General features: G+C 67.2%; 192 protein-coding genes and 6 tRNA genes (1 of these 198 cut by a window edge). 103 read left to right on the top strand and 95 right to left on the bottom strand.

Annotation, left to right across the window (positions count from 1 at the left end):
- Positions 1–833 carry the start of an efflux RND transporter permease subunit gene (locus V2S85_RS05260; RefSeq protein ID WP_330701818.1) on the bottom strand. It extends 2,290 nt beyond the left edge of the window, so the window shows 833 of its 3,123 coding nt (coding positions 1–833); its start codon is at positions 831–833; the stop codon falls past the left edge of the window.
- Positions 834–846: 13 nt separating this feature from the next.
- Positions 847–2,094 (bottom strand): efflux RND transporter periplasmic adaptor subunit, encoded by a 1,248-nt coding sequence (locus V2S85_RS05255; protein WP_330701817.1) that lies wholly within the window; start codon positions 2,092–2,094, stop codon positions 847–849.
- Between the two features lie 282 nt (positions 2,095–2,376).
- Between V2S85_RS05255 and V2S85_RS05250 the strand changes: the two genes are divergently transcribed.
- Entirely contained in the window at positions 2,377–3,438 is a 1,062-nt protein-coding gene (locus V2S85_RS05250) for an aromatic ring-hydroxylating dioxygenase subunit alpha (RefSeq protein WP_330701816.1), read from the top strand.
- A 56-nt stretch (positions 3,439–3,494) separates the two neighbouring features.
- Here the strand turns inward: V2S85_RS05250 and V2S85_RS05245 are convergent, their stop codons facing one another.
- Positions 3,495–6,197 carry a LuxR C-terminal-related transcriptional regulator gene (locus tag V2S85_RS05245; RefSeq protein ID WP_330701815.1) on the bottom strand — a complete coding sequence of 901 codons (2,703 nt, stop codon included), beginning with the start codon at positions 6,195–6,197 and terminating at the stop codon, positions 3,495–3,497.
- A 210-nt stretch (positions 6,198–6,407) separates the two neighbouring features.
- Between V2S85_RS05245 and V2S85_RS05240 the strand changes: the two genes are divergently transcribed.
- The 3 genes from V2S85_RS05240 to V2S85_RS05230 all read left to right on the top strand — a co-directional run bounded on the left by V2S85_RS05240 (position 6,408) and on the right by V2S85_RS05230 (position 9,626).
- Positions 6,408–7,310, top strand: coding sequence for a LysR family transcriptional regulator (locus V2S85_RS05240; RefSeq protein WP_271184437.1), 903 nt, complete (start codon positions 6,408–6,410; stop codon positions 7,308–7,310).
- 115 nt (positions 7,311–7,425) lie between these two features.
- Complete coding sequence (locus V2S85_RS05235) at positions 7,426–9,195, top strand: M14 family metallopeptidase (RefSeq protein WP_330701814.1); 1,770 nt, start codon at positions 7,426–7,428, stop codon at positions 9,193–9,195.
- A gap of 47 nt (positions 9,196–9,242) precedes the next feature.
- Positions 9,243–9,626 (top strand): c-type cytochrome, encoded by a 384-nt coding sequence (locus V2S85_RS05230; protein ID WP_271184435.1) that lies wholly within the window; start codon positions 9,243–9,245, stop codon positions 9,624–9,626.
- A 72-nt stretch (positions 9,627–9,698) separates the two neighbouring features.
- Here V2S85_RS05230 and V2S85_RS05225 read toward each other — a convergent pair whose 3' ends face one another.
- Both V2S85_RS05225 and V2S85_RS05220 read right to left on the bottom strand, forming a co-directional pair.
- Positions 9,699–11,420, bottom strand: coding sequence for a hydantoinase B/oxoprolinase family protein (locus V2S85_RS05225; protein ID WP_330701813.1), 1,722 nt, complete (start codon positions 11,418–11,420; stop codon positions 9,699–9,701).
- Complete coding sequence (locus V2S85_RS05220) at positions 11,417–13,456, bottom strand: hydantoinase/oxoprolinase family protein (protein WP_330701812.1); 2,040 nt, start codon at positions 13,454–13,456, stop codon at positions 11,417–11,419. The genes V2S85_RS05225 and V2S85_RS05220 overlap by 4 nt, the downstream gene beginning before the upstream one ends.
- Positions 13,457–13,658: 202 nt before the next feature.
- On the opposite strand from V2S85_RS05220, the gene V2S85_RS05215 reads away from it, so the two are divergent.
- Both V2S85_RS05215 and V2S85_RS05210 read left to right on the top strand, forming a co-directional pair.
- Positions 13,659–14,975, top strand: a complete 1,317-nt coding sequence (locus tag V2S85_RS05215) for a purine-cytosine permease family protein (RefSeq protein ID WP_330701811.1) — start codon at positions 13,659–13,661, stop codon at positions 14,973–14,975.
- A 14-nt stretch (positions 14,976–14,989) separates the two neighbouring features.
- Positions 14,990–15,361 (top strand): nuclear transport factor 2 family protein, encoded by a 372-nt coding sequence (locus V2S85_RS05210; RefSeq protein ID WP_330701810.1) that lies wholly within the window; start codon positions 14,990–14,992, stop codon positions 15,359–15,361.
- A gap of 133 nt (positions 15,362–15,494) precedes the next feature.
- Here V2S85_RS05210 and V2S85_RS05205 read toward each other — a convergent pair whose 3' ends face one another.
- From V2S85_RS05205 to V2S85_RS05185, 5 genes are all read right to left on the bottom strand, one after another.
- Positions 15,495–16,424 (bottom strand): sugar phosphate isomerase/epimerase, encoded by a 930-nt coding sequence (locus V2S85_RS05205; protein WP_330701809.1) that lies wholly within the window; start codon positions 16,422–16,424, stop codon positions 15,495–15,497.
- Positions 16,424–18,097 carry a GMC family oxidoreductase gene (locus V2S85_RS05200; RefSeq protein ID WP_330701808.1) on the bottom strand — a complete coding sequence of 558 codons (1,674 nt, stop codon included), beginning with the start codon at positions 18,095–18,097 and terminating at the stop codon, positions 16,424–16,426. Before V2S85_RS05200 ends, V2S85_RS05205 begins: the two co-directional genes overlap by 1 nt.
- A complete protein-coding gene (locus V2S85_RS05195) occupies positions 18,097–18,666 on the bottom strand; it encodes a gluconate 2-dehydrogenase subunit 3 family protein (RefSeq protein WP_330701807.1) in 570 nt (189 codons plus the stop codon). Before V2S85_RS05195 ends, V2S85_RS05200 begins: the two co-directional genes overlap by 1 nt.
- A gap of 71 nt (positions 18,667–18,737) precedes the next feature.
- The gene (locus tag V2S85_RS05190) at positions 18,738–20,822 is read right to left on the bottom strand and encodes a TonB-dependent receptor (protein WP_330701806.1); all 2,085 of its coding nucleotides are present in this window, start codon (positions 20,820–20,822) and stop codon (positions 18,738–18,740) included.
- A 241-nt stretch (positions 20,823–21,063) separates the two neighbouring features.
- The gene (locus V2S85_RS05185; protein WP_330701805.1) at positions 21,064–22,029 is read right to left on the bottom strand and encodes a dihydrodipicolinate synthase family protein; all 966 of its coding nucleotides are present in this window, start codon (positions 22,027–22,029) and stop codon (positions 21,064–21,066) included.
- A 271-nt stretch (positions 22,030–22,300) separates the two neighbouring features.
- Here V2S85_RS05185 and V2S85_RS05180 point away from each other — a divergent pair, with 271 nt between their 5' ends.
- From V2S85_RS05180 to V2S85_RS05170, 3 genes are read left to right on the top strand one after another with little or no spacing between them, the layout of a single operon-like run.
- On the top strand, positions 22,301–22,957 hold the full coding sequence (locus V2S85_RS05180) for an alcohol dehydrogenase catalytic domain-containing protein (protein ID WP_330701804.1): 657 nt from the start codon (positions 22,301–22,303) through the stop codon (positions 22,955–22,957).
- Entirely contained in the window at positions 22,884–23,336 is a 453-nt protein-coding gene (locus tag V2S85_RS05175; RefSeq protein WP_330701803.1) for a zinc-binding dehydrogenase, read from the top strand. Before V2S85_RS05180 ends, V2S85_RS05175 begins: the two co-directional genes overlap by 74 nt.
- Positions 23,329–24,120 carry an enoyl-CoA hydratase-related protein gene (locus V2S85_RS05170; RefSeq protein WP_330701802.1) on the top strand — a complete coding sequence of 264 codons (792 nt, stop codon included), beginning with the start codon at positions 23,329–23,331 and terminating at the stop codon, positions 24,118–24,120. Before V2S85_RS05175 ends, V2S85_RS05170 begins: the two co-directional genes overlap by 8 nt.
- A gap of 87 nt (positions 24,121–24,207) precedes the next feature.
- On the opposite strand, the gene V2S85_RS05165 is transcribed toward V2S85_RS05170, so the two are convergent.
- The 3 genes from V2S85_RS05165 to V2S85_RS05155 all read right to left on the bottom strand — a co-directional run bounded on the left by V2S85_RS05165 (position 24,208) and on the right by V2S85_RS05155 (position 29,715).
- Positions 24,208–25,005: a helix-turn-helix domain-containing protein gene (locus V2S85_RS05165; RefSeq protein ID WP_330701801.1), complete on the bottom strand. Its 798-nt coding sequence runs from the start codon at positions 25,003–25,005 to the stop codon at positions 24,208–24,210.
- 206 nt (positions 25,006–25,211) lie between these two features.
- Positions 25,212–27,533, bottom strand: a complete 2,322-nt coding sequence (locus V2S85_RS05160) for a TonB-dependent receptor (RefSeq protein ID WP_330701800.1) — start codon at positions 27,531–27,533, stop codon at positions 25,212–25,214.
- A gap of 70 nt (positions 27,534–27,603) precedes the next feature.
- Entirely contained in the window at positions 27,604–29,715 is a 2,112-nt protein-coding gene (locus tag V2S85_RS05155) for a TonB-dependent receptor (RefSeq protein WP_330701799.1), read from the bottom strand.
- A gap of 343 nt (positions 29,716–30,058) precedes the next feature.
- On the opposite strand from V2S85_RS05155, the gene V2S85_RS05150 reads away from it, so the two are divergent.
- The 10 genes from V2S85_RS05150 to V2S85_RS05105 all read left to right on the top strand — a co-directional run bounded on the left by V2S85_RS05150 (position 30,059) and on the right by V2S85_RS05105 (position 43,818).
- Positions 30,059–30,316 carry a hypothetical protein gene (locus V2S85_RS05150; RefSeq protein WP_330701798.1) on the top strand — a complete coding sequence of 86 codons (258 nt, stop codon included), beginning with the start codon at positions 30,059–30,061 and terminating at the stop codon, positions 30,314–30,316.
- 39 nt (positions 30,317–30,355) lie between these two features.
- Complete coding sequence (locus tag V2S85_RS05145) at positions 30,356–32,527, top strand: PQQ-dependent dehydrogenase, methanol/ethanol family (RefSeq protein WP_330701797.1); 2,172 nt, start codon at positions 30,356–30,358, stop codon at positions 32,525–32,527.
- Between the two features lie 65 nt (positions 32,528–32,592).
- Positions 32,593–33,693 (top strand): acyl-CoA dehydrogenase family protein, encoded by a 1,101-nt coding sequence (locus V2S85_RS05140; protein WP_330701796.1) that lies wholly within the window; start codon positions 32,593–32,595, stop codon positions 33,691–33,693.
- Positions 33,694–33,759: 66 nt separating this feature from the next.
- Positions 33,760–35,241: an aldehyde dehydrogenase gene (locus V2S85_RS05135; RefSeq protein WP_330701795.1), complete on the top strand. Its 1,482-nt coding sequence runs from the start codon at positions 33,760–33,762 to the stop codon at positions 35,239–35,241.
- A gap of 88 nt (positions 35,242–35,329) precedes the next feature.
- The gene (locus V2S85_RS05130) at positions 35,330–36,088 is read left to right on the top strand and encodes an SDR family NAD(P)-dependent oxidoreductase (protein WP_330701794.1); all 759 of its coding nucleotides are present in this window, start codon (positions 35,330–35,332) and stop codon (positions 36,086–36,088) included.
- A gap of 137 nt (positions 36,089–36,225) precedes the next feature.
- Complete coding sequence (locus tag V2S85_RS05125) at positions 36,226–37,323, top strand: enolase C-terminal domain-like protein (RefSeq protein WP_330701793.1); 1,098 nt, start codon at positions 36,226–36,228, stop codon at positions 37,321–37,323.
- Positions 37,324–37,934: 611 nt separating this feature from the next.
- Entirely contained in the window at positions 37,935–38,222 is a 288-nt protein-coding gene (locus tag V2S85_RS05120; RefSeq protein WP_330701792.1) for a putative quinol monooxygenase, read from the top strand.
- A gap of 65 nt (positions 38,223–38,287) precedes the next feature.
- A complete protein-coding gene (locus V2S85_RS05115) occupies positions 38,288–39,133 on the top strand; it encodes an enoyl-CoA hydratase/isomerase family protein (RefSeq protein WP_330701791.1) in 846 nt (281 codons plus the stop codon).
- Positions 39,134–39,158: 25 nt separating this feature from the next.
- A complete protein-coding gene (locus tag V2S85_RS05110) occupies positions 39,159–40,298 on the top strand; it encodes an enolase C-terminal domain-like protein (protein WP_330701790.1) in 1,140 nt (379 codons plus the stop codon).
- Positions 40,299–40,323: 25 nt separating this feature from the next.
- Positions 40,324–43,818, top strand: a complete 3,495-nt coding sequence (locus V2S85_RS05105) for an indolepyruvate ferredoxin oxidoreductase family protein (RefSeq protein WP_330701789.1) — start codon at positions 40,324–40,326, stop codon at positions 43,816–43,818.
- A gap of 308 nt (positions 43,819–44,126) precedes the next feature.
- Here the strand turns inward: V2S85_RS05105 and V2S85_RS05100 are convergent, their stop codons facing one another.
- The 12 genes from V2S85_RS05100 to V2S85_RS05045 form a co-directional block, all read right to left on the bottom strand.
- Positions 44,127–44,519, bottom strand: a complete 393-nt coding sequence (locus V2S85_RS05100) for a hypothetical protein (protein ID WP_330701788.1) — start codon at positions 44,517–44,519, stop codon at positions 44,127–44,129.
- 6 nt (positions 44,520–44,525) lie between these two features.
- Positions 44,526–46,436, bottom strand: coding sequence for a hypothetical protein (locus tag V2S85_RS05095; protein ID WP_330701787.1), 1,911 nt, complete (start codon positions 46,434–46,436; stop codon positions 44,526–44,528).
- 138 nt (positions 46,437–46,574) lie between these two features.
- Positions 46,575–48,899 (bottom strand): TonB-dependent receptor, encoded by a 2,325-nt coding sequence (locus tag V2S85_RS05090; protein WP_330701786.1) that lies wholly within the window; start codon positions 48,897–48,899, stop codon positions 46,575–46,577.
- A 326-nt stretch (positions 48,900–49,225) separates the two neighbouring features.
- Positions 49,226–50,800 carry a PepSY-associated TM helix domain-containing protein gene (locus tag V2S85_RS05085; RefSeq protein WP_330701785.1) on the bottom strand — a complete coding sequence of 525 codons (1,575 nt, stop codon included), beginning with the start codon at positions 50,798–50,800 and terminating at the stop codon, positions 49,226–49,228.
- Complete coding sequence (locus tag V2S85_RS05080) at positions 50,797–51,102, bottom strand: hypothetical protein (RefSeq protein ID WP_330701784.1); 306 nt, start codon at positions 51,100–51,102, stop codon at positions 50,797–50,799. Before V2S85_RS05080 ends, V2S85_RS05085 begins: the two co-directional genes overlap by 4 nt.
- Positions 51,099–51,368: a hypothetical protein gene (locus tag V2S85_RS05075; RefSeq protein WP_330701783.1), complete on the bottom strand. Its 270-nt coding sequence runs from the start codon at positions 51,366–51,368 to the stop codon at positions 51,099–51,101. Before V2S85_RS05075 ends, V2S85_RS05080 begins: the two co-directional genes overlap by 4 nt.
- A gap of 58 nt (positions 51,369–51,426) precedes the next feature.
- Complete coding sequence (locus V2S85_RS05070; RefSeq protein ID WP_330701782.1) at positions 51,427–53,646, bottom strand: TonB-dependent siderophore receptor; 2,220 nt, start codon at positions 53,644–53,646, stop codon at positions 51,427–51,429.
- 107 nt (positions 53,647–53,753) lie between these two features.
- The gene (locus V2S85_RS05065; protein ID WP_330701781.1) at positions 53,754–54,125 is read right to left on the bottom strand and encodes a hypothetical protein; all 372 of its coding nucleotides are present in this window, start codon (positions 54,123–54,125) and stop codon (positions 53,754–53,756) included.
- Positions 54,122–55,699 carry a PepSY-associated TM helix domain-containing protein gene (locus V2S85_RS05060; protein ID WP_330701780.1) on the bottom strand — a complete coding sequence of 526 codons (1,578 nt, stop codon included), beginning with the start codon at positions 55,697–55,699 and terminating at the stop codon, positions 54,122–54,124. Before V2S85_RS05060 ends, V2S85_RS05065 begins: the two co-directional genes overlap by 4 nt.
- The gene (locus tag V2S85_RS05055) at positions 55,696–55,992 is read right to left on the bottom strand and encodes a hypothetical protein (protein WP_330701779.1); all 297 of its coding nucleotides are present in this window, start codon (positions 55,990–55,992) and stop codon (positions 55,696–55,698) included. Before V2S85_RS05055 ends, V2S85_RS05060 begins: the two co-directional genes overlap by 4 nt.
- Complete coding sequence (locus tag V2S85_RS05050) at positions 55,989–56,267, bottom strand: hypothetical protein (RefSeq protein WP_330701778.1); 279 nt, start codon at positions 56,265–56,267, stop codon at positions 55,989–55,991. The genes V2S85_RS05055 and V2S85_RS05050 overlap by 4 nt, the downstream gene beginning before the upstream one ends.
- Positions 56,261–58,468 (bottom strand): TonB-dependent siderophore receptor, encoded by a 2,208-nt coding sequence (locus V2S85_RS05045; protein WP_330701777.1) that lies wholly within the window; start codon positions 58,466–58,468, stop codon positions 56,261–56,263. The genes V2S85_RS05050 and V2S85_RS05045 overlap by 7 nt, the downstream gene beginning before the upstream one ends.
- On the opposite strand from V2S85_RS05045, the gene V2S85_RS05040 reads away from it, so the two are divergent.
- Positions 58,467–58,595, top strand: a complete 129-nt coding sequence (locus V2S85_RS05040) for a hypothetical protein (protein ID WP_330701776.1) — start codon at positions 58,467–58,469, stop codon at positions 58,593–58,595. The genes V2S85_RS05045 and V2S85_RS05040 overlap by 2 nt on opposite strands.
- Before the next feature lie 80 nt (positions 58,596–58,675).
- On the opposite strand, the gene V2S85_RS05035 is transcribed toward V2S85_RS05040, so the two are convergent.
- The 3 genes from V2S85_RS05035 to V2S85_RS05025 all read right to left on the bottom strand — a co-directional run bounded on the left by V2S85_RS05035 (position 58,676) and on the right by V2S85_RS05025 (position 61,503).
- Positions 58,676–59,656 carry an AraC family transcriptional regulator gene (locus V2S85_RS05035; protein ID WP_330701775.1) on the bottom strand — a complete coding sequence of 327 codons (981 nt, stop codon included), beginning with the start codon at positions 59,654–59,656 and terminating at the stop codon, positions 58,676–58,678.
- A 19-nt stretch (positions 59,657–59,675) separates the two neighbouring features.
- Positions 59,676–60,542, bottom strand: a complete 867-nt coding sequence (locus V2S85_RS05030; protein ID WP_330701774.1) for a siderophore-interacting protein — start codon at positions 60,540–60,542, stop codon at positions 59,676–59,678.
- An 85-nt stretch (positions 60,543–60,627) separates the two neighbouring features.
- Positions 60,628–61,503, bottom strand: a complete 876-nt coding sequence (locus tag V2S85_RS05025) for a helix-turn-helix domain-containing protein (protein ID WP_330701773.1) — start codon at positions 61,501–61,503, stop codon at positions 60,628–60,630.
- Positions 61,504–61,624: 121 nt separating this feature from the next.
- On the opposite strand from V2S85_RS05025, the gene pobA reads away from it, so the two are divergent.
- Entirely contained in the window at positions 61,625–62,794 is a 1,170-nt protein-coding gene (gene pobA, locus V2S85_RS05020) for a 4-hydroxybenzoate 3-monooxygenase (RefSeq protein WP_330701772.1), read from the top strand.
- Between the two features lie 2 nt (positions 62,795–62,796).
- Here the strand turns inward: pobA and V2S85_RS05015 are convergent, their stop codons facing one another.
- Positions 62,797–62,997, bottom strand: a complete 201-nt coding sequence (locus V2S85_RS05015; RefSeq protein ID WP_330701771.1) for a hypothetical protein — start codon at positions 62,995–62,997, stop codon at positions 62,797–62,799.
- 474 nt (positions 62,998–63,471) lie between these two features.
- Here V2S85_RS05015 and V2S85_RS05010 point away from each other — a divergent pair, with 474 nt between their 5' ends.
- The 5 genes from V2S85_RS05010 to V2S85_RS04990 all read left to right on the top strand — a co-directional run bounded on the left by V2S85_RS05010 (position 63,472) and on the right by V2S85_RS04990 (position 68,824).
- Positions 63,472–63,993: a spore coat U domain-containing protein gene (locus V2S85_RS05010; protein WP_330701770.1), complete on the top strand. Its 522-nt coding sequence runs from the start codon at positions 63,472–63,474 to the stop codon at positions 63,991–63,993.
- A gap of 67 nt (positions 63,994–64,060) precedes the next feature.
- Positions 64,061–64,564: a spore coat U domain-containing protein gene (locus V2S85_RS05005; protein WP_330701769.1), complete on the top strand. Its 504-nt coding sequence runs from the start codon at positions 64,061–64,063 to the stop codon at positions 64,562–64,564.
- 25 nt (positions 64,565–64,589) lie between these two features.
- On the top strand, positions 64,590–65,441 hold the full coding sequence (locus V2S85_RS05000; protein WP_330701768.1) for a molecular chaperone: 852 nt from the start codon (positions 64,590–64,592) through the stop codon (positions 65,439–65,441).
- 78 nt (positions 65,442–65,519) lie between these two features.
- On the top strand, positions 65,520–67,832 hold the full coding sequence (locus tag V2S85_RS04995; RefSeq protein ID WP_330701767.1) for a fimbria/pilus outer membrane usher protein: 2,313 nt from the start codon (positions 65,520–65,522) through the stop codon (positions 67,830–67,832).
- Positions 67,820–68,824, top strand: a complete 1,005-nt coding sequence (locus V2S85_RS04990) for a spore coat U domain-containing protein (protein ID WP_330701766.1) — start codon at positions 67,820–67,822, stop codon at positions 68,822–68,824. Before V2S85_RS04995 ends, V2S85_RS04990 begins: the two co-directional genes overlap by 13 nt.
- Here V2S85_RS04990 and V2S85_RS04985 read toward each other — a convergent pair whose 3' ends face one another.
- From V2S85_RS04985 to V2S85_RS04965, 5 genes are all read right to left on the bottom strand, one after another.
- Positions 68,825–69,553 carry a GntR family transcriptional regulator gene (locus V2S85_RS04985; protein WP_330701765.1) on the bottom strand — a complete coding sequence of 243 codons (729 nt, stop codon included), beginning with the start codon at positions 69,551–69,553 and terminating at the stop codon, positions 68,825–68,827. It abuts the gene before it with no gap.
- A gap of 6 nt (positions 69,554–69,559) precedes the next feature.
- Positions 69,560–70,450: an N-acetylmuramic acid 6-phosphate etherase gene (locus V2S85_RS04980; protein ID WP_330701764.1), complete on the bottom strand. Its 891-nt coding sequence runs from the start codon at positions 70,448–70,450 to the stop codon at positions 69,560–69,562.
- Between the two features lie 13 nt (positions 70,451–70,463).
- The gene (locus V2S85_RS04975) at positions 70,464–72,026 is read right to left on the bottom strand and encodes a sodium:solute symporter (RefSeq protein ID WP_330701763.1); all 1,563 of its coding nucleotides are present in this window, start codon (positions 72,024–72,026) and stop codon (positions 70,464–70,466) included.
- Positions 72,027–72,226: 200 nt separating this feature from the next.
- Positions 72,227–74,926 carry a TonB-dependent receptor domain-containing protein gene (locus tag V2S85_RS04970; RefSeq protein ID WP_330701762.1) on the bottom strand — a complete coding sequence of 900 codons (2,700 nt, stop codon included), beginning with the start codon at positions 74,924–74,926 and terminating at the stop codon, positions 72,227–72,229.
- A 154-nt stretch (positions 74,927–75,080) separates the two neighbouring features.
- The gene (locus V2S85_RS04965) at positions 75,081–76,178 is read right to left on the bottom strand and encodes an anhydro-N-acetylmuramic acid kinase (RefSeq protein WP_330701761.1); all 1,098 of its coding nucleotides are present in this window, start codon (positions 76,176–76,178) and stop codon (positions 75,081–75,083) included.
- A 176-nt stretch (positions 76,179–76,354) separates the two neighbouring features.
- Between V2S85_RS04965 and V2S85_RS04960 the strand changes: the two genes are divergently transcribed.
- The 6 genes from V2S85_RS04960 to V2S85_RS04935 all read left to right on the top strand — a co-directional run bounded on the left by V2S85_RS04960 (position 76,355) and on the right by V2S85_RS04935 (position 82,935).
- Positions 76,355–77,377 carry an SIS domain-containing protein gene (locus tag V2S85_RS04960; protein ID WP_330701760.1) on the top strand — a complete coding sequence of 341 codons (1,023 nt, stop codon included), beginning with the start codon at positions 76,355–76,357 and terminating at the stop codon, positions 77,375–77,377.
- An 8-nt stretch (positions 77,378–77,385) separates the two neighbouring features.
- Positions 77,386–78,531, top strand: coding sequence for an N-acetylglucosamine-6-phosphate deacetylase (gene nagA, locus V2S85_RS04955; RefSeq protein ID WP_330701759.1), 1,146 nt, complete (start codon positions 77,386–77,388; stop codon positions 78,529–78,531).
- A complete protein-coding gene (locus tag V2S85_RS04950) occupies positions 78,528–79,592 on the top strand; it encodes a beta-N-acetylglucosaminidase domain-containing protein (protein ID WP_330701758.1) in 1,065 nt (354 codons plus the stop codon). Before nagA ends, V2S85_RS04950 begins: the two co-directional genes overlap by 4 nt.
- A gap of 166 nt (positions 79,593–79,758) precedes the next feature.
- Positions 79,759–81,438, top strand: coding sequence for a D-lactate dehydrogenase (dld, locus tag V2S85_RS04945; protein WP_330701757.1), 1,680 nt, complete (start codon positions 79,759–79,761; stop codon positions 81,436–81,438).
- Entirely contained in the window at positions 81,435–82,304 is an 870-nt protein-coding gene (locus V2S85_RS04940; protein WP_330701756.1) for a BadF/BadG/BcrA/BcrD ATPase family protein, read from the top strand. Before dld ends, V2S85_RS04940 begins: the two co-directional genes overlap by 4 nt.
- Positions 82,297–82,935 (top strand): NeuD/PglB/VioB family sugar acetyltransferase, encoded by a 639-nt coding sequence (locus V2S85_RS04935; protein WP_330701755.1) that lies wholly within the window; start codon positions 82,297–82,299, stop codon positions 82,933–82,935. Before V2S85_RS04940 ends, V2S85_RS04935 begins: the two co-directional genes overlap by 8 nt.
- Positions 82,936–84,121: 1,186 nt before the next feature.
- Here V2S85_RS04935 and V2S85_RS04930 read toward each other — a convergent pair.
- Together V2S85_RS04930 and V2S85_RS04925 are read right to left on the bottom strand one after the other, a co-directional pair.
- Positions 84,122–85,501 (bottom strand): sensor histidine kinase, encoded by a 1,380-nt coding sequence (locus tag V2S85_RS04930; RefSeq protein ID WP_330701754.1) that lies wholly within the window; start codon positions 85,499–85,501, stop codon positions 84,122–84,124.
- A 115-nt stretch (positions 85,502–85,616) separates the two neighbouring features.
- Positions 85,617–86,282: a response regulator transcription factor gene (locus V2S85_RS04925; protein WP_330701855.1), complete on the bottom strand. Its 666-nt coding sequence runs from the start codon at positions 86,280–86,282 to the stop codon at positions 85,617–85,619.
- Between the two features lie 110 nt (positions 86,283–86,392).
- Between V2S85_RS04925 and V2S85_RS04920 the strand changes: the two genes are divergently transcribed.
- The 8 genes from V2S85_RS04920 to V2S85_RS04885 all read left to right on the top strand — a co-directional run bounded on the left by V2S85_RS04920 (position 86,393) and on the right by V2S85_RS04885 (position 96,281).
- Entirely contained in the window at positions 86,393–87,490 is a 1,098-nt protein-coding gene (locus tag V2S85_RS04920; RefSeq protein ID WP_330701753.1) for an ABC transporter substrate-binding protein, read from the top strand.
- Positions 87,487–88,971, top strand: a complete 1,485-nt coding sequence (locus tag V2S85_RS04915) for an OprO/OprP family phosphate-selective porin (RefSeq protein WP_330701752.1) — start codon at positions 87,487–87,489, stop codon at positions 88,969–88,971. The genes V2S85_RS04920 and V2S85_RS04915 overlap by 4 nt, the downstream gene beginning before the upstream one ends.
- Positions 88,972–89,012: 41 nt before the next feature.
- Positions 89,013–90,314, top strand: coding sequence for a CitMHS family transporter (locus tag V2S85_RS04910; protein ID WP_330701751.1), 1,302 nt, complete (start codon positions 89,013–89,015; stop codon positions 90,312–90,314).
- Between the two features lie 282 nt (positions 90,315–90,596).
- Positions 90,597–91,670 carry an AbrB family transcriptional regulator gene (locus tag V2S85_RS04905; RefSeq protein WP_330701750.1) on the top strand — a complete coding sequence of 358 codons (1,074 nt, stop codon included), beginning with the start codon at positions 90,597–90,599 and terminating at the stop codon, positions 91,668–91,670.
- Positions 91,663–92,733, top strand: a complete 1,071-nt coding sequence (locus V2S85_RS04900; RefSeq protein ID WP_330701749.1) for a biotin carboxylase — start codon at positions 91,663–91,665, stop codon at positions 92,731–92,733. The genes V2S85_RS04905 and V2S85_RS04900 overlap by 8 nt, the downstream gene beginning before the upstream one ends.
- Positions 92,730–93,383 (top strand): YjbE family putative metal transport protein, encoded by a 654-nt coding sequence (locus V2S85_RS04895; protein ID WP_330701748.1) that lies wholly within the window; start codon positions 92,730–92,732, stop codon positions 93,381–93,383. The genes V2S85_RS04900 and V2S85_RS04895 overlap by 4 nt, the downstream gene beginning before the upstream one ends.
- Before the next feature lie 115 nt (positions 93,384–93,498).
- A complete protein-coding gene (locus tag V2S85_RS04890; RefSeq protein ID WP_330701747.1) occupies positions 93,499–94,293 on the top strand; it encodes an SDR family oxidoreductase in 795 nt (264 codons plus the stop codon).
- 236 nt (positions 94,294–94,529) lie between these two features.
- Positions 94,530–96,281 carry a chloride channel protein gene (locus tag V2S85_RS04885; RefSeq protein ID WP_419198162.1) on the top strand — a complete coding sequence of 584 codons (1,752 nt, stop codon included), beginning with the start codon at positions 94,530–94,532 and terminating at the stop codon, positions 96,279–96,281.
- Between the two features lie 183 nt (positions 96,282–96,464).
- On the opposite strand, the gene V2S85_RS04880 is transcribed toward V2S85_RS04885, so the two are convergent.
- The 3 genes from V2S85_RS04880 to V2S85_RS04870 form a co-directional block, all read right to left on the bottom strand.
- Complete coding sequence (locus tag V2S85_RS04880) at positions 96,465–98,357, bottom strand: CocE/NonD family hydrolase (RefSeq protein ID WP_330701745.1); 1,893 nt, start codon at positions 98,355–98,357, stop codon at positions 96,465–96,467.
- Between the two features lie 272 nt (positions 98,358–98,629).
- The gene (locus V2S85_RS04875) at positions 98,630–100,003 is read right to left on the bottom strand and encodes a class II 3-deoxy-7-phosphoheptulonate synthase (protein WP_036523741.1); all 1,374 of its coding nucleotides are present in this window, start codon (positions 100,001–100,003) and stop codon (positions 98,630–98,632) included.
- Between the two features lie 297 nt (positions 100,004–100,300).
- The gene (locus tag V2S85_RS04870) at positions 100,301–103,252 is read right to left on the bottom strand and encodes a M16 family metallopeptidase (protein ID WP_330701744.1); all 2,952 of its coding nucleotides are present in this window, start codon (positions 103,250–103,252) and stop codon (positions 100,301–100,303) included.
- Positions 103,253–103,381: 129 nt separating this feature from the next.
- Here V2S85_RS04870 and V2S85_RS04865 point away from each other — a divergent pair, with 129 nt between their 5' ends.
- From V2S85_RS04865 to V2S85_RS04840, 6 genes are all read left to right on the top strand, one after another.
- Complete coding sequence (locus V2S85_RS04865) at positions 103,382–103,957, top strand: NifU family protein (protein WP_330701743.1); 576 nt, start codon at positions 103,382–103,384, stop codon at positions 103,955–103,957.
- A gap of 7 nt (positions 103,958–103,964) precedes the next feature.
- Positions 103,965–104,615, top strand: coding sequence for a tRNA (adenosine(37)-N6)-threonylcarbamoyltransferase complex dimerization subunit type 1 TsaB (gene tsaB, locus V2S85_RS04860; protein ID WP_330701742.1), 651 nt, complete (start codon positions 103,965–103,967; stop codon positions 104,613–104,615).
- Positions 104,612–105,070, top strand: a complete 459-nt coding sequence (locus tag V2S85_RS04855) for a GNAT family N-acetyltransferase (RefSeq protein ID WP_330701741.1) — start codon at positions 104,612–104,614, stop codon at positions 105,068–105,070. Before tsaB ends, V2S85_RS04855 begins: the two co-directional genes overlap by 4 nt.
- A gap of 166 nt (positions 105,071–105,236) precedes the next feature.
- Entirely contained in the window at positions 105,237–105,683 is a 447-nt protein-coding gene (locus V2S85_RS04850; protein ID WP_330701740.1) for a MucR family transcriptional regulator, read from the top strand.
- 189 nt (positions 105,684–105,872) lie between these two features.
- The gene (locus V2S85_RS04845; protein WP_330701739.1) at positions 105,873–106,316 is read left to right on the top strand and encodes a Fur family transcriptional regulator; all 444 of its coding nucleotides are present in this window, start codon (positions 105,873–105,875) and stop codon (positions 106,314–106,316) included.
- Between the two features lie 41 nt (positions 106,317–106,357).
- On the top strand, positions 106,358–107,119 hold the full coding sequence (locus V2S85_RS04840; RefSeq protein WP_330701738.1) for a lysophospholipid acyltransferase family protein: 762 nt from the start codon (positions 106,358–106,360) through the stop codon (positions 107,117–107,119).
- 51 nt (positions 107,120–107,170) lie between these two features.
- Here V2S85_RS04840 and V2S85_RS04835 read toward each other — a convergent pair whose 3' ends face one another.
- The gene (locus tag V2S85_RS04835) at positions 107,171–107,830 is read right to left on the bottom strand and encodes a hypothetical protein (protein WP_330701737.1); all 660 of its coding nucleotides are present in this window, start codon (positions 107,828–107,830) and stop codon (positions 107,171–107,173) included.
- Positions 107,831–107,898: 68 nt separating this feature from the next.
- On the opposite strand from V2S85_RS04835, the gene ispH reads away from it, so the two are divergent.
- Genes ispH through V2S85_RS04815 form a run of 4 tightly spaced genes read left to right on the top strand, consistent with a single transcriptional unit; the run spans position 107,899 to position 111,494 of the window.
- A complete protein-coding gene (ispH, locus tag V2S85_RS04830) occupies positions 107,899–108,888 on the top strand; it encodes a 4-hydroxy-3-methylbut-2-enyl diphosphate reductase (RefSeq protein ID WP_330701736.1) in 990 nt (329 codons plus the stop codon).
- Complete coding sequence (thrB, locus tag V2S85_RS04825; RefSeq protein WP_330701735.1) at positions 108,888–109,874, top strand: homoserine kinase; 987 nt, start codon at positions 108,888–108,890, stop codon at positions 109,872–109,874. Before ispH ends, thrB begins: the two co-directional genes overlap by 1 nt.
- On the top strand, positions 109,871–110,305 hold the full coding sequence (gene rnhA / locus V2S85_RS04820) for a ribonuclease HI (RefSeq protein WP_330701734.1): 435 nt from the start codon (positions 109,871–109,873) through the stop codon (positions 110,303–110,305). Before thrB ends, rnhA begins: the two co-directional genes overlap by 4 nt.
- 58 nt (positions 110,306–110,363) lie before the next feature.
- Positions 110,364–111,494 (top strand): FUSC family protein, encoded by a 1,131-nt coding sequence (locus V2S85_RS04815; protein ID WP_330701733.1) that lies wholly within the window; start codon positions 110,364–110,366, stop codon positions 111,492–111,494.
- A 3-nt stretch (positions 111,495–111,497) separates the two neighbouring features.
- Here V2S85_RS04815 and V2S85_RS04810 read toward each other — a convergent pair whose 3' ends face one another.
- The 3 genes from V2S85_RS04810 to V2S85_RS04800 all read right to left on the bottom strand — a co-directional run bounded on the left by V2S85_RS04810 (position 111,498) and on the right by V2S85_RS04800 (position 113,828).
- The gene (locus tag V2S85_RS04810) at positions 111,498–111,680 is read right to left on the bottom strand and encodes a YegP family protein (RefSeq protein WP_330701732.1); all 183 of its coding nucleotides are present in this window, start codon (positions 111,678–111,680) and stop codon (positions 111,498–111,500) included.
- Between the two features lie 82 nt (positions 111,681–111,762).
- Complete coding sequence (locus tag V2S85_RS04805) at positions 111,763–112,857, bottom strand: FAD-dependent oxidoreductase (protein WP_330701731.1); 1,095 nt, start codon at positions 112,855–112,857, stop codon at positions 111,763–111,765.
- Positions 112,858–112,862: 5 nt separating this feature from the next.
- A complete protein-coding gene (locus tag V2S85_RS04800; protein WP_330701730.1) occupies positions 112,863–113,828 on the bottom strand; it encodes an alpha/beta hydrolase in 966 nt (321 codons plus the stop codon).
- An 83-nt stretch (positions 113,829–113,911) separates the two neighbouring features.
- Here V2S85_RS04800 and V2S85_RS04795 point away from each other — a divergent pair, with 83 nt between their 5' ends.
- The 8 genes from V2S85_RS04795 to V2S85_RS04760 all read left to right on the top strand — a co-directional run bounded on the left by V2S85_RS04795 (position 113,912) and on the right by V2S85_RS04760 (position 122,107).
- Entirely contained in the window at positions 113,912–114,634 is a 723-nt protein-coding gene (locus tag V2S85_RS04795) for an A24 family peptidase (RefSeq protein WP_330701729.1), read from the top strand.
- Between the two features lie 139 nt (positions 114,635–114,773).
- A complete protein-coding gene (cpaB, locus tag V2S85_RS04790; RefSeq protein WP_330701728.1) occupies positions 114,774–115,784 on the top strand; it encodes a Flp pilus assembly protein CpaB in 1,011 nt (336 codons plus the stop codon).
- A 47-nt stretch (positions 115,785–115,831) separates the two neighbouring features.
- Entirely contained in the window at positions 115,832–117,385 is a 1,554-nt protein-coding gene (locus V2S85_RS04785) for a type II and III secretion system protein family protein (RefSeq protein ID WP_330701727.1), read from the top strand.
- An 18-nt stretch (positions 117,386–117,403) separates the two neighbouring features.
- Positions 117,404–118,045, top strand: a complete 642-nt coding sequence (locus tag V2S85_RS04780) for a CpaD family pilus assembly protein (protein WP_330701726.1) — start codon at positions 117,404–117,406, stop codon at positions 118,043–118,045.
- A 5-nt stretch (positions 118,046–118,050) separates the two neighbouring features.
- Positions 118,051–119,316, top strand: a complete 1,266-nt coding sequence (locus V2S85_RS04775; protein WP_330701854.1) for a pilus assembly protein CpaE — start codon at positions 118,051–118,053, stop codon at positions 119,314–119,316.
- 28 nt (positions 119,317–119,344) lie between these two features.
- Entirely contained in the window at positions 119,345–120,316 is a 972-nt protein-coding gene (locus tag V2S85_RS04770) for a type II secretion system F family protein (protein ID WP_330701725.1), read from the top strand.
- Between the two features lie 10 nt (positions 120,317–120,326).
- The gene (locus V2S85_RS04765) at positions 120,327–121,340 is read left to right on the top strand and encodes a type II secretion system F family protein (RefSeq protein WP_330701724.1); all 1,014 of its coding nucleotides are present in this window, start codon (positions 120,327–120,329) and stop codon (positions 121,338–121,340) included.
- A gap of 80 nt (positions 121,341–121,420) precedes the next feature.
- Positions 121,421–122,107, top strand: coding sequence for a pentapeptide repeat-containing protein (locus tag V2S85_RS04760; RefSeq protein WP_330701723.1), 687 nt, complete (start codon positions 121,421–121,423; stop codon positions 122,105–122,107).
- A 9-nt stretch (positions 122,108–122,116) separates the two neighbouring features.
- Here the strand turns inward: V2S85_RS04760 and V2S85_RS04755 are convergent, their stop codons facing one another.
- Genes V2S85_RS04755 through V2S85_RS04745 form a run of 3 tightly spaced genes read right to left on the bottom strand, consistent with a single transcriptional unit; the run spans position 122,117 to position 123,822 of the window.
- A complete protein-coding gene (locus V2S85_RS04755) occupies positions 122,117–122,380 on the bottom strand; it encodes a hypothetical protein (RefSeq protein WP_330701722.1) in 264 nt (87 codons plus the stop codon).
- Entirely contained in the window at positions 122,380–123,030 is a 651-nt protein-coding gene (locus V2S85_RS04750) for a TetR family transcriptional regulator (RefSeq protein ID WP_330701721.1), read from the bottom strand. Before V2S85_RS04750 ends, V2S85_RS04755 begins: the two co-directional genes overlap by 1 nt.
- A gap of 6 nt (positions 123,031–123,036) precedes the next feature.
- Complete coding sequence (locus V2S85_RS04745) at positions 123,037–123,822, bottom strand: SDR family oxidoreductase (protein WP_330701720.1); 786 nt, start codon at positions 123,820–123,822, stop codon at positions 123,037–123,039.
- Positions 123,823–124,303: 481 nt separating this feature from the next.
- Between V2S85_RS04745 and V2S85_RS04740 the strand changes: the two genes are divergently transcribed.
- The 3 genes from V2S85_RS04740 to V2S85_RS04730 all read left to right on the top strand — a co-directional run bounded on the left by V2S85_RS04740 (position 124,304) and on the right by V2S85_RS04730 (position 131,743).
- The gene (locus V2S85_RS04740; protein ID WP_330701719.1) at positions 124,304–127,363 is read left to right on the top strand and encodes a TonB-dependent receptor plug domain-containing protein; all 3,060 of its coding nucleotides are present in this window, start codon (positions 124,304–124,306) and stop codon (positions 127,361–127,363) included.
- A gap of 298 nt (positions 127,364–127,661) precedes the next feature.
- The gene (locus V2S85_RS04735; RefSeq protein WP_330701718.1) at positions 127,662–130,835 is read left to right on the top strand and encodes a TonB-dependent receptor domain-containing protein; all 3,174 of its coding nucleotides are present in this window, start codon (positions 127,662–127,664) and stop codon (positions 130,833–130,835) included.
- Between the two features lie 122 nt (positions 130,836–130,957).
- Positions 130,958–131,743, top strand: a complete 786-nt coding sequence (locus V2S85_RS04730) for a hypothetical protein (RefSeq protein WP_330701717.1) — start codon at positions 130,958–130,960, stop codon at positions 131,741–131,743.
- A 143-nt stretch (positions 131,744–131,886) separates the two neighbouring features.
- Here V2S85_RS04730 and clpB read toward each other — a convergent pair whose 3' ends face one another.
- The gene (gene clpB / locus V2S85_RS04725; RefSeq protein WP_330701716.1) at positions 131,887–134,466 is read right to left on the bottom strand and encodes an ATP-dependent chaperone ClpB; all 2,580 of its coding nucleotides are present in this window, start codon (positions 134,464–134,466) and stop codon (positions 131,887–131,889) included.
- A gap of 392 nt (positions 134,467–134,858) precedes the next feature.
- Between clpB and V2S85_RS04720 the strand changes: the two genes are divergently transcribed.
- From V2S85_RS04720 to V2S85_RS04710, 3 genes are all read left to right on the top strand, one after another.
- On the top strand, positions 134,859–135,314 hold the full coding sequence (locus V2S85_RS04720; protein ID WP_330701715.1) for a nuclear transport factor 2 family protein: 456 nt from the start codon (positions 134,859–134,861) through the stop codon (positions 135,312–135,314).
- Positions 135,315–135,489: 175 nt separating this feature from the next.
- Positions 135,490–138,420, top strand: coding sequence for a pitrilysin family protein (locus tag V2S85_RS04715; RefSeq protein ID WP_330701714.1), 2,931 nt, complete (start codon positions 135,490–135,492; stop codon positions 138,418–138,420).
- Positions 138,417–138,722, top strand: coding sequence for a hypothetical protein (locus tag V2S85_RS04710; protein WP_330701713.1), 306 nt, complete (start codon positions 138,417–138,419; stop codon positions 138,720–138,722). The genes V2S85_RS04715 and V2S85_RS04710 overlap by 4 nt, the downstream gene beginning before the upstream one ends.
- A 98-nt stretch (positions 138,723–138,820) precedes the next feature.
- Here the strand turns inward: V2S85_RS04710 and V2S85_RS04705 are convergent, their stop codons facing one another.
- Positions 138,821–139,462: a hypothetical protein gene (locus V2S85_RS04705; RefSeq protein ID WP_330701712.1), complete on the bottom strand. Its 642-nt coding sequence runs from the start codon at positions 139,460–139,462 to the stop codon at positions 138,821–138,823.
- 117 nt (positions 139,463–139,579) lie between these two features.
- Here V2S85_RS04705 and V2S85_RS04700 point away from each other — a divergent pair, with 117 nt between their 5' ends.
- From V2S85_RS04700 to nhaA, 3 genes are all read left to right on the top strand, one after another.
- Positions 139,580–141,865 (top strand): ATP-dependent helicase, encoded by a 2,286-nt coding sequence (locus tag V2S85_RS04700; protein ID WP_330701711.1) that lies wholly within the window; start codon positions 139,580–139,582, stop codon positions 141,863–141,865.
- A 248-nt stretch (positions 141,866–142,113) separates the two neighbouring features.
- Complete coding sequence (locus V2S85_RS04695; RefSeq protein ID WP_330701710.1) at positions 142,114–143,553, top strand: aromatic ring-hydroxylating dioxygenase subunit alpha; 1,440 nt, start codon at positions 142,114–142,116, stop codon at positions 143,551–143,553.
- A gap of 184 nt (positions 143,554–143,737) precedes the next feature.
- On the top strand, positions 143,738–144,919 hold the full coding sequence (gene nhaA, locus V2S85_RS04690; RefSeq protein ID WP_330701709.1) for a Na+/H+ antiporter NhaA: 1,182 nt from the start codon (positions 143,738–143,740) through the stop codon (positions 144,917–144,919).
- Between the two features lie 37 nt (positions 144,920–144,956).
- Here the strand turns inward: nhaA and V2S85_RS04685 are convergent.
- From V2S85_RS04685 to V2S85_RS04670, 4 genes are all read right to left on the bottom strand, one after another.
- Positions 144,957–145,032: transfer RNA gene (locus tag V2S85_RS04685), tRNA-Lys, on the bottom strand.
- A 27-nt stretch (positions 145,033–145,059) separates the two neighbouring features.
- Positions 145,060–145,575 (bottom strand): 2-amino-4-hydroxy-6-hydroxymethyldihydropteridine diphosphokinase, encoded by a 516-nt coding sequence (folK, locus tag V2S85_RS04680; protein WP_330701708.1) that lies wholly within the window; start codon positions 145,573–145,575, stop codon positions 145,060–145,062.
- Positions 145,576–145,596: 21 nt separating this feature from the next.
- Positions 145,597–146,463 carry an N-carbamoylputrescine amidase gene (aguB, locus tag V2S85_RS04675; protein ID WP_330701707.1) on the bottom strand — a complete coding sequence of 289 codons (867 nt, stop codon included), beginning with the start codon at positions 146,461–146,463 and terminating at the stop codon, positions 145,597–145,599.
- 60 nt (positions 146,464–146,523) lie between these two features.
- On the bottom strand, positions 146,524–147,414 hold the full coding sequence (locus V2S85_RS04670) for a methyltransferase (protein ID WP_330701706.1): 891 nt from the start codon (positions 147,412–147,414) through the stop codon (positions 146,524–146,526).
- 121 nt (positions 147,415–147,535) lie between these two features.
- Here V2S85_RS04670 and msrA point away from each other — a divergent pair, with 121 nt between their 5' ends.
- Entirely contained in the window at positions 147,536–148,063 is a 528-nt protein-coding gene (gene msrA / locus V2S85_RS04665) for a peptide-methionine (S)-S-oxide reductase MsrA (RefSeq protein ID WP_330701705.1), read from the top strand.
- Positions 148,064–148,284: 221 nt separating this feature from the next.
- Positions 148,285–149,358, top strand: a complete 1,074-nt coding sequence (locus V2S85_RS04660; RefSeq protein WP_330701704.1) for a choice-of-anchor A family protein — start codon at positions 148,285–148,287, stop codon at positions 149,356–149,358.
- Positions 149,359–149,473: 115 nt separating this feature from the next.
- Here the strand turns inward: V2S85_RS04660 and V2S85_RS04655 are convergent, their stop codons facing one another.
- Entirely contained in the window at positions 149,474–150,874 is a 1,401-nt protein-coding gene (locus V2S85_RS04655) for a DEAD/DEAH box helicase (RefSeq protein ID WP_330701703.1), read from the bottom strand.
- Between the two features lie 206 nt (positions 150,875–151,080).
- On the bottom strand, positions 151,081–151,671 hold the full coding sequence (locus V2S85_RS04650) for a hypothetical protein (protein WP_330701702.1): 591 nt from the start codon (positions 151,669–151,671) through the stop codon (positions 151,081–151,083).
- Positions 151,672–151,817: 146 nt separating this feature from the next.
- Between V2S85_RS04650 and V2S85_RS04645 the strand changes: the two genes are divergently transcribed.
- Both V2S85_RS04645 and V2S85_RS04640 read left to right on the top strand, forming a co-directional pair.
- A complete protein-coding gene (locus tag V2S85_RS04645; RefSeq protein WP_330701701.1) occupies positions 151,818–153,263 on the top strand; it encodes an FAD-binding oxidoreductase in 1,446 nt (481 codons plus the stop codon).
- A gap of 124 nt (positions 153,264–153,387) precedes the next feature.
- Entirely contained in the window at positions 153,388–154,197 is an 810-nt protein-coding gene (locus V2S85_RS04640) for a SapC family protein (protein ID WP_330701700.1), read from the top strand.
- A gap of 293 nt (positions 154,198–154,490) precedes the next feature.
- Here the strand turns inward: V2S85_RS04640 and V2S85_RS04635 are convergent, their stop codons facing one another.
- Positions 154,491–155,444 carry an N-formylglutamate amidohydrolase gene (locus V2S85_RS04635; protein ID WP_330701699.1) on the bottom strand — a complete coding sequence of 318 codons (954 nt, stop codon included), beginning with the start codon at positions 155,442–155,444 and terminating at the stop codon, positions 154,491–154,493.
- Between the two features lie 158 nt (positions 155,445–155,602).
- Between V2S85_RS04635 and cpdR the strand changes: the two genes are divergently transcribed.
- Positions 155,603–155,977 (top strand): cell cycle two-component system response regulator CpdR, encoded by a 375-nt coding sequence (gene cpdR, locus V2S85_RS04630; RefSeq protein ID WP_330701698.1) that lies wholly within the window; start codon positions 155,603–155,605, stop codon positions 155,975–155,977.
- A gap of 132 nt (positions 155,978–156,109) precedes the next feature.
- Positions 156,110–156,184, top strand: a tRNA-Val gene (locus V2S85_RS04625).
- Positions 156,185–156,233: 49 nt separating this feature from the next.
- On the opposite strand, the gene V2S85_RS04620 is transcribed toward V2S85_RS04625, so the two are convergent.
- A complete protein-coding gene (locus V2S85_RS04620) occupies positions 156,234–156,995 on the bottom strand; it encodes a crotonase/enoyl-CoA hydratase family protein (RefSeq protein WP_330701697.1) in 762 nt (253 codons plus the stop codon).
- Between the two features lie 135 nt (positions 156,996–157,130).
- Between V2S85_RS04620 and V2S85_RS04615 the strand changes: the two genes are divergently transcribed.
- Positions 157,131–158,354, top strand: coding sequence for an NADP-dependent isocitrate dehydrogenase (locus tag V2S85_RS04615; RefSeq protein WP_330701696.1), 1,224 nt, complete (start codon positions 157,131–157,133; stop codon positions 158,352–158,354).
- A gap of 200 nt (positions 158,355–158,554) precedes the next feature.
- On the opposite strand, the gene V2S85_RS04610 is transcribed toward V2S85_RS04615, so the two are convergent.
- Positions 158,555–159,403: a TauD/TfdA family dioxygenase gene (locus V2S85_RS04610; RefSeq protein WP_330701695.1), complete on the bottom strand. Its 849-nt coding sequence runs from the start codon at positions 159,401–159,403 to the stop codon at positions 158,555–158,557.
- 142 nt (positions 159,404–159,545) lie between these two features.
- Positions 159,546–160,127 carry a TetR/AcrR family transcriptional regulator gene (locus tag V2S85_RS04605; RefSeq protein ID WP_330701694.1) on the bottom strand — a complete coding sequence of 194 codons (582 nt, stop codon included), beginning with the start codon at positions 160,125–160,127 and terminating at the stop codon, positions 159,546–159,548.
- 99 nt (positions 160,128–160,226) lie between these two features.
- Between V2S85_RS04605 and V2S85_RS04600 the strand changes: the two genes are divergently transcribed.
- The gene (locus V2S85_RS04600) at positions 160,227–161,297 is read left to right on the top strand and encodes a PA0069 family radical SAM protein (RefSeq protein WP_330701693.1); all 1,071 of its coding nucleotides are present in this window, start codon (positions 160,227–160,229) and stop codon (positions 161,295–161,297) included.
- 62 nt (positions 161,298–161,359) lie between these two features.
- Positions 161,360–161,629: a hypothetical protein gene (locus V2S85_RS04595; RefSeq protein ID WP_330701692.1), complete on the top strand. Its 270-nt coding sequence runs from the start codon at positions 161,360–161,362 to the stop codon at positions 161,627–161,629.
- A 192-nt stretch (positions 161,630–161,821) separates the two neighbouring features.
- Here V2S85_RS04595 and dnaE read toward each other — a convergent pair whose 3' ends face one another.
- The gene (dnaE, locus tag V2S85_RS04590; protein WP_330701691.1) at positions 161,822–165,439 is read right to left on the bottom strand and encodes a DNA polymerase III subunit alpha; all 3,618 of its coding nucleotides are present in this window, start codon (positions 165,437–165,439) and stop codon (positions 161,822–161,824) included.
- A gap of 252 nt (positions 165,440–165,691) precedes the next feature.
- Between dnaE and V2S85_RS04585 the strand changes: the two genes are divergently transcribed.
- On the top strand, positions 165,692–166,915 hold the full coding sequence (locus tag V2S85_RS04585) for a GGDEF domain-containing protein (RefSeq protein WP_330701690.1): 1,224 nt from the start codon (positions 165,692–165,694) through the stop codon (positions 166,913–166,915).
- A gap of 15 nt (positions 166,916–166,930) precedes the next feature.
- Here V2S85_RS04585 and V2S85_RS04580 read toward each other — a convergent pair whose 3' ends face one another.
- The 5 genes from V2S85_RS04580 to V2S85_RS04560 all read right to left on the bottom strand — a co-directional run bounded on the left by V2S85_RS04580 (position 166,931) and on the right by V2S85_RS04560 (position 171,223).
- Entirely contained in the window at positions 166,931–168,328 is a 1,398-nt protein-coding gene (locus V2S85_RS04580; protein ID WP_419198161.1) for a carboxylesterase/lipase family protein, read from the bottom strand.
- A gap of 116 nt (positions 168,329–168,444) precedes the next feature.
- Entirely contained in the window at positions 168,445–168,951 is a 507-nt protein-coding gene (locus V2S85_RS04575) for a glutathione peroxidase (RefSeq protein ID WP_330701689.1), read from the bottom strand.
- The gene (locus V2S85_RS04570; protein ID WP_330701688.1) at positions 168,948–169,226 is read right to left on the bottom strand and encodes a hypothetical protein; all 279 of its coding nucleotides are present in this window, start codon (positions 169,224–169,226) and stop codon (positions 168,948–168,950) included. The genes V2S85_RS04575 and V2S85_RS04570 overlap by 4 nt, the downstream gene beginning before the upstream one ends.
- A gap of 79 nt (positions 169,227–169,305) precedes the next feature.
- On the bottom strand, positions 169,306–169,989 hold the full coding sequence (locus V2S85_RS04565) for an ABC transporter ATP-binding protein (RefSeq protein ID WP_330701687.1): 684 nt from the start codon (positions 169,987–169,989) through the stop codon (positions 169,306–169,308).
- On the bottom strand, positions 169,982–171,223 hold the full coding sequence (locus tag V2S85_RS04560; RefSeq protein WP_330701686.1) for a lipoprotein-releasing ABC transporter permease subunit: 1,242 nt from the start codon (positions 171,221–171,223) through the stop codon (positions 169,982–169,984). Before V2S85_RS04560 ends, V2S85_RS04565 begins: the two co-directional genes overlap by 8 nt.
- Before the next feature lie 129 nt (positions 171,224–171,352).
- Between V2S85_RS04560 and argJ the strand changes: the two genes are divergently transcribed.
- From argJ to V2S85_RS04545, 3 genes are read left to right on the top strand one after another with little or no spacing between them, the layout of a single operon-like run.
- A complete protein-coding gene (gene argJ / locus V2S85_RS04555) occupies positions 171,353–172,579 on the top strand; it encodes a bifunctional glutamate N-acetyltransferase/amino-acid acetyltransferase ArgJ (protein WP_330701685.1) in 1,227 nt (408 codons plus the stop codon).
- Between the two features lies 1 nt (position 172,580).
- Positions 172,581–173,219, top strand: a complete 639-nt coding sequence (locus V2S85_RS04550) for a glutathione S-transferase family protein (protein ID WP_330701684.1) — start codon at positions 172,581–172,583, stop codon at positions 173,217–173,219.
- An 8-nt stretch (positions 173,220–173,227) separates the two neighbouring features.
- Entirely contained in the window at positions 173,228–174,037 is an 810-nt protein-coding gene (locus V2S85_RS04545) for an inositol monophosphatase family protein (RefSeq protein ID WP_330701683.1), read from the top strand.
- A gap of 175 nt (positions 174,038–174,212) precedes the next feature.
- On the opposite strand, the gene trxA is transcribed toward V2S85_RS04545, so the two are convergent.
- The 8 genes from trxA to V2S85_RS04505 all read right to left on the bottom strand — a co-directional run bounded on the left by trxA (position 174,213) and on the right by V2S85_RS04505 (position 186,513).
- Positions 174,213–174,533: a thioredoxin gene (trxA, locus tag V2S85_RS04540; protein ID WP_330701682.1), complete on the bottom strand. Its 321-nt coding sequence runs from the start codon at positions 174,531–174,533 to the stop codon at positions 174,213–174,215.
- Between the two features lie 76 nt (positions 174,534–174,609).
- Entirely contained in the window at positions 174,610–178,125 is a 3,516-nt protein-coding gene (addA, locus tag V2S85_RS04535) for a double-strand break repair helicase AddA (RefSeq protein ID WP_330701681.1), read from the bottom strand.
- Positions 178,122–181,094, bottom strand: coding sequence for a double-strand break repair protein AddB (gene addB, locus V2S85_RS04530; RefSeq protein WP_330701680.1), 2,973 nt, complete (start codon positions 181,092–181,094; stop codon positions 178,122–178,124). Before addB ends, addA begins: the two co-directional genes overlap by 4 nt.
- A gap of 10 nt (positions 181,095–181,104) precedes the next feature.
- A complete protein-coding gene (locus V2S85_RS04525; protein ID WP_330701852.1) occupies positions 181,105–181,797 on the bottom strand; it encodes a nucleotidyltransferase family protein in 693 nt (230 codons plus the stop codon).
- A gap of 35 nt (positions 181,798–181,832) precedes the next feature.
- A complete protein-coding gene (locus tag V2S85_RS04520) occupies positions 181,833–182,831 on the bottom strand; it encodes an aminoglycoside phosphotransferase family protein (RefSeq protein ID WP_330701679.1) in 999 nt (332 codons plus the stop codon).
- Positions 182,828–183,274, bottom strand: coding sequence for a tRNA (adenosine(37)-N6)-threonylcarbamoyltransferase complex ATPase subunit type 1 TsaE (gene tsaE, locus V2S85_RS04515; RefSeq protein WP_330701678.1), 447 nt, complete (start codon positions 183,272–183,274; stop codon positions 182,828–182,830). The genes V2S85_RS04520 and tsaE overlap by 4 nt, the downstream gene beginning before the upstream one ends.
- Entirely contained in the window at positions 183,271–185,622 is a 2,352-nt protein-coding gene (locus V2S85_RS04510; RefSeq protein WP_330701677.1) for a PAS-domain containing protein, read from the bottom strand. The genes tsaE and V2S85_RS04510 overlap by 4 nt, the downstream gene beginning before the upstream one ends.
- 87 nt (positions 185,623–185,709) lie before the next feature.
- The gene (locus tag V2S85_RS04505) at positions 185,710–186,513 is read right to left on the bottom strand and encodes an SDR family NAD(P)-dependent oxidoreductase (protein WP_330701676.1); all 804 of its coding nucleotides are present in this window, start codon (positions 186,511–186,513) and stop codon (positions 185,710–185,712) included.
- Positions 186,514–186,724: 211 nt separating this feature from the next.
- On the opposite strand from V2S85_RS04505, the gene V2S85_RS04500 reads away from it, so the two are divergent.
- Positions 186,725–187,510 (top strand): SDR family NAD(P)-dependent oxidoreductase, encoded by a 786-nt coding sequence (locus V2S85_RS04500; RefSeq protein WP_330701675.1) that lies wholly within the window; start codon positions 186,725–186,727, stop codon positions 187,508–187,510.
- 12 nt (positions 187,511–187,522) lie between these two features.
- Here the strand turns inward: V2S85_RS04500 and V2S85_RS04495 are convergent, their stop codons facing one another.
- The 3 genes from V2S85_RS04495 to V2S85_RS04485 are packed head-to-tail and all read right to left on the bottom strand — an operon-like array spanning position 187,523 to position 190,583.
- Entirely contained in the window at positions 187,523–188,770 is a 1,248-nt protein-coding gene (locus V2S85_RS04495; RefSeq protein WP_330701674.1) for an MBL fold metallo-hydrolase, read from the bottom strand.
- A 1-nt stretch (position 188,771) separates the two neighbouring features.
- Entirely contained in the window at positions 188,772–189,779 is a 1,008-nt protein-coding gene (locus tag V2S85_RS04490; protein WP_330701673.1) for a zinc-dependent alcohol dehydrogenase, read from the bottom strand.
- Positions 189,780–189,791: 12 nt separating this feature from the next.
- Entirely contained in the window at positions 189,792–190,583 is a 792-nt protein-coding gene (locus V2S85_RS04485) for an SDR family NAD(P)-dependent oxidoreductase (protein WP_330701672.1), read from the bottom strand.
- Between the two features lie 190 nt (positions 190,584–190,773).
- Between V2S85_RS04485 and V2S85_RS04480 the strand changes: the two genes are divergently transcribed.
- From V2S85_RS04480 to V2S85_RS04470, 3 genes are all read left to right on the top strand, one after another.
- On the top strand, positions 190,774–191,640 hold the full coding sequence (locus V2S85_RS04480) for a helix-turn-helix transcriptional regulator (RefSeq protein ID WP_330701671.1): 867 nt from the start codon (positions 190,774–190,776) through the stop codon (positions 191,638–191,640).
- A 273-nt stretch (positions 191,641–191,913) separates the two neighbouring features.
- On the top strand, positions 191,914–193,092 hold the full coding sequence (locus V2S85_RS04475; protein WP_330701670.1) for a sulfotransferase: 1,179 nt from the start codon (positions 191,914–191,916) through the stop codon (positions 193,090–193,092).
- Positions 193,093–193,094: 2 nt separating this feature from the next.
- Positions 193,095–193,571 carry a hypothetical protein gene (locus V2S85_RS04470; RefSeq protein WP_330701669.1) on the top strand — a complete coding sequence of 159 codons (477 nt, stop codon included), beginning with the start codon at positions 193,095–193,097 and terminating at the stop codon, positions 193,569–193,571.
- 319 nt (positions 193,572–193,890) lie between these two features.
- Here V2S85_RS04470 and cofH read toward each other — a convergent pair whose 3' ends face one another.
- Genes cofH through cofE form a run of 3 tightly spaced genes read right to left on the bottom strand, consistent with a single transcriptional unit; the run spans position 193,891 to position 197,968 of the window.
- Positions 193,891–196,224, bottom strand: coding sequence for a 5-amino-6-(D-ribitylamino)uracil--L-tyrosine 4-hydroxyphenyl transferase CofH (gene cofH / locus V2S85_RS04465; protein ID WP_330701668.1), 2,334 nt, complete (start codon positions 196,222–196,224; stop codon positions 193,891–193,893).
- Positions 196,225–196,226: 2 nt separating this feature from the next.
- Entirely contained in the window at positions 196,227–197,189 is a 963-nt protein-coding gene (gene cofD / locus V2S85_RS04460) for a 2-phospho-L-lactate transferase (protein WP_330701667.1), read from the bottom strand.
- Positions 197,186–197,968, bottom strand: a complete 783-nt coding sequence (cofE, locus tag V2S85_RS04455) for a coenzyme F420-0:L-glutamate ligase (RefSeq protein WP_330701666.1) — start codon at positions 197,966–197,968, stop codon at positions 197,186–197,188. The genes cofD and cofE overlap by 4 nt, the downstream gene beginning before the upstream one ends.
- 83 nt (positions 197,969–198,051) lie before the next feature.
- On the opposite strand from cofE, the gene npdG reads away from it, so the two are divergent.
- The 4 genes from npdG (at position 198,052) to V2S85_RS04435 (ending at position 201,340) form a co-directional block, all read left to right on the top strand.
- Positions 198,052–198,702, top strand: coding sequence for an NADPH-dependent F420 reductase (npdG, locus tag V2S85_RS04450; RefSeq protein WP_330701665.1), 651 nt, complete (start codon positions 198,052–198,054; stop codon positions 198,700–198,702).
- Positions 198,699–199,277, top strand: coding sequence for a 2-phospho-L-lactate guanylyltransferase (cofC, locus tag V2S85_RS04445; protein WP_330701664.1), 579 nt, complete (start codon positions 198,699–198,701; stop codon positions 199,275–199,277). The genes npdG and cofC overlap by 4 nt, the downstream gene beginning before the upstream one ends.
- A gap of 38 nt (positions 199,278–199,315) precedes the next feature.
- The gene (locus tag V2S85_RS04440; RefSeq protein WP_330701663.1) at positions 199,316–200,173 is read left to right on the top strand and encodes an SDR family oxidoreductase; all 858 of its coding nucleotides are present in this window, start codon (positions 199,316–199,318) and stop codon (positions 200,171–200,173) included.
- 246 nt (positions 200,174–200,419) lie between these two features.
- Entirely contained in the window at positions 200,420–201,340 is a 921-nt protein-coding gene (locus V2S85_RS04435; RefSeq protein ID WP_330701662.1) for a TIGR03619 family F420-dependent LLM class oxidoreductase, read from the top strand.
- 98 nt (positions 201,341–201,438) lie between these two features.
- Here V2S85_RS04435 and thiE read toward each other — a convergent pair whose 3' ends face one another.
- Positions 201,439–202,086, bottom strand: coding sequence for a thiamine phosphate synthase (gene thiE, locus V2S85_RS04430; RefSeq protein WP_330701661.1), 648 nt, complete (start codon positions 202,084–202,086; stop codon positions 201,439–201,441).
- A 94-nt stretch (positions 202,087–202,180) separates the two neighbouring features.
- On the opposite strand from thiE, the gene V2S85_RS04425 reads away from it, so the two are divergent.
- On the top strand, positions 202,181–202,729 hold the full coding sequence (locus V2S85_RS04425) for a hypothetical protein (RefSeq protein WP_330701660.1): 549 nt from the start codon (positions 202,181–202,183) through the stop codon (positions 202,727–202,729).
- Between the two features lie 59 nt (positions 202,730–202,788).
- Here the strand turns inward: V2S85_RS04425 and V2S85_RS04420 are convergent, their stop codons facing one another.
- The 6 genes from V2S85_RS04420 to tkt form a co-directional block, all read right to left on the bottom strand.
- Positions 202,789–203,700, bottom strand: a complete 912-nt coding sequence (locus V2S85_RS04420; RefSeq protein ID WP_330701659.1) for a fructose bisphosphate aldolase — start codon at positions 203,698–203,700, stop codon at positions 202,789–202,791.
- 89 nt (positions 203,701–203,789) lie between these two features.
- Entirely contained in the window at positions 203,790–204,872 is a 1,083-nt protein-coding gene (locus tag V2S85_RS04415) for an acyltransferase (protein WP_330701658.1), read from the bottom strand.
- 80 nt (positions 204,873–204,952) lie between these two features.
- Positions 204,953–206,152, bottom strand: coding sequence for a phosphoglycerate kinase (locus V2S85_RS04410; RefSeq protein WP_330701657.1), 1,200 nt, complete (start codon positions 206,150–206,152; stop codon positions 204,953–204,955).
- Entirely contained in the window at positions 206,149–206,580 is a 432-nt protein-coding gene (locus V2S85_RS04405) for an MOSC domain-containing protein (RefSeq protein ID WP_271181023.1), read from the bottom strand. Before V2S85_RS04405 ends, V2S85_RS04410 begins: the two co-directional genes overlap by 4 nt.
- Positions 206,581–206,641: 61 nt before the next feature.
- Positions 206,642–207,649, bottom strand: a complete 1,008-nt coding sequence (gene gap / locus V2S85_RS04400; RefSeq protein ID WP_008829032.1) for a type I glyceraldehyde-3-phosphate dehydrogenase — start codon at positions 207,647–207,649, stop codon at positions 206,642–206,644.
- Positions 207,650–207,677: 28 nt separating this feature from the next.
- Positions 207,678–209,666 (bottom strand): transketolase, encoded by a 1,989-nt coding sequence (tkt, locus tag V2S85_RS04395; RefSeq protein WP_330701656.1) that lies wholly within the window; start codon positions 209,664–209,666, stop codon positions 207,678–207,680.
- Between the two features lie 248 nt (positions 209,667–209,914).
- Here tkt and V2S85_RS04390 point away from each other — a divergent pair, with 248 nt between their 5' ends.
- The 4 genes from V2S85_RS04390 to V2S85_RS04375 all read left to right on the top strand — a co-directional run bounded on the left by V2S85_RS04390 (position 209,915) and on the right by V2S85_RS04375 (position 211,502).
- A complete protein-coding gene (locus tag V2S85_RS04390; RefSeq protein ID WP_330701655.1) occupies positions 209,915–210,139 on the top strand; it encodes a hypothetical protein in 225 nt (74 codons plus the stop codon).
- A complete protein-coding gene (locus V2S85_RS04385) occupies positions 210,132–210,476 on the top strand; it encodes a cell division protein ZapA (protein WP_330701654.1) in 345 nt (114 codons plus the stop codon). Before V2S85_RS04390 ends, V2S85_RS04385 begins: the two co-directional genes overlap by 8 nt.
- Positions 210,477–210,665: 189 nt before the next feature.
- Entirely contained in the window at positions 210,666–211,259 is a 594-nt protein-coding gene (locus V2S85_RS04380; protein WP_330701653.1) for a 5-formyltetrahydrofolate cyclo-ligase, read from the top strand.
- Between the two features lie 12 nt (positions 211,260–211,271).
- Positions 211,272–211,502: a DUF2842 domain-containing protein gene (locus V2S85_RS04375; protein ID WP_330701652.1), complete on the top strand. Its 231-nt coding sequence runs from the start codon at positions 211,272–211,274 to the stop codon at positions 211,500–211,502.
- Between the two features lie 76 nt (positions 211,503–211,578).
- On the opposite strand, the gene V2S85_RS04370 is transcribed toward V2S85_RS04375, so the two are convergent.
- Positions 211,579–211,655 (bottom strand) — tRNA-Asp (locus V2S85_RS04370).
- Positions 211,656–211,720: 65 nt separating this feature from the next.
- Positions 211,721–211,797 (bottom strand) — tRNA-Asp (locus tag V2S85_RS04365).
- A gap of 177 nt (positions 211,798–211,974) precedes the next feature.
- Here V2S85_RS04365 and V2S85_RS04360 point away from each other — a divergent pair.
- On the top strand, positions 211,975–212,448 hold the full coding sequence (locus V2S85_RS04360; RefSeq protein ID WP_330701651.1) for a hypothetical protein: 474 nt from the start codon (positions 211,975–211,977) through the stop codon (positions 212,446–212,448).
- Positions 212,449–212,450: 2 nt separating this feature from the next.
- Here V2S85_RS04360 and V2S85_RS04355 read toward each other — a convergent pair whose 3' ends face one another.
- The 4 genes from V2S85_RS04355 to thyA all read right to left on the bottom strand — a co-directional run bounded on the left by V2S85_RS04355 (position 212,451) and on the right by thyA (position 217,222).
- Entirely contained in the window at positions 212,451–213,806 is a 1,356-nt protein-coding gene (locus V2S85_RS04355) for a dihydrolipoamide acetyltransferase family protein (protein ID WP_330701650.1), read from the bottom strand.
- A gap of 5 nt (positions 213,807–213,811) precedes the next feature.
- On the bottom strand, positions 213,812–214,864 hold the full coding sequence (locus tag V2S85_RS04350) for an alpha-ketoacid dehydrogenase subunit beta (RefSeq protein ID WP_330701649.1): 1,053 nt from the start codon (positions 214,862–214,864) through the stop codon (positions 213,812–213,814).
- Positions 214,861–216,171, bottom strand: coding sequence for a 3-methyl-2-oxobutanoate dehydrogenase (2-methylpropanoyl-transferring) subunit alpha (locus V2S85_RS04345; RefSeq protein ID WP_330701648.1), 1,311 nt, complete (start codon positions 216,169–216,171; stop codon positions 214,861–214,863). The genes V2S85_RS04350 and V2S85_RS04345 overlap by 4 nt, the downstream gene beginning before the upstream one ends.
- 94 nt (positions 216,172–216,265) lie before the next feature.
- The gene (gene thyA / locus V2S85_RS04340; RefSeq protein ID WP_330701647.1) at positions 216,266–217,222 is read right to left on the bottom strand and encodes a thymidylate synthase; all 957 of its coding nucleotides are present in this window, start codon (positions 217,220–217,222) and stop codon (positions 216,266–216,268) included.
- Between the two features lie 179 nt (positions 217,223–217,401).
- On the opposite strand from thyA, the gene V2S85_RS04335 reads away from it, so the two are divergent.
- Positions 217,402–217,478: transfer RNA gene (locus V2S85_RS04335), tRNA-Pro, on the top strand.
- A 67-nt stretch (positions 217,479–217,545) separates the two neighbouring features.
- Here V2S85_RS04335 and V2S85_RS04330 read toward each other — a convergent pair.
- Positions 217,546–218,301: a FadR/GntR family transcriptional regulator gene (locus V2S85_RS04330; RefSeq protein WP_330701646.1), complete on the bottom strand. Its 756-nt coding sequence runs from the start codon at positions 218,299–218,301 to the stop codon at positions 217,546–217,548.
- A 120-nt stretch (positions 218,302–218,421) separates the two neighbouring features.
- Complete coding sequence (gene recG, locus V2S85_RS04325) at positions 218,422–220,479, bottom strand: ATP-dependent DNA helicase RecG (protein ID WP_330701645.1); 2,058 nt, start codon at positions 220,477–220,479, stop codon at positions 218,422–218,424.
- Between the two features lie 103 nt (positions 220,480–220,582).
- On the opposite strand from recG, the gene V2S85_RS04320 reads away from it, so the two are divergent.
- On the top strand, positions 220,583–221,005 hold the full coding sequence (locus tag V2S85_RS04320; protein WP_008832325.1) for a host attachment protein: 423 nt from the start codon (positions 220,583–220,585) through the stop codon (positions 221,003–221,005).
- 168 nt (positions 221,006–221,173) lie between these two features.
- Positions 221,174–221,446, top strand: a complete 273-nt coding sequence (locus V2S85_RS04315; protein WP_008832324.1) for a succinate dehydrogenase assembly factor 2 — start codon at positions 221,174–221,176, stop codon at positions 221,444–221,446.
- A 10-nt stretch (positions 221,447–221,456) separates the two neighbouring features.
- Here the strand turns inward: V2S85_RS04315 and V2S85_RS04310 are convergent, their stop codons facing one another.
- Positions 221,457–222,191: an SDR family oxidoreductase gene (locus V2S85_RS04310; protein WP_330701644.1), complete on the bottom strand. Its 735-nt coding sequence runs from the start codon at positions 222,189–222,191 to the stop codon at positions 221,457–221,459.
- A 197-nt stretch (positions 222,192–222,388) separates the two neighbouring features.
- On the opposite strand from V2S85_RS04310, the gene mfd reads away from it, so the two are divergent.
- Genes mfd through V2S85_RS04295 form a run of 3 tightly spaced genes read left to right on the top strand, consistent with a single transcriptional unit; the run spans position 222,389 to position 226,494 of the window.
- Positions 222,389–225,883, top strand: coding sequence for a transcription-repair coupling factor (gene mfd / locus V2S85_RS04305; RefSeq protein ID WP_330701643.1), 3,495 nt, complete (start codon positions 222,389–222,391; stop codon positions 225,881–225,883).
- Between the two features lie 40 nt (positions 225,884–225,923).
- Positions 225,924–226,106 carry a type II toxin-antitoxin system HicA family toxin gene (locus tag V2S85_RS04300; RefSeq protein ID WP_330701642.1) on the top strand — a complete coding sequence of 61 codons (183 nt, stop codon included), beginning with the start codon at positions 225,924–225,926 and terminating at the stop codon, positions 226,104–226,106.
- 13 nt (positions 226,107–226,119) lie between these two features.
- Positions 226,120–226,494 (top strand): type II toxin-antitoxin system HicB family antitoxin, encoded by a 375-nt coding sequence (locus tag V2S85_RS04295; RefSeq protein WP_271181039.1) that lies wholly within the window; start codon positions 226,120–226,122, stop codon positions 226,492–226,494.
- Between the two features lie 239 nt (positions 226,495–226,733).
- Here V2S85_RS04295 and V2S85_RS04290 read toward each other — a convergent pair whose 3' ends face one another.
- Positions 226,734–228,074, bottom strand: coding sequence for a GGDEF domain-containing phosphodiesterase (locus V2S85_RS04290; RefSeq protein WP_330701641.1), 1,341 nt, complete (start codon positions 228,072–228,074; stop codon positions 226,734–226,736).
- Between the two features lie 119 nt (positions 228,075–228,193).
- Here V2S85_RS04290 and V2S85_RS04285 point away from each other — a divergent pair, with 119 nt between their 5' ends.
- From V2S85_RS04285 to V2S85_RS04275, 3 genes are all read left to right on the top strand, one after another.
- The gene (locus tag V2S85_RS04285; RefSeq protein ID WP_330701640.1) at positions 228,194–228,976 is read left to right on the top strand and encodes an NAD kinase; all 783 of its coding nucleotides are present in this window, start codon (positions 228,194–228,196) and stop codon (positions 228,974–228,976) included.
- Between the two features lie 263 nt (positions 228,977–229,239).
- Positions 229,240–229,314, top strand: a tRNA-Asn gene (locus V2S85_RS04280).
- Positions 229,315–229,440: 126 nt separating this feature from the next.
- Positions 229,441–230,559, top strand: coding sequence for a GGDEF domain-containing protein (locus tag V2S85_RS04275; RefSeq protein ID WP_330701639.1), 1,119 nt, complete (start codon positions 229,441–229,443; stop codon positions 230,557–230,559).
- The last annotated feature ends 127 nt before the right edge of the window (positions 230,560–230,686 follow it).

Raw genomic sequence — 230,686 nt, 5'->3', positions numbered from 1 at the left:
GTCTCGTTCGCCAGCGCGCCGAGGCGGCTGTTCTCGGCCCCGTCCACCACCGTCGCCACGTCGCTGAGGCGCACCGGCGCGTCGTCGCCGTAGCTGACGATCAGGTTCCTGTACTCGGCGGCGGTCAGCAGCTGGTCGTTGGCGTTGATCTGGTAGGCGCGGGTCGGTCCGTCGAAGCTGCCCTTGGCGCTGTTGGCGTTGGCGTTGTCGATCGCGGTGCGCAGCGTCTCCAGGCTGATGCCGTAGGAGGCCAGCGCCTGCGTATCCGCCTGGATCCGCACCGCCGGCCGCTGCCCGCCCGACAGCGTGACGAGGCCAACCCCCGAAGTCTGCGCGATCTTCTGCGCGAGCCGCGTATTGACGAGGTTCTGCACCTCGGTCAGCGGCATCGTCTTCGAGGTGATCGCCAGCGTCAGCACCGGCGTGTCGGCCGGGTTGATCTTGGCATAAGTCGGCGGCGCCGGAAGGTCGGCGGGCAGCAGCGCGTCGGCGGCGTTGATCGCGGCCTGCACTTCCTGCTCGGCGACGTCGAGGCTTTCGCCAAGATCGAACTGCAGCGTCACCACCGAGGCGCCCGCCGAGCTTTTCGCCGACATGCGGGACAGGCCCGACATCTCGCCGAACTGGCGCTCCAGCGGCGCGGTGACGGTCTGGCTCATCACCTCGGGCGAGGCGCCGGGGTAGAGCGTGGTCACCTGGATGGTGGGATAATCGACCTCGGGCAGGGCCGAAAGCGGCAGCAGCTTGAAACCGACGAGGCCGGCCAGCACGATCGCCACCATGAACAGGCTGGTGGCGACCGGGCGCAGGATGAAGGGGCGCGACGGGCTCATCGGATGACGATCCTCAGCGGCGCTTGGCGTCGGAGGACTTGCCGGATGCCTTGGCAGCCGTGGCGGCGGTCTGCACCTTGCCGCCGGCGGTCAGGCGGTCGCCGCCCTCGGTCACCACCGTCTCGCCCAGCTTGAGGCCGCTGGTGATGACGACGCGGTCGTTGTAGCCGGGGCCGGTGACGACCTTGCGCTGTTCCACCGTGTTGTCGGACTTGAGCAGCCAGACGTAGCTGCCGCTGGTCCCTTCGCGCGCGGCGGTGCCGGGGACGGTGACGGCGCCGCGGATCATGTCCACGTCCAGCGTCAGGTTCACGAACTGACTGGGGTAGAGCGCATTGTCGGCATTGGCGAAGCGCGCCTTGGCGCTGACCGTGCCGGTGGTGGTCGAGACCACGTTGTTGAGCGTCAGGAAAGTGCCCTGCCCCAGCACGTTGGTGCGCGTCTGGTCCTTCGCGGTAGCGGACAGCGAGGCGCCCTGCGCGATCCGCTTCTCGATCGACGGGATACGGTCCTGCGGGACGGTGAACTGCACGTCGATCGGCGAGAGCGTGGTGATGGTGACGATGCCGCCGCTCTCCCCGGCCGAGACGTAGTTGCCCACGTCCACCGTGCGCAGGCCGACGCGGCCGTTGACCGGCGATATCACGCGGGTGAAGCCGAGGTTGACCTCGGCCGCCTGCACCGCGCCGCGATCGACGGTGACGGTGCCTTCGAGCTGGCGCACGGTTGCCGCCTGGGTGTCCACGTCCTGCCGCGCGATCGAGTCCTGGCCCAGCAGCACCTGGTAGCGCCGCAGCGTCAGCCGGGCGACCTGAAGCTGCGCCTGGTCGCGCTGGAGCGCGCCCTGCGCCTGCACCAGCTGCGCACGGTAGGCGCGCGGATCGATCACCGCGAGAACCTGCCCCTTGCGCACGATCTGGCCTTCGCGGAACAGGATCTCCTGGATCGCGCCGGCGACCTGGGGACGCACGGTGACGGTCGCCGCCGGGGTCACGGTGCCGAGCGCCTCGATCGTGACCGGCACGTCCATGGCGGTGGCCTGCGCGGTGCCCACGGTGCTGGCGGGACCGCCCCGGCCGCGGCCGCCGGGCCCTCCCGGACCACCCGCGCCGCCCGACTTGCCGCCGGTCGCGAGGCCGAAGATCAGCGCCAGCGCCAGGACGATCACGACGATCACCACGATCCAGCTGATCCGCCGCGCACGGGGTGACAAACTGCGATGCTCGGAAACGATATCGGGGTCGGCGTTGGTTTCGGGCATTCGGTCTTTCCGCAGCTTGGGCATCGTCCCTTAGGGGACTGCGCCGCACAATGCCTGTCCGTGCGCCTCGTTCCAGAACGAATTTGTATCGCAATGTCTCAAGACCCGGCGCAGGCTCCGTTTTCGGCACCGGGTCCGGCTCGCCTTTCGACCTAGCCACGACCTTGAGGCAGGGCTCCAGGCGCTCCATTTTTTGCAACGCAACGTTCGGATCATTGCGTTTGATAGAGCGGTAACGGAATAGGAAAAGAGGGCCAGGAATTCACAGCGGACGACAATCCCATGGCTACTGCCGCCGTTATCGCCCCCGTTCGGCCAGCACTGCCGCTCGGCTGCACTTTCGACCCGGAGGACTGGTACGTCCTCGCCCGATACTGGTATCCCGTCGCCCTCGCCCGCGAGGTCGCCGACAGGCCCGTCGGCACCAGGCTGCTCGACCAACCGCTGGTGATCTACAAGTCCGGCGACGAGATCGTCGTCGCGACCAACGTATGCCCGCATCGCGGGGTGCCGCTCAGCCTCGGCACGCAGCAGGGCGACAGCGTGGTGTGCCCCTATCACGGTCTCAGGTTCGGGGGCGGCGGCAAGTGCGTCCATGTCCCCGCTCACCCCGCGCGCGACATTCCCGATCGACTGCACTTGCGCACGTACCCCAGCTTCGAGCGCTACGGACTGATCTGGACCTGCCTGGATGCCGAAGGGGAGCAGCCCGAAGCCGGCGACATCCCCGACATGCCGCATTGGGACGAACCCGAATTCCAGCAGATCACCTGCCCCTGGACCGACATCGGCGGCTTCGCCGGGCGGCAACTGGAAGGCTTCCTCGACGTCGCCCACTTCGCCTTCGTCCATACCGAGACTTTCGCCGATCCCGACAACGCCGAAGTGCCGACTTACGCGCCCAGGCGGACGGAATACGGCTTCGAGGCGGAATACTGGAGTTCGGTAGGCAACTATCCCATCGGCGTCTCGCAGCGCGGGGTTCCCGGCTTCGACTGGCTGCGCCACTTCCGCTGCCACCTGCCGTTCACGGCGACGCTGGAAATCCATTTTCCCGGCACCGACCGCCTGGTCATCATGAACGCGGCCTCCCCGGTGTCGGCCCGCATGACGCGGCTGTTCGCACCGATCGCCCGCAACTTCGACACCGACCTCCCGGTGCAGGACGTCTACGACTTCAACCAGCGCATCTTCGAGGAGGACAAGGCGATCGTCGAGGCGCAGATGCCCGAATGGCTGCCGCTCGATCCCACCGACGAAGCGCATATCCCAGCAGACATGAGTTCGATGACATATCGCCGCGGTCTCAAGGCCCTCGGGCTCAAGCGGTTCTTCGGGTACTGAAGCATTCTTGGGGTCGGTTTGGGAATCCGCGAAAAGCGCATTTTCCTAACCGACCCTCAGACGATCAGGCCGAGCCGCTGGACTTCGACCACGGCATCGGTCCGCTTGTTCACGCCAAGCTTGCGATAGATGTTGTTGAGGTGGAACTTCACCGCGCTGATCGAAATGTCGAGTTCGCGCGCGATCGCCTTGGTCGACTGGCGCAGCATGATGTGATGCAGCACCTGCAGTTCCCGCGCGACGAAGACGATGCCGCCCTCCGCCTCCTGCGCGCGCGCGGCGATCATCCGCCCGATGCTGGCGCAGAAGCTGCGCGTGCCCCGCCCGGCGGCGCGGTAGTACGGGGTGACCTTCAGGGCATCGAGCACCAGCACGAGCGCCGCCCCGTGATCGGCGAAAGGCTGCACGATCTCTTCCCCTTCCGCGAAAGTGACCGCGTTCTCCAGCTTCTTCACCGCATCTCCCGCCTGACCCCGCTCGAATTCGCTCACCGCCGCAAGCAGCAGCGCGCGAATGGCCAGGATGCGGCGGCCGGACCCGTTGGCCTGGTCCTGCAGGCCAGCGACGATCCGGTCGAGCGCGGCATGGTCGCCGCCCGCCAGCGCCCTGCGCGCATCCAGCAGCGCGACCTCGTCGCTTTCGCGCCAGCCGATCAGGCCGGGTGCGTCCAGATGCCCGGCCTCGCCATCCGCCGCTGCCCCGCTCGACAGGACGCCCGCGCGCAGGATGCGGCAGTACCGCTCGACATCGGCAAGGCCGCGCCCGCGCATCAACCGGATGGCCCTGTCCAGCAGGGCCAGCGCACGGGCCTGGTCGCCCCCCGCCATCGCCGCGTGCGCGCCCACGCGGTAGCCGATCACGAAAGCGTCGGGCCAGCCGTCGCAGGCTTCCAGATCGCGCAAGGCGGCATCGACGCGGTCCACCAGCCCTTCGGTGCGGCCCTGCTCGAACTCGACTTCGCACAGCACGCATTCGGCCACCGCCATCAGCCCGGCATCGTCGGGCATGGCGCGCGTTATCAGCAATTGCGCTTCCGAAGCCAGCGCGCCCGCGCGTGACAGCCGCCCTGATGCCAGCGCGATCATCGCATCGACCAGCAGCGCGGAACCGAGGCCGTAGTAGCTGGTCGCGCGCTCGTACTTGTTGCGCGATATCCCGATCTGCTCCTGCGCCAGGGCGATCTCCCCGCGCCGCAGGAAGTGCAGGCTGCGCAGCGCGGACACGAACGCGGCATTGGTCAGGTCATTGGTGTAGGTGGACCAGAAATAGCCCTCCGCCAGTTGTGCCTCGGTCAGTTCGGCATGGGCGTGGAACGCCAGGACGTGCTGCGCGATCACGAAGTCGGCGTAGACGCGCGACAGCGAGGGCGACTGGTAGGCCATGTCCTCGCTCAGGGTTTCGCGCGTGGAGTCCAGCAGGCGGCGCGCTTCCGGGAAACGGCCCTCCTTCATCGCCACGATCGCCTGGTTGATGCGGATCTGGGCGGACTGCTCCGCCGCTTCCGGGGTCAGCCGGGCCATCGCCGTGCGCAGACGGCTGTAGCCCGAGGCCCGCAGCAGTTCGGTGCTGGTGAACGTCTCGAACGCCATCCGGGCGAGGCCGTCGTCGCCGGTATCCTGCACCAGCGCGATCGCCGCTTCGGGGGCACGCCGCTCGGCATGGTAGAGCAAGGCCTGGCGATAGGCCCGGTCGCGGCCCGCGGGATCCTCGCTCTCCAGCCGCCGCAGGGCGAAGGCCCGCAGCAGCGGATGAACCGACAGGCCCCCGTCCCGCCCGCGCCGGGCCGTGCCCAGCGGCGCGAGCGCCTCGATCTCCTGCAGCACCGGATAGACCGGATGCGGGGCGAGAACCCCCGCCAGGAACCGCTCGTCCACCGTTTCGAGCATCGCGGTGTCTGCCAGCGCCTTGCGCGCCTGCGCCGACAGGCCCTGCCAGAGCCCCGCGTCGATCGCCGCTTCCAGCAGCCCTCCGGCGTGATCCAGCAACCGGTCGGCGCCCGCTTCGCCTGCAGGCAGCGCCGCCGCCACGGCTTCGGCCAGCGGCCAGCCCCCGGCACAACCGTCTTGCGCGGCGCCGCCGCGATACCGCTGCGCTTCCTCGGCGGTGAACAGCAGGGCAGCGGGATCGAGCGTGCGCACGAGATGCGGTGAACGCAGGCAGGCCAGCATCGCCGCGTTGGGCCGGCGCGCGATCAGCCAGACCTGCAGGGCCGGCCCGGTCCAGTGCACCAGATCGCCAAGCACGCGCCCCAAGGCGCCGATGTCCAGCGCATTGGCATCGACGACGAGGACGACGGCGCCGCTGGACGCGCGAAAATGCCGTTCCACCCGGCGCAGCGGCTCGCCCGCGTTCTCGTCGATGACGCCGTGCTCGCTCGTGGCATCGGGGATCAGCGCCCCGGCCAGCGCGCGCGCGAACGCCGCTTCGTCGGCGAGGTCGGCCGGATGCACCGTGAGCCAGCGGAACTGCCGCGCGGGCGATCGGCGCGCCAGCGCGTAAGTCGCCAGCAATGTGGTCTTGCCGAGCCCGGTCGGGCCATGAAGCTGCACCACGCGCTCGGTGCCCTGCACGTCGAGCAGCGCCCCCAGCCGTTCGAGCCGCAAGTCGATGGTGAAAGGCGTCGGCAGATCGGGAGCCTCGGCAGAGTGGACCACGGCGGAATGGACCACGGCGGAATGATCGGGGCGATTTTCCGATCGCGCTGTCTCGGTCGCGTCATCCAGACCGGCTAGAGCGACGATACGCCCCGATACGGTCATGCCGTTTCACCGCCATGTCGGCAAAAATCGGGGTGTGCGGGCTTTCGCATGTGCGAAAGGGTATCGCCCTTTGCCCCCGTCATGCAAGCGGCCATGCGGCTCCGACTGGCCGAATCTGCATCATCCTGTCCGTTTCTCGCAGGTGCCATGCGAAAAGCCTCGGTTATCCTCCCCCTTGCGCCCCGGCGGGCGGCGAAAGGGTATTCGACGATGTTGATGGACGTGGCGATGCGCTATTTCTACGAGGCGGCGAGCCAGGGCTCGATGCGCCTCGCCAGCGAGAAGCTGGGGGTGGCGGTCTCCTCGATCAGCCGCCAGATCGTGCAGCTCGAAGGCTATCTCGGCGTCAACCTGATCGAGAAGGGTCGCCGCTCGGTGAAGCTGACCGAGGCGGGACAGCTCACTTACGACTTCCACCGCACCCACATCGCCGAGCTGGACGCGCTGCGTTCGCGCATCCAGGACTTGCGCGGGGTGCGCAAGGGCTCGATCCGGCTGGCGGTGGGCGAAGGGTTCCTGACCAGCGCCTTCTTCCAGACCATCGACGCCTTCCACAAGAAGAACCCCGGCCTGCACATCGACACCCACGTCGGCTCCACCAGCGAGATCGTGCGAATGGTGGAGGAGGACGAGGTGCATGTCGGCCTCGTCCTGCAGATCGAACCGGAGCCCAAGGTGCGCGTGCGCCTGTCGGTGGCGCAGCCGCTGATGATCCTGGTCCATCCCTCGCACCCGCTCACGCGCAAGAACCAGGTGTCGATCGCCGACCTGTCGCAGCATGACTTGTGCCTGCCGCCCAAGGGCTTTCGCATCCGCCAGATCCTCAGCCACATGGAGGCCGCCGCCGGTGCCTATCTCGAACCGGCGCAGACGACTTCGTCGATCGTGATGATGCGTGATCTCGCCTGCGAGGGCCGCTTTGCGACGGTGCTGCCGCAGATCGCCGCCTTCGGCGAGATCGCCAGCCGCCGCCTGATCGCCATCCCCTTCGCCGAGACCGAGGCGGAGCCGGTATCCGTCCACCTCATCACCCGCCTCGGCCGCCAGCTGGAAGGCGCGCCGGCCAAGCTGCTGACGGTTCTCGAAGCGAAGATGCGCAGCTGGACGCATTGAGTCTGTCAGGAAATTCGCCTGCGGCGAATTTCGCGGCACCGGCCCACGCAACGTCTTGTGCCCGCGCACGCAACGAACGGGCGGTAGCGTGTTGCCGACCTGTGAAAGGAAGACGATGAAGCCCGCCTACTGGCCGCCGGAGCGCCGCGCCCCCCTCCCCCCCGTGCAGCCCTGGACCGGGCCGAGCGAAGCGTTGATCCGCCAGCCGTCCGACCCCTGGGTGACTCCGGCCGAGATCGACGATCTCCAGACCACGCCGACGTACGAGGAGACCCGCGCGTTCCTCGTCCGGCTGGCGGAGGCCTCGCCGCTGATCCGGCTCTACGAATACGGCACTTCCGCCGAAGGGCGGCCGCTCACGCTGGTCATCGCCAGCACCGATCTCGACCGCGCCGCTGCGGCTCCGGACGGAGAAGGGCCGGTCCGCGTCTTCACCGAATGCGGCATCCACCCCGGCGAGATCGACGGCAAGGACGCCGGCCTCATGCTGCTGCGCGACATCGCGGTGGGCGGCAAGGCGGACCTGCTGGACGGCTGCGACTGGTACTTCGTGCCGGTGCTCAACCCCGACGGCCACGAGCGCCGCTCGGTCTACGCGCGCCCCAACCAGCGCGGGCCCGAGGAACAGGGCTGGCGCGCCTCGGCGCAGGGGCTGAACCTCAACCGCGATTTCGTGAAGGCGCACTCGCCCGAGATCCGCGCGATCATCAAGCTGCTGGGCTGCATCGATCCCGACCTGTTCATCGACCTGCACGTCACCGACGGCCTCGATTACCAGTACGATATCACTTACGGTTTCCAGGAAGCCCGCTACTCCGCCTCGCCCGAACTGAGCGCCTGGCTGGAGGACAGCTACCGCCCGCTGGTCGATGCGCACATGCGCGCGCTGGGGCACCTGCCCGGTCCGCTCATCCTTGCCGCCGACGATCGCCGGCCCGAACTCGGGCTGATGCTGCCCGCGTTCCCCCCGCGTTTTTCGCATGGTTACGGCGACATTCGCCACATCGCCACGGTGCTGGTGGAGAACCACTCGCTCAAGCCGGTGCGCCAGCGCGTTCTGGGCACGTATGCGCTGCTTGAGGCATCGTTGGGTGCCGCTAGGTGCCGCTCAGTGCCGCTGCGCGCCGCCTCCCGCGCCGACCGGGAACGCCGCGTGGCGGAGCCGGTCCTCACCTGGAACATGGCGCCCGAGCCGGTGCGGACCACGATGTTCCATCCGATCGCCTCGGAATTCTACGATTCCCCGGCAAGCGGCGCGCGCGAAGTACGCTGGCTCGGCACACCGCTTCCCGCGCTCGAAACCCCGGTTCTGGGCTCGATTCCGGGCCAGACGATCGCCCGCCCGCGCGGCTACTGGGTGCCCGCCAGCGAGTTCGACGTGCTCGACCGCCTGCGCGCCCACGGCATCGCGATGGAGATCGCCGAGGCATGGACCGAGGCGGAAGTGGACATGCTGCGCCTCGCGGATCTGGAGATGGCGGGCGGTGTCTCCGAACGCCGGATCGTCCTGAAGGCCAGCGTCGCAGGCGTCGAGCGGCGCGTCGAGAAGTTCGCCCCGGGATCGGCTTTTGTGACTACGGATCAAAGGCTTGGCGATCTGGCGATCCACATGCTTGAGCCGGTCTGCGCCGATTCCCTGTTCGCGCAAGGCTACGTCGCGGGCATGCTCGACCCCGTCGAATACCTCGAAGCCTACGTCATCGCGCCGATGGCCGACGAGATGCTGGCGACCGACCCCGACCTCAGCGCGGAATTCCACGCGAAACTGGCTTCGGACAACGCCTTCGCCGCCGACCCGATGGCGCGGCTGAAGTGGTTCTATCTGCGTTCACCCTACCGCGACGAACGTCACATGCTCTACCCCGTGGCACGCTGCCCCGCGTGACCGCCTCCCCCCGGACCATGACCCGGAAAAACCGTGAGGAAACAACAGTGAAGACTTTCCCCATCGCCGCAGCGGCACTGGCCGCCGCCGGTGCGCTTGCCGCCGCCCCCGCCTTCGCCGCCCCGCCCCCCGCCGGCGCGCAGGTCTTCGCGCGCAGCTGCGCGATGTGCCATACGACCAATACGGGCGGCGCCAACAAGCTGGGCCCTAACCTCGCAGGCGTTTCGGGCCGAAAGGCGGGCAGCATCCCCGGTTTCCGCTACTCGCCGGCGATGGCCAAGGCCGGCGTGACCTGGAATGCCAAGACGCTCGATGCTTTCCTGGCAAAGCCCTCCGGCATGGTGCCCGGCAACCGCATGGGCTTTGCCGGGGTCAAGGATCCGGCTCAGCGCGCCGCGCTGGTGGCGTATCTGGCGTCGCTGCCGAAGTAACCCTCTGCCGAAACATAAAAAAGGCCCGCCGGAGCGATCCGGCGGGCCTTTTGCTTTGCGTCATCCGAACCCTCAGCCCCCGCGCAGAGCCTCGGTCGCAGCCACATCGACGGCACTGCCGACGATCGCCACCTTGTACAGTTCCCGCGCCGCCTCGACCGAGACGTAGCCGTCGAGCACGTCGTCCAGCACCGCCGCCGGATCGCGCTCGGTCGCCAGGCCGTAGCCCGCGCCGCCCGCGCCGCGCGCGATGGCGCGGTCGCCGATCGCCACCGGCATGCGGTAGGTGCCCACGCGCTTTTCGGCATCGGAGCCCGCGCGCACGATCAACTCGTTCGTCTCGGGCTGCGCGCCGCCGCCCAGCGACCACGGCTTTTCCTTCGAACGCTTGGTGATCGAGAGGAACTCGCCGTCCTGGGTGAAGCGGATCAGGCGCTCGGTGCCCATGCCGCCGCGACGCTTGCCGGCGCCGCCCGAGTCGGGCTTGATCTCGAACTGCTCCATCATCATGCCGGTCTTCATCTCGATGACCTCGATCGGCGTGTTACGCACGAGGCTGCCCGAGATGTGGTTGGTGGCATTGATGCCGTCGAACTCGGCGCTGCCGCCCCAGCCCACCGGCTCGTTGTTGGAGACGGCGTACATCGACTTGGTGACCGGATCAGTGCCGATCATCATGAAGCCCAGCGTATCGCCGCCCGAACAGGCCGCGATACGTTCGGGCATGCCCTGCGCCAGCGCCTTGTAGACCAGTTCCAGCGCAAGGTGCGCGGGCCACTGGGTGAAGGTGGCGGCGGGGTACACCGCGTGGAACAGGTTGCCTTCGGGCGCGATCACCTTGAGCGCGCGGAACGAACCCGCGTTGTTGCGCTGCGACGCCGACGTCAGCGATTTCAGCACGAACTTGCAGATCGTCTCGGTCAGGCCGATCGGGATGTTGATCGGGCCGAGCACCGCCGGGGAGGAGCCCGAGAAGTCGCAGGTCAGGCCCTCGTCGTCGATCGTGACCTTGACGTGGATCGGCACCGGATCATCGCTGATGCCGTCGTCGTCGACCACATCGCCCGCTTCCCAGGTGCCGCGCGGCAGGTCGGCCAGCGCGCGGCGGACCAGCGCTTCGCTCGCCACCTTGATGCGGCCTACCGCCTCGTCGAAGGCGGGGCGACCGAACTTGCCGAGGATCGCGTTCAGGCGCTCGACGCCGGTGCGGGTAGCCGCCACCTGCGCATCAAGGTCGCCCATCACCGGCCCAGGCATGCGCGAATTGAACTTGATGATGTCGATGATGTCCTTCACCGGCGCGCCATCCCTGTAGATGCGGGTGCCGGGGAAGATCAGGCCTTCCTGGTGCATGTCGGTGGAATCGAGCACGTAGCCCGGGTCCTTGGCGCCAAGGTCCATCCAGTGCGCGCGGATGCAGGTATAGGCGAAGGGCTTGTCCTCGCCGTCGGCGAAGACCGGCGCGAACAGCGTGGCATCCAGCGCATGCGCCGAATTCCAGTAAGGGTAGTTCATGATGAAGATGTCGCCGGGGCGCATCGTCTCCGCGCCCGCGAACTCCACGCCCTTGCGGATCGCATAGTCGTTGGCGCCAAGGAAGAACGCCAGCCCCGGCGCGTCCGCGATCAGTTCGAGGTCGGCGTCGTAGATCGAGATACCGAAGTCCAGCACCTCGTAGATCACCGGGTTGAACGCGGTGCGGATCAGCGTGCGGCGCATCTCCTCGGCGGCGGAGACGAGGTAGCTGCGGATGACCTCTACGGTCGCGCCATCAAGCTTCGTTTCGGTGCTCATGCGGACTTCCTGCGGACGATGAGGTGGCCGTGCGGATCGACGGCGACGGTCTGGTCGGAATGGATGACGGTGGTGGTGGTGCCTTCCTCGACGATCGCGGGGCCGTCGAAGGTGTGGCCCGCGCCCAGCAGCTTGCGATCGTAGACCGCAAACGGGGTGCGCTCGCGGCGGGCGAAGCAGAACGCCTCGCGCGCGCCGATCTGCGCGTCCGACGCCGGGCCGGTGGCCTCGGGCACGATCGGCAGCGTGGGCTTGGGCATGACCGCGCTGGCGCGCACGCGCAGCGTGACGATCTGCACCGGCGCGGCAATGGCGTGGCCGTAGCGCTCGCGGTGGAGGTCGTCGAAGCGGGCGCGCAGCGAGGCGAGATCCTCACCCTCGGGCAGTTCGATCTCCAGCGCGTGTTCCTGCCCGGCATAGCGGCATTCGACGAGGCGCAGGAAGCGGCGCTCGGTCTGGGTGCCGCTCTGCCCTTCAAGCTGCGCGCGCGCGTCCTCGATGAGCGTCGCGAACGCCTCTTCCACCGGGCCCTGCGCCTCGGGTTCGAGCAGGCGCAGTTGGGTCAGCGCGACGTCGGTGACGATATCGGACATCAGCATGCCCCAGGCCGAGAACACGGCGGGGTTCTGCGGCACGATCAGTTCGGCGTTCATCACCTCACGGGCGATCAGCGGGGCGATCAGCGGCCCGGCGCCGCCGAAGGCGAGCATCGAGAAGTCGCGCGGATCGCGGCCGCGCTCGACAGTGATCTCGCGGATGGCACCGGCGGTGCGGGCCACGAGAACGTCGAAAATGCCCGCCGCCGCGCGGTCGATATCGATGCCGAGCGGCCCGGCAACGCGGTCTTGCATGCCCTGCCTCGCGGCGGGAACGTCGAGGTCGACGGTGCCGCCCAGGAAGGTAGAGGGGTCGAGGAAGCCCAGGATCAACGCCGCGTCGGTTGTGGTCGGCTCGTTGCCGCCGCGACCGTAGGCGATCGGGCCGGGCTGCGAACCGGCGCTCTGCGGGCCGACTTGCAATAGCCCTTCCTGCACCCAGGCGATCGAGCCGCCGCCCGCGCCGATGCAGCGGATGTCGAAGATCGGGATCAGCGCGGGAAGGTCGGCCAGCGGCGCCTCGTGCATGACCAGCGGCTCGCCGTCCTCGATGACGGCGGCGTCCAGCGAGGTGCCGCCGTAATCCAGCGTCAGCACGCGGTCTCGGCCGATCGCCTTGGCCAACTGGCCCGCGCCGATGAGGCCACCGGCGGGGCCGGACAGCACGGTATAGATCGGCGCCTGCCGCGCGGTCTGCGCGGTCATCGCCCCGCCTGCGGAGCGCATGATGAGCAGCTTGCCGCCGAACCCGTTCTCGACCAGCCCGTTCTCAAGACGGCCGACGTAATCGTTGAAGATCGGGTTGATGTAGGCATCGACCACGGCGGTCGCGGTACGCTCGTACTCGCGGTATTCGCGGGTGATCGCGCTGGAAGCGGAGACCGCCAGCTGCGGATAGGCTTCGCGGATGACTTCGGCGGCGCGCGCCTCATGCACCGGGTTGCGGTAGCTGTGCAGGAAGCAGATCGCGACCGAACGGATGCCCGCCTCGACCAGCTTGCCCGCAGCGTCCAGCACGGCGGCTTCGTCGAGCGGTTCCACCTCGTTGCCGTGCGCATCAATGCGGCCGCCGACGCCGAAGCGGTGGCGGCGCTTCACGATGCTCGCCTCGCGCTGGTAGCGGTAGTCGTACATCGAGGCGGCGGGAACGTCGGCGCGGCCGATCTCGAACACGTCGCGGAAGCCCGCATTGGTGATGATGCCGGTCTCTACCCCGCGCCGTTCGATCACCGCGTTGAGGCCCAGCGTGGTGCCGTGGACGAACAGTTCGGTGTCGTTCAGTGACACGCCGAGGCGGTCGAGCGCGGCCAGAACGCCGCGCACCGGCTCGTCAGGCGTGGTCGATGCCTTGGCGAGCCTTGTCGTTCCCGTTTCGGAATCGAACAGGATCGAATCCACGAATGTCCCGCCGATATCGACGGCGACGCGAAATCTCTTCATGCACTGCTTTCCCGGATTTGAATCCCTGAACTCGCCGCCGATGATATTGCGCAAACGGCACAAGTCTTCGCGAAATCATTGCATCCGGCGCAAGACCCGCCCTCACCCCTTTGCCCTGCGCGATACGTCTGACACCATTGAGCCATACCCGCCTTTCCGACGCGCCTCCCCGTGGCGGCGGGCACTGGAGACATTTTCGATAATGAAGCTGCTGCGCAAGATCGCCGGGATCGTCGAACGTAATCCCGAACGCCCGCCCCAAGAGGAGGAACTGCGCCGCTGGCCGTTCCTGACGATGGTGCTGATCGGCGTGTCGATCTCGGTCCCGTTCTTCGCGTTCGGCGGCCAGCTGGGCCAGCATGCGGACTTCACCACCGTCGCGATCGGCGTGATCCTGGGCAGCGCGCTGCTGGGCCTGTGGGGCGTGCTGACCGGCTATGTCGGCCTCGTCGCCCGCCTGCCCACCGCGATGATCATCCAGCGCACTTTCGGGCGGCGCGGGTCGATGGCGATCGTGGGCATGATGGTGCTGACCTCGTTCTGCTGGTTCGGTCTGCAGACGCAGATCCTCGTCAAGAGCCTCGCCGCGATCCTGCGCACCCAGCTGGGCTACGAACTGGACGAGCGGATCGGCGTCGTCCTCGTCGGCGCGCTGATCGCCTCGACGGCGGTGATCGGGGTCAAGGCGATGGGCAAGGTCGCCGTGGTCAGCGTGCCACTGCTGCTGATGGCGACGCTGGTACCGCTGGCGATCGGGCTGGACCGCCATGGTATGGCGAGCCTCTTCGCCGCCCGCACGATAACCGAGCCGATGGGCCTTGGCATGATCGTGTCGGTAGTCGTCGGCGCCGAAGTGTTCGGCTGCTCGATCAACCCCGACCTCAGCCGCTTCCTCAAGACCGGCGGCGACAATGCGACGGCGATGACGATCAACTACGCGGTGGCCTTCCCGCTGCTGCTGATCCTCGCCGCCGCACTGGGCACGCTTTACGGCAACGCAGACCTCGTCGCGACGATGCTGGCGGCGGGCATCGCGCTGCCTGGCACTCTCATCATCATCCTCGCCACCTGGACCAGCAACGACAAGAACCTCTACGCCTCGGCGCTGGCGCTCTCGGCGCTGTTCCCCAAAGTGGAGCGCTGGCAGCTGGCGGTCGTCGCGGGCGTGCTGGGCACCTGCCTCGCCGCTGCGGACATCCTTGGCCACTTCATCGTTTGGCTGACTTTCATGGGCCTGCTGATCGCCCCGATGTCGGGCGCCTATGTCGCCGACTTCCTGATGAAGCGGAGCCGCTACACCGACGCCAATGCATCGATCCCGGCGTTCCGCGCCGCGCCGCTCCTCGCATGGGTATTCGGCATCATCGTCGGCGTTGCGACGCTGCCGCGTGCCAACGTCGGGCTCGGGCTGTTCGACCTCACCCATGCGCCGACCGTCGATGCCCTGCTGGCGGCGATGGTGTTCCTGTTCGTCGCCGATCGCGTGACCGGTTCGCGCCCGGCGGCCGCCCTCACCTGAAAGACGGAGTTCCCATGACCGATTCCCCGATCACCCGCATGTTCGCGTGGTGGAACCAGGCCTTCGTAGCGCACGGCTTCACCACCGAAACCTTTGCCGAACACTTCACCGATGACGCCGACTTCATCGTCGACGGCGGCCTTCGCGCCACCGGCCCCGAAGCGATCGCCGCCCACTTCGGCCGCATCCGCGCCAAGTGCGACGCGGTGGAACTGGTGGTCCCCCCGGTCGCTACGCTGAGTGACGAGACGCAGGGATTCGTCCAGTACCGCTGCACGTTCAGCTCCGAAGGCAAGGCCGGTTCGGAAGTGTGCATGGCGCACGCCTTCTACCGCAACGGCAAGATTGCACGCTACGAAGTGATCAGCCGCGCCGAACAGGCCTGATCGGCAACCGGAGATCACCTCGTCCATTGCGAGCAAAACGAAACAACCCAGGACAGTATCACGCTGTCCTGGGTTGCTTCGTTTTGTTCGCAATGACGAATTTGGGGGCGATTGCGGCGCCCCACTCGTGCATTCACATCAGCGGCGCGAGGTACTTCTGCGCATCCGCTGCAGTGCGCAGCGGATCGGTGGGCACGTCGTATTCGACGAAGAAGTGCTCGATCCCCGCCTTTTCGGCGGCCGGGATGATGCGACGGAAATCGACGAGGCCGGTGCCCGGATCGCGAACGCTGCCATCGGCTGCGACGTCCTTCATGTGGACCATCTTGAACCGGCCGGGATGGCGCTTGAAGTAGGCCACCGGATCGACGCCCGCCTTGGTCGCCCAGGCAAGGTCCAGTTCGAACTTGAGCTTGTCCGGGTCAGTACCTTGCAGGATCAGGTCATAGGGCACGTCTGTGCCGACCTTGGCGAATTCCTGGTCGTGATTGTGATAGGCCAGCTGGAATCCACGATCGTGCGCGGCCTGCGCGGCGCGATTGAGCGCAGCGATAAGCTGCTTGATCTGTTCCAGCGACTTGAGCTGCGAGGGCCAGCTGATCTGCCAGACGATATACTTCTGGCCAAGCGGCCCGGCCTGCCTGGCGCAGGCATCGATCAGGCCCTCGACATGGTCGAAGTCGAACGCCTCGATGAACTTGCGCTCGAAGGTCGCGCGGTCGATGCGGCCTGCAACGCCATCGTCGAACACCTCGTAGAGGCCCGGCGGCATGATATGCTGCGAGGGCGAAACGAGACCGTTGCGGTCGAACACCTCGCGCACGAAGGCAGGATCGCGCCCGAAGCTGCCGAGCGTCTCGACCTCGCGGTACCCCATCTTCGCGACCTTGGCGACGGTGCCCTCGAAGTCGGTATCGAGCAGCGTCATCAGCGTGTAGAGCTGGATACCGATCTGGCGCTTGGGGCCACGCGCAAGGACCTGTCCGCCGGCCAGCATCGAACCAGCCGCCAGCATGGCCGCGCCGCCCATCAGGCCACGACGGGAAAGGGCGAAATCGGTCATCACAGCACTCCTTGCTTCATCTGGTCGGCCGCGAAGGCGGCGGCGCGCGCGGTCAGCGCCATGTAAGTCAACGACGGGTTCTGCGCGGCCGAGGCTGTCATGCAGGCTCCGTCGGTGACGAAGACATTTGCCGCGTCATGGCACTGGTTATGCGCGTTGAGAACCGCCTGCGCGGGATCGTCACCCATGCGCGCGGTGCCCATCTCGTGAATGGCGAGCCCGCCCGGGCCGAGCGTATCGCCGACCACGATATCCGTGGCACCCGCAGCCGCCAGCATCGCCCTGGCCTCGGCGGCCATGTCCTTGGCCATCGCCAGTTCGTTCTCGTGCCAGTGGAACTCGACGTGGAGCTGCGGACGGCCCCAGTTGTCGATCTGCTTCGAGAGGACAGCGCGGTTGTCCGCGTAAGGCATGCATTCGCCCATGCCGCCGATGAACATCTGCCACGGCCCCGGCTGGCGCAGCCGGTGCTTGAGCGACAGGCCGATGTCATCACCCTCGCCGCCGCGCGTCCACATCTGGCGCGAAGCACTGCCCTGATAGCCGTAGCCGCGCCGGAACGCGCGATCCGTGCCCGCAAGGTTCTGGAAGCGCGGAATGTAGATGCCGCTCGGCCGGTTGCCCATCGGCATGCGGTCGGTGAAGCCGGGGATCGTCGCCAGGCCGAACGGACCCATGACGTGATCCATCAGGTAACGGCCCAGCGCGTCCGAACGGTTGGCGAAGCTGCGTCCTGTATCCGCGTCGATCGAGTTGAGCAGGATCTGCGTAGAGCCCAGCGTCGAAGCGTTCAGGAACACCACCCGCGCCGAGACGGTGCTGCGGGTACGGCTCTTGGCATCGATGATGCGCACGCCGGTGACGCGCTTGGTCGCCGGATCGTGGACCAGCGAGTCCACCACCACATCGGTCATCACCTTGAGCCGCCCGGTCGCCGTCGCCGCGGGCAGGGTCGAGCTTTCGCTGCTGAAATAGGAGCCGGTCGAACAGCCGCGGATGCATGGCCCGCAGTAGTGGCACGGCTGGCGGTCGCCGATCGGCTGGGTCAGCACGGCGCTGCGCTCGTTGATGATCGGGCGGCCGCCGAACTTCGCGGCGACGGCGCCCTTCACATGCTCCTCGACGCAGTTCATCCCATGCGGGGGCATGAATTCGCCGTCGGGCAGCGAAGGGATGCCATCGGCATCGCCGTTGACGCCGATGAAGCGCTCGACATGCGAATACCACGGCGCAAGGTCGTCATAGCCGATCGGCCAGGGGATGCCATGGCCGTCCCTGCCCGCTTCCGAGAAATTGAGCGGGCTGAGCCGGAACGAGGCGCGGCCCCAGGTTATCGAACGACCGCCGAGGTGATAGCCGCGTATCCATGCGAAATCGGCCTCGGGGACGGTCTCGTAAGGGTTCTCGGCGTCGTTGACGAACCAGTGCGCGTTCGCGTCCGAAAGTCCCGCCATGCGCGACTGGACCTTGTAGTCGCGCGCATAACGCTGGCGGTCGCCGAAGCCGCGATAAGGCAACTCGTAAGGCGCGAGATGCTCGGTGACATAGTCGCTTGAGGGATCGACGTTGCGGCCACGCTCCAGCAGCAGCACGGAGAAACCGCGCTCGGTCAGTTCCTTGGCGGCCCAGCCACCGGAAATGCCCGAGCCGACGATGATGACGTCAGCATCCATCAGGCGCCTGCTCCACTGGCAAGGCTCATCGAAATTCCCCAGACGTAGAGCGAAGGCGCTTTGTCATCGGCACCAAAGGCCGCGCAGGCGTCATAGGCGCCGGGCACGAGGTTGAGATCCAGTTCTTGGCTCGCGCCGATCTCGCTGGTGTAATAGCCGTAGACGGTCAGCTTGCGCAAAGTCGGCGCCTTGAAACGCGCGCCGTCGTAGAGCGTGACCGCCGGGTCGCCGCCCGCAGCGAAGGCAGCAAGCACGAGGTCGAGTTCGGCATCGCAGCGGCGGCGTTCCTCGTCGTTCATCCAGTGCTGGTGCATCATCTCGATGAACCCGGTGACGCCCGCATCCTTCCCGCCGGGCGTATCGTCGGCAGGAATGACGAGGTCCACCAGCCGCTCCAGCGCCGCATGCCGTTCAGGCGGAAACGGTGTGTAGGACGGTGGCGGGGACACGGCCGGAGCGGTATCGCCGCCGCCCATCATGTGCCCGGCATGCTCCGCCATAGCTTGCGCGACGGCCGGCGTGCTGAACGCAGCGGCGGCGATCCACTTGAGAATATCCCTGCGGTGCAATGCCTTGCCTTATATCCTGTGATCCGAACGAACCGGGCCGGTGGAAGACTTCTCCCACCGGCCCTGCCCGATCAGAACTTCACGCCCACTTCGAAGCCGTACTGACGCGGGCTGTTGTAGCTGGCAAGCGTCGTGGTTCCCAGCGCGTGAGGCCCGACCGCCATCGGCGTGCGCTCGTTGCTGAGGTTGCGACCGATCGCCGAGAGCGACCACATGCCCTTCTGCAGCGTGACCTTGGCGTTGAAGAAGGTCTTCGGCCCGGTCTCCAGTTCGTTCTGGACGTCCCAGTAGACGTTGCCGCGATGCGACATGTCGCCGTGGAAGGTCAGCGTCATGTCATCGGCCAGTTCCGCCTCGTAGTCGATCCCGGCCTGCGCGGTGAAGCGATAGATCTGCGGGATCACGTTGTTGTGATACTGATCCGGGTTCTCGGGCACGAAGTTCTTGATCTTCACGTCCGAGTAGCCGAGCGAACCGCTGAGGCTGAGGCCATGCATCGGCCGCACCGACAGTTCAGCCTCGGCGCCCATCACCTGCGTCTTGCCGATGTTCGAGATGGCGGTGAAGATGCCGACGTTCTCGATCACGCGCGAGGTCGAGAACTGCTGGCCCTTGAAGTCGGTATAGAACGCCGCGCCGTTCAGCGTCACCAGGCTGCCGCCGAAATTGCTCTTGAAGCCGACTTCGTAGTTGTCTGCGGTTTCCGGGTTGTAGGTCAGCAGGGACTCGTCGCTGCTGCTCGGGTTGAAGCCGCCCTTGCGGTAGCCGCGCGAATAAGTCGCATAAGTGAACAGGTCCGGGCTCACCTTGTAGGAGACCGAGGCCTTGCCCTGCGGTTCGCTGAACTTCTGCTTCAGGATCTGGCCGGACAGGCGATCGAAGTAGGACTGGTTCTCCCAGTCGTAGCGGAAGCCACCGGTCAGTTCGAGCTTGTCGGTCACCTCGTAGGAGACCTGGCCGAACAGGGCGAAAGTCTCGTAATGGCGCAAGTTGTCGTTGTAGCTGGAAGTGCCGCCGACCGGGTCGTAGCTGCTCTGGTAATCGCGCTTTTCATCCTGGTAGTAGCCGCCGCCGTTCCACTTGAGCGGGCCGGTCCCGTCCGAGGTCAGGCGCAGTTCCTGCGACCACGTCGTATCGACGAAGCGCACGGTCTGGCTGGCGAGGTTCGCGGCGGTATAGTCGGCGTCCGCCGCAGTCAGTTCGCGACCACGCGAATAGGCTGTCACCGAGGTCAGCGTCGCGAAGCCCGGCATCGCCCAGTCGGACTTGAGCGAATAGGCGCGCAGCTTGGAGCGCACGACGCCCGCCTGGTTCTCGCTCGGCAGCGGAATCGTGTCCTTGAAGTCGGCGTCGGGAACCGCCGCCAGCCAAAGCCCGCCGGTCTTGCTGTCGGTGGTCGAGGCGCTGAGCGCGAAAGTGATGTCCTCGGTGGGGGTGAACAGCAGCGAGCTGCGGGTGGTCAGTCCCTTGCCGAAGTCGGCGTTCTTGGGGTTCGCCAGGTTCTTGATGAGGCCATCGGTCTCATACGCGCTGGCGCCAGCCGAGAAGTACAGCTTGTCCTTGATGATCGGACCGGACAGGCCGACCATGCCGCGCTTCTCGTCGCCGTTGAGATACTGGAACGAGGCGTTTCCGGTGTATTCGTTGGTCGGCTTGCGGGTCACGATGTTGATGGCGCCCGCGATCGCGCCACCGCCGTAGAGCGTGCCCTGCGGACCGCGCAGGATCTCGATCTGCTGAACGTTGACGAGATCCTGCTGGAAGAACATCTGACCCGGCTGGACGACGCCATCGACGACCGTGGCGAAGGGAAACTCACCGTCACGGCCAAGCGTGGTGAAACCACGGAACGACACGGTCTTGTAGCCAGGATAGAGGCCGTCGAGCACGACGAGGTTCGGCGTCAGGCGCACCGCGTCCTGCAGCGTGCGCAAGTCGGCATTGCCGATCTTGGCGGCGGTCACGACGCTGATCGGATCGGCTACGGTCTGCGCGGTTTCGTTACGCTTGCGGGCGGTGACGGTGATTTCGTTGGGCGCTGCGGCCTCGTCGGCCGTCTGCGCCATCACCGGCGCCGAAGCAAGGAAGGCTCCGGAAACGAGTGCGGCACCGATCAGCGCCCCGGTCGAAATGGCATTCAAATATCGTGTCTTCATGGATCAAACCCTCATGCGCTGTAAGGCCGGGACGCCGCCGCGAATTGCGAAGGCGGGCCAACTGTCTTCCTCCTGGAGCCTGCTTTCCTGCCGCGCTCGTTCCGGCGCGCTCCTCTTGTCTGCATCGCGAGCCTTGCGGCCGACCTCGATGCTTTCATTTCAGCCCGGTGCGATCAATGCGATCGCCATCCCGGTTTCATTGTCGCTGACGCAAATTAGCCTGCGAAAGCGATGCCGAATTTCAATCCGCAAGCGCCATCGCAGGCTGCACGGCAGCGCCATTGCCCAGGCAACCCAGCCCTGCAAGCGTCGCCGCAATGCGCCGGGCATCCTCGGCACTCACGTCCTGGAACGGTGACCGAACCCGGCCACCGGGCACGCCCCGCGCATTGAGCGCGGCCTTGAGAATGGCGGCGGCGGAGCCGAAGCGCCCCACCAGCGAGGGCGTGAACCATTCGCGCATGATGACGCGGTCCTTTGCACCGCATGCCAAAGCGCCGTCGAAATCGCCTTTCCACGCCAGATTATAGAAATCGGGCTGGTTGTGCCCCAGCACGCCGCCCGCCCCCATGGTGCCGTCGGCGTCGTGCAGACGCACCATCATCAGGCCCACTTCGTCAAGCGGCAACCCGAAGACGCGCACCTTGTGATGCAGCGCGAAGAACGTCGCCATGAAGCGCGCCATATCGCCCGTGGACTGCTTGATGGCGACCACCGCATCGAAGTCGGCGATCCGCTCGAGCAGGGCAAGCGACATGTCGATGCCCGTGCCCGGCGGCCAGTTGTAGACGCAGATCGGCAGACGGCTACGCCGCGCGATCGTGGCATAGAAAGCCAGGATATCCTCGTCGCCGGGACGTGCGTATGGCGGCGGCGTGACCAGCGCTCCGGAGAACCCTGCTGCGTGCGCCTTGTCGATATGCGCGATGACCTCGGCAGGCGTATAGGCGCTGCAGCCGGCCAGAAGCGGCAGATGCCTGCCCATCTGTGCACCGGCAGCCTCGAACAGGGCATGCCGCTCGTTGCCGTCGAGGCTGAACCACTCGCCGGTCGTGCCGGCCACCACAAGGCCGTGCATGCCCTCGCCGTGCAGCCATTCCAGCAGTTCCCCAAGCCCCGCGAGATCGAGGTTGCGATCCTCGTCGAACGGCGTGGTGATTGCCGGCAGATAACCCTTCCAGGCAATCCGGTCCCGTTTGTCGGCCAAGAGAATCTCCTAAACATCGATCGCTTGCGGCGATCATCCGGAGGTAGCCGGTGGACAGCGCATCGGCCGAGAAGTTGATTGCGGGTGCCGCAACGGACGCCAGCCGCACTGGTCAGCCATCTGCAAGGACGAAACGATCGCTCGGCGCACCACGCGCCTTGACGGCCATTCCGATTGGCGGCATGCATATAACTGCAACATGATATAATCTTTAAACTTCCGAGCGCGTACCGATCGACAGCGTCAATTCCGGAAAGCCAGGGAGAGAGACATGAAGATGCGCGCCGCCGTTTTCGAAGGCGCCGGGCTTCCGCTCGCCATCCGCGAGGTGGACGTTCCGCGTCCCGGGCGCGGCCAGTTGCTGGTGCGTGTAAAGCGCTGCGGGGTATGCGGCAGCGACCTGCACCTGACGGAAGCGCATGCCTCATGGCAAGTCCCTCATGGCACCGTTCTCGGTCACGAATTCGCGGGCGAGGTCGTCGAAATGGGAGAAGGAACCCGGCACGACTGGCGCGAAGGCGATCGCATCGCAGCGCTGCCCTACATCGGCTGCGGCCGATGCCTCGAATGCCTGGCCGGCTACCCGTTCCACTGCCCCGAAACGCTCAGTCTGGCGACCGGCGACGTGGTGGGTGCGTTCAGCGAATACGCGGTGATCGGCGCACGCGAAGCCGCCAGGCTTTCCAACAACCTCTCATGGGAACAAGGCGCCTTCACCGAAACCGGTGGCTGTCGGTGTTCACGCCGTCGCTCGCGCCCGTATCGAACTGGGCGCGCGCGTGCTGATCGTCGGCGCCGGCCCGATCGGCCTGAGCGCCGCCGCCTGCGCCCGACTGGCGGGTGCCGGGGCGGTCGTGGCCTGCGCGCGAACCGATCGCCACGCCGACCGTGCCATCGCCATGGGCGCGACGGCATTCTTTACGAATGACGAGAACCTTCGGCAAAACTTCATCCGCCACGCCGGCGGACCACCCGAGATCGTGATCGAATGCGCAGGCGTCCCCGGTATGCTGGACTTGTGCTCCGACCTCGTCGCCCGGCGTGGCCGGGTGATCGTTGCCGGAGGGTGCAATGGCGTGGACCCGCTCAAGGTGCTGACACCGCTGTGCAAGGAAATCAGCTTCCAGTTCGTGATCTGCTACTCCATCCGCGAATTCGCGCTGGCCGAACAACTGATCGCCTCGGGCCGCATCGATCCGATGCCGATGTACGACGGCTTGATCCCGCTTCACGAACTGCCTGCCCGGTTCGAGGAACTGCGGCGCGACAAGAATGCCTGCAAGGTGATGGTGGATCTCGATGCCTGAACAACCGCTCGTCGAACTGGAGATTGCCGGGAAGGTCGCGCAAGTGCGGTTCAATCGCCCGCAAGCGCTGAACGCCCTCAACTTCGCCATGATCGACGCCATGGCCGCTGCGCTCGACGAGGCCGAGCGGCAGGCACGAGTGCTGGTGCTGTCCGGCAATGGCCGCGCCTTCTGTTCGGGCGCCGACTTGTCCGGCGGCTTTGCCTGTCCAGCCGAGTGCGACGAGGAGCAGGACTGCGGGGCGCCCCTGGAAACGCATCTCAATCCGCTGATGGCCCGGCTTCGCGCCTTGCACATTCCCTGGATCAGCGCCGTGCACGGTGCGGCGGCGGGCGGCGGCGCGGCGCTCGGGCTGGCGGGCGACATGGTGCTGGCGACGGAGGATGCGCAGTTCGTGATGGCCTTCGCACGCATCGGGCTGGTGCCCGACAGCGGCATCTTCCACATGCTGGTCCGCACGATCGGCCGGGTGCGCGCCAACGAAATGATGCTGCTGGGTGGTCGTTTCGGGGGCGAACAGGCCCTCGAATGGGGCCTCGTCAACCGCGTCGTTCCCGGCGAGCGGCTGATGGCCGAGGCGCTGGAACTGGCCCAGCGGATCGCCGAGGGACCGGCTTCGCTCGCTACCATCCGCAAGCTGTCATGGTCGGCGCTCGACGAGGATTTCGCGGCGATGCTCCGCGTGGAACGCGAAGCGCAGCGCGATAGCGGCCGCACGCAGGACTTTCGCGAAGGCGTTTGCGCCTTCCTCGAAAAGCGCCCTCCCCGCTTTACCGGTGCCTGATCGGCTTGCTGTCGGCGAACGTGCAAGCGCGCTTGAACTCTCCCGACCGGACCATCTCGTGCGCGAGCGCATCGAGCCGCATCAGGTTCAAAGCAGCACCTTGGCCGTCAGGCGCGAGCGCTTGGCCTTTGACTTGCTGTCCAGCGCGGAGAGTGCGGCATCGATACGCTGGCGGGCCGCGCCGAAGATTTCCTCGCGATAGCGGGCATCGCTCTGCGCGGCGGTGAAGGCCTGGCGGACTTCCTCGTGCGCCGCACCGACGGTGGCACCCATCAGCAGCATCAGGATGCTGGACAGCGAGCGGCGCATGAACACGTCGTCGTCGATACCGCCGGCACTCCATTCGTGGATGCGGCCGTACTGCACGTTCGACAGATCGACGAGCAGTTCGCGCACGACCACGCCGGGATGCAGTTCGCGCCGATCCTCCACACCCTTCAGCCAGCCGAGCCACGAGCGGGTGGCAAGGTCGATCAGAACCGCGTGGATGGTGGGATGCACCGTCGGCGAGAAGTAGAGCGCGATGACCGCGCGCATGTAGTTGGGAATGTCGATGTCGCGCAGCGTGCTCGTCGTCTGGCGGGCGAGTGCGCCGGGGAAAGTCTGTGCATCCTCGTCGAACTCGGTGTGAGTGACGAACTGCTCGAAGTAGGTGTAGATCGCCAGGGCGATGACCATCTCCTTGCTGCCGAAGGCATTGTAGACGGTCTTGGTCGAGACATCGGCCCGGCGCGCCAGTTCGCGCATGTTCATCTGGTCGAGCCCGTTCTCGCTGATGATCCGCCGCGCTTCGCGCAGGATGCGGCGACGGCGATCGAACATCGCCTCGCTGCTGTTGATCATCTTCTGGATGGCCAGAAGCTCGACATCCTGCGGGAAGCTCATGACGACACCTCGATCCCGGCGGAGCGCGGGGGACGGGTTCCATCGGGCGGCGTGGCATGGAAGGACGACAAAGGCATTTTCACGGGACGCTTTCCAACCGGCCCCACGGACCGAAACTCGTTGCAATTTTTACTCGATCTCATCCTGTATCGCATATCACAATGCCCTGCGATGGCTTTTTGCCACCCAATCAGTATCGCCCGCCGTCACTGGAACCTGACGTTGACCGTCGCACCATACGTCGCCGGAGCGCCGACGAAGCGGATGTCGGCGTCGTTCTGGCGCAGCGAGTTCGTGATGTAGAACTTGTCGGTCACGTTGCGCCCCCAGATGCTGAACGTCACGTCGCCCATCTCGATGCCCGCGCGAAAATCCAGCAGGGCCCGTGCGTTGAGCTTGAAGCGCTCCGGCTCGCCCAGCTTGGAATTGGACGCCCCGGCATAATCGACGTTGGCGCCAAGGAAGACCTCGCGATCGCCCGCCAACGGGAAGCGGTACTCGACATCGACGTTGCCCTGCCACTTGCGCGCGAAGGGGAACGGCTCGCCGGTGAAGTTGCCCAGCGCGCCACTGTAGTCGTAATTGACGAAGTTGCCGTCGATCCGCGTCTTGGTGAAAGCCAGCATCGGCTTGATCGTCAGCCCGTCCACCGGGATCAGCGTGGCGGCCAGATCGAAGCCGATGATGTGCGACTTGGGCACGTTGACCAGCGCATTGAGCGGCCCGAAGATCGGATCGAGCAGGGCGCCCAGCAGTTGCTTGTTGCGATAGTCGTAATAGAAGCCCGACAGATCGAACGAAATGCGCCCCTGCGCCTGCGTCGTCTTGATGCCCAGTTCGTAGGCCAGCACGCTCTCCTGCGTCACCGGCAGCAATTGCGGGCGGTTGAAGCTGACCGAGATCGTCGGGAAGCTGCCCGCCTTGTAGCCCTTGCTGACATTGGCATAGAGCAGCGTCGCGCGGTCCAGCTTGTAGTTGAGGCCCGCGCGCCACGAGACGTTGTCCTCGGTCAGCGTGTTGCGTTCGAGCGCGGGGAGATAGTCCGGCGCGCCCGTCAGCGAGAAGCACTGGCCAACGCCGATCTGCGCAGCGGGCGGCAGGCCATTGAGGCCGCGCAGATAGTCCGAGATCGCCTCGAACACGGCGGCGGCATTGCCGTCACCCGCGTCGTAGCCGCAGCTTTCGTAATTGCGCCTGGACTTCGTGTAGCGCGCGCCTGCCAGCAGGGTGAGGCGATCGGTCAGCGGGTATTCGACGTTGGCGAAAGCCGCAAAGGTGCGGATCTTCTGGCGCGAATAGTCGTAGTTCGTGCCGAGCGGCAGGCCGAATACGAATGCCGAACTGGAATCCGGATATTCCTGGTAGAACTGGTCGAACACCTTGTCGTGTTCGTAATTGCCGCCGACCATCCACGATCCGCGCCCGCCGAAATCGCCCGAGACGCGCAGTTCCTGATAGAATGTCTCGATGTCGCCGGTCTGCGGCACGTACATGTTGGTATAGCTGGTGCCGTCGCCGTCGATCGGCTGGAAGCGGTGGAAGTCCTGATACGAGGTCAGCGAAGTCACCGTCACGCCGCCAAGGTCGAAGTCGCCGCGCAGCGATGTGAAGACCATGTGGTTGTTGCGCCGCCAGTCCCGCCCCTTGTCCCAGCTGGCCGCGCGCGTGTTCTTAGGGGCCACCGGGTAATTCAGGTAGCCGTCGGGCGGCGCCACGTTGGTGCCGTTCAGTTCGACCCCGAAGAACTGCGGGATCACTTCCTCGGACCGATCCCGCCAGCCGCTGACATTGAGCGTGAACTTGACCGCGCTGCTCGGCTCGAATTCGGCAAGGAAACGGCTGTTGAGGAAGTCCTTCTTGCCCAGCTTGTCGCCGTTGACATAATCGTACTGCCAGCTGCCGCTCTGGATCGTCCGTCCCGCAAGGCGCACGCGCAACGTTTCGGAGATCGGGCCGCTGACGAAGCCTTCCACGTCGGTCGTCCAGAACCGGCCGAGACTGGCATTGAGCCCGGCGCTCAGGTGATCGGTCGGCGTATTGGCGATGTAGTTGACCGCGCCGCCGGTGGAGTTCTGCCCGAACAGCGTACCCTGCGGCCCCTTCAGCACCTCCACGCGCTGAAGGTCGAGGGTCACGCCCTGCGTCTCGGCCGAGAACGGGATAGGTGCCTGGTCGGTATAGACGCTGACGGTCGGCCCCGCACCCAGCGCCGAGTCCTGGAAGCCGATGCCGCGGATCGTGTAGACCGGCGTCTGGTAGATCGATTCATTGGCGAAGAACCCAGCGGTCACTTTCGACAGGCCGGCGACGTCGGTGATGCCGGTGCGGCTCAGTTCCTCGCCTGAGGTCGCCTGGATAGACATGCCGACGTCCTTGATCGACTGCTCGCGCTTTTGCGCGGTGACGATGATCTCCTGCATCTCGCGCTCGTTGGCGGGTGCCTGCTGTGCCATGGCAGGCGCCGCGGCCAGTGCGATGGTGGCGACCGATGCCGCAAGGGCATGGCGCGGTGAAACTCGAACCGTCATTCTACTCTCTCCCCTGTTCATCTCTCGTTGCCCCCGAAAGGTTGGAGATTTTCCGGAAAAATCCTGCCGCCTACATCTTCACGCCCAGCGTCGCCCCGTACGTACGCGGGGCCGAGGGGGTCGATCCGAACAGCTCCACGCGCTGGATCGTCCATGCGCGGATCTTGTCGTTCAGCAGGTTCTTGCCCCAGAGCCGCAACGACCAGCGATCGTACAGGCTGGTGTACGTCAGCGAGGCGCCGAGCAGGTTCTGCGTCGGCTCGCGCACGATGTTCTGCGTGTCCCAGTAATAAGGCCCGCGCCGGGTGTAGTTGACGGCGGGCGTGAAGCGGCCTGCTTCAGTCTCGATGTCGTAGCGGGCACCGGCGGTCATCGACCACCTGGGCGCGGACTGCAGGCGGTTGCCGGTCGCATCCCCGGTCGTGGTGGTATAGCCGCCGCCCGTCAGCGTCACGTAGAACTGCGCGTTCTCGTAATCGCTGTAGCGCGCATTGGTGTAGGCCACCGAGGCGTCGAGATAGAGGCCGGGGATCGGCACGATTGTCGATTCCACCTCGAAGCCGTCGATCCTGGCCTTGGCCGCGTTGGTCTGAAGCGTCACCGCGTTCTCGACGATGGTGACCTGCAAGTCCTTGTAATCGTAATGGAATGCCGAGGCGTTGAGCTGGAATCGGCGATCGAACAGCTGCGCCTTGAAGCCCACTTCATAAGCGGTCAACTTCTCCGGCTGGACGGCGGGCGCGGCCGCGTTGCCGGTGTTGAACTGGCCGGAATTGTAGCCCGTGCTGACGGTGCCGTAGACCATCAGGTCAGGGTTGAAGCTGTGGTTGAGGGTGACGCGCCAGGTCGGCTGGCTGAAGTTCTTCGACTGCCGCGTGACCGCGCCCGGCGCGCCATCGACGTCGGTGTGGCCGCTGACTGACCGGCTGTCGAAGGTCATGCGGCCGCCGACGATGAGGTTGGTGCTGGGCAGGAACGTCCAGGTCGCCTCGCCGAACCCGGCGTAGGAATTGGCCTTGGTGTCGCCGAAGATTTCCAGCCTGGCGCCGCCCAGTTCGGCGCCGTTCAGCTCGATCGGATTGAACGCCGCGTCGAAGTACATGTAGTAGAGCCCGGCAACCCACTTGAAGTTACCCTGGCTGGGCGACACCAGCTGGACTTCCTGCGTGAAGCCCTTCGCCGTCTCCCAGATCGGCCCCTGCAGGTTGGCGGTCGGCGAGCCATCCGAGTCATAGGGCCAGAAGGTGCGCACGTCGGTATAGGCGCTGATCGACACCAGCTGCGCCCAGCCCATGTCGTGACGGACCGAAAGGCTGCCCGCGCCGACTTTCGTGCGCACGTAAGTATCGTAGTCGGAGGTGAGGTTGTAGAAACCCGCCGTCGTCGAACCGTCCAGCGCCGTCGTCCCCGCCATCGGGCTATAGGCGTTCGACTGGCTGCGCATGAAGTGATACTCGCCGGTCAGCGTGATCTTCGTGCGATCCGTTGGCTCCCACAGCAGCTTGGCGCGAATGTCGTGCGACTTCTCGGTATAGGCATCCTCGCCGGTAGTGACGTTGCGGCCCCAGCCGTCGCTCTGATCGTAATAGGCCCCCGCCACGCTGACCGCGAGCGTATCGCTGAGACCGGTGGAGGCGTAGAACTTGCCCTCCACCGTCTCGTAATTGGCATAGCCGATCGAGGCGTCGAGCGTGGGCTTGTGGCTGGGCTCGCGGGTGGTGATGTTGATGACGCCGCCGTTGGAATTGCGGCCGAACAGCGTGCCCTGCGGCCCCTTCAGCACTTCCACCCGCTCGACGTTGTTGAGCGCGAAGTTGGTCATCAGCGGGCTGATCTGCAGCACCCCGTCGACGAAGATGCCGACCGAGGATTCGTTGCCCGCCGTGACGATCGGCTTGCCGACGCCCCGAATGAACGGCGCGCCGTTGTAGCTCTTCTGCCAGGTCAGCGCGGGTACGGCGGTGGTCAGCTCGTCCGCCGTGTTGATGCCGCGCCGGGTCATGGAATCGCCCGTGATCGCGGTGATCGAGATCGGCACGTCCTGAATGCGCTCGGAGCGCTTCTGCGCAGTGACGACGATTTCCTCGATAGCGGCGTTCGCCTGTGTCGCCCGCTCTGGCGGCGGGGTCGACTGGGCGAAGGCGATGTTCGGCACCGTCGCCACGACGCAGGCAATAGCCATGGCGTTACGGCTCGTAAATGAGCACATGTTACAATCCTCTCTCCGGACCGCTCTCCCCGAGCGTCTTTATGTTTTCAAATCCCGCCTCCGGCAGCGCCAGATAACGCGATTCAGGCCTTTAAGGTCAGTAATTCGCAGGAATCATCCCGCTCCCCCTATTCGCTGGCCGTCTCTGTCGAGCCCTGCGAATCCGTGCAGCATGCCTGCCGGTCATTTCCATATCGCCGTCAAAATGAAACACGACTCGATATTTTTTACAACATGTTTTTATTCTGGATGCCGAGCTACTTTCCAATGGGGCGCCCGAAGACCGCAGGATAGGAGAAAACTGGGACAAAACCGGATGAAGACAGTCGATGCGAAAGCGCGGCAGTTCAGGCCGCTCGATATCGACCTCGATGCCCCACTTCTGGCAAAATCTGCATTCTTCGCGATAGTTCCTACTCAGGCTATCATTCAACCATCTATTTTAAATAGATATTTTTATAAAAATGACACCGATCGCACCAAACAATTGCAACGCGTTACAAAATACCTTACGCCTTCAGGAACCGAGCACAGGGTCGCCGCTCCGGTCACAGCCGAAAAGCAGCGCCCCTGACAAAAAGCGAAAAGAACCGGTGGGATGATGAGAGGATCGATGATTAGCCGTACGCTGCTGCAATCCGCCTGCGTGCTTGCCCTGCTGGCGAGCGCCGGTTGCGGAAAGGCGCCCGGTTCGGGCGACGCCAACGATGCCCCGCTCGACACCACTTTCGGCGAGCGGATCGTCGCGGCCGCCAAGGAGCCGGGCAACTGGCTGACCACCGGCCTCAATTATCAGGAAACCCGGTTCAGCCCGCTCGATTCGATCAACCAGAGCAACATCGGCAAGCTCAAGCTGGCGTGGTCCTACGATCTGGACACCAATCGCGGGCAGGAATCGACCCCGATCGTCGTCGACGGCGTGATCTATACGTCCAGCGCCTGGTCCAAGGTGCAGGCCTTCGACGGCGTGACCGGCAAGCTGCTGTGGCAGTTCGATCCCAAGGTGCCCGGCGATGCCGCCGTCAACGCCTGCTGCGACGTGGTCAATCGCGGCGTCGCCTACTGGGACGGCAAGGTCTTCGTCGGCACCATCGACGGCCGGCTGATCGCCATCAACGCCAAGACCGGCCAGCAGGTCTGGTCGACGATGACGATCGATCCCAACAAGCCCTATTCGATCACCGGCGCCCCGCGCATCGTCAAGGGGCTGGTGATGATCGGCAACGGCGGCGCCGAGTTCGGTGTGCGCGGCTACGTCTCGGCCTATCGTGCCGACACCGGGACGATGGCATGGCGCTTCTACACCGTGCCCGGCGACCCCGACCACCCAGACAATGCCGCGTCCGACGCCATCCTCGACAAGCTGGCGAAGAAGACCTGGGACAAGGATCACTGGAAGATCAGCAACGGCAACGGCGGCGGCACGGTCTGGGATTCGATGGCCTACGATCCCGATCTGGACCTGCTCTATGTCGGCGTCGGCAACGGCAGCTACTGGCCGCAGAAGTACCGCAGCCCGAACCCCTATCCGGGCGGCAACAACGACAACCTCTTCGTCGCCTCGATCCTCGCGCTGCGGCCCGAGACGGGCGAATACGTCTGGCACTATCAGGCGACGCCCGGCGACCAGTGGGACTATACGTCGACCCAGCACATGATCCTGGCGGATCTCAAGATCGACGGCAAAGTGCGCAAGGTGCTGATGCAGGCGCCCAAGAACGGCTTCTTCTACGTGCTCGACCGGCAGAACGGGAAGCTGATCTCGGCCGAGCCGTATTCCAAGGTGACGTGGGCCGACGGCGTCGACCTCAAGACCGGGCGTCCGCGCACCAGGCCGGAGGCGAACTATTCGCTCACCGGCAAGCCGTGGAGTTCGGTGCCCGGCCCGCAGGGTGCGCATGGCTGGCCGCCGATGTCGTTCAACCCGCAGACCGGCCTCGTCTACCTGCCGACGCAGGAGATCGGCTTCACTTACGAGCTGGCGAAGAACTTCAAGCCGCTGCCGCGCGGGTACAACATCGGCTCCGACGTCTCGGTCAACAAGCTGCCGGTGGAGCCGGTCAAGCTGGAGAAGGCGCGCGAGACGGTGAAGGGCTTCCTCACCGCCTGGGATCCGGTGAAGGGCAAGGCGGCGTGGCGCGTGCCGATGCCCAACGGCGCCAACGGCGGCGTGCTCAGCACCGCGGGCGGCCTCGTGTTGCAGGGCGGATCGACGGGCTACTTCAACGCCTACGACGTCAAGGACGGCCGCAAGCTGTGGAGCTTCGACGCGCAGTCCGGCATCGTCGCGGCGCCGATCAGCTGGGCCAAGGACGGCACGCAGTACGTCACCATCATGGTGGGCTGGGGCACGACCGAGGGCCTCGGCGTCGGCCCGATCAACTGGGGCAAGACCGGCCCGCGCCGCAACATCAGCCGCGTGCTAACCTTCGCGCTGGACGGCAAGGCCGCCCTGCCCGCGATGAAGGCCGGGGCAGACAACACCCTCTCCCCTCCGCCCCAGTTCGCCGATGCGGCGACGATCGAGGAGGGACGGCAGATCTACCACCGTTCCTGCTACGGCTGCCACGGCTATGGCGCGATGAGCGGCGGCGTACTGCCGGACCTGCGCTATTCGGGCACGCTGGGCAATCAGGAGGCCTGGGATTCCGTGGTCCTGCAGGGGCTGCTCAAGGATCAGGGCATGGTCAGCTTCGCCCCCAACTACACCCCGGCAGAGGTCAACGCGATCCGCGCCTACGTCATCGACCAGGCGCACAAGAGCGTCGAGTTCGGCAGCAAGTAAGGAAGGACGCAAGGAGGCTTATGCCCATTCCCTTAGAGCGGGGCTGCTATGGCGAAGAACACGCGATGTTTCGCGACAGCGTGCGCAAGTTCTTCGCGCAGCACCTCCTTCCCAACCTCGACCGGTTCGAGGACCAGCGCGAAGTGGACCGCGATTTCTGGCGCGCGGCGGGCGCAGCGGGCCTGCTCTGCCCCACCGTGCCCGAAGCTTACGGCGGGCTAGGCCTGGACTTTCGCTACAACGCGGTGGTGACGGAGGAGCTGTCCTACGCCGGATCGTCCGCCAGCCTGCCGCTGCAGTCCGACATCATCGCCGACTACTTCGTCGATTTCGGCACCGAGGAACAGAAACTGCGCTACCTGCCCGGCATGGTGGACGGGTCGGTGGTCACCGCCATCGCCATGACCGAGCCGGGCGCCGGGTCCGACCTCAAGGGCATCAAGACCAGTGCCCGGCGCGATGGCGGCGACTACGTCATCAACGGGTCGAAGACCTACATCTCCAGCGGCAAGCACTGCGACGTGGTGATCGTGCTGGCCAAGACCGACCCGGACCTCGGCGCGCGCGGGCTCAGCCTGTTTCTCGTCGACGAGGGCACGCCGGGCTTCGCGAAGGGGCGCAAGCTGGACAAGATCGGCCAGCATTCTGCGGATACCTCCGAACTGTTCTTCGACGACGTGCGCATTCCGGCCGAAAACCTGCTGGGTCAGGAGAACAATGGCTTCATTCAGGTGATGAAGCTGATCCCGCAGGAGCGGCTCAGTCAGGCGATCATGGGGCAGGCCGGCGCGCAGCGGGCCTTCGACGAGGCGCTCGGCTTCGCGCGCGACCGCAAGCTGTTCGGCACCACGCTGCTCGACATGCAGAACACCCGCTTCACCCTCGCCGAACACCGTGCGATGCTGCAGGTCGGCTGGGCGCACCTCGACCACTGCATCACCCGCATGGCCGAGGAACGCCTGACCAACGAAGAGGCCTGCGCCGCCAAGCTGTGGCACACCGAAATGCAGTGGAAGATCACCGACGAGGCGCTGCAGATCCACGGAGGCGCCGGGTACATGAACGAGTACACGATCGCCCGGCTCTGGCGCGATGCGCGGGTGCAGCGGATCTACGGCGGCACATCCGAAGTGCTGAAGGAAGTCATCGGGCGGACGCTTTCCTGAGGGATAGATTCGCCTGACCCAACAATAAGATCGGCCCGGCAGCGGCCGAAACAGAGGAGATTGTCGATGACCTGGACTTCTGCGGACGGTGCGTTCTCCATCGCCCACCCCGATCGCTTCTACATCGGCGGAGAGTGGGTCGCCCCGCTCAGCGGGCGGGTGTTCCACCACGTCAATCCCGCGACCGAGGAAGTGCAGGTCGACATCGCCGAAGCCACCGCCGAGGACATCGACCGCGCCGTCACCGCCGCGCGCGACGCCTTCGACAACGGCCCCTGGCCGCGCATGACGCCCAGGGAACGCGCGGGCTATCTGGTCAAGCTGGCCGATCTCGTGCGCGCCGGGTCGGTCGAACTCGGCCATGCCTGGACGCGCGAGATGGGCATCGTCCACGCCGTCTCGCAGGGCGGCGGCGCGGCCTTCGCCGGGTACATCGACCAGCACGTGCGTTTCGCCGAAAGCTTCCCCTGGCAGGAGACCCAGCCCACCACCGACGGGCTTGGCGGCGAGGCACTGCTGGTGCGCGAACCGGTGGGTGTCGTCGGCGCCATCATCCCGTGGAACGCGGCCTTCATCCTTGCGCTGGTGAAGATGACCCCGGCGCTGCTGGCGGGCTGCACGGTGGTCCTCAAGGCCTCGCCCGAGGCGCCGCTGGGGCCTTATGTCATCATGGGCATGATCGACCAGATCGGCCTGCCGCCGGGCGTCGTCAACTTCGTCACCGCCGACCGCGAGGCGTCGGAGCGGCTAGTGCGCCATCCCGGCGTGGACAAGATCAGCTTCACCGGCAGCACGGCAGCGGGCAAGCGCATCGGCTCGCTCTGCGCCGAGCGCGTGGCACGCTTCACGCTGGAACTGGGCGGCAAGTCCGCAGCGCTAGTGATGGATGACTACGACGTCGACAAGGCCGCTACGACCCTTGCCAATTCAACGGCTTACATGACCAATCAGGTCTGCGCCGCGCTGAGCCGCGTAGTCGTGACCGACCGTAACCACGATGCCATGGTGGAGGCGCTGAAGACCCGCTTCGACCAGATCCAGGTCGGCGATCCTTATGCCGAAGGCAGCCAGATGGGCCCGCTCGCCATGTCCCGCCAGTTCGACCGGGTGATGGACTACATCGCCATCGGGCAGGGAGAAGGTCGAATGATTACAGGCGGTTCGCGCCCCGCCGAACTCAATCGCGGCTACTATGTCCAGCCGACGATCTTCACCGACGTCGACCCCGGCGCCCGCATCGCGCAGGAGGAAATCTTCGGCCCCGTCGTCGTCGTGCTGCGCGCGAAGGACGAGCAGGACGCGGTGCGCATCGCCAACCAGAGCCACTACGGCCTCGACGGCGCGGTGTTCACCAACGACCGCGAAAAGGCCTATTCGGTCGGGCGGCAGGTGCGCACCGGGACGTTCGGGCAGAACCTGCACCGGATGGACTTCGGCGTCTCGTTCGGCGGCTTCAAGCAGTCCGGAATCGGCCGCGAAGGCGGTTTCGACGGGCTGAAATCGTTCTGCGAGACCAAGGCGATCATGCTCGATCCGCAACTGGCCTGAACGGCACTCAACGGCACCCAAGGGTACCGCAACGACACCTCAACGATACGGGGCGGCACGCAAACGACCGCATCCGGGGGAGAAGACGATGACTGGAATCCTCGGCGGCGAAGTCGCCGTCATCACCGGCTGTTCGCGCGGCCTCGGCCTCGTCGTCGCGCGGCGCATGGCGCAGGAGGGCGCCGCCCTCGTCATCACCGCGCGCGACCCGGCGCGGCTGGAGGAGATCGCGGCGGGCATCCGTTCCGACTTCGCCGTCGAGGTCCGCTGCGTCGCCGCATCGTTCGACGATGCGGGCATGGCGGCGCGGCTGCGCGAGGCGGCCGATGTGCTGGGCGGGGCGACGATCCTCGTCAACAACGCCGGGATCTTCCCCGCCGCCCTCCTCGCCGATGCCGACGATGCGATGCTGCGCGACGTGATGACCTGCAACTTCGACGCCCTGTTCCGCATCTGCCGCGAGATCGCGCCGGGCATGGCGCAGCGCGGCAAGGGCAGCATCGTCAACATCTCGTCCATCGCCGCGCGCACGCCGACGCCGGGGCTCTCGCTCTATGCCGCCAGCAAGGGCGCGGTCGAGGCGTTCAGCCGCGCCATCGCCGCCGAGCTGGCGCCCGCCGTGCGCGTCAACTGCGTCTCGCCCGGTCCGCTGCTCACCGAAACCGCGATCGCCATGACCGAGAGCGACACCACCGGCGCCGTCGACGAAGTCGACCGGGGCATCCCGCTGCAACGGCGCGGCACGCCGGAGGAAGTGACCGAGGCCGTGCTGTTCCTTGCCAGTTCGCGCGCCAGCTGGACGACCGGCGAGGTCATCCAGGTCAACGGCGGCGGAGTCATGGCCTGAATTTCGCGGCACCGGCCCGCTCCCCCACCCGTCCGTCCATCGGCGATATCCTGTGGGCGGCCGGGTGGGGGAGCGGGCCGGTGCCGCACCGAAGCAAGCTCTGAAGTCTTCTCAATATTGCTGCGAAAGGGATTGTCTTGCGTATCTCCGAACTCAAGATCCGGGTGGTCCAGCCCGACGACTTCAAGTTCATGTGGCGCAAGGACTTGCCGCCCGTGAGCATGACGATGACCGTGTTCGAGCTGGAAACCGACGAAGGCATCACCGGCTACTCCACCTCCTGGCTGCCCGCCGCCCCGCACGAGATCGCGCAGTCCGCCGATCACTTCCTCAAGCCCATGATACTGGGTCAGGACCCGCTCAACCGCGAGAAGCTGTGGCACGACATGATGGGCATGGCGCGCTTCCTGATCCCGCCCAAGGCCGCCAGCCAGATCGACTTCGCGCTGTGGGACATCGCCGGCAAGATGGCGAACCTGCCGGTCTACAAGCTGCTGGGCGCCTATCGCGACAAAGTGCCGGTCTACGACACCATGCAGTCGCAGGACACCGCGCAGGAGGTCGCCGACCTGATCCTGGCGGCCAAGCAGCGCGGCGTTCCCGCCGCCAAGCTGCGCGCCAAGCCCGATCCGAAGATGGACATCGAGGCCGCCCGCCTCGCCCGCGAGGCCGTTGGCCCCGACTACGTGCTCATGTTCGACGCCACCAACAGCTACGACTGGGAAGACGCGATCAAGGTCGGCCGCGCGCTCGAGAAGCTGGACTTCTTCTGGTACGAAGACCCGATGCCCGACTGGGACATCGCCGGTTTCCGCCAGCTGTGCCAGTCGCTCGACATTCCGGTGCTGATGGGCGAGGCGATGATGCGCGGGCCGCAGCAACTGGGCAGCATCCTTGTCGAAGGCGCGGCGGATTCGGTGCGCGGGGTCGGCGATCTCATCGGCGGCATCACCGGCATGCGCAAGATCGGCGCCACGGCGGAGATGCTCGGCCGCCGCATGGAGCCGCACGCCTATGGCTCCACCATCGTCCAGGCGGCGCACCTGCACTACATGCTCTCGTGCCGGAACTGCACCTATTTCGAGATGCCCTATCCGCGCCACGGCCTCGACTTCGGCATGAAGGATATCGTCCATATCGACGAGAACGGCTGGGTCCACGCCCCCACCGCGCCGGGCCTCGGCTACGAGATAGACTGGGACGTCATCGATAACGCCACGATCGCGCGGTACTGAGCCGCGCAGGCGGGCGGGCAATGGGGTAGCGAACTTCATTCCGCCCGCCGCGCTTCATCCTCTGACGGCGGGTTTGGGTGGGGCGCTGCCATTGCCCCTCGCCTTGCGTCATCCTGAACTTGTTTCAGGATCCATCGGGCAGTTGGTGCCGGTATGTTGTGCCGCAAACTGCTATCTCGGTTCGCTGATCACGAAACCGAGTTATCGGCTTGATGGACCCTGAAACAAGTTCAGGGTGACGGCGGATTTGGGTGGGAAGCGGCCGTCGGTTCCTCCCCGGCACGGGGAGGGGGACCACCCGCAGGGTGGTGGAGGGGCACCCGCGGTTCGCATGCCATCGCGTCGATACGCTTCCAAACGCCCGCCGATCGAGGTCCGGCGATCCACCGCGTGCCCCTCCACCATGCTGCGCATGGTTCCCCTCCCCCAAGGGGGAGGAATGGGGCGCAAGCTGCCTATCGATTAAAAACAGAACAGCCGAATGCCCCCGGCAGCACGGATATGCTGCGTAAAGCCCTGTCCCACGCCGGTCCTCTATCGATTCCACGCTCGTCGCGATGAGGGCAAGTTAAAAATATTATAACACGATGCAATTGAACGGGAGAACCAGAATGCCCCAGATCCCCAGGATCGTCCGCTTCACCACCCGCCCGGAACGCCACGCGGAACTCGGCGAGCGCCTGAAGGCCCTCGTCATCGAAACCCGCAAGGAACCCGGCTGCATCCGCTACGATCTCTTCGCGGACGAGGCCGGACGCTGGACCGTGATCGAAGTCTGGCGCGACATGGCGGCCTCCGACAGCCACCTTGCCCAGCCGCTGGTCGTCGAACTGATGCCCCTGCTCGAAGGCTTCCTGACCGAGCCGCCGCATATCGAGGAGCTGGAAGTCGTGGTATGATGGAAAACGTGTTGTAATCTTATCCGACCATGTTATGCCGTCCTCAAGGAGAGTGATAACAGACCATGTCGGACGCAACCGATCCTGCGCGCCTGCCTGACGGGCACGACGCGCTTGACCCCGCCAGCTTCCACGACCTCGTGCTGCGCCATGACGGCGCGGTGCTGCGCGTCACCATCGACCGTCCGAATGCCGCGAACAGCCTGAGCGACCGCCTGATCGCCGAACTCGGCCGCCTGTTCGCGGGGCTCTACTGGCGCAGCGACATCCGCGTGGTGGTGCTGGGTTCGACCGGCAAGCATTTCTGCGCCGGGCTCGACATGAAGGAGCGGCAGGGCCGCGCCGATCCCACTGCCGCCGGTTCGCTCATCGCCCAGCGGCGGATCAGCGAGATCGTCATCGCCATGCGCCGCTGCCCGCAGCCGATCATCGCCCACCTTACCGGCGCGGCGAGCGGCGGCGGCTTCGCGCTGGCGCTGGCGGCCGACGTGCGCGTCGCCACGCCGGACCTGCGGATGAACGCGGCCTTCGTGAAGATCGGCCTCAGCGGCTGCGACATCGGCGTCAGCTACTTCCTGCCGCGCATCGCCGGGGCCGGGTTCGCCGCCGAGTTCCTGATGACCGGCCGCTTCATCGATGCGCCCCGCGCCCTGGGCGGCGGCCTCGTCTCCGCCGTCGCCCCGCCGGACGAGATCGACGCGGTGGTGCAGGGTTTCGTGGACGACATGCTGGCCACCGCCCCGCTCGGCCTGCGGCTGACCAAGGAGGCGCTCAACTGCGCCATCGACGCAGGCGGGCTGGAGCAGGTCATCGCGCTGGAAGACCGCAACCAGATCCTGTGTACTTACGAGCCGGAATTCGAGGCGGCGCTTGCCGCCTTCCGCGCCCGATCCTCGGGCAAGACCGCATAAGACGGACATTTGGGAGAGCATTCAGATGAAGATCACCGGCATCAAGGCCCACATCCTCAAGCGCACCGAGCCGATCTACAAGTGGAAGGAGCAGTGGGCCGCGCGCAGCCTCGACCATGTCTTCGTGCGCCTGCTGACCGACGTGCCCGGCGTCGAGGGCCAGTGCCTGACCTACCTGATGAGCCCGATGGAGTTCAAATACGCCCTCCCCGGCCTGCAGTCGGTGCTGATCGGCCGCGATCCGCATGAGGTGGAGGCGATCTCGTTCGAATTGACCGACCGGCTGGAGCGCCCCACGCCCGTCGCCAGCGCCATCGACATCTGCCTGTGGGATCTCATCGGCAAGGCCCACGGCGAGCCGATCTATCGCCTGCTCGGCGCCGCGCGCAACCGTATCCGCGCTTATGCCAGCACCTTCTACTATGCCACGCCCGAGGAATACTGCCAGCTGGCGCTCGAATGCCGCGATCAGGGCTTCAACGCCTACAAGATCCACCCCTCCGGCATCCCCGACAAGGACATCGCAATCTGCCGCAAGGTGCGCGAGGCGGTGGGCGACACGATGGACCTGATGCTCGACCCGATCAACGAGTACGACCGGCAGGGCGCGCTCAAGGTGGGCCGCGCGCTCGATGAGCTGAACTTCTACTGGTACGAAACCCCGCTGCCCGATTCCGACATCCCGGGCCTGCGCATGCTGAGCGAGGCGCTGGACCTGCCGGTGACGGCGGTGGAAAGCGTCGAGCAGGGCCTGCGCGCCTATCCCAAGTACGTCGGCGCGGTCGATTCCATCCGCGCCATCGGCGACTGGATCGGCGGCATCTCCGCCATGCGCAAGGCCGCCGCCTTCTGCGAAGCGAACCAGATGAAGTTCGAACCGCACAGCTACGGCACCGTCAGCGTCATGGCCGCGCACCTGCACGTCATGCTCTCCACCCATTACTGCGATTTCGTCGAGATCGCGGTGCCGCAGGGTTGCCTCGACATCGGCATGAAGGACAAGCTGTGGATCGATGCCGACGGCTGGGTCAGCGCGCCCACTAAGCCGGGGCTGGGTTACGAGGCCGACATGGACGAGATCGAGCGCCTGACGGTCGAACTCCTCGAAGTCGGCGAGTTGGAGGAAGGCGCGCGGATCGAGGGCCGCAAGACGGCCTGGACCTGACGGTGGCCCCGCGGAGCAGGATGCGATGACCAACGAATTGCTGCCGATCAGCCTGAAGGAACGCTACACGCAGACGAGCGGGCGCACGTACCTCACGGGCATGCAAGCGATGCTGCGCGTGCTGATCGACCAGGCCCGCGCTGACCGCGCGGCGGGGCTGAACACGGCCGGGCTGGTGTCCGGCTACCCCGGCTCGCCGCTGGGCGGGGTCGACAGCGAGATGATGCGTAATGCGCCGCATTTCGAGGCCGAGAACGTGTTCCACCAGCTGGGGCTGAACGAGGAACTGGCCGCCACCGCGCTCTACGGCACGCAGATGGTGGGGGAACTTCCGAAGCCCAAGTTCGACGGCGTCTTCGGCCTGTGGTTCGGCAAGGCGCCGGGCGTCGACCGCGCGGCCGACGCCTTCCACCACGCCAACTTCCACGGCACCGCCGCCTATGGCGGGGTGCTGTGCGTGGCGGGCGACGATCCCCATGCGCGCTCCACCATCCTGCCGTCCGATTCCAACACCATCTTCAGCAGCTTCTACATGCCGGTGCTGGCGCCGGGGAACGTGCAGGAAGTGCTCGACTACGGCCGTCACGGCTATGCCCTGTCGCGCGCGGCGGGGCTGTGGGTGGGCTTCAAGCTGATCGCCGACGTCGCCGATTCCGCCGCGACCGCCGACCTCGGGCCGAACCGGGTGCAGCCCGTCATCCCCGCGATCGAATACGACGGCCGCCCCTACACCCCCCGCTTCCACGCGAACGAGGCGGGCCCGCCGATGATCGCGCGTGAGCGGGAGATCTATTACGGCCGCCTCGAAATCGCGCGCGCCTATGGCCGCCTCAACGGCCTCAACCGCGTGCTCGGCGCGGGCGAGCGGGCAAGGCAGGGCATCCTCGTCGGCGGCAAGAGCTACTACGACTTGCGCGAGGCGCTGCGCCTGCTCGGCATCGACGACGCCGAACTGGAGGCACGCGGCATCCGCATCCTCAAGATGGGCATGCTCTATCCCTTCGACCACGAGACGGCGGGCGAATTCGCGGCCGGGCTGGAAAGCGTCTTCGTGGTGGAGGACAAGCGCCCGTTCCTCGAACTCGCGCTCAAGGACATGCTCTACGGCAAGCCCGACGCGCCGGTCATCTGGGGCCGGGGCGATCCCGAAGGCCGCCTGCTGCTGACCGCCTGCGGCGAGCTTTCGGTGGAGATCATGGCAACCGCGCTGGCGACATGGCTGGGCATCGAGCGCACACCTGTTCCCGCAAACCCCGGCGCGGTGAACGCGCCGCTTTCCACCGCGCGCCAGCCCTATTTCTGTTCGGGCTGCCCGCACAACCGGTCGCTGCGCGTGCCGGAGGGGTCGGTCGTCGGCGCCGGGATCGGCTGCCACATCATGACCTTGTGGATGGGCCCGATCATGGGCGAAGTCACCGGCTACACGCAGATGGGCGGCGAAGGCGCGCAGTTCGTCGGCGCCCACCGCTTCACCGAAACCGAGCACTTCTTCCAGAACCTGGGCGACGGGACATATGCCCATTCGGGCAGCCTGGCGATCCGCTTCGCGGCAGCGGCTGGGATCAACATCACCTACAAGCTGCTCTACAATTCGGCCGTGGCGATGACCGGCGGGCAGGACGTGTTCGCGGGCAAGAGCGTGCCCGGCATCATCGACCAGCTGAAGGCCGAAGGCGTCCAGCGCATCGTCGTCACCACCGACGAGCCGGAGCGATACAAGGGGCTAGCCCTGCCCGCGCTCGCCTCGGTGCGCCACCGCGACGACCTGCTGGCGGTCGAAGGCGAACTGGCGGCGATCAAGGGCGTCACCGTGCTCATCAACGACCAGCAGTGCGCCGCCGAGAAACGCCGCCTGCGCAAGCGCGGCAACCTCGCGGTGAAGACCGACAAGGTCTACATCAACCCGCGCATCTGCGAAGGCTGCGGCGATTGCGGGGTCAAGTCCAACTGCCTCAGCGTCGAGCCGTTCGAGACCGAATTCGGCCGCAAGACGCGGATCAACCAGACTTCGTGCAATTCGGACTTCTCGTGCCTGCTGGGCGATTGCCCCTCGTTCATCACCGTCGACGGCGGGATGCAGGAAGCCAGGGTCGAGCCGGTGGGCGAGCCGCCCATCGCCCTCTCCGATCCCGGCGCAGTGCTGCCCGATCGCGGCTATGCGATGCTGATGGCGGGGATCGGCGGGACCGGCGTGGTGACGGTCAACCAGGTGCTGGGCATGGCCGCCGCGCTGGAGGGGCTGCACGTGCGCTCGATCGACCAGATCGGCTCCAGCCAGAAGGCCGGGCCGGTGGTGTCGATGCTGCATATCGACCGCGCGCCCGTCGCCGGGGCCGTGCGCATCGCCGACGGGCAGGCCGACGCCTACGTCGCCTTCGACCTGCTGACCGGCGCCGATCCGGTGCATCTGAAAGTGGCGCGGCCCGATCGCACGATCTTCGTGGGCAACTGCGATCCGGTGCCCACCGGCGGCACCGTCACCGATGTGCGCACGCCCTATCCCGAAAAGGAGATCCTGCTCTCGCGGATCGGCGCGCACATGCGCTCCACCGCGATTGCGGTCGACGGCCTGCGCGCGGCGCGGCTGCTGTTCGGCAACGAGGTGGCGGCGAACATGATGATGATCGGCGCGGCCTATCAGGCCGGCGCGCTGCCCATCTCCGCCGCCGCGCTGGAGCGGGCGATGACGCTGAACGGCGTTGCGGTGAAGACCAATATCGCCGCGTTCCGCTGGGGCCGCTTCGCCGTGCTCGACCGCGCCGCCTTCGACGCCGCCGTGGACGCGCGCGAGAATCCGCCCGTGCCCGCGCCGGTGATCGCCGACGATGCTGCCGCAAGGGTGCGGGCCCTCGTCCTGCCCGCCGCCGCGACCGAACGCCTGCAACTGCGCTTCGGCGAACTCGAAGCCTTCCAGAGCCGCGCTTATGCGGATGAGTGGCTGGGCTTCGTCGAGGAGATCGCCGGGGCCGCCATCGGCTCGCCGCACCGCGCGGCGCTGGTCGAGACGCTGGGCGTGAACCTGTACAAGCTGATGGCCTACAAGGACGAATACGAAGTCGCGCGCCTCTTCGTCGAGGCCTACGACCGCGATGTCGCCAGCGGCCGGATCGCACGCGGGCAGGCGTTCCAGTGGTGGCTGCACCCGACGTTCCTGCGCCGTCTGGGCGTGCGCAGGAAGGTGAAGATGGGCCGCTGGTTCGTACCCATGGCGCGGCTGCTGGCATGGGCCCGGCGCGTGCGCGGTGGTCCGCTCGACCTGTTCGGCATCGGCGTGGTCCGCGCGCAGGAAAAGGCACTGATCGGCGAATACCGCGCGATGATCCGCAGCATGCTGCCCCGGCTCGCCACGGAGCCGGAGACGGTACTAGCGCTGGCCGCCCTGCCCGACCTGATCCGGGGCTACGAGGACGTGAAGCTGGGCAACATCGCGGCCTATCGCGCGAAAATCGGCGAGTTGACGCAGCCGAAACCGGTGGTCGAGGCGCCGCCGACGCAGGCGCCGGTGCGGCAGGACGCCTGACCTTGCATCACTGGTTGTTCCAAGCTGCCTGCCCGAACCCGCTGAGCGGCAGGGCGCCAGCTTTCCGCTCAGCCAACACGATCTTCGCTGTTCGGGTTCGGGCCCGAAGCGGACGTTGGGCGAACCGCCTGGAAGAACGAAGAATGGTTCACGCGAAGGCGCGAAGGCGCAAAGGTGCCGCTTGGAGCCGCAGGCTCATTCCGTCGTCAGGCCGAGCGTAAACCGCTGCCTTGAAGCCAAATGCGGCTGCGCCGCAGGCGCTGATCCTCCGCGTCTCCTCGCCTTCGCGTGATTCCTCTTTATTCCGGTCACGACCGCGCGGCCACCCGCTCGCTGCGGATCACGCGGCCGCTCTCGTCGAGGACGATGCGCACGGCATAGCGCTCTCCCGGCGCGCCGCAGTCGGCGCTGTAGATCACGCGCTGGCCGCGCAAGGCCGCATAAGTCTGGTCGCCCAGCCGGTAGAGGTGAGTGCCGTGCTCGACATAAATCCAGCTGCCCGCCGCCAGCAGTTCCACCGCTACCAGCGTGCCGACCACCGCCCGCACCCTCGGCCGCGCCAGCCATGCGCGGGCGCGGCGCGGGAGGGTGTCGGGATCGTCGAACTCGCCCGGCCTCGCCACGCCGAAGAACACCGCCCAGCGCCGCAGCACCGCCATGATCTGCGCGATCAGGATCGCGGCGAGGATGCAGCAGGCCATCGCCCGTCAGGCCAGCGGAACCAGATGCAGTTCGCTGCGCATGTCGAGGTCGAACGCCAGCGCCGCCTTGCCGTCCGGCCCGGCCTGCAGTTCCTGCCCGGTCTGCACCACGCGGTAGCGCGTAGCCGGCACCAGCCGCGCGAAGCCGAGACTGACACGCGCCGGGCCTTCCCCTGCCCGCAGCACCAGCGACAAGTCGCGCCCGTCGCTGACCGCGCGGGTAACGATGGTTTCGGGATAGCGCGCCTCGGCCAGTAGCGGGCCGGTCTTCCACGCTTCCGGCAGGCCCTTGGTGACCATGTCGCGCACGGTATTGCGGCGGGTCCAGGTCAGCGCATCGGCCATGCCGGAGTTGTACTGCGCGTCGATGCTCTCGCGGGTGGCGGCGATGATCTCCTCGTCGCCCATCTCCAGCGCGGCCCACAGCACCATCGTCAGCGGGTTCAGTTCGGGCCACTGCGCGAACGAGAAGTTGGCGGGCTTGCGCGTGTCCCAGCCCAGCGGCAGCAGCTTGAAATCGAGCGTACCGTCAGGGCGGCGGGCGATGAAGTCCTGCTTGAGCACCTGCCACAGCCGCTCGGCCTGATCGGGCGCGTGGGGGGTGAGGAAGCGGATGCCCCAGGTCTCGCCGAACAGGCCCGAGAGGCTGGGCACGGTGAAGCCGAAGGGGGAGGAGGTGCAGACCTTCACCCGCCCGTCGGCCATCATCATTTCCTGCTCCATCGTCTGCTCGAAGCGGTCGCCGACCTTGCCGATCATGTCGGTGCCGTTGCGCGCATCGTGCAGCGCCAGCGCGGTGCGGCCGACGAGGTTGCACATCGAATAGATCCAGCGCGGCTCGCACGGGAACCAGCCGATGTCGTAGCGGCGGAAGTTCTTCACCACTTCGTCCATCAGCGTTTCGTGGCTGTAGGGGAACGCGGTCTTCTCGTCCCAGCGGAAGGTCAGCGCCTCCTTGCCCGCGAAGGGCGAGGTACCGCTGGCCGTCTCGAACAGGCCGAGCGAGACGCCCATGAAGCCCGACAGCATGATGTTGTCGGTGGCGACCGGGTTCTTCTCCAGCTTCAGGTTGCCCCACAGGCTTTCCCAGAACCAGTAGTTCCACGTCTTGCGGTCCACGTGCTTGCGGATCAGGTTTTCCTGCGCGGTGTTGAGGTAGCCATGGAACGCGGGCAACTGCGTGTACTGCCCGAAGGCGAGGTTCCACGACATCGTGCAGATCTGATAGCGCAGCGCGCCGTCCTGCCAGGTGTCGCCGGTCGAAAAGCCGGTCCAGCTGTCCACCGGCTGCAGCGCGAGGTCGAGCATGCGCCGATACTCGCCGATCTGGCCATCGGGCATCTCCGGCCCGGCCTCCACCGGCGCGTCGCGCAGGATCGGCTCGGCCCGGGCGATCACGCGGTTGAGTTCCTCCCCCCGCGCCTGCTGGCGGGCGAAGTGCGTGCGGCGCCTCAGCGCCATGACGCAGAACGCCGCCAGCACGCCCGCCGGCAGCGCATATTCGACGAAGGCGACGCCGCCTCTCCCCTCGATCCACGCGGCGGAGAGCAGCGCGGTGCCGATCAGCACGCCGGGCGGCGCGATGATCGGCCCGCGCGCCCACCAGATGAACAGGATCACCGCAAAGGCGGCGATCGAGGCCAGCGCGCCCAGCACGCCGACCACCCCGCCCGCATAGAGGAACCCGCCGCCGGGGAAGATCAGCCCCAATCCGAAGGCCTTCCACTGCGCGCTCATGCCCAGCACCACCGGCAGTACCGCCAGCGCGAAGACCACCGCAAGGCCAAGGTAGAAACGCCCTAGCCGCCGCGCCGTCAACGGGCCGTGCGCGCGATCACGCGGCGGGATCAGCGGGATCCGCGCCACGATGGGCGTCGACATCGCGACATGCGGCTGCTCGTAGGGCTGCGTGGCCATCGGTGCTCTCCATTGCGGCGCATCGTTCGATCCGGTTGCCGGATTTGCGACGAATCGCCTGTCGTTATCGTAATACGATCTTGCCTATCCAAAAAGACCCCGCGGCCCTGAAGCAAGGGCCGCGGGGCAACGGAGAGGTCAGTAGCGCCAGCCGAGCTGGATGCCGTACGTGCGCGGCATGCCGGTGAAGCGCGAGATCGAGGCGAGGTTGTCCTGGATGTTGGTCCAGTAGAACGTGTTGGTCACGTTGCGCACCCAGGCACCGATGCGGATCTTGTCGTCGTGCAGCTTCACACCTGCCCGCAGGTCGAGCAGCGCGTATTCCTTGATCTGGAAGCGGCTGTCCCGGTCGACGTACTGGGTGTTGCTGTTCGCCAGCGCGCTGCTGGTCTGGCTGTTGTAAGTGACCGAAGCGCCGATATAGGCATTGGCGCTGCCCACCGCCCAGTCGTACTGCGCATCGCCGATCGCGGTGATCGCCGGGGCGTAAGGGAACTTCTGACCCGCGAAATCGTGCAGTTCGCCCAGCGCGTCGTAGCCGGTGAACTCGGTGATCTTGGTGTCGATGTAGGTCATGCCGGCGGAGATGCGCAGGCCGTCGGTGGGGCGCACGTCGATCTGCGTCTCGAAGCCGTAGACGCGGCTCTTGGGGATCTGCACCAGCCCGTCGAGGGTGCCGAACACCGGATCGGGCTTGCGGCCGCGCAGCTGCTTGTCCTTGTAATCGTAGTAGAATGCAGCGGCGGAAATCTCGACCAGACCGTTGCCGAACGGGGCCTTCACACCCGCTTCATAGGCGGTGACGGACTCCTGCTTGACCGGGGTATAGCCGCTGTAGCTGGCGACGGAGGCGGTCGGGAAGCTGCCCGACTTGTAGCCCCGGCTGACACGGGCATAGAGCAGCATGTCGCTGTCGGTCTTGTAATTGACCCCGGCGTTCCACGAGATGTTGTCCTCGTTGAGCTGGTCGAAGTCGGCGGGATCGAAGATCACCGGGAACGTCGGCGTGAAGGTCAGGCAGCCGCCGGGCTGGACATTGGTGCCGAAGATCGCGTTCCACCATTCGGCGGTGCCGCCGCCAAAGTCGTTGGTGCAACCTTCGAAGCTGCGCTTGGTGTTGGTGTAGCGGGCGCCGCCGATCAGCGTCAGCTGCGGGGACAGTTCGAACTCCACGTTGCCGAAGGCGGCGTAGGACTTCACGTTCTGGCGCGAGTAGTTGAATGTCAGCTCGCCATGCGGCGCACCGGGGATCATGTAGAGCGGGTTGGCCGACGGGCCTTCGCTGAAGTTGTAGAACAGCCGGTCGAACGTGCGCGAACGGTTGTAATTGCCGCCGACGATGACGTTGAGCGCCCCATACTTCCCAGACAGGCGCAGTTCCTGCGCGAAGTCCTTGATGAAGCCGGTGGTGTTGGTGTCCACCGAGAACATCGTAGCGCCGTCGAAGTCCTGCACCGAATCCGTCTTGTAATCGGAATAGGCGGTCACCGAAGTCAGCGTCAGGTTCTCGTTCAGGTCGAGGTCGGCGCGGGCGCTGAGCTGCCAGAACCGGTCGTCACGCTTGGGACGGCGACCAAAGATGCCGTAGCCCCAGTCGGCCGCGCGGGCCTTGTCCGGCGCGCGCGGATAGTCGCGGAATGCCGCGGCCTGCGGGCTGCCGCAGGTGCCTGCGGTGGATTCCGCGCAAGTATCCTCGACCAACTGCGCGGCCTGGGTATCGCCCTTGTCGATCCAGCCATTGGCATTGAGCAGCAGGCGGAAGTTGCTGGTCGGCTCGATCGCCAGCTGGAAGCGGCCCTGCAGCTGACGCTTGCGGCCGAGGCTGTCGTCGCGGGTGTAGCTGTACTGCCAGTCGTCGCTGTGGACGCCGCGCACCGCGAGGCGCGCCTTGACGCCTTCGGTGATCGGGCCGCTGATGAAGGCGGTGGTGTCGATCTCGTTGAAGCGGCCGTAGCTGAGATCAAGACCGGCATCGAACACTTCGGTCGGCTTGTTGACCACGTAGTTGATCGCGCCGCCGGTGGTGTTCTGGCCGAACAGGGTGCCCTGCGGGCCTTTCAACACCTCGACGCGCTGGATGTCGAACGCGGCGCCGCGCGTGGTGGCGCTGAACGGCAACGCCACTTCGTCGGTATAGACCGCGACGGTCGGCGCAGCGGACAGCGTCGTCTCGTAGAAGCCGATGCCGCGCAGGGTATAGACCGGAGTATTGAACGGCGAGGGCTGGACCGTCAGGCCCGGCACGATCTTGCCGAGGTCGGTGGGCGAGCTGATCCCGCGCTCCATCAGCGCCTCGCCCGATTGCGCGGTGATGGAAAGCCCGACGTCGTTGATCGACTGCTCGCGCTTGTTGGCGGTCACGATGATCTCGTTCGCCGATGCGCTCGGAGTGTTTGTCGCATCCTGCGCCCATGCGGCGTTCGCGCTGGCCAGTCCCGTAAGCGACACCGCCCCCAGCAACATCCGCCCGAGCGCCTTGTGTTGGCACGCAATTCGATTGCCTATCGCCATCTCAGTTTCCTCCCTCCTTGGAGCCACGAGGCGCGGGAATTTGCTCCCCTTCCATCCTCCGTGGCGTGCAGGTATCGCCATCCTCCTATCATCTGTCAATATCGTTCTACGATTTTGAGGTATGATACCGATCGACTATCTGCGTGGCGGGAACGAGAATGGGTGGTTGGGAGGCTTCTGGAAAGCGGGCGGTGAAAACGCATGCGACCGCCCCGGACAGGCCGGGGCGGTCGATGTTCACGTGGTGGAGAGCCGGGCCGAAAGGCGCCGGAAGTGAATCAGGCTGGCTGCCTGCCTGCGCTCCAGACGCTGTCGGCAGGGCCCGTGGCGACCCGGCGGCGCGTCGAGTTCCAGGCGGCCATCAGTGCGATCGCGGCGGCTCCGGCGGCGATGTCCACGGCGGGAACCTGCAGCGGATGGACCGCCGCGAACACGATGCTCGACAGCGGAATGCAGGCCATGGCAAGCGCACTGGCGGGCAGCAGCTCCACGGCCCCGCGAGCGCTGCCCCGCACGAGCGCCCAGCCGGTGAAGCCCAGGAAGACAGCGTGATAGATCAGGCTGTGCATCGGCTCGGTGGCGCCCGTGCCCAGCAGCTTGGCGGCGGCGATGGTCACCGAGATGCCCGCGATGCATCCCAGCGGAACCCCGACCGTCAGCGCGCCCAGCACTTGCGTCGATCGGGTCTGGGTGACTGCGCCCGCCTTGCGCTCGCGCCGGCGGCGGCTTTCCACCCACAGCAGGTTGCCGGTGTAGAACAGGAACGCCCCTGCCAGGCCGAGCAGGAAGTAGGCCCAGCGCACACCGGTGCCGCCGAAGCTGCCGAAGTGCAGCGCGAAGAAGCTGGTGATCGCGGCGCCCCAGCCATCCTGCCTGCCGCCGAGGTAATCGGCGTTCTTCACAGCGCCGGTCGCGGGATCGAGGATCGCCAGCGTGTACGTCGGCCCGCGCAGCCCGTAGCGCGGATCCCGCCCCATCGCCCGCAACGTGAGCGCGCCGTCACGCCCCTTGCCGTAAGCCAGCGCCACCGGCGTGAAGCCCGGCACCTCGCGCGCGAGGCTGCGCACCACGCGCGCCGGAGCCAGAGGCTCCACCCGGTCGCCCGGCACGGGAGGCTTCGGCCCGGCCCCGGCGGGGCGTTCCTCGGCATGCGAGAAAGTCGCGCCCTGCGCATCGTAGAACTGGTCGTGAAAGGCGAAGACCACGGCGGTCAGCGCCATGACGATGTGAAACGGCAGGCTGAACACGCCGAGCAGGTTATGCACGTCCAGCCACATGCGCTTGACGTTCTTTCCGGCGCGCAGCGCGAAGAGATCCTTCACCAGGCTCGGCAACAGCACGATCAGGCCGGACACCAACGCGATCGCGTAGAGCAGCGCGATCGCGCCCATGATCGGCATGGCGACTTCGTGGTCGAGCATCAGCCCGACCTGCTGGTGCAGCACGTCGACGAACTGGGCGACCGGCGACGGGCCGTGTTCCTCGACCTGCAGCTTTCCGTCGGCACCGAGCGCGGCGTAATAGGTGCGGCGCGCGCCGTGCTCGTCGCCGCCGCGATCGCCGGCCTGCCAGCTTACCCGCGCCGGGTTTTCGCGGCCGATCTGCAGGTTGACCTGATAGCCCTTGGCCGCTTCCGGGTGCGCGGCCAGCACGGCGCGCACGAGTTCGGGCGTGCGCTCGACCGGCACCGGCGCCGCCAGCGCGCCGGGCGGCGAGGCCCAGCGCTGCAGCGGCTCCTCGAACATCGTGATCGCGCCGGCATAGAAGGCGACGAACAGCGCCAGGCCCGAAACGATGCCGACCCAGCCGTGGATGTCCTTGTACATCCGAACGATATCGGTGCGCACTTTCATGCGGACATGCCCTCCAGCATCCCCGTCGCGTAGAGCGCCGCCCAGACGGCGGCGCTGGCGAGCCCCAGCACGGCCCAGGCCCGCAAGCCCGAACGGAACAGGAAGCACAGGCTGAGCACGATGCACCAGACCGGCGACATCGACCACATCGCCAGCTGCCCCCGGGCCGAGAAGAACGTGTCGCTCACCCCGATCGCCCAGGCGAGCAGGCCGCTCAGGCCCAGCGCCAGCACGAAGCCGAGGACCAGCCCCGCGCTCGCCTTGCCCAGCCAGTCGCGGCTGGTCAGCCGCGGCGCGCTCACCGCCCCGCCTCGCCGCGCGCCCGCAGCCACAGGGCGAGGAGCGGGACGAGGCTCCATACCAGCGAGGCGAACGTCAGCGCGATGAACACCGCGGTCGCGGGGCCGGCCCATGCCAGCAGCACGCCCTGCCCCGCCAGCAGCACGGCGGCCCCACCCCGGCCGCAGGCGCGGCGGGGCAAGGGCGTGACCGACTGGTTCGGAGAAGACAGGTAGAGCAGGAGCGCCCCCGCCATCACCAGGCCGATGCCGATCCACAGCGAGGTCATCGCCGCAGCCCCGCCCCGATCACCGACATGGCCGCCGATATGGCCGGATCCGCCGCCATCACCAGCGCACGTCCAGGCGCGCGGTCACGCTGCGACCCTCGCCATAGTAGCAGGCGGAAGTGGCGGTGCAGGTCGCGACAAAGCGCTTGTTGGCGATGTTGCGGCCGTTGATCGACGCGGTCATGCCATTGCCGAAGTCATGCTTCACGAACAGGTCGAACAGCACATAGTCCGGAATCTTCAGGGTATTGAGGCCATCGCCATAGCTGACGCCGGTATAGCGCGCGCCGCCGCCGAAGGACGAGCCGTCGAGCGCGCCGCCCTCGAAGCGCTGGTTCAGGAACAGCGAGGCCATCCACTTGGGCGCCTGCGGCAGCCAGTTGCCCTCGGGCAGCGAGCTGGTGTTGGTCGCCCCCGCAGTGGTCTGCACGATGGAGCCCTTCGTCACCTTGGCGTTGCTGCGGGTCGCGGTGGCGATGACCGCCAGGTTCCACGGCAGGGTCGCCTTGCCCTCGAACTCGACGCCGCGCACGCGCCCCTCGCCGACCTGCACGAGACATGTCGTCGTGCCGCAAAGGATGCCGTCGGGGCTCGGCGTGGTCATGTTCTGCTGGGTGATCTGGTACGCCCCCAGCGTCAGGTAGATCGCCTTGCCGACCTGGTAGCGGATGCCGGCTTCGTACTGCTGGCCGGTCGTCGGCTTGAACGGTTCGCCGGTCATGTTGGTCGACGGGTCGGTGACTTGCGGCAGGAACGATTCGGCATAGCTGAAGTAGGGCGCCAGGCCGTTGTCGAAGGTGTAGACCGCACCGGCGCGCCAGGTGAACTTGTTCGACTTGGTATCGAAGCGCGTATCGGAAATCAGATTGGTGGTGTGGTCCTCGGCCCAGTCGTGCCGTCCGCCGACGGTGACGTGAAGGTTGCCCCAGGTCATCTGGTCCTGGAAATAGAGGCCGTACTGGTTGCTGGTGGTCGCGGTGTAGACCTGCGGGCTCATGTTCACGGCAAAGCCGCTCGACCCGCGCGACTGCGGATCGAACATGTCGAGCAGCGGCAGCACCAGCGAGGAACTGACGAGATCGCGGTAGTGCTTCCAGTCGGTATGGAAGTAATCGAAGCCGCCCAGCACGATATGCTCCACCGCGCCGGTATCGAAGCGGCCTTCGAGCTGGGTATCGGTCGCGATGCCGTCGCTGCTGCCCACGCCCTGCACCGCCCGGCGGCCGATGGTCTGCCCGGCGATGCACCCGGCGATGGTGCTCGGGCAAGTGGTATAGGTGTTCCCGCTCAGGACGACGACGCGGTAGAGCGTCTCCAGCCGGGTGTAGCGCGTGTTGTTGCGCAGCGTGACGTGATCGCCGAACCGGTGCTCGAAGAAGCTGGCGGCCAGATACTCGTTGCGATTGAAGGTGTTCCAGTCCGGCTCGCCGAGATTTGCGTCGTTGGCGATGTACTGCCCGTTCGACTTGTAGAGCGTGCCGGTCGCCGGCAGGAACTGGAACGTCGCGCCGCCCTCGTCGCGCTGGTACTGGCCCAGCAGGGTCCAGGTGGTGTTCTCGTCCGGCTTCCAGGTCAGGCTCGGCGAGAGGTACTGGCGGCCGTTCTGCACCCCGTCAACCTGCGTGTCGCCATAGCGCGCAAGGCCCACCACGCGCGCCGACAGCGTGCCGGAAATCGGCCCGGAAACGTCGGCCGCCGCCTGGTAGTTCCAGTTGTCGAGATCGGTGGTGCCGATCCCCTGCAGCATGAACTCCGCCTGGAACGTGTCGGTGGGCCGCTTGGTGACGATGTTGACGACGCCGCCGGGCGCGGTCTGTCCGTAGAGCGCGCCCGAGGGGCCTTTCAGCACCTCGATCTGCTGCAGCGCGAAGGTATCGAACGCCGGGCGCGTCCACTGGCCGCCGGACGGCAGGCGCAGCCCGTCGACGAAGTTGTTGTTCGAGGAAAAGCCGCCCGCACCGAAGCCGCGCACAGCGACTTCATCGACACGGCTGTCCATTCCGAACGAGGCCGCCTGCACGCCCGCGGTATAGCTCAGGGCATCGGCGATCGTCGGCGAGGCGCGCAGGTCCATCTCCTCGCGGCTGACGATGGAGATGCTCTGCGGCGATTCGATGATCGGCGTGCCGGTCTTGGTGCTGGAAGTGGCCGAGGATTCGCCGGTCGCGGTGACGATGATCTCGCGGTCGGCGGGAGCCGCGTCCGGTGCCGCCTGCGCCAGAGCGCTGCCGGCGTGAAAAACCATGACGACGGCCAAAGCCGTGGAAGTCGTGCGCATTATGCCCTCATTTCATGTGCGTCGCGCGGTTCCGCTAGTGCGAATAACACGCATTAGCAACCCTTGTAACACATGAATCCGCCGCTAGCCGGACGGGGGGCGCGCTTTCAGGACGCCGCCTGGCGCACCCTGTGGGCATAGAGGGTCAGCGGATAGAGCCTGAGGCCCATTCCCGTGAGGCGTTCGGCGCACGCGGCGATCACGGCCGCCAGCGGGCCTTCGCGGACCTCCTGGCACCCGGGCGCGACGAGCCTCTGCGACACCGCCAGCCCGGCCAGCAGCATCAACTCGCCGTCGCTGAGGTAGCCCGCCTCGGCGGGAAGGACGACATGGCCTTCCCGCCGCGCGGCTTCGCGAAGAGCCGCGAAATCCTGCGCCACCCGGCGGTCGAGTGACGGATAATCCCCGCCGCGCAGGATCCGCAGCACCTGCCGCTCCACGCGCGGACGGCGGCGCAGCGTGTTCGTGCCTACGGTCACGATGCCAGGGGCCGGGCCGCCCACACGCTGTCCCGCGTGCCCGCCCCGGCTCGGCGCCATGCGGATCTGGCGATGGCCAGCAAGGCGATCGCCATGACCGCCGCCGCCGCGTCCACCAGCAGCAGTTCGCCGGCGTCGTACCAGCCCCTGCCCCGCAGCAGGCTTGCAGCGGGAACCGTCAGCATCGCGGCGGCAGCCAGCACCGTCAGTTCGCTGCCCGCCCGGCCCGCGCCGCGCACCAGCGCCCAGAGCGTGCAGCCCAGGAACACACCGTAGTAGACCGCGCTGTGCAGGCCGTAGCTTGCCGAGGGACCGGCGAGCTTGGCCGCCGCCAGCGTCACGGCGGTCCCCGCGACGCAGCCGGTCGGCACCCCCACCGTCAGGGCGCCGAGCACGCGGGTCGCGCGGGTCTGCGTGACCGCACCGGCCTTGCGCTCGCGCTTGCGGCGGCTTTCCACCCACAGCAGGTTGCCGGTGTAGAACAGGAACGCGCCTGCCAGCCCCATCAGGAAGTAGGTCCAGCGGATCGGATAGCCGCCGAAACTGCCGAAGTGCAGCGTGAACAGGCCCGTCGTGGTCGCCGCCCAGCCGTCCTGCATGCCCGGCATGTAGTTGCGATCGACGATCTCGGCGGTATCCGGATCGAGACCCGCGATGCCGTACGTCGGCCCGCGCTGGCCGTAGCGCGGATCGGTGCCCTGCACGCGCAAGGCGGGCAGGATGCCGCCGCCCTGTCCGTAGACGATCTGGTGCGGCGTGAAGCCGGGGGCCTGTTCCTGCAGGCGCTGGACGATCCGTAGCGGCGTGATCGTGGGCGTGCCGTCGATCGACGCCTCCGCGCGCATCATCGGCCGCGCACGGCTCGCCGCGTCGGAGAAGGCCAGCCGCTGCGCGCCGTAGAACTCGTCGTGAAAGGCGAAGACAACGGCGGTGAGCGCGATGATGATGTGGAACGGCAGGCTCATCAGCCCGAGCAGGTTGTGCAGGTCCAGCCACATGCGCTTGACGTTGCGGCCGATGCGCAGCGCGAACAGGTCGCTCACCAGGCTGGGCAGCAGCACCGCGACCCCTGAAATCATCGCGATCACGTAGAGCAGCGAGACGCCGCCCATGATCGGCATCGCCAGCCAGTGCGGGAACGGCAGGCCCACCTGCTGGTGCAGCACGTCGATGAAGTTGGCGACCTCGGAGCGCTGCTGCTTCTCCACCTGCAGCGATCCGTCAGGCGCAAGCGAGGCGAAGTACGTCGCGCCGCCGCCGTGTTCGCCGCGCTTGCCGCCCGGCGCGCGCCAGCTGACACGCCCCGGATGCGCGGCGTCGATGACGAGGTTGACCTCGTAGCCGCGCGCGGCCTGCGGATAAGCGGCCTTCACCTTGGCGACGAGTTCGGGGGTGCGCTCCAGCGACGGCGCCGGCGCCAGTGTCGAGGGCGGCGAGGCCCAGCGCTGCAGCGGTTCCTCGAACATCGTCAGGGCGCCGGCATAGAAGGCGATGAACAGCGCAAGGCCGGCGACGATGCCGACCCAGCCGTGGATCTCCTTGTACATCCGGACAAGATCGGTGGGCAGTTTCATGATGTGTGCAGTCCCCCCAGGGCCACCAGCGGCACCCAGGTCACGAGATTGGCGAGCGCCAGCCACAGCCAGGCGCGCAAGGTTGTGCGAAACAGGAAGACGAAGCCCAGCACCAGCGGCCAGGTCAGCGCCATGATCCACATGCCCAGCTGCCCCTGCGCGGAGAAGTAGGCATCGCCATAGCCGGTCCACAGCCGGAACAGCCCGGAGAGCGCCAGCGCGAAAGTGAAGCCGAGCACGAAACCGGCACTGGTCTTGCCCAGCCAGTCGCGGCTCGAAAGCGGACGGGTCATCGGGCGTCTCCCTCCTCGCGGCGCCACCAGGCGATGGCGACGGGCACGATCGACCATGTCGTCATCAGCAGCGTGGCGAGGATGAACAGCGCGGTCGCCGGTCCCGCCCAGCTCAGCAGCAGGACGAGGGCGATGACCAGCAGCGCCGCTCCGCCCCACCCGAAGGCGGCGGCGCCGAGGGGCAGAGCCCCCCAGCGCTGGTGCGGCGCGGCAAGGTAGAGCGTGATCGCGGCAAGCACCGCGAGCACGCCGCCCGCGACGGGAACGATCACCACCGGAACTGCAGCCGCGCCGTCAGCGTACGCCCTTCGCCGTAGTAGCAGGCCGAAAGCGCGATGCAGGTCGCGACGTAGCGCTTGTTGGCGACGTTGCGCGCGTTGAGCGAGAACGAGGCGCCATCGAGCGTCGGGCTCAGCTTGCCGAGGTCCAGCCTCGCGAACACGTCGAACAGCATATAGTCCGGGATCGCGAGGTTGGGGGCATTGGTGTTCTCGCCAAAGCTCTTGCCGGTATAGCGCGCGCCGCCGCCGAAGCTGAGGCCGTTCTCCAGCTTCTGGCTGACCAGCGCGGAGGCCATCCAGTCCGGCACCGCCGCCAGCTTCTTGCCCAGTTGCCCCGCCGTTCGGGTCTCGGTGATCTCGCTGTCGCTGCGGGTCACGCTGCCGACCACTGCCATGCCCCAGGGGAGCGAGGCCTTGGCCTCGAACTCGACACCGCGGATGCGCACTTCGCCGGTCTGGACGAGGCAGCTCGCGTCGTCGCAGGCGTGGCCGGGATAGGCCGCCAGTTCGTCGGTGCTGGCCGAAGTGGTGATGTTCTGCTGGGTGATCTGGTAGGCGCCCAGCGTCAGGTAGATGCCCTTATGCTGGTAGCGCAGGCCGGCTTCGAACTGCTGCCCGGTGGTCGGCTTGAACACCGCGCCGGTCAGGTTGGTCGCCGGATCGCTGACCTGCGGCTGGAAGCTCTCGGCATAGCTGAAGTACGGCGCCAGCCCGTTGTCGAACAGGTAGACCGCACCGGCGCGCCAGGTGAAGGCGTTGCTCTTCGAGACGAAGCCGGTGGCGGTGCGCGGATTGTACTGGTCGTCCTTGTACCAGTCCTGCCGGCCGCTCACCGTCACGCGCAGGCGATCGAGGCTGATCTGGTCCTGCAGGTAGACGCCCGCCTGCGTGCTCACCGTCTCCACGAAGGTTTGCGGCACCAGGCTTGCGGCGATCGTCGAGGCACCGCGCGGCTGCGGGTCGAAGATGTCGAGCAGCGGCAGCGTGGCGGCGTAGTAGCGGTAATGCTCCCACTTGGTGTGGAAGTAATCGAAGCCAGCGAGCATGGTGTGCTTCACCGGCCCGGTGGCGAAGTGCGCCTCGACCTGGGTATCGGTGGAGATGCCGTCGCTCTTGCCGTTGCCCTGCACGGCGCGGCGCTGGATCGTCTGGCCGGCGATGCAGCCCGCGATCGCGGCGGTGCAGGTGGTGACGGTGTCCCCGGTCAGCACCACCACCTTGTAGAGGCTGTCGAGATGGGTGTAGCGCGTGTTGTTGCGTACCGTGATCGCATCGCCGAACTTGTGCTCGAAGAAGCTGGCGGCAAGGTACTGGTTGCGGTCGTACGTGTTCCAGTCCGGCTCGCCGAGGTTGTCGCCCAGCTTGATGTACTGGCCGTTGCTCCTGCGCAGCGCGCCGGTCGCCGGCAAGTACTGGAAGGTCGCGCCGCCCTCGTCGCGCTGGTACTGGCCGAGCAGGGTCCAGGTGGTGTTCTCGTCCGGCCGCCAGGTCAGGCTGGGCGAGATGTAATAGCGGCTGTTCCGCACGTCATCGACTTGCGTATCGCCATAGCGCGCCAGACCGACCACCCGCGCCGAGAGCGTCGAGGTCACCGGCCCGCCGACGTCCACCGCGGCTTGCGTGTTCCACTTGCCGAGGTCGGTCATGCCGACCGCCTGCAGCATCATCTCGGCATGGAACTGCTCGGTCGGCCGCTTGGTGACGATGTTGACCATGCCGCCCGGCGCGCTCTGGCCGTAGAGCGTGCCAGAGGGGCCCTTGAGCACCTCGACCTGCTGGATCGCGAAGGTATCGAACGAGGTGCGCGTCCACTGCCCGCCGGTGGGCAGGCGGATGCCGTCGACGAAGTTGTTGTTCGACGAGAACCCGCCGGCCGCGAAGCCGCGCACGGTCACCTCGTCGACGCGGCTGTCGAGGCCCGAGGGCGCCGCCTGCACGCCCGCCGTATAGGCCAGCGCGTCCGAGATCGTCGGCGAGGCCCGCAAGTCCATCTCCTCGCGGCTGACGACCGAGATCGACTGCGGCGATTCGATGATCGGCGTGCTGGTCTTGGTGGTCGAGGTCGCCGAGGACTGGCCGGTCGCGGTCACCACGATGACGCGGTCGGAAGTCTCGGCCTCGTCAGCCGCCTGAGCGTGCGCGATACCGGACGTCCCCGCAAGCAGGGCTGCGGAGAGCAAGCAGATTCTGGTCATGAATTCCCTGTTCGTGCCGTATCTCGAGCAAGGATCGGGTCGCACGCGCAGTCCCCTGCGGCCGGTGGACCGCTATATCGGTCCGCCGATTTTGCCCTCGCTCGAAGAGATGATCGTGTCGCCGTAAATGCGACCGGCTCTCATTAGGAGCGTGCCCGGCCCGCTCCAATCGCGATTACTGTCGCGCGCGGCACGAAGACTGTCGCGTCAGGCAGCCCGGCTGCCCCGCATGGGCGGACTGCCGAAAGTACGGCGATAGGCCGCCGTGAAGGCGGACGGGCTGGCAAAGCCGACCTTGTAGCCGGCCTCGGCGGCGCCCAAGCCCTGTTCCTCGATCATCACCCGCGCCATCGCCATGCGCCGGTCGCGCACGTAACCGAAGACGGTGGTGCCGAACGCCTCGCGAAAACCGGCCTGCAGCGCATTGCGGTTGAGGCCGACCTGCCGCGCCAGTTCGATCGTGCCGGGCGGCGCCAGCAGCGCGGCGTCGAGAATATCGCGCGCCGCCATCACCGCGTCGCGGCTGCGCGGCCTGCGACCTTCGGCGCCTTCCCGGTCCTGCGCGAACAGCCGCAGCGACTGCAGCATCAGTTGCACCGTCATGGATTCGCGGAACAGCCGGCCGAGTGATCCGTGATAGCGCTCCTCGGCCAGCATCGCGGCCATGCGGGTCATCGTCTCGGTGCGCGGCAGGTGATAGCTGCGGAACCCCGGCGCCATCAGATAGTCCAGCGCCTCCAGGTCCATGGCCGACAGCGCATCGGCATTGGCATCGAGGAACGGCGAGCGCACGCCCAGCTCCACCCGCCGGCACCCCTGCCCCGGCGCCAGCACGCGCGAGCAGAGCCGCTGCTCGCCCAGGGCGACGATGTGCGCGCGCTCCAGCCGGCTCGACACCGGCGCGGCCCCTTCGGGCGCGAAGCTGCCGTTGTCGCCTTCGAGCAGAAGTGTGATCATCACCGAACGCTCGACCGGCTGCGAGATCGCCGCACCCGTCGGGCAGACGAGTTCGCAGGCCGAGACGAACAGGTGTTCGCTGACGTCCTCGACCCAGAACCAGCCTTCGAAGGCGCCGGTCATCTGCTGGCGCTGCTTCTGCATCGGTTCAGCCGCCGCCAGCGCCTGATGGACCGCCGCGCGGACGAGTTCGTCGGCGACGAAGGCACCGTCCACGAAATGCGTATCCATCGGCTCCATCCTGCGCAGTTCAGATCTCGACGGCGAGATCGTCGTAATCGGCCAGCGTTCCGCCACGGGCCAGGACGCCCTCGTAATCCGCCTTGCGCCTTTCGTCGATCTGCGTGTTGCTCAGGCCGCGCCCCCAATAGCCGGTGATCGCCAGATCCTGGCGCGCCACGCCGAGCGCCGCGAAGTGCTGCCGGATCGCGCGCATCTCGCGCCGCTCGCCGGCGGCCCAGACGACGCGGTCGGCAGCGTCCGCCAGATCGCGCGCACGGGCCAGCAGGATCTGCGCGGTATCGTCCGGCTGCAGGTGCTCCAGGTCGAGACCGGCGATCCGGGGCAGTTCGGCAAAGGCGGCGACATCGCGCGTCACCACCCAGCCCTTGCCGGTCACGCCCTGCGGCCAGCGCATCAGCAGCGAATAGAGCGCCGGGATGCCCGTCTCGTCGAGGAACAGCGCCACCTTTCGCCCGGCGGTCTCGGGAATGCCCATGTGCGGACGCGGGCCGGTCAGGCCGAAGACATCGCCGATCCGCAAGGCCGCGCACCACTGCATCATCGGGCTGGAACCTTCATGAAGCACTACGTCGAACCGGAACCCGCCCGCGCCATCGGTGTCGCGCACGGTGTAGATGCGCGAGACTTCCTCTCCCCCGGCATTCAGGTGAAGCCGGAACGCGACGTTCGCGGCGGACCAGGCGGGATCTTCGGCCGAGGCCTGCAACCGCGCGCCGATGCGCAGGATCGAGACACCCGATTGCTCGATCGATTCGACCACGGCGCGGACATCGTGCAGGCCGGCGTCATGGTCTTCACCGCGCAGCGCCGTGGCCGGGCGCGAGGCGATGCCGGATTCGGAGAGGGCGCCAGTCTCGGAGAGGTTGCCAGTCATCGTATGCTTTCCTGCAGGGGGAAGGGACAGGAGGCCAGCAAGAGCCTCGCCCTGCAGTTATATGCAACTAATAATCAATATCAATTTATGATTGGCGGGCGCCGACCTCGACTTTCCCCCGCGACTTCTCCTCGCGGGGGCGGTGCCCGGTCAGCCGCTGGTAGAAGCGCGAGAAATAGGAACTGTCGGAAAAACCCAGGTCCGCCGCCACCTGCACGATGCTCGCATTGGTGAAGCAGAGCAGCCGCTGCGCTTCCAGCACCACGCGGGCATGGATCAGTTCGACCGGCGTGCAATCGAGCTTGCGCCGGCAGATCCGGGTCAGAGTCTTGGTCGTCATGCCCAGCCTGCCAGCATACCACGCAAGCTCGTGCCGCTCGCGCAGATGCAGTTCGATCAGGCGGCGGAATGCGGCGAGGTGCCTTTCGTCCTCGCCGCCCGCCTCGTCCGACCCGGATGACGGCAGCGATCGCACCAGGGCCTCGGCAAGCGCCAGGAACAGCGGCTGCGGCAGGTGCCAGTCGGCCTGGACGGCCAGCAGTTCGCGGCACAGCCAGTCCACCCTTTCCCGGTTCGCCGCCGGAACTTCCCCGCAGCCGCCTCCCGTCAGCAGGCCCAGCAGTGGATCGCCGGGATGCGCCGCGCGCGAGGCGAAGCCGGCGGCCAGGGTCAGGACATAGCCGGAGGTTCCCGGCGTGAACCGGAAGCCGTGCACGCTGCCGATCGGCACGACCATGTAGCACGGCGCGTCCAGCAGGCGCGTCACACCGTCGCAGCGGAACTCGACCTGTCCGTTCATCACCAGCAATGCCTGGACGTTACGTTCGTGGCGATGGGGTGAAATCTCCCAGTCATACAAGGCGCTGCGCACCGCGATCGTTTCGATATGCGCCAGATCCGGCGGGCTTTCCCGCGAATTCTCACCATAGAGCACGAAGCTCGGGATAATGCTGGAGAGCATGCCGGTGTCCTGAAAGTACCTGAAGATTGACTCGCCCGTCTCTGTCCCCCGGCGGCCGTCGCTGTCAATCCATGGCCATGCCAACGCGCCGGTTCAGAGCGCGTCGCTCGTGGAGACTTTCATGAAAACCCAAGTTGCCATCATCGGAGCAGGACCGGCCGGGCTGCTGCTCGCGCATTGCCTCAAGGCCGAAGGGATCGACTGCGTCGTCCTGGAACGCCAGACCGCCCCCTATGTCCTGTCGCGCATCCGCGCCGGCGTGCTGGAGGAGGTGACGGTCGGCCTGATGGAGCGGCTCGGCCTCGATGCCCGCATGAAGGCCGAAGGACTGCCGCACGACGGCTTCAACCTCGCGGACGGCGAGCGCCTGATCCGCATCGACATCAAGGCCCTGACCGGCAGGCAGGTCATGGTCTACGGCCAGACCCAGCTGACCCGCGACCTGATGGAAGCCGCCGGACCGCGCGGGCTCGAGGTCGTCTACGCGGCCGCCGACGTCGCCCTGCACGATATCGAGAGCGACGCCCCCTGGGTCAGCTATACCAGCGGCGGCATCCGGCAGCGCCTCGACGCCCGTTTCATCATCGGCTGCGACGGGTTCCACGGCCCCTCGCGCAAGGCGATCCCGGCATCGGTGGCCCGTTCGTTCGAGCGCGTCTATCCGTTCGGCTGGCTCGGCATCCTGGCCGACGTCCCGCCCTGCAACCACGAACTGATCTACGCCAACCACGACCGCGGCTTCGCCCTCGCCTCGCAGCGCAGCGCCGCCCGCAGCCGCTATTACATCGACGTGCCCGTGACCGAGAAGGTGGAGGACTGGAGCGACGAACGCATCTGGGACGAGTTGAGCGTGCGGCTGGGACCGGAAGCGGCATCACACATCACGCGCGGCCCCTCGATCGAGAAGTCGATCGCGCCGCTGCGCTCCTTCGTGTTCGAGCCGATGCGCCACGGCAGCCTGCTGCTGTGCGGCGACGCGGCGCATATCGTGCCGCCGACCGGCGCCAAGGGCCTGAACCTGGCGGCGAGCGACGTGCACTACGCCGCCGGGGCCCTGCTCGCCTTCTTCCGCCGGAACGATGCCGACGCGATTCCCGGATACTCCGAAAAGGCCCTCGCCCGCGTGTGGAAGGCGGAGCGCTTCAGCTGGTCGCTGACCAGGCTGATGCACCGCTTCCCCGAAGACGGCGCGTTCGAGCGGCGCATGCAGATCGCCGAACTGGACTACATCGCCTCGAGCGAAGCGGCCCAGCGCGCGATCGCGGAAAACTACGTCGGGCTGCCCGTCTGATTTCAGCCCTTGGGCGTGACCCATACCTCGACCGGCGCGATGAACTTGCCGGGCGCCGGCTTGCCGACGTTCACCCGGTCGGCGGTGACCTGCTCGCCATTGGCGAGATGCAGGGTGACCCAGGGCTTCGGCATGCGCTGGAAGGTCATCTTCTGGATGGGCTGACCGGTGCTCGAATTCATGATGGTGGCGATGATACTCATCCGCCCGCCCTTAATCGCAAGGCCGCCCGCGGGTCGATCCCGCTGACGGCCTGCCGCCGGCCTCGACCGTGGATAACCCAATGGACGATCTGCAGCCGGTCCATCGGCGCCGGACCGGGCCAGACACGATCAATGAAAACATTCGATCAGGTTGCTTTATCAACGCATTACATTCATTTTGATTTAACATATCGCATTGCTAAATATAAAAAATTGACCACAGTTAAGTAAATTAACTATGATCCGCTGAATATTACATCCTGTTCAAGGATATCCACCCACTCCCTCACGGAACTATCGGCGTAAGGTTCCATTGTCGGTCGTACAGCGCATGCAGGCCGGTCCGATCTTCTCTTCGCCGGCGAACCGGCACAGGGCCGACACACCGCAACGCGCTCACGCTGCCAGTCCGCGAGCCTGATGGCCCGCCATTTCGAGGGAGGTGCGAAAATGGTCAGAAAGATATGTCTCGCTGTGTCCGGACTGTCGGCCGCGTTGCTGGTTGCTCCTGCCGCGCAAGCGGACATCGCCGGAACCGTCGATGCGACGATCACGCTGGGCGCCGGGTGCATCATCAACGGGCAGAGCTACGATGACGGCGCCGCCAACGTCGATTTCGGCGATCTCAGCTTCGGCGTGCAGAACACGCTGTTCACCCAGGCCGACGGCCAGATCCTGAACGGTGCCGCCGGCTTCACCGTCCAGTGCAGCAACGGGGTGACCCCCACCGTCACCTTCCAGGCCGGGCAGAACGATGGCTCGGGCTCGGGCGCCGGGTTGCACGCGATGGCGCACCAGGGCGTCGCCGGGCAGTTCGTGACCTACAATCTCTACTCCGATGCGGGGCGTACCGCGATCATCCCGCTTGGCGGCAGTGTCAGCCTGCTGGCGAACGGAGCGCCGCAGACCGTCAACGTCTATGGCCGTGCCTTCGGCGAGGCCGGACTGACCGCCGGTGTCTATGCCGACGTGCTGACCGTCGTGCTCGAGCTATGAGGACCGCCCGGCACACACCGTGACAGCGGCGATCCGGCGACGGGGTCTTTGCGCCCTGCTCTGGCCAATGCTCTGGCCTTTGGCGCACGTCACGCCCGCACGGGCGGATACCACGGCCCAGTTCGACGTGACGGCGACGGTGACGCCGGGATGCCTCGTCGACGGACTTGGCGCCAGCGGTAATGCAGGGAGGATCGGGGTGCTCGACTTCGGCGTCGATTCGACGTTCTCGGTCGCCACCCGCACCGCCACGACGACGACCGGGCAGGCGATCCGCCTGCGCTGCACGCCCGGCGTCGGGCTGACGATGAGCATCGACGGGGGCGGCCACGCGGCGGCAGGCGGGCGCAACCTGCAGCGCGGTGCGACCGCCACCGCGCGCATCCCCTACCGCTTATGCCGCGACGCCGCCTGCACCCTGCCGATCGCCATCGGCACGGCGGTCCCGGTCACGGTGACGAGCGCCACGAGCGAGGACGTGCGGTTGCCGGTCTACGGTTCGCTGACCCTGCCCGGCACCCTGCCGCCCGGCACTTACACCGATACCCTGACGATAACGCTGACATGGTGAAATCCATGCGACCGGGAGGACACCGATGAGGACCGCCAGTTTCGCCGTTCTAGCAGCCGCAGCGGCCGCCTTGTGCATCTGTCCGGCGTGCCTCGGCCCGGCAATCGCCCAATCGCCGGCGGCAGGCGGGGCATCCGGGGCGTCGGGGCCCGGCTCGCTCCTGATCTGGCCGATCAACCCGGTGATCGAGGGCGACGCGCAGGCCGCCGCGCTCTGGCTGGAGAATCCCGGACGGGCGCCGATCACGCTGCAGGTGCGGGTCTATGCCTGGGCGCAGCAGGACGGGCGCAACGTCTATGCCGCGCAGAACGACATCCTGGGGACGCCGCCGATCCTGAGCGTCGAGCCCGGCCAGCGGCAACTGGTGCGCCTGACCCGGCTGGTGCCCCCGCCCGGGGTACCCGAAAAGCCCTATCGCATCGTCGTCGACCAGATCCCCACCGCGCCCGATGTCGCCGCCGGAGCCCCGCAACAGGCCAGCGGCGCCGCGATCGCATTCCGCATGCGCTATTCGCTGCCGCTGTTCTCCTATGCGGCGGATACCGGCCACGCCGCCAAGGGCCGCGACAAGGCCGCCACGCCTCCGCCCCCGTCCCATCTGGGCTGGCGCACCGGATCGGACGACAAGGGCCGCTTCCTGGAGATCCGCAACGACGGCCCCGGCCATGCCCGGCTGACCGACGTGGCCTTCAGTGGCAAGCCCGGTTCCAGAGCGGGGGGAAAAGGGAGCGCCAAAGTGGCCGACGGCCTGTTCGGCTACGTACTGCCCGGCGCGACGATGCGCTGGCCCCTGCCGGCGGGGACCGAGCCCACCGGCGATCTCGTCGCCAGCCTCAACGGCGATCCCGGCGCCCGCATCGAGCGGCTGCCGGAATGACCCGGAGTGCGCCCGCCGCTATCCCCGGCCGCCCGAACGGCCCTGAAGTCGGCCCTCACTACGGCGATCGCGAGCGCCGTGGTGCTGCCCCCGGGCCCGTCCCGCGCGGCCGAGGCACCGGCAGCCGCACCGGCGGCGGCGGATGCCGGGGCGTGGTCGGACCTGCCCCCGCCCCCGGCCCGCATCGACGTGGACGCCGACCAGCGGCTGCAACTGGAACTCGTCGTCAACGGCATGGAGAGCGGCATCGTGGTCCCCGTCGTCAAGCGGCGTGACCGCTTCGAGGTGCGCACCGCCGACCTGCGGCGCACCGGCATGCAGTTTGCCTCCCCTGCCGAGACGATCTTTCCGGACGACCTCGAAGGCGTCGCCGTCGATTATGACGCGGCGCGCCAGCAGTTGCACCTGACGGTCTCGCCGCGCTACCTGCCCAGCCAGCGCATCGGCGCGTCCCGCGAAGGCCTGCGCCGCGCCGCGCAGGATACCGGGGCGCTGCTCAACTACGATCTCTACGTCACCGGCGGCGGCAATGCGCCGACACAGGCCTCGCTCTGGCAAGAGGCGCGCGTGTTCGGGCCGATGGGCGTGCTGTCCTCCACCGGCGTGCTGCAGACCGGCACCGGGCGCCCCTTCATCCGCTACGACACCCACTGGCGCTGGTCGGACGAGCGCACGATGACCACCGTGGAAGCCGGTGACGTCATCACCCGCACGCTGTCCTGGGCCAGCGCCGTGCGGCTGGGCGGGGCGCAAGTCTCACGCGATTTCGCGGTGCGGCCGGACGTGGTGACCTATCCGCTGCCCGAATTCGCCGGGACCGCCGCCCTGCCCTCCACCGTGGACCTGATCGTCAACGGCCAGCGGATCGCGGGGAGCCGGGTCAATCCCGGGCCCTTCTCGCTCGATACGCTGCCGCCGATCAACGGGCGGGGAGAGGCGAACCTGATCGTCACCGACATGCAGGGCCGCAGCATCGCGACCTCGATGCCCTTCTACGTCAGCAGCACCCTGCTGCGCCCCGGGCTGACCGACTACTCGCTCGCCGCCGGAGCGTTGCGGCGCAATTACGGCCGCCGCAGCTTCGACTACGGGGCGATGGTGGCGGGCGGCTACGCGCGGCACGGACTGACCGACGGGGTGACGCTGGAGATGCGCGCCGAACTGGCGCAGGAACTGCGCCTGATTGGCGGCGGCGCGGTGGTCAAGCTGGGCAACTTCGGCGTCGCCAGCGCCTCCTACAGCCGCAGCTTCGGAGATGGCGCAAGCGGCGGCCAGCTGGCGCTCGGCTACGAGTACCAGACGCAGCGCTTCACGCTGGGCGTGCAGCATATCCGGCAGGACCGGGACTACCTCGACCTCGGCCTGATCGACAGCGAGCTGGACGGCGGGCGCGAGCGCACCACCGCCGCCACCGCCAGCCTGTCGCTCGGTTCCGCCGGGACGCTGGGGGTCGGCTACTTCGAACTGCGCGACCGGTCACGCGACACCACGCGTTTTGCCAATGCCTCGTGGGCGCTGCCGCTGTGGGGCCAGAGCCGGCTCTACGCCACGCTCTCGCGCGAGTTCGCGGATCGCGGCTGGTCGGGCGCGCTTACGCTGACCCTGCCGCTGGGCAGCGGCACCGTCAGCGGCGGAGTGACGCGCGACGAGCAGGGACGCATGGGGCTGCGCGCCGACTATAGCCGGCCGGTGCCGACCGACGGCGGCATCGGCCTCAACGCCAGCGCCTGGAGCGAGGACGGCGCCAGCCCGTACTTGCGCGGCGACGTGATCTGGCGGACCCAGCCGATCCAGCTGCGCGCGGGCGCCTATGGCCGCGATGCGGTGACCGGCTGGTTCGGCGCGAGCGGCTCGCTGGTGTTCATGGACGGCGCCCTGTTCGCCGCCAACCGCGTGACCGACGCCTTCGCCGTCGTCAACACCGGCGGCGAGGCCGGGGTGCCCGTCCGCTACGAGAACCAGCTGATCGGCGAGACCAACCGCCATGGCCAGCTGATGATCCCCACCGCCAGCGCCTATTACCCGGCCCGCTACGACATCGACACGCTCTCGCTGCCGCCCAACGTCAAGGCCACCGAAGTCAGCCGCAAGGTCGCCATCGCGGCGGGCAGCGGCCACGTCATCCGCTTCGACGTGGAGCGCATGACGCCCGCGCGCGCGATCCTGACCGACGCCGGGGGCACACCCCTGCCCGCCGGCGCGATCGCCACCACCGATCGCGGCGAAACCACTTATGTCGGCTGGGACGGCATGCTCTACCTGGAGAACGTGGCCCCGGACAACGCGGTGACGGTGCAGTTGCCCGCAGGCGCATCGTGCCGGGTGCGCTTCACCGCGCAGGCCAGCGGGGACGGCATCATCGATCTGGGGAGGCTGGCATGTCGCCCCTGATCCGCCGGTTGCTGGCCCCCGCCGCCGCGCTCTCGGCCGCGGTCCTTGCACCCGGCGCCGCGCGGGCCTGCACCGTATCGGGCTCCACCGTCGACCTCGGCGCCGCGAGTTCCTACACCGTGGCGAGCACCGCGCAGCAGGGGAGCGGCTCGGCCGGGCTGCAGTGCGACGTCACGCTGGCCCTGCTCACCACGCATTACGTCGGGCTGCGGCTGGAGGCATCGACCTTCCTGCTGACCGGGCCGAACGGGGCGACGATCTCCTACGTCGCCTCGTTGTCGCAGAACGGTGCGGCGCTGACGGTGGGGACGTTCCAGAACCTGTCCTCACTCGCCGTGCTGAGCCTGTTCGCGGGGACCAACAACGCGGTGCCGATCTATATCCGAACGGTCCCCAAGTCGGCGCTGCCGGCGGGGACGTACAGCGGCTTCATCGACTTGCGCTGGTACTACTCGGTCTGCTCGCTGGGCGCGGTCGTCTGCCTGAGCTATTCGGCCAGCCCCGCCTTCCAGCGGCCCGGCCTTGGCGGAACCGTGGTCTGGGGGACGGGCACGGCGGTGCGGGTCAACGTCCAACTGGTGGTGCAGAACGACTGCATCATCACCGCCCCCAATGCCGCCTTCGGATCGGCGCCGCTGGTCGGCAGCTTCAACCCGGTCACGCGCACGATCCTGATCCGCTGCAGCGCCGGAGCGGCCTATACGGTCGGCCTCGACAACGGCGCCAATGCCGACAACGGAGTGCGCCGGATGCGCAGCGGCACTTCCAGCAATTACCTGCGCTACGAAATCTACAAGACCGCCAGCTCCGCAGACCGCTGGGGGCCGACCGGCGCCGCCCGGCGCAGCAGCGCCACGGCGGACAGCAATGCCGGCACCTACGATTCGGTCACCACGCAAGGCTACACCTACCGCGCCGCGATCCTGCCGGGCCAGGTGACGCCGCCCGCCGGTTCCTATACCGACACGGTGCGGATCGACGTGACGTTCTGACTATATGTCCTTGAGTTCGCTCACGAACTCGTAGCGATCGCCGCGATAGACCGAGCGGGTGAACTCGACGATCCGGCCATCGGCGATGCGCGTGACACGCTCGATGCGCAGGACTTCGGAGTTCTGCTTGACGCTGAGGATGCCCGCCTCTGTCGGCGTCGCCAGCGAGGCCCGCACCCGCTGGATGCCCGAAGTCGGCCGGAATCCGTGGCTGTCCAGCGCCTGATAGAGCGAATCCCCCAGCGCATCGAGATCGGGCAGGAACTGCGCCGGGATCACCGCGTGCTCGATCGCCAGCGGCTCGCCCCCGGCCAGACGCACGCGCCCCAGCCGCGCCACCCGTGCGTTGCCCGATACTTCCAGCGCAGCGGCCTCTTCCTCGGTGGGCTGGGCGTAAGTCTTGTTGATCCACACCACGCCGGGCGCTTCCCCGCGCGATCGGGTATCGTCGCTGAAGCTGGAGAGCTTGCCGCCCGGCGTCTCGATCCGCCGCGCGACGAAGGTGCCCGAGCCCTGCTTGCGGACCAGCACGCCTTCCTCGATCAGTTGCTCGATGCCCTTGCGCACCGTGACGCGCGACATTCCCGCCATCTCGCTGAGATCGCGCTCCGACGGAAGCGCGCCGCCCGGATCGATGCCGCCGCTGCTGATATGCTCGCGCAGGGATCGCGCCAGCTGCAGGTAGAGCGGCCCGCCATCGTCGTTCCGGGTCAGGGGAAAGTCACGCATCGTCGGTCAGTCTCGCCCTTCCAGCGCCGTCAGGGCCTTGCGCAGATCGCCGCCGTGCGTGTCCAGCAGTGCCTGCCCCTCGGCGACGGACCGGCCGAGCGCGACGAGCACGCCGAGCCGGATTTCATTGTCCGCCACCTCAAGGGCCTGCGCGGCCGCCTCGGCGTCCACCCCGGCGATATCCTGAACCATGCCGCGCCCGCGTTGCAAGAGCTTCTCGTTGGAGATGCGCATGGCGACCATGCGCCCTTCGTAGACCAGCCCCAGCCGGATCATGATCGCGGTGGACAGCAGGTTGAGCATCGCCTTCTGCGCGGTGCCCGCCTTCATGCGGGTGGAGCCGCCGACGATCTCGCTGCCGGTGACCGCGCAGACCGGATGCTCGGCCGCGTCCAGCAGCACCGAACCGGCGTTGTTGGCGATGGCGATGGTAAGCGCGCCAAGGCTGCGCGCCTGCTCGATCGCGGCGAGCGTATAAGGCGTGCGGCCGCTGGCGGCGACGCCGATCACCACGTCATCGGGGCCGACGCCCGCCGCGACGATCTCCGCGCGGCCCGCCTCGACATCGTCCTCGGCGCCTTCGTAGGCTTCGGTGAGCGCGCTGACGCCGCCCGCCATCAGGAACACCATGCGCGTCATCGGCCAGCCGTAGGTCGGCCACAGCTCCGCGCCGTCCTGCACCGCAAGGCGGCCCGAAGTACCGGCACCGACGAAGACCAGCCGTCCGGTCCTGCCCAGCCGGCTCGCCGCCGCTTCGGCCGCGCGCGCGATGGCCAGGGTCTGCGACTGGAGCGCGGCGATCGCGGCCATCTGCCCTTCCAGCATGGCCTCGACGGCCAGCTCGGTCGGCCAGAGGTCGAGGTCGCGGTAACGGGGGTCGAGAGCTTCGGTTTTCATGGGATACCTTGGATCAAGTTGCGGCCACGATGGCCTTGCCGGAACCGGCAGGCACGACGCAGACCACGAAGGCCACGACGGTGGCGATGCAGAGCTGGAACGGGAACGACAGGCCGCTGAGCACTTCCGGCATCCCGATGGAATGCGCGATACCGGGCTGAAGCAACAGAACCGTGACGAAGCCGACGATGAGCGAGGCGATCACCGAGCCGGTCGTCCCGCGCGTGGTGAACAGCGCGGTGAAGTAGACGCCCAGCAGTCCCGCATAGGTGAACACCATCACCTGCAGCGCGAACTCCAGCAGGCCCATGTCGGTGTAGCGCTGCCAGTAGAACGAGACGATCGCCATCACGAACATCGCAAAACCGATCACGCCCATCCCTGCGCGCCCGGCGCTGACGTAGTGGTGCTCCGGCGGGCTCGAACGCTTCTCCTTCCACGGCCGATAGAAGTCCTGCACCAGCACCGAGGACATCGCATTGAGCGCCGAATTGGTGGTCGCCACCGCCGCCGCGCAGATGCCGATCGTCACGAGGCCGCGGAGGCCGCCCGGCAGCTGGGTGAGGATATAGTGCATGAAGATGCTGATCTTCTCGCCGCCGAACTGGTTCCCGGCGGACGCGGTGGCGCCGCCCATCAGGTCCGGCCTGTCGTAGAACACGTAGAGCAGCAGGCCGATCACGATGAACATGCCCACCACCGGCAGCGTCGCGAAGACGGAGAGGTAGAGGCTTTTGGCACCGGTCTTCGCGTCCTTGCACGACAGCAGGCGCTGCGTGGTGTCCTGGTCCATGCCCGCGTTGGCAATGTAGAGCAGCGAAAGCCCCAGCACGATCGCCAGCATCGAGAACGGCCGCGACAGGTCCATGGAAAAGTCGAAGAACTTCAGCTTGTTGACGCCTTCGGGCGTGTGCATCAGCCCCTGCACGATCTCTCCGGTCGAGGCCGGGATCGACAGCCGCAGGAACACCAGCACTGCGATGGCCGAGCCGAGGTAGACGACGAACTGGATGAGGTCGTTCCACAGCACCGACTTGAGGCCGCCGACGAACGTGAACAGCACGCTCGCCACGATCAGCACGGCGGCCGCGATCATGATCCCCTGCGCCTCGACGGTGCCGGTGATGACCATGGCCAGCGCGATCGCCGCCAGATAGACGCGCGCCCCGCCCGCGAACACGCGGCCGACAAGGAACATGCCGCCCGCCCAGCGCGTCGCCTTCTCGGAGAAGCGCAAGGTCAGCAGTTCGTAGGCGGTGGTCGCCTTGATCGCGTAGAAGCGCGGGATCATCACGTGCGCCACGAAGATCGCGCCGATGAGGCCGCCGATGTTGCCGCTAAGGTACGTGAGGTCGCCGTGGTAGCCGTAGTCCGGCCCGCCGAGGAACGTCGCGGCGGACTGCGTGGCGGACAGCACCGAGATCGCCGCCAGCCATGCGGGCACGCTGCCGCCGGCAAGGAAATAGTCATGCGCCGAGGCGGTCTTGCGCGGCGTGAAGATCCACCCGCCCGCGACCAGCAGCAGCAGGTAGGCGGCGATCACCAGCCAGTCCGCCAGGGAAAACGGCAGTGTCATCGCGATAGTCTCCGAAATGGGCGCTGGGCCTCGGGGGCTTCGACAAGCTCAGTCTGAGCGGTACTGAGAGTAAATCTCTAAATTCCGCTCAGGCTGAGCTTGTCGAAGCCCCCCGCGTCAGGGCGCTCCCCACAAAGAAAAAAGCGGGCGCCCGGCCGGAGGAGAGTTGGCCGGGCGCACCGTCAGGGGGGGAATGCTCCTCAGATTTGCGCGGTCAGCGAGAAGCCGAACGTGCGCCCGAGGATGTCGTACGTGTCGGGGAAGGTGTTGAACACACCGCCCGTCGACACGTAGGGGGGGTTCTTGTCGAACAGGTTGTAGATTCCGGCGGTCATCGTGATGCCCTTCTGGAACTCACGCGAGGCCGACAGGTCGAAGGTGTTCTGCGCCGAAATCGTCTCGGTCGAACCCGCAGCGCTCGACTTCACCTTGCCGATGCGCTGCCAGTCGAACTGGATGGTGCCACGGCCGAACAGCAGACCGACGCCCGCCGTGTGGCGATAGTCGGGCTGCACCAGCGTGGTGCCGTCGCTCGAACAGGTGGCGCCGAAGGTGCCCTTGCACTGCACCGCGCTGACCGTTGCGTTGGCCTGGATCGTGTACGAAGTCACGATGTTGCCCTGATAGCTGAAGCGCACGCCCACATCGCCCAGGAACTCCGGACGCGCCGTGTAGGTCGCCGAGATGTCGAAGCCGCGCTGAACGATGCGGCCCAGGTTCTGGTTGTTGACGTAGGCATCCTTGAAGGTGCCGTCCTCGTTGCGCGTCACCAGGGCGCACAGCGGATTGCTGGCCGAAGGGTTGGTGATGTAGCAGCTGGTGATCGCCGCGATCGGCTGGATCACGCCGACCGCGCCCTTGAGGTTCATCTCGTACCAGTCGAGGGTGGCGTTGAAGCCCGGCAGGAAGGTCGGCGTGAAGACCGCGCCGATCGTCTTGGTCTTGCCGGTTTCCGGCTGCAGGTCGGGGTTGCCGCCGTAGTAGTAGTTGCCGGTCAGGTAGCTCGCCGAAGTCGAGTCCGCCGAACCCACGGCCGGGGCGCCGAAGCGCGCGCACTGCGCGGCATCGCCGGTGCCCAGCACGCACGGATCGCCGCCGTAGCGCGGCTTCAGGCGGTCGACGGTGACAAGGTTGCTGAACGGCAGCGAGGAGACGCCGCCCGCGAATTCACCGAAGTTGGGCGTACGCAGCACGCGCTGGAAAGTACCGCGAACCCGCAGGTTGCCATCGACCTTCCAGTTGGCCTCCATCTTCCACGTGCCGTGCGTGCCCCACAAGTCGTACTTCGACAGGCGGTAGGCGCCGCCCACGTCGAACTTCTCGATCAGCGGCAGGTCGTGCAGCACCGGGATCAGCACTTCGCCGTAGAGTTCGACAACGTCGAACTTGCCCTTGTAGGCCGCCTGCACGCCTTCCTTGTACGTGTTGCCGGTCAGCAGCGCGCTATCCTGGCCGATGCTGGCGGTCTCGCGGCGGTATTCGACACCGGCGGCGAAGCCGATCGGACCGGCGGGGAGCGAGAACAGCTCTTCCGACGTACCGCTCAAGGTGCCGGCGGTGACGAACTGGTCGCGCTTGCGGTGGAAGCTGCTGATGTCGCTGGTCAGGCCGTCGATCAGGCCCTCACTCGAGAAGATGTCACCCATCGACGCCAGCGTGGCGAAGTTGTTCACGCCCGAAGCGTTGTTGACGAGGCCGTCGCCGGTGATCTCGGTGCTCTCGGTCGAGCGCCCGTACTGGGCGTAAACGTTCCAGTTGATCGCGCTGGTCAGGGCACCGCGCAGGCCGGTCTGGGCCTGGAAGGTGTCGCGATCGGTGTGGTACATGATGATCTGGTTCAGCGAGCGCGAGACGTTTACTTGCGCGGTGCCGTTCACGAACGTCAGCTGGTTGCGAATGTCATCGGTGAGGTACGGGTTGCTCTCGCTGACCGAAACGGTGCGGCTGAGCGCGACCGGGGTGGCGCCGACGGTGCCGGTCTCGGTCGAGCGCGAGTTGTTGAACATCGCGCGGCCGTAGACTTCGATCGCGGGGGTCAGCTCGTACTTGAACAGCGCGGCGGCGTTGATGCGCTTCAGGCCCGAAGTCAGCGGATAACGGCTGCTGATGTTCGAGGTCGAGGCGGGCGAATCGGTGAAGGCGCCGCTGTCGGTGAAGCCGAAGGTGTTGCCGCTGGCCACGTCGGTATAGACGCCGCCGGTGCTCGGGATCGTCGAGTTGGGCGTCGTCGCCCAGTCGCGCTGGCCGGCGCGGATCATGTCGCGCTGCGTGTAGTCGAGGGCGACGACCACATGGCCGCGATCGCCCAGGCCGGTGCCGACCATGACCGAACCGCCGTACTGCGCGCCGCCATGCTCGGACAGACGCGCCGCCGAAGTGCCGCGCACGCCTTCGAAATCGTCGTTGAGGATGAAGTTGACGACGCCCGCGACCGCGTCGGCGCCGTAGACCGCCGCCGCGCCGCCGGTCAGCACGTCAACGCGCTTGATGAGCGAGGCCGGGATCGAGTTCACGTCCATCGAGTTACGGAAACCGAACGGGGTGCCGCGGGTGCCGTCGATCAGCACCAGCGTGCGGCTCTGGCCGAAGTTGCGCAGTTCGAGGACTTGCGCGCCGAAGGCGTCGCTACCCTGCGAACCCTGGCGCACACCGCCCGAAAGCTGGGGAAGCTTGGTCGAGAAATCCTCGATCGTCAGCGCCGCCTGCAGCTTGATCTGCTCTTCCGAAGTGGAGGCGATCGGACTGCTGGAGGTGTTGCCCGGCATCTTGATGCGGGTGCCGGTGACGATGATGTCGTTGCCGGTCGCCGAATCGTCCGCCGACTGGGCATAGGCGGGCGCGTGGGCCAGCGCGACGACCAGCGCGGCCATGGCAACGGCATTCCTGTGAGACTTAACCATCGGATTCCCCTTCATATTTCCAATATCCCTGAACCCAGTCACCGCTCGATCCCGTCATGGTGCGACCCAAGGACTCGGCAGCGTTTTTGCTGGATTTTTGCATCAACCATACCGGTTCCAATTTGTAAAGTACCGGTATTGTATTGGTGTTATATTAGGCTGCCAGAGCCTCGGGCCGCCAGAGGGTGCCGCCGGTCAGCGGCGCCGCGACCCCGGTGGTGCCGGGATAGGTCAGCGGCAACCCCCGCAGGGACCGCGCCGCGAGGAAGGCCATCGCCTCCGCCTCGACGAAATCGCTGCGCAGGCCGAGGTCGTCGGCGGTGCGGCAGATGCCGAGACGATCCCGCAGCGCCTGCATCAGCACCGGGTTGTGACAGCCGCCGCCGCAGACCACCCAGAGCTTCGGCGCCTCAGGCAAGCTGCGCGCCGCCAGAGCCACCGAATCCGCCGTGAACGCCGTCAGCGTCGCCGCCGCGTCCTCCAGCGAACAGGCGTCGGCCCAATCGAGCGGAAAGTCGTAGCGGTCAAGCGACTTCGGCCCCTGCCCCCGGAAATGCTCGTGCGAGAGAAGCTGCGCCAGCACCGCCGCGTCCACCCGGCCCGCCGCCGCGAAGCGCCCGCCATCGTCGTAGCGCCCAGCCCCGCGCGCCTGCACCACCTGGTCGATCAGCCCGTTGGCAGGCCCGGTATCGAACGCCACCAGCTCGCCCTGCCCACCGATGTACGTGACATTCGCCACCCCGCCGAGGTTGAGGAACGCCACGGGACCTTCGAGCCCCAGCTTCGCCGCCAGTGCCGCGTGATAGGCCGGCACCAGCGGCGCGCCCTGCCCGCCCGCCGCCAGATCGTCGAGCCGCATCTGACCCACCACCGGCGCGTCCAGCGCATCCGCGAGCGCCTGCGCATCGCCGATCTGCACGGTCAGCGCCCGCTCGGGCCGGTGCAGCACGGTCTGCCCATGAAACCCCACGAGATCGGGCCGCCGACCCGCCCGCGCGATGACTTCCCGCGCCGCCCGCACATGCACCTGATGCACCACCGCCGAGGCCGCCGCAAATAACGCAGGCGCCTCGCCGAACCCGTTCCACGCCAGCGCCTGCGCAGTGGCATGCTCGATCACCGACCGCTCGGCATCGGAAAACGGCGCGAGGAACGCCGGACCGAATCCCTCGATCCGCTCGCCGTCGGTCTCGACCAGCGCCGCATCGACACCGTCGAGCGAAGTCCCGCTCATATATCCGAGCACCAGCATGCGTACGCCTCCGCCGACATGATGCCGACTTGCAGACGCGGCATCCTAGAATGAACGGGCGGACAGGTATCATCTCCGTCACGAATGACAAAACCAATTTAATGCCACTTGTGTAAAATCGGCAAACTGGTATCAGTCATCGCATGCACTCAACGACACTCAACAGCGCCACAAGGATGGCACAGGAGGCCAACGAGGCCCCCGCACGCGCCGCGCAGCAGCTGCGCCTGAACGCCGATCTCGTCCGCGACGCCGGCCGCACCCTGCGCGACCTTGCCCCGCCCTTCGCGGCGACTCTGGCGCGCGGCAGTTCGGATCAGGCTGCCGCCTTCGCCAAGTTCCTGCTTGAGACGTGCGCGGGCGTGCCCACGCTCAGCCATGCGCCTTCGATCGGCTCGCTCTACCATGCCACCTCGGCCCGGTTCGCGGGCGTGCCGCTGATCGCGATCTCGCAGTCCGGCCGCAGCCCGGACCTCATCGCGGCGGCCGAGGATGCGCGCCGCCAGGGCGCGGTGGTGATCGCCGTGGTCAACGACACCGCATCGCCGCTGGCCGATCTCGCGCAGATCGTCATCCCCGTCCATGCCGGTCCCGAAACCAGCGTCGCGGCGACCAAGAGCTTCGTGTGCACCCTCGTCGCGCTCGCCCATCTGGTCGCCGAGTGGAGCCAGGACGCCGCGCTGCTCGCCGCGCTGGAAACCACCGGCGAAGTGCTGCAGCAGGCTGCGAACGCCGATTGGACCGGCGCGGTGCCGCTGCTAAAGGACGCGAGCGAGATGCTCGTGCTCGGCCGTGGCCCCACCCTGCCGATCGCGGGCGAAGCCGCGCTCAAGCTGAAGGAAACATCGAGCCTGCATGCCGAAGCCTTCTCCAGCGCCGAAGTGGCGCACGGTCCGATGACTCTGGTCGGCGCGGGCGACCCGGTGCTGGTGCTCGCCCCGCTCGACGCCGCGCGCACCGGCCTGCACGAGCGGCTGGCGGACTTCGCCGCGCGCGGTGCCAACGTGATCGCCGCCGGGCTCCCCGAGGACGTCGCCCCCGCCGGAACGATCCTGCCCTTCGCGACGGACAGCCACCCGGTGCTCGGCGCCATCGCCCAGATCCAGAGCTTCTACGCGCTGGCCGAGGCGCTTTCGCTGGCGCGCGGGCGCAACCCCGACAGCCCGCCGCATCTCAACAAGGTTACGCGCACCCTATGACCGGCCCTATGAACGGCACTGCTCTCGTCGGCGCCCGCATCGTGCTGGCCGATCGCGTGGTGGAGGGGCAGGCGCTGCTGCTCGACGGTACGCGCATCCTCGGCCTTGCCGACACCGTGCCGGCCGATTTCACGGCCCATGATCTGCGCGGCGGCTGGCTGCTGCCGGGCTTCATCGACACGCAGGTCAACGGCGGCGGCGACGTGCTGTTCAACGACATGCCCAATGTCGAGGGCATCCGCGCCATCGCGCAGGCGCACCGCCGTTACGGCACCACCGGCCTGCTGCCCACTCTCATCAGTGACTATGCGCCGGTGGTCGAGGCCGCGATCGCGGCAGGTGAGGAAGCGCTGGCGGCGGGCGTACCCGGCGTGCTGGGCGTCCACATCGAAGGACCGCACCTCAACCCGGTGAAGAAGGGCATCCACGACGCGCAGCGTTTCAGCACCGTGGACGACACCGTCGTCGCGCGGCTGGCCGCGCCCTCCAAGGGCCGCCGCATCGTCACCCTTGCCCCCGAACTGGCGCCCGAGGGCGCAGTGCGCGCGCTGGCGGAGGCGGGCGTGCTGGTCTGCGCCGGGCACAGCCTGGCCGACTACGACCAGACCCGCGCCGCGCTGGCCGAGGGGCTGGTCGGCTTCACGCACCTGTTCAACGCGATGACGCAGTTCCTCAGCCGCGATCCCGGCATGGTCGGCGCCGCGCTGGAGGACCGCGCCAGCCACTTCGGGCTCATCGTCGACGGGCTCCACGTCCATCCCGCCTCGCTGCGGGTGGCGCTGGCCGCGCGCGGCATAGAGGGCGCGATGCTGGTCACCGACGCGATGCCGCCGGTGGGCGGGCGCAGCAACCGCTTCTCGCTGATGGGCCAGGACATCGCCGTCGTCGACGGCACTTGCCGGGGCCCCGACGGCACGCTGGCCGGATCGGCGCTGACGATGGCGCAGGCCTTGCGCAACGCGATGGACATGCTGGGCTGCGACATCGTGACCGCCTCGCGGCTGGCGAGCGGCAACCCCGCGCGCTTCCTGCGCCTCGACCACGAGACCGGCGGGATCGCGCCCGGCCTGCGCGCCGACCTCGTCCACCTGAGCGAGACGCGCCACGTCACCGCCACCTGGATCGGCGGCGCGCGCGAGGACAGCCGCGAATGATCCCGGAACTGGGTCTGATCGAAGGCCGCTTCGGCCGCATCTGGGACGAAGCCGAGCGCGGGTACGTAGTGCGCACGCTGGCCGATGCGGGCTACGGCTTCTACCACTATGGCCCCAAGGCGGACCGTCCGCTGCGGCGCGAATGGCGCGTGGCCCACACTCCCGCGCATAGCGAGGCGCTGGCCCGGCTGGGCGCCGAAGTGCGCGGCGCAGGCATGCGCTTCGGCATCGCAATCACCCCCGTAGGCTCGACCCACCCGTTCGACGACGAGGCCCGCGCCGACCTGAAGCGCCGCGTCGCCGACCTCGACGCGATCGGCATCGACGACCTTTGCGTGCTGTTCGACGACTTGCGCGGCGACATGCCCGAACTTGCCGCGCGGCAGGCCGATGTCGTCAACTTCTGCGCCGACCTCACCCATGCCTCGCGGGTCTATACCTGCCCGACGTACTATTCGGACGACCCGGTGCTGGACCTCGTCTTCGAACAGCGGCCGCAGGACTATCTGGGCGAGATCGGGCGGCGGCTCGACCCGGCGGTGCAGGTCTACTGGACCGGCGAGGAAGTCTGCGCGAAGGCAATCGAGCCCGCCCATCTGGAGCGCGTGGCGGGCGAACTCGGCCGTCCGGTGTGCCTGTGGGACAACTGGCCGGTGAACGACGGCGCCCGCATGTCGCGCTTCCTGCACTTGCGCGCCTTCACCGGCCGCAGCGCCGATGCTGCGCAGCATATCACCGGCCACGCGATCAACCCCGCGATCCAGGCACACCTCGGCTGCATCCCCGCGCTGACTCTGCCGATGCTCTACGACCAGCGCGAGCGCTACGCCTATGGCGCCGCCTTCGCTGCGGCATCGCGGGCGTTGCTGGGCGAGGAATTCGCGGCGATGCTGCAGCAGGACATCGCCGCGCTGCAGGACGTCGGACAGGAGCGCCTCGGCGCCCGGGCCGAGCGGCTGCGGGCCCGCTACCGCGCCATCGACCACCCCGCCGCGCGCGAAATCCTGCGCTGGCTGGACGGCGACGACCTGATGACCGACGACGAGGTGCAGACGCAGTGAAGCGCATCCGCGAACTTCTCCTGCAACACCGCTCCCTCGTCATTGCGAGCGCTTCCTTCGTCATTGCGAGCACAGCGAAGCAATCCAGGGCCGCACAAACCGCCCTGGATTGCTTCGCTGCGCTCGCAATGACGAACGGGGGTGACGTACTCGGGGCGGCCAGCCGATGAGCACCGCCGCCTTCCTCGCCGCGCTGCGCGATGCCGCCGGGCGGCGCCATGTGCTGACCTCGGCGCGGGCCACGGCGCGCTATCGCAAGGGCTTCCGCACCGGCGACGGCCCGGCGCTGGCGGTGGTGCGGCCCGGCAGCTTGCGCGAATTCTGGGAGATCGCGAAGCTCTGCGTCGCGGCGGACGTCTCGATCATCGTGCAGGCCTCGAACACCGGCCTGACGGGCGGCTCGACGCCCGATGGCGCGGACTATCCCGGCGGCCTCGTCATCATCAGCACCACGCGGCTGGACAGCCTGAAGGTCATTCGCGGCGGCGCGCAAGTGCTGGCGATGCCCGGCGCCACACTCAACGGGCTGGAACAGGCGCTGCGGCCCTACGGCCGGGAGCCGCATTCGGTGATCGGCTCCTCCTGCCTCGGGGCCTCCGTCATCGGCGGGGTCTGCAACAATTCGGGCGGCTCGCTGGTCCGGCGCGGCCCGGCCTTCACCGAACTGGCGCTCTATGCGCAGGTCCAGCCGGACGGCACGCTGCGCCTCGTCAACCACCTCGGCATTGTGCTGGGCGAGACGGCGGAGGAAGTGCTCCACCGTCTCGACACCGGCGACTACAGCGACGCCGACATCGATGCCGCCGAGGACCGCCGCGCCCACGATCACGACTATGCCGCGCACGTCCGCGACATCGACAGCGCCACCCCCGCCCGGTTCAACGCCGACCCGCGCTGCCTGTTCGAAGCCGCCGGAAGCGCGGGCAAGCTGATCGTCTTCGCGGTGCGCCTCGACACCTTCGCGCGCGAGGAGGAGACCGCCACCTTCTACCTCGGCGCCGCCACGCCCGAACCGCTGACGCAGCTGCGCCGCACGATGCTGCGCGATTTTGCCGCGCCGCCGATCGCGGGCGAATACATGCACGCCGACGCCTTCGACGTCGCCGACCGCTACGGCCGCGACATGTTCGTCGCCATCGAGAAGCTGGGCACTGACCGCCTCCCCGCCCTCTTCGCCGCCAAGGCGCGCTTTGACGGCGTGTTCGGTGAAGGCGTCAGCGACCGGCTGATGCAGCGGGCCGGACGCCTGCTGCCCGACCACCTGCCCCCGCGCATGCGCGAATACCGCAGGCGCTTCGAGCACCACCTGATCCTCAAGGTCTCGCGCGATCAGGCCGCCGACACCCGCGCGCTCCTCGCCCGCCTGTTCCCCGACGCCCACTTCGAATGCAGCGCTAAGGAGGCCGCCAAGGCCTTCCTCCACCGCTTCGTCGCGGCGGGCGCGGCGGTACGCTACCGCGCCGTCCACCGCGATCAGGTGGAGGACATCGTCGCGCTCGACGTCGCGCTACCGCGCAATACCCGGCAATGGCGCGAAGAACTGCCGCAGGACTTGTCCGCGCGCTGCGTTCACACGCTCTACTACGGGCACTTCTTCTGCCAGGTGTTCCATCAGGACTACATCGTGCGGAAGGGCACCGATCCGCTCGCCTTCGAGCATGCGCTGTGGGCGCTGCTCGACGCGCGCGGGGCGCAGTATCCGGCCGAGCACAACGTCGGCCACCTCTACGTCGCGAAGCCGGAGCTGGCGGATTTCTACCGCAGCATCGACCCGCGCAACCAACTCAACCCCGGCATCGGCCATACCCCCAAGGGCCGTGACTGGACGCAAGGAACCCCCGCATGACCTACTACCTCGGCATCGACGCAGGCGGCAGCAATTGCCGGGCGCGGCTCATCAATGCTGCGGGCGACGTGATCGGCGAGGGCCGCTCGGGCACCGCCAACGCGCGCATCGGCATGGAAGCGCTCTATGAAACGCTGAAGGACACCGCCGATCAGGCGGCGGCGCAGGCGGGCCTCACCGCGGCGCAGCGCGCGACCATCCACGCCGGCATGGGCATCGCCGGCATCACCCGCCCCGGCGTGCGCGAGGCGCTGGCGGAACTGGACTTCGGCTTCGCCTCCGCCGCCTACGCCACCGACGCGCAGATCGCCAACCTCGGCGCCCACGGCGGGCAGGACGGCGCCATCCTCATCATCGGCACCGGCAGCGCCGCGCAGCTGCGCGTGGAGGGCCGCGAGTTCACCATCGGCGGCTACGGCTTCCCGATCTCCGACGAGGGCAGCGGCGCCGCGCTCGGCCTCTCCGCGATGCGCCACGCCCTGCGCGCGCTCGACGGCCGCACCCGGAAGACCCCGCTGAGCGCCGCCGTCACCGAACGCTTCGAGCACGACACCGCACAGGCCATCGCCTGGATGGACCACGCAAGCCCGCGCGACTACGGCACGTTCGCACCGCTGGTGATGGACTATGCCGAGGCCGACGACGCCATCGCCCGCTCGATCGTGGAGAACGCCGCCGGGCACATCGAGCGCTTCATCGAGACCATCTTCGAGCGCGGCGCCACCCGCTGCACCCTCGTCGGCGGCCTTGCCCCGCGCATGAAGCCGTGGCTGCGCAACCGCACGGTCGAACGGCTGAGCGAGGCCATGGGCGATTCGCTCGACGGCGCGCTGAGGCTGGCGGGGTATGTGCCGCAAGGTGCCTGATCTCGAACTCGTCCCCGAACTCGTAATAGTTGCGGGGGCGAGCGGCCAGCATGCCGCCGTGGTCTACGAAGCCGCCGTGCTGTCCGGCATGCGCGTGGCCGGGTTCGTGACGATGAAGGACGAAGCCCCGGCCGAACTGCTCGACTGCCCGCCGCTCGGGCCGCTGGAGGCATGCGCGATTTCCGGGCGACGGTTCGTGGTCGCCTGCGGAGACAATGCCCTGCGCCGCGACCTGACCGCACGGCTGGAGGCGAAGGGCGCGCCTTTCGCGGCGGTCGTGCATCCTTGCGCGATCGTCTCGCCCAGTGCGCGGGTGGCGGCGGGCGCGGTGGTCCTCGCGGGCGCCATCATCGGCCCGCGCGCCGCGATCGGGGCGGGCGCGATCGTCAATCACGCGAGCGTCGTGGACCATGACTGCACGGTCGATGCCTTCGCCAACATCTGCCCCGGCGTGCGCCTGGCAGGCTGCGTGAGCGTGGAAGCGGGCGCCTTCGTCGGCCTCGGCGCGGCGGTGATCCCGGGCCTGCGGATCGGCCGCGAGGCGGTGGTCGGTGCGGGCGCGGTGGTGATCCGCGACGTCGCGGCGGGCGTCACGGTCGCAGGCGTGCCAGCGAAGGTGCTGCGAGGGTGATGGCGAAGGAAGCCGTCATTGCCCGGAAGTGAAGAAAAGCAGAAAGAATGGTTCACGCAGAGGCGCGGAGACTCGGAGGATAAGCGCTTGCGGCGAGGCTGCGTATCGCTTCGAGGCTGCGGTTTACTTGTAGGTGGATAATGAAATGACCCTGCGGCTCGGAGCGACGCCTCTGCGTGAAAAATTCTTCTTTGTTCCGAGCAGTTCGGCCAATGTCCGCTCGTGGGTGGGGGAGGCGGAACTGTCCCGAGGGGCTTCGTCATCCTGAACTTGTTTCAGGATCCATCGGGCAGTTGGTGCCGGCACGTCGTATCGCAAACCGCCATCTCGGTTTGCTGATCGGGAACCTGAGCTACCGACTTGATGGACCCTGAAACAAGTTCAGGGTGACGGCGGATTTGGGTGGTTAGTTGCCGTTGCGAAGCTCGAACTTTGCAGAGAATTTCCGCCCGCGAAGAGGGCAACCGCGACTAACAGAAGACACGACTCTCCATCGGGTTACATAGTCGACGAGCGCAGCGCCCCTGTCGTCCGCAAGATTTGACGAGCAGCCGTTCAGATGGCCGCCTCCTGCAATCCTGCAAGTTACAAGAACGTCAGCTTCGGGAAAAGGATCACGGTCTCGATCCGGCAACGATGGCATCGTTGGCCGTACCAATTTGACGTCATTGGGGCTGAAGGCGAGTGGACATTCAGCTGCCGCCGCAAAGGTTGGGAACAGAATGACAGGTAGAAAAGCAGCTATCCCGCGCATGGGGAAAGCTTAAGCCCAAGAATGAACGACCGCAATGTGCGTGTCCGGTCAGGCTGCATTTCCTCCCGAGCGGCGAGCACCGGACGGACGGCTATAGAGCGCAGTGCTCGTCGGCCGTAATGGCGAAAACGGGTGGGAAGCTGTCGTCAGTTCCTCCCCGGCACGGGGAGGGGGACCACCCGCAGGGTGGTGGAGGGGCACCCTCGGTTTGCATGCCATCGCGTTGATACGCTTCCCAATGCCCGCCGATCGAGGTCTGGCGATCCACCGCGTGCCCCTCCACCATGCTTCGCATGGTCCCCCTCCCCCAAGGGGGAGGAAGGGGCGTAACCGGAACAGCGGCAATTGTCTTCGCTGAGCGGCGAACTCGCGTCTTCCCCTCCATCTGCCGGGCGCGCAATTGCCGCAAGCCAGGTTAAGCGTCGCCCGCGCTCACCCCGCCGCGAACGTCACCGTCACCCGCAAGCCCGGCTCCCCGTCGCCGAGTTCCAGCTGCGCGCCCATGCGCTCCACCGTCGAGCGGACGATCGCGAGGCCGAGGCCGCTGCCGGGCGGGCCCTGTTCGCCCTGCAGGCGGGCGAAGCGTGACATCGCGAGGTCGCGCTGGTCGGCCGGGATGCCGGGGCCGGTATCGGCGACGGTGAGGCGGATCGCGCCGTCCGCCGCTTCCAGCTCGATCTGCGCTACGCCGCCGGGGCGGTTGTAGCGGATCGCGTTGTCGACGAGGTTCGACAGCATCTCGAACACCAGCGTGCGGTGGCCCTTGATCCGGTAAGGTTCCTGCCCGCCTGCCTCATCGGGACATTCCAGCCGGAGGTCGACGTCGGCCTCGATCGCCTGCCGGATGCGGCGCGAGATGACGTGGCGGCTCAGTTCCCTGAGGTCGATCTCGTGGTCGGGCGGCAGCACGCCCGCCTCGTCGGCGCGGGCGAGCGTGAGGAGCTGGGTCAGCAGGCGTTCGAGGCGATCGGTCGCCTCCTCGATCTCGTGCAGCGCCTCTCCGGAGCCGCGCCGCGCCAGCGCGAGCTGCACCTTGAGCACCGAGAGCGGCGTGCGCATCTGGTGCGAGGCGTCGGCGGTGAAACGGCGCATGCCGGTGGTGGCATCGTCCAGCCGCGCCAGCAGCCGGTCGAACGAGCGCGACAGCGGACGCAGCTCGCTGGGCAGCGGGCCGGTGTGCAGGGGCGAGAGGTCGGGCGCGGCGCGGGTGTCGCGCGCCTCGATCACGCGGCGCAGGTCCGACAGCGGGCGCAGGCTCCACCCCAGCGCCGGGCGGATCAGCAGCATCACGATGCCCACCAGCACGCATTCGCCGATCAGCAGCGCCAGCATCAGCCGGTCGCGCAGGGTGCGGCGGTTCTGCAACGTCTCGGCCACCTGCACCACCACCGGCGCGGCGATGCGCGGCAGGTTGCGGCGGATCTCGGCGATGCGGATGCGCTGGCCGCGAAAGTCGGCGAAGCGAAAGCGCGGCTCCTCGGTCGAGAGCGCGGCGATGTCGGGCGCGGGCAGGTCGGCATAGCCGGTGAGCAGGGTCTGCCCCACGGCGATGCGGTAGTAGACGTTGTCGCGCTCACCGTTCTCCAGCATCCCGAAGGCGGCGGGCGGCAGGTCGAGGGTGACTTCGCCGCGCTCTACCTGCACGGTCTCGGCGATGGCCCCCAGCGCGCCGCCGAGCACGCGGTCGTTGGTGCGGCGCACGACGTCGGAGATCAGCGCCCAGCCCAGCAGGCCGAGCACCAGCGCCAGCACCGCCAGCGGCCCGACCACCGCCACCAGCAGGCGATGACGCAGCGAGACGGCGCGCTTCATGGAGTTGCTTCGAGAGGCCGCGCCAGGCCCTCCGACAAGCTCAGGGTGCGCGGGGTTGGTGTAGCCTTTCCACTCCCGCTCAGGCTGAGCTTGTCGAAGCCCCCGCGTGCAAACGTCATGCCCGGTCCAGCATGTAGCCGACCCCGCGCACGGTGCGGATCGCCGGGCCATCGGGCGCGAGCTTGCTGCGCAGGCGGGTGACGTTGACCTCCAGCGCATTGGAGCCGACCGGATCGTCGAAACCGAAGACTTCGGCCTGCAGCGTCTCGCGCGTGACGATCTGGCCGGCGCGCGCCGCCAGCGCCTCCAGCACCGCCCATTCGCGGCGGCGCAGTTCGACGAGGCGGCCGGCCACCTCGACGCGCCCCGTGGAGCGGTTCACCGTCATCGTCCCGATCGCGATCTCGGGCGCGGCATCGCCCCCCCGGCGGCGGCTGAGCGCGCGCACGCGGGCCTCCAGTTCCTCCACCTCGAAGGGCTTGCGCAAATAGTCGTCGGCGCCGAGGTCGAGCCCGCGCACCCGGTCGTCGAGCCCGTCACGGGCGGTCAGCATCAAGACCTGCGCCTGGTCGCCGCGCGCGCGCAGGCGGGCGAGCACCTGGAAGCCGTCGATGTCGGGCAGGCCGACGTCGAGGATCACCAGCGAGTACGGTTCCGTGGCCGAAACCGACAGCGCCTCCTCCCCGCCCGCGACGTGATCGACCGCGTGCCCCGCCGCGCGCAGCAGCGAGCCGATCCCGCGCGCGAGGGCGGCGTCGTCCTCGACGATCAGGATGCGCATGACGGGATTCTCATCGGCAAAACTCATGAAAGGTCAGTGACAGGTTGAAAACGTAGATCATCGAGCGCTGCTTATCCGAACATAGAGGCGGAAAGCGAGAGGAGTCGAAAATGCGTTTCATCAACCCCCTACTGGCAATGACGGTCCTTCTGGCCGGACCCGCGGTCGCGCAGGGGTCCGGCGTGCCGCAGCGGCCGGCAGGGTATCCGCGCAGCTACGACACGCTGATCGCGGACGCCCGGGCCGAGGGCAAGGTGCGCATCTACGCCAATGCCGACCGCGCCGAGATGGTGCCGGTGGTGGCACAGTTCAAACGGCTGTTCCCCGGCGTGGCGGTCTATTACGCCGACCTCGGCTCGACCGAGATGTACCAGCGCTACACCCGCGAGACGCGCAGCCGGCAGTATTCGGCGGACATCGTGTGGTCCTCGGCGATGGACCAGCAGATCAAGCTCATCAACGACGGTTACGCGCAGCAGTACGCCAGCCCCGAGAAGCCCGCCCTGCCCGAGACGGCGGTGTGGAAGAACATGGGCTACGGCGTCACCGCCGAGCCGATCGGCTTCGTCTACAATCGCAAAATGGTGCGCGACGCCCTCGCCCCGCGCACGCACCAGGAACTGGAGCAGCTCCTGCGCCGCCGCCGCGTGGAGTTCACCGGCAAGGTGGCGACCTTCGACGCCGCGCGCTCCAACACCGGTTATCTCTATCTCTCTCAGGACTTCCTGGCCACGCGCGACACCCGCTCGCTGGTCGAGGCGATCGGCGCGACGCGCCCGGTACTGGAGACCAGCACCCAGCCGATGCTGGCGGGCGTAGCCTCGGGCAAGCTGGCGATCGCCTACAACGTCATCGGTTCCTACGCGCTGGAGCAGGCGCGGCGCAATCCGCAGATCGGCGTGGTGTTTCCCAAGGACTACACGCTCGTCACCTCGCGCATCGCCTTCATCGGGCGTGATGCGCGCCATCCGGCGGCGGCGCGGCTGTTCCTCGATTTCCTTCTTTCGCGCGCCGGGCAGGCCCAGCTTGCCCGGCACAGTCTGTGGCCGGTGCGCACCGACGTACCCGCCCGCCGCCTACCCGCCCAGCAGACGCGCGTCGTGCGCGTCGGCCCCCAACTTCTCGTCAATCTGGATCACCTGACCCGGCAGCGATTCCTGCGTGAATGGAACGCTGCCTTGGTCACAGGGAGAGAACAAAAACCATGACCCGTACTCTGATGACCGGCGCGGCATTCCTTGCGCTGGCAGTTGCCAACCCCGCGCTGGCACAGGCGCCGACGCGCGACGAACTCGCCGATCTGGTGCGCGCGCAGGCCGCCGAGATCGCCTCGCTGCGCCGGCGCGTCGATGCGCTGGAAGCCACCCGCACCGCTGCAGCAGCGCCGCAGCAAAACGCTCCCGTAGTCGCCGCCGCCGAACCCGAGCAGGTCGCGCCGACCGTGCTCTCGACCCAGCCCTATGCGGCGCAGCTGCTTCCCCCCGGCCCCGCCGAGCGCGACATCGAGCGCGTGCGCGCCACCGCCGTCGCCGCGACGGACGTGACGACCGAATGGGGCCAGGGCCTGCCGGTATTCCACTCGGGCGACGGCACCTTCAGCTTCAAGCCGCGCGGCCGCATCATCACCGATGTCAGCACCACCCGTGGCTCGAAGTACGACGGCCGCAACCTGACGACCACCGGCATGCGCGCGCTGCGCATGGGCCTCGAAGGCACCGTCGGCAGCCACTTGTTCTACCAGTTCGAAAGCGATTTCTCCGAGAACGCGGTCGATGTCGTCACCGCCTTCATCGGCTGGAAGAACAAGATCGCGCCCGGCCTCGACTATGACGTGCGCGTCGGCCACTTGTTCAACGATCGCAGCTTCGAAGGCTCGACCGGTTCGGACTCGACCCCGTTCGCCGAACGCACCGTGGTCGCCACCGCGATCATCCCGCAGCGCGCCTTCTATGGCCTTGGCATCATGCCGCGCCTGTTCTGGAAGACCGGCCACGCCTCGCTCACCGTCACCGGCGACCGCATCGACGGCGACCAGTCCACCTCGGATAACCGCACCGTGATCGCCCGCGCCCACTGGAACCCGATCAAGAGCCCGCGTCAGGTGCTCCACCTCGGCATCTGGGGCTTCGACGAGCACCTCCAGCCGGGCAAGAACTCGCTGGGCCGGAGCACCGTCATCGGCGGCCGCTTCAACGGCGCGCTGCGCCTGTCGACCGGCGACATCATCGGCGGCACCGGCACCACCGGCTACGGCGCGGAACTCGGCGGCTACACCGGCCCGCTATGGGTCATGGCCGAGGCGGGCGAACGCCACGCGCGGCTCGACAACGGACGCCCGGACTTCGTCACGCAGGCGTGGAGCGTCTCGGGCGGCTTCTTCATCACCGGCGACCTGCCGCCCTACAACCCGCGCCTCGGCAGCTTCGGCCAGCCCAAGGTGCTGCGCCCCGTCTTCGACGGCGGCCCGGGCGCGATCGAGTTGACCGCGCGCTACGAGAACCTGGAATTCAAGGACATCGCCACGCCCGCGCAAGGCTGGGCGGCGACGCTGGGCGCGAACTGGTATCTCAACAGCTTCGTGCGCTTCCAGGTCAACGCGATCCACTGGAACACCGAGAACACCGCCGGAATCTACACCGGCAAGGATGACGGCGAGACGCTCACCGCGCGCGTCGGCGTCACCTTCTAAGCCTTTCCCTTTCAAACCATGACCAGAACCGGGGACCAACAATGAGTCTCGCCCTTATCGGCTTCCTGATGGTGGCCACCTTCATGACGCTCATCATGACCAAGCGGATGACCCCGCTGGTCGCGCTGAGCGTCGTGCCCACCCTCTTCGCCCTCGTCGCCGGCTTCCATGCTGGCCTCGGCGACATGATGATCGACGGCGTCAAGAACCTCGCGCCCACCGGCGTCATGCTGCTGTTCGCGATCCTGTTCTTCAGCACGATGACCGACACCGGCCTGTTCGACCCGCTGGTCGGCAAGCTGATCCGGCTGGTCCATGGCGACCCGATGCTGATCCTGATCGGCTCGGTGGTGCTCTGCGCCCTCGTCAGCCTCGATGGCGACGGCTCGACCACCTACATCATCACGATGGCCGCCATGCTGCCGCTCTACAAGCGCTACGACATGAACCGCCTCTACCTCGTCTGCCTGCTGATGGTGACGAGCGGCGTGATGAACCTGACGCCGTGGGGCGGGCCGACGGCGCGCGCCGCCAGCGCCCTGAAGCTCGATCCCGCCGCGCTGTTCCTGCCGCTGATCCCCGGCATGATCGCGGGCCTCGCGTTCCTGATCGCGATGGCCATCTACTTCGGCCGCAAGGAACGCCGCCGCATCGGCAAGGTGGAGAACCTCGCCGCGCTGGAGGCCAGCGACCTCGCCGTCTCGCAGTGGCCCGAAGCGCGCCGCCCGAAGATGATCTGGTTCAACGGCGCGCTCGTCGTCGCCCTGCTGGTGCTGCTGGTCTGGGGCGTGCTGCCGCTGCCGATCCTGATGATGCTGGCCTTCGCCATCTCGATGATCGCCAACTACCCCGACACCAAGTCGCAGAAGGAGCGCATCAGCGCGCATGCGGGCAACGTCCTTTCGGTCGTCTCGCTGATCTTCGCGGCGGGCATCTTCACCGGCATCCTGTCGGGCACCGGCATGGTCGAGGCGATGAGCAAGGAAGTCGTCGGCCTGATCCCGCCGGTCCTCGGCCCCTACATGGCGCCGATCACCGCGCTCATCAGCCTGCCGGGCACGTTCTTCATCTCGAACGACGCCTTCTACTTCGGCATGCTGCCGATCCTCGCCGAAGCCGGCGCCCACTACGGCGTCGAGCCGATGGCGATCGCCCGCGCCTCGCTGATGGGCCAGCCGGTCCACCTGCTGAGCCCGCTGGTGCCCTCGACCTACCTGCTGGTGAGCCTTGCCGGTGTCGATCTGGCCGATCACCAGAAGTTCACGCTGGTCCCGGCGGCGCTGTGCTGCCTCGTCATGACCGTGGTGGGCATGGCGGTGTTGGCCTTCCCGTTCGTTGGCTAATCATGCCCCTCGCGCGCCCGACCTCTCCCCACACGCCCCGTCACCCTGAACTCGTTTCAGGGTCCATCGGGCCGCGTGGGCCGGAGCGTCGGGCCGCAGACCGCCGGTTCCACTGGCAAAACGACCCTTCGGCGCAAACCGGGGGATGGACCCTGAAACAAGTTCAGGGTGACGATGGATGTACTTCAAAGTGATCTCTCCCCTTCGTCATTGCGAGCATAGCGAAGCAATCCAGGGTGGCCTCATGCCGCGCTGGATTGCCGCGCCCCTGCGGGGCTCGCAATGACGGTGCGGGGGATCATCGGTGACGCCGGGACGCTGGGCGTCATCCTGCGCTTCCTCGCCGCACTCACCGTCGGCGCGTGCGGCGGCGTTCTGTTCTGGTCGATCCATGCCCCGCTGCCGTGGGTGCTGGGATCGATGACCGCATGCGCCGCGGGCAGCATCGCGCGCCTGCCGATCGCGGCGAACTCCGCCACCCGCAGGCCCATGTCCGCCGTGCTCGGCGTCGTGCTCGGCAGCGCGTTCCACCCCGGCATCGCTGCGCAGGCCGCGCAGTGGATCGTCCCGATCGCACTGCTACCGCTGTTCCTGACGAGCGCCGCCATCGCCTGCGTCTTCTATTTCCGCAAAATCGCAAAGTTCGATCCGCCCACCGCCTACTTCGCCGGAATGCCCGGTGGCATCGCCGAGATGGTCGTCCTCGGCTCCGAGCGCGGCGCCGATGAGCGCATGATCGGCCTGATCCACGGCGCGCGGATCTTCCTCGTCGTCTTCATCCTGCCTTTCCTCATCCGCCTGTTCGAGGCGGAGACCGGCCACGCCCCACTTCCTCCCCAGGTTTCGGGTGTGGCCGACTGGACCCTGCTGCCATGGGCACTGGGCTGCATGATCGTGGGCAGCGTAATCGGCCGCGCGCTGAAACTGCCCGCGTGGCACCTGATGGGGCCGCTGTTCGTCAGCGCCGCCGTCCACCTGACGGGCCTCAGCGACTTCCACATTCCGGCATGGGCCATCGCCGCAGCACAAGTTGGCCTCGGCGCGACGATCGGCTGCCGCTTCGTCGGGCTGGACCTGCCGACGCTGTTGCGCACGCTGATGCTGGCGGCGGGATCGACCGCGATCCTGCTGGTCATAACCTTCGTCTGGGCATTCGGCATCGGCTGGGGTACCGGACTGGACCCGGCGCTGCTGACGCTGGCCTACTCGCCGGGCGGCGTGGCGGAGATGAGCATGGTGGCCCTCAGCCTCGCGCTGGAGGCCAGCTTCGTGGTCGTCCACCACCTCGTCCGCGTGGTGTTGGTCATCATCGGCGCGCCCGCCGCCTTCAAGTTGATGAGAAGCCGAGATGCCTGATCCCTTCGCCGAGAAAATCGCCATTCTCTATCAGGCAATCGAGCCGCCGGTGATCGACGGCCAGCGCAAGGACGCAAAGCCCGGCGGCTATTCCGACAGCGGCGCCGACATGGGTGTAGCGCTGCGTTCGGTCGGCTGCACGCTGGTGACCCCAGTAGCCGATCCCGATCCCACATCCGTGTTCGACTGGGTCTGGCCCGACACGCCCGAAGGCATCGACGCCGCGCTGGCCGCTGGCGCGACGCTGCTCTGGGCCAACACCGTTGTCTTCGACGGCCACCCGATCGAAGCTGCCAGCCGCCGCGCTTGGGTGGTCAGCGCCGACCCGCGCACGATGCAGGAAGTGGACGACAAGGCCGCCACCAACGCCCGCCTCGCCGCCGAGGGCCTGCCCGTCGCCGGTTCCTGGGTGGTCGACGGCGCCGCGCCCGATATCGAGGCGCAACTTGCCGCCTTCACCGGGCACCTCCCGCTGGTGGTCAAGCCTTTGCGAGGGCGCGGCAGTCAGGGCGTCAGCGTCGCGCGCAGCCGCGAAGAGATGATCGCAAGCACCCGCGCCATCGTCGCAGGCGGCAAGTTCGGCACCGCGATCATGATCGAGCAGTTCCTGCCGGGTCAGGAAATCACCATCACCATCATGCCCTCAGCCGCCCGCAACGGCGCAACCGGCCCCTTCACCCTCCCCCCCGTCCGCCGCTTCGACCAGCACGACGACGTCGCTCCCTACAACGGCGATGTCCCAGTCAGCACCAACAGCGCCGCGATGACGGGAGAGGAATGCGCCGACCCGGCCATCGTCGCCGTCATTGCCGCCTGCGAACGCGCGGCGCAGATCATCGGCATCCGCACCCCGATGCGGATCGACTGCCGCCAGGACGTGACCGGCGCCTACCTGCTGTTCGACGTCAACATCAAACCCAACCTCACCGGCGCGGGCCGACCCGGCCGCGAGCATGAGGACAGCCTTTCCACCATCGCCGCCGCCGCTATCGGCTGGCGCTACGCAGACCTCCTCGTCGCCGCCATCCGCGGCGCATGGACCAACAGGGACGACACTCCATGACTGACCTCTGGCAGCACATCGTTGCCGACTTCTCCAACATAACCAGCCCCGCCGCGCTGTCCGCCTTCGGGCAGGTGGTGCTGATCGACATCATGCTGGCCGCCGACAACGCGATCGTCGTCGGCGCCCTCGCCGCCGGGCTTCCCGCCGCGATGCGCCGCAAGGTCATCATGATCGGCGTGCTCGCCGCGCTGGTCCTGCGCGTGGTCTTCGCGCTGATGGTCAGCCAGCTGATGCAGATCGTCGGCCTCGTCTTCGCGGGCGGGCTGCTGCTCGTCTGGGTGGCATGGAAGATGTGGCGCGAACTGCGCGAAGACCCTTCCGACGACGAACCCGACAGCGCGCTCGCCAAGGCCGCCCCGCGCAGCTTCGCAGGCGCCGCATGGGCCGTCGCCGTCGCCGACGTCAGCATGAGCATCGACAACGTGCTCGCCGTGGCGGGCGCCGCGCGCGATCATCCCGGCATCCTCGCGGTCGGCCTGATCCTGTCGGTCGCGCTGATGGGCGTCGCCGCCAACGTGCTGGCGCGCGTGATCGAGCGCTATCGCTGGATCGCCTACATCGGTCTCGCGGTGATCCTGTGGGTCGCGGGCAAGATGATCTGGGAGGGTCTCGTCGATCCTTCGCGCGGGATCATCGCCCTGTTCTGATCGACCCTTCCGAGCCCGCTGGGGCGATACTTGCCGCAGGCCGGCACCGGCGCCGCGACAGCGCCGGTGCCCCTGCGCTAGCCAGATCCCCGAAATACGATTCGGGGAGACGAACATGAAGATCGACGACACTCTGGCCGCAGTGGTGACCGGTGGCGCCTCCGGTCTCGGCCGCGCCAGCGTGCAGGCGCTGGCCTCGGCCGGCGTGAAGGTCGCCATCTTCGACATCAGCGAGGAGGCGGGGGAAGCGCTCGCGGCCGAAGTCGGCGGGGTGTTCTGCAAGGTCGACATCACCAGCGAGGAAAGCGTCGAGGCGGGCTTCGCAAAGGCCCGTGCGGCGCACGGGCAGGAGCGCGTGGTGGTCCACTGCGCGATCGTCGCCGGCGGCGGCAAGACCGTCTCGTTCGACAAGAAGACCGGCGCCTACAAGCGCACCCCGACCGAGCAGATCGCCAAATCCGCCGAGGGCATCTTCACCGCCTCCTACCGCGTCGCCTCGATCGCGGCGCTGGGCATGGCGACCGCCGAGCCGCTGAACGAGGACGGCGAGCGCGGCACCATCATCCTCACCTCCTCCGCCGCCGCACAGGACGGTCAGGTCGGCCAGGTCGCCTATGGCGGCGGCAAGGGCGCGGTCAACGCCATGGTGCTGCCGATGGCGCGCGATCTCATGGACCTCGGCATTCGCGTCAATGCGATCATGCCGGGCACGTTCGCCACGCCGCCGATGCTGCGGGTGAAGGAGCACGCGCCCGAGGTCTACGAGAACCTCGGCAAGGCGGTGCCCTTCCCGCGCCGCCTCGGCAATCCGGAGGAGTTCGGCTCCTTCGTGCTGGAACTGGTGCGTAATACGTACTTCAACGGGCAGTGCATCCGCCTCGACGGCGCGATCCGGATGCCGCCGAAGTAAAGTGCCTTGGTTCCGGGCGCGCTCCGGAACCGCACTGACCGTCGGCCTGCCGCGCGGGGGCTTCGACAAGCTCAGCCTGAGCGGGGTCAGAGGTAATCTTCTCAATCCCGCTCAGGCTGAGCTTGTCGAAGCCCCTACCGCCCGCATGCCCCTGAAGATCGCAGGTGTTCTCGGAGCAAGCCCGGGGCGACACGTTCCCCTTGACTCCCCCTCCCCGCCCGGCCCAATCGGCGCCGATGCGACGCATGGGACTTCACGCACTCAAGGGCCTGGCCATCCGGCAGCGCCAGCGGCTGCGGTCGAGCGAAATGGCGTTCATCGTGCTGGCCCTCATCGCAGGGCTCGCGGCGGGCTGGCTGACCAACCTGCAGGGCTTCATCGCGCATACCCTGCAACAGATCCTCTACGGCATCGGTAACAACCGCCTGAGCGCGCTGGGGGAAATCCGCAACTGGTGGCGCCTGCTGGCCCTGCCGCTCGGCGGGCTGGTGCTGGTGGCCATGGCCCATTTCCTGAAGGGCCGCCGCCGCGCGCCGATCGACGTGGTCGAGGCCAATGCGCTGCACAGCGGACGGATTCCCTTCATCGACAACCTCGTGATCTCGGTCCAGACCATCATCTCGAATGGCGCGGGTGCCTCGGTGGGACTGGAGGCGGCTTATGCGCAGATGGGCGGCGGCGTCGCCTCGGTGCTGGGGCAGTGGTTCAAGCTACGCCGCTCGGACATGCGCACCCTTGTCGGCGCGGGCGCGGGCGCGGCGGTCGGCGCCGCGTTCGGAGCGCCGCTGGCGGGTGCGTTCTACGCCTTCGAGATCGTCATCGGCACGTATACACCCGCCGCGATCGCCCCGGTCGTGGCTGCCGCGCTGGGCGCCGCCTTCGTGACGCGGGCGCTGGGGGTGGAGCCCTACCTCATCGCCACCGCCGCCGACCGGACGCTGACCACCGGCGACTACTTCATCTACACCATCCTGGGACTCGCCTGCGCGCTGGTGGGCATCGCGATGATGCGCCTCGTCACGTTCGCGGAGCAGAAGATGCAGGGCGTGAGCGGACGCATCGCGCGCTGGAAGCCGGTGATCGGCGGGTTCCTGCTGATGCCGCTGGCGATGGTGACCCCGCAGACGCTTTCCGCCGGGCACGGGGCGATGCACCTCAACATCGCTATGCAACCGGCGCTGCAGTTCCTCGTCACCGTGCTGGTGCTCAAGGTGCTGGCCTCCGCCATCTCGATCGCCTTCGGGTTTCGCGGCGGCCTGTTCTTCGCCTCGCTGTTCATCGGCTCGCTGGTGGGGCTGATCTTCGCCGCGCTGGCATCGATGGCGGGCATCGCGCTCGACATCAACGACGCCGCGCTGGTCGGCATGTCGGCGCTCGCGGTGTCGGTGGTGGGCGGCCCGATGACGCTCGCCATGCTGATGCTGGAGACCACCCACGACTTCGCGCTGATGGGCGTTGTGCTGACCGCCTCGCTGGTGTCGAGCGCGCTGACCCGCGAGACCTTCGGCTATTCGTTCTCCACCTGGCGCCTGCACGTGCGCGGCTCGATCATCCGGTCCCCGCGCGATATCGGCTGGATGCTGGCGCTGACCGCCGGGCGCATCATGCGCAAGGACTGGAAGAGCGCAGCGGCCAGCCTCTCGGTCGCGGACTTCCGCGCGCAAGTGCCGCTGGGTTCGACGAGCAAGGCGATCCTGCTCGATGACGAGGGGCACTACGCCGGGATCGTAGCGACGGCTTCGGCGTACAATCCCGAACTCGCGCCCGATACGCAGGTAGGCACGCTGGCGACGCTGCAGGCGAACACGCTCTCGCCGGTGACGGACATCCGGGCGATGCTGAAAGCCTTCGACCTTGCCGTGGCGGACGAACTGGCGGTGGTGGACGGCGTCGGCAACGTCGTGGGCGTGGTGACCGAACGGCATGCGAGGCGGCGCTACTTCGAGGAAATCGAAGCCTCGCAGCGGGAGCTTTTCGGGGAGAATTGAGGGTGCGCGGTGCGCCCGGCCGGTCCGTCGTCTTCCTACCTCGTCACCCCCGCGAAGGCGGGAACCCAACTGATGACATCGCATGTTGCACGGTCATCAGCTGGGCCCCCGCCTTCGCGGGGGTGACAACGTAATTTTGAATTGGAGGGACACCTCCCGCTGGCAGGAGGTGTCCCTTTCAGATCAGTCCTGAGCCACCGGCAGCCACACCGCGCTGGCCTGATCGCCGCCGAAGTGCACCGTCTCGGTCGCCTTCACGTAGTCCTTGGGCTTGGCGTCCATGATCGAGGGCACCCAGCTCTGCGGGTTGCGATCGTAGAGCGGGAACAGGCTGGACTGCACCTGCACCATGATCTTGTGGCCCGGCAGGAACACATGATCGACGTTGGGCAGCGCCCACTTGAAGTCGTAGACCTTGCCCGGTTCCAGCGCCTGCGGCTTGTCGAAACCGCCGACGTAGCGGCCGCGGAAGATCTCGATGCCGATGCCCAGCTGGTAGCCCGCCATCTTCGGATCGGCGGTGTTCTCCTGAGGGTAGACGTCGATCAGCTTGACGACATAGTCGCTGTCCTGCCCGGACGTCGCCGCGCGCAAGTCCACCTTGGGCGCGCCCTTGATGTGGACCGGCTTGTCGAGCACGCCGGTCTGGTAGCTCAGCACGTCGGTACGGCCGTCAGCGAAGCGCTGGTCCTGCACCAGCCAGGTCTTCCACTCGTCGCCCTTCATGTGGACCGGGCGCGGCAGCATCGGCACGGGCTTCGCGGGGTCGGAGACGTAGCTGTCGGAACCCGACGCGCCCTTGCTCCACGACAGTGAGGAATTCGCGCCGAGGTAGAGCGGCGTATAGGCACCCGCCGGCCATGCCTGCGACACCTCCCACTTGTTCTCGCCCGTGGCGTACGTCAGCACCGGCGGCGTATCGCAGGCAGGCGCGTTCGTCTTGAGGTGGCAGTCGAAGAACGGCTTCATGTACTGCGTGCGGAACTGCAGGCCGGTGTCGCCCTCCCACTTGAGCGGGCCGAGTTCGCGTGCTTCGTAGTTCACCTGAGAATGACGCCACGGACCGATGACGAGGCTGACGTTGTCGTTGCCGCCCGCCTTCAGCGCCTGATAGACCGCCGGGGCGCCGTAGCTGTCCTCCTGGTCCCACTGGCCGACCACCAGCATCGTCGGCACCGTCAGCTTGCGCGCGCCGAGCAGCTTGTCGACCGCCTGACCCTGCCACCATGCGTCGTAGCTCGGGTGCTCCAGCACCTTGCGCACCACCGGCAGGTCGAGCAGGCCATAGGCCTTGGCGTAGTCCATCGCCGAGCCGCCTTCGAGGTAGGCGGTGTAATCGTCACCGCCGCCGCGCGGAACGTCGCCGCCGCCTTTCTTCACCGTCTGGCCCAGATCGTAGTCGAAACCGAACATGCGGAAGGCGCCGTTGTGGAACCAGTCGTCGCCCATCCAGCCATCGACCATCGGGCTCTGCGGCACGGCGGCCTTGAGCGCCGGGTGCGGATCGATCAGCGCCATCAGCGAGGTGAAGCCCAGATACGACGAGCCGGTGATGCCGACCTTGCCGTTGCTTTCCTTCACGTTCTTCACCAGCCAGTCGATCGTGTCGTAGGCGTCGGTGGCGTGGTCCACCTTGGTCTTGTTGAGCGGCCCGCGCAGCGGGCGGTTCATGACGTAGTCGCCCTCCGACCCGTCCAGCCCGCGCACGTCCTGATAGACGCGGATGTAGCCGTCGTTGACGAATTCAGCGTCGGCGACGGGCAGGATTTCCTCGATCTTCTGGCTGCGGTTGCGGCTGCTCATCTTGTCCGCATTGTACGGCGTGCGGCTGAGCAGGATCGGGCCGTCCTGCGTGCCCTTACGGTAGATGATGACGGTGAACAGCTTGGTCCCGTCACGCATCGGGATCATCACCGTCTTGCGCACGTAGTCCGCCTGAGGGCGAACCCAGTCGTAGGACTTCACCTGCTCGTTCATCATGGTGTCGGTGGGCGCCTGCGCGGAAAGCGACGAGGCAAGAGCGAGGGCCGCGACGGCGGCGGCAGTATAGCCGAGGGGGCGGAAATGCTTTGTCATGGTCGCATGGGTGGACCGTGCATTTCCTGGGGTCAAGACGGGAAGAGAGACGCAGGGGTTTACGTTCCGCAGGCCCCGTATATCGGCATCGCCTCCCCAATCCGTCATTGCGAGCGAAGCGAAGCAACCCAGGGCGGCGTAGTGCTGCCCTGGGTTGCTTCGCTTCGCTCGCAATGACGAAGTTTGGGCTTCGGTGTGGGCCATAACTGCCCGCACACCGAAGCCATTTCACGGGGTGCAGGGTGGTAAACCCCTGCCTTCCCCTTCAAACTTCAAGCCGCCTGCTTCTGCCCCTGAGTAGCCTCAAGGTTCAGCAGGTCCGCCATCTCGAACGCCAGTTCGATCGACTGCGCACCGTTCAAACGCGGATCGCAGTGCGTGTGGTAGCGGTCCTTCAGCGCCTCGTCGGTGATGGCGATGGCGCCGCCGGTGCACTCGGTCACGTCCTGCCCGGTCATCTCGATATGGATTCCGCCTGCATGCGTGCCTTCCGCGCGGTGGACCGCGAAGAAGCCGCGCACTTCGGCGAGGATGCGGTCGAACGGACGGGTCTTGAAGCCGCTGTCCGACTTGATGACGTTGCCGTGCATCGGGTCGCACGACCACACCACCGGATGCCCTTCGCGCTTCACCGCGCGCACCAGCTTGGGCAGGCCGGCTTCGACCTTGTCGTGACCGTAGCGGCTGATGAGCGTCATGCGGCCCGGCTCGCGGCCCGGGTTCAGCGTGTCGAGCATCCGCAGCAGCGCGTCCGGCTCAAGCGACGGACCGCACTTCATGCCGATCGGGTTACCGACGCCGCGCAGGTATTCGACGTGCGCCGAGCCCTCGAAGCGGGTGCGGTCGCCGATCCACAGCATGTGCGCCGAGCAGTCGTACCAGTCGCCGGTCAGCGAATCGCGGCGGGTCAGCGCCTGCTCGTAAGGGAGCAGCAGCGCTTCGTGGCTGGTGTAGAAGTCGGTGCCCTGAAGCTGCGGGACCGAGCTGGGTTCGACACCGCAAGCCGCCATGAAGTCGAGCGCTTCGCCGATGCGATCGGCCATCTGCGAGAACTTCTCGCCCCAGGGGCTGCGGCCGATGTGGTCGAGCGTCCACTGGTGGACCTGGCGCAAGTTGGCATAGCCGCCGTGCGCGAAGGCGCGCAGCAGGTTCAGCGTCGAGGACGACTGGCCATAGGCGCGCAGCATGCGCTCGGGATCGTTGCGGCGCGCCTCGGCGTTGCCTTCGATGCCGTTGATGATGTCGCCGAAGTAGCTGGGCATCTCGACGCCGCCGACCATCTCGGTCGGGGCCGAGCGCGGCTTGGCGAACTGGCCTGCCATGCGGCCCAGCTTCACCACCGGCTGCTTGCTGGCGAAGGTCAGGACGACCGCCATCTGCAGCAGCACGCGGAAGCTGTCGCGGATGTTGTCGGCGCTGAATTCGGCGAAGCTCTCGGCGCAGTCACCGCCCTGGAGCAGGAAACCGCGACCGGCGGCGACTTCGGCAAGATCGGCCTTCAGAGCACGGGCTTCACCGGCAAAGACGAGCGGCGGAAACTTCGCAAGCGTGGCCTCGACCTCGCTGAGTTTCGCCTGATCGCCATAGACCGGGAGGTGGCGCGCCTCTTGCGTCTTCCAGCTCTCCGGTGTCCAGTTGGTAGCCACTGTATCGTACTCCTCTGGCCCGTCACCTGATTGCGCGGGCTTTTCCGAGCGCTGCCAAAGCTATTCGATTTCCTCCCGGGCAGCGCAAGCAAGGCGCGGCCTTTAGCGCTTGTCGGCAATTTTTGCAAAGCCGGGTTTGGCGATCATGGTGATCGGTTGCGTGATGGGTATGAGAAAGGCCCACCCCGCTGTGACTAGGCGATAAATCGCCAAGTCTCGCGGCCCTCCCGCAAGCGGGAGGTTGATACGTTTTGCTCCCCTCCCGCTAGCGGGAGGGGCTGGGGGGTGGGCTTCTACTTACTTCCCCGCCACGCCGCCTTCTTTGCCCTCGGGCATGACCTCAAGCCGCCACGAATGGTCGCGACCGAGATACCGCGCGGCCAGCGCCTGCATCGCCTGTGGAGTGGTGACCGTGTAGTCGCTCAGCACCGAACGCACGGTGCCGATGCGGGTGGGGTCGGTCGTCGCGCCTTCAAGCTGGCTCATGAAGAACGAGGTGCTCGACGCCGCGCGGGTCACCTGCTGGCGCAGCGGCTCAGTGACGAGCGCCAGTTCGTCAGCCGTGGGCGGATTAGCGATAAGATCCTGCGCGATCTCGTCGGCGGTCTGGAAGAACACCGGCACTGACTTGGGATCGACCTGCGCAACCGCCGTGATCGAGCCGCCCGCGGCAAGGTCCACCGGCCACTGCGAGTAGACGTAAGGCGCATAGGACACGCCCAGCTTCTCACGCACCGCGTTCATCAGGCGATTGGTGAACAACTGCGTGAGGATTTCCAGCTGGCGCGATTCGCGAATGCCCATCGAGCCGCCACCGGTCGGCCACGAGACGACCGCCGCCGCCTGATCGGGGTCGCCGTGATGGATCAGTTCGATCGGCTTGTCCGAGGGCTGCGGCACGTCCATCTTTGCCGCCGTCGCAGTCACCGGCATCGGCTGGCGGGACTTGAGCGCACCGAAGGTCTTCTCCAGTGCGGCGATGGCGGCGGTCTTGTCGAAGTCGCCGAAGATCTGGACCTCGACGGGCCCTTCCTTGAGCGCCTTGCTCCACACGCGCTTGAAGCCTTCCGCCGTGGTCGCCTCGATCTGATCGGGCGTGGGCGTGGCGAAGCGCTTGTCCTGCCCGCGCTGGTAGAACTGCAGGTCGCGGTTCAGCACGCCCTGCGGCGAGGTGGAGAACGTCGCGTACTGGATCTTCGCCGCCGCCTTGGCGCGGGTAAAGGGCGCGACATCCCACTTGGGCAAGTCCAGCTTGGCCGCGAAGAGATAAAGCTGGTCGGCAAGGTCGGACGGGCGCGTCTCTGCGGAAAGCTGGAACGAGGCGTCCTGCACCTCGAAGTCGAAGCCCATCTTGCGGCCGGTGGAGATGCGATCCAGATCGTCCTGCCCCAAAGTGGCGAGGCCCGAACCGACCAGCGCATAATTGCCCAGCGTTATGTACGCCGCATCCTTCGGATCGATCGAGCGATAGCCGCCGCCAAAGCGCGCCTTGACCATGACGCGGCCCGGCTCCTCGACCACCGGCCACAGCATCGCCTTGACACCGTTGGCGAAGGTCAGCTCCTCGATTTCGAGGAGGCCGGTCGGCACGTCGCTGACGGCCTTCTTGGCCGCACCAATCGCGGGCAGCTTTTCGAACGAGATCGGCTTGAGTGCCGCGCGCACGCTGGCGTCGGCCTTGACCGGCTCGGAGAGCGCAAGCTGCAGCGCCTTGTCAGTCGCGGCGCCGTCCTTCTGGACGGTGAACAGCGCGCGGGTAACATTGCCGGTGAACAGCTTGCGGGTGTGCTCCAGCACCGCCTGCGGGGTGAACAGCGGCTTGGACTTGCGGAAGATGTCCAGCACGTCCTGCGGCGCGGCCACCGTCTCGCGGATGTCGAGCGCGTTGACGAGGTCGTCGGCGATCTTGCTGCCGGGCAGGATGCGCTGCTGCTCGACCGGGACCTGAAAAGCGACTTCCATCTCGGCCGCCTCGCGGTCGATCTCCGCCTGCGTCGGCGCACGGGTGAGTGCATCGGCGATCACCGCGCGCACGTCGCGCAAGGACGCCTGCCAGTCATCACCGAGCGGCGTCACCGACACGAACGTGGCGTCGGCCGAACGCGAGACGTCATCCTGGTTCACCGAAGCGGAGAGGAAGCTGCCCCCTGCCCGCGCCTTGGATTCAAGACGACGGTTGATGATCGCCTGCGCCAGCGCATCGGTCATCAGGCCCTGATTGTAAGGAATGTTGTCGATCACCTGCCGCCACGGGCGCAGCACCGCATACATCAGCGAGGGCGGCAAATCGGGTTCGACCAGCACGCGAGTCTCGCCCACCGGGTTCTTCGGGTCGGCGCCCGCCGGCGCCTCGGGGTCGCCGAAGCTGGGCGCGACGGCCTTGGGACCGGGCACCGACCAGTCGGTGAACCACTTCTTGACGTAGCTTTCCAGCATCGCCGGATCGACGTCACCGGCCACGATCACCGCCACGTTGTCCGGGCGATACCAGCGCGAATAGAACGCCCGCACGCTTTGCGGCGTCGCCGAAGTCAGCGATTCGAGCGTGCCGATCGGCTCGCGGTTGGCCAGCGGCTGCCCGGCGTAGAGCACCTTCTGCATCGCATCCTGCACGCGCTTGGACGCACCGCCCCGTTCGCGCATTTCCGACAGCACGATCGGCAGATCCTGCTTGAGGTTCGAGGCCGAAAGCGTCGGCGCGGTGACCATGCCGCTCATCAGCTTGAACGTCTCGTCCAGCGAAGTCGGCGTGGCATTGGGCAGGTCGAGCTTGAACACAGTCTGCGTTGTGGACGTCACCGCATTGGTATCGCTGCCGAACGTCGCCCCGAGGCGCTGGAACGCGGCGATCGCGGTGCCCCCGGGGATATACTTCGACTGGCGGAACAGCATGTGTTCGAGCAGATGCGCATAGCCCCGCTCGCCGTCGGTCTCGTAGAGCGAACCGGCATCGACGCGGATACGGATCGAAACCTGGCCTGGCGGCACCCCGTTCTTGCGCACCGCATACTTCAGGCCATTGGGCAGTTCGCCGAAGAACCATTCGGGATCGTGCGGAATGTCGCTGCCACGGTAGAGCCATGGGTCCGCCTGACCGACCGAGGGAGCGACGATCGGCGCATCGGCGGGCACGGCCTGAGGTTGAGCGGATTGCGCTTGCGCCTCCGGCACCAGCAGGAGCGGAATCGGAGCCTGAGCAAGAAGAAGCAGGCAGGCGAGCGGGCGAACGGCGCGCGTGGGGGTCGTCATTACGCAAGGTATAAGGAGGGCTCTCCTTAAGGGCCAGTGAATAGCGCCGTCATTTTGGTGCTCGTTTCGTCCCATGTGCGCGCCTTGCGGTCTTGACCCTTGCCACACTTCACCTAAATCGCGAGAACTATGTTCATCGAAACCGAAACCACGCCGAATCCCTCGACGCTCAAGTTCCTGCCGGGCCGGCAGGTCATGCCGTCGGGCACGCGCGAGTTCCTCTCGCCCGAGGATGCGGAAAGCTCGCCACTGGCGCAGGCGCTGTTCGATCTGGGCGACGTGATCGGCGTGTTCTTCGGCTCCAGCTTCGTTTCGGTGACCGCCGCACCCGGCGTCGAATGGCCCGCACTGCGCCCGCAGGTGGTGGCGATCTTGCTGGACCACTTCGTTTCGGAAGCGCCGCTGTTCACCGGCGGCGACGCCAGCGGCTTCTCGGTCCCGGCCGATGACGAGGACTTCGGCGACGATCCCGCCGACGCCGACATCGTCGCGCAGATCAAGGATTTGATCGAGAGCCGCGTGCGCCCGGCCGTCGCCAACGACGGCGGCGACATCATCTATCGCGGTTTCCGCGAAGGCGTGGTGTACTTGTCGATGCAGGGCGCCTGCTCGGGCTGCCCCTCCTCGTCCGCCACGCTCAAGCAAGGGATCGAGAGCCTGCTCAAGCATTACGTCCCCGAAGTCAGCGAAGTGCGCGCGGCCTGACCTGCCCATGCCGGGCCCCGGACCGACGACACTGGTGATCGACAGCGCGACCGACGCCTGTTCGGTCGCGCTTTTCGCAGGCGACGAATGCCTCGGCGGCGAATACCGCCTGCTCGGTCGCGGCCATGCCGAGGCATTGGTGCCGATGATCGCGGCGCTGCCGGGCAAGGGCCGTGCGGACCGGATCGTCGTCGCGCTCGGGCCGGGCAGCTTCACCGGTGTGCGCGTTGGCCTTGCCGCCGCCCGTGCGCTCGCGCTGGCCTGGGGCTCCTCACTCGCGGGCTATCCTACACTGGCGCTGATCGCCGCGATGGCTCAGGCTGCGGAAGGCACAGAGCCCCTGACGGTGGTGAACACCGGCGGCCACGGGGAGTGGTTCGTCGAGAGCTTCGACGCCGAGGGCGCGAGCACCGCGCCGCTCGCCTCGCTGCGCCCCGAAGCCGCCGCGACTACGGCAAACGAAGCGCTCGTCGCCGGCAGCCAGGCCGAACGCCTGGTGGCCCTGCGCGGATTCGGGCGGGCGGTGCCGCTGCTGCCCGATGCGCGCGCCTTCGCGCTGCTGCCCGCCTCCGCGCTGTCCGAACGGATCGACCCGCTCTACGGCCGCGCGCCCGATGCCAAGATTCCCGGGGTCAGGATCGGGACGCAGGCGGCATGATCGACGACATCGACCGGATCATGACGGTAATGACCGCCGCCTTCGATCCCGCATATGGCGAGGCCTGGAATCGTCGCCAGGTAGAAGACGCGCTCAGTTTCACGAACTGTCACTATCTGCTGCTCACGGGAAATGCAGTTAGCCCCGCCGACGGCGAATCGGCCGCCGCTTTCTTCCTCTCGCGCACCGGATACGAGGAAGAGGAACTGCTTCTTCTTGCCACCGCGCCCGAAGATCGCGGCAAGGGACTTGGACGCATCCTGCTGGAGCATCTCAAGCGCGATGCCGCCAGTCGCGGAGCGCGTCGCCTGCTGCTCGAAATGAGAAAAGGCAATCCGGCGGGAACTTTGTACGCCAAATTCGGGTTCTATCCGATCGGCGAAAGACGCGAATACTATCGCGCACCAAGCGGCCAGAGAATCGACGCCATTACCTTTGCATGCGACATCGCCTAAAAAGGCGCCGGCAAGGTATTTGCAGATTATTTCATCAACAATTGTAAGTTACGTTCAACTTTGAATGTAACTTGCACTTCATTGAGAAATCGTCCAATGCAACCGATAGCAGGAATCACACGCCTGTTACCCCCCAACAACGGTCGCACCGAAGGACAAAGAAGAAATGGAAACCATCCAGACCGACATGAACGAGACGTTGATTACGCTCGCGTCGGACATCGTCGCAGCACATGTCAGCAACAACAGCGTCTCGGTCGAGGATCTGCCCACGCTCATCACCAACGTCTACGGCGCACTGGCCGGTCTGGGCGGCACCCCGGTCGTCGAGGAAGAGAAGCCCGAGCCCGCCGTTTCGGTGCGTGCTTCGGTCAAGCCCGACTACATCGTCTGCCTTGAAGACGGCAAGAAGCTGAAGATGCTCAAGCGCCACCTGATGACGCACTACAACATGACCCCGGAAGAGTATCGCGCGCGCTGGAACCTGCCCGCCGACTACCCGATGGTCGCCCCCAACTATGCCGAGAAGCGCCGCGAACTTGCCAAGAAGATCGGCCTTGGCCGCAAGCCCGACACCCGTCGCGGCCGCAAGCCCAAGACTGCGGCAGCCTGATTTTACGGCCGGCCGCCGGCGGCCGGGCCATGGGCGCATCCGCACCTCCGTCCCCGCGAAGCGATTTTCCGGGGACAAAAGATGCCGACCGTCGTCCTGACTTCCGGACCGGCCTTCCAACGTGGTTGTGATTGCAGGCGCATCGCCTTATCTAGGCGGTGCGCCTCCTTCATTATTTACAGGTCCATCGTGAGCCAAACCATCGACATCGAAGCCCTCTGCGCCGAGCGCGGCCTGCGCATCACCGAGCAGCGTCGCGTCATTGCCAAGGTTCTTTCGGAAAGTACCGACCACCCCGACGTCGAGAAGCTGCACGAACGCGCCACTGCGATCGACCCCGGCATCTCGATCGCCACGGTCTACCGCACGGTGCGCCTGTTCGAGGAAGCCGGCATCCTCGACCGCCACGATTTCGGCGATGGCCGCGCCCGCTACGAAGCGGCGCCCGAGGCCCATCACGATCACATGATCGACGTCGAGAGCGGCCAGGTCATCGAATTCGTCGATCCCGAACTGGAAGCGCTGCAGCGAATCATCGCTGAACGCCTCGGCTATCGCCTGGTAGACCACCGCATGGAACTCTACGGCGTCCGCCTCGACCGCGAGGAAGGCGAGCAGACCGCGCGCCGCTGAGGCTGCGGACCAGCGGCGCACAAAAAAGCGGATACACGGCAATGACAGGCGCCACGCCGGCCCCTCGCCACCGCATCGCGGCCTGGGGCTGGCCGCTGGTAGCCCTGCGGCTGCTGGCGATGCTGGCCCTGCTGGTCCTGTGCGTTGCGCTCTATTATCTTGCCGCACCGTTTTCGGCACGCAATCCGGTGCCGCGGCTGTTCCTGCGCACCCTGGGCGCGATCTCCGGCCTGCGCGTCACGACGCGCGGCCCCGCCCCGGCACCGCGCACCTTCTTCCTTGCCAACCACGTCAGCTGGCTGGACATCCTGGCGATGGCGGGCCGCACCGGCAGCGCCTTCGTCGCGCATGACGGGCTGGCACAGATCGGCCCGCTGCGCTGGCTCTGCGCCCTCAACGATACCGTCTTCGTCGCCCGGCACGAGCGCCGTACCGTCGCCGCGCAAGTCGAGCAGGTCCGCCGCGCCCTTGCCGAGACCGGGGCATTGACGATCTTTCCCGAGGGCACCACCTCCGACGGGACGGGAACGCTGGCGTTCAAGTCCTCGCTGCTGTCCGCGATCGAGGGAGAGGATGCCATCCCGGTGCAGCCGGTCTGGCTCGACTACGGCCCCGGGACCAAGGACGTCGCCTGGGTCGGTGACGAACCGGGGCTCGACAATGCACTGGCCATCCTGGCGCGGCTGCGACCGGTGGACCTGACGATCCATTTCCTGCCGCCACTGCCGCCCGAAGTGCGCGACGATCGCAAGCGCATGGCGATGGCCGCGCGTGAAGCGATCGAGACGGCGCGCAGCACTTGAAGAACGGCTAATTCCTCCCCGAGCCTGGCCCGGGGAGAAACAACAACCGGCTCAGCGCGTGGCGTTGTAGGCGAGCTGGCCTTCGTTCAACTGGAAGCCGACCAGCACCTCGAACGAGGCGCGGGCGACCGCCGCCTTGACCTGCGGGTCAGCGAGCGGATCGAGCGCGGCGTCGGTATCGCCCGCCTTGCGCTTGCGCATGATGCGATCCCGCACTTCCTGCGGCAGCGTCGCGGCGGAACGGTCGACGAAGGCGTTGGCATTGACGGTCGCCTGCGCACGCGGCTGGCCGTCGGCGAAGTTCAGCGTCACCGTGCCCACCCGCTTGGAGATCACCGCGCTGCCGCCCTGCAGCACGCTGACGAAGTAGGGCAGCGTCACCTGGCGCGCGCCGGCGGTGTCGTTGCGGCGGGCCTGGACCTGGAACGACACCGTCGAGGTGACCTTCTCGCCCAGGTTCTCGTCGCACTGCGCGCGCACGTCGGTCATCGCCGCGACGACGTCGATGGCGTCGGCGGTCTTGGCCTCGCCGCGGAACAGGGTCATGTCGCCGGTATAGTCGGGAATGCCGACCGCCGGGCACTTGGAGCGCACGGCGGTGATGCCGACGCCCTGATCGACCACGATCTCGCCCTTGGTCTTGCACCCGCTCAGCGCGGTCATCGCGGCGGCAGAGCACAGGACAGTAGCGGTCAGGCGGCGTGCATTCATCGTGAACTTCCTCGAATGGCGTGCGCTTGCCCTAGCGAGGCGCGCGGCAAAGCGCTAGGGGGACGAACATGAACGCGCCCTTTCAGTCCACGCCGCAAATGGATTCCGGCCCGATCGGCTCCAATCAACCGATCCGCCTCCTGATCGCCGCCCCGCGCGGCTTCTGCGCCGGTGTAGACCGCGCGATCGAGATCGTAGAGCGCGCGATCGAGCTTTACGGCGCCCCGGTCTACGTGCGCCACGAAATCGTCCATAACAAGTTCGTGGTCGACAGCCTCAAGGCCAAGGGCGCGATCTTCGTCGAGGAACTGGACGAGGTGCCGGACGGCGTGCCGGTGATCTTCAGCGCCCACGGCGTCCCCAAGTCGGTCCCCGCCGCCGCCAGCGCGCGCGGGCTCGAATGGCTCGACGCCACCTGCCCGCTGGTCAGCAAGGTCCACCGCCAGGCCGAGCGCCAGATCGAGGCCGGCCGCCACATCCTGTTCATCGGCCACGCCGGCCACCCCGAGGTGATCGGTACCTTCGGCCAGGTTCCCGAAGGCAACATGACGCTGGTGGAAACGGTCGAGGATGTCGCCGCGCTGGACTTCGCGCCTGGCACCGAGCTTTCCTACCTGTCGCAGACCACGCTTTCAGTCGATGACACCCACGCCATCATCAAGGCGATCGAGGCGCGCTTCCCGCAAGTCGTCGCGCCCAAGGCCGAGGATATCTGCTACGCCACGTCCAACCGGCAGGCCGCAGTCAAGCAGATCGCCCCGCAGTGCGAGCTGGTGATCGTGATCGGCTCGCCCAAGAGCAGCAACTCGCTGCGCCTCGTCGAAGTGGCCGAGCGCTGCGGAACGCCCGCGCACATGATCCAGCGCGCGACCGAGATCGACCCGGCATGGCTGGAAGGCATCGCCACCGTCGGCCTCACCGCCGGCGCCTCCGCGCCCGAGGAACTGGTCAACGAGGTCATCGCGCGCATCAAGCAACTGCGCGAGGTCGCCGCCGAGGAAATCGTGACCGAGCGCGAACACATGACCTTCAAGCTTCCCCGCCAGTTGGTGCGCTGATGGCAGTCTACACCTGGCTCGGCGCCGAGGAGATGGCCGGCATCATCGCCGCCTTCGCCGTGGGCACGCTCACTTCCGCCAAGGGCATTGCGGAAGGCGTCTCGAACAGCAACTGGCTGATCGAGACCGATCAGAACGGAACCGCACGCCGCTTCATCCTGACGATGTTCGAAAGCCGCACCGAGATCGCGGACTTGCCGTTCTTCCTCGACCTGCTCGACCACCTGGCCGAGCACGGCGCCCCCGTCGCGCGCACGATGCATGACTGCGAAGGCGCCAGCCACCGGCTGCACAGGACGCCTGAGGGTGACAAGGCGCTGGCGCTGATCGAGTTCCTGCCCGGCGTCTCGGTGTCCGAACCCACGCCCGGGCAGGCCCGCGCGGTCGGCGGGGCGCTGGCGCTGATCCATCTGGCGGCCACCGATTTTCCCGCGTCACGCGAAAACTCGCTGGCGCTCCCGGCCTGGCGGCAGTTGCTGCGGGATTGCGGGCACGAGGCGCTCGAATCGATCCACCCGGAACTGGGCACCGTGATCGAACGCGAACTGGCGCTGCTGGAAGCGGAATGGCCTGCCGACCTGCCGCGCGGGGTGATCCATGCCGACCTGTTTCCCGACAACGTGCTGATGCTCGGCGACAAGGTTACAGGACTCATCGACTTCTACTTCGCCTGCACGGACCTGCTGGCTTACGATGTCGCGGTGACACATGCGGCATGGTGCTTCAGTTCCGACGGCGCGCGCTTCGATGCGGCGCTCTCGCGGGCTCTCCTGGAGGGCTACAATGCGGTGCGCCCGCTGAGCGAGGCGGAGCAGGCGGCGCTGCCGCTGCTGGCCCGCGGGGCGGCGATGCGCTTCCTGGCGACGCGCGCTTACGACTGGCTCAATACGCCTGCGGACGCGCTGGTGACGCCCAAGGATCCGATGGCCTTCGCCCGGCGCCTGCAGTTCTACGCCGATCCGGCCAATTCGGGAGTCTTCGCGTGAAGCAGGTCGAGATCTTCACCGATGGCGCCTGCAAGGGCAATCCCGGTCCCGGCGGCTGGGGCGTGCTACTGCGGATGGGCAGCCATGAAAAGGAAATGTCCGGCGGCGAGAAGGACACCACCAACAACCGCATGGAGATGACGGCGGCGATCAAGGGCCTCAACGCCTTGATCGAGCCGTGCGAGGTGGTGCTTTCCACCGACAGCAAGTACGTGATCGACGGCATCACCAAGTGGGTCCACGGCTGGAAGAAGAAGGGCTGGATCAACGCCAGCAAGCAGCCGGTCCGCAACGCCGACCTGTGGCACGACCTGATCGAGGCGGCGGCGCGCCACAAGATCGAATGGCAATGGGTGCGCGGGCACAGCGGCCACGCAGAGAACGAGCGGGTGGACAAGCTGGCGAGTGACGCGGCCAGGGCGGCGGCCTGATTGGCAACTGGAATCCTTGATCCCTGATATTTTTCCCGTCATTCCCGCGAAGGCGGGAATGACAAGTAAGAAGAAGTTGCGCCTGCGGACACCTTTCCCCCCGATCCTGAAGTCCGAACTGCGCGCCCTCGTGACCCCTGGCCCGCGCATGGCGGACGAGTGGGCCTGCGTCGCCTCGGTCATGCTGGCGATCGTGCTGGCCCATGCGATCGGCGCGCAGATGGTATCCTGGGCCGCGTTCAGCGCTTTCGTGCTGCTCAAGAGCGACGTCGGCGAGACGCTGGTGCGCGGGGTCATGCGCATCGTCGGAACCCTGCTCGGCTCCGGGCTGGCGCTGCTGGTGGTGCCTTATGCGGCGCGCTCGGTGCCGCTGGCGATGATCGCGGCGGAAATGGTCGGCGCCATCGGCCTCTACGGCATGCTGACGGCACGGCGGGCTTATGCCTGGCTGCTGTTCGGGCTGACCTTCGAGATGATCCTGTTCGACAAGATCGAGCGCCCCGACCTCGACACCCTGCACTTCGCACAGACGCGGCTGCTGGAAGTCGTGGCGGGCACCGTCGCCTGCACCGTGGTCAGCCTGACGGCCGGCGCGCTGGCCGGCAAGCGCTGGTGGATGGACCGCAAGCCCTCGCCGGATCGCATGCGCTGGCACCCCGACGCCGCACGCCATGCCTCGCAGGCCGGGCTAGCGATCGCGACGCTGCCGCTGCTCCACGCGCTGTTCGACCTGCCCGAACTGCCGCAAGCCGCCGTCACCATCATGGCGGTGATGATCGTGCCGGTCGCCGGCATCGGCGCGAGCGGCTTCGTGCCGGTCTCGCGCAGGCTGCTGCACCGCGCGCTGGGGTGCATCGCCGGCGGCGGACTGGCGATCGTGGTGCTACTGAGCGCGCAGGGCAATCCGGCGGTGCTGATCGCGGGCACCTGCATCGGCATCGTCATCGGCCGCCATATCGAGAACGGCCTGCCCCGCGTCACTTACCTCGGCCTCCAGTTCACGCTGGCGGTGCTGGTCGTGCTGGTGCCCGACAGCTACGCCAATGCCGCGATAGGACCGGCCTTCCAGCGCCTGCTCAGCGTCTTCGTGGGCATGGCGGTGCTGGAGCCGGTACTGCTCACCTGGCACTTCGTGGCGCCGAGGCGCAAGGTGCCCCGGGACGTACCCGAGGCCCCGAACGCGGAGTGACGTTCAATCCGTGGTGGTATCGACCACTTCGGCGGCAGGGCCGTTCTTCTTGATCGATTCGATGGCGCTCTTGGCGCTGGCCTTGCTGGAATAGCCCTCGGTCCAGAACATGGTCTCGGAATTGTAGCAGAAATAGGCGACGAACTCTCCGGCCTTGTTCTTGCGGATTTCGAAACGGTGGGCCATGCGCGACTCTCCTTGCGGGTAATTTCCCTAATGGGAAGTCAGCAAGTTCCACAGCCCCATGCAAGCCGTGTGACGGTGCGTCTTACACTTCTTTGCAGAATCGCCCGGGTGCGAACGGCGCGGGATCGACCGTGCCCGGCCCCTCCCCCAGCAGCAGCCGCGCGCCGAGGTCGGCGGCGGCGGGCGCGGTCTGGATGCCGAAGCCGCCCTGCCCCGCGAACCAGAAGAACGCCCGGTCCTGCGGGGCGAAACCGTAGACCGGCAGGCGATCCGGCGCGAACGAGCGCAGCCCCGCCCAGCGATACTCGACCCGCCCGACCGGCCAGCCGACGACCTGCTCGAAGCGGTCGATCGCCAGCGCCACGTCGATCTCCTCGGCCGCGGCGTCACATGGCTGGCTCAATGTTTCGTCGTGCGGGCTCAACCACAGGCGCCCGCTCTCGGGCTTGAAGTAGAAGCTTTCGGCGATATCGAGCACCAGCGGCAGGTCGTCCGGAACTTCGGCCTCGACCGCAAGCTGGGCGATGGTGCGGCGATAAGGCGTGATGCCGAGCGGCGCGATCCCCGCCAGCCGCGCCACGCCGTCCGCCCAGGCCCCAGCGGCATCGACCAGGATCCGCGCCTTGACCTGCCGTCCATCGGCCAGTGCCAGCATCCAGCCATCGGCCACGCGCCGCGGCGCCGACAGACCGGCGCGGCACCACAGCTCCGCCCCGGCCCGGCGCGCTTGCGCAAGGTAGTGCTGGTGCAGCCGGGCAACGTCGATGTCGCAGGTGCTCGGCTCCAGCGCACCGCAGGTCCATCCCTCGCGCAAAGCCGGCACGCGCGCGGCGATGCCCGCGCGGTCCAGCACCTGCATCTCGACCCCGGCGGCGCGGTAGGCTTGCGCGAAAGCCTCGACCTCGCGCTCCTGCCCGGCGCGGCCCAGCGTCAGTGCGCCGCGCGGCGTGAGAACGCCAAGATCGCGCAGCACCGGGCCAGAGGCGGTGGTCAGCGGCTGAACGCCGGGGCCGCCGTAGCTCTCAGTCCAGAACGCGGCGGAGCGGCCGGTGGCATGGTAGCCGGGCCGTTCCTCGGCCTCGATCACCAGAACTGTCGCGCGCGCACCGATCGCGGCGGCAAGCGAGGCGCCGGCCATCCCGGCCCCGACGATGACAATATCGAACGCTGATTCCATCGGGCTCAGCCCCTAACGGGCGCCCGGCGATCGAGAAAGTCCCTGATGGCATCGAGCGCGCGGCTGCGCACCGAATCGACCTCGCGCAGGATCTCGTGGCGACATTCGGGACCGAAGCCGACGAGTTCACCCTGCGGCAGCCGCCCGGCGGCGCGGCGGATCGCGCTCCACGAAACGAGGCCGTCGATGCGGGTGCCGAGCAGCAGTGTCGGCACCGTCACCGCCTCCAGCACGCCGGGCCGCTCCAGCCCGGCCATCGAGGCGAGCGCACGCTCGATCCAGCCCCAACTCGCCGGGCCCATGGCAATGGCGGGACGCCGGGCGCGCCACCATTCCTCGTCGTCGTAGCGGCCCTCGTCGTGAGTCAGCAGCAGGCTGCGTGCGCGCTTCGGGGCACCGGGCTTTTCGCCCGCCTTCCAGGCCGGGCGACGCGGATCGCCCAGGCGCACGATGCCGCGCGCGACCTGCTGCAGCAGCTTCGAGGGTATCCACTGCGGATGAATCCCCAGCATCGGGGCGGAGAGCACCAGCGCGTCGGGCCGGACCAGCCCTTCGGCAACCGCGCGCAGGACGATCTGCCCGCCCATCGAGTGCGCCACGGCGACATGCGGCCCCGGCGTCACGGCAGCCCAATCGGCATAGAGCGCCGCATAGTCGCGCACCCAGACCGCGAAGTCGGAGACGTGGCCGGTGGTCGCATCACTGCCCAGCCGGCCCGAACCCGCCTGCCCGCGCCAGTCGGCAGCGGTGACGCGCCAGCCTTCCTGGTTCCAGCCGTCGAGCGTTTCCAGCCACTTCTCGTAGGCGTCGCCGCGTCCTGGCATGAACAGGATCGAACCGCGTTCCCCCGCGCTCCAGTCGATCCGGCGCAGCAGGTGGCCGTCGGGCAAGGCCCAGCGCGATTCGGAAGCCGCAGCGGGAATCGCGCGGCGCGCTGGAGATTTCAGGAGGCTGTCGATAGTCGAACTCACGGCAATGGGCGCCTCGGGTCGTGGTTACTATTTGGTAGCGGTTCCCGGTGTAGGGCGATTCCGATCCTATAGGGACTTGGACGATGACGGGCGCCATTTTTTCCTACGCACTGCTGGCGGCATTGGCAACGGCGCTGCTCGTCGCGGCGCTGACCGACTTGCGCGCGCGCCACATCGACAACTGGCTGAACGCCGGGATCGCCATTGCGGCGCCGCTGTGGTGGCTGGCGATGGGCCTGGGCCCGCTCGACATCGGTATCCAGATCGGCCTGGCAGCGGCGACTTTCGCACTCGCCTGCACGCTGTTCGCGATGGGGCAGATGGGCGGCGGCGACGTCAAGCTGCTGACCGCGCTGGCCTTTTGGTTCACGCCCGCCTCGTTCCTTCAACTGATCGTGCTGATGGCGGTGCTGGGCGGCGGTGCCTCGCTGGCCATGGCCGCCTGCAACATGACCCCCGGCCGCCGCGAGGCGGTGCGCGATACTTTCGCCGGTCTGGTCACTTTCGCATGGCTGTGGTGCGCGGGCGCGATCGTCTTCGCGGTGGCCATGGGCCGCCCCGTCATCGCCGGATCGACGGTCGAGGCGATCGCGGCGGTGCTGCCCGGCATCTGGCCCGGCATCTGGATCGTACCGGTGGTCGCGCTGGCGGCGATGGGCGCGTTCCTGTTCGGGATGCGCCACATCATGCGCCGCCAGAAGTCGCGCATCGAAGTGCCCTACGGCATCGCCATCGCCGCCGCATCGCTGTGGGTGATGGGATCGCACACCCTGGCCGCCGCGCGATTCGCGGCGCTGGCGGGCTGAGAGGCGTTCACGCCATTTGCCGACGAACAGGGTGAACCCGTCCGCGTCATTTGCAGACGAACGGGGTGAACCCGTTCTTAACCAATTTACCCCATAAGACCGAACAGTTCGGGGATTTTGCTAAGGGGCTTTCCAAGCCATGGACAGGAAGAAAGTGGTGCTGCTCGCGGTTGCGCTGCTCGTTGCGGCGTTCACCGCGTTCGCCGCAAGGACGATGTTCGCCGGCGGCGCCGCGCCGCAGGCCGGGGCAGCGCCCGCCGTCGATCCCGCCGGACCGAAGGTGCTGGTGGCCCAGCGCGCGCTTCCGGTCGGCACCATCATCACCGCCGATTCGGTCTCGTTCCAGAGCTGGCCGAACAACCTCGTCCAGGACGCCTACTACGTCGACGGCAAGGCCGACATGAGCAAGCTGCTCGGCACCGTCGTACGCTTTCCGATCACCGCCGGCCAGCCGCTGACCCAGGGCGCCCTCGTCGCGCCGGGCGACCGCGGGTTCCTCGCCGCCGCACTCGGGCCGGGCATGCGTGCCGTCACCATCTCGGTCTCGGCAGATACCGGCGTCGGCGGCTTCGTGTTCCCCGGCGACCGCGTCGACCTCGTCCTCACGCAGGACGTGAAGGGCGACGGCGACCCGCTGCGCACCGCCGAGACGATCCTGCGCAACTTGCGCGTGCTCGCCACAGACCAGGCCACCGCCAGCACCGTCGAGGACGGCAAGACCGTCGTGCAAGGCTTCCGCACCGTCACCATTGAGGTGACCCCGCGCATCGCCGAGAAGGTCGCGGTCGCGCAGACCATCGGCCAGCTCAGCCTCTCGCTGCGCGCCATCGCCGACAACCAGGGCGAATTCGACCGCATCCTCGCCAGCGGCGACGTCAAGCTGCCCGAGGGCGCCACCCGCGAGCAAGAAGAGAAGTTCATGAGCCAGGCCATGAACCGCCCGCTCGATGGCGCCACCACATACGTCACCGGCGCCGACGTCTCGCGCTTCCAGCGTTCGAGCCGCCCGGCCCAGGGCAGCGGGGCCCCGGCTCCCGCCGCCGCGCCGGTCGCCGGCCCCGCGCCGCAGGCCGCCGCCCCGGTCCACGTCGGCCCCGTCGTCCGCGTCACCCGTGGCAAGGAAACCACCGTCGAGCCGGTGGGCAAGTGACGATGACCGCGTCCACGCACCGACCTTCACCCTTTGAGGGCAATTCGATGAAGCGCAGCCTTCTCAAGTCCATGACCTTCCGGCCGCTGATCCTGGCCGCCGCCACCACCGCTACCGCTCTCGCTCCGCTGGCCAGTATCCCGGCCACCGCCCAGAGCGCGGGTGCGGGCGGCTCGGTGGTCCACCCGGCGCAGGACATCACCCTGTCGATCGGCAACGGCCAGCTCGTCAACATCCCCGGCGCCATGGCCGACGTCTTCGTCGCCAACGACGCGGTCGCCGACGTGCAGGTCAAGAGCCCCCGGCAGTTCTACCTGTTCGGCAAGGCCGGCGGCACCACCACGGTCTACGCCAGCAATGCGGCGGGGGCGGTGATCTGGTCGGGTACGGTGCGGGTCGGTTCGAACTTCGACAGCGTCGATTCGATGCTGCGCCTCGCCATTCCGGACGCCAAGATCGGCGTCTCGACAATGGGCTCGGGCACGTTCCTGCTGACCGGCACGATCAAGAACCCCGAGGACGCGGCAGAGGCCGAGCGCCTCGTCCAGGCCTATGCCGGCAAGGATGCCAACGTCATCAGCCGCCTGCGCGTGGCGACGCCGATGCAGGTCAACCTGCAGGTCCGCATCGCCGAGGTCAGCCGCTCGCTGGTCAAGTCGATGAGCGTCAACATCACCAGTTCCGACGCCACCACCGGCGCCAAGTTCGTGATCGGCCAGGGATCGGGCAAGTTCCCCACTTACACCTCTGGCGGCGTGGTCGGCATCGGCACCGAGGAAACCACCGGCGCGAGCGTCATCAGCCCCAACAGCACCGGCACCACGCTGGGCCTGGGTGGCAAGCTGCTCGGCATCGACCTGCTCGGCGCGCTCGATGCGGGCGAGACGGTGGGCCTCGTCAGCACGCTGGCACAGCCCAACCTGACCGCACTTTCGGGCGAGACGGCGGACTTCCTGGCGGGCGGTGAATATCCCATCCCGATCAGCCAGGGCCTGGGCACCACATCGGTCGAGTATCGCAAGTACGGCATCAGCCTCAGCTATACTCCCACCGTGCTCTCGAACGGCCGCATCTCGATGCGCGTGCGCCCGGAAGTGTCGGAACTTTCGAGTGAAGGCGCGGTCACGCTCAACGGCTACGAGATTCCGGCGCTGACCATCCGCCGCACCGAGACGACGATCGAGCTGGGTTCGGGCCAGAGCTTCATGATCGCCGGCCTGCTCAGCAACAATACCACCAACACGATCCAGAAGATGCCCGGCGCCGGCGACCTGCCGATCCTGGGCTCGCTGTTCCGCTCGACCAGCTACAAGCGCGGCGAGACCGAACTGGTCATCATCGTCACGCCCTACCTGGTCAAGCCGATCGACTCGACCTCGCAAGTCGCGCTGCCGACCGATGGCTTCAATTCACCCAACGAGTTGCAGCGCCTGCTCGGCAACATGGACAGCGACGGCGCTTCGGGCGCCAAGCGTCCGGAAGCCACTCAGGCGCCCTCGGCAGGCACTACCGCGCCGGGGGTCGGCGCAGCGGATGCCAAGGGCAAGAAGGCCAAGCGCACCGCCTCCGACGATTCCACCAAGCCCGGCTTCAGCTTCTAAGTGAGAAAGGTGATTTCCATGCGCCACGCATCTCTCGCATCCGCCGTTCTCGCTTTCGGCTCCGCCCTCGCGCTCAGCGGCTGTGGCGGCGTACCGGACAACCGTACGATGTACTCGGTCCACCAGCCAGTCGTCGAAACCGCGAACTACACGCTCGACGTCACCACCAGCGGCGCCGGCCTCGCCTACGGCGAATCGGGCCGCCTCGCAGGCTGGTTCGAGACGATGGGCCTCAAGTACGGCGACCACATCACCATCGACGATCCGCAGGCCAGCCCCGCCACCCGCGGCGCCGTCGGCGCGATCGCGCAGCGCTACGGCTTCGTGCTGGAGGACGAGCCGCCGGTGTCGACCGGCACGGTTCCGGCGGGCACCGCACGCATCACCATCGCGCGCGCCAAGGCATACGTCCCCGGTTGCCCGGACTGGTCCGCCAAGAGCGACTTCAACCCGAACAACGCCACCTCGACCAACCACGGCTGCGCGGTCAATTCGAACCTCGCGGCGATGGTCGCCGATCCGCAGGATCTCATCCGGGGCCAGAGCGACACCGGCTCGACCCAGGTGATGACATCCAACAAGGCGATCGGCGCCTATCGCACCGCAGAGCCGACCGGCAAGGGCAACACGGTCTCGGCGACCGGCAGCAAGGGCAACTGATGGCCATGAATGCACCCTGGAAAACCGGCGGCCCCGGCGCCCGCGACCAGTTCGCCGCCTTCCTCTGCGACGACGCCTCGATCGAGGCGCTGCGCCCGATCGTGGGCGAGATGGGCTGGCAATCGGAGAAGTGCCACAAGGGCGGCCTGCGCAACGCCGTGCAGTCGCTGGCGATCAGCGCCAGCCCCAACATCCTGCTCGTCGACCTGTCCGAGAGCGGCGATCCGCTGAGCGACATCAACGCGCTCGCCGAAGTCTGCGAGCCGGGCACGGTCGTCATCGCGGTGGGGCAGGTCAACGACGTGCGCCTCTACCGCGACCTCGTCGCCAGCGGCATCCACGACTACCTGCTCAAGCCCTTGCAGCCGGCGGCGCTGCGCGATGCGCTGGCGCATGCCCAGGCGGTGTTCTCGGCCCCGCGCGTGCAGGACGCGGGCGCGTCGAAGTCGCATATTTCCACGGCCGTCATCGGCACGCGCGGCGGCGTCGGCGCCTCGACGATCGCCACCTCGCTGGCGTGGCTGTTCAGCGCCGACTTCAAGCTGCCGACCGCGCTGCTCGATCTCGACATCCACTTCGGCACCGGCGCGCTTTGCCTCGACCTGGAGCCGGGACGCGGCCTGACCGACGCGATCGAGAACCCCAGCCGCATCGACGGGCTGTTCATCGAACGTGCGATGATCCGCGCGAACGACAACCTCGCGATCCTTTCCGCCGAAGCGCCGATCAACGCTCCGCTGCTGACCGACGGTTCCGCCTTCGTGCAGCTCGAGGAGGAATTCCGCGCCGCCTTCGAGATGACCGTGGTGGACATGCCGCGCAACATGCTCATCAACTTCCCGCAGCTTGCCGCGAACCTCAACGTCGCGGTGCTGGTGACGGAGATGACGCTGGCTTCCGCGCGCGACACCATCCGCCTGCTCTCGTGGTTCCGGGGCAATGCACCGCAGACCCGCGTGATCGTCGTCGCCAACAAGGTGCAGACCGCGCTGGCCGAGATCAGCAAGACCGACTTCGAGGCCTCGATCGAGACGCGGATCGACATGGCGATCCCCTATGACCTCAAGGCCGCCTCGATGGCGGCCAAGCTGGGCCAGACTTTCGCCGATGCCAACCGCGCGGCGAAAGCCGGCGCCGTGCTGCGCGACCTGGCGCGGGAGATCGCCGCCACCGAGGAGGACGTCGTCGTCGCCAAGCCCTCGCTGCTCGGCAAGTTCGACCTTAAGGCGATGATGCCCAAGGCGAAGAAAAAGGCTCCGGCGTCCTCGTAAGGCGCCTGTTGGCAAGGCTCGATAGGCGATGAACTTTCTCCAGCTCATCATAGTCGCGACGGGGCTTTCGGGCGCCGTGCTGCTGCTCTGGGCGCTCCTTTCGGGGCCCAACCCCAAGAAGGAATCGACGCGCCGCCTCAAGTCGGTGCGGTTTCGCCATTCGAACAATGCCAGCGACCGGCTGGAGGCGCAGATGCGCCGCGCCGTTGCCGCCCGCAAGCCGCGCATCCACCAGATCGCCGGTTCCGCCTCACGCGCGGAAGCCCTGGCGCTCAGGCTCGACCGTTCGGGCCTGTCGTGGACGCTGCAGCAGTACCTCTACGGCTCGATCGGCCTTGGCGCGGTGGTGGCGCTGCTGGTGTTCCTGAAGTCGGGCGCGCTGTTCCTTGCCCTCGCCTTCGGCATCTTCGTCGGCGCGGGGCTGCCGCACCTCGTCGTCAACTACTGCATCAAGCGCCGCAACAACGCCTTCACGGTGAAGTTCGCCGACGCCATAGACCTTCTGGTGCGCGGGTTGCGCTCGGGCCTGCCGGTGTCGGAGACGCTGACGATCGTTTCACAGGAAATCCCCGGCCCGGTGGCCGAGGAGTTCAAGCTCATCACCGATCGCATGAAAGTGGGCAAGACCATGGAGGACGCTCTCCAGGAAACCGCCGACCGCCTGAACATGCCCGAATTCAACTTCTTCTGCATCACCCTGGCCATCCAGCGCGAAACCGGTGGCAACCTGGCAGAGACGCTGGCCAACCTGTCGGACGTGCTGCGCAAGCGCGCGCAGATGAAGCTCAAGATCCGCGCGATGAGTTCGGAGTCGAAGGCCTCGGCCTATATCGTCGGCTCGCTGCCGTTCATCGTCTTCGCCATGATCTGGTGGATCAGCCCCCAATACATCGGCCAGTTCTTCATCGACGAGCGCCTGATCGTCGCCGGCATCGGCGGCGCCGTCTGGATGGGCATCGGCGCCTTCATCATGGCCAAGATGGTCAGCTTCGAGATCTGAGGACCAGCCCATGCCAGACCAGCCCGCAGGGCCCACCCTCCTCGGTTTCGACGTCACGTACGTCGGCACGCTGCTCACCATCGTCGCGGCCGCCGCAGTGCTGTTCGCGATCTACACCGCGATCACCATTCGCGATCCGATGCAGAAGCGCGTCAAGGCCCTCAACGCCCGGCGCGAGCAGCTCAAGTCGGGCATCATCACCACTGCCCGCAAGCGCCAGAGCCTGATCCGCCGCAACGACACCACCGACAGGATGGGCGCGTTCCTCGGCAAGGCGCGCATGCTGCAGGACAGCCAGATCAAGACGATCGAGCAGAAGCTGGCGCAGGCGGGCATCCGCAACAAGGAATGGGCAGTCGCGGTCGTCTTCGCCCGCCTCGTCGCGCCGATCGTGCTGGGCAGCCTCGCCGCACTGGTGATCTACGGCATCAATTATTTCCCCGAATGGTCGGACTTCAAGAAGTTCGCGGCCTTCGCGGTGATGGTGCTGGCGGGCTACAAAGGGCCGGACCTCTACATCCAGAACATGGTGTCGAAGCGCACCGACGCGATCCGCAAGGGCCTCCCCGACGCGCTCGACCTGCTGGTGATCTGCGCCGAGGCCGGCCTGACGGTGGACGCCGCCTTCGAGCGCGTCTCACGCGAACTGGGCCGGGCCTATCCGGAACTGGGCGACGAATTCTCGATGACCTCGATCGAACTGTCGTTCCTCACCGAACGCCGGCAGGCCTTCGAGAACCTCGCCTATCGCGTCAATCTCGACGCGGTGCGCGGGGTGGTGACGACGATGGTGCAGACCGAACGCTACGGCACCCCGCTCGCCTCGGCGCTGCGCGTGCTCTCGGCCGAGTTCCGCAACGAACGCATGATGCGCGCCGAGGAAAAGGCCGCGCGCCTGCCCGCGATCATGACCGTGCCGCTGATCCTGTTCATCCTGCCGACGCTGTTCATCGTCATCCTCGGCCCGGCGGCCTGCTCGATCGCCGACGCCTTCTCCGGCACCGGTCCGGGCAAGGCGGGGTAGCGCTGCAGAAGCGGGGGCGGCGCCGTCGAAGTTCCGCCCTTGCTCTGGCTTCCGCCGGTCGCCGCCGTTACTGCCGGGGCATGGATGACCTTTCCGCCCCGCACATCGTCCGGGATCGCAAGCTTGAACGACGCGATATCGAAGCGCTCGTCGGCGATCCCCGGCACCTCTCGAATTGCGATCTGGAGGAGGCAGACCTTTCCGGGCTCGACCTCTCCGGCTGGACCTTCGAGCAATGCAGTCTGCGCCACGCCAAGCTGGCCGGCGCGAAGCTGGAGCAGACCCGCTGGCGCTCTTGCCGGGGCGCCTTCGCTGATTTCATCGGCTGCGACCTCAGCGACGCGACCTTCACCGCCTGTGACTTCAACAATTCCGCCCTGCGCCACGCCATGCTGCAGGGAACACGCTTTTCCCGCAGCAAGCTGACGGGCGCCGACCTGTCCGACCTCAAGGCGCTGGAAGTTCATTTCGACGAGACTCTGCTCATCGGCGCAAAGCTGCCCGGGCTGTCGTTCCGCAGGACCACCCTGCACCAGATCGACTTCTCGCAGGCAGACTTGCGCAAGGTGGATTTCCGGATGAGCACCTTCGAAGGCTGCAGCCTGCGCGATGCGCAAGTGGACGGTGCCCGATTCGAGGGCGCGGACTTGCGCGGTGCCGATCTGGGCGGCATCACTCTGGGCGACGCCAGGCAGTTCCGCGGAGCGACGATCTCGCGCGATCAGGCGGCGCTGCTACTGGGCGAAGTGGGACTGAAGGTACGCTGACGCGAGCCTTCAGCCGTCCGTCTCCACCAATTCCGCGATCTCGAACGCGAAGCCCTTCCACCCGCGCATCCTGGCTGCCTCGTCCAGCGGCAGTCGCTTCTTCCTCGCCTCCGCCAGAGAGCGGGCATGGCCCCAGAACACTTCGGTCTTACCGTTCTGCAGTTCGGCGACCACGCGCCAGTAATGCGTGAAAGGATCGGCGGTCGGCCCGATCGTCTTGACGTAGCCGTCCGCCATCGTCGCGGTCAGGTAGCGCTTCTTCCGGCGGGCCATCAGTGCGCGAGGATGCCGGCCATGATGATGTCGATGGTGTGTTCCCGGTAACGGTCGCGCAGTTCCTCGGTCAGCGTATCCTGGTCGAAGCAGTGCTTGAGCACCAGCCGCGCCGAAAAGAAGCGGTCCACCGCCCCGGTCACGGTGAAGTAGAACAGCTGCGGGTCGATCTCGCGGAACACCCCTGCCCGCACCCCGTCGCCGATCAGTTGTTCATAGGCGCGGTAGATCGGCGAGAGGTAGCAGTCTGCAATGCGCCGCGCCTCGGTATCATCGCTCTCGCGCACCATGCGCATGGTCAGGCGGTTGAGGTAGGGCACTTCGTAGAAGGTATCGACGACCTTCCACAAGTGCCGCCGCAGCTTGGCCTCCGGCTCCCACCCGTCCTTGGCGACGAGCGCATCGACGCTGACGACGATCGCCTCCCAGTCGCGGTCGAGCAGCGCCTTGAGCAGCCCCGCCTTGTTGCCGAAGTAGTACTTCACCAGAGCCGAGTTCAGCCCCGAACGCAGGCTCAACTCGGACAGCGAGATGTCGATCACATCGCCATCGCGCATGATCGCACTCGCCGTGTCGAGCAGCATGGCGCGCGCACCAGGCGGCGCGACATCCACGGCACCGGAAGTCTGGGGGACAGGACGATCCTTCATCGGGGCCTACTTCGGCCCCATCCGGATCGCCCCGTCTAGCCGGATAGATTCGCCGTTGAGATAATCATGCTCCAGCATGAACAACGCCAGCTTGGCGTATTCCTCGGCCTTGCCCAGGCGCTTGGGGAACGGCACCATCGCCGCCAGCGCATCCTGCACCTGCTGCGGCATGCCTGCCATCATCGGCGTCTCGAAAATGCCCGGCAGGATGGTGTTGACGCGGATGCCGTCACCCATGAGGTCGCGCGCCACCGGCAGCGTCATCGCCAGCACCCCGCCCTTCGACGCGGCATAGGCGGCTTGGCCGATCTGCCCGTCCTGCGCCGCCACGCTCGCGGTGTTGACGATCGCGCCCCGGCTCCCCGCCGCATCGATCGGCTCGAGCCCGGCCATGCCCGCCGCGGCCTTGCTGATGCAGCGGAAGGTGCCGACGAGGTTGATGGCGATCGCCCTCTCGAACAGTGCCATGTCGTGAGCGCGAGGCTCACCCGTCTCGCGATTCCTGCCGACGGTCTTGGCGGCGGGGGCGATCCCGGCACAGTTCACCAGTACCCGCTCCTGCCCGTTCGCCGCGCGCGCCTTGGCGAAGCCGGCGACGACGCTGTCCTCGTCCGTCACGTTGACCGCGCAGAACACGCCGCCGATCTCGGCCGCGAGTGCCTCTCCGACCTCGGCATTGAGGTCGAAGATCGCGAGCTTCACGCCCTTGGCGGCAAGCGCCCGCGCGGTAGCCGCGCCAAGTCCCGAAGCCCCGCCGGTGACTACCGCGGCGATGGTACTGTCCAGATTCATCCCGTTTCCTTTCGCCATCGTCTCCGGCCCTCTCGCCCTATGCCGTTCCACGGCGAGGGGGCAAGCTTTTCGGCCGAACCATTTAATCGCACGATTAAGTGGCCCGGCAGCGACGGTCAATCGGGTCTCTCGACGACCTCCGCACTTGCGCAACAGGATTTCACCGGGGCGATGCTGCGCGCAAGAAATCATGTGGACAATGCGCCGATGCAACAGGTCTATTGTCCACCGTAAGGCGCGGGAATCCTTGGAGTGCGACCACGGTGCGATATTTCATCGCACATTGCTGTTGCGTGGTTGCAACATACCTGAAACCATTTTTCGCGCCGCCGCAAATTCCGTTGAAAGGGCGCCCTCTCGGCGCAACAAGATTTCCCCATGGCATCGTAGTGCGTTCGCGTACTCGAAAGCCGGCAACGGGTCGCCTGTCGAAATTGGTCACGCATTCGGCAGGTGAACGACGCAACAAGGGACACACAAAGTGAAAACAACCATCCAGAAAGCCGCATTGCGCGGCGCGACGAGCCTGTCGGCTTTCGCCCTGCTCTGCGGCACTGCCTATGCGCAGGATGCAGCCCCCCAGGCGGCTGACGATGCAGGCGAAGAAAACACCATCATCGTCACCGGCTCGATCACCCGCAACCCGGCCGCCGCCACGGCATCGCCGGTCGTGTCGGTGACCGCTGACGATATGACCAAGCGCGGCATCACCACCGTCGCCGACGCGCTCCAGACCCTGACCGCGAACAACGCCGGCACCATCCCCGCCAGCTGGTCGGCCTTCGGCTTCACCACCGGTGCCACCGCTCCCTCGCTGCGCGGCTTCAACAACGCCTATACGCTCACGCTGTTCGACGGCATGCGCACCGCCTACTACCCGCTGGCGGACGACACGCAGCGCAACATCGTCGACATCAACAGCATCTCGGGCTCGATCGTCCAGAGCATTGACACGCTGCTTGACGGCGCTTCGGCGACTTACGGTTCGGACGCCATCGCCGGCGTGGTCAACGTCATCACCAAGCGCCAGATCACCGGCCTGCACCTCGACGGCTCGATGGGCATCTCGCAGCGCGGCGACGGCGGCGAGCAGCGCATCAACGCCACCTACGGCTACGGCGATCTCGACGAGCAGGGCTTCAACGTCTACGCGAACGTCGAATACCAGCACAACGACTCGCTGTTCCTGCGCGACCGCAATGGCATCTGGAACACCGCCGACCAGAGCAGCATCTGCGGCACCGCCGAACAAGGGTGTCTGACCAACAGCATCCGCAACGGCATCCAGGCCGACGGCAGCTACAACGGCTTCCAGTCGACCATCATCAACTACGTGCGCCCCTATAGCACGGATGCCAGCGGCAACCTGATCCTCGACGATGAAGGCGCCACGATTCCGCTCGGCAACTACGAGCAGCTCAACCCGGCAGCAGGCTGCGGCCGCCTGACCTCCGTCACGCTGACCGCAGAACAGCAGACGCCGGGTGCTCCTTCGGTAGTTTGCCAGCAGGATCTCGTGAACGACTACCGCATGTACAATGCGGAAATCACCCGCAAGGGCGGCACCCTGCGTGCGACCGCCAAGGTCGGCGACAACGCCGAAGCCTTCTTCATGTTCAACTACATGAACGTGAAGACCGCCAACTCGACCAGCAACGCCGGCTGGGTCGGCAACACTGCCGCTGGTGGCGAGCAAATCACCGTCAGCCAGATCTACCTGCCGACCTACGTCTGCTCGGCCGGCACCTCGTCGATCACCGGCGGTATCCTGACCGCCTCGGGCTGCGATGCGTCGAACGGCACGCTCAACCCCAACAACCCCTACGCCGCCAACGGCCAGCTCGCTCGCCTCGTCGGTCTGCCTGACAAGCCGCGTGAGACCTTCACGGACGCCAAGACCTACCGTCTGTCGGCCGGCATCAACGGCACTGTGGGCGATGGCTGGAACTTCTCGCTCGGCGCGACCGCTTCGAAGGTCACGCTGGACGTCAAGAACACCGGCTACATCTACCTCCAGGGTCTGATGGATGCCATTGCCCAGGGCACCTACAACTTCGTCGATCCCTCGGCCAACTCGGCTGAAGCTGACCAGCTCGTCTTCCCCGATCAGGAGAAGCGCGCGACCTCGAAGCTCGCCCAGGTCATCGCGACCCTCAACAAGGACGTGTTCGAACTGCCCGGCGGTTTCGTGAACATCGCCGTTGCCGGCCAGTACCGCTACGAAGCGATTAACAACCCGAGTTCGAACGCCCCCAACAACGACAACCCGACCGAGCGCTATTACGGTATCAACGCCGTTGGCGTGAAGGGCAACCGCGACATCTGGTCGGCTTCGTACGAAATCTCGGTTCCGGTCCTCGACCAGCTGCGTTTCAAGGCAGACGGTTCGTATGACCACTACTCGACCGGCCAGAAGAACTTCTCGCCCAAGTTCGAGGCCGAGTTCAAGCCGATTGAGCAGGTCAAGCTGCGCGGCACGTTCTCGAAGGGCTTCCGTGCGCCCAACCTGAACGAATCGTTCCAGCTGCCGGCGACCGGCTACACGAACGCGTCGATCAATTGCGAGAGCGCAATCTATGCCGCGTTCTGCGCCGCGCACGCCAGCAACCCGGCTTACTACGAAGATGGCTACTCGCCGGGCATCACTTCGTCGGGTAACCCCGATCTGAAGTCCGAGAAGTCGACCTCGTACACCTTGGGTCTCGTCGTGCAGCCGACCCGCGCCGTCACGCTGACGGTCGATTACTGGCACACCAAGATCAAGAACGTGATCACCTCTGCCAGCGCGACCCAGGATCTCTATACCCAGTATTACACCAACAACGGCGTAGTGGACATTCCGGGCGTCACCGTGACCCCGGGCGTAGCCGATCCGGAAAACCCGAACGCGCTGCCGCTGCTGGGCCAGATCATCAGCTCGTTCAAGAACGCCAACGCCATGAAGGGCAGCGGCCTCGACTTCTCGGCTGATCTCCAGCTCCCGCTGACCGAAAAGGTTTCGCTGCACTCCAAGGCGAATGCATCGTACCTGATCAAGCTCGAGCAGTTCAACGAGGATGGCTCCGTGTGGCGCTACGACGGTTCGCTCGGTGGTTGTAACCTGACCTCGTGTTCGGGTGCGCCGCGCTTCCGCCTGACCTGGCAGAACACGCTGGACTTCAATGACAAGGCCAGCCTGACCCTGACCACCAGCTACACCAGCGGTTACTCGAGCACCTCGGCTGACGCCGGTGGTACGTACAAGGACTGTATCGCAAGCGGCGAGAGCGGTCAGCTCATCACGTATCCGGGCACTCCCGGCATCGATGGCAGCGCTGCTCCCGTTCAGTGCCACTCGAAGGGTATCCTGAACTTCGACGGTCACGGCGAAGTCAAGGTCGCGGACAAGTTCAAGCTTTACCTCGACGTCCTGAACATCCTGGACACCAAGCCGAAGTACGACCCGAACGCGGCTTATGGCCTGTACCAGTTCAACCCGGCCTGGTCGGACCGCCTGTTCATGGGCCGTTACCTGCGCGTCGGCGCGAAGGTCGACTTCTAAACCAAGTCAACCTGACCACGGAAATTGGGGCGGTCTCGCAAGAGGCCGCCCTTTTTCTTTGCATGCATGTCGCTGCATCGCCCTGACGTTATGCATCCTTGCGCACACATCGTGCGCGTGGTGGGCCATGAAGGTCTGCAAACTGTTGTAATGTTACAACCCATTACGCATTTATTTCATTCAGATTTCAGTTCCCTATTGCAGTCGCGAAGAGCCCCGGCAGGATAGGCCCATCGACCCGGATTTCCGGCCGGGTCGCGGGCAGGCAGAGCCCGCAGACGCATACAGGGGACACATCATGACCAGGACCAAGGGCGGCCTGCTTCGCAGCGCCGCGTTCCTTCCAGCCATTGCACTTCTCACGCCGTTCGCCGCGATAGCGCAGGACGGCGATCCCGTGCCCGAAGAGACCGCGCCGGTTTCGCCCGACCTCAGGGCACCCAACACGCCCGCACCGATCGACGACACCACCATCATGGTCACCGGTTCGCGTATCAAGGGCGGCGACGTGTTCCGCAGCCCCTCGCCGATCTCCATCGTCGATCCTGAACTGTCGAAGAAGATGGGCCTCATCGATACGGCCGCGATGATCCAGGGCTCGCCGATCGCCAGCGGCTCCTCTCAGATCACTTCGGCGATCTCGTCGAACTTCGTGACCAACGGCGGTTCAGGCGCCCAGACGATCTCGCTCCGCGGCCTCGGTGCCGAGCGCACGCTGGTCCTGCTCAACGGTCGCCGCGCCGGCCCCGCCGGTACGCGCGGCGGCGTGTCGTCGTTCGACCTCAACGTGCTGCCCTCCTCGATCATGGAGCGCGTCGACATCCTGAAGGACGGCGCCTCGTCGATCTACGGGTCGGACGCCGTCGCGGGCGTGGTCAACCTGATCACCAAGACCGACACCAACGGCATCGAGGCCAACGGCTTCACCTCGGTCCCCACCCGCAGCGGCGGCGAGGAATACAACGGCTCGCTCACCTGGGGCAAATCGTGGGACCGCGGCCACATCCTGCTCGCGGGTGACTACTACAAGCGCAAGGAACTCGCGCGCGGACAGCGCAAGTACCTGCAGTGCGAGGAAGACTACGTCTTCACCGACGAGAGCCACAAGACCCGCGCCGACCTCGTCGATCCGCGCACCGGCAAGTATCGCTGCGGCGGCCTGGCCTGGGGCCATGTCTGGACTTACGACTACAGCTACTACTACTCACCCAACGGCTCCAACATCCCCGGAAGCCAGGGCGTCGGCGACGTGACGCTGTTCCAGTACAATTACCCGGGCAGCAACCTGGGCCGCTACATCCCCGGCATCGGACCGCGCACCACCGCCGGCCAGATCGCCGTCCCCGAGGGCTGGTATCCCGTCGGCTACGATCCCGCATCGATCGCGGTCCAGAACAGCTACCACCCCTACGTCAACCAGGACACCGTCATCCCGCAGACAGAGCGCTACACGCTCTATGCGGACGGTGCCTTCAAGGTCAGCGACGCGGTCGAAGTCTACGGCGAGTTCCTGTTCAACCGCCGCAAGACCTATCAGAACGGCTCGCGCCAGATCTGGCAGTTCGGTTACGGCGAATACTTCGACTATGTCGATGCCGATGGCAACGAAGGCGGCTTCGCGGGCAACCCGCTGGCGCAAGGCTGGGGCGGCGCCGCACTGTTCAGCCCGACCGGCTACACCAACCTTTCCGACAACTCGCAGCGGGTAGACTACTACCGCGGCCTGTTCGGCGTGCGCGGCGACATCGGCAAGGGCTTCAGCTACGACGTCTACGGCCAGTACTCGAAGTCGAAGGGCATCTACCGTTCGCAGCAGATTCTCGCCGACTCGATAGCCTATCCCTATGGTGACAGCCGCGACGCGACTTGCGCCGAACTTGGCAACCCGGTCACCCCGATCGGTGGCAAGCAATGCGTGGACGTGCGCTGGTACGATCCTTACTTCCTTGCCGGCGAATTGACGCCCGAGGAAGTCAACTTCCTGTCCGACTGGGAGGAAGGCAAGACCACCTATACGCAGAAGTACGTCGAGGCGATCGTCACCAACCCCGGCCTCCTCAACCTCCCCGCCGGGCCGGTCGGCATCGCGATCGGTGCGACGTACCGCGAGGATCGCATCAACGACACGCCGGGCGCGATCACGCTGGCCGACAACGCCTGGGGCAGCACCGGCGCCGGCATCACCGCCGGCAAGACCCAGACGACCGAAGCCTTCGGTGAAGTGCGCATCCCGATCCTTGCCGACATCCCGTTCTTCAAGAACCTGGAATTCTCGGGCGCGGCGCGCGTTACCAACGTCAAGGCGATCCGGGCTTCAGACGGTTTCTCCGACAGCGACAACGGCAACTGGACCTACAAGCTGGGCCTCAACTGGCAAGTCAACGACTGGCTACGCCTGCGCAGCACATACGGCACCTCGTTCCGCGCGCCCGCGCTATTCGAGCAGTTCCTGGCCGACCAGACCTCGTTCCTCAACCAGCGCCAGATCGACCCCTGCATCCAGTGGGGCACGAAGCTGGCGGACGGCGCCATCTCGCAGCAGTTCGCGGACAACTGCGCGGCTGACGGCGTGGCGGCGAACTACACCGGTGCGGGCACGGGCGCGACCATCGTGACCGGCGGCGGCATCGGCCTGCTCAAGCCGGAGACCTCGAAGGCATTCACCGGCAGCGTCATCCTCACCCCACGCTTCAGCTTCCTGCCCGATACCCGATTCAGCCTTGCGGTCGATTACTTCGACATCGAGGTCAACGGCGAGATCGCGCAGCTCGGCGCCGGGAACATCCTGTCGCAGTGCTACAACTCGGACTTCTTCCCGACCGATCCGCTGTGCTCCTACTTCACCCGTAACGACGACGTTCCGGGTTCGCAGGGCAACGGTTCGAACGTGAACACGGTGCGCGACAGCTTCATCAACGTGAACAGCCAGCGCAACCGGGGCATCGACGCCACGCTGCGCATCACCCACGAATTCACGCCCGACGTGAAGCTGACGCTGCAGAGCGAGATCACCTGGCAGCTCAAGGACACCACCGCGCTGTTCGACGGCCTCTACGAAAGCTCGAACGGCGAAGCGGGCGATCCCAAGTGGACCGGCGACTTCAAGGCGATCCTCGACTGGAGCAACGTCAGCTTCTTCTACGGCCTGACGATGATCGGCGGCACCGACAATCGCCCCGACTTCCTGGAGGACGGCGGCTCGATCTGCGACACCGCCACCGCCTACCCCGACGGCCGCTGCGTCAGGCTGACGACTCCCGCATGGTTCCAGCACAACGCATCGGTGACCTGGAACATCGACGACGACAAATATGCCTTCACCCTGGGCGTCACCAACTTCACCAACGCCAAGCCGCCACGCATCTCCGTGGTCGGTGGCAACGGTGCCGACATCCTGGGCAACGGCGTGTTCTACTCGCAGTACGACATGGTCGGTCGCCGCTTCTTCGCGAGCGTGAAGGCGAAATACTGAGAGGTTTCCCCAGTCGGGGCACGCTTGCGTGCCCCGACAAATCTTTCCAGGCAGGGGCGGTGGGTGACGGCTCGCCGCCCCTGTGCTTATCTGTCCTCCCGATCCCACAGCACAGGCATAAGATGACCCGCATCCGCCTCAAGCCCGATACCCTCGACGAGGAGAACGCCCGCTTCGAGCAGGTGGCGCTTCCTCGCCCGCTGTTCCTCAATTCCGTGCCCAAGTCCGGCACCCACCTGCTGCGCAACGTCATGCGCATGTTCGTGCCCGTTGCCGACCACTACAAGGCGACGTTCATCCAGTGGGGCAACCTGTTCGACCACCTCGACGCCTTCGACGCCTCGCGCAACATGTTGAGTTGGGGGCACCTGCTGTTCTCCGACGCCTCGGCGGTGGAAGCCGCGCCCGCGCGCAAGATCATCCTGGTGCGCGATCCCTATACCTGGGTGCTGGCCCGCGCGCGCTTCTTCGTTTCCGAACAGTTCGGCGACAATGCCGTGCTGGTGAAGGACGAGGGGCTGAGCGTCGATGCCCTGATCAACCTGATGATCACGGGCATTCACCAGAAATCGATGGGCCTCAAGGACATGTACATGTTCAACGCGCTCGGCTGGATGGGGCGCGATACCACCGTGATCCGCTACGAGGACATGGTCGAGGCGGTGAAGGATCTCGACAGCCGCCGCGCCGAGGCCTTCTTCATGGGCTTGTTCGACGCGGCCGGCCTCGCGAAAGTGCCCGAGGACTGGCGCGAGCGGGTCCGCATCGGCGCCGACCGCAAGCAAAGCGGCACCGCGCGCGAGAACCTCAACGCCGCAGCCGAGATTCCCGACGAACTGACCGCGCAGCAGAAAGCGCTGGTCGACTTCAACGCCCCCGGGCTTCGCGCGCTTCTCGGGTACTACTGATGCTCCATTCCTCCCCGAGCTTGTCTCGGGGAGGTGGCAGCCGCATAGCGGCTGACGGAGGGGGAATTACCTGATCCATCCCCCTCCACCACCGCCTGCGGCGGCGGTCCCCCTCCCCGAGACAAGCTCGGGGAGGATGGGCATCACTCCACGGTGATCGCCAGCGCGCCGTCACCGTCCTCGATATGGACGTGCGAGCCATCGGGCACCTCGCCTGCCAGCAGCTTCTCCGCCAGCGGGTCCTGCAGGTACCGCTGTACCGCGCGCTTCAATGGCCGGGCGCCGTAGACCGGGTCGTAACCCACCCGCCCCAGCCACCGCTTCGCCGCGTCCGACAGGTCGAGCACGATCTTGCGGTCCTTGAGCAGCTTCTGCACGCGGGCGACCTGGATATCGACGATCGGCGCCATGTGCTCCAGGCCCAGCCGGTGGAACAGCACGATCTCGTCGAGACGGTTGAGGAACTCGGGCCGGAAATGCCCGCGTACCACTTCCATCACCTGCGGCTCCACGGTGGAGACGTCCACGCCCTCGTCAAGCCCGGCAAGGTACTGGCTGCCGAGGTTGCTGGTCAGGATGATCAGCGTGTTGGTGAAGTCCACCACGCGGCCCTGTCCGTCGGTCAGGCGCCCGTCGTCGAGCACCTGCAGCAGCACGTTGAAGACGTCGGAATGCGCCTTCTCGACCTCGTCGAACAGCACGACCTGATAAGGCCGCCGCCGCACCGCCTCGGTCAGCACGCCGCCTTCCTCGTAGCCGACATAGCCCGGAGGCGCGCCGATCAGGCGGGCGACCGCGTGCTTCTCCATGAACTCCGACATGTCGATGCGCACCATCGCGGTGTCGTCGTCGAACAGGAAGCCCGCCAGCGCCTTGGTCAGCTCGGTCTTGCCGACGCCCGTGGGGCCGAGGAACAGGAACGAGCCGAGCGGCCGGTTCGGGTCCTGCAGGCCCGCGCGCGCGCGCCGCACCGCCTTGGAGACGGCGGCGACGGCATCGGTCTGGCCGATCACGCGGCCGCCGATGATCTGCTCCATCTTGAGCAGCTTCTCGCGCTCGCCTTCCAGCATGCGGTCGACCGGAACCCCGGTCCAGCGGCTGACGACACCGGCGATGTCGTCCTCGGTCACTTCCTCGCGCAGCAAGGCGTTCCCGGCGGTGGCCTGCGCCTCCGCCAGCTTCGCCTCCAGCGCGGGGATCGTCGAGTAGGACAACTCGCCCGCCTTGGCGTAGTCGCCGCCGCGCTGGGCCTGCTCCAGTTCGATGCGCGCGGCGTCGAGCTGTTCCTTGAGCTTGCCTTCCGCCGCGATCTTGTCGCGCTCGTTCTGCCAGCGGGTAGTCAGTTCGCTCGACTGCTGTTCGAGGTTGCTGAGTTCCACGCGCAGCGCGGCAAGCCGGTCCTTCGACGCGGAATCGCTTTCCTTGCCGAGCGCCATTTCCTCGATCTTGAGCTGGACGATGCGGCGGTCGAGCTTCTCGATCTCCTCGGGCTTGCTTTCCACTTCCATGCGGATACGGCTGGCGGCCTCGTCCATGAGGTCGATCGCCTTGTCCGGCAGGAAGCGGTTGGTGATGTAGCGGTTGGACAGCGTCGCCGCCGCCACGATCGCGCCGTCGGTGATCCGCACGCCATGGTGCAGCTCGTACTTTTCCTTGAGCCCGCGCAGGATGGAAATGGTGTCCTCGACCGTCGGCTCGCCCACGAAGACCGGCTGGAAGCGGCGCTGGAGGGCGGCATCCTTCTCGACGTACTTCTGGTACTCGTCGAGCGTGGTCGCGCCGATGCAATGCAGTTCCCCGCGTGCCAGCGCAGGCTTGAGCAGGTTACCCGCATCCATCGAGCCTTCCGACGCGCCCGCGCCGATCAGCGTGTGCATCTCGTCGATGAACAGGATGATCTGACCGTCCGCGCCCTTCACCTCGTCGAGCACGGCCTTCAGGCGCTCCTCGAACTCGCCGCGGTACTTGGCGCCCGCGATCAGCGAACCCATGTCGAGCGACATCAGGCTGCGGTCCTTGAGGCTGTCGGGCACGTCGCCATTGGCGATGCGCAGCGCGAGCCCTTCGGCGATGGCGGTCTTGCCGACGCCGGGGTCACCGATCAGCACGGGGTTGTTCTTGGTGCGCCGCGCGAGGATCTGGATGGTGCGGCGGATCTCCTCGTCGCGGCCGATGACCGGGTCGAGCTTGCCGTCCTTCGCCGCCTGCGTGAGATCGCGGGCGTACTTCTTCATCGCATCGTAGGCGTTCTCCGCGCCCGCGCTGTCGGCCGTCCGGCCGCCGCGCAGCTCGGTGATCGCGGCTTCGAGCGCCTGCGCCGTGACGTTACCCGCCTTGAGCGCCTGGCCCGCCGCCGTGGTCGTCGCCAGCACGAGGCCCAGCAGCAGCCGCTCGACGGTAACGAAGCTGTCGCCCGCCTTGGTCGCAGCCTGCTCGGCCGCGTCCAGCACACGCACGGCATCGTTGTCCAGACCCGGCGAACCGGCCGCGCCGCTGCCCGACACGGCCGGAATCTTCGCCAACGCCTTGTCGAGTTCCTGCGTCGCAAACACCGGGTTGCCACCGGCGCGCTTGATGAGCCCGGCGGCCATGCCTTCGGGATCGTCGAGCAGGGCCTTGAGGATATGCTCGGGCGCGATGCGCTGGTGGTTCAGGCGGATCGCGACGGTCTGCGCGGCCTGGAGAAACCCCTTTGCGCGGTCAGTGAACTTTTCGAGATTCATTGTGGAATGTGCCTCCTGATCCCGCTCATATGGTGTTGCTTATATGCAACACAAGGGCTGGGTACCCGAATTTTTCCTTAGTCTGCGAAATGCCCGAAATCCTTGATCGGGCGCAACAGGAGCAGGCCGGAGCCGGCCGCCGAGGCAAAGATGGGTGCCCGTTGCCGATTTGCCAGAGGGCGTTTCGCTCCCTCCGATCGTCATTGCGAGCGTAGCGAAGCAATCCAGGGCATTCTCAAACCGCTCTGGATTGCTTCGCTACGCTCGCAATGACGAATATGGGGCAGCGATATCCATGCGGCCTTCGCCGGGGCGGTAATGCATGGCTTCCGCTATCCCCGCCCGAAGCCCTGCCCTAGCCTTCGCGCGATAACCCCACGGGAAGAGGCTCAATGGCGAAATTCACACCCCAGCAGGCGGCAGACGTCCTCGCGATCAAGCAGGTGATCTACGAGTGGGGCGACGAACTCGACATCCACAACGGCCTGAAGATGCGCGAGACCGACTGCCTCGCCGAAGATGTGCGCTACAACGTCGGCGGCCAGTGGCGCGAGGGGCTGGCGGCGGTCGAGGCGTTCTACAAGGGCCGCGCCGAGACCATGAAGGCGGGCGCGGGCCTCATGACCATGCGGCATATCATCACCTCGCTGCGGGTCGGTTTCGAGGGCGACGACCATGCGAAAGTCGGCTACCTGCTGGTGTTCTTCGCGGCGCTGGGCGACGGGCCTTTCGACAAGTACTGCGACCCGCTCGCGGTCGCCGACGTGAAGATGGAATGCCGCCGCGATGCCGATGGCGAGTGGCGGATCTCGCTGTTCGATTCGGGGCAGATCTTCAAGCGGGGGTGATAGGCGGGCATGCCCACCCCGCTGCGACTAGGCCCTGCGGACCAAGTCTCGCTGCCCCTCCCGCAAGCGGGAGGGGGGAGCCGCTGATCTCACATTCCCCTCCCGCCTGCGGGAGGGGACAGAGGTGGGCAAAACGCCGCTGGCCACGCCGAAACAAGCTGCTAACCTCCCGCTCATGCGATCCGTATCCACGTCGAGCCTGAGCGCTCTCGCCGCCGCCCTTCTCCTCTCCGCCTGCGCTGCCGCCCCCTCCGGCACGCCTGTCGCCAGCACGCCGACGGCGCCGCCTGCACCGGAGGCCGCACCGCCTCGGCCCGCCGCCGCATCGCCGCAGGAACTGGTCGCCAAGGTCGACATCCCATACGACGAGTTCGTCCTCGCCAACGGCCTCACCACCATCGTCCACACCGACCGCAAGGCGCCGATCGTGGGCGTCACGCTCTACTACAAGGTCGGCTCCAAGAACGAGCCACGCGGCAAGACCGGCTTCGCGCACTTGTACGAGCACCTGTTCTTCGGCGGCTCATCCAACGTGCCCAACTTCGACATTCCGCTGGAAGCGGCCGGGTCCACCTCGACCAACGGCTCCACCTGGTACGATCGCACCAACTACATCGAGACGGTGCCGACCGGCGCGCTCGACCTTGCGCTGTTCATGGAGAGCGACCGCATGGGCGCGCTGCTCCCGGCCGTCACACAGGACAAGCTCAACAAGCAGCGCGGCGTCGTCCAGAACGAGAAGCGGCAGGGCGACAACCAGCCCTACGGCCTCGCCGAATATGCGGTGGCCGAGGGCCTGTTCCCGGTCGGCCACCCCTATCACCACTCGACGATCGGCTCGATGGCCGACCTAGACGCCGCCAGCCTGACCGACGTTCGCAAGTGGTTCACCGACCATTACGGCCCCAACAACGTCGTCCTCGTCCTCTCGGGCGACATCGACGCGGCAACCGCGAAGCCCAAGGTCGAGAAGTGGTTCGGCGCCATCCCGAAGGGGCCTGAAGTCGCCCCCGTCGCGGCCGGGCCGGTCACCCTGTCCGCGCCGATCTCGCGCGACCTGACCGATCAGGTGCCGACCCTGCGCCTCAGCCGCGACTGGAGCGGCCCCGGGCTCAACGATGCGGACGCACCCGCGCTGCGCATCGGCATGCACATCCTCGGCGGCCTCGCCAGCTCACGGCTGGACAACGAACTGGTGCGCGGGCAGCAGCTTGCCGTCTCCGTCACCGCCTCTGCCCAGACGTTCGAGCAGGCCAGCTTCCTCGACGCCTCGATGGACGTGAAGCCCGGCGTCCAGCGCGCCAACGCCGAAGCCGCGCTCGACAAGGTCATCGCGGATTTCGTCGCCAAGGGGCCGAGCGAGGACGAAGTGCGCCGCGCCGTCACCTCCATCCTGTCGAGCGAGATCGGCGGACTTGAACAGGTCGGCGGCTTCTCCGGCAAGGGCGCGACCCTGGCCGAAGGGCAGGTCTATTCGAACGATCCGGCCAAGTACAAGGCGGACCTGCAGGCCATCGCCGCGCTGACGCCCGACGCCGTGCGCACCGCGATGGCCAAGTGGCTCGGCCGCCCGGTCTATAAGATCGCGGTGGTGCCGGGCGCGCGCACCGAGGACGGCGCGAAGATGGGCGGCTGGGGTGACGAAGCCGCCAACCCGCCCGCAGCGGCAGGCAAGGCCGCCAAGGCCCCGAAGCTCGCCTCCGCGCCCAGGCGCACCGCGCCGCCGGTCGCGCCGGTCAGCGCCCTCGCCTTCCCGGCGATCGAGCGCACCACACTCTCGAACGGCATCCCTGTCACGCTGGCGCGGCGGACCACGGTGCCCAAGCTGGTCCTGTCGATCGACTTCGACGCCGGGTACGCGGCCGATGCGCTCGACACGCCGGGCACGCAGGGGCTGATGCTCGGGATGCTCGAGGAAGGCACCAAGACCCGCAACGCCACCCAGATCGCCGAGGAGCAGGAGCGCCTCGGCGCCTCGATCGGCACCGGTGCCAGCCTCGACACCAGCAGCCTCACGCTGAGTGCGCTCAGCGACAACCTCGCGCCCTCGCTGGCGCTGGCCTCCGACGTGCTGCTGCATCCGGCTTTCGCGCAGGCCGACTTCGACCGCGCGCGCGGACAGGCGCAGGCCGAACTGGCGCAGGCCCAGTCGACGCCGAGCGCGCTGGCCTCGCGTACGATGAGCGGCGAACTCTTCGGCACTCACCCTTATGCCCAGCCCGGCGACGGCCTCGGCAGCGATACCGCGCTCGCCGCCCTCACGCCCGAGGCGCTGCGCGCCGCCCATGCCAAGTGGCTGCGCCCCGACCTCGCGCGGATCACCGTGGTCGGCGACGTGACCATGGAGCAGCTCAAGCCGCTGCTGGAAAAGGCGTTCGGCAGCTGGAAGGCCCCGGCCGCACCCAAGCCGGTGAAATCGCTCGACACCGCGACGCCCGCACCCGCATCGCGCGTAGTGCTGATCGACCGGCCGAACTCGCCGCAGTCGGTGATCCTCGCCGGGCGGGTGCTGCCGCTGACCGGCCGCACGCCGAACGAGGAATCGCTGATGCTGGCGAACGACGTCGTCGGCAACGGCTTCCTCTCGCGCCTGAACCTCGACATTCGCGAGGAAAAGGGCTGGAGCTACGGCGTGCGCTCGGGCATCAGCCAGGCGACGGGGCCGGTGACGATGCAGGTCATGGCGCCCGTGCAGGCCGACCGCACGGGCGATTCGATCCGCGCCATCATCGCCGACATGAGCGCCCTGCCGACGAAGCAGCCGATTTCGGCCGAGGAGTACCAGCGCGTCACCGACGGCGCGATCCGCAGCCTGCCCAACGACTTCGAGACGAATGCGCAAGTGCTCGCCGCCATCGTCAAGAACGACCGGCTGGGACGGCCTGAGGATTACTATGTGAAGCTCGCGCAGACCTATCGCGGCATCGACGCGAAGCGGATCGGCGGCGCGGCGGCGCAGTATCTGCAGCCCACCGACCTGACCTGGGTGATCGTCGGCGACCGCAAGATCGTGGAACCGCAGCTCAAGGCCCTGGGTTTGCCCGTAGAGGTCCGCCCCGCACCCAGCGTCGCGGGCGAGAACGAGAGCGAAGGAGCTTCCGAATGACCGTTGCCGGCACGTACGACTGCGTCACCAATACCCCGCTGGGCCGCCAGAAGGGCGTCCTCACCATCGAGCCCGGAGCAGGCGACAGCTTCTCCGGGAACATCACCGGCGACCTTGGCAGCATGGACGTGACCGACGGCCGCATTGCCGGGCAGACCCTGACGTGGTCGATGAAGATGACCGTGCCGATGCCAATGGACCTCGACTGTTCCGCGACGGTCGAGGGCGATACGCTGACCGGCACGGTGAAAGCCGGGATGTTCGGCGCGATGGAACTGACGGGAACGCGGCGCTCGGGCTGATCCATCAGACCCAACTCTTCATCGCAAGCACAGCGAAGCAATGACGAGATGTGGGTGGAGTCCCTCCCCGAACTTGTCTCGGGGAGGGCGTTTTGCGCTTACTTCCCGCCGCGATTGCGGCAGTTGTCGGTCACCGTCTTGCTGCAGACCGGATAAGTCTTGTCCATCGCGGTCGCAGGCGGCGGGGTCAGTGCACCCTTGTACGGGCCGCCCTGATAGTTCTCGTCCGCAGGCATCGCCGGGCGCGCGGCCTGGTTCGCGGCTTGCGGATCGGGGACGCCCTCGGTCGGCACGCCCGGTCCCGGAGGGTTGGCCTGCCCCGGAGGCGTCGAAGGCGTCTCGCCCTTGAGCTGCTGCAGCACCGAATTCCAGGCCATCTGCCGCTGTTCGGGAGTCATCTTGTAGATCTGGCCGCGCTGGTCGGGCGTCAATGCCCAATAGCCCTTCTGCTGGTCCATGCTCAGCGTCCAGTAATAGACCTTGTAGTCGTTCGGCCAGCTTTCGTAGTCGGACTTCTGCGCCGGGGTCCAGCTGTCGTAAATGGCCTGCTGCTCCGGCGTAAGCGTTGGCGCGGCGGCGCTGGAGGCGGCCGGAGGCGGCATGGCCGGAGCCGGAGCAGATGGCGGCGCGGCGGGCATTTCGGAAGCGGCGGGGGCGGCAGGGTCGCTCTGGGCATGGATGGCGGCGGGGACCACCAACAGGCTGAGGGCAGCAGAGCCGGCGAGCAGAACTTTGCGCATTTCTCACTCTCCGTTTATGTCATCGTTGTGATTGAACGACGAAGCGCACCGGCAATTGTTCCTCCGCTGCGACGAACCGGGCTTGCACCGGGCCATGCCGTTCCCTAGTTGTTCACGGTGAACAACCTGCAAGCTCCCTCCTCTGATCCGCTGATCGACGGCCTCAACGATCCCCAGCGCGAGGCCGTGCTGACGACCGAAGGCCCCGTGCTGATGCTCGCGGGCGCGGGCACCGGCAAGACGGCGGCGCTCACCCGCCGCCTCGCCCATCTCGTACACAGCCGCCTTGCATGGCCGAGCGAGATCCTGTGCGTCACCTTCACCAACAAGGCCGCGCGCGAGATGCGCGAGCGGGTCGGCCACCTGATCGGCCCGGCGGTGGAGGGCATGCCCTGGCTCGGCACCTTCCACGCCGTCGCTGCCAAGATGCTGCGCCGCCATGCCGAACTGGTGGGCCTGCAGAGCAACTTCACGATCATCGACACCGACGACCAGCTGCGCCTGCTCAAGCAGCTGATCCAGGCCGAAGGGCTGGACGAAAAGCGCTGGCCCGCGCGCCAGCTGGCAGGCTGCATCGATCGCTGGAAGAACCGCGGCCTGAACCCGCAGGACCTCGACGCCGGAGAGAACGAAAGCTACGCCAACGGCAAGGGCCAGAAGTTCTACAAGCTCTATCAGGACCGGCTGAAGGCAGTGAACGCCTGCGATTTCGGCGACCTGCTGCTGCACATGCTCAACATCCTGCGCACCCACCGCGACGTGCTGGAGCAGTACCAGAGCCGCTTCAAGTACGTCATGGTGGACGAATATCAGGACACCAACCAGGTCCAGTACTTGTGGCTGCGCCTGATCGCGCAGGGCCGCCAGAACATCTGCGTGGTGGGCGACGACGACCAGTCGATCTACTCCTGGCGCGGCGCCGAAGTGGCCAACATCCTGCGCTTCGAGAAGGACTTTCCCGGCGCTAAGGTCATCAAGCTGGAGCAGAACTACCGCTCCACGCCGCAGATCCTTGCCGCCGCCTCCGGCCTGATCGACGAGAACACCCAGCGCCTCGGCAAGACCCTGTGGACCGAGCGGCACGCGGGCGACAAGGTGCAGGTCGTCGGCGTCTGGGACGGGCCGGAGGAGGCCCGCCGCGTCGGTGACGAGATCGAGCGGCTGGAGCGTCAGGGCGCCCCGCTCGACCAGATCGCCATCCTCGTGCGCGCGCAGTACCAGACGCGCGAATTCGAGGACCGATTCATCTCCATCGGCATGAAGTACCGCATCGTCGGCGGCTTCCGCTTCTACGAACGCGCGGAGATCCGCGACGCGCTGGCATACTTGCGCGTGATCGCCCAGCCCGCCGACGACCTCGCGTTCGAGCGCATCTACAACGCCCCCAAGCGCGGCCTCGGCGCCAAGGCACTGGAGGCGCTGCACCGGCTGGCACGAAATCGCGGCATCCCGCTGTCGAACGCCGCGATCGAGATCGCCGACACCGACGAACTTCCCGCCCGCGCGCGCAACACCTTCCTCGCTCTGATGCGCGACTTCGCGCGCTGGCGCGACCTGTCGGCCACCGAAGGCCCTGCCGACCTCTTGCGCACCGTGCTCGACGAATGCGGCTACACCGACGCGCTGCAGGCGGAGAAGACCGCCGAGGCCAACGGGCGACTGGAAAACCTCGTCGAACTCGCCCGCGCCATGGAGGAATACGACAGCCTCGGCGACTTCCTCGAACACGTCAGCCTCGTCATGGACAACGAGAACGCGGCCGAGGAGGAGAAGGTCACGATCATGACCATGCACGGGGCGAAGGGGTTGGAATTCGACAACGTGTTCCTGCCCGGCTGGGAGGAAGGCGTGTTCCCCTCGCAGCGCTCGCTCGACGAAGGCGGCCTTGCCAGTCTGGAGGAAGAACGCCGGCTCGCCTACGTCGCGATCACGCGGGCGAAGAAGAAGTGCACGATCCTGCATGCGGCCAACCGGCGCATCTACGGCCAGTGGACCAGCTCGATCCCCTCGCGCTTCATCGCCGAACTGCCCGAGGAGCACGTCGACTCCGAGACGACGCTGTCGGGCGGTGCCTCGCTGTGGCGGGCGCAGTGGTCGGAGCACGCCGATCCCTTTGCCGACGTGGCGCGGATGCAACCCTCGCGGATCGTCACGCGCGGCCCCGGCTGGCAGCGCGCTGCCGCCAAGGAATACGACGCTAGCCCCAAGCGCGTAGTCGAAAGCACCCGCTCCGCCGCCAGCTTCGCCGCCAAGCCCCGCACCGACATCGCCGTCGGCGCGCGCGTCTTCCACGAGAAGTTCGGCTACGGCGCAGTGGTGGCGCAGGAAGGCAACAAGCTGGAGATCGAGTTCGAGCAGGCCGGCAACAAGCGCGTACTCGACAGCTTCGTGAAGCCGGCGTGACACTTATTCCTCCCCGAGCTTGTCTCGGGGAGGTGGCAGTCGCGCAGCGACTGACGGAGGGGGAATTGCGCAAGGCTCGCCCCTCCACCACCGCCTGCGGCGGCGGTCCCCCTCCCCGAGACAAGCTCGGGGAGGAACTCCAATTACCGCGCCCGCGATTACCGGCAGCCGGGTGGTGATTGCCTCCCGCTCCTCACGCTATACACTGGTTCAATACGAACGAGAGTAACAGCGAGAGGTACAGGGCAGTGCTCAAATCAGCCAACGGCGGGCTGCGGCCCGTGCCGTTCCCGATCGACGATCCCGAACGCATCCCGGTCAAGCGCTACTACGATCCCGAATTCTACCAGGCCGAACTGGACCACTTGTGGCCCCACGTCTGGCAGATGGCCTGCCGCGAGGAGCAGATCCCCGAGGTCGGCGACTGGATCGAGTACGAGAACGTCGGCAAGTCGGTCATCGTCGTGCGCACGGCAAGCGGCGTGAAGGCCTTCCACAATGCCTGTCGCCATCGCGGCGTGCCGATCGCGGGCGGCTCGCCGCTGGGCTCCTCCCACGCCGTGGCATCGGGCAACTGCGCGAAGTCCGGCTTCGTCTGCCCGTTCCACGGCTGGCGCTGGAACATGGATGGCGAGAACACGCTGGTCTACGGCAAGCACCTGTTCTCCGAGCGGCAACTGGACGGGGACGACATCAACCTGCGGCCGTGCCGCGCCGAAGTGTTCGGCGGCAGCGTGTGGATCAACCATGACGACGATGCGCGCCCGGTGCGCGAATGCCTCGGCCCCGTCGCCCAGCGGCTGGAGGCACACAACCTCCACAAGCTGCGCGCCGAATGGTGCTACGGCACCGTGCTGCCGGCGAACTGGAAGATCGCGATGGAGGCCTTCATGGAAGGCTACCATGTCATGCAGACGCACCCGCAGCTCCAGCACGCGGTGCCGACGATGTACGATTCGATGTACGCGATGGCCGACAATCCCAGCCGCGCGCCGATGCTGGCCGACCCGGCGCTCACCATCGAGGAGAACATCGCCGCACAGATCACGAACATGGAGCTGCTCAGCGAAGGCATGGCGGGCATGCTCCACGAGAAGGAAGTGGCGATCGCCAAGGCCCTCCAGCACGCAACGCAGGGGCTGCCCGAAGACAAGGGGCAGGCGATGATGATGTGGCTGGGCATGGTCATGCACCAGGTCAGCGCCCAGTTGAAGGAGCGCGGCGAGCCGATCCCCGACCTGATCTCGGTGGCGCAGACCGACCCGATCAACGCGGTGGAATTCCTGTTCCCGCACTACTTCCTGCTGCCCTACTTCAGCTCGATGTCCGCCTACCGCATCCGCCCGCTGGGGCCGGAAAGCTGCTTCTTCGAATTGTGGTCGCTCACCTTCTTCCCCGAAGGCGAGGAGCCCGAGCCGGTGATGGAGCCGATCGTCCTGCCCTTCGACAGCCAGGACTTCCCGCCGATCCCGCGGCAGGACTATGCGAACATCCCGATCCAGCAGAAGGGCCTGCACGCCTCGGGCTTCGAGTTCATGCGCCTTTCGAGCAAGGTCGAGGGTCTCATCAGCAATTACCAGCGCATCATCGACGGCTACCTCGCCGGCGTTCCGGTGGAGAAGCTGGCGGCGGCGAACACCAAGCTGGGCGGCAACTTCGACGGGAAGATCGAAGACCTAGGCTTCTGAGAGGGCGTTCGGGAATGGGCATTGCCCATTCTGCGGCACCAGCCGGCTGCGCCTCGCAAATGACAGGTTGCCCGCGCGGCCAGGCAATGCCAAGGTTCCTGCCGGGTGCTCGTCGCTGCGGGCAGGTTTCTGGTATGCATCGGTCGGGCCGCCGGTGCTCCTGCCCCCTTTGGCGGAGCTTCCCATGGCCGTTGCCCCTGTCGCGTCCCCCAGTGCCCTTCGCCGTTTCCTGACCGGACAGTCTTCCGCAGGGCTGTTGCTCATGGCCATGGCGGCGCTGGCGCTGGTGCTTGCCAACTCCCCGCTGGCGGCAGCCTATGAGGCCGCCCTGCACGTTCCTCTCGGCCCGCTCTCGATCGCGCACTGGATCAACGATGCGCTGATGGCGGTGTTCTTCCTGCTGGTCGGGCTAGAGATCAAGCGCGAGATGCTCGACGGCCAGCTCTCGACGTGGTCGCGGCGGGTGCTGCCGGGCATCGCCGCGATTGGCGGGATGGCGGTCCCGGCCCTGCTGTTCTACGCCTTCAACACCGGCGAGACGGCCAGGGGCTGGGCGATCCCCGCCGCCACCGACATCGCCTTCGCGCTGGGCGTCATCTCGCTGCTGGGCAACCGGGTTCCGGCCTCGCTGCGGGTATTCCTGGCGGCACTGGCGATCATCGACGACCTCGGTGCGGTCCTCATCATCGCGGCGTTCTATACCGCGCAGATCTCGCTGCCCGACCTGTTCGGCGCGGGGCTGATCGTTGCCGTGCTGTTCGCCATGAACCGCCTGAAGGTCCGCCGCCTCGCGATCTATCTGCTGCTGGGCGCGATACTGTGGATTTTCGTGCTGCGTTCGGGCATCCACGCGACGCTCTCGGGCGTGGTGCTGGCGCTGACGATCCCGATGGACACCACGCCCGGCCGCCCGGACGGCGACGCCGCCAGCCCGGTGCACCGGCTCGAACAGGCGCTCCATCTGCCGGTGGGCTTCGTCATCGTCCCGCTCTTCGCCCTTGCCAATGCCGGCGTGCCGTTCCTCGCGATGCCCGCAAAGGCGCTGGCGGCACCGGTGACGCTGGGGGTCGCGGCGGGGCTTTGGCTCGGCAAGCCGCTCGGCGTCTTCGGGCTTTCGGCACTTGCGATCAGGCTGGGCCTCGCCGACGCGCCTGCGCATGCCAGCCGCCTGCAGCTGCTCGGCGTCGCGATGCTCTGCGGCATCGGCTTCACGATGAGCCTGTTCATCGCCCTGCTCGCCTTTCCCGGCGACCCCGTGCTCCAGGCCGAGGCGAAGATCGGCATTCTCGCAGGGTCGGCGCTGTCAGGGCTGATCGGGCTGGCGCTTTTGCGCATCGCGCACCGGGAAGCGCCCGATCACGCCTGATCCGCGCCGCGCCTGTCACCACGATGTCGGGAATTCATGGTGAGCCCTGCTGGGTTCGAACCAGCGACCTACTGATTAAAAGTCAGTTGCTCTACCGACTGAGCTAAGGGCCCCCGTGACGCGAAGCGTTCCGGTCGGGGTCACCTAGGGGCGACGCGCGGCTTGGTCAAGCGGGCACGCAAATGTCCCACAGTCAGGTTCGTCAACGGATCGCGCCACCGCGCCGCGATCCGAGCAGCGGGATCGAGCACGAAGCGCCGCTCGCGGAACGCCGGATGCGGGATCACCAGTTCGCCATGGTCCCCCGATCCATCCGAATGGAATGCGCCCTTGCTCCACAATACGATGTCGAGGTCGAGCACGCGCGCACCCCATGCACTACCCCGGCGGCGGCGGCCGAACTTGTGCTCGATGCGATGCAGCTTGCGCAGCACTTCGCCGGGCTCGCGCCGCGTGCGCACGATCGCCACCGCGTTGGCGTAGCGCCGGCGCGAAGGGCCGAGCGGTGCGCTTTCGATCACCGGCGACGCCGCCAGAACCTCGTACTTGCCGTGATCGAGCGCCTTGAGCGCCGCCGCCAGCACGCCGCGCGGCGAACCGTGGCGCGGGTGGCGCATGTTGGACCCCAGCGCGACCAGATAGCGATGCTTGCCCATGCGCGGCGCGCTCCTTTCGGTTCAGACGTCCTGCGCGATTCGCGTGTAAAGCTGCGGGCGCCGGTCACGGAAGAAGCCCATCCCGGCGCGGTGCGTGGCGGCGCGGGCGAGGTCGAGCGTGGCGACCAGTACGCCGGTCTCCTCGCGCCCGAATTCCTCGATGTAGTCGCCCCACTCGTCGGTGATGAAGGAATGGCCGTAGAACGTCTGCTCGCTGCCGCATTCGGCTTCGGCGCCGATACGGTTGGCGGCGATCACCGGCATGCAGTTGGATACCGCATGGCCGATCATCGCCCGGCGCCACATCCGGCTGGTGTCGAGCGTGGCATCGTAAGGCTCGGAGCCGATGGCGGTGGGATAGAACAGCAGTTCCGCGCCCATCAGCGCCATGACGCGGGCGCATTCGGGGTACCACTGGTCCCAGCACACGCCGACGCCGATGCGGGCCCCGAACACGTCCCAGACCTTGAAGCCGTCGTTGCCGGGGCGGAAGTAGTACTTCTCCTCGTAGCCCGGACCATCGGGGATATGGCTCTTGCGGTAAGTGCCCATGATCTCGCCATCGGCACCGATCATGGCCAGGGTGTTGTAGTAATGGTGCCCGTCGCGCTCGAAGAAGCTGGTCGGGATCGCCACCTTCAGCTTCGCCGCCAGCGCCTTCATGGCGATGACCGAGGGGTGCTCCAGCGTCGGGCGGGCAGTGGCGAAGATCGCCTCGTCCTCGACCTTGCAGAAATAGGGTCCGGAAAACAGCTCGGGCGGCAGCACCACTTGCGCGCCCTTCCCGGCGGCCTCCTCCACCAGCGCGGAGACGGCGGCGATGTTCTCGGCTTCGTCGGCAGAGCCGAGGGCGAGTTGCAGGGCGGCGACGGTTATCTGGCGGGTCATGCGGCCCCAGTTATGGACTGGGCCGCATGAAGTCCAGAGCGGCCGCCCGCCACTGTGCAATCAGTCACGCTTGCGAAACAGCAGGGTCATGCGATCGCTTTCGCCGATCGCGAGGTACTTCGCCTTGTCCTGCTCCTTGAGCGCGAGCGTGGGCGGCAGGGTCCAGACGCCGTCGGGCCAGTTGGCGGTATCCTTCGGATTCGCGCTGATCTCCGATTGGCCGACAAGGTCGAAGCCGTTCACTTCCATGAAGCGGATCACGTCCGCCTCGCGCAGGTAGCCCTTCGATCCGTCGGAGTAGGAATAAGGCGCGTCGGGCCGGGCCCGGTGCTGCTCGATCCCCACGAGCCCGCCCGGCTTGAGCAGGCCGCGCATCGCCTTGATCTCGCTGTCGGCGATGTTCCAGTTCAGCAGGTTGTGCATCATGCGCGGGATGACGATGACGTCGAATGTGCCCTTCTCCGCTTCCGGCACGACATCGAGGGTATAGGCGGCGAACTTGTCCGCCGGCAGGCCGGTGAACCTGGCGACGTCGGCGGGATACTGGGCCGCGGCCTTGCGGATGCCGTCCTGCCGCTCGGGCTTGAAGGCGCCGCTGGTGGGGTCGAAATAGAGCCCCACCAGATGTCCCTGCTGGCCGAGGTAGAGCCCCAGGAAGCGCGAATACCATTCGCCGCCCGGTGCATATTCGCCGACCTTCATCTGCGGGCCCACGCGGAAGAACGAGAGCGTCTCGACCGGGTGGCGTGCGGCATCGCGCGCGCGGTCGTCCTTGCGCAGCGGGCTGGCGGCGGCGAGTTCGAGCAGCGCCTCGCAGCCCTTGCACGCCTCGGCCCCGGTTTCCTTGCGCACGGTTTCCCTGCCCACGGCTTCCTTGCCGGCCGCCTGCGCGCAGAGCGGTGCGACGACCAGCCCGAGGAGAGACGACAGGGTCAGCAGGGCGCGGCGCATGGGGTTCTCTCCTCGTGGATTTGAAGCGTGTGCGAGACTAGCCGAGCGCCGGGCAATGACAAGCGGCCAACCGCTTCCTATCTAGCGCGCAAGGCTTTCAATTCGAGGACATGTGAAGACGATGGAAACGGCAATCGTGGCTGGCGGGTGCTTCTGGTGCACCGAGGCGGTCTTCCGCGACGTGGTGGGGGTGAGCGACGTGGAGAGCGGCTATATCGGCGGCTCGGTCGAGAATCCCACTTACAAGGCAGTGTGCTCGGGCACGACCGGGCATGCCGAGGCGATCCGGTTCGCCTACGATCCCGCCGTCATTTCCTATGCCGAAGTGCTCGACGTGTTCCTCGGCACGCACGATCCCTCGCAGCTCAACCGTCAGGGCAACGACGTCGGCACGCAGTATCGCTCGGCGATCTTCCCCCAGGACGATGCGCAAGCCGAGGAAGCTGCTGCCGCGATCGTGCGCTGGAACGACGAGCATCCCGGCGAGACCGCGGTGACCACCATCGAAGGCCCTGCGCCCTGGTATCCCGCCGAGGACTACCACCAGGAGTATTGGGAAGGCGAAGGACAGCGCAACCCCTATTGCCTGGCGCTGATCCCGCCCAAGCTGATGAAGCTGCGCAAGAGCTTCCAGAACAAGGTGAAGTAAGCGCGAATCGGCATGGCTTCGGAGCGCTGGCAGCGTCTCCGAAGCCGCCGATCAAGTGCCCATCGATACTGGCGGCCACACGAACCGTTCAAATATCGTAAATTCCCGCTAACCAGCCAATCCCTGTTCCACGGGGGGACAGCGCGAAACGGGTGCTTTCCAAATCGCCAAGTAAATATACGGATCCCGATCGTCACATCCGCCATTTCGGGACACACGCCATGGCACGCATCCGCACCGTTTCTCTTTCGCTGGCCGCCGTGGCTGCCGCCTTGTCCGCCAGCCCGCTGCTTGCCGATTCCAGCATGATCGCGGGGCTCGACGTCCTGCGCACCTGGAACCTGGTGGTGCTGGGCGACCTGACCTCTTCCTCCGAGGTCGAGGGCCGCACTTTCGTCGCCGGCGACCTCAACGGCAACTCCTCGAACTACCAGATCCAGTCCCTGCCCGCGTCCAGCACGGGCACGCCGGGGCTGACCGTGGTGGGCGACGTCAACGGCGGCGCCAAGAACCTCAACAACGGTTCGGGCGCGGTCGTCGGCGGCAGCGTCAACAGCGGCCTCAACCTGAACGGCGCGGCGCAGACGGTGCTGGTCGGCGGGTCGATCAGCAACACCAACGTAAACAACAACACGGTGACTTCGGGCCTCGCCTCCAGCGACCCGTCGTTCAGCCAGAACCTGACTCAGCAGGCGAGCCTCATCCAGACCTCGATGACCGGGCTCAGCCACGACATGAGCACCGAGACCGCCAACAGCCAGCTGACCATCAGCGGCAATCGCGGCACCTTCGACGCGCAGCCGGACGCGAACGGCGTCGCGGTGTTCACCATCTCGGCAGCGGACCTCGACAAGATCGGGGAGATCCAGTTCAACCTCAACGGCGCCGACACCGCCATCGTCAACGTCTCGGGCGGGTCGATCACACTGAACGACAACTTCCTCGGCGGCACCCAGAACCTGGGCGAGCACGTCATCTGGAACTTCTACGAAGCCACCGACCTCTCGCTGACGACGGCATGGGGCGGCTCGGTCCTGGCACCGACGGCGGCCGCGACGACCGGCAACTACATCCAGGGCTCGGCGGTGTTCGGCAGCCTCGTCCAGAACGGCGAGATGCATGTCGGCACGTATACCGGCACCAGCTACGATCCGGGTTCCACCCCTCCGACCACCCCGATCGAAGGCGGTTCGTCCTCGGGTGGTACGCAGGTTCCCGAACCGGGCATGCTCGGGCTGCTGGCGGCGGGCGTCGGAGGGCTGCTGTTCTGGCGACGGCGACGGGCGGCAGCCTGACGCCTCACGCCGTCACCGGCGATCGAAACGAAATACCCCAGGGCAACATCACGCCGTCCTGGGGTATTTCGTTCGTAACGACGAAAGCGGCAGCGGGCGCCTATCGCCCGCCCGCTCAGTTCAGCGCCGAGACGCCCAGGAAGTTCGGCACCGGACCGTTCCAGCTACCATCGTCGTGCGCCTCGGCAGGCTCGCGGCGACGGGTGCTGCGGCGCGGTTCTTCCGCTTTCGGCTCGCGGCGCGGAGCACGCTCCGCCCTAGGCTCGGCCCGAGACTCGGAGCGGGCCTCACGCTTCGGCTTCTCCTCGCGCACGGGCTTTTCTGCACGTACGGGCTTCGCTTCGCGAGCGGGCCTGGCGGCACGGACGGGCTTTGCCTCGACGGGCTCGCTCTCGACTTCACCGTCCAGCTGGAAGAGCGGGATCGGACCGCCGGTCAGCTTCTCGACGTTGCCGATCGCCTCGGCATCCTCGGGCGCCACGAACGTGAAGGCCCGGCCCGTCGCCCCGCCACGGCCGGTGCGGCCGATGCGGTGGACGTAATCGTCCGGATGCCAGGGCGTATCGAAGTTGAAGACGTGGCTCACACCCTTCACGTCGAGGCCGCGCGCGGCGACGTCCGAGGCGCACAGGATGCTGATATCGCCGGCCTTGAAGCGCTCCAGTTCGGCGTTGCGCGCGGACTGGTCCATGTCGCCGTGAATTTCGCCGGCGGAGAAACCGTGGCCCTTGAGGCTCTTGGCCAGTTCGCGCACCGTGGTCTTGCGGTTGGCGAAGACGATCGCGGAGGTGACGTTGTCCGAACGCAGGATCTGGCGCAGCGCCTCGCGCTTCTTGCGCGCGGGGACCAGAACCTTGTGCTGGGCGATGTTGAGGTTGGTAGAGGCCGGGCGGGCCACTTCGACGTACTTCGGGTTCGTCAGGAAGCGGTCGGCCAGCTTCTTGATGACCGGCGGCATCGTCGCCGAGAACAGCAGCGTCTGGCGGTTGGCCGGCAGCTTCGAGCAGATCGTCTCGATGTCCGGGATGAAGCCCATGTCGAGCATGCGGTCGGCCTCGTCGATGACGAGCAGCTCGCAGCCCGTCAGCATGATCTTGCCGCGCTCGAACAGGTCCATCAGGCGGCCCGGCGTGGCGATCAGCACGTCGACGCCGGCGGACAGCGCCTTGAGCTGGTCGCCCATCTGCACGCCGCCGATCAGCAGCGCCATCTTCAGGTCGTGGTTCTTGCCGTACTTCTCGAAGTTCTCGGCCACCTGCGCGGCAAGCTCGCGCGTGGGCTCGAGGATCAGCGAGCGCGGCATCAGCGCGCGGCGGCGACCATGGCCGAGGATGTCGATCATCGGCAGCACGAAGGCGGCGGTCTTACCCGTGCCCGTCTGGGCGATGCCGATCAGATCCTTCATCATCAGGACCGGGGGGATAGTCTGTGCCTGGATCGGAGTCGGCTCGGTATAGCCCGCAGCCTCCACCGCTTGCAGCAATTCGTCAGACAGGCCGAGATCGGCAAAGCTCATAGGCGTTTGGTTTTTCCGGAAAAAAGTTCACGTAGGGCAGCGGCATGAAGCCGGGGCGGGATAAAGCACCGCCCGCGACACCTGCCGCGCGACAGCGGGCCATTTGCGGAAAAGAGCGGCAAAGTCAAGGAATTCCGCGTAAGGCAGCGGGAAAGGCAAGGGATTGCCAGCCTGGCCGGTGGAGCATGCCATCGACGGACGCGGTACTAGTGCTCCTGTTCCACCAGTTGGCGGATGCGGGTGAGCGTGCAGCTCATGCCGCTGCGCGACAGCAGCGTGTCGCGATCGACGCACAGGCGCCCGTCCTCGCTGCGTTCCATCAGGAAGCCCGAATAGAAGTCCCGGGCCCGGCACGACCGGTCGAGTTCGGCGCTCACCACCCGGCGGTCGCGCATCAGCAGCAACAGCCGGTTTGCGCGGTCGGGGCGGACGCTGACGATCCCGGCGAGCGGCAGGCAGTTGCCAATCTTGCGCTCGGTCATCGGCGGGGCGTCGCCGCCCGGCATGCCCACGAACATCTCCGGCATCGGGATAGAAGCACGCGGGGTGATGCGGATGGTCATGCGCTGCTCGATGCGCACCTGCCACGAATCGTCAGGCGCGACTTCGGGCATCAAGCTGGCGGCGAACGGCGCCTCGGACGTCAGGGGTGAAGTCTCCGCGGGCAGCCACAAGTCCGCCTCGCCGGGAATGCTCACCTGCTCGGCCTGCCTGGCGTCTGCGCGCGGCGCATCGCCGGTCCCTGCCGCCGGGAACAGCAGCATGATGGGATAAAGCAGGACGGACGCCAGACTCATGAGCGCAATCGAATCCCCGGACAAAAATCGACCCGGCACAGCGATGCCGAGACGATCGCCATACCGCAAGAGCTTGAACCGGCGCTTAACTCTCTTCGATTCCCCGAAGGCAATAAACATCGCCTGATGGTGAAACGGCGGCTGGCATGTGCCATATCGCCGGCATGATCGACGCTGCCTCCTCCCCGTTCCTCGAAGACGCCGCCGCCCTGCTCGGCGCGCGAGGACTGACGACCGACCCCGAACTCGTCGCGCCCTGGCTGACCGACTGGCGCGGGCGCTTCACCGGCCGCGCCTGCGCACTGGCATCGCCGGCCGACACCATGGAATTGTCGGCGCTCGTCCGGCTCTGCGCGCGGCATGGCGTGCCGATCGTCCCGCAGGGCGGCAACTCGGGCATGTCGGGCGGCGCCACCCCGGACGAAAGCGGCACCGCCCTGCTCCTTTCGCTGCGCCGGATGAACGCGATCCGCGCGATCGACCGCGAATCGGGCCGCGCCACCTGCGAGGCAGGCGTCATCCTCCAGACCCTGCACGAAGCCGCCGACGCGGAAGGCCTGCGCTTTCCGCTGACGCTGGGCGGCAAGGGCTCGGCCACCGTCGGCGGGCTGGTCTCCACCAACGCGGGCGGCTGCCAGGTGCTGCGCCACGGGTCGATGCGCGCGCTGGTGCTGGGACTGGAGGCGGTGCTGCCCGACGGGCAGGTGTTCTCGCAGCTCACCCCGCTCAAGAAGGACAACCGCGGCTTCGACCTGAAGCAGTTGCTGATCGGCTCCGAAGGCGTGCTCGGCATCGTCACCGCCGCGACGCTCAAGCTGGAACCCGCCGTCGCCGAACGCGTGGTGATCTGGGCGGGCGTGTCCTCGCTCCCCGCCGCCCGCGCGCTGCTGCTCCATTGCGACGCGGTGGAGGGCCGGTCGCTCGAAGGTTTCGAGGTCATGCCGCAGGCGAGCATCGATGCGGTCGTCGATCACCTGCCAAGCGCCCGTCCGCCGCTGGAAGGCCGCCATGCCTGGCACGTCCTGATCGAGGTCGTCGCCGACCATACCGGCGCGGACACCCTGCGCGAACGCTGCGAGACGATGATGGGCGACGCCTTCGACAAGGAACTGGTGGAGGACGCTGCGCTGTCCGCCAACGAGACCCAGGCCGAGGCGTTCTGGCTGATCCGCGAGACCGTCCCCGCCGCCGAGCGCGCGCGCGGCCCCGCCGTGCAGCACGACATCTCGGTGCCGGTCGAGGCGATGCCCGCCTTCGTCGAGACCACCGCGCCGATGCTGGAAGCCGAGTTTCCCGGCACCGAGGCGATCGCCTTCGGGCACCTCGGCGACGGCAACGTGCATTATCACGTCATCGCCCCGCAGGCACCCGACGCCCGCGCCTGGAACGCCACGCAAGGCAAGGCGATCAGCCGCCGCGTCCACGACCTCGTGACCGAGTGGGGCGGCTCGATCTCGGCCGAGCACGGCATCGGCCAGCTCAAGCGCGACGAACTGGCGCGGCTGGGCGATCCGGTGGCGCTGTCGATGCTGCGCGCGGTCAAGCAGGCGCTCGATCCGCAAGGGCTGCTCAACCCCGGCAAGCTGATCTGACACGATCGGGCACAAACTGCGTCAAATCCGGCGAATTGGCGCAGGCCTCGCGCTTGCGCGGCCGCCGCACAGCCACTAAAGCGAGCGACTTCTTTCAAGACGCCCACCCTCGCGGAGAGTATCCATGGCCAGCGCGCCCCAGAATCCTGCACTCCCCCTGTTCTACAGGGATCTCATTCCGCTCAATTCGCAGCAGCACGCGAGCTGGAAGACCCGTTCCACCGACAAGGCGACCTGGCTCGCCGGGATCAATTCGGTGCCACTGACGGTCGAGGAGTTCCCGCAGGCCCAGCGCAACTTCCCGATCATCTTCACCGCCGGCGAGAACCCGATCCCGTTGGTGCTGATGGGCATGAACGAAGGCACCAACGTCTTCGTCGACGAGGACGGCACGGTGAACACCCCCGTCTACATCCCGGCCTACGTGCGCCGCTATCCGTTCATGCTGGCCAAGCTGCGCCAGGACTCGGACGAGCTGTCGCTCTGCGTCGACCCCACCAGCGACCTCGTCGGCGAGATCGAGGAAGGCGAGCGCCTGTTCGCCGATGACGGCCAGCCCAGCGAAACCACCACGAACATGCTCAAGTTCTGCGAGAACTTCGAGATCGCCGGCACCAAGACCGCGCAGTTCATGGCCGAGCTGCAGAAGCACAAGCTGCTCATGGACGGCGAGCTGAACATCGATGTCGGCGCGGCCCAGCCGTACAACTATCGCGGCTTCCAGATGGTCGACGAGAACAAGCTGCGCGAAGTGCGCGGCGACATCCTGCGCCAGTGGAACCAGAACGGCCTGCTCGGCCTGATCTATGCCCACCTGTTCTCGCTCGAACTGGTGCGCGACATCTTCGGCCGCCAGGCCGCGCAGGGCAAGGTGCCCAACTTCTCCGCACCGGCCGCCCCCGCCCCGGCAACCGCGGACGACGTGAACGCTTGATTCACCTTCGTAGGGGTGGGGCTTATGACACTTTTGTCACAGTCCCACCCCAATCGTTGAGCGATGCCGATAGATCGCTGGACATTTCTTATGCCCCCTGCTTCACGAATCGCTTGAATGTCTGATCGGGTAGGCCTATGCAGTCCTTACCCGGCCGGCGCTACCCTCATGGCCCGTTCGGGTTGGTGCACATTGTGCACCTCCTCCCTGAACCTTGGCCACCTCGTGCATCGCACGAGGTGGTTTTTTAATGTCTTCAGAGATTTGTTGAAACAGCCTCGGTTCAGGCGGATTTATTCGGCAGCAAGCTGCCAGTCCTGCACCCCGCTGTCGCGCCCCAGTTCGGCCACCAGCGCCGCAAGCCGCCGCACCAGTGCCGACAAGTCGGCGACGATGCCATCCGTGCCCTCTCCCAGCTCGACCAGCGCCGAATCGAGATAACGGCTGCGATCGATCTCGATCTGCATTGCGTGGAGGCCCGCCCGCGGATCGGCATGGCGTTCCAGCACGTAGCCGCCGGCATAAGGCCGGTTGTGCGCTGCCTCGCGCTCCACTTGCGCGAAATGCGCGAAAGTGGCGGCCACGACGCTGCCATGGCAACTGGCACCGAAACGGTCGCCGACGACCAACTGGGCACTTGCCACCCCCGGCCGCGAGGGGAGCGGCGGCATCGAATGCAGGTCGATCAGCAAGGCGGCACCCCAGCGATCCCGCAGGCGCGCCAGCATTTCCGCCAGCGCGGCATGATAAGGCTCATGCACCCCGGCGATTCGGGCGGAGAGATCGTCCGCCTGCAACCGCCGCCGCCACAATTCGCCCGTCGCTGGCAACCGGCGGGGAATGAGCCCCAGGCCGCTGCGCGCGCGCCGACTCGGAGTGCCTCCGCCATCCCGTGGCCGGGCCTCGCGAACGAACATCTCCCAGTCGACGTCGTCGGGCGCACGGTTGAGATCGATCATCGCGCGCGGCGCCCGGGCGATCAGCAGGCTTGCGCCGGTCAACTCGGCGACACGCCGCGCGATCGCGTCGATATGGCGATCCTCGAGCTTGAGCGCGGTCGCGGGCCCATGCCGCAGGTCGGCCATCAGCGTCCTGGGATAATCGCGGCCGCCATGCGGCGCGGCGATCAGGATCGGGATGGCGGACGGCCTGCGCTCGCTCAGGACGAAGGCCGCAGACCCCGGAGCGCCGGGAATCCACCCGCCCCGCTCCTCATGCGAATCATTCTCACCGGATCGTTCGATCATCGCTGCAAGCTGTGCGTTTCATGCCGAGGTGTCAAAGCGTCCCGATACCGGTCACCCTTGAATAGGGACAAGAAATTTAAACCGTTGCCCTGTAAGCCTACGGACAGACACGCCGCGTCGCACGCGCTAAAGACAACACACGAGACTGGACACCAGCGATGATCCGTATCCTCCTCGCCGAAGACGATGACGCCATGCGCACTTACCTCGCGCGCGCCCTGCAGAATGCGGGCTACAGCGTCGTTGCGGTCGATCGCGGGACGGAAGCGATCCCCCACCTCAAGAACGACGATTTCGACCTGTTGCTCTCCGACATCGTCATGCCGGAGATGGACGGCATCGAACTTGCGCAGAAGTGCGCGGAGATCTCGCCTTCGACCAAGGTGATGTTCATCACCGGCTTCGCCGCCGTCACCCTGCGCGCCAGCCGCGAGGCGCCGCAGGCGAAGGTTCTCTCGAAGCCCTTCCACTTGCGCGACATCGTGATGGAAGTGCAGCGCGTCTTCGGCCTGACCGAGCACGCGACGCTGTGATGTGAATTTTTGCAAAAAAGCCTCTTGCCAGCCCTGAAGACCACGGCTAGAGGGCCAGTCCTCCGGCGGGGACACTCACCGGAGACGCTCGGACGACTGCTCTGGTTCGCCAGTTAAGTCGTTGAATGGAATGGGCGTATAGCTCAGTGGTAGAGCACTATGTTGACATCGTAGGGGTCGCAAGTTCAATCCTTGCTACGCCCACCATTCCTTGAAAACCCGCCGTGAAAACGGCGGGTTTTCTGCTATTTGGCTGCTATCTTCCCTGCCATCGGGGTGCCCGCTTTTCAGCAAAGGCCTGCGCGCCTTCCCGGGCATCTTCCGAGGCGAAGACCCGCGCGATGTACGGCGCCTGCCTGGCACTGAACTCCTCTACCGGCCACAGCCACGAATCCCGCACGATGCCCTTGGACGCCGCGACCGCCAGCGGGCCGTTCGCGGCGATGGTGCGGGCAAGCGCGCGCGCTGCCTCGATTGCCGGGCCTTGCGTCACCCGGTTGACCAGGCCCAGTTCCAGCGCCCGGCGCGCATCGATGGGCTCTCCGGTCAGCGCCAGTTCCATCGCCAGCGGACGCGGCAGCAGCCGCGGTAGATGCACCACCCCGCCGCCACCCGCGACGAGCCCGCGCTTGACCTCGGGAATGCCGAAACGCGCGCCTTCGCTGGCGACGATGAGATCGCAGGCGAGCGCCAGTTCGAACCCGCCCGCCAGCGCAAAGCCGTCCACCGCCGCGATCACCGGCTTGTTCGGCGTCCAGGTGCACAGGCCGCCGAAACCGCCCCGGGGATCAACCGGCAGTTCGCCCTTGAGGAACCCCTTGAGGTCCATTCCCGAGCAGAAACCACCCCCCACTCCGGTCAGGATCGCGCAGCGCAAGTGCGCGGCCGAATCGAGCAGGTCCATCGCCGCGCCGATCGCCTCTGCGGCCGCCTTGGTCATGGCGTTGCGCTGTTCGGGGCGGTTGATCGTCACCTCCAGCACGCCATCGCGCTCGGCCAGCAACACTTCTTCACTCATGACCCGCTCCTCTCCTGCGATTAGTGACAGGCTGGAGCCGCAAACGCGCCCTGTAAAGCCGACAGCCGCCTTGCCATGCGCCCGCCGTCTGCCTAGAGACTGCCGCAATTCTCACCCCAGGGGAGTCCCTTTAGAATGGCAAAGATCAAGGTTGTGAACCCCGTCGTCGAAATGGACGGCGATGAAATGACCCGCATCATCTGGCAGTGGATCCGCGAGCGTCTGATCCTCCCCTACCTCGACATCGACCTCAAGTACTACGACCTCTCGGTCGAGAAGCGCGACGAGACCGGCGACCAGATCACCATCGACGCCGCCAACGCGACCAAGGAATTCGGCGTCGCGGTCAAGTGCGCCACCATCACCCCCGACGAAGCCCGCGTCGAGGAATTCAGCCTCAAGAAGATGTGGAAGTCGCCCAACGGCACCATCCGCAACATCCTTGGCGGCGTCGTCTTCCGCGAGCCCATCGTGATCTCGAACGTGCCCCGCCTGGTTCCGGGCTGGACCGACCCGATCGTCGTCGGCCGTCACGCCTTCGGCGACCAGTACAAGGCCACCGACACCCTGATCCCCGGCGCCGGCAAGCTGCGCCTGGTGTGGGACGGCGAGAACGGTGACAAGATCGACCTCGACGTGTTCGACTTCCCGGCTCCGGGCGTCGCCATGGCGATGTACAACCTCGACGAATCGATCCGCGACTTCGCGCGCGCCTCGTTCAACTACGGCCTCAACCTCGGCTGGCCGGTTTACCTGTCGACCAAGAACACGATCCTCAAGGCTTATGACGGCCGCTTCAAGGACCTGTTCCAGGAAGTGTTCGACAAGGAAGGCTTCGCCGAGAAGTTCGCCGCCGCCGGCATCATCTACGAGCACCGCCTGATCGACGACATGGTCGCCTCGGCGCTCAAGTGGTCGGGCAAGTTCGTCTGGGCGTGCAAGAACTACGACGGCGACGTGCAGTCGGACACCGTCGCACAGGGCTTCGGCTCGCTGGGCCTGATGACCTCGGTTCTGCTCTCGCCCGACGGCAAGACCGTCGAGGCCGAAGCCGCCCACGGCACCGTGACCCGTCACTACCGCCAGCACCAGCAGGGCAAGGCGACCTCGACCAACCCGATCGCGTCGATCTTCGCCTGGACCCGCGGCCTTGCCTATCGCGGCAAGTTCGACGGTACGCCGGACGTCGTGAAGTTCGCCGAGACCGTCGAGCGCATCTGCATCGAGACCGTCGAATCGGGCAAGATGACCAAGGATCTCGCGCTGCTGATCGGTCCGGACCAGAGCTGGATGACCACCGAGCAGTTCTTCGAGGCGATCGTCGAGAACCTCGAAGCCGAGATGGCCACCTGGGCCTGATCCTTCGGTCGGTTCAATAAAAAGGCCCGCCCCCTCAGCCGAGGGGGCGGGCCTTTTCTTTTGTTCCTTCCCGAACTTGTCTCGGGGAGGTGGCAGCCCGCAGGGCTGACGGAGGGGGAATTGTTCGAAAGCTCCCCCTCCACCACCGCTTCGCGGCGGTCCCCCTCCCCGACACAAGCTCGGGGAGGAATCGTTCAGCGTTACTCCACCGCCCAGGGTTCCTCACCCTCCAGCTTGGTCCGGTGCATCATGCGCCCGCAAGTGGGATCGTAAGCCTCGGCACGGTGCATGGTGCCGGTGTTGTCCCAGATCACCAGGTCGCCCACTTCCCATTCGTGGCTATAGGTGAACTCCGGCCCCGTCGCCCATTCGCGCAGGCCATGGATGATCCGCGCGCTCTCCAGATGGTCGACGCCCTGCACGTGATGGCAAGTGCAGCCCAGCACCAGCGACTTGCGGCCAGAGGCATGCTTCCACACCAGCGGCAGCACCTTCTCGCCGATCCCCTGCATGATCTTGAGCTTCGCGAGGCTCGGCTCGGGCTCGTAGTAGAACAGCGAGGCCCAGGGTCCGTGCAGCACGCGCAAGTCGTCGTAGTACGCCTTGTCCTCATCCGACAGCGCGTCATAGGCGGCGTAGGTATTCGAGAACCCGGTGTTGCCCGTCCCCTTGGGGCTCGGCACCTTGCAGGACAGCAGCGAGGCGAGGATCGGTACTTCGTTGCGGGTGCCGTCGATGTGCCAGTAGAGCGAACCCTTCAGGTACTCGGCGCTGGCGGGATTCTCCTTCACGTCGAGCGTGATCTTGCTCGGGCCGCCGTCCGGCCCCTCGGGCGCATATTCGCCGAGCGTCCTGGTGAAGGCGATCTGCTCCGCGTCGTCGAAGCCGACTTGCGGGAATACGAGGATACCGCGCGCTTCCAGTTCCTCGCGAAGCTGCGCGGCGAGTTCGCCGGAGAGCAGCTCCGCCTTGGAATTGAGGATGCGGCTGCCGATCTTCGGCTTGATGTGCTCAGCCTTCAGCTGAGTCGTCGTGGTGGCGACCGTCATGGTCATGTCTCCCAAGGATGCCGTATGAAAACGCTGTTATCACGTTCTTCGTCCGGCATCCGAGAGAATCAAGCCGTGCTGCGCGCCGCGCGCGCCAGGCAAGGGCAATCAGCGCCCGCGCGTTATGTGTCCCACCCGTGTCTCAGGCGCCCAGCTTGTCCAGCCAGCCCTCGACGATGCGGATCGCCTCGGCATGGCCGGTCTGAACGCCGAGGCCCTGCTCCATCACGATGGCACGGCCGATGCCGGCGAGCACGACGCTCAAGCCCGCCGCGTCGAAGCCTTCGAGTCGCTCTAGCCGGTCGCCGAGCATATGTTTGAGGATCTCCACCTGCCGCGCACGCATCTCCTCGCTGTGCTGCGCCATGTAGTCGCGCACGGCGGGGCGGTGGTTGGCCATCGCCATGAACTCCAGCGCCATCGCCACGCGGCTGGTGTCGATGAAGAAACCCCACAGCGCCCGCAGGGGATCGTCGGAGGCCAGCGCTTCCCCGATCATGCGATCGCTCTGCGCCGCGCCCTGCCGCGAAACCTCGACCAGCAGATCGTCGGTGGTGGGGAAGTAATAATGCACCAGCGAGGGCTTGAGCCCCGCCCGGGCGGCCACGCGCCGCGTGCTGACGGAGGCATAGCCCTCGTCCCGGATCAACTGGTTGGTGGCCTCGACGATGATCGCCCGTGTCGCGGACGTCTCGGCTCCGACCCTGCGCGCTGCGCCTGCCATGAAATTCCCCTTTCATGCCCGCCTAAGGGTGCAGCGCAGCAAGATCAACCGGTGAGGGGTGCGATTGACTTTTGTTCTCTTTTTGTTCAAACAAGTCGCATGGCAGCGATCAAGGGCAGAGGTGCGGTGAGCGGGGCGGCAAGCGCGCGCTTCAACCTGCCTGCGCGCGAAGCCGATGGTGACTGGCTCGATGTGGCGGAGACCGTGGACGGCCCTTCCCGCCACCCCGCGACGACGGTGACTGAGGAACATCCCCGATCGATCCTGTCGTTCAACGCATCGCCTGACGTGCCGTTCGACCGTTCGGTGAATGCCTATCGCGGATGCGAGCATGGGTGCATCTACTGCTTCGCTCGGCCCACCCACGCCTATCACGACCTTTCGCCCGGCCTCGATTTCGAGACGAAGCTGTTCGCCAAGCCCGCCGCCGCACGGCTCCTGCGCGAAACACTGGCCAAGCCCGGCTATCGGCCCGCGCCGATCGCGATGGGCACCAATACCGATCCCTACCAGCCGATCGAGATGCGCTATCGCATCACTCGCGAGGTGCTTGAGCTGTGCCTGGACGTGGGCCATCCGGTGACGATCACCACCAAGTCCGACCGCGTGCTGCGCGACCTCGACCTGCTGGAGCAGTTGGCGGCGCGCGATCTGGTGCATGTCGGCATATCGGTGACCAGCCTCGATCCCGTGCTGTCGCAAAAGCTGGAGCCCCGCGCCGCCTCTCCGGCCAAACGGATGGCGGCGCTCGGCCGGCTCGCCGAGGCGGGAATTCCCGCCCAGGTCTCGATCGCGCCGGTGATACCCTCGATCACCGACAGTTTCATGGAGGCGATCATGGAAGATGCCGCCGCGCGCGGCATCCGATCGGCCACATGGATCGTGGTGCGCCTGCCACACGAAGTCGCGCCGCTGTTCCGCGAATGGCTCGATACGCACTTCCCCGAGCGCGCGGGCAAGGTCATGGCGACGATCCGCTCGATCCGCGGTGGACGGGACAATGATCCCAATTTCGTCACCCGCATGCGGCCCGAGGGCGTCTGGGCAGACCTCTTCCGGCGCCGCTTCCGCGTCGCCGCCGCCAGGCTGGGGATGACGGGGCCGCACGTCACGCTCGATTGCGCGCAGTTCCGCCGCCCTTCGCTGGACGGGCAACTGTCGTTGCTGTGACAGCGGCAACCTTGGGATGCCGCAGGCGTTGTTGCCGCAACGACATGGGACAGGAGCCTGTCATGGCTGAAGAGATCGTCGAGCGCACTCATGAACCTGCGCCGGTTCACACCACCACCATCATCCACGAACACCGTTCATCGGGCGGCACGGGTATCATCCTTGCGCTGATCCTGCTCGTCGCGATCGTCGGCGGGGTCTATCTGTTCAGCGAGCACGCCAGCGACAGCGCACGGGACAACGCCATCGCCGAAGCCGCCGACAACGTCGGCAAGGCCGCGACGAAAGTGGGCGATGCCGCCGAAGAGGCGGTGCAGCAGCAAAAGCAGTAGGCCCATCCCGGTGCTTGCCGGAATCACGCACTCAGAGACCGTTTGAGAATGCGCCTTTCGGCGCATTGCGGCACCGGCCCGCTCCCCTACCCGGCCACCCAACGGCAGTATTCTATGGGTGGCCGGGTGGGGGAGCGGGCCGGTGCCGCCTTGGAAATCGCTCTTCCGCGATTTCTCAAACGGTCTCTCAGCTCATGCCGCCATCGCCACCCGCTCGGGCCCGCGCTTGGCGGTGAGCGATACGTTGGTGATCCCCTCCACGCTCTGAAGCGATTCCGCGAACTCGCCATCGAGCGCGAAGTCGCGGCCGAGGCGCACCTTCTGCGTCCGGCCGTCGCCAAGATGGAGCGTGACGATCACTTCCCCCGCTCCGCGCGCGCCCGGCCGCATCAGCAGTGCCAGTTCGCGCACCGCCTCGATGCGGTCGATGTCGAGCTTGAGCACCATGCGGGCATCGGCCTTCACTTCATTGAGCGGCCTGCCGCCCCGCACCGTCACGCGCGGCGGTTCGTCGGGACTGGGCGAGTCCAGTTCGACGGTGAGCAGGATACAAGCGCCCTCCTTCGCCCACTTCACGAAGTTCTCGACCATGCTCTCCTCGAAGCACGAGGCCGAGAAGTTGCCTGACGAATCCGAGAAGTCCGCCATGACGAAGTCCTTGCCCTTGCGGGTCTTGCGCTTCTGGACACTCTCTACCATCGCCGCCATCACCGCGCCGGTGCGACCGGCGCCGCCGCCCGCCGTCATCAGGCTGGAATAAGTCCGGGCACCGTTGGCCGACGCGACCGCGCGATACGCCTCCACCGGGTGTGCGGCGAAGTAGAAACCGAAGGTTTCCCGCTCCTTGGCCATCTGCTCGGCGCGGTCCCACTTGTCGGCCTCGACAAGGCGCAGGCCCTGCTCGACATGGTCCTCACCGCCGAACAGGCCGTGCTGCGTGGAATTTCGTTCGCGCGAGGAGCGATCCGCCTCCGCCAGCAGCGTGTCGGCGTTGGCCAGAACCTTGGCGCGGTTCGGCTCCAGCGCGTCGAAGGCGCCCGCTGCGGCAAGGCTTTCGAGCTGGCGGCGGTTCATCGATCCGGCAGGCGCGCGGCGGAACACGTCGTCGAGATCGACGAAGGGCCCGTTCACCTCGCGCTCGGCGACGATGGCGTCCATCGCCTTTTCGCCCACGTTGCGGATGCCCGCCAGCGCATAGCGCACCGCGTGGCTCTCGGCCGTCTCCTCGACGATGAATTCGGCCTCGGAGCGGTTGATGTCGGGCGCGGCGAGTTCGATGCCGTTGCGGCGCGCGTCATCCACGAAGATCGCCAGCTTTTCCGACTGGTGCATGTCGAAGCACATCGCGGCGGCATAGAATTCGTGCGGATAGTGCGCCTTGAACCACGCCGTATGGTACGCCAGCAGCGCGTAGGCGGCAGCGTGCGACTTGTTGAAGCCGTAGCCGGCGAACTTGTCGATCAAGTCGAACAGTTCGTTGGCCTTGGCGGCGTCGATGCCCGAGACTTCCTTGCAGCCATCGACGAAGCGCTGGCGCTGCTTGTCCATCTCGGCCTGAACCTTCTTGCCCATCGCGCGCCGCAGAAGGTCGGCGTCACCGAGCGAGTAGCCCGCCAGGATCTGCGCGGCCTGCATGACCTGTTCCTGGTAGACGAAGATGCCGTAAGTCTCGCCCAGGATGCCCGCCAGCTTGTCATGCGGATACTCGATGGGCGCGAGGCCGTTCTTGCGCTGGCCGAACAGCGGGATGTTGTCCATCGGGCCGGGACGATAGAGCGAGACGAGCGCGATGATGTCGCCGAAATTGGTCGGCTTCACCGCCGCCAGCGTGCGGCGCATGCCTTCCGATTCGAGCTGGAACACGCCCACGGTGTCGCCGCGCTTGAGCAACTCGTAGACGCCCGGATCGTCCCATGCCAGCGTCGAGAGGTTGATGGTGATCCCGCGCCGTTCGAGCAGGTCGCAGGCCTTGCGCAGCACCGACAGGGTCTTGAGGCCGAGGAAGTCGAACTTCACGAGCCCGGTGTCCTCGACATACTTCATGTCGAACTGGGTCACCGGCATGTCGGAGCGCGGGTCGCGGTAGAGCGGCACCAGCTGGGCCAGCGGGCGGTCGCCGATCACCACGCCCGCCGCGTGGGTGGACGAGTTGCGCGGCAGGCCTTCCAGCTGCACCGCGAGATCGACCAGGCGGCGCACTTCGGCGTCGGTGTCGTACTCGCGCTTGAATTCGGCGACCGGCGGATCCTTGGTCACCCCGTGCGCCTTGCGGCCCTGGATCGTCTCGGTCAGCGTCCACGGGTCGGTCGGATGGTTGGGCACCATCTTGCACAGCGAATCGACACGGCCGTAGCTCATCTGCAGGATGCGGCCGCAATCGCGCAGCACCGCGCGGGCCTTCATCTTGCCGAAGGTGATGATCTGAGCGACGTGGTCGTGCCCATACTTGGCCTGAACGTAGCGGATCACCTCGCCGCGCCGGGTTTCGCAAAAGTCGATGTCGAAATCCGGCATCGAGACGCGTTCCGGATTGAGGAAGCGTTCGAACAGCAGGCCCAGCTTCAGCGGGTCGAGGCCGGTGATGGTCAGCGCCCAGGCCACCAGCGAACCCGCGCCCGAACCACGCCCCGGTCCCACCGGGATGCCGTTCTCGCCCGCCCACTTGATGAAGTCGGCCACGATCAGGAAGTAGCCGGGGAAGCCCATCCCGACGATGATGCCGACCTCGAAGTCGAGGCGGTCGGCGTATTCCAGGAAGTCTTCGGTGACGCCTTTCTCGCGCAGGATTTCGTAGGCGGCGCGGCGCTCGTCGCCCTGGAAGGCCATCGCCTCGTCGAGTTCGGCCTCGGTCACCTCGGGCCAGTACGGCGCCAGCCGGGCGGCCAGGCCACGGCGCGAATCGTCGGCGAGCATGCGCGCCTCGCCCTCGCGGTCGCCGGCAAGGCTGGGCAAGAGCGGCTTGCGGCGGGGCGGCACGTAGGCGCAGCGCTGCGCGACGACGAGGGTGTTCGCCAGCGCCTCGGGCAGATCGGCGAACAGCTCGGCCATCTCGGCGGCAGGCTTCACCCAGCGCTCGGACGAGGAGCGCGGGCGGTCGGCGGCGTCCACCTGCGTCGAGTTGGCGATGCACAGCAGCGCGTCGTGCGCGGCGTGGAAGCTGCGATCGGAGAACTGCGCGGGATTGGTGCCGACGAGCGGAATATCGCGCTGGTAGGCGAGCGCGATCAGGTCTTCCTCGCTCTCGTCCTCCTCCGGTTCGCCGGTGCGGGTGATCTCCATGTAGAGGCGATCGCCGAACAGCTCCTGCAGCGTGTCGCAATAGCTTTCGGCCTGCTCGTGCCGGCCCGTCGCATAGAGCCGCGCCAGCGCGCCCTCGTTGCCGCCGGTCAGGCAGATCAGCCCCTCGGTATGGCCGCGCAGCGATTCCAGTTCGACGTGCGGGTCCAGTTCCAGCGGCCGCCCGAGGTGCGCGCGGCTGACGTGGTCGCACAAGTTGAGCCAGCCGGCCTCGTTCTGCGCGAACAGGGCGAGCCAGTCGATCGGCCGGTCCTGCCCCTGCTTGGCTTCACGCCCTCCGTCCGACAGGGGCCGGGCGATGGACAGGAAAGTGCCGACGATCGGCTGCACGCCCATGCCCTTGGCCGCACCCGCGAAGATCGGCGCGGCATAGAGGCCATTGCGGTCGCACAGCCCGGCAGCGGGGAACTTGCGCTCCTTTGCCAGCTTGGCGATCGCCTTCGGGTCGATCGCGCCGTCCAGCATGGTGAAACTGGAAAAGATGCGGAGCGGGACGAAGGGAGCATGCGGCATCCGGCAAATTTAGGCATTCGCCGATGCTCCTATCAAGGGCGCACCCTCGATAAGACGGGGATACTCGCGCGGTCAGGCGGCAGCACCCCGTAAACCGCTGATTTCCAATTGCACCGCGCACATCATGCGTTAACGAGACCATGCTAGGCGCGATAGGTGTTCTCCCGGATGGGCCGGGCGAACAGAGGGGGACAGCATGATGGCCATTGCAGCGCGCCGCCGTCCTCTCGCGGTGTCGGGAACCGGTTGCCGATGCCGGACCTGAGCACGCCTTACATCACCACTATCGCCGCCTGCAGCACCGTGCTGGGCGCAATCATGTGCATGGCGGTCCTGCTATCGTGGTTCAAGGACGGCAGGCCGACGCAGCGTCGCTGGCAGTTCGCGCCCTTCGGCCTCGCCGTGCCCGCCGGTATCCTGCTGACCTGGCCGGAGATCCTGCCCGGCGAATGGGGGCTGCGGCTGGGCTGGTTCGGCCTCACCACCGTCTACGGCTCGGCCTGGCTTGCCGCGCGCATCACGGCGGGACGCGAACCGCTGCGGCTGGCGATGCTGCTGCCGTGCCTCGCGGTGCTGCTGTTCTCCTGCACGCTGGGCGCCGACGCGCACAACCCCGAATGGCGCATGCTACCCCGCGTGCTGGTCTTCGCGCTGTTCGACGGCCTCGCCGCGCGCGAATTCGCCCGGATGCGCGCGCCGCACCTGCAGTCCGCGACGACGCTTTACTGGATGTTCGCGGCATTCTGCGCCTTCGAACTGGCACGAGCGCCCTTCTCGCTGTGGCTGCCCGCCCCGTTCGGACCCGCGCAGCCGCAAGTCTGGTCGATCGCGCTGTTCAACCTGCTGCTGGTGCTCGAGGGGGTGCTACTGGGGGTATTCCTGACCGCGCTCGGCCGCGAACAACTGGTGGCGCGCAATTATCGCCTCGCCTCGATCGATCCGCTGACCGGCATCGGCAACCGCCGCGCCCTCGACGACCGCATCGCAGTGCTGGACCGCGATCGCCGAACCGGCCTTTGCAGGGCGGTGGTGCTGCTCGACATCGATCGTTTCAAGACGATCAACGACGAACTCGGCCACGCGTTCGGCGATCTCGTCATTGTCGGCGCGGCTTCCGTCGCGCGTGAGACGCTCGGCGCCGCGAACGTCTTCCGGGTGGGCGGAGAGGAATTCGCCGCCATCGTCGAGGCGCCCGATCCCGAGGCGATCATGACCCGCGCCGAAGCGTTGCGCATGGCCTTCGCCGCGCGCAGCCACGTTTCCGGGCAGGTTTCCCGGCGCTGCACGATCAGCATCGGCGTCGCCGTGCTCGCGCCGGGCGACTATGCCGCCGGCCGGTTCGAGGCTGCCGACGCCGCACTCTATGCCGCCAAACGACGCGGCCGTGACCAGAGCGTCATGGCCGACGGCACTACGCCGCAGCGCCCTTCGGTCGATCTGCGGATCGTCGGTGACCGGCGTGTCGCCAGGGGGTAATTCAAGGACTGGGCCTCAGGGCACGGTCGTCAACGGATCGCGCCCGGCCCTGGCGGTGCCGTCGGCGGCGAAGTCCATGATGACGTCCTTCGCCGGATCGTAGCGCGGCCAGACGGGCAGCTTGCCGCCGTTGGGATCGCCCGTCTTCGCGAACGCTACCAATGCGTCGCTGATGGTGGTCCCCATCGCATCGTCGCGAGCGGTGACGGCATTGCCGTACTTGATCGCCTGGGTATCGAAGAAATACGGAATGTCCGTGGCATGCCCCGCGCCCTTGTCGGCAAGCGAGGAGGCCACGTAGGAGAAGCGGTAGGCGTAGACCGGCGCCCCGCCCGCCGCCAGCGCGCGCGCAACGTCACGCGCACCCTTCACCATGAAGCCGTCCGGCCCGCCGATATCCGCGCTGGTCGCGCCGACCATGACCGGAACCTTCGCGAACCGGCCCGCGCCATAAGCCTGCGCGACATCGACCACGACCTTGCCATCCACGAACGGCGAGGAGAACGGCGGGCGCGGCCCCCCGAACAGCGCGGCGAGGTTCAGTCCGCCCACCACCTGCTCCGCCGGCATGGCGCGCAGGCGGGCGAGCGCCTTTGGATCGTCAGCAGCGATTCCCTGAGTGGCAGCAAAGGCCACGCCGGTCTTCTCGGCCTCGTCCAGTCCTCCGGCGCCCAGCGCCTTGCCATCGCCGCCCGACATCACGACCGCGCGGCGGAACAGGCCCTGGCTGAGCGGCGAGGTCATCAACATGTTGACGGACATGCCGCCCGCGCTCTCGCCGATCAGCGTGATATTGCCGGGATCGCCGCCGAATGCCGCGATATTGTCATGCACCCACTTCAGCGCCGCGATCTGGTCCATCACGCCGTAATTGCCGGCAAGGCCGCCATCGGCGCGCTGCGCGGTCAGTTGCGGGTGCGCGAAAGTGCCAAAGCGGCCGAGGCGGTAGTTGAAGCTGACCACCATGACGCCCTTCCTGGCCAGTCGCGCGCCCGAATACGTCGGGGGCGAGGAACCGCCGTTGACGAAGCCGCCGCCATAGATCCACAGCACCACCGGCAGCTTCTCCCGCGCGGCCTCGGGCTTCCAGACGTTGAGATAGAGGCAGTCCTCCGCCGGCGGCGTGCCGAGCGGAGCGGCATCGCTGGGGAAAGGCTTCTGCATGCAGTCGTTGCCGTAGGACGTGGCATCGCGCACGCCGCTCCACGACGCGGCCGGCTGCGGCGCCCGCCAGCGCAGTTCGCCCACGGGCGGCGCGGCGAAGGGAATGCCCTTCCAACTCGTCACGCCCTCCTCGACCGAGCCCCGGACCTGACCGCTGCGCGTCGCGGCGACGGGATCGGCAACCGCAACCGGCGAGCAGGCCGGGGGCATCAGCAGTGCGAATGCAAGAAGCTGGATCTTCAAGGACATCTCCGTATTGCGATGCATCCGCAATCCCGGTGCATTCCGGGATCACAGGCGGCCTTTAGGCGCGACCTCACCGCAGGACGCAAGCCCTGTCCTCGAGAATTGCCCAATGTCACGGCTCAGGTCCGGGACGCCGAGAGCTGCTTTTCGATATCCTGTTCCAGTGCCGCAGGCTTGTCGGTCGGGGCATAACGCCGCACGACGCGGCCTTCGCGGTCGATCAGGAACTTGGTGAAGTTCCACTTGATGGATTTCGAGCCCAGCAGGCCCGGCGCCTCGGCCTTGAGCCATCGATAGAGCGGGGCGGCATCCGCGCCGTTGACCTCGACCTTGTCCATCAGCGGAAACGACAGGCCGAAGTTCACCGAGCAGAAAGCGGCGATCTCGTCGGCCTCGCCCGGTTCCTGCTTGCCAAACTGGTTGCAGGGAAACGCGATCACTTCGAAGCCCTGGTCGCGGTACTTGCGCCAGAGTGCCTCAAGCCCCTCGTACTGCGGGGTGAAGCCGCACTTGCTGGCGGTGTTCACCACCAGCACCACCTTGCCCAGCCGATCGGCGAGGCTGGTCGCCTCGCCATTCGGCAGGGTCGCGGTGAAGTCCGCGATGGTGCGTGGGTCTTTGGTCATCCCAGCGGAAAATCCGCACGGCGGGACAAGTGGCGGATCTCGCCGATGCGGAAGGTGTGGTCGCCGTCCTTCTCGATCGCGTAGTCGTCCTGCTTGTCCTCGGGCAGGGTCATGACGAAGGCCACCAGTTCGGCCACCGTGCCGCGCCGGATGGTCTTGAAGTTATGGAACAGCCCGCCGCCATCCTCGCACCGGTGGAGTTCGGCGGTATCGTCCCAGCCGAACCCCTTGGGCGAAGCGTTGCTCGTCTGAATGGTGGACGGAATGTCGCTCATCGGCGCTGTCCTTTCTTGTCACCTGGATTCCTGATGTGGGAAAGGAAATCCCGAGCGCAACACCGGTTCCTGCCCAGCGCTAAGTAAGAACCCCGTCGTGAAGCCGGACCACCCGGTCCATGGCTGCGGCAAGCCGCTCGTTGTGCGTGGCGACGAGCGCCGCGCTGCCCTCGCCCCGCACCAGCGCCAGGAACTGGGCAAAGACCTTGTCCGCCGTCGCTTCGTCGAGGTTGCCGGTGGGCTCGTCCGCCAGCACCAGATGCGGCCGGTTGGCCAGCGCGCGCGCCACCGCGACGCGCTGCTGCTCGCCGCCCGAAAGCTTGCTCGGCCGATGCTCCAGCCGCTGGCCGAGTCCGAGCGCGGTGAGCAGTTCGCTCGCCCGCGCTTCGCACTGCGCGCGCGGCTTGCCGGTGATGAGCTGCGGCAGCACGACGTTCTCGATCGCGTTGAAATCGGGCAGCAGGTGGTGGAACTGGTAGACGAAACCGATGTGGTCGCGCCGCACCGCCGCGCGCTGGTCCTTGCCGAGGCGGCTAGCGTCGATGCCGGCGATCTCGATCCTGCCGCCGAAGCCGCCTTCCAGCAGCCCGATCGCCTGCAGCATCGTCGATTTGCCGGAACCCGAAGGGCCGAGCAGTGCGACGATCTCGCCGGGACGCACCGAGAGGTTTACGCCGCGCAGCACGTCGATGGTGACGCCGCCCTGCTCGAAGCTGCGGGTCACCTCGGTCAGGCGGACGACCGGATCAACGATATCATTCATAGCGCAGCACCTGCACGGGATCGGTGCTCGCCGCCTTGTAGGCGGGGTAGAGCGTGGCGAGGAAGCTGAACACCAGCGCCATGATGCAGATCGTGGCGATCTCCACCGGGTCGGAGCGGGCGGGCAGCTCGGTCAGGAAGCGGATCGAGGGATCCCACAGGTTCTGGCCTGTCAGGATCTCCACCAGATGCACGATCGGCTGGCGGAAGTAGAGGAACACGAAGCCGATCAGCACGCCCGCCACGGTCCCCATCGCGCCGATGCAGAAACCGGCAGTCACGAAGACCTTGAGCAGCGAGCGCCGCGTCGCCCCCATCGTGCGCAGGATCGCGATGTCGCGCGTCTTGGCGCGCACCAGCATGATGAGCGAGGAGAGGATGTTGAACACCGCCACCAGCACGATGATCGAGAGGATCACGAACATCGCCACCCGCTCCACCGCCAGCGCCTCGAACAGCGAGGCGTTGATGGTGCGCCAGTCGGTCACCACCGCCCGGCCCGCCAGCTGGCGCGTGAGCGGGGTGAGGATCTGGCCGACCTTGTCGGGATTGTTCGTCGTGACCTCGATCATGCCGATCGAATCGCCGGTCAGCAGCAGGGTCTGCGCGTCCGCCATCGGCATCACGACGAAGGCGTTATCGTAGTCGTAGACCCCGATCTCGAAGATCGCGGCGATGCGGTAGGCGATCTGGCGCGGCACCGTGCCGAAGGGCGTGGAGCGGCCCGCCGGATTGATGATGGTGATGACGTCGCCCACTTGCGCGCCGAGGTTCTGCGCCAGCTGCTTGCCGATCGCGACGTTGTCGGCCCCGGCCTTGAGTTCGGGGAGGTTACCCGCCTTCACCTTGTCGGTGAGGCGGTTGATGTCCTCGCCGGTGTTGCCGCGCACAAGGATCGCCTCGACCCGGCCGTTGAAGCTGGCCAGCAGCGGCTGCTCGATCAGCGGGGAGGCCCTGACGACACCTGGAGTGGCCCTGACGTCCCTGAGAACGCCCTGCCAGTTGTCGAGCCGGCCGCCATAGGCCTGGATGATGGCATGACCGTTGAGGTTGACGATCTTGTCGAACAGTTCGGCGCGAAAGCCGTTCATGACGCTCATGACAATGACCAGCGCGGCGACGCCGAGCATGACCGCGACGAGGCTGATGCCGGCGACCAGGGCGATGAAGCGCTCGCCCTTTCCGGGCAGCATGTAGCGCTTGGCGATCGTCCATTCGAAGGGGGATAGGATCAAGCGGAGGGTCCGTCTGAAGATCGGGCTGATTAGCGAGGCATTAGGATGCGGTTGGCGCGCTGGCAAGCAATGGTCGGAAGGACCGACAGTTCCCTTGACCTGTAACACCCACGCGCTAGGCAACCGGCCATGGCTTACCCCGTCTCCCCGCTCGCCTCGCCCTTCCCCGTCCTGCCCGAGATCGCGGGCGTCGTGCCGCATGTCGTGCGCGCCGGATACAAGGACTGGGGCCGCTGCGACCTTACTTACGTCACGCTCGAGGAAGGCACCGCCGTCGCCGGTGTATTCACGAAGAACGTGTGCTGTTCGTCCGAGGTCGATCTTGGCCGCGAGAACGCCAAGCTGGGCCGTGCCCGCGCGCTGGTGGTGAATGCAGGCAATTCCAATGCCTTCACCGGCTATCGCGGCCGCGAGGCGGTGGAGCAGATCATGGAGCAGGTCGCCGCGCACATCGGCTGCCCGAAGGAGCAGGTCTTCGTCTCCTCGACCGGCGTGATCGGCGTGCCGCTGCCCAAGGACAAGGCACGCGAGGGCGTCGAGAAGGCGCTAGCCGCGCAGTCCTGCAGCTGGGAAGACGCGGCCAACACCATCGCCACCACCGATACCTTCGCCAAGGGCGCCACCGCCACCGCCATGGTCGGCGACACCAGGGTGACGATCAGCGCCATCATCAAGGGCTCCGGCATGATCGCGCCCGACATGGCGACGATGCTGGGCTACCTGTTCACCGACGCCGCCGTGGAGCCGGGCTTCCTGCAGGCCTGCCTCTCGGCCGCGAACTTGCGCACGTTCTCGTGCATCACCGTCGATTCGGATACCTCGACCAGCGACACCGTGCTCGCCTTCGCCACCGGCAAGGCGGGCAATGCGCCGATCACCGGCTTCGACAGCCCCGGCGCCCATGCCTTCGCCGCCGCGATCCATGACGTCTGCCGCCAGCTCGCCCACCTCGTCGTGCGCGACGGCGAAGGGGCGCAGAAGTTCATCGCCGTCTCGGTTTCGGGCGCGGTGTCGGACGAGAGTGCGAGGCTGGTCGGCATGGCGATCGCCAATTCCCCGCTGGTCAAGACCGCCATCGCCGGAGAGGACGCCAACTGGGGCCGCGTCGTCATGGCCGTGGGCAAGGCGGGCGAACCCGCCGACCGCGACAAGCTCTCGATCGGCTTCGGCGGCATCTGGGCCGCGCAGCAGGGCCTGCCGCTGGCGGACTACGACGAGGCGCCCGTCGCCGCGCATCTCAAGGGTCAGGACATCTCGATCGAGGTCGACCTCGGCCTTGGCGAAGGCACCGCGACCGTGTGGACCTGCGACCTGACGCACGGCTACATCTCGATCAACGCGGACTACCGGAGCTGATATGACTGCACCGTTCTTCACGATCTGGGGCCGCCTGAACTCGCACAACGTCAAGAAGGTGGCCTGGTTCGCCGAGGAACTCGGCCTCAAGTACCAGCGCCATGACGTGGGGATGGAGTTCGGCTTCTCGGACGACTATCTCGCCAAGAACCCCAACCGCCTGATCCCAATGATCGAGGACGGCAAGGTGGCCCTGTGGGAATCGAACACGATCCTGCGCTACATGGCGGCCGAATATGGCGGCCCGGCATGGTTCCCCACCGACCCCATCGATCGCGCGCTGGCCGAGCGCTGGATGGACTGGCACTTCGGCTATGCCGAGGCGCAGCGCACACCGTTTCTCGCCACTGCCCGCCAGTCTCCGGAGACGTGGGACCATGCGGCCATCGCCAAGGGCATCTCCGAGTGCGCCAAGCAGCTGGCGGTGATGGACAAATACCTCGCCGAGAAGCCCTGGCTCTCGGGTGCACGGTTCGGCATCGGCGACATTCCCATGGGGGCCTACGCCTACACCTGGTTCAATCTGAAGTTCGACGCCTTCGGCATCGAGCGGCCGCAATTCCCCGCTGTCGCGGACTGGTATGCGCGCATCCGGGAACGCCCCGGCTTCGCGGCGCAAGTGATGATCCCTCTCACATGACCTGCGCCATGATTACCCCGACCCTCCACGCCGCCGTCGAGACGATCATGCGCGAGGCGAGCGAACACGCGATCCTCCCGCACTACCAGAAGCTCGCCGCCAGCCAGATCGACGCCAAGGCCCCGGACGACGTCGTCACCGTGGCCGACAAGCAGGCCGAAGCGCTGCTGACCGAGCGGCTCTCCGCGCTTCTGCCGGAAGCCGACGTGGTGGGCGAGGAAGCGGTCTTCGCCGACGCATCGGTGATGGAGCGCCTGAAGGACCGCCTGTGCTGGATCGTCGATCCGCTCGACGGCACCAACAACTTCGCCGCCGGCAAGCCGCCCTTCGGCGTCATCGTCGCTCTGGCGGACAAGGGCGAGACGATCGGCGGCTGGATCCTCGACTGCCTGACCGGCCGCTTCTGCCGCACCGACCTCGGCGGCGGCTCGTGGATCGACGGCGAACGGATTACCGCGCGCACCACCGGCCAGGAACCGCCGGTCGCCGCGATCTCGACGATCTTCCTCGACGACGGCGCGCGCGCGAAGGTTCTCACGCACATCGCGCCGCACTACACCCTCGTCGACATCCCCCGCTGCGCCGCCGAACAGTACCCCCGGCTGGTGCTGGGGAGCAACGACATCTCGGTGTTCAACCGCACCCTGCCCTGGGACCACGCGGCGGGCGCACTGTTCCTCAACGAGGCCGGCGGCAAGGCAGCACGGCCCGACGGCAGCGCCTACCGCGTGGACGAATACGAACGCCGCGACCTCATCGGCGCATCGAGCCCGGCGCTGTGGGATGCGTTTGCGGAAGTGGTGGCAAGGCTGGCGTAAATACCAGCGAAGTCTTTGCGGCTGGGGCTTCGACAAGCTCAGCCCGAGCGGTTTTTGAGAACAGGTTTTCAATTCCGCTCAGGCTGAGCTTGTCGAAGCCCCAGCCGCGCACGACGCAAAAGAAGACCCCCGCCGTTCGCACGACAGGGGCCTCTTCAAACCTGGATCTAAGCGATCAGAGTTCGCTTTCGATCCAGCTCTTGAGCGCGTTCTTGGGCGCCGCGCCGAGCTTCTTCGCCACCGGCTGGCCGTCCTTGAACAGCACCAGCAGCGGGATCGACTGCACGCCGATCTCGGCGGGGATGCCGGTGTTGGCCATGATGTCCATCTTGGCGATGGTCACCTGCTCACCCAGTTCCTCGGCGATTTCCTCGAGGGCGGGGGCGATCATCTTGCACGGACCGCACCAGTCCGCCCAGAAATCGACGAGGACGGGCTTGTCGGACTTGAGGACGTCGGCCTCGAAGCTGGCATCGGTGACGGCAATCGTGGACATCGAATGACTCCTGGGTAAGTGTTGGGCTGCAATCTAGGGACGAAACCGGGCGACGCAACGCCCGGCGGACATAGGTTTACTCGCGGGGTTCCAAGTCCGGCTTGTGCGCCGCCAGCACTTCGGCGGGCACCTCGATCAGGCGCGGCACGGCGGTGTAGAGCAGCGCGACCTCGACCCGGCGGCCAGGGAACGTCGCCTCCAGCGCGGCGGCATAGGCACCCATCTGGCGCAGCACGCCGCCGGGCACCGCGTCGATCCGGTCGGGCGGGCGGCGCGCGCTCTTGTAATCGACGAGGCGCACGCGATCGGGCGCGATCACCAGGCGGTCGATCGTGCCCGCGACCACCTGACCGCCGACGACCGCCGCCACCGGCACTTCGGCGAGGCTGTCAGGCGCGAACAGGTCCGCCCACTCGGGATTGCCGAGAACCCTGAGCGCGCTGTCCAGCAATGTCTCGCGGTCCGCCTCGGGCAAGTCTGCCGCGTGGCGCGCCAGCCATTCGCGCCCGGCCTCCGCGCGCCCCTCGCCCACGTCGGGAAGACGCTCCAGCAGCTTGTGGACGAGCGTGCCGCGCCGCGCCGCATCGCGGCCCGCGCCGGGCGGGAATGGCGGATCGGGCGCATCCTCCTCGCCCAGCGACGAAGGCGCGAGCGGGCGCGGCGGGCGCGGTTCGGCGGGCGGCCCGCGCTCCAGCCAGCGCGGCAACGGCTCGCGCAAGTCGAGCATCGGGGCGGCCGCGCGCTTGCCGGAATGGGGCGGCACCGACGGGGCGGGACTGCCATGCTCGCACCGCGCGCCCCAGATCGGGTCGGCCAGCTCCGCCTCCGCCCCGAACAGCAGCCGCAGCCGCGCGTACCAGCTCTTCGGACTGGGCTCGCCCTTGTCCCGGTTGGTGAGCGCGCCGCCGATGAACAGCGCCTCTTCCGCGCGCGTCATAGCGACATAGAGCAGACGCCAGTGCTCCTGCTCGTCGGCGCGCTTACCGTCCTCCAGCCGCGCGGCGATGCGGCCCTGCTTCTCGTCCTTCGCCAGCGGCGGCAGCGGGATCTCGCGCGCCGGATTGGCTGGATCGGGCAAGTCGAGCCCACGCTCGCGCGCGTTGTCGGGGTTGCTGGTGGCGTCCGCCAGGATCACGATCGGCGCCTGCAGGCCCTTGGAGCCATGCACCGTCATCACCCGCACCAGCCCGGCCGCGTTGTCCGCCTCACGCTTCAACTCGCCGTCGCCCGCATCGAACCACGCGAGGAAGCCGGCAAGGCTGGGCGTGTCGGTGACGGCATAGGCCTTGGCGGCGTTGACCAGTTCGTCGATCGGATCGTTCGCCTCGCTGCCCAGCCGCGCGACGAGGCGGCGGCGCCCCTGCCACGAACCCACCAGCAACCACTGCAGCAAGTCCTGCGGCGGCTCGTAATCGGCCAGCGCCAGCAGTTCGCCCAGCTGCGCCATGACGACGGCGACCTCGGCCCCGCTCGATCGACGCAAATGCTCCCACAGCCGCGTGTGCTTCTCGCGCCAGCCATGGGCCAGCAGCTGTTCCTGGCTCCACCCCACCAGCGGCGAGACGAGCAGCGCGGCGAGGTTCAGATCGTCGAGCGGCTGCACCGCGAAGCGCAGCGCCGCGACCAGATCCTTGACCGCCAGCGGCGCCCCCAGGCGCAGGCGGTCGACGCCCGCCACCGGCACCCCTGCCGCGTGGAGCCGCGCGACGATCAGCCCGGCCAGTTCCTTGCGCTGGCGCACCAAGACCATGATGTCACCCGCCCCGGCGCGGCGCGGGTCGCCCTTGACCAGCGTGAAGCCGGGCCCCTGTTCGTCGAGCCAGTCGCGCACCTGCAGCGCGATGCGCTCGGCCATCTGGCGATCGGGACGCGAGAGCCAGTCGGGCGCGGTGCCGTCCTCGTCGGGGAGTTCCTCGTCCTCGGCGTCGATAGTGTCGGTGACGGGCTTCCACAAGGCGACGTAGCCGGGACGCTCCTGCCCCTGATGCGGCTCGGCGGGGCGATCGAGGCCGAAGTTCTCGTGGCCGATCCCGGCGATGGCGCGATCGACGAAGTCGAGCACCGTCTGCGCGGTGCGGAAACTGCGGTCGAGCCCGTATTCGCGCAGCTCCCGCGCGGGCTCGTTGCTGCGCAGCATTCCGGCGTTCTGCGCCGCCTGGCCCATCTCGCGCTTCACCCGGTCGGCGGCCCGGCGGAAGTTCTCCGGGCTGGTGCCCTGGAAGCGGAAGATCGCCTGCTTGTAGTCGCCCACCACGAACAGCGTGCGCATCAGTTCCGCGTAGCGCTCTCCCTCATACTTTGAGAGCCCAGCCCAGAACTCGCCCGCCATGGCGAAGATAATGTCCCACTGCGCGGCATTGGTGTCCTGCGCCTCGTCCACGAGGATGTGGTCGAAACGGCGGTCCAGCTTGTAGCGGATCCAGTCGGCCTGCGCCTGGTTGGCAAGGAGGTCGGCGGCGCGGCGGATCTGGTCGTCGAAGTCGATCAGCCCCTCGCGCTGCTTGGCCGCGTCCCACGCCAGCGCGAAGGCACGACCAAGGCGGAGCGCCGGCACCAGCCGCTCGGCCAGGGCCAGCAGCGCGCGCGTGGCGCGGACCTCCAGAATGCGCTCGATCACCCGCGCGCAGGAATCGGCATAGCCGGGATCGAGCTTGTCCTGCGAAGTGGTGGACTTGGGCTCGCCCTTGGCGGTCAGGAACACCTTGGCCAGAGCATCCAGCGTCTCCAGCCGCTGCGCGCCGTTGCCCAGCAGCCATTCGCTGATCGCATCGACGGCCGCCAGCCCGGTCTTGGTGCCCCACTCGGCGTTGACCGCCATGCAGTGCCGCAGCGATCGCACGTCGAAGGCGTGGTCGTCGCAGCGCGCCGCCAGCCAGCCATGGTCGGCGTCCGAAGGCAGCCCCAGCAGGCGCAGCACGTTGGCGCGCATGTCGCCTGCCTGCCAGCTGCCCGGCCCGAACCACGCCCCCCGCGCGGAGGCGCAGCGCAGCAGGAAACCCATCACCGCATCGGGACCATGGCGCAGCGAAAGCTGCTCCACCGCCTGCAGCAGGGCCGGATCGCCCAGCGGCGCGTTCTCGGCCTCGACCAGCAGGTCGGCCAGCACCTGCCGGGCCAGCAGATCGCGTTCGCGGTCCTCCATCGGGCGGCTGCCGGGGATGAGATCGGCCTCCTGCGGGAACGTCGCCAGCAGCCACTGCGAGAAGGCGTGGATGGTGTCGATCCTGAGGCCACCGCCCGGACTGTCGAGCACCGAGGCGAACAGCGTACGCGCCCGCGCAAGGTTGGCATCGCTCGCCTGCGCCCCGATCGCGGCGAGCCGCTGGCGCAAGTCGAACTCGTCCAGCCGGACCCATTCGGCCAGCGTGCCGTTGATGCGGGCGGCCATTTCGGTCGCCCCCGCCTTGGTGAAGGTGAGGCACAGGATCTGCGAGGGATCGACGTCGGGCTGCAGCAAGAGTCGCAGCACGCGCGAGGACAGAACTTGCGTCTTGCCCGTCCCCGCCGAGGCCGAGAGCCACACCGTCTCGCGCGGATCGACCGCGCGCATCTGGTTGCCGTGCAGCGGGTGGACGGTCGCGGCACCGCTCATGCTGCAGGCTCCGGCCGGTTGCCGAGCGAGGTGATCCACTCGTCCAGGCGCATCAGTTGGTCGTAATCGGCATAGCTGCCCAGTTCCGGGTTGAGCCTTGCAGTGAACGGCTGCTCGCCGAGGATCCAGCGGTCGAGCGCGTCGTCGAGATAGCGCAGCGCCTCGGGTAGGAAGTCCTCGCGCGGGATACCGGATTTCTTGCGGCCTTCCAGCACCGGTTCGAAGACGTAGCCCATGGCGCCGTCCTTGCCCTTCGCCATCGACCAGTACTCGAAGCTGTCCGCCTCGCCGTCCAGCCCCTCGAAGCCGCCGTCCTTCGCAATCAGCGCGATCAGGCCGAGCTGCAGCGCGAAGCCTTCCTGCACGCGGCGGCCAGTGGGCGGCTGCCCGGTCTTGTAATCCACCACGGCGAGGCTGCCGTCCTCGCGCCGGTCGATGCGGTCGGCGCGGCCGTGGATGCGCACGTCGCGGCGGCGCATCTCGCCCCACTTCTCGACTGCGGCGACGCTGCGGCCCGCCTTCTTCGCCTCCAGGATCATGGCCTCGAACGTCTCCAGCGCGGCGGCGAGCCTCGGCCACCACAGCACGCGCATCAGCGGGTGGGCGTTCTCCTCCTCCAGCACGCCGCGCGCGATGGGCTTGAGGCCGCCTTCGGGCTCACCCGCCTCGTGCCAGCGCTGCATGATGAGGTGCGCGACCTCGCCCTTCCATGCCGCGCTCGGCTCGGCGTCGAGGCCGTCGATGCTGCGCAGCCCCAGGATCGCGCTGGCATAGAACTGGTAGGGATCGCCGCGCAGCCGGTCGAGGCCGGTGACCGAGACGTCCACCAGCCGTTGCTCGGCCGAGGGCATCGGTTGCGGACGCGGATGCGGCGGCACCGGCGCGGCATCGTCGAGCAAGCGGGCCAGGCGCACGGCCTCGCGTTCGAGGTGGCGGTCCAGCTGGTCGCCCAGCATCGCGCGCACGCGCAGCACGAAGCGTGAAGGGATCACCGGGCCGCCCTCGTCGCGCTGCGCCCAGCTCAGCACCACCTGCGGCGCACCCAATGCTGCAGCAAGGTCGTGCGCAGCAAGACCGATGCGGAAGTCCGCCCCCGGTACCCCGAGCGCGCGCAGCACGGCGGGCGGCAGCAGCGCGTCCTGCGCCGCCGTGCCCGGCCAGACGCCCTCCACAAGACCGCCGCAGATGACGAGGTCGGCCCGGCTCATGCGCGCTTCGAGCAGCCCGTAGACCGACACGCGCGGGTGCCCGCCCCAGGGGGGGCGCACCGAAACCCGGTCCATCGCATCGCGTAGCACGGCATGGATCTCACGCGGGTCGAGCAAGGTTCCGGCCGAGCCCGCCGCGCCGCGCAGGTCTTCGACCAGCACGCTCAGCGCCCGGCCGTCGGGACCGCTCCACAGTGCTTCGCCGCACAGCCCTTCGCCCGCATCGGCGAGCCGGCCGAGCAGGGTCTCCAGCGGCTCGGTATCGTTCAGCGCCAGCAGCGGCGACAGGATCGCCTCGATCCGCGCCCACCAATCGGCCACTCTCGCCTTTTCCGCCTTCGCAGCAATCGCGGCAAGCCCTGCGCCGGGGCGAGGCCCGCGCAGCGCCAGATCGAGCCGGCGCGCACTCTCCAGCCAGCGCGGACGCCCTTCGCCCGCGCCGGCGAGCGGATGCACCAGCAACGCGACGAGCGGCACCGGCGCCGCCTGCTGCGCCGCGACTTCGGCCAGCAGCAGCATGAGGCGCCCCGCCGCCGTCTGCGGCAGCGGGCGACCGGCAGTGTCATCGGCCTCGATCCCCCAGCGTTCGAGATGGCTGACGACGCGCGCCGCCAGCCCCCGGTCAGGCGAGATCAGCGCGACGCGGCGCTCGGGCGTTTCCAGCGCCTCGCGGATGAGCACGGCGATGGCCTGCGCCTCCTCGCCGGGATGCGTGCTTTCCATCAGCCGCACGCCGCCCAGCCGCCGCTGTTCGGCCGGCAAGTCCACCCACGCGGCCGAGGCGCGCGGCGGCAGGAACAGGTTGGAAATCGCACGGCTTCGCTCGGGCGGGGCAGCGGACAGGCCCGAGCGATGCCAGGGCTGCACTTCCTCACGCGCGATGCCCATCCGGTTGAGCAGCAGCTTCAGGTGATACTGCGGATGCGTCACCGCGTCGGCGCGGCCGAACGGCGGCTCGTCCGGCTGCGCGGGCGCGCCCGCGACGCCCAGTTCGTCCCAGACCTCGGCGGAGAGCGACAAGTCGAGGTCGGGCAGGACCACAGTGCCCTGCGGCATCTCGCTCACCACCCGCAGCAATCGCGCCAGCGCGGGAGAGGCGCCGGTGACGCCCGCCGCGACCACGGGGTATGCCGGCGGCTGCGCCTTCCAGCGCGCGGCGGCATGATCGAACAGGCGGTTGCGGCGCTCGGGCGCGTCGATCTGGCTACGCCCGGCGAGTTCGGCGATCCAGTGCTGCTGCACCATCAGGAAGCTGCGGGTGTTGTCGCTCCAGTGGCCCGCAAGATCGCCGACGATGCCGATCACGCGTTCGGACATGAGGTCGATCGGCGCGATTTCCTCGGCGATCAGGCGATCCATAGTGCGACCGATCTCGAAGGCACGGCGCAGCAGGGCCGCGCCCTTCCCTGCAGCATCGCCTTCCACTTCGCGCAGATAATGCGCCAGCCGCAGCCAACGGTGCATCGAATCGGCGGCGGGAGGAATATCCACCGCCCCCAGCGGATCGAGCAGCGGTCCAAGCGTCTCGTCGAGATCGAGGTCACCCACCACCGCCATGCGCGGCAGCAGCATCCCGGTGCCGGAGTGCCGCACGAACGCTTCGGTCACCGTGCGCACCGTGCGGCGGCTGGGCAGCAGCAGGGTGAGCCGCGCCAGCGCGATCTCGTCCTTCGCGTAACGCGGGATCAGCCCGGCGACGAGCGCGTCGGCGAAACCACGGTGCGCAGCAATGGAGTAGACTTTCGGACCCGCCCTCTCCATCCTTGGCCCATCAGGCACGGGTCAGCCATTCCTCGGTCGGCCTGATGGCGGACGGCTCGCCCACCTCGAACCACAGGCCCTGGTGCGAGATGCCGTAGAGGCGGCCTTCCTCGATCGCGCGGCTCCACAGCAGGTTGGTCGAGAACGCCCCGTCGGGTGCATCGCGCAGCAGGCGCTTGGTCACCAGCTGAATGCCGGTGTAGATGAACGGCGCGACCCGGCCCGGGCGACGTCGCGAGACACGGCCCTCGGGATCGAGGTGGAAATCGCCCTCGCCGCGATAATTGAGCGCGCGGGTGTGCGGCACCATCAGCAGCAGCGCGTCCATGCGCTCCGCATCCCAGGCCTGCGAGAGTTCGGCGAAGACATCCTGCGGCCCGTCGAGCCAGATATTGTCGCTGTTGAGGCAGAAGAACGGATCGGGCAGCAGATCGGCCGCCCTGACCATGCCGCCGCCGGTTTCCAGCAACTGCTCGCGCTCGTCGGACATGGTCACGGCCGGCGCGGTCTTGCGCACCTTGAGGTGGCCCTCCAGCGCATCGGCCATGTAGTGCGCGTTGACCACCGCCCTGGTCACGCCGGCATTGCCCAGCTTGTCGAGCGCGTGGTCGATCAGCGACTTGCCCGCCACCCGCACCAGCGGCTTGGGCTGGGTGGCGGTAAGCGGGCGCATCCGCTTGCCGAGCCCGGCGGCGAGGATCATCGCGGTATCGCTGGCGAGCGGCTTCACGGATGCGTTCACCGGGCGAACTCCCCGCCGTTCGCTTCGCGCAAGTGGGCGGGGATGTTGGCGTCGAACCATGCGGCGACGGGGGCCAGTGCGGGATGCGCCAGATCGCGCTCCAGCGCCGCCCAGACGCGCGGGATCAGATCGAGATAGCGCGGCTTGCCGTCGCGCCGCCACAGCCGCACGAAGATGCCGACGATCTTGGCGTTGCGCTGCGCGCCGAGGCGGGCGTAGTCGGCCAGGAACGTTTCGGCGTCGGTGCCGGTCTTCTGCACGTAGCGGTCGAACATCTGCGCTTCCAGTTCCGCCGAGACATCGCGCCGAGCGTCCTGCAGCAGCGAGACGAGGTCATAGGCGGGGTGGCCGACAAGCGCGTCCTGGAAGTCGAGCAGGCCCTGCTTTTCCAGGCTGCCGAGCAACATGATGTTCTCGGCATGATAGTCGCGCAGCACGGTGACGCCGGGGCGCTGGCGTGGCAACAGCGGCGAAAGCGCCTGTTCCCATGCCACAGTGAAACCGGCAGCATCAACGTAAAGGCTCTGCGCGGTGCAGTACCAGTCGACGAACAGCCGCGCCTCGCGGATATATTCCGCCAGCGAATAGTCGAGGAACGGCCCGGCGGGAAGCTTGTGCAACTGCGCCAGCGTGTCGATCGTGGCGGAATAGACGGCGGCCTCGTCGCTCGGCCACTGGTCGAGATAGTCGCGCATGCGCGCCTCGCCGAAATCCTCCAGCAGCACCAGTCCGCGTTCGGGCTTCTCGGCAAGTATGCGCGGCGCGCGCATGCCGTTGTCGTCGAGCCAGTGCGCGGCGCGCAGGAACGGGCCGGGATCCTCGTTGGGCGGCGGCGCGTCCATCAGCATCGCCGTCGCGCCATCGAGGCCGCGGATGCGGAAGTAGCGGCGGAACGAGGCGTCCCCCGGCAACGGTTCCACAGCGGCGCCCCCCCAACCGGCGGCTGCGAGAAAGGCGTCAAGGCCCTCGGGAAGATTTGCGTGATCGAGCGTCATACAGGGATACGCCCTAGCCAATCCGCCCCGCCCTCGACAATGGCGATCCTGCCGTCCTGAACAACTTCCAGCGTGATCGAGAGGCAGCCCGGCTCATGCGCGAAGCCGCCGGCGTGATCGGGCCACTCGGCGATGAGCGCCGCGCCATCGCGATAGTCGTCGAGACCGATCTCCTGCGCCTCGTTGGGGTGGTCGAGGCGATAGAAGTCGGCGTGGACCAGCGGCAGACGCACCGCAGGCGGATCGTAAGGCTCGATGATCGCGAAACTCGGTGACGGCACTTCGCCTTCGTGCCCCAGCCCGGCGATGATCGCCCGCGCCAGCGTGGTCTTGCCCGCGCCGAGGCCGCCGGTCAGCGCGACGACGTCTCCGGGCAGCAGCACGTCGGCCAGCTTGCGGCCCCAGGCGTCCATCGCCGCGATGTCTGGCAGTGCGACCCTCACGGCAGTTCGATCACGGCGCTGGTGCCCTTGCCCGGCTCGGAATCGAGCCGCAGCGTACCGCCGTGCGCCTCGACCAGCTGGCGCGCGAGCGGCAGGCCGAGACCGTCGCGGCTCTCCACCTTGCCGTCGGCGCTGACCTTCATCCCGTCCAGCGCGCGCGCCAGCGTGCGGCTGTCCATGCCCTGCCCCTTGTCCTGCACCAGTATCTGCACCGAGTCGCCATCGCCGGACTTGCGCCGCGAAAGCTGGACGAGAATGCGCCCGCCGCGCGGCGAGGCGGCGATGGCGTTGTCGACGATGTGGCCGACCGCGCGCGCCAGCCGCCGCCGGTCGGCCACCAGCGGACGCAGCAGTCCCTTGGCCTGCAGGTCCAGCGTCAGGCCCGCCTTCTGCAGGCGCCCCGCCCGTTCCTCCACCACCGCGCGCACGAAGGGCATCGGGTCGATCTCCTCGAACTTGAGCGGGAGCAGGCCCGCCTCGCTCTGCGAGAGGTCGAGCAGGCTGTCGATGTGGTCGCCCAGTTGCTGCGAGGCTTCGATGATCGAACCGACGTAGTCCTTGCCCGAATCGCTCAGATCGCCACCAAGGCCGAGGTCCAGCATCTCCGCAAAGCCGCCGATCGAGGTCAGCGGGGTGCGCAGTTCCTTGCTCATGTTGGCGAGGAACCGGGTCTTGATCGCGTCCGCCTCGATCAGCGCGGCGTTACTTTCGCGCAGCGCCTGTTCGGCCTTCATCGAATCGGTGATGTCGAGCACTGCGAGGAGGCCATTGCCATCCGGCAGCGGCACGCCCGCGTATTCGAGCACACGCCCGTCCGCCAGGGTGATGCGCCCGCCGGTCTGCGAACGGTCGAGCGTGGCGGCGCGCACCACGTTGCCGACCGTCTCGGCCTCGGCCGGGCGTTTCAGACGCGAAGCGATCTTCTTGAGCAGCGCCTCGACGTGCGGATGGGTGTCGAGGAACTCGCTCTCCAGCCCCCAGTCGGCGGCGAAACGGCGGTTCCAGATCTGCATGCGGCCATCGGGCGCGAAGACCGCGACCGATTCGAACAGGCTGTCGAACGTGGCGGTGCGGGTGCGCAGCAGGGTGTCGCGCACCGCCGAGAGGCGCAGCTGTTCGGTGCGGTCCTCGACGATCAGCAGCAGCCCGCCGTCAGGCACCGGCTGGGCGACGATGCGCAAGTGCGTGCCGTCCGCCAGGGTCCAGCTTTCCTCCTGCGTCGAGCCTGCCGAAAACCAGCCCGCCTTCTCGCGCCGCCATGCCGGGAAGTCGCGCGCCTCGGGCACGCGGCCGGCATCGCGCGCGGCGTCGAGCAGGCGCTCGAACGCGGGCGGATCGACGAGGATGCGGCCGTCGAGCTTGAACAGGCGCTGGAACGGCTGGTTGGCGAAAGCGAGGCGGCGTTTCGCGTCGAACTGCGCGACGCCCGCCGAAAGCTGGTCCAGCAGCGCCCGCTGCGCCTCGCGGAAGGCGCGGAACGAGCGGGACATCTCCTCCAGATCCTCGATATCCACCGCATAGCCCGCGACGCCGTCATCGCCCAGCGGCAGGTCGCTGACGCGCAGCGCGCGGCGCTGGCCGTCGATGGTGGTGGAGACGATGCGCTCGATCGGCGCGCCCTTCTGCGCCGCCTGCCGAGCGACCTGCCCGGGCGAGAGGCCATCGACCGCCTCGATCAGCTCGGTCCCCTTGGCGACCACCTCGTCGGCGCTCTTGCCACCGACGGCGGCGACGTAAGCGTGGTTGACCAGCTGCAGTTCGCCATCGGGACGGCGGAACCACATCGGCATCGGCGCCGCCTCGATCAGCGAGACGAGGGCGTGGAAATCGCCCCGCGCCCGCGCCGCCTCGTCACGCAGGCGAACGAGTTCGGTCTCGCTGTCCGAAAAGTCGAAGACCCAGACCAGCGCCGCGCCGCCGGGCGAGACCTGCGGGTCGGCCAGGTGCCCGCGCAAGGCGAGGCTGCGGCTGGACCCATGCGGCGTCACCGCCATGCGAAAGGGCGCGGCGGTCTTCTGGCAGCGTCGCACCGCCTCGCTCAGTTCAGCGAGCTTTTCGGCGGGCAACCCCCGGCCATTCCCATCCAGTTCGGAGAGAAACTGCGGCACTTCGTCGAGCCCCAGCCACTGTGCCAGGCGCGGGCTCGCCTCGATCCGCCCGTCGGTGCGGACCAGCAGCGGCAATGCCGGCGATTCCTCCACCATGCGGCCGAGCCGGCGCGCCGAGCGCAGCTGCGCCTCGGCGCGGCCCTGCCGCATGCGCGCGGCAAGCACCGCCCAGGCGGCGGCGATCGTCCAGGCCCCCAGCAGGAGACCGATCAGGAGCGGCAGGAAGCGCGAGAATTCCATCGCGCAAGGCTATGCTGCGCGCAGACAGGAGTGACAATGGGGGATGGCGCGAAACCGGTAGATACGCGCGCCCGAAAGCGCCCGCACTCACATCGACGGCGCATACCCTCCGTTCAGCGGATAAGTCTGGCCGGTGATCCACCCGGCCGCATCCGAGCACAGGAACGTCACCAGCGCGGCAACGTCGGCCGACTTGCCGTAGCGGCGGATCGTGTAGCGCGCCATCTGCGCCCGGGCATGGTCGCCCTGCATTACCTCGGCAAGCTTCTCCTCGGCCATGTCGGGCATCAGCGACGAAAGCGAGACGGCGTTGCAGGTCACGTCGTAGCGCCCCAGTTCCTTGGCGATCGAACGGACGAAGCCTTGCGCACCGGCCTTGGCCGAGGCGTAGACCGCCAGCTTCGGCTCTCCCACGCGCCCCGAATCGGAAACGATGGTGACTATGCGCCCCTTCCTCGCCGCGACCATGTTGGGAACGAAGGCGAAGCAGGCATTGTAGACGCCGTAGAGATTGGTACGCAGATAGCGGTCCCAGGCCGAGGGCTCCTCCTCCCAGAAGTTCCGCACCGGGCGCAGCGATCCCCCAGGCCCCGCCATGCCGGCATTGTTGACGAGGATCGTTGCCGGCCCGAGCGCGGCGGAAACGGCGGCATTGGCGGCCCGCACCGCGTCGAGGTTGCCCACGTCGAACGGGACGGCCAGCGCCGGGACACCGAGGGCGCGGATTTCCTCGGCCACGGCCTCGGCCCGCTCGGCCACGAAATCGTTGACCGCGATCCCTCCGGCATTGTGACGCGCCAGTTCGAGCGCGATGCCGCGCCCGGCATTCTGGCCGCCCCCGGTGACGACAGCCACCTGCCCGCCCAGATCGAGAAGATCGTGCCCGCTCATTCGTCCTGCTCCCAACCGTGTTGCACTGCTTATAGATAGTATATACTATCTTTATGTGAGAAGGCCGGCACCGGGATCATCCCTGCGATGCCGTCCCTGCCGCAAGTCGATTGAAGAGGCCGGGAGCGCCGCTGCCAAGGCTTCGGCGACACGCAGCGCACCAATATCGCGGCGACGCTGTACGGCCCCGGGAGAGGATGAGGAGATGACCATGTTCGAGGAATTCGCGCTTGCCGGCCGCGTGGCCATCGTCACGGGCGGAGGGACCGGGATCGGCCGGGCCATCGCCCTGCTGCTCGCGCGCCGGGGCGCCGACATCGCGGTCGCCGGGCGCAAGCGCGCGCCGCTCGACACCGTGGTCACCGAAGTCGAGGCGCTGGGCCGCCGGGCACTGGCGGTGGAGGCCGACGTGTGCGACCTCGGCGCCGTGCAGGCCCTTGTAGAGGCGGTCGCGCAGACTTTCGGCAGGATCGACATGCTGGTCAACAACGCCGGCGGTGCGCACGGCCACGTCGGGATCGCCAGGATGGACCCCGCCAAGTGGGACCGCGACGTCGCGCTCAATCTCAATGCGGCGATGTATGCCTCGCAGGCCGCGTTCCCGCATCTGCGCCGGACCCGGGGCTGCATCGTCAACGTCTCCTCGGTCGCGGGGATGCACGGGACGCAAGGCGTGGCGGCCTATTCAGCGGCCAAGGCCGGGGTCCAGATGTTCACCCGCGTCGCGGCCGCGGAGTGGGGACCGGCCGGCGTGCGGGTCAACGCCGTCGCGCCGGGCATGACCGCCACCGAGAAGGCGCGCGCGGGCTGGGAGAAGGTCGGTTTCGATGCCGACGGCGCCGCGCAGGTCTTTCCGCTCCGCCGCTACGGGTTGCCCGAGGACGTGGCGCAACTGGTGGGCTTCCTGGTCAGCGATGCGGCCGGCTACATCACCGGCGAGGCGATCGCCGTCGCCGGTGGTCCGGTGCTGGGCGGAATGGTGAAGATCGAGGACTGAGGCGGATCGCCCTCATCCCCCCAGCCTCGCCTCCATCTCGGTGATCTCCGAGCGCAGCCACATCGTCTCGGACAAATTGCGCCCGCCGCTCGCCGCCAGCAGCGCCTCGTGCGCGGCCTTGCGCACTTCGAGCGCACCGGCATTGCCCGGCTCGGCGTGGAGCGCGATGTCGGTAAGGTGGACCGCCTCCAGCGCCGCCCCCGCATCCAGCTTCGCCCGTGCCCGCCCGGCCAGGGCCGCCGCCCCGCCCGCGAGATCGACGAGGTCCGCATCGACGCTGCTGCGCGGTACCCCGTAAAGCGCGGTGGTGCCATCCTCGTAGTGCAGCCAGCCGGAGTATTCGCGCCAGATCGACTTGACCGCCCAGCTTGCCTTGCCGTGGAACTCGCCGATCTCCAGCCCTTCGGGCCAGGCGAATTCGCGCATCAGGGTATGGACGTCCTTGCCCGCCTTCATGCCATCGAGCGTGTAGTCGCGCACGAAGGACACCGCGGCGTGCAGCTTGTCGAGGTCGGCGCGGATGCGATCCTTGCCGACGATAGCCTCGCCGTGGCCGGTGACCACGATCTCCGCACCCAGATCGCGGATGGTCTCCAGCGACTTGAGGTAGTTGCGCACCAGCCGCGGCTTGTCGCCGCGCAGGGTGTTGAGGAACGGCATCGACAGCCATACCGGACCGAAGACATTGCCGGTGAAGGCGATCTTCTCCTTCGGCAGCCAGACGGTGAGGCTGTCCACCGTCTCCCCCTCAGGCGTGGAGATCAGCTCGAAGGTGCGCCCACCGAGTTCCAGCGTCAGCCGACGATCGACGAGAATGTCCGGCACGACGTTCGGCGGCGGCTTGGGCGTGGAACCCCGCTTGAGCGTGGAGCCCCAGAGCTTGCGGCTCCTCGGCCCGAAGAAGGCCTGCAGGCCGTTCATGTCGGCCAAAGCCTCGTTGAAGCCGGGGCCGCCGATCACTTGCGTGCCGTCTTCGAGGAATTCCGGCAAGCCGCCGTAGTGGTCAGCATGGCTCTGCGTAAGGATCACGAAGGCGAGCGGCCCGGTCCGATGCGGCGCCAGCAGGCGCTTCGTGCGCTCGGCATTGTCCATGAAGCCGGTATTGACCATCACGTCGCCCTCGGCGGTGGTGACGAGGTAGGCGTTGGAGATGTCGTTCGCCTGGAAGATGAAGTCGGTCACCCGGATCGCCTCGGCCTGCTCGTCGCCTGCGCGCACCAGTCCAGCCAGCTTGGGTCCGGCATCTTTCACGTCGCTCATGTCAGGCCTCCTCGAAATCGATCATGACTTTGGCGGATTGGGGGGTCGCGGCGATCTCCAGCCCCTTCATCACCTCGCGGAACGGCAGCTTGTGGCTTATCATCGCGGCGATCTTGTCCTTGAGGCGCGGCATGTGCGCGATCACCTCGGGCATCTCGGTGGGGTAGCCGACCGCGGTGGTGATGGTCATCTCGCTCGTCAGCATGCGGCCGACGGGGAATTCCAGCGGCTTCATGTAGGCGGCGGTGATGACCAGCTTCGCATGGAACTTGGCCATCATGATGACTTCGGACAGGATGTTCGGCGCGCCCGCCGCATCGATGTACGCATCGGTGCCGACGCCGACGCGGCCGTAGCTGGGCACTTCGCCGTGCAGCCGCGCCAGTTCCGCGCGCAAGTCCACCTCGGCGGGATTGAGCGCCGCCCGCACCCCCAGCGCGCGGGCGCGTTCGAGCCGCTCCTCGGACAAGTCCAGCGCGACGACGTCGGTGACGCCGCGATCGACCAGCCACAGCAGCATGCCGAGGCCGATCGGGCCGCAGCCGAACACGACGACCTTGTCGCCCGGCTTCACGTCCGCGCGGTTGACCCCGTGCATGGCGACGGCCAGCGGCTCGCACATCGCGGCGACGTCATAGGAGATGCCCTCCGGGATCGGCAGGATCGATTCGCCCAGCCGTGCCTCGCGCACCAGCAATTCCTGGGTGAAGGCGCCTTCGGGGCCGCCGGAGCCGATATTGCTCGGCGTCATCATCGGGTTGACGATCACCGCATCCCCGACCGCGATACCTTGGACGCCCGAGCCGACTTCCAGCACGTCGCCCGCACCTTCATGGCCCAGCGCCGTCTCGACGCCCGGCGGGATGCCGCCCATCTTGATGTAGGACAGGTCGGAGCCGCAGATGCCCACCGACTTCATCCGCACGACCACATCCAGCGGCCCGGCCTGCGGGCGCTCGTAAGGATCGACGCGGACGTCGCCGACACCGTGAATCTTGAGCAGTTCCATACGCTGTCTCCCTCAGGGCCGGACCATGTAGCCGCCATCGATGGTGATCGTCTCGCCGGTCATGAAGCTGCTGGCGTCCGAACACAGGTAGGCGCCGATGCCCTCGAAGTCGGCGGGAAAGCCGGTGCGCTTCATCGGTATCGTCAGGGCGAAGTGCTGTGCCACCGCGTCGGCGCGGGCGCCCTCGCCCATCATCGGCGTGATGACGAGGCCCGGCGCCACCACGTTGGCACGAATGCCGAGCGGGGCCAATTCGATGGCAAGGCAGCGGATCACCGCCGCCACCGCCGCCTTGGACGAGGCGTACTCCATCTTCCCCGCAAGGCCCTGGAACAGCGAGAGCGAGCCGCAGGCGACAAGGCTGCCGCCCGATTCGTCCCCCGCCTCGACCCGCTCCTTCATCAACCGCGCGCCTTCGCGCAAAGTGAAAAAAGCGCCGTGGAGCGCGGTCTTCTGGAAGTCGTACCAGTGATCGGTCGGCATCTCGAAGACCGAGTTGTAGCGCGGCGAAGCGCCGGAATTCGCGAAGACGCAGTCCACTCGCCCGAAGTCGGCCATGACCGCTTCGTACCCCGCCGCGATGTTCGCCTCTTCCGAAACATCCACCTGATAAGAAACGACTTTCTCCGCACCGGCGGCTTCCAGTTCCGCCTTGGCCTTCGCGCTCTTCTCGGCATTGCGCGCCCAGATCGCCACGTCGCCGCCCATCTTCGCCACGCCCATCGCGAAGCCGAAGCCGATGCCACCGTTGCCGCCGGTCACCACCGTCACCTTGCCCGCGCAGTCGAACAGGCCCTTGGCCATCTGTCTCTCCCTCGATCCCAAGCCGCGCCGTTCCTGCGGCGCTTTACGTGGATGCGATGTTCCTCGGGCAGGCATTGCCGGGCAAGCGCGGCAGGCATACAATTCCAGCCCTAACGTGGCATCCGGGACATATTGCGGTGTACTAAGCGGCACCCAGCGGCACCTAGCGGCACACAAGGAACACTCAAGCATGGCTGAAGCCCACCGCCCGACCATGTGCATCGACGCAAGGCTCGAAACAGCGGCCGTCAGCGCCCAGATCGTCCGCTTCGACATTCCCGGCCCCACTGACACCGTCCATTCGGTCGGCGAGGACTACCACGTCAATATGTGCCTGACCCCGCGCCCGCTGCAGTCGCGCGGCGGCTATCGCCAGCGCTGGGGGCCGCACCGGCTGGAGCGGCTGGGCGACATCTTCGTGCTGCCGCCGGGAGAGGAACTGCACATCAAGGGCGGCTCCGGGCGGCAGGCCTCGCTGATCTGCACGATCGAGGCGGGGCTGGTCCACGACCTTGTCGGGCGCAGGCTGACCTGGGACGACCCGCACCTCGCCGCCGCGCTCGACATCGGCAGCGCCCAGATGCGCGCGCTGCTGTTTCGCATCACCGCCGAGGTGCGTCATCCCGGCCTCGCCGCGCAGCGGATGCTGGGGTTCCTGGGCGGCGAACTGGCGATCGAGCTGGGCCGGCACTGCCTGGAGGTGGCCGAGCGGCCGATGACCGGCGGCCTTTCCGGCTGGCGGCTGCGGCTGATCGACGAACGCCTCGCCGACGACCTCGCCGCCCCTTCGCTGGAGGAACTGGCGAAGCTGTGCGCGCTGTCGGTGCGGCAACTGACGCGCGGTTTCCGCGTCAGCCGCGCCTGCTCGATCGGGGACTACGTCGAGCAGCGCCGCATGGAAGCCGCCAAGCGCCTGCTGATGGAGGGCGAGAGCGTCAAGACCATCGCCTTTGCGATGGGCTTCGCGTCGCCCTCCAGCTTCACCTTCGCCTTCCGCCGCGCGGTAGGGGCCAGCCCCAGCACCTTCCGCCAGCGGCAGGGGCGCGTGCTGGCGTGAGCCTGTCGAAAGGCTCAGGTGTGACCCTTCGACAAGCTCAGGATGACCCTTCGACAGGCTCAGGATGAGTGGAGGTGGCGTAAACCTCCCAACCCCGCTCAGGCTGAGCTTGTCGAAGCCCCCGCATCCCACCGCGTCGGGTCTTGACCCGAACTCGACACAACGGCCCGATCTGCCGCGTCAAGCGCGTTGCCAGCGCCGGTCCCCGGCAGGTTATCTCGTGCCCGTGAACAAGGCCGACCGATCGGCCACCGGGAAGAGGACAACCACGCCATGGCCACCACCGCCGCCGAACAGCTCGTAGCCGATGCCCTCGTCGAACAGGCGATCCGGGAGACCGGCATCGACACGTTCGACAACGACAGCTTCCGCGAAGGCCTGGACGTCTTCACGCAGTCGTTCAACGAAGGCATCGCCCGCGGCTGGATGAGCGAAGGCGGCATCGCCCGCGCCCGCAAGGACACGCTCCACTGGCTGAGCGGACGGCTCAAGGTCTCGCAGTACCTGCGCGATCACCCCGAACTGCTGGACCGTCCGGTCGAACGCCCGGTCTTCGTCATGGGGGTGCCGCGCACCGGCACCACGCTGATGTCGAACCTCCTCGCCGCCGACCCCTCGCGCCGTTCGCCGCTGACCTGGGAGATCGACGATCCGGTGCCGCCGGTCACCTCGAACGCCCTGCTCACCACCGATCCGCGCGCGGTGGAGCGCCTCGCGCAGGAGAAGGCGGCGCTGGAGGCCAACCCCGCCATGGGCAAGTACTATCGCGGCTCGGCTGTCTATCCCAACGAATGCGTGTTCTTCATGGCGCACGATTTCAAGACGCTGATGATCGAGTCCAAGGGCAAACTGCCGCTCTACAAGGACTTCATCTTCTCGTGCGACATGACCAGCGCCTACGAGTACCATAAGAGGTTCCTGAAGGTGCTGCAGCAGCACACCACCGGCGTCTGGAACGTCAAGAAGCCCAGCCATTCGCTGTGGCTGGAGACGATCTTCAAGGTCTATCCGGACGCGCGGGTGATCTGGACCCACCGCGATCCCTTCACCGCCACCGGCTCGCTGTGCTCGGTGATCTCGCTCAGCCACCAGGCGCACATGGGCCGGATCGACGCCGAGTGGCTCAAGGAGGACTATCCCTGGCAGGCCGCCGAACACGCCAACCGCATCATGGATTTCCGCGACAAGTACGGCGAGGACAGGATCATCGACGTCCATTATGCCGATATCGTCGAGGATCCGGTAGGCGCCACGAAGAAAGTCTATGCCGCGCTGGGCGACGAATGGACCGCCGAGGCCGAGGCCGGCGTGCAGAAGTGGGTGGACGACAACCCACAGGACAAGTTCGGCCGTCACGAATACAAGCTGGCGCAGTACGGGCTGAGCAAGGCCGATCTGGAGCCGCTGTTCGAACGCTACCTGTCGCGCTACGACGTCGCGCGGGAGGGCTGAGCATGCTCGAGGGCGCGCATTACCAGAACGCCTATGTCTGCGACGACCTGGAAGCCGGGATCGACCTGTTCCGTGGACGCGGGATGGTGAAGGAGCCCACGGTGATCCCGGTCGACCAGACCGTGCTGACGCCCTCGGGCCCCCGGCGCCAGAAAAGCCGCATCTGCTTCATCTGGATCGGCGACCTGCAATACGAACTGATCGAGAGCGAGATCGACGAGGTCGGCATCTTTGCCAACTGCCTGTCGAACGGCGGCCCCCTGCGGTTCCATCACGTCTGCTTCCGGGTGCCCGACTGGGCGGATTTCCGCGCCCGGGTGGATGGGCAGGACTTCCCCATCGCGATGGAGCGAGACGTCTCGGGCGAGCCGGAGGGAGGGCTGAAGTTCCTCTACCTCGATGCCCGCAAGGTCTTCGGGCACTACATCGAATATACCTGGATGCCCGAGCCGGTGTGGCAGCATATCCGGGGGATGTGAGCACCGGCCCGGGATCGTGAAGCGGGGGGCTTGGAGAGGCTGCGCCTGACCCTTCGACAAGCTCAGGGTGAGCGGGTTTAGGCCACCTGGCACCCTTGCCATATGCCCCCGCTTCGTCATCCTGAACTTGGTTCAGGATCCATCGCGCCGTTGGTGCCGGGGCCAGAAGGTGTAAGCCGCCCTGTCGATCCGGCCCTCACGGGGCGAGCTATCGGCGTGATGGACCCTGAACCAAGTTCAGGGTGACGGCGGTTCAAGGTGGAGAGTTCCGGTCTTGCCCGGCCAGACCCAGCCCGCTCACCCTGAGCCTGTCGAAGGGTCAGGCCATCACCGCCTCCACCTCGCCGTAAAGCGTCGTCCTCTGCCGCAGCCTGCGCCCGACGCTCTGCGCCGCCGCGCGCATGTCCGAAACGTCCGCCAGCTGCCCGTGCGAGGCCCCGGCCGCGCGGCTGATGCTCTCGTCCATCAGCACCCCGCCGAGGTCGTTGGCGCCCGCCGCCAGCACCGCCGCGGCGCCGTCCATGCCCAGCTTCACCCATGACACCTGGATCGAATCGATCGCCCCGTGCAGCGCGAGGCGCGCCACCGCATGCATCATCACCGACTCGCGCCAGGTCGGTCCCTTGCGGCACTGGCCCTTGCGGTAGAACGGCGCCTCCATGTGGACCAGTGGCAGCGGCACGAACTCGGTGATGCCGCCGGTGTCGAGCTGCAGGTCGCGCAGGGCCAGCAGGTGCCGCGCCCAGTGCAGCGGGCTTTCCAGATGGCCGAACAGGATCGTCGACGTCGTCGGCAGCCCGACCCGGTGCGCGGTTCCCACCACCTCCAGCCATTCGGCGGTGGTCAGCTTGTCCGGGCAGATCTTCGCGCGAATATCGTCGCACAGGATCTCCGCCGCCGTACCGGGTAGCGATCCCAGCCCGGCATCGCGCAGCATCGACATATAGTCCGCAACCGGCATCCCCAGAGTGCGGGCACCCTGGCTCACCTCCAGCGGCGAGAAGGCGTGGACGTGCAGGTCCGGGCAGGCATCCTTCACCGCGCGCAGGATCGCAAGGTAGGTCTCGCCGGTGTAGCGCGGGTGGATGCCGCCCTGGAGGCATACTTCGGTGGCCCCGCGCGCCACCGCCTCGCGGGCGCGGGCGGCAATCTCGTCGAGGTCGAGGTCGTAGGGCTTGTCGCGATAGCCCGCCTTGCTGCTGGTCTTGGAAAAGGCGCAGAACGAGCAGGCGTGGGTGCAGATGTTGGTGTAGTTGATATTGCGGTTGACCACGTAGGTCACGACATCGCCGCGCACCTCGGCCCGCAAGGCATCGGCCGCCTCCACCACCGCCTGCGCCGCGCCGCCGCGCGTGGCGAACAGCGCCGCGATCTCCGCCTCGCCCAGCGTCGCGCCGCTCGCCGCGCGGTCGAGGATGCGGTGCAGGCGTGCCGCCGTCGAGAGCGACACCGGGCCTTCGTACGCACGGCCGAGCGGCAGCTTCACGCTGCCCGGCGCATGGTCGGCCATGCCGGGGCTCCAGCGGCTGTCGCGCCCCAGCCCCTCGGCGTCGGCCAGGCGCAGCACCGCCGGGCGGATCGCCGGGTCGAGCCAGCCCTCCGCCTCGACGAAGCGCGGATAGATCGTCAGCCGCTCGACCAGCGGCAACCCGGCGCGGGCGCAGACCGCTTCCAGCCGCGCGATCTCGGGCCACGGCGCCTCGGGATTGACGTGATCGCGCGTGACCGGGGAAATCCCGCCCCAGTCGTCGATGCCGGCGCCGATCAGTTCGCCGAGCCGCTCGTCGTTGAGGTTGGGCGGGGCCTGCACCGAGACTTCGCCCGGCAGCACGATTCGCGCGGCGGCGACGGTGCGCAGGAAGTCGGCCTCGGTGGCCTCGATCGCGCCGGACATCTTCGTGCCCGGCTTGGGGCAGAAGTTCTGGACGATCACTTCCTGCAGGTGCCCGTGCGCTTCGTGCAGGTCGCGCAGGGCGATCAGCGCCTCCATGCGCTCGCGCGCGGTCTCGCCGATGCCAATGAGCACGCCGCTGGTGGTCGCCACCCGCGCCCGCCCGGCCGCCGCCAGCGAGGCGAGCCGGACCGCCGGCGCCTTGTCGGGCGAGCCGTGGTGGCACATTCCCTTGTCCATCAGCCGCGCGGACGTGCTCTCCAGCATCAACCCGACCGAGGCCGCGACCGGCCGCAGCATGCGCCAGTCGTCCTCGTCCAGCACGCCCGCGTTGACATGCGGCAGCAACCCGGTTTCCCGGAGCACCCGCTCGGCACAATGCCGCACGTAGTCGATGGTGCGCGCGAAGCCGCGCTCCGCCAGCCACTCGCGCGCCGCCGCGTAGCGCCGCTCGGGCGCATCGCCCAGCGTGAACAGCGCCTCCTTGCACCCCGCCGCCACGCCGGCGCGGGCGATCTCCAGCACCTCGTCCTCGGACAAGTACGGCGCCTCCAGCCGCGAGGGCGTGGTCGCGAACGTGCAGTAATGGCAGACATCCGCGCACAGCCGCGTGAGCGGGATGAACACCTTGGGCGAATAGGTCATCCGCGCCGGGGTGAGCGGCCCGAACCGGGCATCGCGCAAGGCCCGTGCCTCGGCCAGAAGCGCGTCCAGCGGCGCCGAAAGGAGTCGGGTCATCAATGCGTCGTCGTCGCGAGCCATGGTCATCCTGTTTCGATACGGGCTGCGGTCAGTGCTACGCGCGCAAGCCGCTCCCGATCCTCGGCATCGCACATGACTGTCGGGCAGACGGTGACCGAAAGCCCCCTCTCCCGCAAGCCCCCCGCATCGGCGGCATCGGCCTCGTCGATCACCAGATGGTCGAGAAGATCGCCCCGCCGATCGGAATAGTGATCGGCGATCGAGTCATTAGACACCGCCTTGCCCAGCTCCCCCAGCAGCTTGCCGAGCGGCCCCTTCAGCGCGGCCCCGCCCACCAGCGGCGACACCGCGACGAGCGGCACCCGCCGCCGCGCCAGCGCCTCGCGCACGCCGTGGAGGCTGAGGATCGGATCGACGCTGAGGTACGGATTGGAGGGGCACAGCACGATCGCGGCCAGATCCTCGCGCGCCAGTGCGGCGGCGAAGGCGGGCGAAGGCGCCGCGCCCGGCGCACCCTCGAAACGCACCCCGGTCGCCACCGGCCGGCACTGCTCGGCAACGAAGTAGCGCTGGAAGTCCAGCCACCCCTGCGCGGTGCCCACTTGCGTACGCAGCGGGGCGTCGCTCATCGGAACGATCGCGTGCGCGATACCGAGTTCGCGGGTCAGCCGGGCGGTCACCTGCGAGAGCGTATCGCCCGCGCGAAGCCGCCACGACCGCGCGATGTGCATGCCCATGTCGCGGTCGCCCAGGTTGAACCAGTCCGCCTCCCCCAGCGCGCGCAGCATCGCCATCGCCTGCCAGCTCTCGTCCTTCACCCCCCAGCCGCGCGCCGTGTCGTTGAGCCCGGCCAGCGCGTACGTCACCGAATCGATGTCCGGGCAGATGGTGAGGCCCAGATGCTCGAAATCATCGCCGGTATTGACGACGATCGTGAGATCCTCGGGCGGCAGCACGGCAGCGAGCCCCGCCGCCAGCTTCGCCCCGCCGACGCCGCCGCTGAGGGCGAGTACGTGCCGCTTCATCGAAACATGTCCTGTTCCACCGGCCGCAGCCCGATCGCCGCGCCGGGTCCGTCATCCCCGCAGGTCCAGCGGCCCGCGCCGCGCACGATCGCCACCGGAGTGCCCTCGTCGCCCTCGCCCATCGCCAGCCCGGCCATCGCCGCGATCGAATCCGCGACCGCGATCACCGTCGCCTGCAAGGTGCGGCCATAGAGATCGACCGCCCTCCCGCGCCGGTCCTCCAGCACGGCAAGGCCCGCGCAGCCGATCGCCGTGCCCACCGTGCCGATGCGCCAGGCGCGGCCCATCGAATCGGCGATCACGACGCCGACCCGCACGCCGCACGCCGCCTCCAGTTCCGCCCGCAGGCGCCGGGCCGAGCCGTCGGGATCGGGCGGCCACAGCAGCACCGTGCCGGCATCGCCGCCCGCCACGTTGCTGGCGTCGATCCCGGCATTGGCGAGGACGTGCCCGGTGCGGTGCCGGGCGATGATCGCGGCGGGGTGCGGGCGCATGATCTCGGCGCTTTCGTCCAGGATCGCCTGCGCCATGCCCGGCTCCCGCCCCGTCCGTTCGGCGAGCGCGCGCGCTTCCGCGGAGACCTCCAGCGCGGCGAGGTCCACCGTCCTGCCCTCCACCTTGGAGACGATCTTCTGCGCGATCACGCAGATATCGCCGCCGCGTAAGCCATCGCCCGCGGCCGCAAGCGAGGCGCAAATCGCTTGCGCTATCGACTGGCCGGGCGCGAACATGGGCAATCCGGCCAGCGGTCGTACGGTAAGTTTCCTGAGGGCGTTCATCCTGTTCTCCCGACCGGCAGCTTAGGTCGGCCATCGCCGACGGCAACCGCCGGCCCCAAGAATTCGCGGGAGAGATAAAAGACATGGCAAACATCGCGGTCATCGGCGGCACCGGGGCACTTGGCAGGGGCATCGCGCGCAGGCTCGTGGCGGTCGGGCACGCCGTCACCATCGGCTCCCGCTCCGCCGAGAAGGCGCAAACCGCCGCGCAGGAACTGGGCGCGGCCGGGTTCGCCGCCAATGCCGACGCAGCGGCGGGGCAGGACGTGGTGATCGTCACCGTCCCCCATGCCTCGCAAGGCGAAACCCTGGCGCTGATCCGCGACCGGGTGGGCGATGCGGTGGTGGTGGACACCACCGTCCCGCTGGTGCCGCCCAAGGTCATGCGCGTGCAGCTTCCCGCAGAGGGCAGCGCGGCGATGCAGGCCCGCGCCCACCTGGGCCCCGAGGCGCGGCTGGTGACGGCTTTCCACAATGTCTCAGCCCACCACCTCGATTCCGACCATGCGATCGACTGCGACGTGCTGGTCTTCTCCGACGACGTCGCGGCGCGCCAGACCGTGGTGGACTTGTGCCCCGGCATGGGCCTGCGCGGGCTGTCCGGCGGAGCGCTGGCGAACTCGGCGGCGGCGGAGGCGCTGACCTCGATCCTCATCTACATGAACAAGACCTACAAGGCCGACGGCGCCGGCATCCGCTTCACCAGCCTGCCTCAGGCGCCCGCGATACCGTGACGACCTGGGCGCTGATCCCGGTCAAGCCGCGCGGCGAAGGCAAGAGCCGCCTCGCCCCGGCGCTGAGCCCGCAGCGGCGCGGCGATCTGGTCGAGGCGATGCTGGCGCGGGTGATCGCGGCCTGCGGACAGGCGGCCGACCGCACGATCCTGCTGGGCCCGCCCCGCGCCGCGCTGCCGTTCGTTCCCGATCCGGGCGAAGGGCTCAATGCCGCGCTTGCGCACGCGCTCGGCATCCTGGGACGCGGACCTTCGCCCGAGCGGCTGATCGTCGTCGCCGGAGACCTGCCGTGCCTTCACGCGGACGAAGTGCGCCGGCTCGCCGCCCTGCCCGCCGACGCGGTCGGCATAGCCACGGACCGCCATGGCACCGGCACCAACGCGCTGTCGCTGCCCTTGCCTCGGGCAGCCGCCTTTCGCTTCCACTACGGCACGGGCAGCGCCGCACTGCACCACGCGGCGGCGCAGGCGCTCGGCCTGAACGCGGTGACGATCACTGCGCCGGGCCTCGCGAAGGATATAGACGAGCCTGCCGACCTGGCCGATGCTGAACTTCTGTTCGATCTTGCGAACTGACGGGAGGGCCGCCCACGGCCCCGAAAGGCGGTAGAGAGGTGCAGGCAAGCGACATCGACCTGAGCGGCCTGGTGGCCTTCGTGACCGGTGGCGGCGGCGGCATCGGCCGTGCGATCGCGCTGTGCATGGCCGACATGGGCGCCGACGTCGCCATCATCGAGGCCATCCCCGAACGCTGCGAGCAGGTGGCCCGACTGGTCGAGCAACGCGGCCGCCGCGCGCTGTGCATCCCCGGCAACGTCATGGACGTGGAGGCGCTGCAGGCCGCCGTCGCGCGCGCCGCAGACACGTTCGGGCGGCTCGACGTGCTGGTGAACAACGCCGGCGGCGTCACCCGGCGCGGGTTCCTCGACCTTGCCGAGAAGAACTGGCGGCGGCACATCGACCTCAACCTGGTCAGCAATCTCGCCGCGACGCAGGCGGCGGTGCCGGTGATGATCGCCGGAGGACGCGGCGGCGCCATCGTCAACGTCACCAGCATCGAGGCGAGCCGGGCGGCGCCGGGCTACGCCGTCTATGCGGCGTGCAAGGCCGGCATCAACAACCTGACGCGCACCCTCGCGCTCGAATTCGCCGAACACGGGATCCGCGTGAACACGATCGCGCCCGACTTCACCGTCACCCCGGGCACGCGCGGCCAGTTCACCGGCCCGGTCGACGAAAGCGCCTGGCGCCAGCCCAGCGCCGCCCAGGTCGAAGGCATCCGCAAGCGCATCCCCGCCGGCCGCCCCGGCATCGACGAGGAATGCGGCCGCGTCGCGGTGTTCCTTGCCTCGCCGATGGCCAGCTACGTCACCGGCACCATCATCCCGGTGGACGGCGGCTCGTGGGCCTCGGGCGGATGGGTGCGCGACCGCGGCGACGCCTGGGTGCTGCCGCCCGAAGTGACGGAATAGGCACATGGCGTGCCTGCCTTCACCATCGCCAGCCTGCCCGCGCCAACATCGTCACCCTGAACTCGTTTCAGGGTCCATCGCGCCCCACACCCCGCGTTCGCGGGGGCTCATAGGCCGGGCGGCTCCATGGCGCGAACCACCGACCCGCGCCGAGGGATGGACCCTGAAACAAGTTCAGCGTGACGGACAAGAAGCCGGCCACGCAATGCCTCCGGCGAAATCCCACGACAAGCGAACGGACCAGCGATGACCTTCACCCTCAGCACCAGCCTGCCCTTCGACCATATCGACACGCCGCAGGAATGGGGCACGATGGAAGCGCTGCACCAGATCGCGAAGGCGGTGGAGGCGGCGGGCTTCTACGCAGGCACCGTCACCGACCATCCGGTGCCCTCCTCGCGCTGGCTCGACAACGGCGGCCACTATGCGCAGGATCCCTTCGTGATGCTGTCCATGCTGGGCGCCGCCACGACCACGCTGCGGCTCCAGACCAACATCCTCGTCCTGCCGTATCGCAACCCGTTCATCACCGCGCGCGCGGTCTCCAGTCTCGATCATTTCACCGGCGGGCGGGTGATCCTGGGCCTCGGCGCGGGGTACATGAAGGCGGAGTACAAGGCGCTGGGCGTCGATTTCGACAGCCGCAACGACATCATGGACGAATACATGAAGGCGATGAAGCTGGCCTGGACCGGCGAGGACTTCACCTTCGAGGGCAACGGCTATACCGCGCTCGGCAACCGGGTGCTGCCGACCCCGGCGCAGACCCCGCATCCGCCGCTGCTGGTCGGCGGCAACTCGAAGCGCGCGCTGCGCCGGGCGGTGGAACTGGGCGATGCCTGGCACCCGTTCTTCGTGCCCAAGGCGGTGACGGATACCGCCCGCACCGCCAATCTCGAAGGCGACGAGGATATCCTGGAGGCCATCGCCTACATGGCGGCGCATTGCGAGAAGGTCGGCCGCGAAGTGCCGCCCAGGGTCATCGCCTCCTCGACCTATTCGGTGAAGGCGGGCTGGAACGCGCAGGAAGCGCTGGACCATTTCGCCAACCTCAAGTCGCTCGGCGTCGATGGCTCGGGCGCGACGATCTACACCGAGACGCGCGCCGAGTATCTCGAACAGGCGCAGAAATTCGGCGAAGAGGTGATCGCGAAGATCGATTTCTGAGGCCGGCGCGGCGCCATTCACCCTTCGACAAGCTCAGGGTGAGCCAAGGGTAAAGACTGATCTCCACTCCCGCTCAGGCTGAGCCTGTCGAAGCCCCCTCAGCCCTGCACCGCCGCCAGCGCCTCATGAAACGCCCGCACGGCCGCTTCCTCGTCCCCGTTCCAGACTGCGCCCGACACCGCGAGGAAGTCCGCCCCCGCGCGCACGAGGTCACCGCAGTTTTCCGGGGTAATCCCGCCGATCGCCACGCAGGGAATCTCGAAGATCGACTGCCACCACTCCAGCACGTCAAGGCCGGCGACGTGCTTGGTCACCTTCGTCGTGGTCGGGAAGAAGGCGCCGAACGCCACGTAGTCCGCCCCGTTCTCGCCCGCTTCCATGGCGAGGTGGCGGCTGGCGTTGCAGGTCACGCCGATCTGCGCATCGCGGCCGAGCGCCTGGCGCGCGTCCTCGACGGTGCCGTCCTCCTGCCCGAGATGCACCCCGTCGGCCCCCAGCCGCTTGGCGAGGCTGATCGAATCGTTGACGATGAAGGCCACCTCGCGGTCGGCGCAGATGCGCTGGAGCGGCTCGGCGAGCTTGGCGGCGGCGTGCTGGTCCACGTCCTTCACGCGGAACTGGAACGCCGCGACCTCGCCCGCGTCGAGCGCCCGCGCCAGCCGGTCGGGGAACGCCCCGCCCACGTCGAGCGGCGAGATGAGGTAGAGCTGCGTGGGTTCGCGCGGAATGTCGGCTTCGTCGGTCATGGCGAACGCTCTAGCCGCACGGCGGCGTCACGCCAAGCCATCGGTGGCCGATGTTCGGGAACCGTTCAGGCGCCGGCGTGTTGCATCGCGGGCCATGAGGACACCCCTAGCGCTCGCCCTGACAGGAGCCGCCCTTGCCGGCTGCACCGTGATTCCCCCGGCCGACCCGGCGCGCATGCAATCGTATCCCCCGGCCTATCCGCAGCAGAGCGCACCGCCCCCACCGCCCCCTGCGGCCTCCTATCCCGCACCGGCCGTCACGCCCCCTTACACGCCCGTAGAGAACACCGCGCCGGCTCCCGAAATGCCGCCCGCGCCCCCCGAATCGCCGCTGACTTACGCCGCGCTCGGCCAGACCGTGACGGTCGGCGGCCCGCGCATCACGCCGCTGCAGGTGCTGGAGGACAGCCGCTGCCCGATGAACGCCCGGTGCGTCTGGGCAGGGCAGGTCCGCCTGCGCGTGCGCATCGAAAGCGGGCGCGGCGGCGAACTGGAACTCACGTCCGGAAAGCCGGCGACGGTCGCCGACGGCACCCTGGAACTGGTCGAGGTCCAGCCCGACAAGGTCGCCGGCAGCGACACGCACGGCGCGGTCAAGCCTTCGGCCTATCGCTTCGGCTTTCGCTTCATGGGCGGCTACTGAGCCCACGAAAAAGGCGGCGCCCTTTCGAGCGCCGCCTCTTCCTGTCCGGTCCCGAAGGATCAGGCCGCCGCGGCAGCCTCGGCCTTCTGGGTCGAACCGAGGTAGATCGCGTCGATCGCCTCGCCCAGTGCCGCGTCGAATTCCGCGTCGCTCATCTGCGAGCGCAGGTCCGAAAGCAGCGCGCGGCTGAAGCTGGCGATGATGCCCTTGTTCTTCGCCAGTTCGACACAGGCGTCGGCACGCGAGTAGCCGCCCGACAGCGCCACCACGCGCAGCACCTTGGGGTGATCGATCAGCGGATCGAACGTGCCCGGCACGATCGGCAGCGAGAGCTTGAGCATGACCTGCTGGCCCTCGGGCAGCGCGTCGAGGTTCTTGAGGATCTCGGCGAGCAGGATCGCGTCGCACTCGGCGCGGGTCTCGCTCTTGATGTTCACTTCGGGCTCGATGATCGGCATCATGCCGTGCGAGAGCACCTGCGCACCGATCTCGAACTGCTGCTTCACCACGGCGGCGATGCCCTCGGCGTTGGCCGAGTTGATGACCGAACGCTCCTTGGTGCCGTAGACGCCCAGCGCCTTAGAACGGCTGAGCAGTTCGTCCAGCGTCGGCATCGGCTTCATCAACTGGACGCCGTTCGCCTCGTCTTCAAGGCCCTTGTCGATCTTGATGAAGGGGACCACGCCCTTGGCGATCAGCGCCTGCGGGGTCGGCACGCCCTCGACGGTGCCGTCCATGGTGCGCTCGAACAGGATCGCGCCGATGACCTTCTCCCCCGAGAACACCGACGACGAAATGATGCGCGCGCGCATCTCGTGGATGAGACCGAACATCTCCTCCTCGGTCGACCAGGCATCCTCCTCGATACCGTAGCCCTTGAGCGCCTTGGGCGTCGAACCGCCGCTCTGGTCGAGTGCGGCGATAAAGCCGTCACCGTCGGCCATCTTGGCCGTCATTTCCGAATACTGCATGGTTTCTCCTCCTGAGTTGTTCGGCAACTTGAAATAAAGCCTACGCTGCGCTCCCTCTGTTCGCAACTGCGGCATCTGTCATTAGGGGGTCAATTCGGTATAGCGCGCGGCGGCACGTGCCGCGCCCTCGCGTGCAGCATGACGTTCAGGCGCCGGCGCAGCGGAATGTCCACGAAGCGCACGCAGAGCCAGCCGAGCCCGACGCAGGCGGCAAGGTAGACCGCGCCCATCAGCACTTCGTTCCAGCCGAGATCGTCCTTGAAGTAGCGCAGCGGCTCCATCAGCGCCCAGTGCACGGCATAGACCGCGTAGGATACCTCGCCGAGGAACCACGCCACCGGCATCAGCACACGCGAAGGTTCGCCGCGCGAGCCCAGCCACACCAGCAGCGGCGAGACGAGCACGGCGCAAGTGACGTCGTACCAGCCCTTAGGAATGAACCCCGGATCGGCGACCAGCATTGCGAGGATCGCGATGAGGCAGAACACGCCGAGCCAACCGGGATGGCGAACCTCTTTCACGGGCAGCCCGGCGATCAGCACGCCTGCGGTGAACGACATCGTTGTGCGCAGCATCGTCGTGCCCATCTGGCTCCACAACGGGCCAAGATTGCCACCCTCGCGTGCCAGCACTGCGGGCACGAAGAAGCAGGCGGCGGCGATCGCCACCGCAAGCTGGCCGATGCGCGGCAGGCGGAACAGCACCAGCGCGAGGCCCAGGCTGGCGACGAGTTCGAAGAACAGCGACCACGCCGGCACGTTCATCGGGAACAGCGTGTTGGTGAAGGGCGACGGCAGCATCAGCAGGTTGGGCGGCAGCGACTTGGCGATCTTGGCGTAGCTGTAGACGTCGCCCTTGCCCGTCCAGTGGTTCGAGATCGCCGAGAGCGTGGTAATGACGATCCCCGCCAGGAACAGCGGATAGAGCCGCACCACGCGCTGCTTCATGAAGCCCCACGTAGTAAGCCCGGTCTGCCAGCGCGGCAGATAAGTGCGGCACAGCACGAAGCCGGAGAGCGCGAAGAAGAAGTCCACCGCAACATAGCCGTGCGGGGCCTGAGAGATGTTGTAGTGGAACAGCGCCACGGCCAGCGCCGCGATGCCGCGCATGCCGTCGAGCGTGACGTACCGGCCCTGCCAGGGCGGTGCGGGAGCAAGGTTTCGATCCGTCATTCCCCTGCCCGCACCAACGTCATCCCTTACGATCAATATGTCCGTCATCCCCGCGAACGGGAATGACGAGGTTCTATAAATCAGGCCTCCAGCGCCGCGACGCCGGGCAGAACCTTGCCTTCCATCCACTCGAGGAAGGCACCGCCCGCCGTCGAGATGTACGAAAAGTCCTTCGCCACGCCCGCATGGTTGAGCGCCGCCACGGTATCGCCGCCGCCCGCCACCGAGACCAGTGACCCATCCGCCGTCAGCGCGGCGGCGGTCTTCGCCAGCGCCACGGTAGCGGCGTCGAAGGGCTCCATCTCGAACGCGCCGAGCGGGCCGTTCCACACCAGCGTGCGGCAGTTCTTGAGCACGTCGCCCAAAGTCTCGGCAGCGTTCGGACCGGCATCGAGGATCATCTCGTCGGCCGCGACTTCGTGCACGTTCACCGTACGCAGCGACGGCGGATTGGCCGCGAATTCCTTCGACACGACCACGTCGTACGGCAGGTGGACGGTGCAGCCCGAGGCATCCGCCGTGGCGAGGATTTCGTTCGCGGTATCGGTCAGGTCATGCTCGCAAAGCGACTTGCCCACGTCCACGCCCTTGGCGGCGAGGAAGGTGTTGGCCATGCCGCCGCCGATGATGAGGTGATCGACTTGGCGGACGAGGTGCTTGAGCACGTCGAGCTTGGACGAAACCTTGGCCCCGCCGACGACCGCCGCGACCGGCTTCTCCGGCGTGCCGAGCGCCTTTTCCAGCGCTTCCAGTTCAGCCTGCATCGAGCGACCGGCGTAAGCGGGCAGCACCTTGGCGAGACCTTCGGTGGTGGCATGCGCGCGGTGCGCAGCGGAGAAGGCGTCGTTCACGTAGAAGTCCGCATTCGCGGCGATCGCGGCGGCGAGTTCGGGGTCGTTCTTTTCCTCGCCCTTCCAGAAGCGGGTGTTCTCGAGGATGGCGATGTCGCCGGCGCGTAGGATGCCGACGGCCTGCTTCACGATGTCACCCGCGATCTCGGGCACGAACATCACTTCCTTGCCCAGCGTCTTCTCGACCGCGCCGACCACCATCGAGAGCGACTGGCTCGGCACGCGCTCGCCCTTGGGGCGGCCGAAGTGGGCGAGCAGCAGCACCTTGGCGCCCTTCTCGGCGAGTTCCAGAACCGTGGGGGCCGCGGCGCGGATGCGGGTGTCGTCGGTGACGGCGCCGTCCTGCATCGGCAGGTTGAGGTCCACGCGCACCAGCGCGACCTTGCCGGTCACATCACCAAGGTCATCAAGGGTCTTGAATGCCGTCATCTCTCGATCCTTATCTCGTCGCCCAGGGCGATATCGCCGTCGTCAAGCACCGTGCCCAGCACGCCGCCCCGCCAGTCCGGCAGGAGCGCGCCCTTGAGGCCCTGTGCCACTTCCTCCATGCGGCTGCACGGATCGCATTCCATCGTGACTGCTATGCGCAGGGTATTGCCGATCGCCAGGACATAGCCGGTTTCCCTCGGGAAACGCAGTCCTTCGACCAGCAGGTTCGCCCGCCGCGCATGCCATGGCGGCTCTTCGAAACCGAACAGGCCGCCGCAGATTTCAAGTTCGCCCAGCGCCGCCCGCCAGCTTTCGATCTCCATCAGGGAGACCTGCCGGCGCGGCCGCTTGCCCGGACGCACCGCGCCGCGAAAGTCCCCATGGACTCCCGCGGCGGCAGTTACGGCGACGGACCGCAGTTCCTCCATCGGCGCGCGAGGGCGTTGCCTTCGCGCGATACCGATAAGGCGGCCCGTCCCCATCAAGGTCTCAGAGCAGGCCGCCCATCACGCCGGCCGTGTCGACCATGCGGTTGGAGAAGCCCCACTCGTTGTCGTACCAGGACAGCACGCGCACCAGCTTGCCTTCGAGAACCGAGGTCTCGAGGCTGTCGATGGTGGACGAGTGCGAATCGTGGTTGAAGTCGATCGAGACCAGCGGTTCCTCGGTGTAGCCGAGCACGCCCTTGAGTTCGCCTTCAGCAGCGGCCTTGAGCAGCGCGTTGACTTCCTCGGTGGTGGTGTCGCGGCTCGGCACGAAGGTCAGGTCGACGACCGAGACGTTCGGGGTCGGCACGCGGATCGACGAACCGTCGAGCTTGCCCTTGAGGTCCGGCAGAACGAGGCCGACGGCAACGGCGGCGCCGGTGCTGGTCGGGATCATGTTCATCGCGGCGGCGCGGGCGCGGCGCGGGTCGGAGTGGATCTGGTCGAGGATCTTCTGGTCGTTGGTGTACGAGTGGATCGTGGTCATCAGACCGCGCTCGATACCGATCTTCTCGTGCAGCACCTTGGCGAAGGGCGCCAGGCAGTTGGTGGTGCACGATGCGTTCGACACGACGGTGTGCTCGGCGGTGAGCGCGTCGTGGTTGACGCCGTAGACGACGGTGAGGTCGACGTTCTTGGCAGGCGCCGAGATCAGCACGCGCTTGGCGCCGGCTTCGATGTGCTTCGAGGCCGAGGCCTTGTCCGTGAAGAAGCCGGTGCATTCCAGCGCGATGTCGACGCCGTTGGCAGCGTGCGGCAGGTTCGCGGGATCGCGCTCTGCGGTCACCTTGATGCGCTTGCCGTTGATGATGAGGTCGTCGCCGTCGACTTCCACGGTGCCCGCAAACGCGCCGTGGACGCTGTCGCGCTTGAAGAGGAGGGCATTGGCCTTGGCGCTGGCGAGGTCGTTGATCGACACCAGCTCGAGGTCATGGTCGGTACGCTCGAGAATGGCGCGGGCGACATTGCGCCCAATACGTCCGAAACCGTTGATCGCAACCTTGGTCGCCATAATCCTAATCTCCTCTTAGGTGGTATTCTTAGCTGCTGAGCTTTTCCAGAACCTGCGGCACGATCGCATCGACGGTGAAGCCGAAGCGCTCGAACAGGACCTTGGCCGGGGCCGAGGCGCCGAAGCGGTCGAGGCCGATGTTGAGGCCGCCGCCCAGGCTGAATGCGGTGAAACGCTCCCAGCCGTGCGTCACGCCCGCCTCGATCGAGACGCGCAGGATCGACGGGTCGCTCGGCAGGACTTCGTGCTTGTAGGCGGCGTCCTGTGCCTCGAACAGTTCCATGCACGGCATCGAGACGACGTCGGCGCCGATGCCCTGGGCCTGCAGTGCGCTCTGCACCTTCACGGCAAGTTCGACTTCCGAACCGGTGGCGATCAGGATCACCTTGCGGTCACCCTCGGCGCGGCGCAGCGTGTAGGCGCCGCGGGCCGAGAGCATTTCGCCCGAAGTGCGCAGCTGCGGCAGGTTCTGGCGGGTCAGCGCGAGGACCGACGGCGTCTCGGCGCTTTCCAGCGCGATCTGCCAGCACTCGGCGGTCTCGATCACGTCGGCCGGGCGGAACACGTTGAGGTTCGGGATCAGGCGCAGCGACATGACCGTCTCTACCGGCTGGTGAGTCGGGCCATCTTCGCCAAGGCCGATCGAATCGTGGGTCAGCACGTAGATCACGCGGGTCTGCTGCAGCGCCGACATGCGGATCGCGTTGCGCGCATAGTCCGAGAAGATCAGGAAGGTGCCGCCGTAGGGGATCACGCCGCCATGCAGCGCCATGCCGTTCATCGCCGCCGACATGCCGAATTCGCGGATGCCGTAGTAGACGTAGCGACCGGCGTAGTCCTTGGCCGAAAACGCCGACTGGCACTTCGCCTTGGTGTTGTTCGAACCGGTCAGGTCGGCGGAGCCCCCGACCATCTCGGGCACCAGCGGCGCGAGGACGTTGAGCACGTTCTCGGACGCCTTGCGGGTCGCGACGGTGGTTTCGCTCTCCAGCCAGCCGGCGAAAGTCTTCGCGGCTTCATCGCCCGAGGGCAGTTCGCCGTTCATGCGGCGGGTCAGCTCGGCACCCTTGTCGGAGGCTGCAAGGCGGGCGTCCCACTCGGCGCGCAGCTTCGCGCCCTTTTCGCCCAGCGAGCGCCAGTCGGCAAGGATCTCGGCCGGGATCTCGAACGGAGCGTGCGCCCAGCCGATGTTCTCGCGGGTCGCGGCGATCTCGGCATCGCCCAGCGGCGAGCCGTGGACGTCGTGGCCGCCCTGCTTGTTGGGCGAGCCCTTGCCGATCAGCGTGCGGCAGGCGACCAGCGTGGGCTTGTCCGAAGCCGCAGCCTGGCCCAGCGCGCGCTCGATATCGGCGAAGTCATGGCCGTCGCATTCGAACACGTCCCAGCCCGAAGCGCGGTAGCGTGCCGGAATGTCTTCCGAGGTCGACAGCGAGGCGTCGCCGTCGATGGTGATCTTGTTGTCGTCCCACAGCACCTTCAGGCGGCCCAGCTTCAGCGTGCCGGCCAGACCGATCGCCTCGTGGTTGACGCCTTCCATGAGGCAGCCGTCACCGGCAATGACCCAGGTGTTGTGATCGACGAGGTCGTCGCCGAAGGTCGCCGCAAGGTGGCGCTCGGCCATCGCCATGCCCACGGCCATCGCCACGCCCTGGCCCAGCGGGCCGGTGGTGCATTCGATGCCCTCGATCAGGAAGTTCTCGGGGTGACCGGCGCAGACCGAACCCATCTGGCGGAAGTTCTTGATGTCCTCCAGCGTCGGGCTGGCATAGCCGGTCAGGTGCAGCAGCGAGTAGATCAGCATCGAGCCATGGCCCGCCGACAGCACGAAGCGGTCGCGGTCGGCCCACTTGGGGTTGGCCGGATCGAACTTCAGGAACTTGGCGAACAGCACCGTGGCGACGTCGGCCATGCCCATCGGCATGCCGGGGTGGCCGCTGTTGGCAGCCTGAACCGCGTCCATCGAAAGCGCCCGGATGGCGTTGGCCATCGGCGCAAGACGGTCGGAAGCGAGGGTCATGGGATTACTCCGGGTACGCGCGAAAATGCGGCATCGATTCGGTTTTCGCGACCCCCTTTAGGGAGAGGTCGCCTCTCGTCAAGTTCAGCGCCCGATTTCCCGCTTCCGACATGCAGTATCGTCGGTTTGCCGCAAGTCGCGCACTACTGAGGCAGCCCTTCACGAGAAGATTGTGAACAACCGCCGCCAAGTCCTTGCCGCGAGGACTGGAGCGGCGCAGCGCACGATACATGGACAAGGCGATCGACGTGGCCACCAAGGAGGCCCCCTCCCCGCTCGCGGCATCCCTGCACGCGCTCGACCGGATCGAGGCCGCGCTGGCGCGGATCGAGAACGCTGCCCCCGCATGCATAGCGCAAGGGCCGGGGCTGCGGCGTCGTCACGAGGAGTTGAAGGCGAGCGTCGCGCAGTCGCTGGCGGGGCTCGACGAACTGCTGGCGACCCGCGACCGCACGGAGCGGCACGATGGGTAACGTGACACTCGGCATCGGCGGGCGCGAATTCATGCTGGCCTGCGCGGACGGCGAGGAAGCGCATATCCTGCGGCTCGCGCGGCTGATCGATTCGAAGGCAAGCGCCTCGGGCGCGGTCGGCCAGACCGAGACCCGCATGCTGCTGTTCGCCGCGCTGATGATGGCGGACGAACTCCACGAACTGCGCTCCCGCCCCGAACCGCAGCCGCAACTGCCCATGGAAGTTCCGGTCGAAGTGCCCGCGATCCCGCCGCAATTCGCCGAAAGGCTGGTGCGGATCGCCGCGCGCGTCGAAAATCTCGCCGACCTCCTTGAGACTGACGCGGCGAACGCCTAGATAGGGCGGGACGGGATCTGCCCGGCACGTGCCGTTCGAACATCCCTGAGGCTATAAGCAATCCATTGGGGGCTGTCCCTGCCCGGATCCTGGTCCGGAACACATGGTCCCCACCTGACGTCGAGGCGTCAGAGGATTTCTAGGAAACGACCCATGGTGGACCCGTCACCCCCCATAAATTCTCCGGCCATGACCTCTCAGGCCATCGAAATATCGGACGAGAAGGCGGCCCTGCGCAAGCACTTCCGCCAGACCCGCGCCGCGCATGTCGAGGCGCTGCCGCAAAACCTGCGCGCGCTGATCCTCAACCGCCCGCCCGCGCCGGTGGCCGGCCTGATCCCCGAGGGCGCCACGGTGGGCCTGTACCATCCCGTCGGCTCCGAAGCGCCTGCGCTCGGTTGGGCGCGATGGCTGTCCGAGAACGGGCGCCGCGTCGCCCTGCCGTTCTTCGCCGCACGCGCCGCCGCGATGGAATTCCGCATCTGGGACAACCCGTGGGACGACGGGAACCTCGCCCCCGGCCCCTGGCGTGCGCCGCAGCCTGCCGCCGACACCGAGATCACGGTGCCAGACGTCGTCGTCGTGCCGCTGGTCGCCTTCACTGCCGATGGCCATCGCCTCGGCCAGGGCGGCGGCCATTACGATCGCTGGCTGGCCGCGCATCCGCACGCCATCGCGATCGGGCTTGCATGGGACTGCCAACTGGCCGAGGAACTGCCCGTCGAGCCTCACGACCGGCCTCTCGCCGCCGTGGTCACGCCGACACGGATATATAACGTCTAGAGAGGACCATGCATGCGCGAGACACCGACCTGGCGAATCCCCTTCGGGGTACTCCTGCTGGTCGTCGCGCTGGCCATCTATTCCATCCTCGTCGCCAGCTTCGTTCCACGCGTCATCGGCGGGTGGCATGCCCTGGCGCAGACGCCGGTCTATATCGTGCTGGGCGTGGTGTGGTTGCTGCCGCTCAAGCGATTCCTGATCTGGATGGAAACCGGGCGGTGGAGCGCGCCTCTCGGCGAATGAAAGCCCGAAACGAAAAAGGCCGAGCGTAAGCCCGGCCTGTTCGTTCGATCGCTGCTGGAACCACTTCATCAAGAAGTGGCGCGAGTGACGGGGCTCGAACCCGCGACCTCCGGCGTGACAGGCCGGCACTCTAACCAACTGAGCTACACCCGCGCAGCGATGATATGTCTTTCCGGTTTCCCGGACCTAACTGCGTGAACAGTCAGGATTTTCCCAAGTGGCGCGAGTGACGGGGCTCGAACCCGCGACCTCCGGCGTGACAGGCCGGCACTCTAACCAACTGAGCTACACCCGCGTTTGAAACGGTTGCGTCCGCTTGGGAGCGCCGCCACTAGGCCAGCCTCGCAGGGCTGTCAACGGCTTTGCGGAAGGGTTTTCGATTTTTTCGGGAGGCGCCGAAATTAACCATATTTTCGCTAGTGTAGGCCCAGTCTTTCCGCAGGCCGCATGGGGCGGTCGGGGGAGAATATCCGTGATTGCAGCCAAGCACGCCCTATGCCTGCTGTCCGTCACCGCCGTGTTTTCAGCTGGGGTCCAGCCCGCCAAGGCCCAACCCGCCACGGCGCAGACCGGATCGCTGGTGACCACCGACAGCGCCGTCTTCGTGGAGCGGGTGGACCGGCACAACGGACGCCGCCTCGAACCTGCCAGCATGCTCGCGCGCGGGGACCGGGTGGTCACGGTGGTGACGTGGAAACGGATGCGCGGCACCGGCGGCTTCATGCTGACCAACCCCCTGCCCGCCCGCCTCGCCTACCAGCGCAGTGCCAGCGACATGCAGGAAGTCTCGGTCGACGGCGGACGCACCTGGGGCCGGCTGGAAACAATGCGCGTGGACGGCCACGCGGCGACGCCCGAGGACGTCACGCACGTACGCTGGCGCATCCCCGCCAGCTACGCCGCGCTGGGCCAGGGGCGCATCGCCTATGCCGGGGTGGTGAGGTAACGCTACCCCGCGAGAATCAGCGCCGGCGCCTCGATCAGCTTGCGAAGATCCTGCGCGAAGCTCGCCGCATCCCAGCCGTCCACCACGCGGTGATCGCAGCTCATCGAGATGTTCATGAGCTTGCGCTTCTCGACGCGTTCGGTGCCGTCGGCGCCTTTCACGAACATCGGCCGCTCGACGATGCGGTTGGGGCCGATGATGGCGACTTCAGGGCGGTTGATGACGGGCGTGGTCGCCACCCCGCCCATCGGGCCGAGCGAGGTCACGGTAATCGTCGAGCCCGAAAGCTCCGAAGACTTCGCCGAGCCATCGCGCGCGGCGTTGGCGAGGCGGGTGATCTCCGCCGCCAGCTGCCACAAGTTGCGATCCTGTGCGTCGCGGATCACCGGGACCATCAGGCCGCCCGGGGTCTGCGCCGCCATGCCCAGATGCACCGAGCCATAGCGCGTCACCACGCCCGCCTCGTCGTCGTAGTGCGCATTGAGCATCGGGTACCTGGGCAGCAGCTTGCAGATCGCCGTGATCAGGAACGGCAGCATCGTCAGCTTCGGCCTGTCGCCCCGGCCTGCGTTGAGCTGCGCGCGGGTCTCCTCCAGCGCGGTGACATCGTACTCCTCGACATAGGCGAAGTGCGGGATGTTGCGCTTGGAGGCGGCCATGTTCTCGGCGATGCGGCGGCGCAGGCCGATCACGCGGACCTGCTCGTCCTTGCCCTTCGCGCCTGCGGGCTGGAAGCCGCCCTGCGCGTTGTAGGAGAGGAAGGCGTCGAGGTCGGCATGGCGCACCCGGCCGTCCTCAGCGGAGCGCACTTCGCCAAGGTCGATGCCGAGATCACGGGCACGCTGGCGCACGGCGGGGCTGGCGAGAACCTTGGCATGAGGGACGGGTTTTGCCGCGGGCGTGGGCGCGCGGGCTTCGACAAGCTCAGCCTGAGCCGGTGTAAGTGTGGGTGTGGGAGCAGGAAGAGGCTCTGCAACCACCTCCGCTCGTGCTGAGCTTGTCGAAGCACCGGCCACTGCCCGCTCGACATCCCCGGCATCCGGCGTCTCGACCTCGATCCGCTCCTCGACCACCGCCGCCTTCGGCGCAGGCGCACGCCCCTCTTCGTTCCCGGCACCTTCGATCTCGATCACCACCAGCGGCGAGCCGATGGCGATCACGTCGCCCGCCTCGCCCGCCACTTCGACGACCTTGCCCGAGACCGGGCTTTCCATCTCGACGGTGGCCTTGTCGGTCATCATGTCGGCGAGGCGGCCGTCTTCCTCGACGGTATCGCCGACCTTGACGTGCCAGGCGACGATCTCGGCCTCGGCGATGCCTTCCCCGATGTCGGGCAGGCGGAAAATGTAGCGTCCCATCCCAGTTATTCCTTCATGAGCCGATCGACCGCCTCGCCGATGCGGACGGGACCGGGGAAATAGGCCCACTCGAGGCTGTGCGGATACGGCGTGTCGAAGCCGGTCACGCGCTCGACGGGGGCTTCGAGGTGATAGAAGCAGCGCTCCTGAACCAGCGTCACCAGTTCGGCGCCGAAGCCGGACGTGCGGGTCGCCTCGTGTATCACCAGGCATTTCCCGGTCTTTTGCACCGACTTTTCCACAGTCTCGATGTCGAGCGGAACCAGCGTGCGCAAGTCGATGATCTCGGCATCGATGCCCTTCTCGGCCAGCACCGCTTCGGCGACGTGGATCATCGTGCCGTAGGACAGCACCGTCAGCGCCTGCCCCTCACGCACGATCCGCGCCTTGCCGAGCGGGGTCTTGTAGTACCCCTCGGGCACCAGCCCGCCGGGGTGGCCCTTCCAGGTCCGCGAGGGCTTGTCGTAATAGCCGTCGAACGGGCCGTTGTAGATGCGCTTGGGCTCGAAGAACACGACCGGGTCGTTATCCTCGATCGCCGCGATCAGCAGGCCCTTGGCATCGTGGGGGGTCGCCGGAATCACCGTCTTGAGGCCCGCGACATGCGTGAACAGCGCCTCGGGGCTCTGGCTGTGGGTCTGCCCGCCGAAGATGCCGCCGCCGAAGGGCGAGCGGATGGTGATCGGCGAGGTGAACTCGCCCGCCGAGCGATAGCGCATGCGCGCCGCCTCGGAGACGAGCTGGTCGAGGCCGGGATAGATGTAGTCGGCGAACTGGATTTCCGGCACCGGACGCAGACCGTAAGCCGCCATGCCCACCGCCGCGCCGACGATCCCGCATTCGTTGATCGGGGAATCGAACACCCGGTTGCGGCCGTACTTCTTCTGCAGGCCGGCGGTGGCGCGGAACACGCCGCCGAAGTAGCCGACGTCCTCGCCCAGGATGACGATGTCGGGATCGCGGCCCATCATAATGTCCAGCGCGTCGTTGATCGCCTCGATCATGTTCATCGGGCGGGTGGGCGCGTCGTGGAGGCTCACCGCGTCTTCCTCGGTCATGCGCCGTCTCCCTTCCATTCGGGCCACTTCGTCTCACGCTCGCGGATGGCCTGCGCGGCCTGTTCCTCGAGGTGCCAGGGCAGTTCCTCGAAGACGTCCTCGAACATGGTGTGGAACGGGTGGTGCAACCCGTGGCCGAGCACGCCGTTCTTCTCGGCCTCCTTGGTGGCGACCTTGACCAGTTCGACGAGTTCGCGGTCCATCGCCTCCTGCTGCTCCTCGGACCATTCGCCGGCGGCGATGAGGTGGTTCTTGAGCCGCATGACGGGATCGCCGAGCGGCCATTCCTCGCGCTCCTGCGCGGAGCGGTAGGCGCTGGGATCGTCCGAGGTGGAGTGCCCCTCGGCGCGGTAGGTGAAGTGCTCGATCAGCGTCGGGCCCTGGTTGGCGCGGGCGCGGTTGGCGGCCCATTCCATCGCGGCATAGACCGCCAGCGCATCGTTGCCGTCCACGCGCAGGCCCGCGATGCCGTAGCCGGTCGCGCGCGCGGCGAACGTCGTGCGCTCGGCGCCCGCAAAGCCGGAGAAGCTGGAGATCGCCCACTGGTTGTTGACGACATGGAGCACCACCGGGGCGTTGTAGACCGCCGCGAACGTCATCGCCGCGTGGAAATCGCCCTCGGCGCTCGATCCCTCGCCGATGAAGGCGGTGGCGATGCGGGTGTCGCCCTTGATCGCGCTGGCCATCGCCCAGCCCACCGCCTGCGGGAACTGCGTGGCAAGGTTGCCGGAAATGGAGAAGAACCCGTAGTCCTTGGCCGAATACATGATCGGCAACTGACGGCCCTTCAGCGGGTCGGCGCGGTTGGAATAAATCTGGTTCACCATGTCGCGCAGCGGGTAGCCGCGCGAAATCAGGATGCCCTGCTGGCGGTAGCTGGGAAACACCATGTCGTCGCTCGCCAGCGCCATCGCGCAGGCGACCGAGATCGCCTCCTCGCCGGTGCACTTCATGTAGAAGCTGGTCTTGCCCTGCCTCTGCCCGCGATACATCCGGTCGTCGAAGGCGCGGGTCAAGGCCATCGTGCGCAGCATCCGCCGCAGCGTCTCGGCGTCGAGACCGGGGTTCCAGGGGCCGACCGCGCGGTCATCGTCATCGAGGACGCGAATCATGTCGGTCGTCATCGGCCACGTCTCGCTGGCCGGGCAATTCTCGTCCGGCCGAGCCAGTTGTCCGGCGGGCGGAACGGGCAGATGCGAATAATCGACGACATCGCCGGGCCGGTAGCGCGGCTCTGGTACGTAGAGTTCCAAGGGCGGTAGATTTCCCCGCCCCGGTGTCCTGTCGGCTGCCGTATTTTCGGCCATTTTCAAGCTCTCCCGCCAAGGTCGGGCCGTAGAAACCTTGGGATGCAAAATTCTACGGTTCGGTCATATTATTTCAAACCTTGGTAATGTCAATTCAGACCGCGACCGGTGCGGCGATATGGCGTTGCGGCGCGTAGCCGGCGACTTCGAAGTCCTCGATGCGGTAATCGAAGATCGAATCCGGGCGCCGGACGATAGCCATCGTCGCCTCGCCTGCGGGCTGGCGGGAGAGCTGTTCTTCCACCAGCTGCGCATGGTTGAGGTACAAGTGGACATCACCACCGGTCCAAACGGCCTCACCCGGTTCAAGGTTGCATTGCTGCGCCATCATCCGCGTCAGCAAAGCCAGCGACCACATGTTGAACGCGAAGCCGAGGCCCAGATCACAGCTGCGCTGGTAGAGCAGGCACGAGAGCCGCCCGTCCGCGACGTGGAACTGGTAGGTCTTGTGGCACGGCGGCAGCGCCATCGAATCGAGTTCGGCGACGTTCCATCCCTCGATGATATGGCGACGGCTGCCGGGGTTCTTGCGCAGGCTCTCGACCACCTGAGCCACCTGGTTGATGCCGGGACCGCGCCGGAACAGACCTTCGCCGACAGGCTCATACGTGTCCCAGTCCACCCACTGCTTGCCGTAGACCGGGCCGAGATCGCCCCAGGCGTCAGCGAACACCTCGTCCGCCACGATTCGCGCGGAGAAGTCCTTGCGGCTGATCTCCTCGCCCGTTTCGCGGCGATAGCGGTCGAGCGGCCAGTCGGTCCAGATTTCCACCCCCTGCGCGCAGAGCGGACGGATATTGGTGTTGCCCGTCAGGAACCACAGCATCTCGCGCGTGGCGGTCTTCCAGTAGATGCGCTTGGTGGTGAGCAGCGGCATCGCCCCGCCCGAAAGGTCGAACCGGATCGTTGCGCCGAACACCGAGCGCGTGCCGACCCCGGTGCGATCGAGCCGCTCGTCGCCCTGCTCCCAGATACGGCGCATGAGATCGAGGTATTGCCATTCCCAATGCGGGGTTGCGGTGGAGGCGGTGCGAAGCGCGGTCGTGGTCATGGCATCAGACTATCCGCCCGCGCGCGCCGGCGAAAGCACCCGCGCGCGATGCTCCCCAGCGCAATCAGCCACCATTTTCACAAGGTTGAAGTTTTTGCCGAAAAGCCCCTTGCCACCCCCGGAAGTGCCCTATATAGGCGCCCTCCTGCCCGGGGCGGTCTTCGGATTGCCCCTCCGGTCGGGGAATAGCTCAGCCTGGTAGAGCACTGTCTTCGGGAGGCAGGGGCCGGAGGTTCGAATCCTCTTTCCCCGACCACTTTACACGAGAACGGCGCGTCGCAAGACGCGCCGTTCGTCGTTTCAGGCCCCGACTTTTACACGTCTCAGCGCGAAAAATAGCGCGAGCGCATTTCCGCCACCCTCGCCCGCGCATCCGCGACGGCGCGTTCCTCGATCGCCATCAGCACGTGCTCGATCGAGCCTTCCAGATGCATCCGCACCGCCGCTCGCGCCCGCGCCGGGTCGCGCGCCTTCAGGGCGGCGAGAATCTCCACGTGTTGCTGCAGACTGTAGCGGTAGTTGCGGCTACGGGCTTCCTCCAGCATCCGGCGACATTCCGTCGAGCGCGAGCGCATGTCCCACAAGTCGCGCACGCTGCGCTCCACCGCGAGGTTGCGGGTGGCATGGGCCATGGTCATGTGGAAATCGGTCAGCCCCGCCTGCCAGTCCTCGAACGAGCCGTCTTCCCGACGCATCGCGGCGACGGCGCTGTCCAGCCGCGCCAGTTCCTCGTCGGTGATGTTGGCGGCGGCGAGCGAGGCGGCTTCGCCCTCGAAGATCAGCCTCGCCTGCACCAGTTCCATCGGCGTCACCTCGGCCGGGGAGCGGGGCTCGTCCTCCGGCAGCCGCAGGACATAGGCGCCCGACCCGATGCGGACCTCCACCACGCCCATGACCTCCAGCGCCAGCAGCGCCTCGCGCACGACGGGGCGGCTGACGCCCATGGTCAGCGACAAGTCCCGCTCGGCCGGCATGCGCGCGCCGACCGGATGGCGCCCGGCGCGAATCTCGTCCATCAGTCGCGCCGCAACCTTGCGATAGAGGCGCGGCGACGGCGATTCGTCCTGTGCACGGTCCAACGGTATCCCTCCCTGCGGTCCGACCGGTTTTTCCGGTTTCGCAAGATCTGTCTTACCAGTCTGCCGTGTGTGAGAACAAGCCGTGCTCCGCCATGGGCAAGGCACGTTACCGCTGCAGGCTCAGCCCGAGCGCAGCAGCTGCACGCCCCAGTCGCGCTCGAATAGATAGAGCAGCAGCCGCGCCGCCTCTCCGCGCGGACCGGCAAGGCCGCCATCGCGCTCGATCAGCAAGCGCGCGTCATCGTGCGCAAGCGGCAGCAGCTTGGTGATCTGTTCGAGGCTGGCGATGCGGAACGGCGTGTCGCCCGACTGCCGCGTGCCAAGCAGTTCGCCGCCGCCGCGCAGTTGCAGATCCTCCTCGGCAAGCCGGAAGCCGTCCTGCGTCTCGCGCATCAGGGCGAGGCGCTGGCGGCCGGTTTCGGACAACTGGTTGCCGCGCAGCAGCAGGCAGGTGGACTTTCCCGAACCGCGCCCGACGCGCCCGCGCAGTTGGTGCAGCTGGGCAAGGCCGAAGCGCTCGGCCTGCTCAATCACCATCAGCGTGGAATTGGGCACGTCGACTCCGACCTCGATCACCGTGGTCGCGACCAGCAGCTTGGCCTCGCCCCGGGCGAAGCGCTCCATCGCCGCGTCCTTGACCTCGGGCCGCAGCTGGCCGTGGACCAGTGCCACGGTATCGCCGAAGCGCTCCTTGAGCGCTGCATAACGCGCCTCGGCGGCGGCAAGGTCGTCGGTCTCGCTCTCGTTCACCATCGGGCAGACCCAGTAGGCCTGCTGCCCCGATTCGATGTGGCGCGTCAGGGCGCCGACGACGTCATCCATGCGCTCTACCGCGACGACGCGGGTATCGATCGCCTGACGGCCCGGCGGCAGTTCGTCGAGCTTGGAGACTTCCATCTCGCCGTATTGCGCCAAAGTCAGCGTGCGCGGGATCGGCGTCGCGGTCATCGCCAGCGTATGCGGCGCGCGGCGGCCCTTGCGCGCCAGCATCAGCCGCTGGCCGACGCCGAAGCGGTGCTGTTCGTCGATCACCACCAGCGCGAGGTTTTTATACGCGACGCTGTCCTGGAAGATCGCGTGCGTGCCGACAACGATCTGGATCGCGCCGCCCAAAAGGCCCATCAGGATCGCCTCGCGGGCCTTGCCCTTGTCGCGCCCGGTCAGCAGCGCGATCTCGACGCCGGTGCCCTGCAGCATGCGCGAGAGCGTCTCGTAGTGCTGGCGGGCGAGGATTTCTGTCGGAGCCAGCAGCGCGGCCTGCGCGCCCGCTTCCACCGCGATCAGCATCGAGGACAGCGCCACAACCGTCTTGCCCGATCCCACGTCGCCCTGCAGCAGCCGCAGCATCGGCGAGGCTTGCGCCAGATCGCCCTCGATCTCGCCGATCGAGCGGGCCTGCGCGCCGGTCAGCGCGAACGGGAGCTTCAGCTTCGCGCGCAGCGAGCCATCTCCGACCAGCGGCGTGCCGCGCTGCGAGCGGTTGCTTTCGCGCACCAGCATCAGCGCCAGCGCATTGGCGAAGAGTTCGTCGTAGGCCAGCCGGTCGCGCGCGGGGCCGTTGACGCCGCGATGCGCCTCGGTCAGCGCCTCGCGCCAGAGCGGCCAGCCGGTCTTGGCGGTGAGGCTGGGCTCGATCCATTCGGGAAGCTCGGGCAGCGCCTTCAGTGCCTGCGCCACCAGCGAGGCCGCGCGGCCCTGCGTCAGACCTTCGGACAGAGGATAGACCGCCTCGCACAACTGCCCGATCGGCGCGGAGGAATCCTCCGACACATGTTCGGGGTGCACGATCTGGAGCATCTGGCCGTACTGATCGATCCGCCCCGCCACCCAGCGCGTCTCGCCGACGGGCAGCTGCTTCTTGCCCGTATAGGAGGCACGGCCGAAATAGGTGACGGTGCAGATGTTGCCCGCCGCGTCCTCGGCGATCACGCGGAACGGGCCGCGTCCGCTGGGCGAGCGGTGTTCGCGAACGGTGAGCGCGACGATGACGTTCTCGCCCACACCCGCCTCGTCGAGGTTGGTGATCGCGCGCCGCTCCACGAAGCGGTCGGGCAAGTGATACGCAAGATCCCTGATCCGGGTAAGCCCCAGCTTTTCCAGCGGCTTGCGCAGCTTGGGACCGACGCCTTCCAGCGCCTCGACTTCGACGAACAGGGAATTGAGAGCTTCAGGCCGCATGACGAGCGCCTCTTAGCGCGAGTGGGGACCGTTTCGCCAGAGCGGCCGGAACCTTGTCCGTCATCGTGCGGTTGGCTCCCCTGTAACAATGAAGGAGAAGCCCATGCTCTTGCCGAACGGAACCGTGTTCGCGATCGTCGACGGAGAGAACTTCGAACTCTATCGCAATACGGGGGCGGAAGCCGAACCCCGACTGGCGGCGATGGACGTACCCGAACTGGAGGCGACCAACTTCAGCGCCGGTGCTCGCCGTCTCGACGGCCCCACCCGTCATCAGGCCCGCACCGGCGACGGCAGCAACGACGCGCTCGATGAAAGCGCCCACGTCGCGGCGGTGACGGGATGGCTGAACAGCCAGGTGCTCTCGCGTGAGATCGACCAGTTGGTGGTCGTTGCCGACCCGCGCTCGCTGGGCGAGATGCGCAGGCATTATCACAAGCAGCTCAAGGACGTGCTGGTGGCCGAGGTGCCCAAGAACCTCGCCGGTCGTCCCGCGCAGGAGATTACGCGCATCCTGCATGGCTGATCTTTGATCGAGGGGCTTCGACAGGCTGTGCCTGACCCTTCGACAAGCTCAGGGTGAGCGGACTTGGTGCAAACTTCCCTATTCCGCTCAGGCTGAGCCTGTCGAAGCCCCCTCCGCTTCGCACTACAGGAGTTGCCGAGCCTGACACCGCATTGTAACGGCGCGGGCATGACCGAACTCACGCCTCGCCTCGCCCGCCTCAAGTTCCGCGCCTGGCATCGCGGCACCCGCGAGGCCGACTACATGATCGGCTGCTTCTTCGACCGCTTCCACGCCGAATGGTCGGACGAGGACATCACCCTGTTCGAGACCATCATCGAAGAGGAAGATGTCGATATCATGGGCTGGGCGCTCGGCACGATGTCCGTGCCCGAGGAATATCGCGGGCCGATGATCGATAGGATGATGAAGCTCGATTACGTCGAGATTCCCAGAGACTGAACGGGCGCGACTAGAGACCGCCCAGCAGGTGCCCGCCATCGACCGGGATCACCACCCCGGTCATGTAGCGCGAGGCATCCGAGCACAGCAACATGAGCGGCCCGTCGAGATCCTCGAAATTACCGAAGCGCCGCTGCGGAATGCGCTTGGACATCGCCTCGCCCAACTTGCTGGAGAGGAAATCTCGGTTCATGTCCGTGGCGAAATAGCCCGGCGCCAGTGCATTCACGCGGATACCATATCGCGCCAGTTCCAGCGCCATCTGCTTGGTCATCTGCACCACGCCCGCCTTGCTCATCGCATAGACCGCCAGTTGGCCGCCCTGCACGAGCCCGAGGATCGAGGCGATGTTGACAATTGCCCCTCCTTCTCCCCGATCGCGCATGCCCCTCGCTACTTCGGTGGCGACGAGGAAGGCGCCGCGCAGGTTGGCGCTCATGATGTGGTCGTAGTCCTCCACCGTCGCGTCGAGCACCGGCTGGGCGCTGGATACGCCCGCGTTGTTGACAAGCACGTCGATGGCGACTGCCTGCCGGGCGGCCTCGCGGATGCTGGCAGGATCGGTGACGTCGAGGGATACGCAGGTGGCATCGCCGATCTCGGCGGCCAGTTCCTCCAGCGCATCCATGCGCCGGGCCGCGAGCACGACATGGGCACCGGCGACGCTCAGCACCTGCGCAAAATGGCGGCCCAGCCCACTCGATGCGCCGGTTATCAGTACGCGCTTGCCTTCGAGGGTGGTCATGATGCTCTCCATTTCTCGCAGCTACCGTTCGTCATTGCGAGCGTAGCGAAGCAATCCAGGGCAGCGTAACACTGCCCTGGATTGCTTCGCTACGCTCGCAATGACGAGAGTGGGAGCGATCCGCAGACATGACACCGTGCGCGGGAAGACGATTGTATTTCCCCTTCGCCCCGCATATCCCGCCAATCACCCCTGTCATGACTGATTTCTCCCGCATCATCACGGCCTCAGCGCCGTTGACCCTCGCTTCGGTCACTCGCGGTTCGCAGCCGCTGGTCATGGCCGACCTTGCCCGCGCCATTGCTCCGAAAGGCCGCGCCGTCTTCGTCGCGGACAACGACCAGGCGATGAGCGCCGTCGCCAGCGCCGCGCAGTTCTTCGCGCCCGAGCTGGAGGTCATCGAGTTTCCCGCGTGGGACTGCCTGCCCTACGACCGCGCCAGCCCCGCGCTCTCGGTCAGCGCTCGCCGTCTTGCCGCGCTCCATGCGTTGCAGCTGAAGCGGCAGGGGCCGCAGCTTCTCGTCACCACTACCAACGCCCTGCTCCAGCGCGTGCTCACCCCGTTCCGCATCCGCGAATCGGTGCGCCTGCTCAAGCCCGGCATGGAGATCGGCCACGAAAGCCTGATCGGCCTGTTGCGCCGCCAGGGCTACCAGCGCACCGACACCGCGATCGACGCGGGCGAGTTCGCGGTGCGCGGCTCGATCTTCGACATCGTGCCGAGCGGCCTAAATGCCGGAGAAGGATCGGGGGGCGGCCTGCGCCTCGACTTCTTCGGCGACGAGCTGGAAACCCTGCGCCTGTTCGATACCGGCACCCAGCGCTCCAGCGGCACTGTGCCCGACCACCTGCTGCTGCCCGCCAGCGAAGCGCTGATGGACGAGGACACCGTCAAGCGCTTCCGCACCCGCTACCGCGAGATGTTCGGCGCCAACGCCACGGCCGATCCGCTATATCAGGCGGTCAGCGACGGCCGCCGCCTTGCGGGCATGGAGCACTGGCTGCCGCTGTTCGAGGACCGGCTGGTCACCCTGTTCGACCACCTCGGCCCCGACGACCTGATCGTGATGGACACCGCCGCGATCGGCGCCGTGGACGAGCGCGTCACCGACATCGCGGACTACCACAAGGCCCGCCTCGAAACCTCGGGCCAGAAGGCCGGCTCCTACCGCCCGCTGGCGACCGATTCGCTCTATCTCGGCAAGGACGAGCTGGACGAACTGATCGCCGCCCACCCCGTCCACCGCGCCGATCCCTTCGCCCAGCCGGAAAGCGGCAAGGTGATCGACTTCGGCTTCAGCAACGCACGCGATTTCGCCCCCGAGCGCGCGCGAGGAGACAATGCCTACGAGGCGGCCGCCAAGCACCTCCACGCCATAGCCAAGTCGGGCCGCAAGGCGATCCTCGCCGCCTACTCGCCCGGCAGCCGCGCCCGCCTCGTCTCGATCCTCGGCGAAGCGAAAGGCCCCGAGCCGCGCGTCGCGGAGACCTGGCAGGAAGCGCTGGGTCTTGCCGTGCAGGGTCGCTCCGCCGCGCTGGTGCTGCCGCTGGAGACCGGCTTCTCCAACGATTCCGTCGAAGTCATCACCGAGCAGGACATCCTGGGCGACCGCCTTGTCCGCCGGAAGAAAAAGAAGAAGGATTCCGACGCCTTCCTTGCCGAACTGGCGGCGCTGACGCCGGGCGATCTCGTCGTCCACATGGATCACGGCATCGGCCGGTACGAAGGCCTGCAGTCGATCCCGGTCGGCAAGAGCCCGCATGACTGCGTGATGCTGACCTACTCCGGCGGCGACAAGCTCTATATCCCGGTCGAGAACCTCGACGTCCTCTCGCGCTACGGCAGCGAGGCGGAAGGCGTAGCGCTCGACAAGCTGGGCGGCGAGGCATGGCAGAAGCGCCGCGCCCGCCTGAAGGAGCGCATCCGCGAGATCGCGGGCGAACTGATGAAGACCGCTGCCGAACGCGCACTGCGCGAGGCGCCCGCGCTCGTCGCCGAGGAATCAAGCTTCAACCAGTTCGTCGACCGCTTCCCTTGGGCTGAAACCGAGGATCAGGAAGCCGCGATCGCCGATACGCTGGAAGACCTCTCCAGCGGCCGCCCGATGGACCGCCTCGTCTGCGGCGACGTTGGCTTCGGAAAGACCGAAGTGGCCCTGCGCGCCGCCTTCGTCGCCGCGATGGCGGGCCAGCAGGTCGCTGTCGTCGCGCCGACCACACTGCTGGCGCGCCAGCACTTCTCCGGCTTCGCGGACCGGTTCGCGGGCTTCCCGCTCAACGTCGGCCGCCTCTCGCGCCTCGTGCCCGAAAAGGAAGCCAAGGCCACCCGCGACGGGCTGGCGGACGGCACCATGGACGTGGTCTGCGGCACGCACGCGATCCTCTCCAAGACGGTCAGCTTCAAGCGCCTCGGCCTCGTCATCGTCGACGAGGAACAGCGGTTCGGCGTGAACCACAAGGAGAAGCTCAAGCAGCTGCGCGCCGACGTGCACGTGCTGACGCTCACCGCCACGCCGATCCCGCGCACCTTGCAGATGGCCATGTCGGGCCTGCGCGAACTCTCCACCATCCAGACCCCGCCGGTCGACCGCCTCGCGGTGCGCACGTACGTGATGGAATGGGACGAGATGGTGATGCGCGAGGCCCTGCTGCGCGAACACCACCGCGGCGGCCAGAGCTTCATCGTCGTCCCCCGCATCTCCGACATGCCGGAAATCGAGGACTGGCTGCACAAGAACGTGCCCGAGGTGAAGTACATCTCCGCCCACGGCCAGATGAGCGCGGGCGACGTGGAAGAGCGCATGAGCGCCTTCTACGAAGGCAAGTACGAGGTGCTGCTCTCCACCACGATCGTGGAAAGCGGCATCGACATTCCGCGCGCCAACACGATCATCATCCACCGCGCCGACCGCTTCGGCCTCGCCCAGCTCTACCAGCTGCGCGGCCGCGTGGGTCGATCCAAGCTGCGCGCCTATGCCTATCTGACGACGCCACCCGACCGCGCCCTGTCCGAGGTCGCCGAAAAGCGCCTCAAGGTGCTGGGCGATCTCGATTCGCTCGGCGCGGGCTTCCAGCTCGCCAGCCACGACCTCGACATTCGCGGCGCGGGCAATCTCCTTGGCGACGAACAGTCCGGCCACATCCGCGAAGTCGGTTTCGAACTCTACCAGTCGATGCTGGAGGACGCGATCCTCGCCGCGCGGGCGGGCGGCGTCGGGCTGGAGAAGGACACCTCGGGCCTGTCCCCGCAGATCACCGTCGAAGCGCCGATCATGATCCCGGAAGAGTACGTACCGGACCTCGCCGTCCGCATGGCGCTCTACCGCCGCCTGAACGATGCGGATTCGCGCGGAGAGATCGAATCGCTCTCCGCCGAGATGATTGACCGCTTCGGCCCCCTGCCCCAGCCCACCGCGAACCTCGTCCAGCTCATCCAGATCAAGCGGCAGGCGATCGAGGCGCACATCGCCAAGATCGACGTCGGCCCGCGCGGCACGCTGGTCAGCTTCCACAACGACAGCTTCCCGAACCCGGCTGGGTTGATCGCCTATGCGGAGCGGCTGAACGGCGCGGTAAAGCTGCGGCCGGACAACAAGCTGGTGCTGCAGCGCGCATGGGGCGATCCGAAAAGCAGGCTCAACGGGTTGCTGCAGCTGACCAAGGGGCTGAGTGCAGTGGCGCGCAAGGGGTGACCCCTTGTCCTGACCGCAATCAGTGTGTATTTATTTACACATGCATCGTGACAGCAAAGCCATCATCAAACGGCTTGAGGCCGAAGGATGGCAGCATGTCTCGACCCGAGGCTCACATGCCAAGTACCGCAAGGACGACCGCACACTGATCGTACCGCATCCGAAGAAGGATTTGCCGATCGGCACCGCGCGTTCGATCGAGAAAATGGCAGGTTGGCTATGACAGGACGATTGCCGTGAAATACTTCTACGCCATCATGCATAAGGACGAGGACAGTGCCTACGGCCTGACCTTCCCCGACCTGCCCGGCTGCTTCGCCGCCGCCGATCGCGCCGAGGACATTCTGCCGAAAGCCTGCGAAGCCCTCGAACTGTGGTTCGAGGACCAGCCCTGGCGCGAACCTACACCGCTCGACGGGATCGAAAGCGAAGATGGAGGCACGCTGATCGCGGTCCCCTGGATCGTCAACGATCATCGCGTGGCGCGGGTGAACCTGTCGATCGAACGCGGTATACTCGACGCGATCGACAAAGCCGCGGCAGAACGCAGCCTGACGCGCAGCGCTTTCATCGCGCAGGCCGCCCGTAACGAGATACAAGGGGCGCATTGATTTGAGCGCAGGGGTTTACCACCCCTGCACCCCGTATAATGTCGAGGTTACGCGCGCAGCCTTGGCATCCTGCAATTGCAAAGTCGCCATCATGGGCCTGCGGCGCTTTTACCCCTTCGTCATTGCTTCGCTACGCTCGCAATGATGAGATGAGGCGCCGCAGGCGATAAATCACCCCACAATGCGCACCCCACCCCGCTGCACGCGCCACGCCGACAGGTATCGGGGGTGCAGGGGGGCTATGCTCCCCTGCTCTTATCCTTCTTCCCTTCAGCCCGGGCCAGCTTGGCAAACATCGCCGCGCTCATAGGCTGCGCGCGCAGGAACCCCTGGAAATACGCGCACCCCTCGCGCGCGGCGACCTCTCGCTGGCCTTCTTCCTCGATCCCTTCGGCGATCACTTCGAGATCCAGCGCCTTCGCCATCGCCACGATCGCGCGCAGCACGGCCACGTCGCGGCGGTCGGTGGTTACGCCGTCGATCATCGAGCGGTCGAGCTTCAGGTAGTGGATCGGCAGCACCTTCAGGTAGCGAAAGTTGCAGAACCCCGCTCCGAAGTCGTCCAGCGCGATGCGAATGCCCTGTGCGGAGAATTCCGCCATCGTCTGCGCGACCATCTCGATGTCGGCGATGAGGGCCTGTTCGGTGATCTCCAGCGTCAGCTGCCGCAGCGGGAAGCCGGTCTCGCGGATCAGCTCGAACATCTGCCGGGTATAGCTGGCGAAGGCCAAATCGGCGGGGGTCACGTTGATCGAGAGCCGCAACTGGCCCGGCCACGCGCGCGCGGCGAACATCGCCTTGCGGGCGATATGGCGGGAAAGCGGCCCGATGTGGTCCGCGCGCTCGGCGATGGCGAACAGCGCGCCGGCGCCGATACGGCCGAGTTCCGGGTGGTTCCAGCGGGCGAGCGCCTCGGCGCCGGTCAGGCGGTCGTCGGCGAGATTGAACTGTGGCTGAAACAGCACTTCGATCTCATCACGGTCGATGGCGACGAGGAGGTCGGCCTCCAATTGCTGCGCGGAGCGGCCGGGCGGGGTCACCTCGCCATCGGCCCAGGCGAGGCGGGTGCCGGCCTGCTCGTAGGCCTCGCCCAGCGCGTGGCCGAGACGGTCGAGCATCGATTCGACGCTCTCGCCGGTCAGCGCGCGGATCAGCGCGACGCGCGGCGAGAGGCGCAGCATGCCGGTGCTGACCGGGATCGGCCGCGCGATCATGTCGGCCAGCTGGTCCGCCACAAGCTGCCAGCGCTCGCGGCTGCAGGCCTCGTTGGCGACGAGAAGGAAGCTGCCGCCCCCTGCCCGCGCCAGCAACCAGGGGCCGTCGAGTTCCTGTTCCGCGAAGTGGCCGATGCGCGCGGCCACTTCCTCCAGCGCACCGTCGCCCGCCGCCTCGCCATAAGCCATGTTGATCGCGTCGAGGCGGCGCAGGCTGAGCAGCATGGCGTGGACATGCGCCAGGTGCGGCATCAGCGCCGGGTCTTCGCGCCACGCGGCGATGCGATCGTGGACCGCGTCCAGTCCGGGGATCCCGGAGAGGCGGTCCTCGATCCGCTTCGGCGGCTTGCGGACCCTTTCGTTCATTCGTGCATCGGTGAGTTTGGCGCCCATCGGCTCGCCATAGCCCAAAGCCCTTGCAAAACCCCTCAAAATTCGACAGCCCCGGTCCCGGAATGGGACCGAGGGGTCTTTCAGGAAACGTGATGAGCAATGACGCGAAACTGGCGCTAATCGTCTCCGACAGCGCCAAGGCGCAGGCCGGGGCCAAGGCGCTGCGCGATTCCCACCCCTGGGTGTCGCCGCAGGAGGCCGACGTGCTGGTGGTGCTGGGCGGCGACGGCTTCCTGCTGCACGTCCTGCACGAACTGCTCGACCATGACAGCATCAAGCCGGTCTACGGGATGAACCTGGGCACCATCGGCTTCCTGATGAACGGCCCGCTGGAAGATGGCGAGACCATCGCCCGGCGAGTGGCGGAGGCCCATCCGGTGCCGGTACGGCCCTTGTGCATGAATGCGGTGACGCAGGACGGCCAGCGCTTCAGCTACTACGCCTTCAACGAAGTGTCGCTGCTGCGCGAGACGCGCCAGACCGCCAAGCTGGAGATCCGCATCAACGGCCGGGTCCGCATGGAGGAACTGGCGGGCGACGGCATCCTGCTGGCGACGCCGCTGGGCTCGACCGCCTACAACCTCTCCGCGCACGGCCCGATCCTGCCGCTGGGATCGCGCATGGTGGCGATGACCCCGCTCAACCCCTTCCGCCCGCGCCGCTGGAAGGGCGCGATCCTGCCCGAAAGCGCCCAGGTGGAATTTCGCATCTTGGAGCCCGGCAAACGCCCGGTCGCCGCGGTCGCGGACCAGAAGGAAGTGCGCGACGTCGCCGTCGTGCGCATCGGCGCCACGGCGGAAAAGGAACTGACGCTGCTGTTCGACCCCGGCTTCACGCTGGAGGAGCGCATTTTCGCCGAGCAGTTCCAGGTCTGAGAGACCGTTTGAGAATGCGCCTTTCGGCGCATTGCGGCACCGGCCCGCTCCCCCACCCGGCCACCCAACGGCAGTATTCTATGGGTGGCCGGGTGGGGGAGCGGGCCGGTGCCGCATTGGAAATCGCTCTTCCGCGATTTCTCAAACGGTCTCTGAGAGAAATTTCGAAAATAGATCAGATTTTCTGCATCACGGGGTTGCCAAGGCTGCGGAAGCTGTTATTGGCGCACCCCTGCCCGGCGGTGGTGACACTGACAGGCTGCTCCCCGATAGCTCAGCGGTAGAGCATTCGACTGTTAATCGAATGGCCGTAGGTTCGAATCCTACTCGGGGAGCCAACTTCTTCCAGACCCGGAAGCGGCTCGGCAAATGCCTTGAGCGCCTCGTTCAATCGAACCTTCCATCCGTGCTTGGCGGCTTGTTAACCCTTTTCCCGCACAAGCTCGCGCCGTAAGGGGCCGTGGATGCATTTCCCAGACGTCGATACTCTCCGCCTTTGCAGCATCCTGGCCTCGACCGCCTTCGGCGTCGTGTTCATGACGTTGTGGCTGCGTGAGAGAGGCGAGCGGCACTTCGCCTGCTGGGGCCTGTCCTCGCTGCTCTATGGGCTGGCGATCCTCACGTTCTCGTTCACGCCGCCCGGCGCGGCGGTGTTCGTCACCATGCTCTACGCGCTGCTGGGGGTGACCAACGTGCTGCCCGTCGCCGGCGCGCGCCTGCTCGAGGGCGAGCGGGCCTGGGCGCGCTGGATGATCGTACCGGTCGCCAGCGCCGCGATCGGCCATGGCCTGCCGCAGGCGCTGGCCGCCGCCGGATGGCTGGCCGGCCACAGCATCTGGCAGACCGTGGGCGACGCGCTGGGACTGTCGATCTCGATGGGGCTCGGCGGGTACTTCCTCGGCTTCACCGGAGCGGCCCCGCAGTCCTCCGGCCGCCGCATGGCCGGCCTGTCGATGCTCGCTTACCTGCCCGGTTACGCCGGATCGATCGCGGCAACGATCTGGGCCACGCCCGGCGCCGAATGGGTGGCGCTGCTGGCGATGCTGTCGGACCAGGTGCTGCTCGGCGTGCTGAACCTCGGCCTGCTGGCGATCCCGGTCGAACTGGTCCAGCGCCGCCTGCGCGACGCCGCCTTGCGCGATCCGCTCACCGGCGCCTGGAACCGGGGCGGCTTCGCGCACATCGCGCCGCGCTTCGCGGCGCAGGGCAGCGGCGTGATCGCGCTCGACGTCGATCACTTCGAGGCCGTCAACGACCGCTTCGGCCATGCCGAGGGCGATGCGGTCCTCACCACCATCGTGCGCGAGACACGCCTTCTGGCCGCACCTTGCGCCAGCCAGATCGTCCGGCTCGGTGGCGACGAGTTCCTCGTGCTGGTGCCTTCGGGAGAGGATGCCGACGGCTTCGCGCGGGCGCTGCAGGCGCGTCTGGCGATCCACCGGGAGGCCGGCGCGGGATGGAGCGTCAGCATGGGCATAGCGCGGGTCGAAGCGGACGAAGGCTCCGTCGAGCCGGCCATCCGGCGCGCCGATGCCTCGCTCTACCTGGCCAAGGCCGCCGGGCGCGCCGGCATCGCCGCCTAGCACTACTTTGGCAGAAGTTTGAAATGCGTGACTGATAGGCTCCCACCGCAATGAGGGCATTGGTCTGGCGGAGGTCTTGATATTCGGTCAATGATGGCCTGTCGGATGGCGGGCATGCTCGGCTGAG

This window comes from Novosphingobium resinovorum (assembly GCF_036352595.1).
Lineage (GTDB): Bacteria > Pseudomonadota > Alphaproteobacteria > Sphingomonadales > Sphingomonadaceae > Novosphingobium > Novosphingobium resinovorum_B.
The sequence above is the reverse complement of the archived record's forward strand: the minus strand, read 5'-3'. Positions and strand labels throughout refer to the sequence as shown.

Excerpts from the sequence above, each read along its gene's own strand:
- V2S85_RS05255 (WP_330701817.1), bottom strand. The coding sequence starts at position 2,094 with ATGCCCGAAACCAACGCCGACCCCGATATCGTTTCCGAGCATCGCAGT.
- V2S85_RS05250 (WP_330701816.1), top strand. The coding sequence starts at position 2,377 with ATGGCTACTGCCGCCGTTATCGCCCCCGTTCGGCCAGCACTGCCGCTC.
- V2S85_RS05245 (WP_330701815.1), bottom strand. The coding sequence starts at position 6,197 with ATGACCGTATCGGGGCGTATCGTCGCTCTAGCCGGTCTGGATGACGCG.
- V2S85_RS05240 (WP_271184437.1), top strand. The coding sequence starts at position 6,408 with ATGTTGATGGACGTGGCGATGCGCTATTTCTACGAGGCGGCGAGCCAG.
- V2S85_RS05235 (WP_330701814.1), top strand. The coding sequence starts at position 7,426 with ATGAAGCCCGCCTACTGGCCGCCGGAGCGCCGCGCCCCCCTCCCCCCC.
- V2S85_RS05225 (WP_330701813.1), bottom strand. The coding sequence starts at position 11,420 with ATGAGCACCGAAACGAAGCTTGATGGCGCGACCGTAGAGGTCATCCGC.
- V2S85_RS05220 (WP_330701812.1), bottom strand. The coding sequence starts at position 13,456 with ATGAAGAGATTTCGCGTCGCCGTCGATATCGGCGGGACATTCGTGGAT.
- V2S85_RS05215 (WP_330701811.1), top strand. The coding sequence starts at position 13,659 with ATGAAGCTGCTGCGCAAGATCGCCGGGATCGTCGAACGTAATCCCGAA.
- V2S85_RS05210 (WP_330701810.1), top strand. The coding sequence starts at position 14,990 with ATGACCGATTCCCCGATCACCCGCATGTTCGCGTGGTGGAACCAGGCC.
- V2S85_RS05205 (WP_330701809.1), bottom strand. The coding sequence starts at position 16,424 with ATGACCGATTTCGCCCTTTCCCGTCGTGGCCTGATGGGCGGCGCGGCC.
- V2S85_RS05200 (WP_330701808.1), bottom strand. The coding sequence starts at position 18,097 with ATGGATGCTGACGTCATCATCGTCGGCTCGGGCATTTCCGGTGGCTGG.
- V2S85_RS05190 (WP_330701806.1), bottom strand. The coding sequence starts at position 20,822 with ATGAAGACACGATATTTGAATGCCATTTCGACCGGGGCGCTGATCGGT.
- V2S85_RS05180 (WP_330701804.1), top strand. The coding sequence starts at position 22,301 with ATGAAGATGCGCGCCGCCGTTTTCGAAGGCGCCGGGCTTCCGCTCGCC.
- V2S85_RS05170 (WP_330701802.1), top strand. The coding sequence starts at position 23,329 with ATGCCTGAACAACCGCTCGTCGAACTGGAGATTGCCGGGAAGGTCGCG.
- V2S85_RS05165 (WP_330701801.1), bottom strand. The coding sequence starts at position 25,005 with ATGAGCTTCCCGCAGGATGTCGAGCTTCTGGCCATCCAGAAGATGATC.
- V2S85_RS05160 (WP_330701800.1), bottom strand. The coding sequence starts at position 27,533 with ATGACGGTTCGAGTTTCACCGCGCCATGCCCTTGCGGCATCGGTCGCC.
- V2S85_RS05155 (WP_330701799.1), bottom strand. The coding sequence starts at position 29,715 with ATGGCTATTGCCTGCGTCGTGGCGACGGTGCCGAACATCGCCTTCGCC.
- V2S85_RS05150 (WP_330701798.1), top strand. The coding sequence starts at position 30,059 with ATGAAGACAGTCGATGCGAAAGCGCGGCAGTTCAGGCCGCTCGATATC.
- V2S85_RS05145 (WP_330701797.1), top strand. The coding sequence starts at position 30,356 with ATGATTAGCCGTACGCTGCTGCAATCCGCCTGCGTGCTTGCCCTGCTG.
- V2S85_RS05140 (WP_330701796.1), top strand. The coding sequence starts at position 32,593 with ATGTTTCGCGACAGCGTGCGCAAGTTCTTCGCGCAGCACCTCCTTCCC.
- V2S85_RS05135 (WP_330701795.1), top strand. The coding sequence starts at position 33,760 with ATGACCTGGACTTCTGCGGACGGTGCGTTCTCCATCGCCCACCCCGAT.
- V2S85_RS05130 (WP_330701794.1), top strand. The coding sequence starts at position 35,330 with ATGACTGGAATCCTCGGCGGCGAAGTCGCCGTCATCACCGGCTGTTCG.
- V2S85_RS05120 (WP_330701792.1), top strand. The coding sequence starts at position 37,935 with ATGCCCCAGATCCCCAGGATCGTCCGCTTCACCACCCGCCCGGAACGC.
- V2S85_RS05115 (WP_330701791.1), top strand. The coding sequence starts at position 38,288 with ATGTCGGACGCAACCGATCCTGCGCGCCTGCCTGACGGGCACGACGCG.
- V2S85_RS05110 (WP_330701790.1), top strand. The coding sequence starts at position 39,159 with ATGAAGATCACCGGCATCAAGGCCCACATCCTCAAGCGCACCGAGCCG.
- V2S85_RS05105 (WP_330701789.1), top strand. The coding sequence starts at position 40,324 with ATGACCAACGAATTGCTGCCGATCAGCCTGAAGGAACGCTACACGCAG.
- V2S85_RS05100 (WP_330701788.1), bottom strand. The coding sequence starts at position 44,519 with ATGGCCTGCTGCATCCTCGCCGCGATCCTGATCGCGCAGATCATGGCG.
- V2S85_RS05095 (WP_330701787.1), bottom strand. The coding sequence starts at position 46,436 with ATGGCCACGCAGCCCTACGAGCAGCCGCATGTCGCGATGTCGACGCCC.
- V2S85_RS05090 (WP_330701786.1), bottom strand. The coding sequence starts at position 48,899 with ATGTTGCTGGGGGCGGTGTCGCTTACGGGACTGGCCAGCGCGAACGCC.
- V2S85_RS05085 (WP_330701785.1), bottom strand. The coding sequence starts at position 50,800 with ATGAAAGTGCGCACCGATATCGTTCGGATGTACAAGGACATCCACGGC.
- V2S85_RS05075 (WP_330701783.1), bottom strand. The coding sequence starts at position 51,368 with ATGACCTCGCTGTGGATCGGCATCGGCCTGGTGATGGCGGGGGCGCTC.
- V2S85_RS05070 (WP_330701782.1), bottom strand. The coding sequence starts at position 53,646 with ATGCGCACGACTTCCACGGCTTTGGCCGTCGTCATGGTTTTTCACGCC.
- V2S85_RS05060 (WP_330701780.1), bottom strand. The coding sequence starts at position 55,699 with ATGAAACTGCCCACCGATCTTGTCCGGATGTACAAGGAGATCCACGGC.
- V2S85_RS05055 (WP_330701779.1), bottom strand. The coding sequence starts at position 55,992 with ATGACCCGTCCGCTTTCGAGCCGCGACTGGCTGGGCAAGACCAGTGCC.
- V2S85_RS05040 (WP_330701776.1), top strand. The coding sequence starts at position 58,467 with ATGAATTCCCTGTTCGTGCCGTATCTCGAGCAAGGATCGGGTCGCACG.
- V2S85_RS05045 (WP_330701777.1), bottom strand. The coding sequence starts at position 58,468 with ATGACCAGAATCTGCTTGCTCTCCGCAGCCCTGCTTGCGGGGACGTCC.
- V2S85_RS05035 (WP_330701775.1), bottom strand. The coding sequence starts at position 59,656 with ATGGATACGCATTTCGTGGACGGTGCCTTCGTCGCCGACGAACTCGTC.
- V2S85_RS05030 (WP_330701774.1), bottom strand. The coding sequence starts at position 60,542 with ATGACTGGCAACCTCTCCGAGACTGGCGCCCTCTCCGAATCCGGCATC.
- V2S85_RS05025 (WP_330701773.1), bottom strand. The coding sequence starts at position 61,503 with ATGCTCTCCAGCATTATCCCGAGCTTCGTGCTCTATGGTGAGAATTCG.
- pobA (WP_330701772.1), top strand. The coding sequence starts at position 61,625 with ATGAAAACCCAAGTTGCCATCATCGGAGCAGGACCGGCCGGGCTGCTG.
- V2S85_RS05015 (WP_330701771.1), bottom strand. The coding sequence starts at position 62,997 with ATGAGTATCATCGCCACCATCATGAATTCGAGCACCGGTCAGCCCATC.
- V2S85_RS05005 (WP_330701769.1), top strand. The coding sequence starts at position 64,061 with ATGCTCTGGCCTTTGGCGCACGTCACGCCCGCACGGGCGGATACCACG.
- V2S85_RS05000 (WP_330701768.1), top strand. The coding sequence starts at position 64,590 with ATGAGGACCGCCAGTTTCGCCGTTCTAGCAGCCGCAGCGGCCGCCTTG.
- V2S85_RS04990 (WP_330701766.1), top strand. The coding sequence starts at position 67,820 with ATGTCGCCCCTGATCCGCCGGTTGCTGGCCCCCGCCGCCGCGCTCTCG.
- V2S85_RS04985 (WP_330701765.1), bottom strand. The coding sequence starts at position 69,553 with ATGCGTGACTTTCCCCTGACCCGGAACGACGATGGCGGGCCGCTCTAC.
- V2S85_RS04980 (WP_330701764.1), bottom strand. The coding sequence starts at position 70,450 with ATGAAAACCGAAGCTCTCGACCCCCGTTACCGCGACCTCGACCTCTGG.
- V2S85_RS04975 (WP_330701763.1), bottom strand. The coding sequence starts at position 72,026 with ATGACACTGCCGTTTTCCCTGGCGGACTGGCTGGTGATCGCCGCCTAC.
- V2S85_RS04970 (WP_330701762.1), bottom strand. The coding sequence starts at position 74,926 with ATGGTTAAGTCTCACAGGAATGCCGTTGCCATGGCCGCGCTGGTCGTC.
- V2S85_RS04965 (WP_330701761.1), bottom strand. The coding sequence starts at position 76,178 with ATGCTGGTGCTCGGATATATGAGCGGGACTTCGCTCGACGGTGTCGAT.
- V2S85_RS04960 (WP_330701760.1), top strand. The coding sequence starts at position 76,355 with ATGGCACAGGAGGCCAACGAGGCCCCCGCACGCGCCGCGCAGCAGCTG.
- nagA (WP_330701759.1), top strand. The coding sequence starts at position 77,386 with ATGAACGGCACTGCTCTCGTCGGCGCCCGCATCGTGCTGGCCGATCGC.
- V2S85_RS04950 (WP_330701758.1), top strand. The coding sequence starts at position 78,528 with ATGATCCCGGAACTGGGTCTGATCGAAGGCCGCTTCGGCCGCATCTGG.
- dld (WP_330701757.1), top strand. The coding sequence starts at position 79,759 with ATGAGCACCGCCGCCTTCCTCGCCGCGCTGCGCGATGCCGCCGGGCGG.
- V2S85_RS04940 (WP_330701756.1), top strand. The coding sequence starts at position 81,435 with ATGACCTACTACCTCGGCATCGACGCAGGCGGCAGCAATTGCCGGGCG.
- V2S85_RS04930 (WP_330701754.1), bottom strand. The coding sequence starts at position 85,501 with ATGAAGCGCGCCGTCTCGCTGCGTCATCGCCTGCTGGTGGCGGTGGTC.
- V2S85_RS04925 (WP_330701855.1), bottom strand. The coding sequence starts at position 86,282 with ATGCGCATCCTGATCGTCGAGGACGACGCCGCCCTCGCGCGCGGGATC.
- V2S85_RS04920 (WP_330701753.1), top strand. The coding sequence starts at position 86,393 with ATGCGTTTCATCAACCCCCTACTGGCAATGACGGTCCTTCTGGCCGGA.
- V2S85_RS04915 (WP_330701752.1), top strand. The coding sequence starts at position 87,487 with ATGACCCGTACTCTGATGACCGGCGCGGCATTCCTTGCGCTGGCAGTT.
- V2S85_RS04910 (WP_330701751.1), top strand. The coding sequence starts at position 89,013 with ATGAGTCTCGCCCTTATCGGCTTCCTGATGGTGGCCACCTTCATGACG.
- V2S85_RS04905 (WP_330701750.1), top strand. The coding sequence starts at position 90,597 with ATGACGGTGCGGGGGATCATCGGTGACGCCGGGACGCTGGGCGTCATC.
- V2S85_RS04900 (WP_330701749.1), top strand. The coding sequence starts at position 91,663 with ATGCCTGATCCCTTCGCCGAGAAAATCGCCATTCTCTATCAGGCAATC.
- V2S85_RS04895 (WP_330701748.1), top strand. The coding sequence starts at position 92,730 with ATGACTGACCTCTGGCAGCACATCGTTGCCGACTTCTCCAACATAACC.
- V2S85_RS04890 (WP_330701747.1), top strand. The coding sequence starts at position 93,499 with ATGAAGATCGACGACACTCTGGCCGCAGTGGTGACCGGTGGCGCCTCC.
- V2S85_RS04885 (WP_419198162.1), top strand. The coding sequence starts at position 94,530 with ATGCGACGCATGGGACTTCACGCACTCAAGGGCCTGGCCATCCGGCAG.
- V2S85_RS04880 (WP_330701745.1), bottom strand. The coding sequence starts at position 98,357 with ATGACAAAGCATTTCCGCCCCCTCGGCTATACTGCCGCCGCCGTCGCG.
- V2S85_RS04870 (WP_330701744.1), bottom strand. The coding sequence starts at position 103,252 with ATGACGACCCCCACGCGCGCCGTTCGCCCGCTCGCCTGCCTGCTTCTT.
- V2S85_RS04865 (WP_330701743.1), top strand. The coding sequence starts at position 103,382 with ATGTTCATCGAAACCGAAACCACGCCGAATCCCTCGACGCTCAAGTTC.
- tsaB (WP_330701742.1), top strand. The coding sequence starts at position 103,965 with ATGCCGGGCCCCGGACCGACGACACTGGTGATCGACAGCGCGACCGAC.
- V2S85_RS04855 (WP_330701741.1), top strand. The coding sequence starts at position 104,612 with ATGATCGACGACATCGACCGGATCATGACGGTAATGACCGCCGCCTTC.
- V2S85_RS04850 (WP_330701740.1), top strand. The coding sequence starts at position 105,237 with ATGGAAACCATCCAGACCGACATGAACGAGACGTTGATTACGCTCGCG.
- V2S85_RS04840 (WP_330701738.1), top strand. The coding sequence starts at position 106,358 with ATGACAGGCGCCACGCCGGCCCCTCGCCACCGCATCGCGGCCTGGGGC.
- V2S85_RS04835 (WP_330701737.1), bottom strand. The coding sequence starts at position 107,830 with ATGAATGCACGCCGCCTGACCGCTACTGTCCTGTGCTCTGCCGCCGCG.
- ispH (WP_330701736.1), top strand. The coding sequence starts at position 107,899 with ATGAACGCGCCCTTTCAGTCCACGCCGCAAATGGATTCCGGCCCGATC.
- thrB (WP_330701735.1), top strand. The coding sequence starts at position 108,888 with ATGGCAGTCTACACCTGGCTCGGCGCCGAGGAGATGGCCGGCATCATC.
- V2S85_RS04815 (WP_330701733.1), top strand. The coding sequence starts at position 110,364 with ATGACAAGTAAGAAGAAGTTGCGCCTGCGGACACCTTTCCCCCCGATC.
- V2S85_RS04810 (WP_330701732.1), bottom strand. The coding sequence starts at position 111,680 with ATGGCCCACCGTTTCGAAATCCGCAAGAACAAGGCCGGAGAGTTCGTC.
- V2S85_RS04805 (WP_330701731.1), bottom strand. The coding sequence starts at position 112,857 with ATGGAATCAGCGTTCGATATTGTCATCGTCGGGGCCGGGATGGCCGGC.
- V2S85_RS04795 (WP_330701729.1), top strand. The coding sequence starts at position 113,912 with ATGACGGGCGCCATTTTTTCCTACGCACTGCTGGCGGCATTGGCAACG.
- cpaB (WP_330701728.1), top strand. The coding sequence starts at position 114,774 with ATGGACAGGAAGAAAGTGGTGCTGCTCGCGGTTGCGCTGCTCGTTGCG.
- V2S85_RS04785 (WP_330701727.1), top strand. The coding sequence starts at position 115,832 with ATGAAGCGCAGCCTTCTCAAGTCCATGACCTTCCGGCCGCTGATCCTG.
- V2S85_RS04780 (WP_330701726.1), top strand. The coding sequence starts at position 117,404 with ATGCGCCACGCATCTCTCGCATCCGCCGTTCTCGCTTTCGGCTCCGCC.
- V2S85_RS04775 (WP_330701854.1), top strand. The coding sequence starts at position 118,051 with ATGAATGCACCCTGGAAAACCGGCGGCCCCGGCGCCCGCGACCAGTTC.
- V2S85_RS04770 (WP_330701725.1), top strand. The coding sequence starts at position 119,345 with ATGAACTTTCTCCAGCTCATCATAGTCGCGACGGGGCTTTCGGGCGCC.
- V2S85_RS04765 (WP_330701724.1), top strand. The coding sequence starts at position 120,327 with ATGCCAGACCAGCCCGCAGGGCCCACCCTCCTCGGTTTCGACGTCACG.
- V2S85_RS04760 (WP_330701723.1), top strand. The coding sequence starts at position 121,421 with ATGGATGACCTTTCCGCCCCGCACATCGTCCGGGATCGCAAGCTTGAA.
- V2S85_RS04755 (WP_330701722.1), bottom strand. The coding sequence starts at position 122,380 with ATGGCCCGCCGGAAGAAGCGCTACCTGACCGCGACGATGGCGGACGGC.
- V2S85_RS04750 (WP_330701721.1), bottom strand. The coding sequence starts at position 123,030 with ATGAAGGATCGTCCTGTCCCCCAGACTTCCGGTGCCGTGGATGTCGCG.
- V2S85_RS04745 (WP_330701720.1), bottom strand. The coding sequence starts at position 123,822 with ATGAATCTGGACAGTACCATCGCCGCGGTAGTCACCGGCGGGGCTTCG.
- V2S85_RS04735 (WP_330701718.1), top strand. The coding sequence starts at position 127,662 with ATGACCAGGACCAAGGGCGGCCTGCTTCGCAGCGCCGCGTTCCTTCCA.
- V2S85_RS04730 (WP_330701717.1), top strand. The coding sequence starts at position 130,958 with ATGACCCGCATCCGCCTCAAGCCCGATACCCTCGACGAGGAGAACGCC.
- clpB (WP_330701716.1), bottom strand. The coding sequence starts at position 134,466 with ATGAATCTCGAAAAGTTCACTGACCGCGCAAAGGGGTTTCTCCAGGCC.
- V2S85_RS04720 (WP_330701715.1), top strand. The coding sequence starts at position 134,859 with ATGGCGAAATTCACACCCCAGCAGGCGGCAGACGTCCTCGCGATCAAG.
- V2S85_RS04715 (WP_330701714.1), top strand. The coding sequence starts at position 135,490 with ATGCGATCCGTATCCACGTCGAGCCTGAGCGCTCTCGCCGCCGCCCTT.
- V2S85_RS04710 (WP_330701713.1), top strand. The coding sequence starts at position 138,417 with ATGACCGTTGCCGGCACGTACGACTGCGTCACCAATACCCCGCTGGGC.
- V2S85_RS04705 (WP_330701712.1), bottom strand. The coding sequence starts at position 139,462 with ATGCGCAAAGTTCTGCTCGCCGGCTCTGCTGCCCTCAGCCTGTTGGTG.
- nhaA (WP_330701709.1), top strand. The coding sequence starts at position 143,738 with ATGGCCGTTGCCCCTGTCGCGTCCCCCAGTGCCCTTCGCCGTTTCCTG.
- folK (WP_330701708.1), bottom strand. The coding sequence starts at position 145,575 with ATGGGCAAGCATCGCTATCTGGTCGCGCTGGGGTCCAACATGCGCCAC.
- aguB (WP_330701707.1), bottom strand. The coding sequence starts at position 146,463 with ATGACCCGCCAGATAACCGTCGCCGCCCTGCAACTCGCCCTCGGCTCT.
- V2S85_RS04670 (WP_330701706.1), bottom strand. The coding sequence starts at position 147,414 with ATGCGCCGCGCCCTGCTGACCCTGTCGTCTCTCCTCGGGCTGGTCGTC.
- msrA (WP_330701705.1), top strand. The coding sequence starts at position 147,536 with ATGGAAACGGCAATCGTGGCTGGCGGGTGCTTCTGGTGCACCGAGGCG.
- V2S85_RS04660 (WP_330701704.1), top strand. The coding sequence starts at position 148,285 with ATGGCACGCATCCGCACCGTTTCTCTTTCGCTGGCCGCCGTGGCTGCC.
- V2S85_RS04655 (WP_330701703.1), bottom strand. The coding sequence starts at position 150,874 with ATGAGCTTTGCCGATCTCGGCCTGTCTGACGAATTGCTGCAAGCGGTG.
- V2S85_RS04650 (WP_330701702.1), bottom strand. The coding sequence starts at position 151,671 with ATGAGTCTGGCGTCCGTCCTGCTTTATCCCATCATGCTGCTGTTCCCG.
- V2S85_RS04645 (WP_330701701.1), top strand. The coding sequence starts at position 151,818 with ATGTGCCATATCGCCGGCATGATCGACGCTGCCTCCTCCCCGTTCCTC.
- V2S85_RS04640 (WP_330701700.1), top strand. The coding sequence starts at position 153,388 with ATGGCCAGCGCGCCCCAGAATCCTGCACTCCCCCTGTTCTACAGGGAT.
- V2S85_RS04635 (WP_330701699.1), bottom strand. The coding sequence starts at position 155,444 with ATGATCGAACGATCCGGTGAGAATGATTCGCATGAGGAGCGGGGCGGG.
- cpdR (WP_330701698.1), top strand. The coding sequence starts at position 155,603 with ATGATCCGTATCCTCCTCGCCGAAGACGATGACGCCATGCGCACTTAC.
- V2S85_RS04620 (WP_330701697.1), bottom strand. The coding sequence starts at position 156,995 with ATGAGTGAAGAAGTGTTGCTGGCCGAGCGCGATGGCGTGCTGGAGGTG.
- V2S85_RS04615 (WP_330701696.1), top strand. The coding sequence starts at position 157,131 with ATGGCAAAGATCAAGGTTGTGAACCCCGTCGTCGAAATGGACGGCGAT.
- V2S85_RS04610 (WP_330701695.1), bottom strand. The coding sequence starts at position 159,403 with ATGACGGTCGCCACCACGACGACTCAGCTGAAGGCTGAGCACATCAAG.
- V2S85_RS04605 (WP_330701694.1), bottom strand. The coding sequence starts at position 160,127 with ATGGCAGGCGCAGCGCGCAGGGTCGGAGCCGAGACGTCCGCGACACGG.
- V2S85_RS04600 (WP_330701693.1), top strand. The coding sequence starts at position 160,227 with ATGGCAGCGATCAAGGGCAGAGGTGCGGTGAGCGGGGCGGCAAGCGCG.
- V2S85_RS04595 (WP_330701692.1), top strand. The coding sequence starts at position 161,360 with ATGGCTGAAGAGATCGTCGAGCGCACTCATGAACCTGCGCCGGTTCAC.
- dnaE (WP_330701691.1), bottom strand. The coding sequence starts at position 165,439 with ATGCCGCATGCTCCCTTCGTCCCGCTCCGCATCTTTTCCAGTTTCACC.
- V2S85_RS04585 (WP_330701690.1), top strand. The coding sequence starts at position 165,692 with ATGCCGGACCTGAGCACGCCTTACATCACCACTATCGCCGCCTGCAGC.
- V2S85_RS04580 (WP_419198161.1), bottom strand. The coding sequence starts at position 168,328 with ATGTCCTTGAAGATCCAGCTTCTTGCATTCGCACTGCTGATGCCCCCG.
- V2S85_RS04575 (WP_330701689.1), bottom strand. The coding sequence starts at position 168,951 with ATGACCAAAGACCCACGCACCATCGCGGACTTCACCGCGACCCTGCCG.
- V2S85_RS04570 (WP_330701688.1), bottom strand. The coding sequence starts at position 169,226 with ATGAGCGACATTCCGTCCACCATTCAGACGAGCAACGCTTCGCCCAAG.
- V2S85_RS04565 (WP_330701687.1), bottom strand. The coding sequence starts at position 169,989 with ATGAATGATATCGTTGATCCGGTCGTCCGCCTGACCGAGGTGACCCGC.
- argJ (WP_330701685.1), top strand. The coding sequence starts at position 171,353 with ATGGCTTACCCCGTCTCCCCGCTCGCCTCGCCCTTCCCCGTCCTGCCC.
- V2S85_RS04550 (WP_330701684.1), top strand. The coding sequence starts at position 172,581 with ATGACTGCACCGTTCTTCACGATCTGGGGCCGCCTGAACTCGCACAAC.
- V2S85_RS04545 (WP_330701683.1), top strand. The coding sequence starts at position 173,228 with ATGATTACCCCGACCCTCCACGCCGCCGTCGAGACGATCATGCGCGAG.
- trxA (WP_330701682.1), bottom strand. The coding sequence starts at position 174,533 with ATGTCCACGATTGCCGTCACCGATGCCAGCTTCGAGGCCGACGTCCTC.
- addA (WP_330701681.1), bottom strand. The coding sequence starts at position 178,125 with ATGAGCGGTGCCGCGACCGTCCACCCGCTGCACGGCAACCAGATGCGC.
- addB (WP_330701680.1), bottom strand. The coding sequence starts at position 181,094 with ATGGAGAGGGCGGGTCCGAAAGTCTACTCCATTGCTGCGCACCGTGGT.
- V2S85_RS04525 (WP_330701852.1), bottom strand. The coding sequence starts at position 181,797 with ATGATCCTCGCCGCCGGGCTCGGCAAGCGGATGCGCCCGCTTACCGCC.
- V2S85_RS04520 (WP_330701679.1), bottom strand. The coding sequence starts at position 182,831 with ATGACGCTCGATCACGCAAATCTTCCCGAGGGCCTTGACGCCTTTCTC.
- V2S85_RS04510 (WP_330701677.1), bottom strand. The coding sequence starts at position 185,622 with ATGGAATTCTCGCGCTTCCTGCCGCTCCTGATCGGTCTCCTGCTGGGG.
- V2S85_RS04505 (WP_330701676.1), bottom strand. The coding sequence starts at position 186,513 with ATGAGCGGGCACGATCTTCTCGATCTGGGCGGGCAGGTGGCTGTCGTC.
- V2S85_RS04500 (WP_330701675.1), top strand. The coding sequence starts at position 186,725 with ATGTTCGAGGAATTCGCGCTTGCCGGCCGCGTGGCCATCGTCACGGGC.
- V2S85_RS04495 (WP_330701674.1), bottom strand. The coding sequence starts at position 188,770 with ATGAGCGACGTGAAAGATGCCGGACCCAAGCTGGCTGGACTGGTGCGC.
- V2S85_RS04490 (WP_330701673.1), bottom strand. The coding sequence starts at position 189,779 with ATGGAACTGCTCAAGATTCACGGTGTCGGCGACGTCCGCGTCGATCCT.
- V2S85_RS04485 (WP_330701672.1), bottom strand. The coding sequence starts at position 190,583 with ATGGCCAAGGGCCTGTTCGACTGCGCGGGCAAGGTGACGGTGGTGACC.
- V2S85_RS04480 (WP_330701671.1), top strand. The coding sequence starts at position 190,774 with ATGGCTGAAGCCCACCGCCCGACCATGTGCATCGACGCAAGGCTCGAA.
- V2S85_RS04475 (WP_330701670.1), top strand. The coding sequence starts at position 191,914 with ATGGCCACCACCGCCGCCGAACAGCTCGTAGCCGATGCCCTCGTCGAA.
- V2S85_RS04470 (WP_330701669.1), top strand. The coding sequence starts at position 193,095 with ATGCTCGAGGGCGCGCATTACCAGAACGCCTATGTCTGCGACGACCTG.
- cofH (WP_330701668.1), bottom strand. The coding sequence starts at position 196,224 with ATGGCTCGCGACGACGACGCATTGATGACCCGACTCCTTTCGGCGCCG.
- cofD (WP_330701667.1), bottom strand. The coding sequence starts at position 197,189 with ATGAAGCGGCACGTACTCGCCCTCAGCGGCGGCGTCGGCGGGGCGAAG.
- cofE (WP_330701666.1), bottom strand. The coding sequence starts at position 197,968 with ATGAACGCCCTCAGGAAACTTACCGTACGACCGCTGGCCGGATTGCCC.
- npdG (WP_330701665.1), top strand. The coding sequence starts at position 198,052 with ATGGCAAACATCGCGGTCATCGGCGGCACCGGGGCACTTGGCAGGGGC.
- V2S85_RS04435 (WP_330701662.1), top strand. The coding sequence starts at position 200,420 with ATGACCTTCACCCTCAGCACCAGCCTGCCCTTCGACCATATCGACACG.
- thiE (WP_330701661.1), bottom strand. The coding sequence starts at position 202,086 with ATGACCGACGAAGCCGACATTCCGCGCGAACCCACGCAGCTCTACCTC.
- V2S85_RS04425 (WP_330701660.1), top strand. The coding sequence starts at position 202,181 with ATGAGGACACCCCTAGCGCTCGCCCTGACAGGAGCCGCCCTTGCCGGC.
- V2S85_RS04420 (WP_330701659.1), bottom strand. The coding sequence starts at position 203,700 with ATGCAGTATTCGGAAATGACGGCCAAGATGGCCGACGGTGACGGCTTT.
- V2S85_RS04415 (WP_330701658.1), bottom strand. The coding sequence starts at position 204,872 with ATGACGGATCGAAACCTTGCTCCCGCACCGCCCTGGCAGGGCCGGTAC.
- V2S85_RS04410 (WP_330701657.1), bottom strand. The coding sequence starts at position 206,152 with ATGACGGCATTCAAGACCCTTGATGACCTTGGTGATGTGACCGGCAAG.
- V2S85_RS04405 (WP_271181023.1), bottom strand. The coding sequence starts at position 206,580 with ATGGAGGAACTGCGGTCCGTCGCCGTAACTGCCGCCGCGGGAGTCCAT.
- gap (WP_008829032.1), bottom strand. The coding sequence starts at position 207,649 with ATGGCGACCAAGGTTGCGATCAACGGTTTCGGACGTATTGGGCGCAAT.
- tkt (WP_330701656.1), bottom strand. The coding sequence starts at position 209,666 with ATGACCCTCGCTTCCGACCGTCTTGCGCCGATGGCCAACGCCATCCGG.
- V2S85_RS04385 (WP_330701654.1), top strand. The coding sequence starts at position 210,132 with ATGGGTAACGTGACACTCGGCATCGGCGGGCGCGAATTCATGCTGGCC.
- V2S85_RS04380 (WP_330701653.1), top strand. The coding sequence starts at position 210,666 with ATGACCTCTCAGGCCATCGAAATATCGGACGAGAAGGCGGCCCTGCGC.
- V2S85_RS04375 (WP_330701652.1), top strand. The coding sequence starts at position 211,272 with ATGCGCGAGACACCGACCTGGCGAATCCCCTTCGGGGTACTCCTGCTG.
- V2S85_RS04355 (WP_330701650.1), bottom strand. The coding sequence starts at position 213,806 with ATGGGACGCTACATTTTCCGCCTGCCCGACATCGGGGAAGGCATCGCC.
- V2S85_RS04350 (WP_330701649.1), bottom strand. The coding sequence starts at position 214,864 with ATGACCGAGGAAGACGCGGTGAGCCTCCACGACGCGCCCACCCGCCCG.
- V2S85_RS04345 (WP_330701648.1), bottom strand. The coding sequence starts at position 216,171 with ATGGCCGAAAATACGGCAGCCGACAGGACACCGGGGCGGGGAAATCTA.
- thyA (WP_330701647.1), bottom strand. The coding sequence starts at position 217,222 with ATGACCACGACCGCGCTTCGCACCGCCTCCACCGCAACCCCGCATTGG.
- recG (WP_330701645.1), bottom strand. The coding sequence starts at position 220,479 with ATGCGGCCTGAAGCTCTCAATTCCCTGTTCGTCGAAGTCGAGGCGCTG.
- V2S85_RS04320 (WP_008832325.1), top strand. The coding sequence starts at position 220,583 with ATGCTCTTGCCGAACGGAACCGTGTTCGCGATCGTCGACGGAGAGAAC.
- V2S85_RS04315 (WP_008832324.1), top strand. The coding sequence starts at position 221,174 with ATGACCGAACTCACGCCTCGCCTCGCCCGCCTCAAGTTCCGCGCCTGG.
- V2S85_RS04310 (WP_330701644.1), bottom strand. The coding sequence starts at position 222,191 with ATGACCACCCTCGAAGGCAAGCGCGTACTGATAACCGGCGCATCGAGT.
- mfd (WP_330701643.1), top strand. The coding sequence starts at position 222,389 with ATGACTGATTTCTCCCGCATCATCACGGCCTCAGCGCCGTTGACCCTC.
- V2S85_RS04300 (WP_330701642.1), top strand. The coding sequence starts at position 225,924 with ATGCATCGTGACAGCAAAGCCATCATCAAACGGCTTGAGGCCGAAGGA.
- V2S85_RS04290 (WP_330701641.1), bottom strand. The coding sequence starts at position 228,074 with ATGAACGAAAGGGTCCGCAAGCCGCCGAAGCGGATCGAGGACCGCCTC.
- V2S85_RS04285 (WP_330701640.1), top strand. The coding sequence starts at position 228,194 with ATGAGCAATGACGCGAAACTGGCGCTAATCGTCTCCGACAGCGCCAAG.
- V2S85_RS04275 (WP_330701639.1), top strand. The coding sequence starts at position 229,441 with ATGCATTTCCCAGACGTCGATACTCTCCGCCTTTGCAGCATCCTGGCC.